The following is a 184,686-nucleotide window of genomic DNA, read 5'->3' on the forward strand; positions in this document are numbered from 1 at the left end:
GTTTTCTTGGTCATGAACACCTCCAATGCCTCCAGTATGAGGCTTACCGGGGTGTCCGCTCCAATTAGACCAGTTCATTTAAATGGCAGTAACCGTTAGCATTCACAAGGAGTAGTGGCATGCAACATACCCAGCAGCAAATTAATTTAACCGACATTTCCCAAGCGGGCCTTCAACTAGCCATCCAGGAAATCAGGGGTGAGATGTTTGACACTCCAGAGTGCGACTACACTATCGCCAAACTGCTTAGCCATTGTGGTCAGTTTGATGCTGCGGAACGTCACATCGATGAGATGTTATTAAAGTGGGGAGCATCACCGGATGTCGTATCACTTGCCGACCAAGCCTATGTCGACATGGCTCGCTTAAACGCTACTAATATTTCTCTCAACCATGCTCGTACTGCACACCCTATTTCATCCTCTTTATTTACCTCTCAAGCATCGGCCCTTGCTTAACTTCTAGCAATGCGCTGCTAAACGCAAAGGGCTTGCCACTTAAGTGGCAAGCCCTTCTGTTTGATACGTAAAGTATTAGCGCGAGGGCTTATACGCATAACACCTGCCTGTTTTGCACAATATCACCCCGCCCAGTAACAGCAACTGGTAGAATGCTGCCCCTTTCAGGCGCGTTCACGGCCTATCGCCGTAACGCCTCTCCCTTTCTACTACCTGAGAGTTGCGCAATGATTGCCACCGTCCACACTGTGTTCCGGCCACTTTTACGGCTAGGCCTTATCCCACAAATTTTACTAGGCATTGTGGCCGGGGTATTACTTGCCCTGTTTGCACCAACCGTTGCCAGCGATGTAGCACTACTTGGCCAATTATTTATTGCCGCCTTGCAGGCGGTGGCTCCCATTTTAGTGTTTGTGTTGGTGGCCGCCGCCATCTCTGCCCATCAAACAGGTCAGCCAACCCATATTCGCCCCGTGCTAATGCTGTATGTGGCTGGCACGCTGATTGCTGCCTTAATTGCAGTGGCGGCAAGCTTTCTGTTTCCCACGGAGCTGACGTTAGATTTAGGTCAAGTTGATGGCAACCCACCTGGGGATATATTTAGCGTATTACGGGATCTGCTGCTGAACGCGGTTGCTAACCCTGTTAGTGCGCTGATGGAAGCGAACTTTATCGCTATTCTAGCCTGGGCGATCGGCCTTGGCTTAGCACTGCGCCAAGCCAGCGATACCACCCGCCAAGCGTTAAACGATTTATCTGCTGCCATAACTCGTATCGTCACACTGGTGATTCGTTTAGCACCGATTGGCATCTTTGGCTTGGTAGCTGGCACGCTGGCAGAGTCTGGCGTTCAGGCCCTGCTTAATTATGCTCAGCTACTGGGTGTAATTGTCGGCTGCATGCTGTTTGTCGCACTCGTTAGTAATCCGCTACTGGTCTACCTAACCACACGCCAAAACCCCTACCCGCTAGTATTTACCTGCCTACGAGGCAGTGCTATCACCGCCTTTTTCACCCGCAGTTCAGCGGCGAATATTCCGGTCAACCTGGAGCTCTGCCGTCGTCTTAAACTCGACCCTGATACCTACTCCATCTCTATTCCACTTGGCGCAACCATCAACATGTGTGGCGCCGCCATCACCATTACAGTGATTACCCTGGCAACCGCACACACACTAGGCATTAGCGTTGATTTCCCCACCGCCCTGTTACTGTGCGTGGTATCGGCGCTGGCCGCCTGCGGAGTTTCAGGCGTGGCAGGTGGCTCGCTGATGTTGATTCCCATGGCATCCAACCTGTTTGGTATTCCCACAGAAGTGGCTATGCAAGCAGTGGCGATTGGCTTTGTAATCAGCGTAGTACAAGACTCCACCGAGACCGCGCTCAACTCCTCTACCGATGTGCTATTCACCGCAGCAGCCTGCCAAGCGCGTAAGCCATACGACTCTATTAATGATGCATAGCTTAACTTGATTGACATCTCGCTGTTCTTTATATAGAACGTTCTATAAAAGGAACAGCGGGATAATAGAATGGATGAGCACTCTCTCAGTACCCTAGGCCAGCATTTACAATCCCTTCGCCAAGCGCGAGGCTGGTCACTCTCCTACTTGGCCAACGCAGCAGGCATTGCCAAATCTAACCTGTGTCGCCTTGAACAAGGCAATGGTAATCCCACTTTGGATACCATCTGGCGGCTGGCTGTGCAGCTTAATGTACCTTTCGGCACTCTGGTTGCACCCATTAACGTGCCCCTTGGGGAAGATGGCGTACAGGTGCAACTAATTGACCAAGGAAAAGGCTCGCCCCAGGTGGATGCCTACTGGATGCGCTGCGCACCCAATACCCTACGCCGTGCAGAAGCCCATACACCTGGCACCCAAGAGACGTTGACGCTAATTAATGGCTCGCTGGAAGCGGGGCCAGAAGGGGCAACCACTTCGCTTAGGCCTGGAGAAACCATCACTTTCCCTGCCGATCAACCGCACCTTTACCGCACCCGCACGGTTGAGGCCACGTTGATAATGACGATCACCTATGGTGACGGGAGCGAAACACCATGAGCCAAGTTATCAGCCACTCCCCAGGACGTAGCGCACTGCAAGGCGTGAGGGAAGCCATTCCGCTATTGGGGGGATATATCCCTGTTGCGCTATCGTTTGGCTTAGTCGCTAGCCAAGCAGGTTTTAGTACGTTAGAAGCCACCGCCATTTCAGCGCTAATTTACGCCGGTGCCTCACAGTTTTTATTTGTAGGCATGATCGCAGCAGGCGCGCCTCTCTGGCTGGTCGTCGCGATGACACTGCTAATTAATGTCCGCCATGTGGTGTACGGCCCTAACCTAGCCGCGCTGCTACCACGCAGCCGCCACTGGCCCTGGCTAATGCACGGCCTAACCGACCAGGTATTTGCACTGGCGTTAACCAGGCTTCCCCAACTGCATGACGCTAAACGCTTTAGCTGGTTTATGGGTGCATCATTGCTGGCCTGGGGAGCATGGGTAGTGGGCACTGCCGTGGGGGCTACTGCCGGTGAAGCATTTACTGCCCGCTGGCCGTTATTGGGTGAAATTATGCCCTTCGCCCTGCCCGCACTGTTCCTTACCATGGTGGCCCCGCGCTTTACCGATAAACGCTGGGCAGTGGCAATGGGGCTCACCATCATGGCTGCATTATGTTTAACGCTGGCTGGGTGGGGCAACGTAGCCATCCCACTGACGGCTGCCTGTGGCGCACTCTGCTTCTATCTAGTGAAGTTTGAAAAAAGGAGGGGGGAGCAATGAGTAGCGCGTTGTGGCTAGCGGTGGTGATATCTGCATTAGGTACTCTGCTGATACGTGTGGTGCCTTTTCTATGGATGCAGCGCCGTTTAAATAGCGAGGCAGGCATCAACAATATGCCTCAATGGCTCAGTATTCTCGGCCCGCTGATGATTGCCGCTGTGCTCGGTGTTTCCATCGTGCCAGTGAGCCCGAGCGCCGTTTCATGGATTGCCACTGCCATCGGGCTTTCCGTCACCTTGTGGGTATGGTCGCGGCTACGCTCACTGGGCTGGCCGGTCGCTGCTGGGGTAGCGGTATTTGGAATCGTCGAGGTAGGGGTAGCGCTAATGTAGCGGCTATCGCGGCTAAAAGGTAACAATCTCCAGAGTTTCGCTACTCTGCCGGGGAGCTCCACGTTGTATCCTATCAGCCATCCTCTCTTTAAATGATAAACATATCGTAAAATATAATTATGGAATAAAAGATATATTTAATATTCTTTTTGTGAATATCAAATATTACCAAGGGATCGATACCGCTCGCTATGAATATTCAGCAACTGCGCATCGTACGCGAGACAGTACGCCAACACTTCAATCTTACTGAGGCCTCAAACGCGCTTTATACCTCCCAATCGGGAGCAAGTAAGCACATTCGCGATTTGGAAGAAGAGCTTGGCGTAGAGCTTTTTGAACGGCGAGGCAAACGCATTCTGGGCCTAACCGTGGCAGGCAGCACGCTAATCGATTGCATCGAGCGTATTTTGCTGGATGTCGAAAATCTTAAACGTTCTGCGCATCAGTTGACCCATGAAGATCAGGGCAGCTTAGCGATTGCCACCACGCATACGCAGGCGCGCTACGCCCTACCGCCGATTATCGCACGCTTTAAGCAGGCTTTTCCCAAGGTGCATTTGGAACTTCACCAATGCAGTCCAGAAGAGATTGTCTCAATGTTGAAGGCGGGAAGAGTGGATATCGGTATTGCCACCGAAGCGCTAAATGAAGAGGGACAGCTATTTGCATGTTTCCCCTTTTACCACTGGTACCACGGGGTGGTGGTTCCAGAAGAGCACCCGCTTAATGACGGTTCCCCACTGACGCTGGAGCGCATCACTCAGCACCCTATCGTGACTTATCACGAAGGGTTTACCGGCCGTGCTCGTATCGACACAGCGTTTTCTGCTGCCGATGCCTACCCCGATATAGTGCTTACCGCCCTTGATGCAGATGTCATCAAGACCTATGTAGAGCTGGGCATGGGCGTTGGCTTAATCGCTTCAATGGCCTATCACGAGCAGCGCGATCAGGGGCTAAAGCTACTGGATGCCAGCAGTCTATTTCCCCGTAATACCACTTATCTCGCGCTACGACGCGGTCACTTTCTGCGTGGCTATGCCTACCAGTTTTTAAAACTTTGCCGTGAAAACTTGGATGAAGAGACCGTTCAGCGGGTATTAGCAGGACGCCCAGACTAGCGTCTTACCAAGCGCCCTTCTTGCTAACCTATTTTTTCAGTTTATCCAATACATAGTCGACGGACAGGTGGCCTCCACCTGCCCGTTATTGTGCTGTTTGGCATGAAAACACTAATCACAAAATGATATAAGCAATCCGTTTTTTATTGGTTAATTAGAATAAAAGACATGGTTAGTCTGTGATCATCAACCCAACAAACGATTTCATAAAACGTTCCCTGGAGCAGCCAATATGCCAAACACCACTTCTTCAAATAACTGGCAACTTTCAAAGCTTACCGCCGCTATTTTGCTTAGCAGCGCTGTTGTTGCAGGGGCTCTCAGCACGTCCGCTCAGGCTCAAAGCGAGCGAATTGACTTACTTAATGTTTCCTACGACCCCACCCGGGAATTTTATCGCGAGTACAACGCTATTTTTGCAGAGCATTGGCAGGAAGAGCATGACCAATCGGTTAACGTTCGTCAGTCCCATGGGGGTTCCGGCTCTCAAGGGCGAGCGGTTATTGATGGTTTGGATGCAGATGTCGTTACTTTAGCCCTCGCCTACGACGTTGATGCCCTGCACCAACGTGGAAACCTGATACCAGAAGATTGGCAGTCGCGCTTGCCAAACAATAGCTCTCCCTACACGTCTACCATTGTCCTGCTAGTACGCGACGGCAACCCCAAAAATATTCAAGACTGGGATGATCTGATTCGTGACGATGTGGAAGTCATTACGCCTAATCCGAAAACCTCTGGGGGTGCACGCTGGAATTATCTAGCCCTATGGGGTTATGGCCTGGAGAAATTTGATGGTGATGAGGAGCAGACCTACGAATTTGTTCGCCAAGTATACGATAACGTCCCTGTACTTGACCCGGCTGCACGTGGCGCCACCAACACCTTTGTACAGCGCCGCTTAGGTGATGTGTTTATCGCCTGGGAGAACGAGGCTTTTCTTTCTGTAGAGCAGTTAGGACAAGGCGAGTATGAAATCATTGTGCCCTCGCTAAGCATTCTGGCCGAACCACCTGTCACCGTCGTGGATACCAACGTGGATCGTAAGGGCACCCGCGAGGTCGCTGAAGCCTATCTCGATTTCCTATACACCGATGAAGCACAGCACTTAGCAGCGAAACACTACTACCGCCCGTCAAATCCAGACATCCTCGCTGAATATAGCGATAACTTCCCTGATCTTACTCTCTTTACGATTGATGACGTATTAGGCGGATGGCAACACGCACAGGAAACCCACTTCAACGATGGCGGCATCTTTGACCGTATCCTTGAAGATATTAACGCGCAATAAACTGAGCTTTTCGATCAATGGCAGGGAGCCCTTCGCGGCTCCTTGCTGGCGTTAAAATAAGGGGTTCTTATGCCTGTTACGCTTGCCAAACGACGGGTCATCCCAGGATTTGGACTCACCATGGGCTTTACCCTGCTGTATATGGGGTTGGTGTTTCTAATTCCTGTCGGTGCATTTTTGCTTTACACCACCACGATGAGTTGGGAGACGTTTTGGAATGCCATTAGCCAGCGGCAAGTGGTAGCGTCATACAAATTGTCTTTTGGTGGCTCATTAATTGCTGCGACGATTAATCTTGTTTTTGGCGGGCTAGTCGCCTGGGTCTTGGTACGTTACAAGTTTCCAGGCAAGCGCATGGTAGATGCGCTGGTGGATCTACCCTTTGCCTTGCCCACTGCGGTGGCAGGTATCGCACTAGTAACGCTCTATGCCAGCACTGGCTGGGTGGGGCAATACTTAGATATCTTTGGCATTCGGATCGCCTACACACAGTTAGGTGTCGTAATTGCGCTTACCTATATCGGCTTACCCTTTGTTGTCCGTACTGTGCAACCGGTATTGGAGGATCTAGAAGCTGAGCTGGAAGAAGCATCGGCAAGTCTGGGGGCGGATCGGTTAACCACTATTCGCCGCGTTATCTTTCCAGCCCTTTTCCCTGCACTACTCACCGGCTACGCGCTGGCCTTTGCACGCGCGCTAGGTGAGTACGGCTCCGTCGTTTTTATCTCCGGCAACCTACCGTTTCGCACCGAAATTACACCGCTGCTCATCGTCGCCAAGGCGGAACAGTACGATTACCACGGAGCAGCTGCGATCGGCACCGTGATGCTCGTGGCGGCATTTTTAATGTTGCTGATTATTAACGGCCTGCAGTGGTGGGCCAGCCGCCGCCATGGATAACAGGAGAACACCGTGACAACGCCATCAACGGTTATTGATACCAATGACACCATTGCCAAACGCTGGCGACGCGCCACAGAAGAGCCCGCTTGGATTCGCATCACTTTAATCACCATTGCCTTAACGTTTCTAACGCTCTTTTTAGTGCTTCCCCTGACGGTGGTGCTTTACGGCGCTTTTGAACGCGGCATCGGGGTTTGGTATGCGGCGGTAAGCGATCCTGATGCGCTATCTGCCATTCGCTTAACGTTACTTATCGTGGCGATTGTAGTCCCGCTTAATACGCTCTTTGGGGTGGCGGCAGCGTGGTCTATCGCCAAATTTGAGTTCCGCGGCAAGTCAATTTTGATCTCGCTGATCGATATGCCGTTTGCTATCTCACCTGTCGTGGTGGGCTTGATATTCGTCATTCTGTTCGGCTCCCAAGGTTGGCTGGGCCCCTGGCTCTCAGCCCACGATATGCGCATTATCTTTGCCGTGCCTGGCATCATCATCGTGATTGCCTTTGGCACACTGCCGTTCATCGCTCGTGAACTTATCCCACTGATGCAGCAGCAGGGTAAAGAGGAAGAAGAAGCCTCGTTAACGCTCGGTGCCAACGGCTGGAAAACCTTCTGGTATGTCACCCTTCCCAACATTAAGTGGGGACTCATCTACGGCATTATTCTGTGTAATGCCCGTGCCATGGGTGAATTTGGCGCGGTAGCGGTGGTGTCAGGTCGCATTCGCGGTGAAACAAACACCATGCCGCTACACATTGAAGTGCTCTACAACGAATACATGTTTACCGCCGCTTTTGCCGTCTCTTCGCTTTTGACAGGCCTTGCGCTAGTCACCATTGCGATTAAGAGCGCCGTTGAGTGGAACGAAGAACGCCGTCAGCGTATTGCTGCCGCCTGATCCCTTAGCGCTTCACAGAGATAAGAGACTATTTATGAGCATTGAAATCGATCACGTTAACAAACATTTTCGCGACTTTGTCGCGGTCGACAATGTCAGCCTAACGTTCCGTGATGGCGAGCTCACTGCCCTGCTCGGCCCTTCTGGTTCCGGCAAGACAACGCTTTTGCGCATCATAGCCGGACTAGAGCAGCCAGATACCGGGCGAATCCGCTTTCACGGCGAAGACACTACCGACCTGCATGTCAGCGAGCGCGGTGTTGGCTTTGTCTTTCAGCACTATGCCCTGTTCAAGCATATGACCGTGTTTCAGAACGTCGCTTACGGGTTAACCGTCCGGCCACGCAAAACCCGCCCCAGCAAAGACGAGATTAAACAAAAAGTCATGCGACTGCTGGAACTCGTACAGCTGGACTGGACCGCCCACCGCTACCCCCATCAGCTCTCTGGCGGCCAGCGCCAGCGAATTGCGCTGGCCCGTGCCCTGGCGGTGGAGCCTAAAGTGCTGTTGCTGGATGAGCCTTTCGGCGCACTGGATGCCAAAGTGCGCGCAGAACTACGCCGCTGGCTGCGCCGACTACACGACGATATTCACGTGACCAGCGTGTTCGTTACCCATGACCAGGAGGAAGCGCTGGAAGTCTCAGATCGGGTGGTGGTGATGAACAAAGGCCGCGTTGAGCAGGATGGCTCACCGGAGGATGTTTATGACCACCCGGCCAACCCATTCGTGTATCAGTTCCTCGGTAATGTGAACCTGTTTCATGCGCGGGTTCATGATGGAATTGCCCGCATTGGCGATATACAACTGCCAGCGCCTGAATTTCAAGGCTACAAAAATGAGCAAGGCCAAGCGTATGTAAGACCCCATGAAATTGAGGTATTCGCTGGGCGCGAACACGCCGATGCGCTGCACGCCAAAATCGAACTGGTATCGGTAGTAGGCCCTACCGTGCGGCTTGAGTTGCGTACGGATAACAGCGAAGAGCTCATTCACGCAGAGCTTACCAAGCACCGTTTCCGCGCCTTAGGCTTAGCACAGGGTGGTGATGCCTGGATTCGCCCCACTTACAGCCGCGTGTTCTTGCCGGATGAACGTGTTTCAAACGGCTAAGGGCCTAATGAGCAAGTGGCGTCGCTGGTGCAAGCAGCACCAGCGGCCAGCCCGCTCTGCCTCAGATAGCACACAGCCAGTCCCCTGGTTTGGACCGCGTGACATTATTGACTGGGTGGATGGGCCTTGAGGCCCAAGTGCAAGCTTACATATACCCAGGAATTCTGGCGTTATATAACTTGAAATCCATGAGTCCCATCTTTCTCCAACTGCGCGACTAAACCAAACTCCCAATCCAGGTAGGCCTGCATGGCCTCTTTGGGATTATCCGTGCCTTCATATGGGCGTCGGTAGCGGTCGATCAGCGGTGATAACGCGTCGCCAGATCCTGCTTCTTCCGATAATCCCGCTTTTCGCCAAGCTGCATTGCCGCCTTTCAGCACAACCACTTTATGGGGCAGTTGCTGGGCCAACTCTTGCCAGGCGTAACGGGCTAAGCGATCACTGCCGCAGGTTAAAACGATCACCTGATGCTGGGGTAGCGCTTTTACTTGGGAGACCAAATCCGTACGCAGCACCCATTTAGCACTAGGGATGTGGCCTTTTTGATAGCGCTGATACGTCGTAAGATCGAAAACCGCTACACCGCCTTCACCCAGCAGTGTCGCTAGGCTTTCCGCCGTCACCACGTCAGCAGACTGCACCGGCGGATACCGGCGTTTTTCATCGCCTGACTCCGTGAAATGACTAAGTTCGACGCCCTCAAGCACATAGACCTCCCACCCCATTTGCGCCAGCCAAGATGCCGTCATGTTGGCACGTACGCCATCGTCGTCTACCAGCACCACCCTGGCGCCTCTCACCGCCGCATGATGATCCGTCTCTTGAACTAACTGGCCTCCTGGTGCAGAGAAGGCGCCAGGAAAATGCCCTGCCGTAAACTCATCAGGGGTTCGTACGTCGAATAGATAGGTGGTGCGAGTCGCGTCCTGCTGCCAAGTAAAAAGCTGATCTCGTGTCGCTCTTTTTACACCGGCTCGGTCTGCCACTGCATGTGCAGAGGTCGCCGCCGTCAAACGTGTTTCATCGCTAACGGGCTGAAAAGACCGGGACTGTCCATGCTCAAGAGTCTGCCCAGCCAGTGTCCAGCCGATAGTGCCATTGCGCAGCGCCGCGACAGGGTTTTGGATACCCGCGTTGATCAGTGATTGGGTACCGATAAGGCTACGCGTACGACCCGCACAATTAACAATTACCTGGGTGGAGGGGGCTGGGGCAAGCTCCTTTACACGCAGCGCTAACTCCGCTCCCGGCACGCTGATGCCGGTAGGAATACTCATGGTTTGATACTCATCAAAACGACGCGCATCCAACACCACGACATCCGCCCTGGCATCAAGTAATGCCTTCACCTCTTCAGCCGCAAGTGAAGGCGTATGCCTCACCGATTCCACCAACTCTCCAAAGGCCTTGCTGGGAGAGTTAACATCATGAAATATCTCACCTCCAGCCGCCTCCCACCCTTTTAGCCCCCCTTCCAGAAGCGCAACGTCGCTGTACCCCCAACCAGAGAGCTTTTGATAAGCCGGCTCTGCTAACGCCTCACCGTTGTCGTACACCACCACCGGTGTATTTAAACGAGGAACTCGGGTAAAAATCTCCAGTTCGAGGCGCGATAGGGGAATGTTGGTAGCAAAGAGAGGGTGCCCTTCTGCAAACGGGGCTTCTTCGCGGACATCGATAATGGCGATTTCTTGCTTGTCTTTTAAATAGCGGATGACGCTAGTGCCAGAGAGAGTGCGGAAGTTGCTCATGGTAGTGTTGTCTCTTTCGAAACGTCCCAAATATTAGGTAGGAACTGGTTTGAATACCCGGAAATGAAAACCTTTTCTTTGCCATCAGCCGCATAAACAGCCCGCTTCACAGCACCAATGTTGGCACCATAAATGTGAATACTGATGGAGGTTTGATCGTTCAGTGCATTACTGACCTGATGAATATCCCCCACTGAAGGTGATACTGCTTCAACATCACCGGGATTAAGTCGGGTGGGCTCTCCCTGGACTCTCAGCTCTCCCTGTTCCGTTCGTATAAATCCCTGTGAGAGCTCTGCCCCACGTAGCATTCCAATAACCCCCCAAACTCGGTGATCATGAATCGGCGTACGTTGTCCTGGCCCCCATACAAAACTCACTATTGAAAAACGTTGTTGGGAGTCTGCATGTAAAAGATATTGCTGGTAATACTCAGGATGAGGCTGCGTAAACTCAGCGGGTAGCCAATCATCATGACTGACCAGCTTTGCTAGAAGAGGCTTTAAAGCATCCAGCAGCGCCTCTTCATCTTGTGCACGATCCACCTGCCGAGCCACTTCGCTGATAAAATTGCGCAATCGATCCAAACGCAGTTCATCGGCCATCGTCATCACCCCATTTGAGTTGTGTAAATGGCGACCTTACCAAGCCCTCCTATATTCATTAAATGCATTTTAATGATAAGTTAATATGCAAATCAGGCAAGGGTAAGGAAGCACCACTTTACTTATGAAGAATGATGACATCAGTGCCTTTGTTGCCGTGGTCAGACGACAATCGCTCATTCAAGCTGCCGATAGCCTTCAACTAACGCAATCAGCGATTACCAGACGTATTCAAAACCTCGAAGAAACACTGGGAGTTGAGCTATTAGACCGCCACACAAAGCCGTTAAAACCTACGCCTATGGGGCTGAAAGTGTTCGATCAGTGCCTACGTATTCTGCAGGAAATTGATGCTTTACGTGAGCTGGTCGCAAACGATACGCCGCCGCAGGGTACTTTTCGATTGGGGGTACCCCACAGCCTTAGTGAAGCGGTACTGTTACCGCCCTTGCGCTCACTTAACCAACACTATCCTGCTCTACAAACGCGCGTCAGTTCTGGTTGGGGAACAGAGCTACTCGCCAAACTTGTACAGGCTGAGCTGGATGCCGCTATGGTGCTTTTCCCTCGTAACAGAGCATTCCCAGATGCTTTAACGGCAGTACCACTGGGGGAAATTCAGCTATGCGTTGTTGCCTCACAGGATACCCCACCTTTTCAACACCTTATCGATAGCCAACAACATGGCTGGATACTTAACCCCGATGGCTGCGGTTTTCGAGACGGATTAATGCGGGCGTTGGCTGACCAGGGAGTAAACCTGCAGGTTAATTTGGACACCTACGGTAGCGAACTTCAGTTGGGCCTAGTGGCAGAAGGTAAAGGGCTGGGGCTCATCCCCGCACCAGTGCTAGCAAACAGCCAGTATTGCGATACTCTTCAGGTCATTACTCTGAAGGATTTCTCGCCACTTGCAGAATTATGGCTTGTGTACCCCAAGCACCTAGGAAAATTACAAAAACCTGCCCATTTATTTGGCACTCAACTGGCGCGCGCACTTACCCCATAAGCGCTCACCATCTCCTTATCACGCAGTAACGTAACCTCTTCTATTAGCCTCATTTTCTTAAAACTGCAGCGCTTCCGACTAAGCGCTGCAGCTTCATACGCCCACAACTTTCTCAAAACGCATATTTAGTTATCATTAAAATGAATTTAAATCATAAAAAGGAGTGCGCTAGGGTGACAGCCATTAACCATTGATGGCTTAAACAGGAAGGCACATGAGACTTACCCCTGCTATTAACAATCCGTTCTCTGCGCTAGCAGCAATAGGGTTGTTCGCTTTTAGCCTCACAAGCGCTGCACAAAGTAATCATCACTCCCCTGATTCGGTCACACTTGTGTTGGGTGATCAATCACGCCATTTACGCTCATTAGTCGAAGCTTCTGGAGTACTTGATGATGTTCCCTACCACTTCCGATGGGCCAATTTTCAAGGGGCCGCACCGCTGTTCGAGGCCCAACGTGCAGGATCCGTCGACACCTCTTATGCAGGTGACCTACCTGTATTAATGGGTGCTGCCGGCGGCGTTGATCTTACTATTGTCGCTACCAATGAAGGGCTTGGCAGCTCGAATGGAATTTTAGTTCAAGCGGACTCAGAAATTCGTGATGTCGCTGATTTAAAAGGGAGGACAGTCGTTGTCTCTTCAGCTAGAGGAAGCATTTCCCAGCATCTTCTTTACGCGGCGCTGGAAGAGGCAGGCATTGAGCGTAGTGACGTTGACGTACGTTTTGTACTTCCTACTGATGCCAGCTCCGCCTTTAATTCTGGGCAAATAGAAGCGTGGGCCACTTTTGATCCGTACCTTGGTATTGCAGAACGCCAGGGCGCGCGCGTCCTTCGTGATAGTGAGGGCCTCCGGGAAGCGCTCTCTTTCGTTACCGTCACAACGTCCTCTTTAAATGACCCTAATAAAAGGGCTGCCCTCGCTGATGTTACTCAGCGTTTTATTGACGCGCGTCAATGGGCATTAGAGAACCCTCAGCAATACGCCAGCGTGTATGCCCAGTTGACGGGCCTAGAACTCGATGATGCCGCCTGGATTGCCGCGCGCAGCTCTCAAGGAATGCGCCCAGTACAAGAAAGCGATATCCAGGCTCTGCAAAACGTGGCCGATCTGTTTAGTGAACTAGAAATACTACCTACCCACGTCAATGCCGCTGGCATTACCGATCTTGATTTCCTCTCTTCTTTTGAACAAGCCCACGTAGAGGTAGCGCCATAATGCCGAGTAATTTCATTTATAAAACGGGACTAGCACTGCTCGTTAGTAGCGCTTCGCTAATACCTATCAGCCTGCTAGCAAATGAACCAATTACCCTGCGTATTGCCGATCAGAAAGGCAATATGCGTGCGCAGCTAGATGCCGCTAACGCCTTAGAAGGAGCGGCCTACACGGTGCAGTGGTCTGAATTTCCTGCTGCTGCGCCACTTGCCGAAGCATTGAATGCAGGAGCTATTGACGCAGGCATTATCGGCGATGCACCGCTGCTTTTTGCCCTCGCTGCGGGTGCAGACATTAAAGCTATTGCCGTTAACCAGTCTGATCCTTACGGCACAGCGGTATTAGTGAACGGTGATTCAGCGATTGAAACCGTGGAAGAGTTGCGGGGAAGAAACATTGCGACAGGCCGTGGCTCTATTGGCCACTATGTTGCGCTTCGTGCCCTGGATGCCCATGGATTAACACAAGAGGATGTCAATTTTCGCTTTATGGGCCCAGTAGATGCGCGCATCGCCCTTGCCACAGGGGCCGTGGATGCGTGGTCAACATGGGAACCTTACACCGCCTTCGCAGAGCTACAGGAAGGTGCCCGAATTATTGCTAACGGCCGTGGGCTTACCAGCGGCAATAGCTTTATTGCGGCTACGGATTCAGCCATCAGTGACCCTGCCAAGCATGCTGCGCTAAAGGATTACCTGTTGCGCTTACGCGATGCGCAAACCTGGTCTTATGACCATATCGATGAGTACGCAGCCACCCTTGCAGAGATTATTGGCTTTCCTGAAGACGCCGCCAAACTCCAATACCAAAGAAGGCAACTCGCTTGGCGCGATATAGATGAAGAGATCATTAGTCAGCAGCAGTTAACCGCCGACTTTTACCTGCAAGTAGGTTTGATTCCCGACGCTATCGACGTCGAAACCACTTTTGATCGCAGCTTCACGTTCCATGAAACAAGCGAGGAACAGCCATGAGAATCACTCGTCTTTTGCCAACTTGGCTTAACTTGGTTTCACTCACCCTAGCCATCATCAGTAGCGCTCCCTCCTTTGCTGCTGCATCTGCTGCTGACGAGCTGGCAGACGTAACATTACGGGTCGCTGTCTATAAAGGCGGCGACCAACTTCGCCTAGAGGCAGCAGGGTTACTCGACACGCCGTATCAAATTGAATGGCGGGAGTTTGGAGCCGGGAGCCAGATGCTGGAAGCTATTAATGCAAACGCCATTGATTTTGCTTCTGGAAGTGAAACACCTCCCGTGTTTGCGGCTCACGGCAGTGCTGACTTTCGTTTGGTCGCAGCGCTCAAAAATGATGTTAATCATCAAGTCGTTTTAGTGCCTGAAGGCTCAGAGATTACCTCCATTGAAGAGCTTGCGGGTAAGCGTGTGGGGTACGTTCGCGGAACGACTACTCACTATTACCTTCTGCAAATGCTAGATGAAGCGGGGCTTGGTTTTGAGGATATCGACCCTCGTAATCTGAGTCCTACCGATGGCGCCGCCGCATTTTCACGCGGCGACCTCGATGCATGGGCAATCTATGGCTATAGCGTTCCGCTGACACAGCAACTGACAGGCGCAAGGGTGCTTAAAACCGCAGCGGGCTATTTGTCTGGCAACTTTCTCTACTACGCCAATACTAGCGCTCTGGAAGACCCTGCCAAAAGCGCAGCGATAGAAGATTTCCTGGAACGTCTTCAGCACTCGTATCAATGGCAGAATGAAAACGAAGAAGCATTTGCCTCGCTGCAAAGTAACGAAATTAGAGTGCCTGAAAACGTCATTCTGTCGATGTTTCATAACAAAAGCCAACCCGCTGAAGTGACTGGCGTTACCGCTGAAGCCATCGACAGCGCCCAAGATGTAGCCGATGTGTTTGCACATTTTGGCGTTCTGAGTTCCCCCGTCGATCTCACTCCTTACTGGGATGATCGCTTCAATGCAAGGCTAGCCAGTGAAGATGAGGGCCAGGTGCTATGAAGGTGGCCAGGAAACCATTCACGGTTGATGCATTTAACAAAAATGCCGACGTCGATTTACCAGAAATCACTCGCCACCTAGCCCAAAGTGCAGACAAAGTGGATCGTCAAGCACGCTTTCCAAGCGATAATTTTGCCTACCTGCACCGTTTGGGCTTACTGAGCCTGACCATTCCCGCCTCCCTGGGCGGGCAAGCGGCAGACCTCAACACTGTCCGTCAAGTTATTAGCGCGGTTGCCAAAGGCGAGGCATCCACGGCGCTCATTTTGTTGATGCACTATTTACAGCATCAACAGCTGCACCATAGCAGCAAATGGCCTCACAGATTAAGTGCTCGCGTAGCTCAAGATGCCCTTCAATCAGGTGCATTAATCAATGCATTACGCGTTGAACCAGCCCTTGGCTCACCCTCCCGCGGCGGGCTGCCAACGACAACGGCTTATAGAACCACTAAGGGATGGCGGTTATCGGGTGAGAAAATCTACTCAACCGGTAGCCATGGTTTGACCTGGATGAACGTATGGGCACGCAGTGATGATAAAACGCCTTCCGTAGGCTTTTGGCTAGTACCCGCCCATGCGCCAGGTGTAGAAATTATCGACGAGTGGGATCACCTGGGAATGCGTGCCTCATCAAGCCATCGCGTTATTTTTCATGATGTAGAGCTGCCACTGGATCATGCTGTAGATAGTGCGCCCCAGGCCATCGCCAACAAGAAAGCCGCTGAATCAGAAGCGGTGAAATGGATGCACGTGCTGCTTGGCTCACTTTACGATGGTGTCGCACAGGCTGCCAACGACTGGTTTAAACGGTGGCTGCTGACGCGCACCCCTTCTAACTTAGGGGCACCTCTCGCTAGCCTTGAAAGGTTTCAGGAGATTACTGGGCGCATTGATACCCTTTTGCTCTCCAATAAAGTGCTCCTCGATGCAGCCGCCAATAATGACGTACCCCACCATCAACTTGCCCAGATCAAGCAGATAACGACGAGTCAATCGATCAGGGCGGTAGAACACATTGTAAAAGCTGCGGGCAACCCAGCCCTATCCGGTTCTCATCCACTCCAGCGTCACTACCGTGATGTGCTCTGTGGTCGTATCCACACACCACAGGATGACACCGTTTTTAAAGCCGCCGGGCAAGCGGCACTCAACGTTACAGGAGCCACCTCATGAGCACCGTTATCTCAACCCATCCCAAAACCGAGCCGTTGAGCCCATCAAACCGGCAGCCCACACGTCCAAGCGTGTTTTCCTACCCACGTAAAGGGCACAGTCTGACCCGAGAGCTACCTGGTGAAAAAGGCACCGTTTCCGAAGAACGCCAACATCGCAAAGAGCGCTTAGCGGCTGCTTTTCGTGTCTTTGCATGGCAAGGGTTCGATCTAGGTGGCGCAGGCCATATTACCGCCCGCGATCCTGAGTGGAAGGATCACTTCTGGGTGAACCCTCATGGTGTCTATTTCGGGCATGTACGTGCAAGCGATCTAATTCTGGTCAATCACCATGGCGATGTCGTTGAGGGCGACGGGCTACTCAACCGTGCGGCATTTGCCATTCATAGCGAATTACACCAAGCACGGCCAGATGTATTGGCTGCAGCACATACACACGCCCCGCATGGCAAAAGTTGGTCTGCACTCGGCCGGTTATTAGACCCCATCTCCCAAGATGCCTGTGCTTTTTATAACAGCCACGTCCTCTTCGATGACTTTACTGGCGTGGTACTTGATAGCAGTGAAGGCCAGCGAATAGCGAAAACACTGGGCAATCACAAAGCGGTCATTCTGCAAAACCATGGTTTTCTCACCGTGGGCCAAACGATTGAAGGTGCCGCGTGGCGGTATATCGCGATGGAGAACGCTGCAAGGGTTCAACTGGCTGCCGAAGCTGCTGGCAAACCCATTGCAATCCCCCATGACGTGGCTGAACACACAGCAGGGCAAGTGGGAACAGAGTTCGTAAGTTGGGTCAGTTTCTTACCGTTACTTGATCGGGTTATCCGTGAAGAACCTGATTTTCGTGATTAATATTTAACAGCGGGGATATATCAATGAGCATTGAATTTATTGGTTTTATCGGCAATCAAAGCGGATCAGAATCACGCGAAACGACAGGCCCTACCCTCGACCTGAACTATGTTGAAACGCTAGCCAAAGCGCAGGAATTTGCGGGGTTTGATCGTGCCCTACTTGCTTTCCATTCTAATAGCCCTGAAAGCCTGCTGGTCGCCACCCATGCAGCGGCGGTCACCTCTTCATTGAATTTTATGGTCGCACATCGCCCTGGTTTTACTGCGCCCACCGTTGCTGCACGGCAGTTCGCTACCTTTGATGTGATCAGCAAAGGGCGTGCATCAGTGCACGTTATTACTGGCGGCAATGATGCTGAACTCGCCCAGGATGGTAGCTACATAGGTAAAGAAGAACGCTACGAACGTACCAATGAATACCTGGATATTGTCCGTCAAACGTGGACCCAAAGTCGCCCTTTTGATTACCAAGGAAAATACTATCAGGTGACAGCGGCGTCCTCCGCCATAAAACCCATTCAGCAGCCCACTATTCCTATTTACTTTGGCGGTTCATCACCGGCCGCTATCGAAGTGGCAGGAAAACATGCTGATATTTACGCCTTGTGGGGCGAAACACATGAGCAGGTCAGTGACACCATCGCGAGAGTAAAAGCAGCCGCTGCACGTCATGGCCGAACCATACGCTTTAGCTTATCGCTAAGGCCCATTCTAGCCGATACAGAAGAAGCGGCATGGAAGCGTGCCGATGACATTTTGGAGCGGGCGCGCGAACTGGCAATCAAACGCGGCATTACGCGAAATGAGCCAGAAAACGAGGGCTCCCGACGCCTGTTAGAAGCAGCCGCCAAAGGGGATCGTCTTGATACACGGCTATGGACAGGTATCGCAGGCTTACTGGGTGCTCAAGGCAACTCCACTGCGCTCGTTGGGACACCCGAGCAAGTCAGTGACGCCCTTCTGGAATATGCTGATCTTGGTATTTCCACCTTCCTGATACGAGGCTTCGATCCGCTAGAAGATGCCCTCGATTATGGCCGTTCACTGATTCCACTAACACGTCAGAAGGTAGCCAATCGACAACAGCAACTACCCAGAGCCCAATACTTACAGCCCTTTATACAGTAATCATTCGGCGTTATTAAATTACCTGCGATGCTTTTAATATGAGCGTCGCAGGATGTTTAAAACAAGCTGACGACTTTCCCCTTAGCTTTTCCGAATAACCTTTTCTGTTTTAACTATTTAAGCGACAGGGAATCACGTTGGTAGCATAAATCAACATTATTTCTAGCTTAATTCTTTTATTTCACGGTTTTTGTTTTCCATTTTTGGAGGGGTTGTCTATGTCCATAGCATCACAAAGGCTAGCGTCTAATAGGTGGGCCGACAGCGCACTGCCATGGGCGGTTCCCATTGTATTAATACTACTCTGGCAGTTGGCGGTGTCGTTCGGCTGGATTTCTAGCCGCATCATGCCAGCCCCTTTGGCAGTGATTGAAGCCGGCTGGCGGTTAACCGCTTCGGGGGAAATCTTCTACCACCTGGGGGTTAGCTTTCAGCGCGCGGCATTGGGGTTTGTGATTGGCGGTGGTATTGGGCTGGCACTGGGCCTGATTAGTGGACTTTCTCACTGGGGGGAACGGTTGCTCGACAGTACCGTGCAGATGATCAGGAACATTCCGCATCTGGCATTGGTTCCGCTGGTCATTCTCTGGTTCGGGATTGATGAAACAGCCAAGATCTTTCTCGTGGTATTGGGTACTGCCTTTCCCATTTACCTCAACACCTTCCATGGCATTCGCAATATTGACTCCAACCTGATGGAGATGGCGCGCAGCTACGGCCTGTCTGGCTGGCCGCTCTTTACCAGCGTGATTTTACCGGGTGCCATGTCGTCAATCCTAGTGGGCGTACGTTACTCGCTGGGGTTGATGTGGCTAACGCTTATCGTGGCAGAAACTATTTCAGCCAGTGAAGGCATTGGTTATCTGGCCATGAATGCGCGTGAATTTTTGCAAACCGACGTCGTCGTGCTCGCCATTGTGCTCTATGCGTTACTTGGCAAGTTAGCTGATGAAGCTGCCCGCTTCCTAGAGCGTCGCTGGCTGCGCTGGCACCCCGCCTATGTTAAGGGAGACTGAACATGAGCTTTTCTACCTATACAGAAACAACGACGCCAGTTAAAGAAAGTGCTGCCAGCAGTGCTCGCACTGCCCTCTCTTCCTCGAAAGGTGGTACGCATTTACACCTCAAGGGTGTGGTTAAAAAGTTTGGTGAGCTAGAGGTACTGAAAGGTATCGACCTGGAGATAGAGAAAGGCCAGTTCATTGCGATCGTGGGTCGCAGCGGCTGCGGAAAAAGTACGCTACTGCGCCTGATTGCCGGATTAGATCGCCACAATGCGGGCACCTTAAGTGCCGATGGCCATGCTGACCTCGCCTCCACAGATATCCGTTTAATGTTTCAGGATGACCGGCTGCTGCCCTGGAAATCCGTTATCGACAACATTGGACTTGGCCTTAAAGGCGATTGGAAGCCTCGCGCGTTAAGAGTATTAGAAGAGGTCGGCCTTTCAGACAAAGCTGATGTATGGCCCGCCAAACTTTCAGGTGGACAACGCCAGCGTGTTGCCCTAGCACGTGCACTTATTCATCAGCCGCAGCTACTGCTACTGGATGAACCTCTTGGCGCACTGGATGCACTCACCAGAATCGAGATGCAGCGCCTCATTGAGCGATTATGGCAACAGCATGGTTTCACCGTATTACTGGTTACCCACGACGTTCAGGAAGCTGTGCAACTGGCGGATCGCGTGATTGTGCTGGAACAAGGCCAAATTGGCATGGATAAGGCAGTAGACCTTGCCAGGCCCCGTGAACAAGCCAGCGCTGATGTCTCTGCCATTGAAGGAAAAGTGCTGAAACGCGTCTTAGGCCAATAACAACCACCTGACCTTACCCCTTCGCTCCTCTCATAACCCTAATGCACAGGGAATGTGCCCATTAAGGAATACCTCCATGAAACCTTTCGCTCTGCCACTCGCCTTTAAACGAACCGCCATCGTGGGGGCGTTAGCGACAGCCACACTACTGCAAGCGCCACTTACCCTGGCTGATGAACTGCGTATTGGCTACCAACGTTCGTCTACCTTGATGAGCGTGTTAAGGAATAACAATTCGCTTGAAGAGAAACTCGCGGAACAAGGCGTCACCATCGACTGGTACGAATTCACCAGTGGCTTACCGATGCTGGAATCTTTAAATGTCGGCAATATCGACATCAGCGCTGATGTCGCTGATACCGTGCCGATTTTTGCCCAAGCAGCCGGTGCTGATCTCACCTTCTATGCCAGTGAAGCACCCTCGCCCGCCGGTCAGGCGCTGATCGTACTAGAAGACAGCGACATAGAAACATTAGAAGACCTCGCCGGTAAGCGGATTACCGTGACACGTGGCGCGGGCAACCATTACTTACTGATTGCCGCCCTTGAAAGCGTTGGCCTCACACTAGATGACGTCCGTGTCTCCTATTTGCCACCTGCCGATGCCCGCGCCGCCTTTGCCCAAGGCAATGTAGACGCCTGGATTGCGTGGGAACCCTTCCTCTCTACCTCCCGCGCAACCCTTGAAACTCGCACGATCACAGATGGAAGCGACGGGTTGGCCAGCTACACACGTTATTATCTGGCGGCCACGCCCTATGTAGAGGCGAACCCTGAGGTGATATCAACCGTTTACGAAGCGCTAAACGAAGCGGGTAACTGGGTAAACGAGAACCCAGAAGAAGCCGCCGAGCTGTTAGCACCGCTCTGGGGCAATCTTGATCCTGACATTGTACAAACGGCCAACCTAAACCGTAGCTATGACGTTCAGCCTGTCACGCTGGAAGGCCTTGGTGAGCAGCAGAAAATTGCTGACGCCTTCTTCGCCGCGGACATTCTGCCTCACGCCGTTGATGCAACGGACTCGCCCATTTGGCAACCAGGAGAATAAGATGACCGCACCTTCTGTTGCTTCCCAAACAGCAGCGCCTGTCACAAAAGGGAAGTTTCTGTGGTTTTTACCCACTCATGGAGATGGGCACTATCTGGGAACGGCCAAAGGAGGCCGCGAAGTCAGTCTTGGCTACCTTAAGCAGATTGCCCAAGCGGCAGACCAACTCGGCTTTTACGGGGTACTTCTTCCCACTGGCCGTAGCTGCGAAGACTCATGGGTGATTGCCTCCGCTCTGGTACCTACCACCGAGCGCTTGCGCTTTCTCGTTGCAGTGCGCCCGGGGTTGCAGTCGCCCACTGTGGCAGCGCGTATGACCGCAACCCTTGACCGCATTTCCAATGGCCGATTGCTGATCAATGTAGTGACCGGGGGCGATCCCGTTGAGAATAAGGGCGATGGCATCTTCCTGCCCCACGACCAACGGTATGAAGTTACCCGGGAGTTCCTGGATGTCTACCGTCGTTTGCTTGCCGGTGAAAATGTTACCTACCAGGGTAAGCATATCCACATTGAAGAGGGCCAACTGATTTTTGAACCGGCTCAAACGCCCCATCCACCCCTTTATTTTGGTGGTTCATCGGTCGCAGGCATCGAAGTAGCGGCGGATATCGTTGATAAATATCTCACCTGGGGTGAGCCACCGGCACAAGTGGCCGACAAAATTGCGACTGTGCGTGAAGCGGCCAACAAGGCTGGCCGTGAGTTAACGTTTGGCATCCGGCTGCATGTCATTGTACGCGACACGGATGAGGAAGCGTGGGCAGCGGCGGATAAACTCATTGAGCATGTAGATGATGAGACCATTGCCGCTGCACAGAAGACGTTTTCACGTATGGATTCCGAAGGCCAGCGCCGGATGGCTGCCCTGCACGGTGGGCGGCGGGATAAACTTGAGGTCAGTCCCAACCTATGGGCAGGTGTGGGCTTAGTGCGCGGCGGCGCAGGCACCGCATTAGTCGGTAGCCCAGAAACCGTGGCCGAGCGTATTCGAGAGTATATGGCGGTGGGCGTCGATACCTTTATTTTCTCAGGTTACCCACACCTGGAAGAGGCTTACCACTTTGGTGAAAAGGTACTTCCACTGCTGCCAAAAGACCACGAGCCGCCACCCGCCATTGACACGCTTCGTGCAGCGGTGCGCGGCGAAATAGTTGCTAACAGTGCCAAGCCTCGCTAAACAAACACTTTTTTAATTAAGGAATCAATATGCCTCTTTGTTCAAAGAGGCATATTTTTTGTTTACCTTTATTTCTTAATAAGCTTTTCGTTTATCCTTATTTACCAGCCATTGTTATTTTCTCCCCGTACGACATACTCTTTTTAATTGCAGAAATTTCAATTTGGGAGATTTAAGGATGACGTCATTAAACAAACACTATCTGATAGTACCAGGTTGGAATGGCTCTGGTTCAGATCACTGGCAAAGCCATTGGCAAACACAGCTACCTAATAGTTCGCGTACACTTGTAAATAGCTGGAGTCATCCTCAGTTGGGTGATTGGGTTGCCTCATTAGAGCGCGCCATTGCTCAGGCCAAGGGGCCCATTGTACTGATCGCTCACAGCCTTGGATGCGTTACGGTAGCGCATTGGGCAGCCACAAGGCCCAACTTGAGAGCTAAAATTCAAGGCGCGCTGCTTGTCGCACCTGCAGACGTAGAGCGGTGGAATGTTAATCCAAGCCTGGCGGCGTTTGGCCCTATCCCATTAAAGCCATTACCTTTTCCAAGTCTAGTGGTGGGGTCTAATAATGACCACACAGCAAGCATCGAACGAATTCAGCATTTTGCTAGCGAGTGGAAAAGTGCCCTACATATTATCCGCGATGCAGGTCATATTAATAGTGCATCAGGGCATACGCATTGGAGTGACGGTCTTCGCTTACTAAAGTGCTTTGATTATTATCGCGAGTTACATAGTGATCAGCGACGCAGTGCTTAATGTCTTTTGTTAGGCGATCATAACCTTCTACTTTCTCCTCCAGCGTCATCTTTCATCCCTCGTTAAGAGGGATTTTTTTACCATATCATCTATGTCTTATTTATTAATATAAACATCTAAAATACTTCCTAAGCTTTTATTTATTAATAGCTGATCATTGACAGAAGCACTGCCGATACGCAATCGCTCACTACCCTGTATTTATTTTGAAACACCTATTAAGGATAAAGACTTAAGATGAAATTTCGCTCATTATTACTTTCAGCAACACTTATCGCGGTTGCAACGGCCTCTTATGCCGATAATGTGGTACGCATTGGTACAACGTCTGGGGTTACGTCAGATTCACTGCTAGCGCTCAGTGATGAAATTAGTGAACGTGGTATTGATCTTCAGGTCATTGAGTTTAGCGACTGGACGCTCCCCAATGAAGCGCTTAACAACGGCGATATTGATCTTAACTTTTTCCAGCACCAAGCCTTTTTAGATAACGCGATCGACCAGCGTGGCTATGAGCTCAGCATGCTGGGCCTGGGGCTGTTGCAAAATATTGGCATCTACTCTAATACCCTCACCACACTGGAAGATATTCCCGATGGTGCTCGGGTGGCGGTTGCCAGTGATCCTGTCAACCAAGGGCGAGGGTTATTACTGCTTCAGCGTGCAGGATTAATCGAATTAAGTGACGGCGATGCCATTGGCGCTACCGTGCACGACATAACTTCTAACCCGCATAACCTGCGCTTCCATGAAATTGATGGCCCACAAATTATTCGTAGCCTGGATGATGTGGATTTAGCTATTTCATGGCCCAGCCACTTTGTGAATGCAGGCCGTCCAGAGCAAGCGGGAGAAGCACTTCTTTACTCAGGGATTGACGATACTTTCTACGCCATGGGCTTTGTGGCCCAGGAAAGCCGCACGGATGACGCTCTTCTTCTGGATGTCATCAATCAATTCCAAACGTCTCCTGCCGTAAGGGAAACCATTGATGCCAGCTATGGCGGCAATCCTGATCTCTATACGCTCCCCTGGGTAGAGTAGTTACTTATGACCTCATCCTCCTTCACTACTGCTATAGCAGAGGGCCCCTTAATGGAGCTCCCCATCGATACTAACCGTGTTCGTATTATCCGTAATGATGCAGAGGCAATCTCTACGGCACATGCACTTGCCAAGCGCTACGCACAGGAAGCCGCCACTCGCGATGCTGAACGGCGGCTTCCCTGGAAGGAACTTAATGAATTTTCTTACAGCGGCTTAGGCGGAATCACCGTACCACGCGAATACGGCGGGGCGGATGTCTCTTATCAAACCGTTGCGGAGGTTTTTCGCCTTTTGAGTGCTGCTGACTCCGCTTTGGGTCAAATTCCTCAAAACCAGTTTGGCGTACTGGGGGTAGTGAAAGCGCTGGCTAGCGAAGAGCAGAAAGCGCACTGGTTTGGCCTTGCCTTGAAAGGTCAGCGATTTGGCAACGCAGGGCCAGAGCGGGGAACCAAAACCATTCTGCATCAGCGCACCCGCATTACTGAACAGAAAGGCCAAGGTAAACTCAGTCTTAATGGCACCCGCTTCTACTCCACCGGCGCCCTCTATGCCCACTGGATTCCTACTCGCGCTCTGGATGAACAGGGCCGTGCTGTGCTGGCTTTTGTGCCACGCTCAGCGCCAGGCGTAGACGTTATCGACGACTGGTCAGCCTTTGGTCAACGTATCACGGCCAGTGGCACCGTCACGTTTAACGACGTTCAGGTTCCCTTGGAACATACCCTGCCGGTGTGGCAAATCGCCAATAAGCCTGGGCTAACTGGGCCATCTTCACAGCTCATTCAGGCCGCTATTGATGCAGGCATTGCCAGTAATGCTATCGACGATGCTATTCAGTTTGTGCGCGAAAACGCCCGCCCCTGGACAGATTCCGGCGTTGCTCTCGCCAGCGATGACCCTTACACCATCCATGCATTTGGCCGCCTGAAAATCGACCTCCATGCCGCCAACGCAGTGCTTCAGGAAGCTGCCGCGACGCTTGATGAGATCGCCCGCCAGCCGATTGACGATAAAGGCAGTGCAAGAGCTTCCGTTGCGGTGGCAGAAGCGAAAATTCTCACCACGGAAGTAGCACTTGAAGCCAGCGAACGACTCTTTGAGCTTTCCGGGGCATCTGCCACCCGCGCCAAGCACAACTTGGATCGCCATTGGCGTAACGCGCGTACCCACACCCTGCACGACCCGGTTCGCTGGAAATATCACTTACTCGGCAACTACTACCTCAATGACGTGCTACCTGCACGCCATCAGTGGAATTAAGTGAGCAACCATGACTCAGGCTACCCTCATTTCCCCTCAAGCCAGTCGCGTGGGATTGATCACTAGTGATCAGCAAGCAATTGCGACCGCGCACACCCTGGCGAGCCATTTTGAACAGCAAGCAGCTCAGCGTGATAAAGAACGCTTGCTGCCGTGGCAAGAGCTTGATGACTTTACCAAAAGCGGCCTATGGGCGATCACCGTACCTGCTGAATATGGCGGACCAGAGCTAAGTAGTGATGCACTTGCTCAAGTGATTGCCATCATTGCCGCAGCCGATGGCTCTATAGCCCAAATTCCCCAAAACCACTTTTATGCCCTTGAGGTGTTGCGCGTAGGCGGCAGTGAAGCGCAAAAGCGTTTCTTCTATTCAGAGGTCATCAGCGGTAAGCGGTTGGGTAATGCACTCGCAGAAATAGGTCATAAGGATTACAAACGCCGCACCAGACTATATAGAGACGCTAGCCAAAAGTGGCGCGTCAACGGGCAAAAATTTTACTGCACTGGCGCGCTTTACGCCCACTGGATACCGACCTTGGTGGTGGATGAAGCAGAACGCCAACAGCTGGTATTCATTCCTAAGTCAGCACATGGAGTCACCATTACCGACGACTGGGACGGCTTTGGCCAACGCCTTACGGGAAGCGGCTCAGTTCAGTTGGACAACGTGTTGGTAGACCCTTTATGGGTAGTGCCGTTTACCGACTCCTTTGAACGGCCCACTGCTATCGGGCCCTTTGCCCAGTTGATGCATGCAGCGATTGATTTGGGCATTGCTCAAGGCGCTTTCGCCGCCACACTGTCGTTCGTCAAACAGCACGCTAGGCCCTGGATAGATGCAGGCGTAGAGCAGGCATGCGAAGACCCGCTGTTAATCGAGCGGATAGGAAATCTCTCCGTGCGCCTAAAAGCGGCAAAGAGCCTGCTTAAACGAGCGGCTGGCAGCGTTGCCATTGCCCAGAAAACGCCCGATGACGACAGCGTGGCGCAAGCCTCTATTGATGTCGCCGAAGCGAAAGTACTCACCACCGAGGTTTCATTGTTGGCGGGTTCGCAGTTATTCGAGCTATCCGGCACGGGGGCAACGTTGGATAACCGGCAGTTAGATCGCTTCTGGCGCAATGCCCGCACACATACCTTACATGACCCTGCCCGCTGGAAGCTGCACGCAATAGGCAATTTCTACCTCAATGGGCAACGCCCACCCCGTCACGGAGCGATCTAAACGATGCCAGCGCCCAAAAAACACATCCTGTTCAATGCGTTCAATATGAACAGTGTCGGCCATATCAATCATGGGTTATGGACGCACCCAAGGGATAACTCGTCAGACTACAACACGCTGGAATACTGGACGGAGTTGGCTAAAACGCTGGAGCGTGGTCTTTTTGATGGCCTGTTCATTGCCGATATCATCGGGGTGTATGACGTTTATCAAAATAGTGTTGAGACGACGTTGCGAGAGTCAGTACAGCTGCCGCTCAATGACCCTGCCGTACTTGTCTCAGCGATGGCCGCAGTGACTCAGCATTTAGGCTTTGGTATTACCGCCAACTTAAGTTTTGAGCCGCCCTACCTCTTTGCTCGCCGCATGTCGACACTCGATCATCTAACTCGTGGCCGCGTCGGTTGGAATATCGTCACGGGGTATCTCGATAGTGGTTCTAAAGCCGCCGGTCTCCATGGCCTTGCCCCGCATGATGAGCGCTATGACCGCGCGGACGATTACCTAGAACTACTCTACAAACTATGGGAAGGCAGCTGGGAAGATGGTGCCGTATTGCGCGACCGCCAGGCTCGCGTGTTTAGCGACCCCGCTAAAGTGCACAAAATCATTCATCAAGGCCATTACTACCAGATGGAGGGCTATCACCTGAGTGAACCCTCCTTGCAGCGCACGCCAGTGCTGTATCAGGCCGGTTCTTCACCCCGTGGCCAGCAGTTTGCCGCACGCCACGCAGAAGCGGTATTTATCAGTGCTCAGGATAAGGGCGAAGCAAAACGGGCAGTGGATAGCCTGCGCCGTCAAGCCGTTGAAGCGGGGCGCAAAGCAGACGATATCAAAATCTTCGCGGGCATAGCGATGATTACCGGCACCCACCAACAGGAAGCGCAGGATAAGTACGATGATTACCGCCGCTATGCCAGCCCCGAAGCAGGGCTTGCCCACTTTTCTAGCAGCGTCGGCATCGATTTTGATCGCTTTGAGCTGGATGAGCCGATTCACTACGGCAACAGCAATGCCATACAGTCAGCGGCGAGCAGTGCCCAAGCCAACGCCATGACCAAGCGTAAGTTACTGGAACGCTTCAAACTAGGCAGCCGCTACCCCACCTTGGTAGGTGACCCCTCCTATATCGCCGATGAACTTGAGTCCTGGATCACTGACGTCGGCATCGACGGTTTCAACGTATCGCGCACGGTCACACCGGAAAGCTTTGAAGATATTGCCGACCTCATCGTGCCTGAACTGCAAAATCGTGGCGTCTACAAAACCAGCTACCAGGAAGGCAGCCTACGCCACAAACTCTTTGGTGCCGGGGACAAGCTTCCGAGCTATCACGCTGGGGCGCAGTATCGGAAGGAGAAAGAGCCACATGACCATAAGGAAGCCACGGTATGAAAGCACTGACGATAGTGATAGCGCTTACGCTGTCAGCAACAGCAGCCTATGCAGACACTTTACGCATTGGTGTAACACCAGGTGCATTGGCAGACTCTGTCATCGTTGCAGCAGAAGAGGCCAAGCAGTTAGGAATTGATGTTGAGGTAGTCGAGTTTAGTGATTGGACAACACCTAATCTAGCATTGGCGAATGGAGATCTAGACGCTAACTATTTCCAGCATCAAGCATTTCTTGACAATGCTGTTGAGGAAAGAGGGTACCCAATCGAGTCCATTGCTTTCGGCATATTGCCCAATGTAGGCCTTTACTCGCAACGTATTGAGTCGCTGGATGATTTACAGGATGGGGCACGTGTCGCAGTCGCCAGCGATCCAGTCAATCAAGGGCGAGGCCTGCAGCTGCTGCAATCAGCTGGGTTGATAGAGCTTGACCCAAATGCAGGCGCAAAAGCCAATTTAGATAGCGTTATCACTAACCCAAAAGCGTTGCGTTTAATCGAAATAGAGGGGCCACAGCTTGTTCGAGCAATTAATGATGTGGACTTAGCCCAAGGCTATCCCTCTCATATCGTCGCAGCTGAAGCATTTGACCCTGGCAGTGCACTACTTTTTTCAGGCCTTGAAGACGAATATTATGCAATTCGTTTTGTTGCCCATCATGACAATACTGGCAATGAAAAACTACTTGAATTTATTGACTTATATCAACATTCACCTGCCGTTAGAGAACAGATTCATCGTTCCAACGCCAATGATGATCGCCTCTACAGCCTTCCCTGGCTGAATCACTAATCTTACTCCCCTACCCCTTGGCCCAACGCCGATAGGCAATACGGGCCAAGGCATCCAGGAAAAACCCCAGGAACCCTATCAGCACTACCATGGCCATGAGCTCCGAATAGGCTAATCGATCACGGGTATCGAGTATGTAGTAACCCAACCCAGAGCTAACGCCCAACATCTCGCAGGGCACTAGAATGATCCACAAAATACCAATGGCCAGCCGCACCCCTGTCAGGATATTTCCGAAGATGCCCGGCAGAATGACCTGAAACAGCAGCTCACGCCGAGTGGCACTCAAGCTGCGGGTTAGCTGCAACCAGCGGGGATCTAACTGCTTCACCCCAGAGGCGGTGTTCAACAAAATTGGCCATACGGCAGCAAAGGCAAGCAGAAAGTAGATCGGCTTGTTACCTACCCCTAGCACCATAACCGCGATGGGCATCCAGGAAAGAGGCGATATCATGCGTAGAAACTGGAACACCGGCGTGGTTGCCCACTCCACGTAGTGCGACGCTCCGACCAAAAGCCCCAGCGGAATACCCAACAACAAAGCAAGCCCGAGACCTACCAACACGCGCTGCAGGCTAGCAGCAATGTGCTCATACAACTCAGCACGCCTCAGTAGCTCCGTCAAACTGGCGAGGGTTGCCTGCGGGGTAAACAGGTTACCTAGCCTGCCCAACCCATCAAGCGGCCCAAGCCAGGCCCACCAGAACAACAGTAAGGTTAAAATACCGACGCCCCCCAATAGCCAGGGGAGCGCCGCTTGTCGAATGATCCGCGTCAAACCTCGATCTCCTCATCCCGTTCAAAGCGCTCTGGAAAACCAAATGCTGAAAGACCGCCCACAGCTTCAATACTGCGGCGAACAAAACGATCATCGACAAGATCTCTTGCCACTTCTGCAGGATCCAAGGTATCCAGAAAACCAGTATTGCCTTCGACCACGGTGTTTTTCAGTTGGCGTACCAGCTCTTCGGTGTAGCTCGGGAAGGGATACGGCTGAAAGTCGATCCGCTGGGAATTCCACTCGGGGTGCTGAATCGCTCCTGACGATAAGTAGCCTTCTCGAGCACTAGCGGGTGGGGCTAGTACTTGCTTGAGCACCTCAGGTTCATGCGGAGTATAGCGATGGGTTCCCGCCCGGGAGAGTAGCTCGGCAGCTTCTTCGCGATGATCGCGTGTCCATAATTGCGCTTTAACAATCGCATCAACGACTTTCTGTGACCACTCGGGGCGCTCTTTAAGGTCATGCTCGTGCATAAACACCACACAGCAGGCGTGCTGTTTCCAGATATCGCCTGTAAAGCGCGCCACCCGGCCAACGTTCATATGCTCTGCCAGTGCATTGAACGGTTCGGCAACAATGTAGCCGGCTATTCGACCACTGGCTAACGCCGGGGGCATATCGGAAGGAGGCATCACCACAAGGCCGACTTCATTGTCAGCGACAGCGGTATCCGGCCCGGCGCTGACAGGGGTTAATCCCTCTTCCCGAAGCAAGCGTTGCACCACGACGTTATGGATGGAATACCAGAAAGGAACTGCGACGTGCTTACCACCCAGTTGGCTTACGTCTTCAATATCGGGGGCAACGGTCAGGCCCGAGCCATCCACGTGGTTCCACGCGACTACTTTGGCGGGCACTTGACTTCCGTAGCGCGCCCAAATCGTCATGGGTGACAGCAGGTGTATCACGTTGACTTGCCCAGAAAGAAACGCCTCAATCACCTGTGCCCAGCTTCTTAACATCACGGGCGCGTCTGCTTTTACGCCCGCTTCTTCAAACAGGCCACGATGATGGGCGACCAAAAGCGGCGCCGCATCAGTAATGGGCAAGTAACCTATGCGCACGGGAGCATCTGGCTCTTGCGCAGCTGCGCGGCTACTTAATGCAGAAAGTAGCGGGGCAGCACCTGCGGCGGTAAATAACGCAGCGAGTTTTAAAATGTCACGCCGAGTAGGGGTAGGATCATTTAAGCACATGCCAGGTCTCCCTTAATGAGGTCGTTCGTTACCTTACGGCTAGAGTGTCGGAGCGTTTTGAGAATATCGATGCGCAGCAGGCCTAAGGCTTCAATGTGATCATCTCGCGGGTAAGGCAGATCAATTGACCACTCGTTGAGCGTGGTGGCGGGTGCACCACCCAGCAGCAGCACCCGCTGAGACAGCTGAAGTGCCTCATCGATATCGTGGGTAATGAGCAGTACCGCGGTGTGGCGAGCCTTGACGATGTCGATCAATAGCGCCTGCATCTCACCTCGTGTGACTTCATCAAGCGCCCCGAAAGGCTCGTCCAGTAGCAGCACGCTTGGCTCTCTAGCCAAGCAGCGCGCCAGCGCGGTACGTTGTGCCATACCGCCTGACAACTCTTTGGGATAGCGTCGCCGGGCATGAGTGAGCCCCACAGCCTCCAATGCGTGCGCCACTTTTTCTTTACGTTGGGCGGTACTGTGCACCGGCTGACTGGCAAAGTTGAGCCCGAACCCTACATTCTGTTCGAGGTTCAACCACGGCAGCAGGCAGGGATCCTGAAAGGCTACCGCAACACGGGGGTGCGGTTTTTTATGTGGCTGGTTAAATAACGTGACGTCACCACGCTGGGGTGACTGCAAACCACCCAGCACACGTAGCAAACTCGATTTACCCACCCCGCTGGGGCCCAACACGGTGACGATTTCGCCAGCCTGGAGAGACGTTGAGAAATCTTCAAGTACAGGGTTCCACCCTGCCCCATCGGCATATCCCAGCATTAGGTTATTAGCCTCAAGTACCGGCGAGGTCATATAAAGAGCACCTCTTGATGACGCAGCAGCTCGGCTTTCAGCTGCACCACGCTGGGCGTGATGATGGGAATAAATGCGGCTTCCCCCCATCTACGGGCGAAGCCATTGGCTGCGTTATGCACATACGCCTTACCACCTGAGGCCTGTAGCTCTAGCTGGGCGGCATTTGCCACGACTTCAGCCAGCGTCAAACGTATCGCAAAGAGTTCAGCAGGGTGCTTGATAAAGCGCTGTTTGCTTAGCCCCTTCTGCAACTGCTTGCCTGCATGGCTTAAGTGCCGATCCACCCCTTCGTAGTCATCGCGCAGCGCTGAACGTGTGGGTCCAAGTTGCTGTTTGGCTGCTACTAAACAGCGGCGAGCCAACCCAATTGACATGCCACATTGCATGGCCAAGAACGCTGGCCGAACCTGCGGTAAAAAGTTATTGGCTGAATGGGAAATGACCCACTCATCTGTTAGTGAGGCATTTTCAACCTTGATGGAGGCCGTATTGCTTGCCCTTAGTGCGATTAGATCCAGATCGTCGCTGCGATTAATCCCAGCTAAATGGCTGGGCAGCGCCGCAATCAGCGGCTGTTCATTTTCGACCTCCACTGCGGCTGCCACCACAAAGCCTTCTTTTCGCAAGTTGGTGGCCCAAGGCAACACGCCATCGAGTAATCGCTTACTATCATCAATAGGCTTTCGAACGGCGATGCCCAACGACTCAATGCCAGCCAAGTATTTCATGGCATTGGATAGTCCTGTCGCACCGGCCAGCTCACCGCTTAGCAAAGAAGGCAACAACCGTTCTCTTAGCTCAGGGTTATCGCCTTGCAGCAAATACTCAATAAACGCGCGGTGCCCCCAAAAAACAAAGGCAGCCGTTAATGACTGGGAGGCCACCTGAGCGATGGCCTCGACACTGTCAGCCACCTCACCACCTACGCCTCCCAGTGAGGTGGGTACGCCTATTTTAAACACCTCATCAGCGGCCAGCTTGGGTAAGAGCTCGGCTTCGTTGATATGGCCCGAATCCAGTAGGTCGGCATGCTCGGTTAACCATTGGTTAAGATGATCACTGATCATTGCCCCCTCCCCAGCGGTACGCTGCCAACTCTGGATTGAGCGGCGTTCGCGCAAAGCTATTGGCAAAATTGCATAGCGTCGCCAAGCTAACGCCAAGAATGACCTCCAGCGCCTGCTGTTGATCAAACCCTGCCTCTAGGAAAGAGTTGAGTGAGTCTTCACTAACGGCACCACGGTTAGCAATCACCTCTCGCGTGAAGGCAGCGAGTGCCTCATAGCGCGTATCCGGCAACTCTCCTCTTGCACGTAAAGCCTCAATGACCTCCTCCGATAATTTCGCCTTGTTTTTGGCGATGGCAGTATGGCCTGCGACACAAAAGCTGCAGCCATGGGTCGTGGCGGCCGTTAACTGGATAACCTCCCGCTCAGCCAAGCTTAAACTAGCACGCGCATTGATCGCCGAGACGGTTAAATAGGTTTCCAACGCCACCGGCGCGTTGGCTAATACTTTTAAAAGATTTGGCAGATAGCCGGATTGCTCTTGGGCTTTCTGTAACCACGGCAGCGCTTCAGCGGGTGCATTTTCAAGTGTTCTTAAGGTAACCAAAGACATTTCCAGACCTCCTGATAAGTAAGTAACGAAATCTTAGTAGTCAGGGGCATAGCGCTGAATACTATGGAGTCGTCGAAACTTGCTCTAGAGTGTTTCCGTTATATGAATTACTCACGTTCTCCTACCGATTGGTTATTAGAATTTATCGACCCAAAGGCGCGCCTTTTTCATACCGGCAATTATTGCGGTCGCTGGAAGGCCTCGTCTCATGGGCATGCCAACGCGAGCTTTCATTTGGTTGTTTCTGGGAATTGCTGGCTACATCTTGAAGGAGTAGCACCAGAACCTCTCACGGCGGGCGATGGTGTCTTAATACTCCGAGACGTACCTTTTTGGTTGTCAAGCAGCGAAGCGACATCTGCGTTAACAGCAATACCCGTGACGCAGATGCAGCCGTTCACTCCCCACTCAACTAACGAAACCGGTTTAGTTTGTGGCTTTTTTGAAGTAACGCCTGGTATTGGCCAGTGGGTAATAGAGGATTTACCCAACTTTATTATTTTCCGCCAATCATCCATCAGCATGCCGCAAATACCGGTCATCTTTTCGCTCATTGTTGAAGAAACGCAGCGCGAACAGTCGCCCTCTCCCAGTTTATTAACGCGTTTAAGCGACTTGCTATTGGTTTATGTACTGCGTGAGCGCCTGCAACATTTGGATGAGTTGGGCGGTGTGTTTGCACTAGTCTCTTCGACCACGTTGCTTCCTTTATTAGAGCGCTTGGTCGCCGAACCCGATGCCGCTTGGACACTGCAAACCATGGCTGACACAGTGGGCATGTCGCGTTCTGCCTTTTTTAAACATTTTAACGACTGCACTGGTCAATCACCGGGGCAGGTGCTGTTAATGCTGAGGATGAAAATGGCCGCGCGTCACTTGCACAACAATCGTTCAGTGATAGAGGCAGCCGATTTGGTCGGTTATAAATCATTGGCTGCCTTTACTCGTGCCTTTTCACGTTTTTATGGCGAAGCACCCGGTGCTTTTCGCCGTCATGCTAAGCAGCTATCCGCCTGAAGGGTGATCATCCACCGACTGCCGCAGTACCGCCTGAGTAATCCTGCTACCTGGAGGTACATCGCGGGTTAGCCAAACGTTGCCGCCAATCACAGCGCCGCGGCCAATGGTGATACGGCCAAGAATGGTGGCACCGGCATAGATCACCACGTCGTCTTCCACAATGGGGTGGCGTGGCTCGCCTTTGGTGAGTGCACCCTGATCGTCCTCATCGAATCTTACCGCTCCTAGCGTCACCGCCTGATAAAGGCGTACCCGCTCACCAATGACCGCCGTTTCACCGACCACAACCCCCGTGCCGTGGTCGATAAAGAAATGGCTGCCAATCGTTGCGCCAGGATGAATATCAATACCGGTCACCGAGTGGGCTTTTTCGGCAATGATCCTTGCGATGATTCTCAGCCCCTCCACATAGAACACATTTGCGATGCGATGATGAATAATGGCTAATAGCCCTGGGTAGCAAAGCAAAATTTCGTCTACCGAGGACGCTGCCGGGTCGCCGCGATAGGCAGCTATCACGTCCTGATCTAATTGCCGACGTAGTGCAGGCAGCATGGTGGCAAAACGACGGACAAATTCATTCGCTTTACGATCTTGAGCCTGGGATTCCAGGCGCGGCTGCTGGCAACTCAGTTCTAAACGCACTTGGGTCACCAGAATATTCAACGCGTGGCCAAGCTGATGCCCCACATAAAAATCCTCACTCTCCTTTTTGAGATCGGAGGGGCCCAAGCGCATAGGAAATAAGATGCCGCACAAGGCATCAATCACCTCATGTATATGGCGGTGAGCAGGAAGCTCACGGGTGCCCAGGTCGGTTTCCCTGCCTTGGCGCTCGCGCCACTCGTGTCTTACCTGGCGTAACTCTGTCACCACACTGTCTAATGGCCATGGAGATGGCTCATTGTGGTTTTTTTCACTCATCTCAGCGTGGGCCTCTTTTTTCAAGCGTTGATAGTTTGCCCTGACTACGAATAAGACGTTGGCACTGGATACTGATCCAGCAGTGCCCACCGACCTAGATCGCGTATTTTATAATCCACCGGATCATGGAGTGTATGGGTGCGTGCATTGCGCCAAAAACGATCCAGCCCCAAAGGCCGTGCAGTCGCTCTCGCACCTGCAATATCAAACAACCGGCTGCTAGCATCCAACGCCGCTTGGTGTGCCACGACTTTCGCCTCTGCAATGGCAATTGCAGCCTCACCCCGGTTTTCAGCACTAATAGCGGTACGTTTCACAAAGTGGCGCTGGGCTATATCGCCTGCTATATCGGCCAATACTTGAGCGCTACGCAGCTTTACCCACAGCTCACCAAAGTGGCGCTGAAGGTAGGGGTCATCTTGCGCTTGAGCTGCTTCAGAGGCTAACCAGGGTCGCCCCTGCTCAAGCGTAAAGCGCTTTGCTTCCTCAAAGGCTCCTTCGGCAATGCCGACGTATAGATTGACTAACACTAACTGGGCTAAACAGGCGCGAAACTGAGCCGACGGGGACCACGTAAAACCAGGCGGTAGCAGCACTTCGCTCTCTAGTACCTCCACCTGCTCAAAACTCACGGTACCGCTATCGGTTTGCCGCTGACCGATAGCGTCCCAATCATCATGTACGGTAATGCCAGGACGATGAGTGGGCACCGCCGCAATCACTAGGCTTTGGGTAGGCTCATGCCACGCCGAGACGGTCAAATAGTCTGACCCTCTTGCCCCTGAGCAGAACCCCTTCTTGCCTTGCAGGATAAAGCCACCATTACCGCGCTCGGTAGCGACGGTGCGCTTATCCAACGGGTTAAGGGTATTGCCCCAGAAAAGATGTTCTTGAGCGGTGGCGGTTAACAGTCGCTGCTGCTGGTGTTGATTGCCGTAAAGCAATACTGACCCCACCTGCAGATGATGAAAAGCAAACACATGAGCAAGCGCTGAATCCACCCTGGCTAAGCGTCTGACCACGTGATAAACAAGTGACCATGGTTGCCCCTGACCGCCATACTCAGTGGGTACAGCCAGCGTCAACAAGCCGCTATCCCGAATCAGCTCGCGCTCAAAAGAGGCATGCCCACCCAGGCGATCACGCTCAACGGCACTTTCGGCTAGGCGCGCTGCCAACTGATCAGTAATGGCCAGCCAATGCTGCTGATCATTGCTCGATAGAATGTCTCGCGTGGGATCCACTGCTCTCAATCGTTCAGACTGATCTGGGTAGGCATTTGCAATGCTCATGCGGCCACTCTCCTCAATGGATTAATGCAAAAACCAGAAAAAAGAACCATCAAACGGTAAAACACAGGCCCAGGCACATTGAGGCTCAATCTCGTTTAGCGGGTAAGGATACGGTGTATTATTCATCGCTAGGCCGCCATACCACAGAAGGGATATCCAGCTCGCGTGGAATCAGCTCCAGTTCAAAGAAGGTATCAGCGATATCTTGTTGCTGGGCAATCACTTCGTCAGAAAGATATTGAGCACCGTAGCTTGCGCGATTCGCGGCCACATACACCACGTCCGGATCAAGGCCGATGGAAGGGGCTAGCAGCTCAGCCACTTTACGCAGGTTATCAGCTGCCCAGCTATCCAGCTCCTGTAGCTCTTGTATGATCTCTTCAACAACATGCGGGTACTGCTCCGCCAATGGCCCCGCCGCAATATAAAACTCATGGTTACTAACTAAATCGGTACCGTCCGTCAGAATGCGTGCACCTAGTGCATCTTCGGCAGCAGCCAAGTAGGGTTCCCAAATGACCCAGGCATCGACGCTGCCTCGCTCAAATGCTGCGCGCGCATCCGAAGGGGGTAAAAAGGCGGTGCGAATATCGTGGATCGATAGCCCGGCATCCTGTAGCGCACGTACCAACAGGTAATGGACATTAGAACCACGGTTTAGCGCAACGCGCTTGCCTTCCAGCTCGGCAACGCTTTGGATGGGCGAGTCTTCTTGCACAAGAATCGCTTCTGCTTGAGGCGCTGGCGGCTGGTGGGCCACATAAACAAGATCCGCCCCGGCAGCTTGGGCAAAGACCGGCGGTGTTTCACCTACCGTGCCAAAATCAATGCTGCCTACATTAAGGGCTTCCAGCATTTGCGGGCCAGCAGGAAACTCCGTCCAGGTGACATTGATATTGCGATCAGCGAATCGCTCCTCCAGTGCCTGACGCTCTTTAAGCAGTACCAAGGTGCCGTACTTTTGAAAGCCAATACGCAAGGTTTCAGGGTCATCGGCTGCCAATAACGAGTGAGGCAATAAGACCAAGACTCCCGACAGTACGGCGGCAGATAAGGCTGATTGTTTGATCATAAAAGAGCCCATCAAAGAAAATTAAGCGTAGGCAACAGAGCGCTGGTAGGCACTCGCTGATGCGGAACTCTGACTGGGGAGCGTTTCAATCAGCTCTTCAAGGGAGCGACTGATTCGAGCGCTTGCCTCCTCCCCCACCTGGTAGCGCTTTTCGCCATCAAGGGTGAGCTGTTTTGCGTTGACGTAGACACCGCCCAATACATTGCTGGCCCCTAACGCAGACAACACCGGCTTTAACGCGTAATCGATCACCAGTAGATGGCTGTCAGAGCCGCCATTGGCAAGCGGCAGTACCACTTTGCCTTTCAGCCCACGCTCAGGTATTAAATCCAGCAGCAGTTTAAGCGCCCCTGAAAAGGAGGCCTGGTAAACGGGCGTTGCCAACACCACCGCATCTGCCTTGGCAATTGCCTCTCGGTAGCGAACAATTTGAGGTGCGTTAAAATCGGCGAAAAATACTTCATTACCGTCAAATTCATTGACGTTGAATACGTCTGTTTCGATTCCCTGTTCCTGTAGCTCCTTATTGATAAAGTCGATTAAAGCTGAGGTACGTGACAAGCTTCCAGGGCTTCCTGCAATTAATACAACGCTCATAACAAACTCCTTAAGCACCAAATAGTTAAGATATCAGGGGTAGAAAAAATGATTTACGAGGCTGAGGCTTGACGGGATTGCGTCGCACGCGCGTCAAACGCACCCCCAGTAAATACGCCCTCTTCTGTCACCGCCTGTTTGCCAGGCAGCAAAGGGAAGATGAGTTCAGCGAAGCGGATCGCCTCTTCAAGATGCGGATACCCCGAAAGCACAAACGTATCCACCCCCAAATCCGCGTACTCCTGCAAACGCTGGGCCACGGTTTCCGGGTCACCCACCAGTGCCGTTCCTGCACCGCCTCTGACCAGCCCGACACCCGCCCAAAGATCAGGGCTAATCTCAAGCTTGTCGCGTCTTCCACCGTGCAGTTCCGCCATACGCCGCTGCCCCACAGAGTCCATGCGCGAAAAATTTTCCTGGGCTTTTTGAATCGTTTCGTCATCCAGGTTGGCAATCAGCTTGTCTGCCGCCTGCCAGGCCTCTTCGCGGGTTTCTCTGACAATCACATGGAGGCGCACGCCAACTTTCACTTCGCGCCCATACTTGGCCGCTTCTGCGCGCACATCGGCAATCTTTTCAGCAACAGCGGCAGGCGGCTCACCCCAGGTGAGGTAGGCATCAACATGCTTAGCGGCTAATTGATGGGCAGCGGGAGAAGAGCCGCCAAAGTAAAGCGGCGGATAAGGCTTCTGGACAGGATCAAAGAAATTCTTGGCACCCTCAATCTGAAAGTGCTTGCCCTGATGATCAACACTTTCACCTTCCAGCAGCCGTTTCCAAACCGTTAGAAATTCATCAGCCACTTCGTAGCGTTCGTCATGGGTCAAATGAACCCCTTCGGCCGCCAGTTCAGCGGCATCGCCGCCCGGCACAACATTGAGCAATAGCCTGCCTTTTAGCGCCTGATCCAGCGTTGCCGCCTGGCGAGCGGATGCGGTAGGGCCTGAAATAGAGGTGCGCAACGCCACCAATAACTTAATCCGCTGAGTGACGGGCACTAAACTTGAAGCCACTACCCAAGGGTCTAGGCAGCTGGACCCAGTGGGAACGAGCAAACCGTCATAACCATGGTGTTCAGCGGCAACCGCTATTTGCTGTAAATAAGCGTTGCTGGGTGGCCGTCCACTACCTTTACCCAAATAACGCGTATCGCCAGACGTAGGCAGGAACCAGAAAATATCTAAACTCATCGCGTCTTCATCCTGTAAGTAAACCTGTAAACAGGCTGCAAAGGGCATTAAGCATTGATTACCAACAGCATAAAGACATGGATAAAACCTAAACAAATCACTTTATGAGATATCTATTTCAGCATGAGGCAAGAAAATCTAATGCCATAAAACTGATGACTACTTCTGTTTAAATTATTTAGCTTCCCGGCCCACTCAAGATATATAGTTTTTACTTATATTGACTAGGATGAACAACGAGATGCAACGCCTGAATAGCCGGTTCTCCTCATCACTGAATGCACGATGTTATGGATTAGATGCCTCCTTAAACCTTAGCCCTTCGAAGCCAGGTTATCCAAAGCCAAGCCATCTAAAATCAGGCCTCGCAAGCCCGGGCAGTCATCACATTACTCAACTGCGACACTGGGCCAGCAGCACCCCTCTTTCGACGGCATTATGGCAGCCCAACCATGGTCAATGGCGACGCTGGCGATGGATCGACCTACTACGGGAAGCAGAAAACCTCGCCGCCAATATGCGTCATCATGGCTTAGCGACCAACGCCCGTATCGGCTTTTGCGGTACGCTCAACGCTGATTTACTCTTTGCGATGTTGGCGGCTTATATTAGCCATTGCAGGCCGGTGTTGATTGACAGCGAGTTATTAAACGAGCCGGCAAACTTCTTAGCAGCTTGCCATCAGCAACAGCTCTTATATGTCGTTACTACGCGCCCCGTTTCACCTTTCAACACGCCTCCACCTAACGTTACCAGCAGTTGCTTGTTGTCTAGAAAAAACACCTTTGAGGCGTTTAGCCAGCTACCGCTCGCTTTAGCCAGTCCAACTATCTGTCACAAAGCACCAAGCCGTGTAGCACTATGCCTACTTGCACCACGCGGCTTCTGGGCTGAAGAAGGCACCGAGCGCCCTAATAGCGTAGAACACACCCTGAGTCACTGGCTCACCTCAGGCGAGGCACTCGTGCTACCTGAAAACAGACATACGGTGATTAAAGATCGCCAGGCCGCCTTGATAACGAGCATCATCGGCTCCCCTAGCCTGCGACAGCATATCTATTCACAAAATCAGCAATACTTCACCTCGCTTCCACCTAAACAGCAAGCGCTCTACCGCTGGAGTAGCCAACAGGATGCACCCGCTCTCACTAACGCCGCCAAGAAAGTTATCAGTCGCTTGATGGGCTGGAACTACTTACAGCATTTGGAAAGACAGCTCACCTCACCCTACTAGTAAAAAACAAAAGCATTACGCATAAAAAAACCGCCTAACTGGCATCAGCCACTTAAGCGGTTAAAAGGTACACTCCACTGGGACACTACACACTTCAACCTTACTTTACCGCTAGAGTTTTTAAAAATCTTTATTGCGTATATCTATTTTAACAATCATCTTAAAATCCTACTAAACTACTCACTAGCAACCACAACAAGATTCACCGCGCGTATCATTAAAAATGATTTACTAATCATGATTTATAAAGTTTTCATAACTATTTTTACACGTTGGCACAGTAATTTATGGTCTGCCATTACTGACCACTCTTGAGTAGACCATTATGCGAACACACTCCCTCACTGGCCCCCTCTCTTTTAGCCGAGCCAAAAAGTATTGGCTGACCAGCCTGCTCTTTCCCTTAGCCGCTGCCTCACAGGTAAACGCTGACGATGTCAGGATTGGCGTTGTCTCAAATGGGCTGATTGTCGATTCAGTCTATGTCGCCGCAGATTTGGCTAAAGAGCAAGGTATCAATGTTGAAGTGGTTGAGTTTAGCGACTGGGTGCTTCCTAATACCGCCGTGCTAAACAAAGACATTGATATCAACTACTTTCAGCATGAGCCTTTTCTGACCAATGCCGAGGAGGAGCGTGGCTTCGATTTAACCCCACTCGCCTATGGGGTTGAGGGTTTAATGGGCATTTACTCAAAGGACTTTGAAAAAGCAGAAGACATCCCTGCAGGCAGTACCATTGCGGTAGCCGATGACCCCGTTAACCAAGGTCGAGGGTTAATGCTTTTAGAGCAAGCTGGATTAATCACTTTGCCTGAAGGCATTGGCTACCATGCCAGCCTTTACGATATTGAAGACAACCCGTTGGATCTCTCTTTTGTAGAGCTACCAGGGCCACAGCTACCCCGTGCGTTTGAAGATGTCGCCGCTATTCTTAGCTACCCGCATTACATCAAATCTTCCGGCGTGACGGATCCTGCAGATGCACTGCTATTCCATATTGATGACACCCACACTTTTGCACTGCGCTTCGTTGTGCATCCTGATAATGAAGATGCTCCCGCTATTCATCAGTTCATTTCAATCTACCATCAGGCACCTGAAGTAAAGGCCTCTCTTGAAGAAGCCTTCGGTGATAGCTCGCTATATCAATTGGCATGGGAAGACTTTCCTCCCCTGGAGCTGAGTGAATGAATATTGCCGTTGCCCCCTATCGTAAGGCAGCCCCTTCGGGGGCTGCTGATAGCCAAAAAACATCCCCCACTAACCCTCTGCACCTGCGACTTGAAGGTGTCGGTAAAACCTATGTATCTGGTCAGCGACGAGTAGAGGCGCTTAAAGATATAAATTTGGATATCTACCAAGGAGAGATCTTCGGCATTATCGGGAGGAGTGGTGCGGGAAAATCGAGCCTGATACGCACGCTGAATCGCCTTGAGGATGTCACTACCGGAAAAGTGTTGATTAATGACGTCGATATCCAGTCACTGGATACAAATGGCCTCGTTAAACTACGCCGCCGAATTGGGATGATTTTTCAACACTTTAATCTACTCTCATCAGCGACCGTATTTGAGAATCTAGCACTTCCGCTGAAAGCCGCGGGTATTCGAGATAAGCAGCGCATCCGGCAACGGGCACAAGAGCTTCTGCGCCTAGTAGGGCTCGAGGGAAAAGAAGATGTTTACCCCTCTCGCCTTTCAGGCGGACAAAAACAGCGCGTTGGCATTGCCCGTGCGCTGATGCTAGACCCAGAAATTCTGCTATGCGACGAAGCGACCTCGGCACTCGACCCTGAAACGACGCAATCCATTTTGAGCCTGATCAAAGAGATCAATAAAACGCTAAAATTGACCGTCGTGCTGATTACTCACGAGATGTCAGTGATTAGTCAAATATGTGACCGTGTGGCGGTACTTGAGGACGGCGCGTTGGCTGAACTGGGGCCTGTTTGGCGAGTGTTCGGTCGCCCTGAACACGAAGCTACCCAGGCGTTACTGGCGCCATTAAAACCTAAAATATCCGACGACATTGCTCAGGCGATATCTGCCACACCCGCGGATAACACTTCCAGAGCGATTGTTAAGTTTTTTTTCGATGGAACCGCAGCCACATACCTACCCCTGGGAATACTCAGTCAGCGCTTAGGTGGTGATCTCAGACTACTGCAGAGTGGCATTGGTCGGCTTCAAGGTCACCCACAAGGCGAGCTGCTTGTCAGCCTGCCCTATCAGCAACACGAGCTAGCCCAACGTCTCGAAACTATTAATGACCTTGTCTCAACCGTGGAGGTACTCGGCTATGCTGTCCCAGCGAATGCTTGATGCACTTTGGCAAGCCTTTCTCGATACGCTTTATATGGTGGGTGTATCAGCGGCGATTGTATGGTTTGTTGGTATTCCACTGGCCATTATTTTGGTGACCACGGCCAAAGGCCAAATTTTTGAAGCGCCGTTGGTTAACAGGGTGCTTGGCAGTATCGTCAACGGCTTCCGCGCCACACCCTTTATTATTTTGCTGGTGGCGTTGATCCCACTTACCCGCTTGATTACCGGGACAACCATTGGCGTTTGGGCAGCCGTTGTGCCTATTACTGTGAGCGCGACGCCCTTCTTTGCGCGCATCGCCGAGGTGAGTTTGCGAGAAGTCAGCTCAGGGGTGATTGAGGCTGCCCAGGCGATGGGTTGCCAAAAGCGCCATATCATATTCAACGTTCTTCTGCCTGAGGCATTACCAGGGATTATCGGCGGCTTCACCATCACGCTTGTGGCCATGATCTCTGCCTCTGCCATGGCAGGTGCCATTGGTGCAGGCGGGTTAGGCGACCTAGCGATTCGTTACGGCTACCAGCGTTACGACACCACCGTGATGCTTGCTGTTATTGCCATTCTTATCGCTATTGTTGCCATCATCCAGTATGCCGGGGATCGCTATGTTTACCTTTTAAAGAATAGGTAGGCCAATACTTCTTACTCTTAATTAAGCTAGGCACCCAACCCATTTAGAAAATGGTATTGGGTAAAGAGCATGGCTTCACCATGGCGCTGGAGCAGGATCTCCAGCGTATTACTTACGAGGAAACATGATGACAAACAAGCGTCGCGGAGCAACCCCCGACACTCCCCAGAAACAGCCTGCGCTTCCTATTCTGGATTTGCGTGATTTCCAGAGGACCGATCAGCGCCAGACGTTTTTAGCCAACCTACGTCAAGCAGCCCGCGATGTTGGCTTTTTCTACCTTATTGGCCATGGGGTTAATGACACTCTTATTCAACAAATATGGCAGGTATCCAGGCGCTTCTTCGCGCTACCACAAGCAGAAAAAAATGCCATCAGCATGGCCAACTCGCCTCACTTTCGTGGCTATACCCAGCTAGGTCGCGAGTTAACCCGAGGGGTACCGGATCGACGAGAACAAATAGATATCGGTGCGGAGTTACCCGCCCTTGAACTCTCGTCGAAAGACCCGGCTTGGATGCGATTACAAGGGCCGAATCAGTGGCCTTCAAGGCTGCCTGAATTACGTGAAGTAACACTTGAGTGGTCTGCAACGCTGCGTAGTGTTGCCATCAGCCTGCTACATGCATTTTCGGTCGCCCTGGAGCAGCCGGAGACTGCCTTAGATGGCTTAATCAATAAAGCCCCTGCGCAACTACTGAAGTTGATTCGCTACCCAGGTAGCCATCAGGCACATGAACGCCAAGGAGTGGGGCCGCATAAAGATGCGGGCATTTTAACCCTGCTACTTCAAGATGATCACCCTGGTTTACAGGTAGAAAAAAACGGCGAGTGGCTCGATGTACCGCCAATCCCGGGGGCCTTGGTGGTTAATATTGGTGAGATTCTTGAACTCGCCACAAACGGCTACCTCCGCGCCACGCTACATAGGGTTCTAGTACCCGATGCAGGAGTCACCCGCTATTCCATTGGCTATTTTCTGTCCCCTAGCCTGGAAGGCAGTGTGCCGCTCTTACCGTTGCCCGAGCATCTAGCCAAAGATGCGCTGGGCCCGGAAAGCGATCCCGACAACCCCCTCTTTCGTGATATCGGCCCTAACGCTTTAAAAGGCCGATTGCGCTCGCACCCAGATGTTACCGAACGTTTTTATCCTGAATTCTTACCCTGAATGCTCTTTGATAAGGAATACGTATGACTACCCAGCGCCGTCGTCGCGTTACCCGTTCTGTCAGTGGCCTGTTCATAGGGGCTCTCTCACTGGCTGTCCATGCTAACGAAGCCACAGACACACTGACTATCATGGCCTCATCATTGCCTCATGCAGCTATCCTCGAGTTTGCTGATAGCTATCTTCTGGATAACCTCTCGCTTGAAATTATCGAGATTACCGGTCAAATGAATCCAAACGGCTTTTTAGCCGGTGGTGATATCGATGCCAACTTCTTTCAGCATGTGCCTTACCTGGAAACAGATGGTGCCAATTTTTCACAGCCACTGACGGTGATTGCTACCGTACATATCGAACCGTTAGGTCTTTACTCAAGCCGGTATGACACCTTGGAAGCATTGCCCAAGGGCGCACGTATCGCCGTACCGGATAACCCAACCAACTTGAGTCGTGCCCTCTTTTTATTAGAAGATGCCGAATTACTTTCATTGGCACCAGGCGTTAGCCGAGCGGAGCTGACGCAAGCAACGGAACTGGATATTGCCGAAAACCCATATGAACTTGAGATAGTGCCCATCGATGCGCCGCTATTAATGCGTGCATTAGCAGATGTTGACGCGGCGATCGTCAACGGCAATTGGGTGTTAGAAGCAGGTTACACCCCCGACGAGGATGCGCTGGTATTAGAAACAGTCCACGACAACCCTTACGCCAATATACTGGTAACACGTGAAGAGCTTGCCGATGATGAACGGCTTATTGCGCTTGCTGACGCATTAGAGTCAGAGCAAGTCGCTGAGTTTATTCGCGAACGCTATGACGGTGCGGTACTACCGGTTCACTGATAGGCAAAAGCGTGATGGGTGGCTCATCCTGCTGGCATAAGGATGAGCACCACCACGATCATCCACGGTATTGAATGCGCCAACCTAGATACAGCCCTGCCATACAAAATACCGCAAAGACCCAGCCTGAAAGAGCTGACGCCATAATGCCAGATAATAAAGTGCCGACCGTACAGCCTAGTGCGACCATAGCCCCCCACCCCATCAGCACCCCGCCAGCAAATGTCCGCGTGAGCTCTTTAAAAGAGGGCTTTTTGAAAACTACATCGCCAGCTGAAAGTGCCGAGGCAAACGCACCTAAGGTCACACCGATAACAAATAAGCCGTTATTACTCCAGAGCGTTTCCTTAATAACAGTGGCGCACCCCCTGAAGGTATCCAAGCCTTCAAGCCGAGTCGGTAGCCAGCCAAAAGTATCTGCCCCTGTTCGCGCTAAGCTGCCAATTTCCGCCGTAACACCAAAGGGGCCCACCCTAAGGTAAGCCAGTGCGGCTAAAGCACCTATGAGAAGTCCGCCTGCCCAGGTTGGCCAGCGCTTACGCCACCACATGGTTGTATTCGACGCAGGCATTATTTGATGGCGCCACGCCAATACCAACGCCACGGAAGCCAGCACGACCAGCTGTAACCACAATGCCCCTTCATAACCTAAATAGTGAGGCAGCCAAATAACCGGCGCGCTTTGTATCGCTTGAAGATAAAGCGTATTCCAACTGGCAAAGCCAAGCGCAAACCCAACGATGACACCCAGCAATCCAATGGGTGCGGTCGCCATGCCTTCCCCCAACCGATAAAACAAAGCACTGACACAGGAGCGAGCTAATGACATGCCGATGCCAAAGGTAAACGCCCCCACCACCAACACCCAGCTAATAGGGCCAATATGTGCCCCCGGGGGTAAACGATCAGCACGAGGCACTGGCATAAACGCACCAAAGATAAAATGGTAACCCACCAAGCCGACCGCCAACGCAGCCACAATGCCTAGCAACCCAGCCGCATCACGCCGTTCAAAAAAATCCCTTGATACGCAATAAAAGCAAAACCGTGAACGCTGTAGTAACGCCCCAAACGACACCCCAAGCCAAAGTGACATTTCAAGATGCCCGCTATCGCTAGGCGCGATTACCCATTTGGCAAAGAGAACAACACCTGCCACTACCAGTAAAGGAAATAGCCACTGCCGAGCGGGCGGAAAACTGATCCTACCTACCCTATCGCTCTGAAAATTCGACATAAAGTCCCTACTAATCATCTCTACTTGCCAATAAAAAGTGTTCATCCATAAAAAAGGCAGTGCAAACGCACTGCCTGAACTCCAAGGAAGAGGAACACTAAAACGCTACAGCTTACTGACCACCCCAGACGGTGCCTGACAGGTTAGCGACAGGGACGCCAACGGCATTACCGTACTCAGTCCATGAACCATCATAATTGCTCACGTCGTATCCCAGCAGTTTGCTTAAGGCAAACCAGGTGTGGCTGGAACGCTCACCAATACGGCAGTAGGTAATGATAGGTTTATCACCATTAATACCCACGTTGGCGTATACCTGGCGTAACTCTTCAACCGATTTAAAAGTACCGTCTTCAGCGACCGCTTCACCCCAGGGAACATTCACAGCGCCGGGCACATGACCTGCGCGAACCGCAAGCTCCTGAACACCGGGCGGCGCGAAAATTTTACCCGTATATTCATCCGCCGAACGGATATCAACAACGTCAACATCCGCTTCGTTTTTCGCCGCCGCTAACACATCAGGTAAAAAGGCGCGCAGCTCTGAATTGACACTCGCAATGGTAATGTCACCTGCGTCAGGTGTCGGTGCGATAGGCGTTAACGTACGGCCTTCGGCTTCCCATTTATTACGACCACCATCCAGCAGCTTAACGTTGGCGACATCATAAATATCAAATACCCAAGCCCCCCATGCCGAGAACCAGTTATTGGTATCCCCATAAAGAACAATGGTGTCACCTTCAGATACCCCTGCATCCCGAAGTAAGGACTGGAAATTCTCCTGGCTAACGATGTCACGGTTAACCGTATCCACTAAGTCCGTATGCCAGCTAACATTGACAGCGCCGGGTATGTGGCCCCGCTCGTACACACCTGGATTTACGCTAACTTCAAAAACCACCAAGTCTTCACTTTCGAGATTATTTTCCAGCCACTCCGTGCTGACCAAAAACTCGCTATCAGCAGCACTGGCAGCCGACACAGCTAAGCATGTGCTAATAAATGATGCGCCAATATAGTGTTGAATTTTCATTACCGTCCCCTTTTGTTTAACCTACCTATGAGATAGTAGTGAAGTCTCTCTAAGTTAAATAAATACTTTTAAGCGATATAATTTTCTGGATTAAAGATTTAAAAACTAAAGCTACCGAATAAAAAACTTAACCGGCAAACGCTCTTTTTGGTACAACCAGTGATTGATCCAGCTTATTTCGTAACTCTCGCTTTGCTGCTTCAAAGGAGGAGTCATCCCGATTGCGCGGCCGAGTAAGGGATACCTCCTGCATATCATCAATTCTTCCTGGGTGCGGTTTGAGCACGATTACTCTGTTAGCAACGACCAGTGCCTCTTCAATATCGTGGGTGACCAAAACCAACGTCATCCGCGTTTCTTCCCATAAACGTACGAGATGATCTTGAAGACGAGACCGGGTGAGCGCATCCAGCGCTGAAAAAGGCTCGTCGAGCAGCAGCACGCTTGGCTGAACCACCAGGGCGCGGGCAAGTGCCACCCGTTGCGCCATCCCTCCTGACATTTCCCTTGGCCATTTTTTACCCTGGTGGTCTAACCCGACACTTCGTAAAGCGGCATACACACGCTGGTGTTTCTCGGTTATGTCTAACCCCTCTAGCCCAAAGGCCACATTTTCTTCAATGGATAACCACGGAAGTAGTCGAGGCTCCTGAAAAACCAACCCTATTTTGGGGTGAGGCTCAGTAATCTCATCACCATCGACACGCCTAATCCCTGACGTGGCGTTTTCCAATCCTGCGATCAAGCGCAACAACGTGCTTTTCCCACACCCGGAGCCCCCGACAATAGCGACAGCTTCACCGGCACGAACCTCAAGCGAAAAATTGCTCAGCGCCGCTGTCCCGTTAGGGTAGGTTTTTGAAAGGCGATGTAACTCCAACATACTTAGTGTCCTCCGGCAAAGTTATCCTGCCAGCGCAGGAAGGGAGCGCTGAGCGTTACGATCAAGCCATCCGTGAGCTTGCCAATCACTGCAAACACGATAATGGCCGCTAAGATTTGATCTGGACGCCCCATCTGTTGTCCATCTACCAACAAATACCCAAGGCCTTGGGAAGCGCCCATCAACTCTGCCGCTACAACAAACATCCAGCCCAACCCAAGCCCTGTGCGCAGGGCAAGAATGACACTCGGTAGCGTTGCTGGAATAAATATCCGGCACACCAAGCGATACCCTGAGAGACGAAAGATTTTCCCAACCTCGACAATCTTACGATCCAGCGTCATCACTGCTGCCGAAACGCCTAAGTAAACCGGGAAGAAAACACCTACGGCAATCAGCGCAACCTTGGAAGTCTCAAAAATACCCAACCAAAGAATAAAAAGCGGCACCCAGGCCAATGAAGGAATCGCTCTCAGCGCTTGCACACTGGGGTCTAATAAACGCCGTAGAAGTGGCTGGTAACCCACCGCTGCGCCAATCGCAATGCCAGCAACAGCACCGATTAAAAACCCCATGGCCACTCGCCACAGCGTGGCGCCTATGTGCAGTGCCAATTCGCCACCTGCAGTTAAGCCCCAAAGCGTGGCGAGGATACGGCTAGGGGGCGGCAACAGCCGCCCTTCCGCCCATCCCAGATAAACGACCAGCTCCCAGCCAATCGCCAATGCAAGCGGCAAAATCACCCCAAGGGAAGAGGACTTGAGCCACGGATAATCATTCGCCTGTAACTCAGAGTGACCTCCCTCATCATCACGGGGTAAAGCAATTTCGCTCTTAACAGCACTCATGATGCATCTCCTTCTCTGGTCCTACTCATCCACCGCCAGCAGGAAGCTAGGATCGAGCAGCGCCCCGACCGTTTCATCAATATTGACCGATGCATCGATAACACCAACGTTTTGCAAGGCCTGACCTGCCTCAAGCACAAACTGGCGCTGGACATCGCCCACTTCACTGTTGGTAAAGTCTTCCCGGGTTAACTGACGCTCAATAATTTCCTCAGGCAGGCGAGCAACACTGACAAGCACATCCACCACTTCTTGTGGATTTTCTAGCGCATATTCCCGGGCACGCTCATAAGCTGCCAGGACTCTGATGACCAATTCGGGATGTTCTTGCGCGAACTCTTCACGAACGTTCAAAAAGCCCCAGGTGCTTAACTCAGGGTCTTTATAGAAGGGAACTGCACCATTCTCTAACTCCGCAGCAGCGGTTAACGGGTCTAGCGCTGCCCAGGCATCTACATCGCCTCGCGCCAACGCCGTACGCCCGTCTGGATGCTGAAGCAGTACGGAATTAATGTCCTGTTCTGTGAGGCCGTGCTTCGCAAGTGCGCGAATCAGGAAAATATGTGGGTCGGTACCACGGGTAACGGCCACTCGCTTACCCGCCAGGTCTTCAACGCTCTCGATATCACTATTAGCCCCGCGCACCAAGGCAACACCATCTGGACGGGTATAGGTATAAACGACGCGAATCGGGTTTCCGTTTACAAAACCAATTAACGATGCCGCCGCGTAGGTAGAACCAAAATCAAGCGATCCCGCGTTTAGAAACTCAAGTGCCTTATTGGAGCCCAGTGACTGCACCCAACGAACATTGATGCCATCTTCCGCTAATTCTTCTTCTAAAAACCCCTGCTCTTTTAAAATCAGCCCTACCGGGTTATAAGTGGCATAATCCAATACGATTTCCCGTACTTGTGCATGGGCAGCAGAGACGCTAAACCACAAGACCACGGACATTGGCCATAGCCACCAGCGACGAACGGCATGCGGGAAAGAAAATTTCTTTTTCATCAAGGGCTCTCCACAAGGGCTTTAACGTAAGCAATCAGTAATTAGATGCGCTTAAAGACAATAAAGCCCGGCCCCATCATTTATTAAATAAGGAAAAAAGCATTGCTTATTTAAAATAACATATAAAAACTAAGCACACTCTTCACCTTAGAATGCCATAAAATCTTGTCAATCATCGTCCAGCAATGCAAGAAACTCACGCGTGCTTGCTTCTTTAGGGTTGGTGAGTACCTCGGCAGCTTTACCACTTTCTACAATAAATCCTTTATCCATAAATAACGCTTTACTGCTTACCCTTCTTGCAAAATTCATTTCGTGAGTGACAATCACCATGGTTTGGCCCTCTTTAGCCAACCCTTCAATCACCTTGAGAACTTCACGTACCAATTGTGGATCAAGTGCTGACGTTGGTTCATCAAACAGCATGACCTCAGGCTTCATCATCAGCGCTCTTGCGATAGCTGCTCGCTGCTGCTGGCCTCCAGATAGCGCATCGGGATACTTGTCTTGATGCTCAAGCATGCCTACTTTGCTCAGCAATATTTTACCTTCTTCGATAGCCACAGCTTTAGGTCGAGATTGAACGATTATTGGGGCTTCAATGATATTTTCCATAACGGTTTTATGAGGAAACAGATTAAAGCTTTGAAACACCATTCCCGAAAAACGTCTTAATTCTTTAATATCATTACGCCTTACCGACCCACCACCAAATTTGAGCGTTTTTGCACCTATTGTGATGCTGCCCTCATCGGGCATCTCCAGTAAGTTCAAGCAGCGTAGTAATGTTGTTTTTCCAGAGCCGGAAGCACCCACCAAACACACCACTTCGCCTTTACTTACCTGGAAGTCTATGGACTCAAGCACCGTGTGATCACCAAATTTTTTCTTGAGATTTCTTACCTCAATCATATAGTTATACTCATCAATGACGGTTCAAATAACGGCTATATCTGACTTCAAGCCTATTCTGAAAGTGACCAATGACAATACACACAATCCAGTAGATAAGCGCAGCCGTGATATACATGGTCATGCTGTCGTAGGTTCGCCCAGAGATCAGTCGTGCGCTGTATAGAAGCTCTTGAACAGTAATCACCGAAGCTAAGGAAGTTCCCTTCACAATATCCATAAAGATGTTAAACGTGGGGGGCAGCGCAATGCGGGTCGCTTGAGGGAGCACAATTCTGCGTAGCGACTGGATATAGCTCATTTGTAGCGAAGTGGCTGCTTCCCATTGCCCGCGAGGGACCGACATCACCGCCGACCTAACCACTTCAGCATTGTAGGCTGCGAAGTTCAAACTGATACCAACGATACCGGCGACCACTGCGCTAGAGAACTGAACGCCCACTACTGGTAGCCCATAGTAAAGAATAAAAATAAATACCAGCAGCGGCGTACCCCGCATAAACGAAATATAGATACGGGCAGGTAAGCGTAATATCGCGTATTTGGACATTCTGGCAATACCCAACAATACGCCAAGCACCAGCGCGAAGAACATACTAAATGCGGCTATAAAGAGCGTTATCTTCAACCCTTCTAACAAAAAAGGCAGTGAATTACGCGCCAGCTCTGCATCGTAAAGATGCTCCCACCTTATTCTTGAAAACCAATCAATCATTAATATCCTTTACTGTAGCAATAGATATAGCGGGCTAAACCTTCGCCAGCCCTCATCAGCCAATAAGAAAGCCCACATTCCTGTGGGCCTATTGTGGATTAAGGCGTTAACAAACATATAAAGAGAGGGCTTACTCGCCCTCAAGGCTAACAATGGACTCATCATCTGGCGGGGTTGAAACATCCTCACCTAGAAACTCGATAGCCAAATCAGTCACCGTGCCGTTCTCAATTAGCGTCACCACCGCTTCACTCAATTTGTCTCTTAGCGCTTCATTGCCCTTTAAGACAGCCATCGCACTTTGCGTCGAGTGATACTTAACATCGCTTGCCACTGCCAAACGATCATCGTCAAAGCCTTCTAAGGTACGGCGTAACACAAGGTAATCATTTAAATAAGCATCTCGGTTGCCATTGATGATATCCCTTAAAATGGCTTCGACCCCACCATCATAGGCAACTCCGTGTGCGCTAATGTTATCGGCAAAAATCGCATAATTACTGGTTAAAGAGCCCAGTGCTACGTCAACGCCTTCCAAGTCATAAGCAGAGGTAAAATTGTCCACGTCCTCAGCGCGTACGACAATGGAGCCATAGGAGTACTTATGAGGCTCAACAAAGTCGAAGATTTCTTGGCGTGCTTCAGTAATTGCAAAATCATGCGCAGCAACATCAATTTGCCCGTTGCGTAAGGCGGGCAAAATGCCATCGAAGGCCATTAGGCTAAACTCGACCTCAATACCAAGCTGCTCGGCAACCTGCCGAACCAGCTCCACTTCGAACCCTGTGAGCTGATTGTTTTCATCAAGGAAGGTGATCGGTGCATAGGTGCCTGACGTGCCCACCACCAAGGTTCCCTTTTGCTCTACTTTCTGCCACGAATCATCTGCGATTGCGCTACCACCATAGATACATACACTCGCAGCAAGTCCCACCACTGCCTTCGAGAACCCTATGTTTTTCATGCCCTACCTCTTTGGATTATTCTTAATATCTACTTTTCACTGAATGACCGAACCGCCGCTTAAAACACAGCTGGTGAAGAAGCGTGACATTACTCATAAAGGGCCTTGGCAGGAAATCACAATCTCTGAAAAGCTAATTCATTATTGCCGATTGTGAATATCAGTAGGCTTATAGCACGGTAGAAAGGAAAGCCTTGGTACGAGAGTGACGAGGAGCATCCAAAACAGTTTCGGCGCTACCCGCCTCCACAATGACGCCACCATCCATAAAAATGATTTGGTCTGCAACTTCGCGGGCAAAGCCAATTTCATGGGTCACCACCACCATGGTCATGCCCGATTTTGCCAGCGAGCGCATGACTTCTAGTACCTCGCCGACCAACTCAGGGTCGAGTGCGGAAGTGGGCTCATCGAACAGCATAACGTCTGGCTCCATCGCTAATGCTCTGGCAATAGCCACCCGCTGCTGCTGGCCACCCGATAACTCACGCGGCCAAGCATTGGCACGCTCAGCGAGCCCCACTCGCTTAAGTAAGCGGTGGGCACGCTCCATTACAACCGCTTTGGATTCGCGCTTTACCCGAATAGGCGCCTCTATCAGGTTCTGTAATACCGTCCAATGAGGGAACAGATTAAAGTGTTGGAAGACCATACCGATAGAGGTTCGCTGGCGAGCGATCTTATACTCTTGCAGTTCGAATAGACGGTTCCCCTCCTGACGATAACCAATTAGCTCATCGCCCACCCGAATGGTACCCGCATCAATCCGTTCAAGATGGTTGATACACCGCAGCAGTGTTGATTTGCCTGAACCGGAGGGCCCTAAAATCACACAGACAGAACCTGCCGGGACGCTGAGATCAACGCTATCAAGTACCTTATTAAAACCAAACGATTTGTTAACTCCCTGAATGTTAATGTCGGCACTCATATTTTTCCCCGTTTTTGCTTGAAGCCGAGGAAATCATTTACATATTCCCAGGGCGCTCTCCCCTGAGCAGCCACGCCGCGACCAAAATGCCGTTCAACAATGTACTGACCTATGGAAAGCACTGATGTCATGGCGATGTACCAAAGGGTTGCCACCATCAGTAGTGGAATCACTTCATAAGTGCGCTGATAAATAATCTGCACAGAGTAAAGTAAGTCCTGCAGTGCGATCACGGAGACCACCGCAGTGGTTTTTAATTGGCCAATCACTTCATTACCCGCCGGAGGCAATATGGTACGCATGGCCTGCGGCAATACAATCCTACTCATGGTTTGCCAGCGGTCAAACCCCAGCGCCTTAGCGGCTTCATTCTGGCCACTGCCAATACCAAGAATACCTGCACGAATGATTTCAGCAGCGTAAGCAGCCTGGTGTAGTACCAACGCCAGCACGGCAGCGCTAAAAGGGCTAATGATGCTGTTCATCGGTGCAGACCACACCAAGCCAACCCATGGCAGATTAATGGCTAAATGCGGGTAAAGAGCCGCCACGTTGTACCAAAGAAACAGCTGGACCAGCAAAGGTACGGCGCGGAATAACCAAGTGTATGTCCAACTAACGGCTACCAGTACGGGGTTACTAGACAGGCGCATTAATGCCAATACAGCACCACCTGCAAAGCCGAGTAACAGTGATAATACCGTCAGTTTTATCGTCATCCACACTCCAGCCAACACCGTTGCACTGGTTAAATAGTGCGCTACCAATGACCATTCAAAATTGGCGTTATTTACTATCGAGTTCATCGCAGCCACGGCTAGCAGCAATGTCAACGCAGCCCAGCACCAGCGACCGTAGTGCTTTAAAGGTACGACTATAAGAGGCTCGCTGGTGGTCATGCCGGCATTACTGCCGGCATTAGTGAACGCTCTATTACTCATCTAAGATATCCCGATTTGCACGAGCCTCTGTAATAGCGCCATGCTCGATATTCCACTTAGTCAAAATCTGTGCGTAGGTGCCATCCTCAATCAGCGCGTTGACGGCTTGGCGAACCGGCTCTGTGAGTGGTGAATCTTTGGGTAAGCCAATGCCCACCTGGTTCGCGGGCACTTCAAAAGTACCGCCAATTTCTAAGCGCCCATTGGTCGCCGCCGCCTCATAAGCAAGGCCTTCATAGGGGCCAAAAAATGCGGGCGAACGCCCACTGATAACAGACTGAACACCTGAAGCCCGGTCAGGAAATAGAGGTATTTCTATGGGTTCTAGGCCCTCTACGACACAGCGTTCACTGGCGTCTTCGAGCATAAATGCATTCGTGGTTCCGGAGCCTGCAGCAACGGTTTTTCCACATAGCTGTGCGAAGTCGGTATATGGCTCATCTAGGCTGCCCGCTTGCACCACCAAGCCTAATTGGTTGGTATTAAAGAAGCTGACAAAGTCGATCCGCTCAAGGCGCTCTGCCGTCACGTGCATATTAGATAACACGGCGTCATAGCGGCCAGTCGTTAAGCCGGGAATAAGATTGTCAAAACCGCCCACGTCATACCATTGCGGTTCAAGCCCTAGCTTGCGGGTGACGGCGCTCATTACATCGATCTCTCGCCCTTCAATAGAACGCCCATCCTCACCGTAAAAGCCAAACGGCGGCGAGGATGGGTTTGAGCCAAGGGCAAGCACCCCGGCACTTCTGGTGGTTTCAGGAAGCAGTGTTTGCAACTCAGCATCCGCTTCAACCTCAAACTCCGTATTAAAAGGCACGCTTGCCTGCTGTGCTAATGCAACCACAGGTAACAGCGTAAAGAGAGATGCGCCAACGACGTTGAAAAACACCGAAGGTATCGTTTTTTTGACCATGTTTACTCTCCCATCAATAGTTACAGATTAAATACACACCATTAATAGCGGATGCCCGCCATAAAACCTTGGATAAGGTCATCTATTAACGCCGCCGGGGATTCCAGCCCGATGTGCAGGCGTAGAAACGGCCCAGCCGTATCACTTCCCTCACGCTCACCAACATCAGCAATACTCACTAAGCTTTCAAAACCACCCCACGAGGCTCCCAACCCAAAGAGCTGAAGTGCGCCTATGAAAGCGTTGAGGTCGATGTTTGCTGCTTCAGCGAAGGCAAAGGTCAATAGCCCATTGGCACCACTAAAGTCACGTTTCCAAAGTTCATGACCTGGGTGTTCAGACAGCGCGGGGTGATAGACCCTGGCCACCTCAGGGCGTGTGGCAAGCCAGCGTGCTATTTCAAGCCCGTGGCGCTGGTGAGTCTCAAGCCGCGGCGCAAGCGTGCGCGCCCCACGTAGTACCAAGTAAGCGTCATCAGGGCTCACAGTAGCCCCAACGGTGTCGCTCAACTGGGATAGTGCTGACCAGGCTTGCTCCGTTGTACATACGCTCCCCATCAATACATCGCTATGGCCTGCTATGTATTTGGTTAGTGCCATCACGGAGATATCAGCGCCTAAGGTTAATGGTCGATACAAATAACCAGATCCCCAGGTGTTATCCACTGCCAGTAATATGCTTTTCCCACGGCATAGCGCGGCGATGGCTGGAAGGTCAGCAAATTCAAAAAGTAGTGAACTCGGCACTTCGGCATATACCATTCGCGTGTTATCGCGCAGGTGACGCTCAATATCGCGACCATCCGCGGGGAAATAACTCACCTCAATGCCAAATGGCGCTAACAACTGCTGCGCCACACGCCTTGCGGGAGCGTAAGTGCCTTCGGTAATGAGCAGATGGTCGCCAGGTCTCAGGTAAGCCATGAACATATGAGTAATGGCCGCCAGCCCAGTGGAAAACAATTTGGTTCGGTAGCCACCCTCAAGCTCACTGACCAAATCCTCCAGCGCAAAGGCGGTTGGATTCCCTCGGGCGCCGTAGCTCAGCAGGCGTTCATTATCACGGCGAGACCTAACACTCTGCATTTCATCCGCACTGTCAAAAAGTACGGTACTTAATCGACTCACCGAGTGATTCACGGCATACCCACCCGCTTTAGGCTCGGGGCGAGCACTATGTACTAATAAGGTTGAGGGATCGTGACGTAATTGAGGCTGAATAGCACTCCTAAAACGATTCAAATCAAGAGGATCCAACTGATCCAGCAAGCCCACCTCCCAATCGAGGTATTGGCGTGCCGCCGCTTTGTTACCCGCATGACGGTCATGAGCAAAAAAGAGAAAGTCGATACGCTGCTCATCGGTAAGCGCGTCTGACAAACGAGTAAGCGGCAGCCCAGCCTCGCGCCACTCCTTTATGTCGTCCGACATCCACTGCATCGACTGTATCTGATGGGCGGTGAATTCCAGTGCAGTCAGGCTTGCCACTGAACGCTCATGGGAAATCAACACAATAGGGCGAGTTTCTCCCGCGATTGTGTCGGGTACAAGCGGCCGCGTCGACCAGAGAGCGCCAGCAATGTGCCCACCGATGAATTCACCACTTGGGCGAAGATCAATCAGTGCGATGTCTTCATTGATTAACCGGGCAGCCAGCGTAGAAGGCGCAATGCTGGGTAGTTCGGGTAAATTAAGCGCACCAGGAACCGCCAGCGCCTTATTAAGCTCAACCTCTGCAATCGCATCCGCTAATGAGTCACTTAAGACATAGACTTCGCGACCCATTTGACGCAGCCAAGCCGCCACAATCGGTGCTCGTACCCCATCGTCATCAAACAACACGATGCGAGCACCACGCACGCCAATATAGAGATCAGTCGCCTGGATAAGCTGCCCACCGGGCGTGCTTTGAGCGCCAGGTATGCTTGCAGCAGCAAACTCTTCAGGGCTACGTACATCACACACAAACAGTGTGCGCTGTTGATCGCTTACCCACTCGGCTAACTTCGCGGTATTTATAAGGCTAACACCGTGGCGGCTGGCCAATGCCCAGGCAGCCTTGCGCTGCTCATCGGCTTGTTTGGGAGTAATCGTTTCGGGATACCGCTTGTTACTGCCATGCTCCAGCTCAAGATCGGCTAGGTACCACCCTTGCGTACCATTTTCCAGCGCGTAAACAGGGTTTTCAATTCCCAAGTCAACGAGCGTTTGCGCTCCGATAATGCTGCGTGTTCTACCGGCGCAATTAATCACGATAGGCGTTGAAGAATCGCTAACTACGTCATGAATGCGATACCCCAGCTCCCCATTTGGGCAGCAGATGCCACCTGGGATATTCATTTTGTGATATTCATCAAAGGGGCGACCATCCAGCACCACCACCGGCTCGCCTTCACGCTGCCAAGTGGATAGCCGCTCTGCCGTGATGTGAGGCGTATGACGCACCTGCTCGACCAGCTCGCCAAATGCCTTGGAGGGCACATGTACCCCCGCAAACAACTCATTACCCGCTTTATACCAGGCACGACTACCGCCGCTAAGCTGATACACCTGCTGATAACCTAGCTCGCGTAAGTGCTGGGCCGCCTTAGAGGAAACCCCGCCCCCCTCGGAATCGTAAACGACTGTACGAACTTTCGGATTAGGGGCTAGCCGACGAACCTCTATCTCCAACCTGCTATAAGGCAATGGAATAGCATGAAAAAGATGAGCGGCACCGTATTGACCATGCTCGCGCACATCAAACAAGGCAATTTCGTTCCCGTCGAAAAGCCATTGCTTTAACTGCAAAGGGGAAACCGTCGTCATACGAGTCACGTCGCTCTCAATTGGATTCATACAAGCGCCAGCGAACGTTCGTTAGCCGCTATTTCGCGGCCCTTGGCGTAAGCCTTCAGCACAGTGGGACGTGCAGCCATTTGCTTATGCCAGGCACGCACGCGTGGGTAATCGGCTAGATCAATTCCCTGTCTATCCGGCTGTATCCATGGAAAGATGGCCATATCGGCGATGGAGTATTCACCAGCAACATAGGCCACCTCACTTAAACGTCTATCCAGTACGCCATAGAGCCTTTGCGCTTCCTGCTGCAGTAAAGACAGCGCATATGGCAGCTGCTCCGGTGCTTTTTCACGGAAATGCTGAAGTTGGCTCAGGTAAGGCGTGATGTGCCCAACTTGCCAAAACAGCCACTCCTGCACCTGATGGCGCTTCTCGCCTAATGATAAGAAGCGCCCCTCTTTTGCCGCTAAATAATTGAGAATCGCACCTGGCTCAAAGAGAGTGATAGGCGGGATATCGTCAACAGGCGCATGATCAACAATGGCAGGTATACGTCCGTTGGCGCTTATCTTTAGGAATCCCGGGTCATGCTGCTCACCCTGACGAATGTTGATGGGCACTATGCGGTACTGCAAACCAAGCTCTTCAAGCAAAATGCCCACCTTCAAACCGTTGGCGGTCGGCCAGTAGTAGAGATCAATCATCGAACATAAGCCGGGGTAGATGGCGCCATTTGACTGGCGTTGTAATTAAGAATGCGGCCATCGGCTTCAATGCCGTAGCGGCCCTCTAAGGGCTCCAAGGGGCGACCGTAGAGATGAAAATGCAATGTGGCTTGCTCTCCATCCACCTGGATGCTGTGAATATCATCTCCCAGAAATGCGATGGGAGTACGTGGCTCAACCGTGACTTCTTTTTCAAGCTCCAGTGTGGCGCGCTGCGGGTCGCTCCTGTCGTCCAGTCGTCGATAAACACGATTCAATTCCTGCCCCTGCACCGCTGCAATGACTGCCCAGGTTTCATGGTTATGGGGAATCGTCTTTCGCCCTGGCAACATCGCATTTAAATAAAGCGTTGGCGCATCATCGCCATCATCATTTAACCGGTAGCGTGTGGCAGCACTGCCTGAGCCTGCTACCGGCGCAGGAAAATTCGCTAGATTAAAAAGATCCTGACGCTCGGCGAGAGCATCCAGTAAGGCCGCAATGTTGGCCAATGCCTGTCTATCGATCCCCTGTTTGGTGATGTCACTTACCTGTTCAAGGAACGGCAGAACCGCCTGACGACGCTGTTCATTGCTCATTACGCTTTCCCTCCATTATTCAATTTGTATAAAACCGTGTTGCTCAAAGCGTGCTCACCTCAAACACTCGAACGCGTTAGAGCAGCACAGGCATTAGCGATACGCTTGCTGGCCTCTTCCACATCATGAGTGGCGGTAGCGATGGAGAAACGCACCCACGGCGATAAGCCGTAGGCATTTCCCGCCACGCCAGCGACGCCCGCTTCAAGTAGATATTCCACGACGTCGCTATCACTCGTGACCAGCCTCCCATCAGGGCAGTACCGTCCCAATAGCCCTCGGCAGCAGACAAAGACGAAAAAGCCCCCCTGAGGTACCAATACCTCAAGGCCATCAACGGCAGAGAGCACATTGACCAGCAAATCACGCCGCGCCCGATAGGCCTTCACTTGGTTAGGAAGGAAAGCCAAGCCCCCCTGAAAGGCTGCTAATGCGGCGGCCTGCCCGATAGATGAAGCACCGGAAGTTGACTGCGACTGAACGACACTCATGGCATTAATGAGGGTTTCGGGACCCGCGCCGAAACCCACCCGCCACCCCGTCATGGCATAGGTTTTTGATACGCCCCCTACCACCAGAGTGCGCTCTATAAGGTCAGGCGCAACGTTAAGCAGTCCTATAGGTGGCTGGTCATCAAAGCGAATGTGTTCGTAAAGCTCATCAAGAAGGATCAATACGTTAGGAAAACGGCGTAATACAGAGGCCAGTGACTCAAGCTCGGCTTGATCATAAATGGCACCGCTTGGATTACCGGGGCTGTTCAGTACTAGCCAGCGAGTATTGGCAGTGATGAAGGCTTCCAGCCTTTCCGCTGTCAATTTGCAGCCTTGGGCAAGGGAACTCTCGATAAACACGGGAGTTCCCTCATTGAATCGCACACTGTCTGGAAACGTAGGCCAATACGGTGCTGGTAAAAGTACTTCGTCACCCGGATCCAGCGTCGCGGCAAATGCATTGAAAATGACCTGCTTCGCTCCGTTGGCGATACAGATAGCGGATAGCTGGTACGGCAAACCATTTTCTTGGGCCAGCTTTTGTTGTACCGCCAAACGAAGCGCACGTATGCCTGGCGTTGGGGTGTACTTGGTCTGCCCCGATTCAATCGCCGCATAGGCTGCTTGTTTGATGTGCTCTGGCGTGTCGAAATCAGGTTCACCGGTGGTCAGATCAATAATATCTTGCCCGGCTTCGCGCAACGCTGTAGCAGTCGCTTTAGCGGCGGCATTGGCTGACAGCGACACACGCGATACGCGGCGCGATAGACGCATCGTCATTACAGCGCCTCCTTAGCAGGAAGAACTTTTCCAGGATTCAATAAACCATGTGGATCCAGGGCATGCTTAATCCGCTGCATTAGGTCGAGCTCAACGGCGCTTTTATAACGTGACATCAGCTCGCGCTTGCGCTGTCCAATACCGTGCTCGGCACTGATCGAGCCCCCAAGGGCATGGGCAGTGTCATGCACTACCGCACTAACTTGCGCGTAGTTCGCCAAGAAATCTTCACTGCTCTGCCCTTTTGGGCTAGCAACGTTATAATGAAGATTGCCATCCCCCAGATGACCAAAGGTAAAGTGCCTCACCCCAGGAAACCGTTGCTGCAGTAGCGCATCCGTGCGCTCGACAAACTCAACAACACGCGAGATGGGCACTGAGATATCATGCTTAGCGTTAGCACCATCCCGTGCCTGGGCTTCACTCAAACTTTCACGTAAATGCCACAGCGCTTCACGCTGAGCACCGCTTTGCGCAATCAGAACATCAGCAACCGACTGCTCCGTTAAAGCATTGAATAAAACCTTTTCAAACAGTGACTTCAGATCAGCCTCACTTTGATGGCCGGAAATCTCGATCAACGCATACCAAGCGTGTTCAATGGTCTTAAATGGCTGGGACGCATCAGGTAGTTTGGATGCTAGCAACGACAAGCAAGGCCCAGACATCAGCTCGAATGCCGTGAGAGAAGCGTCAAACGCCTCACGAGTGAAGGAGAGAAAATTAACCGCTTGCGATAACCTATCGAAGGCAACAAATGCGGTGCACTGGGCGTTGGGTAACGGATAGAGCTTCAAGGTAGCAGCCGTAATAATGCCCAGCGTTCCTTCGCTACCGATATATAAATTGCGTAGATCATAGCCGGTGTTGTCTTTGCGCAGGCCACTTAACCCCTCCCACACTTCCCCTTCGGCCGTCACCACCTCTAGCCCTAAGGTCAGCTCGCGCGCATTACCAAAACGCAGTACAGCGTTACCACCGGCATTGGTACCCAGATTGCCACCAATTGTGCAGCTGCCTTCTGACGCTAAGCTTAGAGGAAACAGTCGCCCCGCTTGCTGCGCAGTGTTCTGTACATTTTGTAATATGCAGCCAGCTTCCACAGTCATCGTATCGTTATGGGTATCGATAGCACGTATACGATCTAGGCGATCCAGTAAAAGCAAAACACTGCGACCACTTTCGTCCGGCGTGGCGGCCCCCATTAAACCGGTGTTTCCCCCCTGCACAACAATAGGGATAGCGTACTGGCCACATAAGCGCACTACCGCCGCTACTTCACTGGTATTTGCAGGCCGGACCGCCGCCACCACGTTGCCTTTATAGCGCCGATGGCGATCAGTCAGCCGCTCCACTACTTGCTGGGAGCTCTGAACATAGTGCTCACCCAGCAGATGCTGGAGATCGGTAAATAGTGACACTCAGCTCACCCCTCTCAATAAACGCCCATATCAACCTCAAAATGAGCATCGACACCGGATATGAGAAGGATGCTAGTCAGTGAAAAAGAAAGAGATAAATCCTAATATCAAATATGCTTATCTTAAAAAACAAAGAAGATAGAAGTATTACAAAAAAGCTTTTTAATTATTTAAAATTTATTTTAAGCACCCCATTTAAAACATAACGAAACATAATCCATTTATTGTTTTTGTTAATATTAATCACCCGCTAAAGATCACTATGGCCACTCTATCTACCTTGGATCTCGATCTCTTACGCACTTTTATCGCGGTTGCTGATTACCAAAGTTTTGCGGCTGCAGGGGAGCAACTCTCCCGTACACAATCATCCGTTACTCAGCATATGCAACGGTTGGAACAGCTCGTCGAGGTACCACTGTTCCAAAAGAAAGGACGGCAAAAGCAACTAACCGACGCAGGACACCAACTTTTGCGGCATGCCCGTCAAATGATGGCGCTTAACGATGAAGCTCTGAATGCCCTGCGTGAAAGCCATTTGAATGGTGTGCTCCGTATCGGGTCTCCCCATGATATTGCCGACACCATACTGCCTCCGCTGCTGGGTCACATCGCACGCGTAGCACCCGGGCTTCGCCTGGAAATCGATATTGGTCGCAGCCCTTTTTTGATGGAGGATTTACACAGAGGTAAGGTCGATATGGTGATTTCGACTATCATAGATTCAGATATGCAAGGATTTGCTTTACGTACATCTCCCGTATGGTGGATTTGCTCAGCCCAATACCTACACAACCCCTTTGCGCCACTACCCTTAGTGCTCATTGGCGAGCCGAGCATTTATCGACGGTTTGCCCTTGAGGCATTGGAAAAAGCAGGCATACCCTGGCGGCAGGCTTACTTGGCTTCTAATCTTAGCGGCGTCAAAGCGGCAGTACGCGCTGGGCTAGGTGTCACGGCACGAAGTATGGAGCTGCTGGGGCCTGATTTGCGTGTACTTGGCGAAAGCGATGGGTTACCAAAATTGCCCGATGTGACCTACTACTTGTGGATAAGGCCCAATATCGTTAACCCACTTATTCGCCAAGCGTACGATTTGATTAAAGATTTCCATAAACGTGGTTTTTTTTGAGATCGCGTTATACACGTATCTGCTGCATTAACATTGATGGCCTCAAGTCAACCTAAGAGTCATAAATGGGTGAATGCTTGAGGCCAAGAATAGCTCTATCAAAATCAACCAGTAGCAGAAGTTTTGTGACGTTCCTTTTCCAGATCTCGCACTAATGGTAAAATTTTCTCTCCGAAGTAAGCGACTTCTTCTTGAAAATGCAAAAATCCACACAAGACAAGGTCAACTCCAAGACGCTTAAGATTCACAATTCGCTCGGCAATTTGTAATGGCGTACCAATCAAATTAGTCTTAAAGCCGTCATTGTATTGAACCAAGTCCTCAAGCGTTGATTGCGCCCAGTTACCTTCTCCTTCTGGTGAAGCAGCTCCTGCATTTTTGACCTCATGCGCAAAGCCACCGACGGCTTGTGGATCAGCTTTATCAATAATTTCTTTCAGGACTGATTGCGCTTCTTCTTCAGTATCCCTCGCAATCACAAAAGCGTTCACCCCAATTTTTACAGCGTGGCCGTTTTGCTTAGCTTTTTCACGGATATCATCTATTTGCGTTTGATGACCTTCCGGTGTATTGCCGTTTGTGAAATACCAGTCAGACACCCGAGAAGCCATATCCCTTGCAGCGCGCGAGCTTCCTCCCTGAAATATCTCAGGATGAGGTTGCTGCAACGGCTTAGGCTTCAACGTATAATCATTAAACTGATAGAAATTACCTCTAAAGGTAAAGTTGTTTTGAGTCCATACACCTTTTAGTACTTGTATAAACTCTTCAGATCGGCGGTAACGTTCATCATGATCTAGCCAAGGCTCGCCAATAGCGCGAAACTCGCCACTAAACCATCCACTGACTATGTTAACAGCAGTTCGGCCACCTGACACATGGTCTAGCGTTGCTAGCTGCTTTGCCGCGACTGCCGGGTGCCAAGGGCCGGGAAGGATCGCAGTAATTAATTTCAGCTTTTTGGTCGCTTCAAGAATAGCGGCACTGAACAACATAGGCTCATGCTGATTATCAGCGCCATAACCTGCAGTAAAGCGAATTTGGCTTAAAGCGTATTCAAAACCACTATTCTCAGCAATTTGTGCTAGCTTACGGTTATACTCAATATCCCAGCTTGTTCGCTGTTCAATTTTGCTTATAACCAACCCACCACTAACGTTAGGCACCCAGTAAGCAAACTTTATATCTTCACAACTCATCCCATACCTCTCGTATAATATATTTAGAACTAATAGATAAAAAAACAATCATCAATTGCTTTTTTTAGATTTAAAAAAAGGCATCGCACGCTTAACAGCCAAGTCTATTCTCAACAACACTTCAGGATTAACTATTTTATAACCCTCAAAATCCTTTTCAGTTGCGTATACACCTACTGGAAGTGTGAGCGCCTGGAAGAAACTAAACAAAGGGCGTAACTGATGATCAATGACTAGTGCATGTCGTTCAGAACCACCAGTCGCAGCGAGTAGAACCGGGGTATCAAATAGTGATTCAGCATGAACCAAATCAAATAAGTGTTTTAACAAACCCGTGTATGAAGCGCGGTATACAGGGCTTGCAACAATTAAAAAATCCGCATTTTCAATAGCATCAATGTGATTTTTTAAAGCGTTTGGAATACTTCCTGATGAGGCGATTCCAAGATCTTTTCCAATATCGCTTAACTCAACAATGTGTAACTCTACATTGTCACTCAAACCAATTCGTTGCGTAATCTCATTGATAACCGACGTTGTTCTTGATATAGCATTAGGGCTACCGGATACCGCCGTCACTTTTAAAATATTGCTCATACCGAAGCTCCAAATGTCAGAAAATTAATTCCAGGGGTGTCGTGGCGCATGAACCCCGTTAAGATAATAATTACCAATATGGAAAAACTTCCAACGGATAGGATCGTGTAAGGTATGAACTCTGGCATTACGCCAATGTCTGTCAAAGTTATGTTCCTCTAGCGCGGAACGAGCGCCTGCTAATTCAAAAAGCTTATTTGTGGCCTCAATCGCAACCTGAGTAGTTAGTACTTTTGACTCACTCGTCGCAATTGTCGCTTCGTTAACTGTTTCTTCACTCGGTGAACTAACAGCAATATCAATGGCCTTTCCAGCTCGCTCAAGTAGTGCTTCTGCCGCATGCAGCTTGACTACCAAATCTCCAAGCAAGTTAATGGTGAGCATATCTTCACTAGCAGCCTCTTTACCGCTATCAATCCAAGCACGACTGTTATACCGAATAAAATAGATCGTATCCTGGATAGCAGCAGAGGCAATACCTGCATCAATAGCAGCTTGAACTATCTGAGAGATTGCTCCCGCTGCTGTAGGCCGACTAAACGACTCTACTGGTATCACACGATAAGCAGGCACCCTTACACCTTCAATTAGTGTTGTACCTGAGGCAGTGGTTCGCTGACCAATACCTGACCAATCATTTAAAACCGTTAAACCATCTGAATCCCTGTCTGCAAAAGCAATAAACAACTTTCCTTCACCATTCACTGCAACAATAGGAACAATATGGGCTAACAGTGCTCCTGTCGTATAAAATTTTTTTCCATCAATTACATAATCATTACCATCCTGCTTTATCTTTGTTTCAAACGCCGCGACATTTTTACTGCTTTTTTCAGAAAGTGCATTACCAAATCGATATCCTTTTAGCACTAAATCAAATAACGTCTCTTTCTGTGATTCGCTGGCATCCAAAAATATATGCGCCGTTAGTGCGATGTGATTTTGAGTAATTTGTGCAATACTAGAATCGCCTTCGGCAATAATACGAATAACCTTAGCAACAGTGGCGTAGGATACCCCTGCACCACCATATTTTTTGGGTACAGTGATACCCCAAAGCCCCGACGACGAATAATCATCTAGCTCTTCAATTGGGAGATATCCATTGGCGTCTCGCGTTGATGCATCAACAGAAAACTTGCGTGCTAGTTGCTCAGCAATTTCAATGGCTTCGTCATCACTTTTTATAACATTTGCCTGCTTGTCGGGTAATGGCAAAGCTCTAAACGGCAGACCTGAGTTTACTTTTTCACGACTCTCTTTTATGTCAACAGATGAATTCATAATACCCCACACTCACTATATTAAAATCGTAAAAAGGTGCACACCATGTTCCTTTAAGATAAAAAAAGAACTACTTACCCTGACCGATTTGCCATTGAAAAACAGGCTCCGTTTGGTTTAACTCCCAAGCACCAATCACCTTTTCCTTATAAACAAGCGGGTTGTGAGACGAAACTGTTCTCGCATTTCGCCAGTGCCTATCTAGGCCCTTAGATAAACTTGTGGCCGAAGCGCCAAGCGCGTTAAATAAATCGCTTGTTGCTTTTAAGATCAATTCGGAGACAATAATTTGTGCTTTGGCAGATTCAATTTCAGCAGTGATATTAATAGCTTTGACAATGTCCTCTGCATCGCAAAGGTGATGCATATATGCCTGCTGACTAGCTTCTGCAGCATCTATCGTAATTCTCTCAGCGGCATAAATGCGGGCAGCCACTGCGCCTACAACTTGCTGAATTTGTGCGTCATCACGGGCAGCGTCGGCGTTCCCGTGACTATAGATGCGGGTTCGGTTTTGCACTTCTTCAATAAGATCTAGAAGCGCAGCACGACCAATGCCCGATAATGTTGATAGCAATACCAGTTGGTAAAATGCGGTCTGATATTTAAATCGATTTGCAAACGGAAGAATGTCACTTTCATTCACACGTGCATTGGTGAAAACGGTACGTCCACTTCCAGTTGTTTTTTGCCCAAAACCATCCCAGTTATTTTCAATAGAGACACCATCCTGACGAACTCTTACAGCAACAGTAACAAGAGAGTCTGAATCTTCGTTAAGCTGCGCGGTAACGTCAATCCAGTCAGCAAAAATACTTCCCGTTGTGTAATATTTCTCGCCAGTTAAACGCCACTCACCCTCTTTTTCTGTTACCTTAGTTTTTTGATGACCGATTTTTACATCACCTACTTCAGTCCATGCATTACCAGCAATATCTCCCGCTGCAAAGCGCTCTAACCAATCGTCACGCCAAGCGGAGGGTGGTGAGTTCAGCCTATCCTCAACAAGTGCAAAATGCCCTCTCAGTGCTTGGGTAATATTTGAGTCAGCTTCTGCTAATTCGCTAAGCAGCCTAAAGAGCTGTGGCAAGGAAGCACCAAAGCCTCCTTTTGATTTGGGTACCCGTAAGGCACCAAATTTTGCTTCTTTCAAAATTTTTATCTGTTCCCAAGGGAGCTCAGAAGCCTTTTCACGCGTTAGCGCCCCTTTGGCAATATCAGAAAAAATAGGCCTAAACAAGTTATCAAGCTGTTCATCCTCAGCGCCTTCTGAGTATTCACTAACTCCACTATCTTTATTCTTTCTACTAGATATGTAAATTGACATACCAGATCCTTTAAAAAAAGTAATAAAAAAAACCCATTCATACAAAAAGAAAACCTCAACTTAACTCATCGCTATTTTAAATTTCAGCATAGCAATATAAAAAGCGCGGAATAAATAAATTAAAACAATATCATTATCATGATTTAAATATATCAAAACATGAAAAACACGCGCCAAAACTAAACTTTTGACAGAAGCAGAGAAGAACGATACGGAGCATCCACCTCCTAAATAAGAATTCAACAGCAGACATTATAACACCTCTTATTACACAGTACGGCCAAGCACTTTCACCCTACACATATTCACAAGAACGATTCATTCCACCTCTAATAAATTAGCTATAAACATAAAACTGTTAACCTAAAAAAAACACATTAAAAAGGTGCAATAAAAACTCATTGCACCCCTCAATAAAAAAAATAAATATCTAACGAGAAAGCCCATTAAAGAATTTAATAAGCCATGCTATCTAAAATGCCTTACCCACCCGTTACTGCTGTAGCACGATCAAACTCACTCAACTGCTCACCACTAACCAACGTCGGCTCCAACTGCGTCATAATTCCCAAGTCTCCAGGTCGATCAAGCTTTGGCCACCACACTTTTAAGCCTGCGAGTCTCGCATCCTTGCTCCACTCCGTTAAGCGGGGAAAATGTTCGCGGCTTTTGCGCGCCAGCGGCAATGCATCCGGCGGAGGTGTTACCCAGCGTATACCGTTCTGCTTCAAGCGCTGCCACTCCTTCGAAGTAGTACCCAACGGCACAGCTTGCGCCAACAACGGATAGCCACGCTGATGAAAGCTATGGGCAGCGGCCTGAGCATGCTCCTCTTCCAGTACCACTGAGCCATCTAGCCGCAAGACCACTTGGCTAGGATGCAGCCCCAGCTGGGTTAACAAGCTTTCAAATACACTGCCATGAGATACCTCAACGGCCTGTATATGGCGCCAGTGCACATCTACAATCAGCGGTTTGGTGCTAGCCCCATTCAGAGCCAGATGATTCAGGGCATGAAGAACCCGTAGAAAACGGTCTAAAAAAACCACATCTTCCTGGTTCCACGAGAGAAAATAGAGCCAGTCTGGTGGATGCGGTACGTCATGTTGGTCACGAATTTCTACCCCTGCTTCCCAAGCGGCAATATCTAACCGCTCCAATGAGAAGATAGGCTGCTGTGATGGATACAGCGTCAAATTGTAAAGCTGCCCCCATATCCGCCCATCCTCCCAATGGAACGCCGCATGGTGTTGCAAGCTAGCGTTGGGATTAAAGACATAAAGGTGTTCGTTAAGATAGTTGGTAACTTGCGTTAATGGCATGACGTTATCCTCCCGATGGGGATTTAAAAAAGCGCGAAAGTGTTAACGAGTCGATGGACAATCGACATTTAGCCATTAATTTCAACTGATTTTTCATCCTTGTCCTCTCTCTATTCATTGTGTTTTTGCTTCAAGTCCTTGCTGTCTGCTTTGAGCGCTTAAAACTTACGAATGACAGGGTTCAATGTTAACTACCTGGATGCTCATGAGCCTCTTCAAAGAAGTAGTCTTGCCATGACTCGGCTTGATGCTCTAGAACGCCCAAGTTATGCAGCTCTTCTGCGTAAATAAAGGTTCTTTCTGGAAACGCAGTAAACGTGATTTCAGGATCATTAATGATGCTGCGTACTAGCTCGGGGTCTAGTCGTGACTGCTGAACATTGATAAACGTCTCAGCAGCAGCATCTTTATCACTATTGATGATTTCTGCGGCCTCTAACAGAGCATCATAAAAAGCGCGATAGGTTTTCGGGTTCTCCTCTCGGTAGGCCTCAGTAGTGTAAAGCACATTAAAAGTCGCCGGGCCGCCAAGAATATCGTAGGAACTGATGACCGATCTTACGTTAGGATTTTCAAGCGCTTGGTGTAGGAAAGGCGGGCTTGAAAAGTGCGCACTAATCTCTGAGTGCCCTGAGATGAGGGCCGCGGTAGCCTCTGCATGGGGTATGCTGACCGAAATTTGATCAAAGCGCTGGAAATCTTCAGCACCGAAACGGCGTGCTGCTTCGATTTGTAACGTTCGTGACTGGAACCCAACACCTGCTGCAGGCACGGCAATCCTGTCCTGATCCGTAAAATCCTCTAAATCCTGCACATCTGGATTATTGGTTAACAAGTGGTTGGGAAGCGATCCCAAGGCTGCAATGGCCTTCACATTTTGCCGCCCCTGGGTACGATCCCAAACGGTTAACATTGGCGGCACGCCAGCCGAAACAACATCTAAACTGCCCGACAAAAGCGCTTCGTTCATGGCGGTAGCACCTGAAATAGTGCGCCATTCAACGTCAATATCAATCCCTTGCTCGCGCCCATGCTTTTCAATTAGCGCCTGCTCTTGAATAACATCCAAGAGCAAATAGCCGATACCAAATTGCTGAGCGATACTGATTTCGCCACGCTCTTCTGCATGGGCGCTAGCGCCTCCCACCAGGGTGATGATGCCCAATGCGCCATAACGTAACGCCTTCTTAGTCCATAACGTTTTCATAGGTTGTCCTTGAGTAAAGGTCGTAACTAAAGTCATCAGCGCACCATGCCCCAGCGCTTCACTGTTAGGCGCTCAACGCTGTCAAAAATAATGTTTTCCACCAGCAGGCCAATCACAATGACGACGACCAAGCCTGCAAAAACGTTATCGGTGTAAAGCTCGTTACGGTTCTGGAAGATGTACCAGCCAAGCCCGCCTTTGCCTGAAGAAGCACCAAACACCAGCTCGGCGGCGATCAGGGTGCGCCAGGCAAACGCCCAACCAATTTTCAACCCCGCCAGCAGCGCGGGAAGTGCTGCAGGAATCAGAATGAAGGCCACATAGCGCAGCCCCTTAAGGCCGTAGTTACGCCCTGCCATACGTAGCGTTTCTGAAACGCCCTGAAAGCCTGCATGAATATTGATCGCCATGGCCCACAGCACCGAGTGCACCAATACAAAGATCAAGCTGGCCTCGCCCAGGCCGAACCACAGCAGCGCCAGCGGCAACAGGGCAATGGCGGGCAGCGGGCTAAACATGGACGTTAACGTGGTGAGCAAATCTCGCCCAATGCGGGTTGAGACCGCCAAGGTCGTTAACGCCAGGGCGAGAAACGCACCTAAGGCAAAGCCTTTTAGCAGCACGCTCAGCGATGCACTTACCCGTGCCAGTAGAACGCCTGACGCCAGCCCATGCCAAAGGGCACTCGCGGTTTCCATGGCACTGGGCAGCATCAGCGGATTGTTCTGTACCCTGGCAACTACCTCCCAGGCGACCACCAACAGCAACAGAATGACGGTTTTACGCACCACGCTTTGATCCCACAGCCGCTGGCCAACACTGCGAGCGACTTTTAGCTCGCGCACATCAACGGGTGGTAAATCAAAGAAGCGATCAACGCGTGGATCAACGGGGCCACGCAGGTCATGTACGCTCATGGGAATCTCCTGATGCCGTCGTGAAACCTGTAGTGGGAATAGCGCTCTGTTTATCCAGCACGTCAACGTGGAACGATTGGCTATCCGGGTATTTGATGCCTGCGCCGGTATTCAGCGCCACTACACGCTCATGAGTGCCGATTTCGCCGAGTGTGCTTAACTCCCGTGCGGCAGCGAGAACAGCGGCACCCTCTGGGCATACAAAGGTACCCTCTAGCTGTGCCGCCCGGGTTTGCTCCCAACGAATCGCCGTTTCACTCACCGCAATGGCACGACCGCCGGTGGCATATAGGGCGTCTAACACCAGAAAATCCCCCAGTGCTTTGGGGACGTTGATACCAAACGCATGGGTATGACTGCGCTCCCAGAATTCCGATACCCGAGCGCCCTCTTGCCACGCCTTCACAATGGGCGCGCAACCATTGGCTTGCACGGCAATTAGCCGCGGTAGCTTGCCGGTTACCCATCCCAGCGTCTGAAGCTCCTGCAAGGCTTTATAAATACCGATCAGCCCCACGCCACCGCCCGTGGGGTACAGAATCACATCCGGCAACTGCCAGCCGAGCTGCTCGGCTAACTCCAGCCCCATGGTCTTCTTGCCCTCAATGCGATACGGCTCTTTCAGGGTGGAAGCATCGTAGTGGCCGGTGGCTTTTACCCACTCGCTAATCTGCTTACCTGAATCACTAATCACCCCATTGACCAGGGTTAAGCTGGCACCGGCTGCCGCACACTCTTGGCGAGTAATAAAGGGGGCATCTACCGGCATACTAATCGTGGCTTTAATGCCTGCCCGGGCGGCATATAACGACCACGCGGCACCGGCATTACCATTGGTTGGCATGGCTAAGTGGGTAACACCCAACTCTTTAGCGCGGGATATGCCCACCGCCGCACCCCGCGCTTTAAAGGACCCCGTGGGCAGCAGCCCTTCGTCTTTCATGACCAAGTTGTCCAAGCGCATATCGGCACCCAGCGAAGGCAACTCAATCAGCGGTGTAAGCACTTCACCTAGGCTGACGATGGCGTCTGGCGAGGTTACCGGTAGCAGCTCGTGGTAACGCCACAGGCTCCAGGGGCGCGAAGCAAGATCGGCCTTCGACCATGACGTTTTAAGCGCCTCAAGGTCATAACGCACCAGCAGTGGCGAGCCACACTGGCACAGCTGTTGAACGTGTTGATGGGCATACTCGGCAGCACAGCGCGGGCAATAAAGGCCTTCAACATAGCTATAACGCTGCGCAGTGGAAGGTGTCACTTTGACTCCTGCCAGAGGGCTGACTAACGCACTCATGGGGCCACCTCGTTTTCAAATAGCAGCCGATGAATGGTTTGGGTACGCGCTTTCGTAGCTTCACTGCCTAAGCTGTGCAGGCTATCTTCAGCGCAGCCTAGCTCGGCGCGTACCCGACCTGGATGGGGCGACAAAAGCAGTACGCGGTTGCCGATGATTTGCGCCTCTTCAATGGAGTGCGTCACAAACAGTAGCGTAAAACCCTCCTGCTCCCAGAGTGCCAGGAGTTCCTCCTGCATCTTGCGCCGCGTGAGCGCATCAAGTGCAGCAAAAGGTTCATCCATCAGCAATACTCGTGGCCGCATGGCCAGCGCACGGGCGATGGCCACTCGCTGCTTCATACCACCGGAAAGTGTATGCGGATAGGCATCCGCAAAACGCCCCAGCCCAACCTTTTCTAGCGTTTTTAACGCCCGCTGCTCTGCCGCTTTGCGCCCCAAGGTGCGCGAAGCCACCAGCGGGAACATGACGTTCTGCTTGACGGTTTTCCAGGGGGGCAGTTGATCAAACTCCTGAAACACCACGATACGGTCGGGCCCTGGGCCATGAATGGTGTTGCCATCCAGGCGGATGCTGCCTTCTGCGGGGGTTAGAAAACCCGCGATAGCTTTGAGCAGCGTAGACTTGCCGCAACCGGATGGCCCCAGCAGTACAAACCGATCCCCCTCCTGCACGTTAAAGCTCACCTGTTGCGTTGCTTTAACGACATGCTGACGGGTTCGGTACTCAAGGGTGACGTTGTCTACTGCCAGCCTGGGAGTTGCTGGTGCGGATGATGTATTTGTCGGTGAGTAAGCCCCGCGATCCAGCGAGGCCTCACCCAGCACATGGCGCTTACGCAGTGCAATCGACATTAGCTCCCCTCCCAGGCATGGATATCGTCAAAGAAGTAGTCCTGCCATGAGGTGGGCTCGTTACGTATTGCGCCGACCTCAAACAGAAACTCTGCCAAGGGGAAGGTGTTGTGTGGCACCAGTGAGAAACTCACCTGCTCATCGGTAATGATCGACTCAAGAAAATCGATATCCAGCTGCGTACCACTCAGGCGCTGATAGATAGTTGCCGCTTCGCGAGGGTCTTCTTCAATGAAGGTTCTTGCTTCCTCAAGAGCCTCTAGAAACGCCGCGTAGACCTCAGGGTTATCGGCGCGGAAAGTTTCGGTGGCGTAAAGCACCGTGGGTGAAACAGGGCCGCCGAGAATTTCGTAGGAGTCGGTGATTTTGTGCACGCCTTCATGCTGAAGCGCCTGATACTGGAAAGGAATAGCGGAGAAGTGGGTGTTGATTTCAGTACCGCCGCTGATCAGTGCCGCCGTGGCATCCGGGTGAGGCAATGCCACCGTATTGCCTTCCAGGCGGTCAAATTGATCTTGCCCAAAGGTATCCGCCACCGCCTTTTGCAGAAAGCGCGACTGAACAGATACACCCACCGCCGGCACGGCAATGCGGTCATTGTCATCAATATCTTCAAGCGTCTGGATATCGGGATTATTGGTGATCAAAAAGTTAGGAAACTCCCCGAGCGACGCCACCCCTTTTACATTTTGACTGCCATGAGTACGGTCCCATACCGTTAACAGCGGCCCAACCCCTGCCCCGGCAATATCGATGCTATTAGAGAGCAACGCATCATTAACGGCTGCCCCGCCTGAGAGCTGTAGCCACTCCACATCAATATCCACACCGCGCTCGGCACCGTGTTTTTCAATCAGTTCCTGGTCACGAGCAACGTGGAGCAGTAAATAGGTGATGCCAAACTGTTCGGCGATACGCAATTGCTCAGCAGCGTGAGCGTGGCTGACACTTGCCAGCGACACCGCCAGCAGCGTGGCTAAACCAGAGGTACTAATAAAAGTACTAATAGAAGTACTAATGAGCGTTCGAGTCATGGCGGTGCTCCTGAGTATTAAATGTCAGGCCACCTTATGAAGTTCTGATATTACTCAGAAGTGATTTTTCGAGAAGTCCTTATCAGCGAATAACTGAACTACTTATTCTCTGCCTACTGATATCTAAATCATAAAAAGCACGGTTATTTAAGTTATTTGGGTTCATGAAGAGGCTCTTCGATAGTGAGTTCACACTCCATTTAAAAAGAGCAACACACATGACACAGGTACAACGCTCACAGAGCACTCTTCGTGTACGCCCTTTAAGCGGTCATATCGGTGCCGAAATTGAAGGGTTAGATCTCGCCAGCCTGGCTCTCGATAATCGGGATAACGAAGGCTTTGCTACGCTTAAATCTTTGTTTCTCCAGTACCAGGTAGTGATTTTGCGTAATCAAACTCTCACGCGGGATCAGCATATCGCGCTGGGCAAACGCTTTGGCGATCTGCACGTTCACCCTATGGCGAAAGGCCCTGAGGGCTACCCGGAAATTTTCCCCATTGAGGCCGATGCCAACTCGTCTAACGACCCGAAAGACATTCGGGGCGGCAAGCGTGCGGTCAACGGTGGTCATTGGCACTCAGATGTTTCTTGCGATGTAGAGCCACCGCTGGGAAGTTTGCTGTACCTACGTGATGTGCCTGAATATGGCGGCGATACCCTGTTCAGCAGCGGTTATGCCGCCTATGAAGCACTTTCCCCCGCCTTGCAATCGCTGCTTGAAGGCTTAACCGCCGTTCACTCAGGCGAAGCTACTTATCGCCTCCATTACGGTCATCAAGCGGCTAAAGATCGCAGTCAATTTGGTTTCAAGAACGGTGCGGATTACCCTGAGGCGGTGCATCCTGTGGTGCGCACTCACCCTGAAACCGGGCGCAAAAGCTTGTTTGTCAATCGAGGTTTTACTCGGGAGATTGTTGAGCTTTCCCACACAGAGAGTCAGGCGCTGCTGGAGTTTCTCTATCGCCATCAGGAAACGCCAGAGTTTACCGTGCGCCTAAATTGGACACCCAACAGCTTGGCTATTTGGGATAACCGCTGCACCCAGCACAGGGCTATTTTTGATTACTCCGGGCTAGCACGAAGGGGTGAGCGTGTCACGGTGAAAGGCGACCGCCCCTACTTCAGTGAAACGGCTAGTGCCGTTGAGTGGGGGCTGGTGGGTTAACAAACTACTTCCTTTTTTGGTACTAGAAGTGATTAGCTAATAATTAGCCAGGACGGTAAGCTTCAAAAAGCTCTAACTCCGCCATGTTATCGATAGTGTTATTTCCACTACCGTCCTGCTCAAACTTAAGAGACTAGGGATTATCGCCTTGACATTGGCCTTTTCATCAAAGTTATTAACGATGTGTGGCATAGCAGATACAGTATCTAACTCGAATCACAGTGACCTTTTCCCTAGATTAAGGCCAGCTGCTAAAGCGTAGAGACATTCTTCCCTATCGGGCTTCCTGCGACAGGCACGCAGTGAGCTGTTATTTAGCTATATTTCATAGTGACCACTATAATTAATTCTGGAAATCATCCGCCTGATAATAGGAAAATACCAGTGGATAACTATTTTATCTGACATTTAAGCCAATCGACAAAGGCCTGCATTTTGGCGCTGTGCTGCCAGCTTTCGGTCGGGATGTAGTAACACAGCATTGAATCGACGCCTTGAGACACAATTGGCTGCAATGTGCCAGCTTTCACAAAGTTAGAAACTAAGGTCTCTGAACAAAACACCAGCCCTTTCCCAGCAAGAGCTTCATACACACCATAAAGCTCCTGATCAAAGTATTTTATTTCAAAATTTGGAAGCGACTCTTCATTTTCAATTAGCCAGTTTTTCCAAGGAGAGTCCGGCAGTTTATTGTTCTTCCACTTAGTCAGATAGACCGTAGGTGGCTTATCCACTGTGATGGAGCGGATAAAAGGGGAGCTCCCATATACGTTAAAACGCTCTTTTTTTAATAAATTTGACTCATCAACCCGGGTTACGTCCCCCAAACGTATAGAGAGGGTATTAACTCTTGATGCCACTACTTCACCTGTTGATATTTCAACATCAACATTTTGATAGATTTTATTAAAGTCATGTAGCAAAGGAATTAGCACCAGGGCGGCAAAGGATGAGGTGGTATCAACATTCAGTCGTGAGGCATCTGACTTTATATTATCTAGCGCAGTCTGAATTTTCTGCAAACCTGCTGTTGTCGCCTCAGAGAGTTGGTGCCCCTCTGACGTTAAAATCACGCCCCGGTTGACTCGGGTAAACAGCCGCACTCCCAATCTATTCTCAAGGTTGCTGATGTGATGCGATACATTCGCTGACGTTATCGACAGCTCCTCCGCGGCATCTTTAAAGCTCCCCAGCCGAGCAGCTGCTTCAAACACCTTAATCGCCTGTAATGAAGCATTCACCGCCAGCCCCCCAGTTTTTGGTCTCAACCCTACTTCTCAATAGATAAGTTTTACTCACCTATCGGTTCAGTTTATTCATTTGTCGCAGTATTGGCAAAAAGGCAGCATAGCTACTCCACATCGCTACCTGCTGAGGCCATTCATGCGCACATTACTTCATATAGACGCTAGCGTACGTAAGGCGACAAACCCAAACCCCGATCACAACTCAATATCAAAACGTATTGCTATGCAGTTTGTTGATAAATGGAAATCTGCTAATAGTACAGATAATTACATTTATCGTGATATTGGTTTAAACCCACCTGATTTTATTGACCAAGACTGGATAGGTGCCGTTTTCACGCCAGATGACCGAAAAAGCTTTAAGCAACGTGAAAAACTGGCTTTATCAGACCAGCTATTTAGCGAGTTATCTCAAGCGGATGTTATCTTAATATCTTCACCTATGTACAACTACGGCATGCCTGCCCCTCTTAAAGCGTGGTTCGATCAGGTCATGCGTATCAATAAAACATTTAGCTTTGACTTGGCTCGTGGTGACCACCCTATAGAGCCACTTTTGTCTGGAAAAACACTTATTTTAGTGACTTCATGCGGAGAGTTTGGGTTCGGGCCAGGGGGTGAGCGTGAGCATATGAACCATCTTGGGCCGCATATTAAGACATTGGGCAGATACTTGGGTGTCGAATCATTTCATGAAATAACATCAGAGTACCAAGAATTTGGTGACGAAAGGCATCGCCAATCAGTTGCCAATGCGCTTAAAAATGCCGGATTGCTAGCAGGTGAATTGGCAAACCAAGAGTAAATATAACGTGAGCGCTGTGTGCCTACGTCGACGGGCCACATGGAATTGAGGGGGCGGAAGCGGCTCAGGCATCGAGCTGTTATTGGATAGTGTGGATGGCTAGATTACCAGACACACAAAACGCCCCCGTTTGGCGCACGCTTTGATATGGAACTGGATGCGCTACTGACTCTACTGCCCTGCATTGGCTGATGACAGAACGAGCATCTAGCAAACCTGCCAGAAAGTGAAGTAATCAGAAGCTAACCAGCGAAGCTAGAACGCCAAGCAGCGCACAGCCAAACAGCACCTTGAGCATGCCGACCTTGAAATAGAAGATGGCGACCATGGCTCCGGCTGCGAGTAGCAGGGCAAACAGATCTAAGGACGCAAGGTTCGGGATCAATAAACGCGCGCCCATGAAATGTCGCTCCTCTACCTCAGCGAAGATGACGTGGAACCCGAACCAGATCGCTAGATTGAGAATGACGCCAACCACCGCTGCGGTGATGGCGGAAAGAGCAGCGCTCAAGGCACGATTGTCGCGCAGGCGTTCCACGTAGGGCGCCCCCAAGAAAATCCACAGGAAGCAAGGAACAAAGGTTACCCAGGTAGTTAGCACCGCTGCCAAGATCGCCGCCAGCATCGGATCGAGCCCCGTAGCGTCCCGATAGGCACCCATGAACCCGACGAACTGAACTACCTGAATGAGTGGACCAGGGGTGGTCTCAGCCATGCCCAGGCCATCCAGCATCTCCCCTGGTGCCAGCCAACCATAATTCTGCACCGCTTCCTGAGTGACATAGCCAAGCACCGCATAGGCGCCCCCAAAGGTAACGACCGCCATCTTACTGAAGAAGATAGCGATCTGGCTAAAGACGTTCTCGCTACCCAACATGACCAACAGTAGCGCCACCGGCGTCAACCACAGCAGCAACAAGGTCGCCGACATGCGCAGAGACCAACTGCGATTGGGGCGTGCGTGGGCCGGTAGCCCCTCGCCAAGCACAGAGTCTCTATCGCTTAGGCCCTGATCATTCCCATCCCCATGGCCACCTCCCACCCGAAAGGCCGCCATGCCACTTTTACCACCCCAGTAACCCAGCAAGGCCGCACTTAGTATAATTAACGGGAAGGCTACATCAAAAAAGAAGATGGCAGTAAAAGCGACTGCCGCCAGACCCAGCATGGTGCGATTTTTCAGCGCCCGCTTCCCTATCCGCGTAACAGCATTAAGCACCACCGCTAATACGGCGGCTTTCAGGCCGAAAAAGAGCCCCTCTACCAAGCCCACATTTCCCAGTGTCGCATAGAGGTAACTCAGCGCGAGAATGGCGATAAAGCCAGGCAAAACAAAAAGCGTTCCGGCCACCAAACCGCCTTTGGTACGGTGCATCAACCAGCCGATATAGATGGCCAACTGCTGAGCCTCCGGGCCCGGAAGCATCATGCAGTAGTTGAGGGCATGCAGAAAGCGTCGCTCACCTATCCACTTTTTTTCTTCGACCAGGATGCGATGCATCACGGCGATCTGTCCGGCGGGGCCGCCGAAACTAAGCATGGCCACACGCAACCAAACCATCACGGCCTCTCGGAACGGTATTTGGTGAGAAGACTCATTGACAGGCGGCATGGCACACTCTCTAAAGACGTTAGGGATATTATTTTGTAGAATGTACAACATGAATGTCGCACATACAACGGCCACAATGTCATGACAGATAACACGCAACGCTGGCTGATACTGGTCATGAGCCTCAGCGGGCGAGCGGGCACACCCCGCATGAGGATCTGGCGGGCACTACGCAGCTTAGGCGCAGCGGTAATGCGTGATGGTGTCTACCTACTACCGACAAGCCCAGCACGTAAAGAAGCGCTGCAGCAGCAGGCTGACGCCATCCGGGAGCTGGGAGGTAAAGCCCTCCTGCTTGAAATAGACGAATCCGCTATGGATACCGATGGACTGCTATTGCCGCTATTTGATCGTACCTCAGATTTTCAGGATTTACTGGGGGAAGTTGCCGAATGGCAAGAGGCGTGCCCTGGCCTTGAGGAACGTGAAGCACAGCGCCGATTAATTCAGTTGCAGCGGCGTTGCCAAGCTATCGTAGAGGTTGATTTTTTCCCAGGGCTAGGAAGAGAGCGAGCCATCGCCGCTCTGGTAGAAGCTGAAGCGGTCTACAATCGCTGCTTCGTAACCGACGAACCCCATGCTATCCAAGCCGAGATCCCCCTGCGAGATCGAAGTGCATTTCGTGGGAAAGTATGGGCAACACGCCGCCGGCTTTGGGTAGATCGCGTGGCATCGGCTTGGTTGATCCAGCGCTTCATAGACCCTGAGGCGCGCTTCCTGTGGCTAGAAAGCCCAGCGCAGTGCCCCCCTGAAGCATTGGGGTTCGATTTCGACGGCGCAACGTTTACCCATGTCGACAATAAGGTCACGTTTGAGGTGCTGATGGCAAGTTTTGGTCTGGATGGTGATACGGCTTTGTCCAGAGTGGCCGAGCTAGTTCACTACCTGGATGTGGGTGGTCTATCGGTACCCGAAGCAGTCGGTGTAAAACTAATGTTGGCCGGGGCTAGAGAGCGTTGTGAGAACGATGATGCGCTGCTTGAGCACATCGGAATGCTGCTTGATGATCTCTACCACGCATACCAGGTGGGTAACTCAGGAAATCAATAATACACTACCTTAAAGACGCCGATGGGCCCATCGACAGCTGTTCGAGGGCATCATGAAGAAGCAAATAGGCGATGCCAAGCTACTCAAGCTGAGTGTACTAATGCCCCTCATTTACTCATCTGGATTGGACTTGATGTATGGTCGCTGTTTGGAAGGGCTCGGCCCGTTGATAGCCGCGTGTTATTGCCAATGAGCTAGTATCAAACTGTTAGTAGTAATACCGTGACTGGGCAACGGCACCTGTCACGGTATTCATAAAACCACTCTGAAAACACCTCGCCTAACCAATAGCAAAACAATTTTGACTACCGTCAATTGCCACTAAAACGCTTTTGGAAAGACCAGTTGTGGTAGATACAGAAAGACGCTTGGCAGCAGTATCATGGCGATAATTATCGACATAATGAGCACTATCAGCGGTATCACTGCCATAAAAGCACGCGGCATGGAAACTTCGCCAATCTGCGTTGCGATAAGCAGGCAAATACCATACGGAGGCGTAATCAACCCGAGGGTGAGTGATAAAATCACTACCAGCGCCATGTGGATCTGGTTGATATCAGCAGCAATACACAGCCCCTGAATAATGGGGAGGAAGATAATGACTGCCGTCACCGGACTAAGGACGGTTCCAATCACTAACATAAACAGCATCACCAACAGCATGATGCCTACCTGCGATTGCGTTACGGACAGAATAAAGTTGGCGACCTCCTGAGCGATCCCCAAATACGAAATCAGCCACCCCATAATGCCTGCAGACGCTACGGCAAACATGGGTAACGAAAAGGCCACAACCGAGTCTGACAAAATTCCTGGAAGTTGCCTGAAACGTATCGCTCGATAAAAAACAAAGGCCAACAACATACCGACCAGAACCGCTACCGAAGCCGCTTCCGTAGCAGTGAATACTCCTAGGGTTATGCCACCCAGAACCACAAGCGGCAACACCATAGGTGGAGCAGCAGTGATAGCAGTACGCCCCATTTGACGGAAAGAGAACTTACCCGTTGCTTTAATATCATGCTTTCTCGCGATGTAATACACATACCCCATCTGCATCAAACCAACGAGTATCCCTGGCAGAATGCCTCCCATAAACAGAGCACCTACCGATACGTTGCCGAAGGCACCGTAAATCACCATGAGAATCGAGGGCGGAATAATGCCCCCCAGCACGGACGATGCTGCCGTCAATGCCACAGCAAACGGCGCGGGATAGCCCGATTTTTTCATAGCAGGAATGAGTACTGCCCCCACGCTGGCAGTATCTGCAGCTGCAGACCCCGAGAGGCTGGCGAACATCATGGATACCATGACATTGATATGGCCCAGGCCGCCACGGACATGCCCAACGGTACTATCCGCAAAACGCAGCAGGCGGTCGGTGATTCCCCCATCGTTCATCAGCCGCCCTAACAGTAGGAAGAAAGGCACGGCCAGCAACGGGAATGAGTTAATGCTGGCAAACATCTGATTAACGACCGATGTTAAAGGCAGCCCCAATTGCATGATCGTTAATATGGAAGCCACACCAATAGCAAAAGCGATAGGGACACTTAGGCCGATAAGAACCAGAAAACTGCCAATCAAGGTAATCAGTGGACTCATGATTCAGGGGCCTCTCCACCATTTACCGCATCTCTACCAGCACGCAGCATGGCGATATCATCGCGAATAGTCTCAATAGAAAACAGCAGCATGGCGATACCTGCTACGGGGATCGCGGCGAACACATAGGCCATAGGCGTACCCAACGCTACCGAGCGTCGGTTCCAGCCCATATCCACCAGCACATTACCGTGCACAATCAGTACATAGATCACGGGCAGACAGGCTAGGCTACCGAATAGGCGCAATACGCGCTGAGTCATAACAAAGCTTGGAGGGAAAACGTCTACCACATAGTGCTTACGTTTACGCAGTGCAATGGCCGCCCCAATAAAGACCGCCCAAATGAAACAAGCCATAGCGACTTCATCGGTCCACGATACTGAAATTTTCAGGTAGTTACGTGCTACCACCTGATAGAGTACCGTTAGGATAAAGGCTGCAAACAGCGAGCCTGCGATAAATGTTAGGAGTTTCTCCAACAGATCGTTTATTTTCCGCATTTTTCTGCCCTTTCATTGGCGTACTGCTTCCAGATGAGTCAAAACGCAGCACGCCAAAGCGCTGATGGATCGCGGCTTACAGGTTGCGAATCGTTTCAAGCAGCTCAGTCAAACCACGCTCCTCAGCAAACTCGTCATGCAGAGGAACGACCGCATCAATGAAGGCCTGCTTGTCGACTTCGGTCACTGTTACACCCAACTCCTCGAACTCCTGAATAAACTCGGCATCGTACTCCACCCCTTTTTCAGTGCCGAACTCACCCGCATTTTGGGCTGCTTTGAGAATGATGGCCTGATCCTCTTCCGAGAAGCGGTTGAAGCGGTTCTCACTGATGGAGATATGGCTCATCATCACCTGATGTTCGGTTTTGGCATGATAAGGAGCCACTTCATACAGGCGGCTCGAGTAATAGCCACTGATGGTGCTCTCGAAGGCCCCCACTACGCCAGTTTGCAGACCGGTGTAGATTTCTGTCCATGGTAGTGATGTCGTCAACGCACCGACTGATTGCCACATGTCAGCATCCAGGCGGGACCCCGTCACACGCATCTTGACACCTTGCATATCCGAAGGCTGGGTAACAGGCCCGGTATTGGTGCTCAAATTACGCGTTCCACCACCGGTCAGGCTCAACAACTTCAAGCCCACTCCTGACGTCTGCATAGCGTTGTCGAAGTAGTCAAACACGGGAGACTCGGGAGAGGTGGCAGCCTGGAATTTATCCATATCCTCAAACAGATAATTAAGACTGAAAATTTCAAACTCAGGGGTATAAGGCGAAATATTCATCACACCGCCAATGATCATATCGGTGGTACCGATACGAATTTCATCGACCATTGTCTGGTCGTTACCTAATTGGCCACCTGGGAAAATTTGTACATTGATACGCCCATCGGTCGCTTCTGCCACTTCGGCTTTAAATGCTTCAGCTGCATCAATCCAGGGATGAGGAGCACTTACTACCGTGCCCAGGCGTAAGGTCTCTGCCATAGCGGGGGAGATAAAAAGCATGGAAGTCGCGGCCACCAGGGCCAAGCGCGAAAGCGTACGTTTTGTCATGGGGACGTTCCTCTTATATATTTTCTAGCTGTCTATAGCTGCTAACTGCCGATAGGTACTAACTGTTTATAGGTGCTAACTGCCTATAGATACTCGCCAGGGATGTGCCAACGTTTTAAAAGTGGGCCGCTTGTTTAATCTATGCCCCCGACACGGGTTCACCGAGGGTATGCATCAGCCGGTTCGCCCAGCCAAACAGAGTGGTTGAGAGAGTAAGATCCAAAATTTCCTGATCATCCAACCCTACTTCACGGAGGCTGGCAATATCATCGTCGGTTACTTTGGGAGGACACTCAGAGAGCCGCATACCGAACTTAAGGATGGCACGCTGGCGTGCATCGATATCCGCCTTTTCACCATTGAAGAAGATCTCCTGCATCACCCGCTCGTCACGCGTCAGGTTGTTATAACGCTGAGCATGCACGGCAGCGCAGTAGATACAGCGGTTGACGACCGATGCTGCCACAGCACCCAGCTCCCGCTCTTCACGGGATAAACCGCCCTTGTCATACATGATGCCGTTAAATAGAGATGTGCGGATACGCAGCGGCTCAGGATCATGCGCCAACACCAGTACATAGTCAGAAATTTTGGTGTTGGAAGGCGTCTCTTTCAGCGCTTCCTGTTGAGCAGGCGTCGCCTTATCAAAATCAATTGGGGTGATATGGGGCCGCCACGTGGGTACCCGGGTGGTGAACTTGTGAATGACACGACTCATTGGCTTTTCCCCATCACACTCAGCACAGCAGCAACGCGCAGCTGGTAGTTAACGAAAGCGACCAACCCGGCTAAGCGGACAATATCAGCTTCATCAATGCCTACGGTACGTAGGGAACTGATTGTTGCTTCGCTGGCATCTCGTGGTCGCTCGGTGACCAAATCAACGTAATCCACCATCGCTACCAAACGCTGCTCATCCGCAGGCGGCATTTCTCCTGGAAGGGCAAGTTGGTAAGGATCCGCATCATCGCCATACCCGGCAAGCAAATCAGCGTAGTGCTGTGTCAGCCCGGATTGCTGGCAAATTCTCGCCATACGACATGCCAGTGCCGCTCTTAGGTTGGCAGGCAGGTTCCCGGCATCGCTGGGTAGCAGTGCAGCCTCATAAGATGCTTGAGTCAGCTCCATCAACTTGCCGCGCATAGTCAGGGCTTCGGCCAGCGGCCCGCTGCTGGGCACGCCAGCGGCTGTTTCAAGTACATGTGACATTTCGGTTCCTTAACATTGAAATACAAAGACGACGTTAGCGCTACGCATTCAAGGCAATGGGGAAGGCTCCCACTCATCCCCCAGTAGTTCCGGAGAGTCGTAATGTTCGAGTATCTGCCAGTGACGCTCGATATCTTCTCGATAAAAGCCTGCAGCGATTGCGCCTGCCAGCCAACTGGCTCCTTCGCTGATCCCAGGAATGTCACCGCTGACCTTGCCTAAGCTAATAGAGGCACCATAATTGAAGCAGTGGATATTACGCAGCCAAGGGGCCGCTCCTGGCTCTCGCTCCTGGAAGGCAAAGTCGCGATCCACGTAAGGAAAATTGCCTAACTCTTCGTGTTGAAACTCGGCAGGTGGCTGATACCGGTCACGCCACAGCAGAATACGATCGGCATACCCAGCCAGCTCGGTACGAGCCAGTGGGTCAACTTCAAACCCAGTACCCAGAATCAGAAAGTCGCAGCGAACCTGTTTGCCCTGCTGGGTCGTGATCACCACTTCCGGCCCTTCAACTCGGATATTTTCAATGCCACAACCAAAGTGAAAATAAGCATTATCATGACGGCTGACGCGCAACGTCGAGCCACGAGGAGGCGGCGTTTGGGTGATAAAAGAGTAGTGCATAATGCGCCAGCGCCACTCATCCGGCAGCGTTGCGTAGCCATGGGTAAAGCCATAGGAGCCAATACCCATCATTTTGTTGATCGTCGGCATCTGCTGACGGCGAATCAAGAAGCGAACCTCGCTGGCTCCATGCTCCAGCGCCTCAGCTGCATTATCAATCGCCGAAGCGCCTACCCCCACCACGACCACGCGCTTCCCCTTAAGGGCAGTAAAATCGATATCGTCCGCCGTGTGCGCCCAAATAGAGGCTGGCAAACCAGCAACGAAATCGGGAACCTTGGGAGCACCGGTACCTTCACGGCCAGTCGCCATAATCAGTTTACGTGTCAGAACACGTTCAGCCGTCGCCCCCTCGCCTGAAAGCTCAAGGCTGAGTAGCTCTCCCTCGGGCTTAACATGCTCAACCTTGACACTATTTTCGACCGGCAGGTTGAGAACTTCACGGTACCAGCAAAGGTACTCCATCCAGGTAGGCCGAGGGATCTTGTCAAGAATTTCCCAGGCCTCGGTACCAAACTGCGCCTCATACCAAGCCCGGAAGGTCAATGAGGCAAACCCATAGCTGGGTCCTGGTAATGTTTTCGGCGAACGCAGCGTCTCCATGCGGGCATAGTTCATCCAGGGCCCTTCTTTACCCGCCGGGTTGCGGTCAAAAATACGGATATTAGCGATACCTCCCGACAATAGCGCGAAAGCCGCCACTAAACCGCACTGACCACCGCCCACAATCACTACATCGTAAACGTGCTGCCCATCCTCCCTCTCCAATGGAGGAACCCAGTTAGAAGGTGGCAGGTTCAGACAGGCGAGGTCGTACTTCACACGAGCATTCAAGGCTTCAAGGCCGGCACCGGCCAAAGAGGGAGTGAGGGTCATGGCATCATCTCGGCTTGTGTCTGCATGGCCTGTTCGGCTTCATGGGGCCACCAGAACCAACGAACAGGTACATCTTCAGCGTGACGGTCGTCGGGTAAAGGCAGGGCTTTCGCCTGTTCGACCAACTCAAGCGCTCTGGCAAAGCAATCGAGTGCTGTGGACTCGCAGACGGTTCCAACAGACGCACTCGTCGTAAAAAGCGCATCCAACAGGCATGGCGTTACTGGCTCTTCGGATTGAGCTGACGCTTCAGGGCGCTGGGCAACCCAAACACCACTATGTTCATCAACAGAGTAAAGTTTCATCAATACCGGGGCATAACGCGCAATAAACTCGACCGCTGATATTACATAGTTAGCCGTCTCATTGCTAAAAAAGAAGTTAAATCCGAGCCTTACCCAACCTGGGCGATATATGCTTCTACCTTTTTGGACTAAAGTTTCATGCGCTGCTGCCGTCTCGCTATCAATGGAAAGCAGTTCATGACCATAAGGGCCAGCACAGGAACAGCCGCCTCTTGCCTGAATACCGAACAGATCATTCAACATAGCAACCACGAGGTTATGGTGTATCGCCCTGCCTCCAGCAGTAATGTTGAACGAGAAGATTGCCAGCCTGGGCGCATCAAGTGATCCAAGTAGGCTTAGGTTTGCTATTTTTTGCCAACGTGCCACTGCGATGGTCACCAATTCTTTCTCGCGTAACTCAATGGCCTCGGTGCCGACTTTCGCTTTGATACGAAACGCCAACCCTGCTCGAATATCCCCTAAAATATTGGGCGTACCCGCCTCCTCCCGACGCTCGACATTCTGAACATATCGATGATGGGACGCTGTTACATAGGATACCGTGCCGCCACCGGCAATGGACGGCTTCGCATTGCGGCACACCGCTTTGCGAATCACCAGTACGCCGGAACTCCCAGGCCCACCGACAAACTTATGGGGGGAAAGAAAGATAGCATCCAAATGATCGTCCTGGCCGCTGCCTGCCATATTGATCGCCACATAGGGCCCACTTGCCGCATAGTCGAATACGGCCAAGCCACCATATTGATGCGCTAACTTGGCTATTTTGGCCACGGGCGACAGAATCCCCGTTACATTCGAAGCAGCCGAAAACGCTACGACTTTAATCTCGCGCTCGGCATGTGCCCGTAACTGCTGCTCCAGCACCCTCAAATCAACAAGACCATGGCTGTCCAGAGGGATCCGCACCAAATCAACATCGCACTCGCGCCATACCAGATCATTCGAGTGGTGCTCATAGGGGCCAACGAAAACAACTGGCTTAGCGACCTTCTCAGCCACTTGCCCATGGGTCAATTCCAGAATACGGCAGCAGCGATCTATCGCTGCAGTAGCACCAGCGCCAGCAAAAATGACCGCATACTCGTCATCAGCACCTACGGATTCCGCCACTGCTTGGCGAGCAGCTTCCCGTAGCCGCGTGGTCATTTTACCGGTGTAAGAGGTTTCGGTATGGGTGTTGGCGTAGAGAGGCAACACCTCCTCCTGAATTGCCCGCTCTACTATGTCTAGCGCCCTTCCCGATGCCGTGTAATCGGCATAGAGCAAGGGACATACGCCAAACGGGCCGGGGATCGAGCGCCCTTCGCCAATCACCCCACTCTGCAGGCTCTCCATCCATTCATGAGAGATCGCCGAGGGGGAGCTCGGTGGTTTTCTTGACTTGTTCCATTGAGAAGCACGATGTGACATTACTGAGCTCTATTCTCGCAATAAGCCTTTTATAAAAGGCGTCATAAGACTGGTTATTACGCGTAATGACCTTGAGTAAGTAGTCGTATTCACCAGCCAGACGATTAACTTCTACGATCTCAGGAAAATCCTTAACCGTTTCCTGAAATGCATTAAGCCAGGCCTGGTTATGTTTATCTGTTTTAACCATCACAAACACGGTGAGACTAAGATCCAATTTCTCAGGGTTCAGTACGGCAATTCTTTTTTCTATGATTCCGTCTTTTTCCAGCTTTTGTATTCGCCGCCAACATGGCGTAACCGAGAGACCAACCCCCTCTGCAAGCTGCGCAATAGAAAGAGTATCATCGCGCTGAAGCTGTTCAAGAATTTTCAAATCAAAACGGTCAATAAGCAATTTATTTCCCCTTGAGACATTTTTAAGGAATTTTATTCTTTATAATCTTTCCTCGATACGGTCAAGAGAAATAATTTTTCACCTCCAACTCTGTTGAACTCAACCAAGTACTTACTCCGGCTAAAAGGGCATCCCAAAACGGTGCAACACAAAATATGTTGCACCACAAAGAGTAATGCTGAAAGTTTAAAACCGAAACCACTATGGCGTTAAAAGCATGGCGTTAAAAGCACACAACTGATTGAAACTCTTTAACCGCTCTTAAATGTATACTCTCTCGAACACATACTCTCTCGAATACATACACTCTTGAACATATACGTAATAAAGCATTTTTTAATCACTCGTGATGTCATACTTCCCAATTACTTTATCGAAGTCACTATACGCTCGTTGCGCTGGTCAATAGCCACCAGAGCGCACCATGTTTGGGCAGATGGAAGCTCCACATCTGATAATGCTTTGCATTAGCCTTTACAGCATGCCATCATTTCGATTTTAGGCTCCAACAACATTGTGAGGCGCATGCAAGCAGGACACTCTCATCGTTGCAAGATTTGGATGCGTGTGTTGCTGATAGCAGGCGCAACGCTAATACCTTCTTTTGCACTGGCTAATTCACAGCAAGCTATCTCTAAAAACAGCCTTGTCCACGTTGCCTCTGCGCCGCGGATTGTCACGCTTTACCAAGGCGCTACCGACAGCGCTGTTGCCCTTGGGCTTACGCCCATCGGCGTAGTGGACTCCTGGTTAGAAAAGCCTATGTACCACTACCTGCGTGAACCACTTGATGGTGTTGAGCACGTAGGGCTGGAGACTCAACCAAACCTGGAAAAAATTGCGTGGCTAGACCCTGACTTGGTGATTGCCAGCGATTTTCGCCATGGACGAATAGCGCCGCTATTGGCAGCCATTGCACCCACGGTATCAACCAACACCGTTTTCGGCTTCAAAACCACGCTGACGATGATCGCTAATGCCACTGGCCGCGAAGCGGAGGCCGATGAATTACTGCAACGCTGGGATGAAAGAGTCAGTGATTTTCGCCAGCAGATTGCCGAACGCCTGGGCAGAGAGTGGCCCCAAAAAGTAGCAGTGGTCCGCTTTAAGAGCGATCACGTGCGTATTTATACCAGTGGTTTTACTGGCTCCATTCTTAATGAACTTGGTTTTAAGCAGCCTGATACGCTGCAAACCCAGGGTTGGGGGATGAAACTAACGAACACTGAAAACATTCCAGTACTGGATGCTGACGTGATGTTTGTGCTGCTTGAACCGGATGATCCTGCTATTGCGGATAATTACCAGCGCTGGGCCAATCACCCATTATGGCAACAACTGTCAGCCGTAAAAAGCGGGCGCGTGTTTGACGTCGACCCGGTTAGCTGGATGATGGGCGGCGGCATATTAGCGGCTAACACTATGTTGGATGATCTCTATCGCCACTATGGACTGTCGCAGTCGCTGGAGCAACAGCAGCACACTTGTCTCTCCCCTCTACCGAACCACGTGGAGGAGTCCGCATGCTAAACAGCGCCGCTGCAAAAAGCATCGGGCTGCTACTTGGGATAGTGTTAGCACTCGGAGCCTTTGTCGCTAGCATTATGTTGGGCACCACTGATATTGCATGGTCAGCATTATGGGCAGCACTTAATCACTATGACCCAACCAAGATAGCCCATATCATCTTGTTCACAGAGCGCTTACCCCGCGCGGTCATTGCGGCTTTGGTAGGCGCCAGCCTGGCGATTGCCGGCGCATTAATGCAGACCATGACGCGTAACCCACTCGCCTCGCCGGGTGTTCTGGGCATTAACGCTGGTGCTATGTTTTTTGTGGTCGTCGCCGTATCACTTTTACCACTGCATACCCCTGCCCACTACGTTTGGGCTGCGCTGCTAGGCGCTCTGGTAGCCGCTACCCTGGTAGTGGTGCTTAGCCGTGGCCGCCACGGTGAAATCTCACCACTGCGTGTTGTCTTGGCTGGTGTTGCTGTCACGGCAATGTTTGTGTCGTTCAGCCAAGGGCTACTGGTCATAGACCAGCAAAGTTTTGAAAGCGTGCTCTACTGGCTGGCGGGTTCATTATCTGGGCGAGAGCTGGGGGTGGTCATGCCCTTACTCCCACTTTTTGGCGGGGCGCTCTTACTCTGTGCACTATTAGTACGCCATGCCAATGCGCTCTTGCTGGGTGACGACATGGTCACAGGCCTTGGTATGCAGGCCACCACTATTAAACTGCTGCTAGGGCTTATCGTGATTGTGCTTGCGGGTAGCTCAGTAGCACTGGCAGGTATGATTGGTTTTGTGGGACTGATAGTACCCCATATGGCGCGGGGGCTATTTGGCATTGACCACCGCTGGCTGCTACCTGCCTGCGCCCTACTCGGGGCATGTTTGTTACTCCTGGCCGATGTGGCCTCACGATTTTTAATGGCCCCTCAAGAAATTCCCGTGGGCGTGATGACCGCTCTGATTGGTACACCGTTCTTTATTTACCTAGCGCGACGCAAGATGGCAGGCAAATGAGACAGTCAATAACCTTACCTCTCAACAGCACAGCAAAGCACGAAAGCTCCCAACTGCTGACTCGCCTATTGCTATTAAGTCTATTACTTATTGCAAGTGCCGGGCTCTCGCTCAGTTTAGGCAGCTTTCCAACGTCTTTCATGCAGGTGCTGCATGCACTGGTCTCCCCACAGAGTAGCGATATCGCCTTTATTATTTGGCAATTAAGACTGCCCCGAATAGTGCTAGCAATACTGGTCGGTGCAGCACTGGCGATAGCAGGGGCTATTCTGCAAAGTATTGTGAGAAACCCCCTCGCTTCACCGGATGTTATCGGCATTACCAGCGGTGCAGCATTAGCGGCAGTACTTTTTTTAGTGCTGCTAAGCACCACCTTGAGCATTCACTGGTTACCCTTTGCTGCCATGCTCGGTGCACTGGTTTCGGCGTTAGCGGTTGTCAGTTTGACCTGGAAAAACGGCATTAGCCCATCCCGCATGGTGTTAGTCGGCATTGGTTTGGCGGCGACGATGGGCGCTGGCACCACCCTGTTAATCGTTATCAGCGATGATTCTGCCGCTATGACCGCTTATGTGTGGCTAACCGGCAGCCTTTACGCGGCACAATGGCAGGATGTGCAGGGCCTGTTGCCATGGCTATTGGTAACAATACCTATCAGCCTATGCTTCGCCCGCCACGCAGACGCCATGGCACTGGGCGATAGTGTTGCCGAAGGAATAGGGGTGCCTATTCTGCGCAGCAGACTAATGCTGCTTACCTGTAGCGTGGCGTTAGCGGGAGCCGCCGTGGCGTTTGCAGGTGGTTTAAGCTTTGTGGGTTTAATCGCCCCCCACCTAGCGGCTAAATTGGTGGGGCGCAATCTGGCAAGGTTGGTGCCCGCTTCAGCACTAGTCGGCGCGTTGATTGTGCTGTACGCCGACCTATTTGGCCGAGTGGCATTTTTACCCAAAGATCTGCCAGCAGGCATCTTTGTGGCGGGGATAGGCGCGCCCTTCTTTGTGTACTTGCTGCACAGGACGCGCTATCGCTCTCACTGAGAAACTGACTGAGCAGGGATGACTGAGTGGGATTAGAAATCGACGCGATAACCAAACGTTACGGTTCTACCACGCCCGGCAAAATAGCGCTCATCATTCACCAGAGCACTCTGCGAGTAGTAGGTGACATACTGCTCATCAAGCAGGTTAGATATGCCCACATTGACCTGCCCAACAGGTAGTTGGTAGCCCACAGCGGCATCCATTAACAGATAGCCATCAAACTCACGGTTGGCTTCATCGAAGGTTTTATCAAAGGCATAGTTGGCCTGCACAAAGGTAGAAAGGTTATCTGTCCAATTAGCAGACCAGCTGGCTGTTAGACGATCTGGCGAGACGTCCAACCCAGACAATTTGGAGTCCAGGTTACCATCGTCGTTACTGTCATAGCGCCCCTCCATGCGAGAGTATGCCAAGCGGCCAGCATGCTGGTCGTTAAATTGGTAATCTACCGAGGCCTCGAAGCCTTTAATCTCGGTCTCCTGACGCTGCATATAAAAGACATCGTCCACTTCCGTGAGACGGCTGCCGAAATCTGAAGATGACTCGTAATAGCTCAACTCAGCCGCCAAACGACCATTCTCAAAGCGCACGCCCGTCTCGATATTATCGGTGACGATTGGACTCAGGTTATCGATATTGTTGACCGACTGCCCTGGCGTACTGATCCCTCTTAACGCACGCCCTACATCAGGAATCGAGAACCCTTCAGAGTAATTGGCGAACAAACTCCAATGTTCCGCAGGCTTCCATACGGCGCCGACGTTATAGAGTGTCTCATTGAAACTAGGAGCGCCACCCTCAACAGAAACCCCATTATTAGCCGCTACGGTTTGATAATCATCAATCTTCAGCTTAGCGTACTCATAGCGAGCGCCAGCTGATAACAGCAATGAATCAACGGGCCTAAATTCAGCCTGAAAGAAAGGCGAAAGGTCGGTGTACTCTGTTGACGGCACATAGGTACGGTCGGACTGATATAGGTACTGCTCGGTTTCATCAAACAGCGTATCGAAGCCGCCAGTTAGGGAGAGCCGATCGTCCAGCAGGTCATCTTTAGTCAGCGAGACCTTAGTGCCAAACTTGCTCGTCGCTGCCATGGTTTGGTCATAGAAGGAGCCCACAGGGGCAATCGCGGGATCCTGGAAAGTCGCTGAATTGGTTGCCCCAAACAACGCTTCATAGTCCTGATAGAACGCCTGAGCACTAAGGCGCATCCCTGCCAGATCATAGTGATCGTAACTTAACCCGGTCGTCCACACGCGGTTATAGGGCGCATCACCCTCTGGGGTGCCTCGCTCTGAGGTAGTCACCACGCCATTGGCCCGATCACCCGTTACGCTCACATAATTGTTATGCCCCTCAATATTGTAGTGATTGAGGGTGAACTGCAGACGTTGATCATCGTCAATCCAGTAAGCCAGCTTGCCTAAAATATTGTAACTGCGAGAATCCATCAGGTCGCCCTGAGTGTTGTCTACACCGACAGGGTTGCTATTACCATCCAGAAACAACCCCTGATCCTCAAGGCTAGCCGAAAACAGATAATCGACATCGCCACTATTACCGCTGACGCCATAGCTGGTTTTATAGCTCAGCGTATCGCTATTCAGTTCGCTAGTGGGCGTCGTTACCTGAATTTCAGCATGCTGATTGAGTGACCCCGGCTCTGGGCGTTTAGTAATCAGGTTGATCACGCCCCCCGCCGCCCCTACTCCATTGGTAGCGTTAGCCCCTTGAATGACTTCAATCTGCTCAACCATGGAAAAGTCAATTGTATGGGCTTCACGGCCAGTTGGGCGCAGAGGGTTCGATTGGGGAATCCCATCGATCAGAATCAGCGGCGTTCGCCCACGCAAGGTTTCCCCACTACCACTCATTTTCTGTCGACTAGGAGAGTAGGAAGGCAGCAGGTTACTTAATATTTGCGATGAATCGCTGGTAATTTGCAACTGCTGAGTAATCTCTTCCTCGCTGATAATACGCACCGTCTGAGGAGAGTCTTCTTTTGTCGAGTTCGTGCGCGAGGCCGTCACAACCACCGTTTGGTTTGCATCACCTCTCTCGCCTTGTGCTTCAACAGTTTCTGATTGCTGTGCATGAACTTGGCTAACGGCGACCAGACCAGCAAGCGTTACTGTCGGCCAAAACACTAGGCGTTGTTTAGCGCGCATCTTCTTTTGATCCCCCAATGAGTGAACTAAACCTGAAAAACGTAATACATATACAAATGATAACGATTGTATTATGCATATAAGTTACCTATGGTCTACCCAAGTGGAACGCACCGTTCGAGATAACCCCCTAGCTTTTGCTAACTCACACGCATTTTCTTTTGGGCATATCTAGCCAGTGGGCTATTGCTCGTCGACAAAGATCAAATATTGAAAATGAGAATATTTTGTCTTACGGTGCAGCCTGTTTCGACAACCTGAATGAGCCAACTCATGCCGCTCCCTTCCGACCAGTCACCTCGTCTTACGGGTGAAAATTTACACGTAGGTTATGATTCTCGACGGGTGCTAGATGGCGTGGATATCGCCATTGCGGAAGGAAAGCTAACAGTGCTACTCGGGCCAAACGGCAGCGGCAAGTCAACGCTACTTAAAACCCTAGCGCGTACGCTCGCGCCAAGCGCTGGGCATGTCTATTTGGATGGCAAAGATATTCACCGTAGCAATACGCGAGAAGTGGCAAAGCGGTTGGGCATTCTTCCCCAAGGGCCAGTAGCTCCTGAGGGGCTGAGCGTAAAACAGCTGGTGGGGATGGGACGTTTTCCACATCAAGGCTTATGGCAGAAAAATGCTCAACAGGACACCGATGCCGTTCAAGAAGCAATGGCTTATACCAACGTCACTGAGTTTGCCGAGCGTCATGTTGATGCACTTTCTGGTGGGCAGCGCCAGCGCTGCTGGATTGCCATGGTACTGGCCCAACAAACCGAACTGATCCTGTTAGATGAACCCACTACTTTTCTAGACTTGAAGGTACAGGTAGATCTTCTGGAGTTGCTTTCACGTCTTGCCCATGAGAAAGGCCGTACCCTACTGCTGGTGCTCCATGATCTGAACCTGGCCGCTGCCTACGCCGACCACTTAGTGATGATGCGCGATGGATGCATTGTCACTAGCGGTACTCCTAGCAACGTATTTACCGCCGCCAACCTCAAGCGTGTATTCGACCTGGACGCCCATGTTCTCCAAGACCCTGTTAGTGGCTGCCCAGTGTGCGTACCCCATAAATTCACGGTTAACACCAAACAACAGCACGTCGCTGCCGAAGAACATATCGCCCTATGAAGCATACTTTCTGCGCCGACCTTAGCCGTGAACAGAATGACCCTCTAGCCGGGAGTGCTGCCCATGCCGAACGCAATCTATTAATCAGTTGGCCGCGCGCAAAGTGGCTGCGCAAGTTGCGCCATGCCAGCAACATGAACGACACGCTGAAACAGACACTAGACGACATTGCCGATAGCGGCCTACGTATTAACCTGATTCAGCAACCGGGAATGGATAAACATCAGCACCAAGTATTTCTAATGCCAGAACGGCGGCGTTTTCTGATCGCCCGCCATCACTTAGAAGACTTTTTAAGCGCTCTGCAAACAGGCAACAGCTTGGCAGAGTGGGAACAGCCCCCGCTAGAAACCGACCTGCTGCTCTGCTGCACCCACGGCACAAAAGATAAATGCTGCGCCAAGTACGGCTACCAAACCTATAAGGCGCTGGCTCAAACGATTACTGACCACCAGCTACCGTTTGAGGCTTGGGAAAGTAGCCACCTGGGTGGCTGCCGCCTAGCAGCCAGTTTGATTTTACTGCCCAAGGTGCGCAAATACGGACGCATTACCCCGGCGCAAGCACTGCCCTTCCTACAAGCAGAAGCGAACGGCCAACGCTACTTGCCTGGCTACCGGGGCAGCTCACAACTCACCCCCGCCCAACAGTGTGCAGAACTAGCCGCCCTGACTCACCTAAGTACACACCTAAGCACGGATCAACACCAACCTCAGCTAACGCTGTTGGATGATAGCGGCAGTGAGCAAGAACGCCTGATACGCTGGCAGTGGCAACGTGGAAACGCTCAAGGCCAACTCAGCGTGCGCTGCCAAGCCACCACCATCATGCGGGTAGATACCTGCGCCGACCTTGAACAAGGCCCCACTGAAAGTGTGGTGTGGCGGTCAGTTAAGGTACTGTAGATTCCTCGATGACTCCTTGCTTAACCACGACTACCATCAGGTAACTCACCCTGGCCTGCGTTCTCATCGGTTGCCAAAGTAGCGCTGTGATGACTGACCAGGGGGCCAGCCAGTTTACGCAGCGCCACATAGAATACCGGCGTAAGGAACAGCCCAAACAGGGTGACCCCGATCATGCCCGCAAACACTGCCGTGCCAAGCGCGGCCCTCACCTCAGCACCCGCCCCGGTAGCAATGACCAGCGGTAGCACGGCGGCGGTGAAGGTAATGGAGGTCATGATAATGGGGCGCAGCCGCAACCGGCAGGCTTCCAGGGCGGCGTCTACGATACTTTTTCCCTGCAGCTCCAGCTCACGGGCAAACTCCACGATCAAGATCGCGTTCTTACACGCCAAGCCAATTAGCACCACCAGCCCCACCTGCACGAAGATATTGTTATCACCTCCGCCAAACCAGACGCCGATCAGCGCCGAGAGCATACACATAGGCACGATAAGGATCACCGCCAAGGGCAGCGTCCAGCTTTCGTAGAGGGCCGCCAGCACCAGGAATACCAGCAGGATCGAGAGCGGGAAAACCACCAGCGCAGCGTTACCCTGGGTGGACTGTTGGTAGCTCAAGTCAGTCCACTCAAACGCCATACCCGGCGGTAACACCTCTAGCGCCAGCGCGTTGATGGCATCCATGGCCTGAGCAGAGGAAATCACCCTAGGGTCGGCCTCCCCGGCCAAGTCCGCCGCCGGATAGCCGTTATAGCGCAGCACCGGGTCTGGGCCAAAGGTTTGCGTAATGTTGACCAACGTGCCGATCGGTACCATTTCCCCCTGGTCATTGCGGGTGCGCAGGCGAGCGATATCTTCCACGCTGGCCCGGTAAGGGGCATCCGCTTGGGCAATCACCTGCCAGGTGCGGCCAAAGCGGTTGAAATCATTTACATAGGTCGAGCCAAGATAGATCTGCAGGGTATCGAACAGTTCGGTTAGCGGCACGCCCTGAGCTTTGGCCCGGAGTCGATCCACCTCCGCATCCAACTGCGGCACATTGGACTGATAGCTGCTGATTGGGAACCCCATTCCTGGTATTTGAGCAATGGCGCCCTGGAACTGATTTACCGCCCCCTGTAACGCCCCGTAGCCTAGATTACCGCGATCCTCAATAAACAGTTGGTAGCCCGAGCCATTGCCAAGCCCCAGAATGGGAGGTGGCATAAAGGCAAACGCAAACCCCTCCTTCAGCCCTCCTATCCCCTGGTTAATCTGGGCGTTTATCTCCGCGGCGGTGAGGCTACGCTCGCCAAAGGGGCTAAGGGTGAGAAATACAACGCCAGTGTTGGAGGTGTTAGTAAACTGCAGCGCGTTGAGGCCTGGAAAGGCGATGGCGTGCTCGACGCCTTCGATATCCATGGCAATATCCACCACCTCCTGGAGCATCTGATCGGTTCTCTCCAGGGAAGCTCCTTCCGGCAGGATAACGCCAGCAATCAGGTACAGCTTGTCCTGCACCGGAATAAACCCAGGCGGTACCACCTTGAACATCGTCCCAGTACCCGCTAGCAGCAGGGCATAGACCACAAACACCGCGCCCCGGCGCTTTAGGGAGCGCGCCACACCACCCTGATACTTGGTAGAGCTGGCGTTAAAAAAGCGGTTGAAGGGGCGGAAAACCCAGCCGAACAGCCAGTCAATCAGCCGAGTAAGGCGATCTTTAGGCGCGTCATGGGGCTTGAGCAGCATCGCTGCCAGGGCAGGCGACAGGGTCAGTGAGTTAATCGTAGAGATCACCGTGGAGATAGCAATGGTGACCGCAAACTGGCGATAGAACTGACCGGTCACCCCGGACAGAAAGGCCATGGGGATAAACACTGCACACAACACCAAGCCGATGGCAATGATCGGGCCGGAGACCTCCTTCATGGCCTGGTGGGCCGCGGCCTGGGGATTCAGTCCCTCACTGATATTACGCTCGACGTTCTCCACCACCACGATGGCGTCATCCACCACAATGCCAATGGCCAGCACCAGGCCAAACAGGGTCAGCGTGTTAATGGAGTACCCCAGTAAATAGAGCGCCCCAAAGGTGCCGATCACCGAGACTGGCACCGCCAGCAGCGGAATAATCGAGGCGCGCCAGGTTTGCAGGAACAGAGTCACCACCAGCACCACCAGCAGCACCGCTTCTAGCAGGGTTTTTACCACCGCCTTGATGGAGTCGCTGACGAAGATAGTGGTGTCGTACACCGCCTCATACTCAACCCCTGCTGGAAACTGCGCGGCCAACTCATCCATGGTGGCCACCACCTGCTCGCGGATAGCCAGCGCATTGGCGCCCGGCGCCTGGAAAATACCGATGGCGACCGCATCATTGCCATCCAACTGAGACCGCAGGGTGTAGTCCCCTGCGCCCATCTCCAGCCGGGCCACATCCGAGAGCCGCAATATCTCTCCACTGTCACCGCGCTTCAGCACGATGTCGCCAAACTCCTCTACCGTTTCCAGCCGCCCTCGAGCGTTGATCAGCGTCAAAAAATCACTGTTCGGAATAGGTTCAGCCCCTAGTTGCCCGGCTGAAACCTGGACGTTCTGTTCCCGCATGGCAGCGACTACGTCACTGGCCGTTAAATCACGGGCGGCTACTCGACCTGGATCAAGCCAGGCACGCATGGCGTAGTCGCCGCCGCCAAATATCTGGGCATCACCTACCCCTTCGAGTCGGGCCAAGCGGTCTCTGACATGCAGCCGCACATAGTTGCGCAGGTAGAGGGTGTCGTATTCGCCTCCAGGCGAGGTCAGGTGAACGACCATCAGGAAAGTGGGCGACTGCTTCTGGGTGGTCACGCCCTGGCGGCGCACGGCCTCCGGCAACCGCGCCTCGGCCTGGCTGACGCGATTCTGCACCCGTACGGCGGCCTCCTCAGCATCGGTACCGGGGCGGAAGGTGACGGTCATCTGCAGTACACCATCAGAGCCCGCGACGGACTTAAAGTACATCAAGTCCTCGACGCCATTGATGGCTTCCTCCAGCGGCGTCGCCACGGTCTCGGCGATCTCCTTCGGGTTAGCCCCAGGATAGACCGTGCGCACCACCACCGAAGGCGGCACGACATCCGGGTACTCGCTGATTGGCAGGTTGGGAATGGAGATCAGTCCAATCGCCAGAATAATAATCGACAGCACCGCCGCGAAGATCGGGCGGTCGACGAAGAAGCGGGAGAAATTCATGGCGGTCTACTCCTCCCTAGCAGCAAGAGCCGCCTGGGCAACGGCAGTTGGGCCACTAGCCACGACGCCTTGCGGACTAACTTGCATACCGGGGAAGAACACTTTTTGCACCCCGTTGACGATGATTCGGTCACCAGGGCTGAGCCCCTCGGTGATCACCATCTGCTCTCCCATCTGACGACCGGTAGCTACCTGACGACGGTCTGCTCGGTTGTCACCATCAATGACATAGACGTAGCGGCGATCCTGATCGGTCAGGATCGCCTTGCGATCCACCAGCAACGCCTGCTCCAAACGGGCTACCGGCATCTCTACCCGGGCAAACTCTCCCGGCCGGATAGTGCCATCGGTATTGTTCAGCACCGCCCGAAACTGCAGGGTGCCGGTATTGGGGTTCAAACGGTTATCGATAAAATCCAGGGTGCCTGTGAACTGCCGTGCGGCGTCGCCGCCCAGTTCGATCTTCAGGCTGTTCTCACCACCAGCCAGCAGTGCGTAGCTGGCAAAGGCGGCCTGTTCGTCCGCTTCGAAGTAGACGTGGATCGGATCAATGGTGACAAGGGTGGTCAGCAGGCTTTGGTCAGCGTTAGCCAGATTGCCTCGGGTCACCATGGCCCGACCAGCGCGGCCACTCACCGGTGCAGTGATGCGAGTATAGGCAAGGTCAAGCTCTGCAGTCACTAACGCTGCTTCGGCGGCGTTAACCATGGCGCGGGCATTGTTTAGAGCCGCCAGACGCTGGTCATGCATCTCCTGAGAAATGGCCTGACGTCCCAGCAGCACCCGGGCACGCTCGGCTTCACTAGCGGCCTGGGCACTCTGGCTCCTGGCTTGGGCAAGCTCAGCCTGGGCCGCGCTGACCCGCGCCTGATAGGGCCGGGGGTCGATCTGGAACAGCAGATCGCCCTCCTCCACCAGTTCGCCCTCCTTGAACGCCACTTCCTGGATATAGCCGCTAACCCTAGGCCTTAGCTCAACTGTTTCTGCAGCTTCCACCCGCCCGGTGAAAGATTCACTCAACACTACTGGCTGAGCAGTGATATCTACCACCTCTACTTCTGGCGGCGGTGGCGCATCCGCTGCCTCCTCGCTCTTGGCTTCACACCCCGACAGCAAGGCCATTAACAACAGAAACGGGAGGATCCCCCGACCGCTTGTTGAGCGAGCTCTTTGATTCAAACTTCCCATGATCACTTGCTCCAATGGCTATCGGGAGCCGATAGCAGCGTTGGTTATATAAGTTGGTTATATAATTGCGTACCGCATCCACGGTTAGCTTTTAACTAGTCGGTTGGGTAGCGCCAGATTCGACGCCCACTCTGCAACCTCAAGTTAAGTTGAGGTCAATAGGTAGACACCAGATTTTTTATCAAGGAGGCTAACAAGGGGGCTGTTGCCTCTTATCAGACGATTTTTACAATAGGCGCTTCAAGGGCAATGGAGGTATCGGGTTCCTGCGGGAAGATTGCCTATTTCTGTCGCGGTATCAGAAGACTTTCTGAAGCAAGCTGACCAGTGATATTAATCTGTTTAAGAAATTGCGCGTGATGACACTCTAGTGACTCCCGGCTCGGGTTGCCGGTTTCTACGCAGTGCTTGCCTGATCCTGCAAAATCAACTGAAAAACCCTCCGAGGATCACAGCGAAGGCCTATACTGCGAACTTGTTAGGGAGGAGAGCCATTGACCGATATCTTGCCCATGCAAGCTACCCATTCTCAAGATACTCTGCAGCAGCTGAGCTGTATCGTACGGCGCTGGGCACCCCTGGAGGAGCTTCAGGATACGGCGATTGCTGAGGTTCAACTGATACACGTTGATTCCGCCACCAACTACTGTTCAGCGGTATATGAACCGTGCCTCTGCTTTGTCATTCAAGGCAGCAAGACCGTGCAACTGGGTGACAAAGAGATCGTCTACAGTGGGCCAAGTTACATGGCAAGCGCCATTCACCTGCCGGTACTAGGCAGAATTAACCATGCAACCCCTGAGCAACCCTACCTGGCGGTAAAGGTCTCGGTGGACCCTCAAGAGGTGGCCGGGCTGATACTGGAGTTGGGAGATAAGGCACCGCCTGCAGGCCATGACGCTATCTGTTCCGAGATGGACTGTGGTCTTAGCTCAGCGCCCATGGATGCACGTATGCAGGAAGCGCTTTACCGGCTGCTAAGACTGCTCGACTCGCCAGAGGACATTCAGGTGCTTTCACCGCTAGCCCGGCGAGAACTGATCTATCGGGCGTTGATGGGAGGGTTGGGGTCCCAGATGCGCAGATTTGCCACCACAGACTCCCAAGCTAACCGGATTGCCCGGGTCATCTATACCCTCAAAGAGAACTTTACTCAGCCTCTGCGTATCCGCGAGCTGGCGGCCGCTGCCAATATGAGCGAGTCAACGCTGTACCACAGCTTCCGCGAGGTTACTCGCATGTCGCCACTTCAGTTTCAGAAAAAACTGCGCCTGCACGAGGCCCGGCGGCTAATGCTGGCAGAAGGGCTAGAAGCAGCCACCGCCAGCTACCGAGTGGGTTACGAAAGCCCCTCCCACTTCAGCCGCGAATATAGCCGCATGTTTGGAGCCTCACCTCGCGCTGACGTTAGCCAGCTGCGTGGAGCGCAGGCTACGCCGCTACCCGCCTAAAGAAGTTATTTACTCTCAAGTACATTTACTCTCAAGTACATTTACTCTCAAATACATTTACTCGCTAATACAGCGATAGTTGGCCAGCTAGACTTAATATCCAGGAGAGCGGTTTAACAAATACTCAGCCACTGCTTGATAGGCTGGAAGTGACGTTGGGTCGTTAGCCGCATTGCCAGCCACCGGATGCGATGCAAAGCGCACAATCACCATCTCGGCAGTGGGGTCGATATAAATGGTTTGGCCGTGCACACCGCGGGCAGCAAAAGCACCGTGTTCATTATGCAACGACCACCACATACCGCGATAACTGCCGCCCGGCAAATAGCGGTATCCCGCTGCTGCAAACGCTTGCTTGTCACCACCTTGGCGAATACGCTCTACCGCAGCAGCGGGGAACAGCCGCTCACCGTTAATCACCCCCTCATTGAGCACCAACTGCCCTACCCTAGCCATATCGCGCAGACCTGCGCTTAACCCCCCGCCAGCAAACGGTGTGCCGATAGAGTCCACCGTGAAGTAGGCATCTTGCTCCGCCCCCATGTGCCGCCAAAGTCGTGAAGAGAGCAGAGATGCCACCGACTCTCCAGTAGTACGCGCAATCACCCACCCTAGCGCATCCGTGTTGATGGTTTTATAGCCAAACATCTGCCCATGCTCGCCTTGCGGCTGTACGGTGGCCAAATACTCATAGTAAGTGCGCGGCCCCGTGTAATCTTCTGGCTTGGGTAGTGGGCTTGCTGCTGCGTTATACGCCCAGATTTCAGCATTGGGATCACTATAATCTTCGCTGTAGGCAAGGCCCGTGGTCATCTCAAGCAACTGCTTTACCGTGGCATTGCCAAAGGCACTATCAGCCAGTTCCGGTAGTATATCGCCCACCAACGCCTGCTCATCAAGCACACCTTCCGCTACCAGAACTTCACCTAGTAAGCCAGTCATCGACTTGGTAACTGACATGGCACCATGCTGCCCTGCTTCATCCAAACAGCCAGAGTAAACCTCATACACCACTTGGCCCTGATGCAGAATCAGTAGGCCATCGGTGTAGTTTTCATTGAGCGACGCCTGCCACGACATAGGCTCGTCACCGTCAATCGGGGTGAAGGCAATATCGTTAATCGCATCATCTAACGCATAAGCTAACGGCATGGGTTCTCCCAATCCACGACTGACCTGCTTAGTGGGCAGTAATTCGCGGAAATGGCACACCGTCCAGCGCATTTTGGGAAAGCTAAAGTAGTTGGAGTCTGGCTGACCGATCACCTGCTCTGGAGCAGGTGGAAAGCCCTGCATCCACCCCAAACGGTTTGGATCTGACTCCTCAGCACTTAACACGCCAGTACCCGGCTCGGCGGCGACAACAGGAACCGTCCAGCCAAGTAATAAAGAGCCAAGCAGTAAAGCGGGTAACGCAAGCGTTAATGTTTGAGCGAAACGGCAGCATAGTCGAGACACACCCTACTCCTTGGTTAGCTGTTCAAGTTCAAGATGAGCAGGCAGCTTTTTCAGTATAGATAGAAATAGGTGGCGGTAGTACTCAACTCATAGTTTTGCCCATGTCGGGAGAATGAAAACTTTCTCGATAACTCTGACTCAAGGCTTTCACTGATAATAGGCGCTCTGCAACGTCGCAAGATCAAACTTCTTCATTTTGAGGAATGCCTGCGTCACTCTATTCACCCGTTCGCCATCCGGGTCCAGTAGCATCTGATGTAACACTTCAGGGCAAACCTGCCAGGACAGGCCGTATTTATCCTTCAGCCAGCCACACTGCTCAGCCTCTGGAACCGCGGAGAGTTTCTGCCAATAGCTGTCAATCTCACTTTGAGTCGTGCAGTTCACCAAAAAAGAAATAGCTTCGTTAAAGCCAAAATCATGCGTATGGGCGCTGTCCATCGCCGCAAACCACTGACCTTCAAGCGTAAAATCGGTGTACATCAGCGCTCCTTCCTGATCCGGCTCCATACCTTCAGGGTAGCGTGCCACCTCCCCCCGCTTTGTATCTCCAAAAGCAGATAGATAGAAACTGGAAGCCTCTTCCGCTTTGCCGTACACATCACCCACAAAGAGCAGTGCAGGGACAATAAAGGGACGTGCTTCAGCTTCTGGATTGGCCAGGCTAAGCTGCCACGACAACCCGAACCGGTCCTGAATCCAGCCATAGCGCTTACTAAAAGGATAAGCATCCAGCGGCATCAATACCTTACCGCCCTCAGCAAGCTTTGCCCAAGCTGCATCAAGTTTAGCCCGCGCGTATTGATCCCGTGCCGGATCAAAATTCACGATGAAGGACACAGAGGGATTAAACTTAAAAAGCGGGCCTGCATTAATCGCCATAAACGAATACCCCGACAGTACGAAGGAGACCAGATCGCAGTCACCGCCGGGCGTGTTATGCAGCGTTGTGGTACTCGTAATGACAGAGTCAGGGAAAACCATACAATAGAAATTCGCCGCCTCCACTGCCTCTTTGTTGAACCAGAGATGAGGGACAATTTTTTGTTGGGCGGTAGCCATCAAATATCTCCTGTAGGGCTAGTAAGAAAACAGAGAAGTGCTGCTCACCTTATTTAAGCAGTAACGAGCGCTTCTAGCACAAAACCGGAGACCTTAAATGACATTAAAACAAGCGACGAAAACCCTATCATACTGTTGAGAATACCAAAGTTGCATCGGCCAAGATTAAGGTAGTAGCCTCAATGGTACAGGCTAAAGTGCACATTAATCGCTACTGACCTCCCCGTCTCCCGCTCCATTAAGAACTGATGCTTCACTCCCAAGGTTCGCAGAGAGCGCCACTATACTAATAAAGTTTAATTCAGCACGTCCTTCAAAGAAGGTGTTACCAATTTCAGCGCGCAGCCCCTCGTAGCTGTTATTTTCACCAATTGCACGCTGATAAGTTTCAAACTCTGGCCTCCTTGTATACATAGCCAATGCATAGCAAACGTACTGGCTATGAAGGCCTGAGCGCTCAACGCTACACCTGATTTGCTGAGGTGTGTAATGCTCGAACCTACCGTAATCTTTAACCAGCACTTGAGGCAGTACCTTTATGTAGGACTTTACCGCCTTTTTCCTTTTGAAATTATCTAGTAGCGCCATACTTACCCCTCTGATATCTAAAAGATTAAACCACGAATAACAACCTATCGATTGAATTCAAATCAATCTGCCACCCATCACAACAAATTTCTATTAACATCTGATCTCCCTACCATCTATCTTACCAATGTTGAACGCCGATAGGGTGTACTTAATTAACCATACTTATGTCGAATGATTTATAGTTGCAATCTTTGCAAGCTAATATAACTGCCGTGGGCCAATTAGTTACGGCCTTATACTGCCTCTCAACCGTAGAAGAGCTGTCATGGATGATAACCGACTAAACACTCTGGACCGGACCACCAGCCTTGGCCTGATCATCCTCGCGGTCATACAAGGCTATGCTCTTTATGCGCTTCATCTAGCCATCGACCATGAGCTTTGGTTGGCTGCCGATCAGCGCTGGCTGAAGGCTCTCTACACAATTACAGTCGTCTTGCCAGCCTTTTATCTGATCAGCATCGTCAGGCTAGGTGAACGGATTAACTTTCTGCCGCTGCTACTGATCCCCTTACTATTTTGGTTGGGCTGGCATCTTGGCTGGGTCGAACAGCAGCCCGAGCCGCAACAGTCAGGACGACATCAATTTACCTTTGTCTTTTGCGTGGCCCTAGGGGCCGCCCTGTTCATTCTTGCGCTGTTCTTTCGTAGCAGGGCCGCCAACGGGAAATGGTCAATAACCTATCAACCCCTATTGGTTTATTCATGGGAATACGCCCTAACTCTTGCACAGCTGGGCCTATTTATTGGCGCTTTTTGGAGCTTGCTATCACTATGGGCAGCACTCTTTGCTGCCATTGGCCTGGGCTTTTTCAAAACGCTATTTCAGGAGCCAGCCTTTGTCTACCCGGTCACCTGGCTAGTGATCGGCATGGGACTGGTGATGATCCGCAATCGTTTCCGATTTATCGCTAACGTACGGCTAATGTGCGAAGCACTTATCAAAGCACTACTGCCGCTGGTTGCCCTGATCATACTGCTTTTCTTTGCAGCGCTGCCCTGGACCGGCCTGCAACCTATATGGGATACAGGCAAGGCCGCGCAAATGCTTATGGCGCTGATGTTGACCCTGTTACTGTTCTTCAATGCCGTTTTCCATCAACCCCATGACCAGCTGCCCTACCCAACCTGGCTACGCAGTACCATTATGCTGGCCATAGTACTGTTGCCGGTGGGTAGCCTTCTGGCCGCCTGGGCGCTCTGGCTGCGAATCGACCAATATGGGCTTAGTCTGGATAGGCTCTGGGCTGCCGTACTGCAAGCGCTAACCGCTGCCTTTACCTTCAGCTATAGTCTGATTTTGCTCTGGCGACGGCAAACCGCACTACCCAGCATACAGCGCGCCAATATAGGGCTGGCCCTGCTGGTAGCCGCTACCCTGATCCTGATCAATACACCGCTGGCTGACATGCGTAACTGGGCCGCTCAGCACCAAATTAAGCGGTTGATGGACGGACGCACCACGGTGGATACTTTCGACTACAGCTACCTACGTTTTCAACTTGGCCAGCCCGGCAGCTTGGCGTTGCAAGCACTGGCTGACAGCGAGTTTGCCCAATCACAGCCAGAGCTGATACGGCGTATTGAACTTTCGCTAAAGCAAACCCAGCGTTGGAGCCAGGACCCGCTGGTGGATACCCACAACCTGAATGATGTCGCCCAGCAATTTAACGTAAGCCCAGAAGGCGCAACACTCCCCGAGCCACTACTCAAGCTGCTGGTTGAACAGGGCTCAGTCTGCCTCAGCCAGGTTGAGCCCTGCCGAGCTCTGCAGGTAAGCAATGAACCAGGGTTTCAATGGCTTATCTATGCGCCCTACAGCACGCACGGGCAGGCTTATACCATGCCTAATGAGCAAAATGCCGACTGGCTGCAGACCGGCACGCTGAAGAGGCTGGGTGCCATGCAGACCCAATATGATGAGGAGTGCCAAGCGACTCGCCCCACCATAGACCTACAACGTATGCAGGGGCTTGAGAATACTTACCAGAGTGGCAACTGCCTATACAACCTGCTGCCCACGCTTGAAAGCGTCAGACAGCACCTTCGCAGCCTAAGTCACTAATCGGTTCGTACTAATCGCACATGGTAACCGCCATTCTCATGGCCATGATTCACATGGCCACTCAGGAAAGAGGCGTACCATATATCATGACTAAATTGAGCGTGGGGCGAAGACGATAAAAAGTACATCGGGGGAGTTTCAGGGAAAGCTTGTATATTCACAGTGGGTTGCTGGTAACTATCTACATCTCCACACATGATAAAATTTTGCGATATTCCATATTGGCCGGTATTAGAGCAGTACACCAGGGTACGTAACTCTTCGATGGTCGGTAAACGCCAGCCATCGTCGCCAAGCTCAGTCGTCTCACTCAATTTAAATAGAGGTGGCTCCCCATCGCAAGTAGTACCTGTCCAAGCCTGCCCTACGCTGCAGTTAACCTATTTTTGCTGATCACCCTACAACTCCCTTGCAATAGGTTTAAGCCAATGGCGCATAAAGTTTGGCTAAAATTAACATCCCCATAGTCCCGATGACTAACACGTTATGCACTTTACCAACCCGCTAGGTATGCTTTACGTTAACCAAGACAGTTATCTATCTCAACGATTTTATTTGCTACTAATAACGCACCCAAGACGCTAACACTTAGTAGGAAGCCCAGGTTCTTATTGGTAACTGTTGGAAGGAGTCATCTGCCACTAATTTGACGCAAAATCGGTTCTAATGGACCTCGCCCGAAAAGTTTGGCCCAGACACCCACAAAAACCATAGCAGTAAAGGCGATTATCAAAGAAACCGGAAGTAAAGCTGCATGGCCAAGAGAGTGAAACAACCCCAAACCATATGCACCGAACACAAATCCAGCCAGCACGCCTTGAGCCACATAGGAAGACAGAGAGTTTTGCCCAGCTAACACCAGTAAAAGCGGCATTTTAATCATTCTTGAAAGACGAATAAAAATGTACAAATAGATCAATGAAAGCGCGGGCGCACCTATAGCGATTAACACAACCCCCACCAAAGACAGTATTTCGTAAGTTTCCGGCACAATACCGCCGACCACCGCAGCATAAAGGATATTTAAGGGCAGTGCGATGATGATGAGAAGCGGCAAACGCTGCTGAAGCAGATTAAATCCGGCGCTATTTTCAGAGAAAAAGTCTGTTTTGGCAGCGGCTAAGCCCACAGCAAAAGCACCCAAAGCTAATGGGCCTTGCAGGAGAACTAAAAATCCAAAAGTGATAGGCCAATCAGTAAATCTTGCCTGTGTTGCTTCGAGAAAAACACCTCCAAGCTGTGCGCCTCCGAGAGCGGCAAGTGAAATGGATTGATCAGCCATAATAGCGTCAATTAGCAACGCAAGTACCGTGAGGGAAATCATGCTCAATGGCAGCATCCAAGCCGCAAAGGTCATTAGTCGCCGAGGCGAAAAGTCTTTTATCAACCAAAGAAGAGTGCCCAGAAGCGCATACAATAATAGAATGTCGCCACTAAACACTAATATTGCATGGGCGACACCTAAAATGGCTAATCCAATCATTCTTCGAAAATAACGCCTTGCAAATAACTGCCCTTTCGACTCTGCTGACTTGTATTGAATGGCCATCCCCCACCCAAAGATAAATGAGAATAGGAGAAAAAACTTCAACTGGAGAAAACTCTCCACGAGAAATCCCGCAGATTTATCATAAAAACCGTCAGGAGGGATAAACACAGATTCTACTGGCAATGCCATAAACGGAACATTCACCACACATATACCAATAAGTGCAGCCATCCTAATGATGTCAACTTCATTACTTCGCCGCACAGTGCTCATGATGTGATTTCTTCTTACGCATAACGCTGGACATAACCGGTGCCCGCGAAGCGGGCGCCCGAGTTGATGGACTTGTTTGGCTCGCGTGCGCTCACAGCACACCCAGTGCCTTTAGGCTCGCCATACCCAATTCAATACGTTTCCCAGCGTCAGATGCTTGTTGAATATCCAAATTCATTGCAAAGGTGAACAATCCATCCTCTTTCTCGACCCAGCCAACCCACCAACCGACGCCAGGCTCGGGGGCATTCTCCCAGCCTGTCTTGCCGTAGAGCGTCCAGCCCTCCCCCTGCTCCAGCAACACGATTTCACGAACGGCGGATTGAACCTCGGTGGAGATGGGGAGCTGGCTCTGAGCCAAGCGCGACAGGAATCTGGCTTGCTCAATCGCGCTGATCTCAAGGGGTCCTTCGAGCCAGAACGTATCGACGCTCGTGCCAGTATCGTTGTTGCCGAAATCCAGACGGACAAGATTTTCGCGCATTGGCCCGAGGCCGATGCGTCTGGCTAGCTCTTGATAGACCGGGACATTAGATATGGTTATAGCCTCCCTCAGCCCCATGTCCTGTTCCCATGCCTTGATGATCTGTGGTTGGCCGCCGAATGGCAGCACTTCGTCCACACTTTCAACCGCTCCGACGGAAAGCCCGATGAGGCTGTTGGGAATCTTGAAGGTCGACGCAGGCACAAAGCGTGTTTCGGCTCTCGAGTGGTTATAACCCGAGAGCTTTCCAGTGCTTGCATCAAGCAGGACAAAAGTGCCCGTGGCTTCAGCGTCTCGAAACAAGACTTCAATTTCTGTGCTTTCCCGCCAGTTGGAAGAACAGGCAGAAAGTGCAATGAACAAGATTAGTCCGGAGAGTAGTAGCTTCATGGTTATTGTGCCTAACGCCAATATTAAGCGGCGCCCTTGGAGTGCAACTGAAAGGGCGTCCGGTGGACGGCCGCTAGGCCGGGAACGAACTTGAACGACTAGTTACAAAGCAAGTGCACCCTTTTACCCCCGTACCTCTGGCATGAACTGGTGTTCGATGACCTCATAGTGCTGTACTGACAGGTCTGGTTCTAGCTCGTATACCTCGTCCTCCGGGTACAAACGTGCCTGCGAAATATCGTGGCCGGCAAACGCATTGATCGAATCCAGCTTGTCCCAATAGGTGATGAGCGAGAGTTCAATTTTACCCGACAACGAACGACGGAAAATCTGAGCACCGAGAAACCCAGGTGTTGCGGACGAATCCTTGATGCCGGTTTCGTACAGATAGGCCGTGAATCCCTCACTGTGGACTTCAGGCACCCGGCACTTCCATTCCCTAGCGATCATGACTGCTTACTCCCCCTTGCTTTGTAACGCCCTCCATAAACGGCGTGAGGAACGAGCGTCCGGCGGCCGAAGGGAGCGAACTGATGTGACTTGTTAGGCTTCACGGTCCTTGACCATAATTTCTGTCTGAACCCCATTCCAATCCTCTAGTTCTAAACTACGCCACCCTAGTTTTCGATAGAGCCCTTGCTGATCAGGAGTGTGCAGATATAAGCTCTCAACTCCCCATTCCCACGCCTTCCTTTCTGCCACTTCGCAAAGTTTAGCTGCGATTCCACGACCTCTGTAATCTGGCATGACAAAGATACCTGCAAGCCAAGGGGTTAAATCTTCGCGCCCTTCCAGATCACAAACTCTCAAGGCACTCGTACCCAACAGAACGCCATTTTCATGCGCTACCCATGCGAGTGGTAGCTGATCACGATTCTGATGGGAAATTAGCTTCTCGCGTCGTCTCTCATAGTTTTCTCCAGGGATAATACTTCTCCAGTGCTCGGCCATTTTGCGTGCAAGCAATGAGATAAATTCTGGAGCATCTTCAAGATAATCAATTCTCATACTTGAGTCCTTACCTCACGCCTAACGCCGCCCACACGCGCCGCGTCTAGCGGTCGCAGTGCTGGGCCTTGTTAACCGTTGATATAGCCATAATTGACATTACTAGATGGGCCAATATCAACTCTTGAAAATCCTGACGCCTCCAGTGCTTTAAACATATGTGTAGACCTTGGCATACAGCGAGCTATGATATTCTGACCTTGCACTTCCTCGATTATTATTTTTAATGCTTCTTTGGCATAACCCTTACGACGCTGAGGCTTAGGTACTGAAAACATAAGAATTTCAGCAGTGTAATTTGCAAATTGCGAGCCGCACACGACTGAAAAACACACAGGTTGATTGTTCTCTTTAAATATAAAAATCAACCCTTTGGTCGGATAACCTGGAATATTTTGGTTTTTTTGAATACTTGAAAGGTATTCTTGGTTAAAGTCCGAACTTAGGTGTTCCTTTGCATAGTGACCATCTCTGGCGCCATCCGCCAACAATTGTGAGAAAACTTTTATCTCTTGATCTGTAGGAAAGTCAGTAATTTCCATGATTATTCCAAAGATGGTTAACAGTGATTATGCACCCCGCTACAAACCCCCAATAAACGCGACGGCACATTCATTGGGGTTTTGTAGCCGCTCAATTTGACTCTACCCCATTGATTCCCAAGAGAGCAAAGCCAATTTTGGCAGCATACCCAAAATTCGCGTGCTTGCGCGTGCCCCTTGCATCTCTTCTCTCCTCCTCCTAGACTGCTTGGCACTAACTGCTTGACGGGGTGCCGGTGAAATCCGGCTGAGATGGCGCAGGGCGTATCCTCTTGATACTGCCAAAGCGCTGGTCCCGCTGAACCTGATCCGGCTAATGCGCTGCTGCTCACATAACGAGCGGCGCGGGTACCGGCGTAGGGATCAAGCAATGGCCACGGCTAGCTCTCTCACGATCGCGCGCCCCCTTTAGTGCCATTTCCTCGATCTTCTTTACGCCTGCCCTCCGGATCGTTACCACCGGAGGCATCATGGGCTACCGCTTTACTGATCTCACTAACGCCTGCCATGACGATTGGCGAGCCTATATGGAGCACGGCTTTGTCCGCCAGTTGGGCAATGCCACGCTGCCTGAGGCGTCGTTTCGCCACTATTTAAAACAGGATTACCTGTTTCTCATCCACTTTGCCCGGGCCTACGCGCTAGCGGCCTATAAAAGCTCCACACTTGCCGATCTTCGCCAAGCCCATGAAGGCTTAAAGGCCATTGTGGATGTGGAGTTAGGACTGCACGTGGGCTTTTGCCAGGAGTGGGGCATCTCCGAGCAAGAGCTGGCAGAGCTTCCCGAAGCCAGGGCCACCCTGGCCTACACCCGCTATGTATTAGATACCGGCAACCGCGGCGATCTACTGGATCTGCATGTGGCGCTGGCCCCTTGCCTTGTGGGCTATGGCGAAATCGCCAACTGGCTGAATGCCCAATCCACCACGATACGTGGCGCGCAAAACCCTTTTGACGCTTGGATTGCCATGTATGAAAGCGAAGAGTTTCAGGCCGCTATGCAATCGGAGCTTGAATGGCTCAACGCTCGCTTAGCTGACGTTACCCCTGCTCGCTTTGCCGAACTGAGTAAGATCTTCCGTGATGCCACTCGCCTGGAAATCGACTTCTGGCAGATGGGCCTAGACCTTATAGACCACGACCTCACTAATTAATCCAACAAAACAACCACAACCGAAACCCAAGGAAGAAGACCGTAATGACTAAGACTTTAACAACTGAGCCTGTAACAACTGGGCTCGTAACAAGTAGAACCAGCCACTTTTTAGCCGAAACCGCCCAGGTAGATGCCGCTGCGATTCAGCCGTTGCCTGCTTCTCGTAAAGTGTACATTGAAGGCTCCCGGCCTGATATTCGCGTACCGTTTCGGGAAATAACTCTGTCACCAACCAAAACCACTGGCATTGATGAAGAGAACCCGCCGCTACTGGTGTACGACACCTCCGGCCCCTACACCGACCCTAATGCCAACAACGATTTACGCAAAGGCTTACCCGCCCTGCGCCGTGCCTGGATTGAAGAGCGCGACGATACCGAATTTCTTACTGGCCCAACCAGCGAGTATGGCAATCGCCGCGCCAACGACCCTACCCTTGCCCAATTGCGATTTGACTTAACCCGTACCCCACGCCGTGCAAAACCCGGTAAGAACGTCACCCAGCTGCACTACGCACGCCAGGGCATTATCACTCCTGAAATGGAGTTTATTGCCATTCGCGAAAATCAGCGCCGCCAAGCGCTAGGCACTGCTGAGGTGGAGCGCATTCTTGGCCACCAGCATCCTGGCCAGAACTTTGGTGCCAGCTTACCTGAAGAGATCACCCCGGAATTTGTGCGCCAAGAAGTTGCCCGCGGACGCGCTATTATTCCTAATAACATCAATCACCCAGAATCCGAGCCGATGATTATTGGCCGTAATTTTCTGGTAAAGATTAACGGTAATCTGGGTAACTCGGCGGTCACGTCTTCTATTGAAGAAGAGGTCGACAAAATGACCTGGGGCATCCGCTGGGGTGCGGATACCATTATGGATCTCTCTACCGGACAGAATATCCACGAGACTCGCGAATGGATTATCCGTAACTCTCCAGTTCCGATTGGTACAGTTCCCATCTATCAGGCGTTGGAGAAAGTGAAAGGCGTTGCCGAAGATCTGACCTGGGAAATCTTCCGCGACACGCTAATTGAGCAAGCTGAACAAGGCGTGGATTACTTCACCATTCACGCGGGTGTACTGCTGCGCTATGTACCGCTCACGGCTAAGCGGGTTACCGGTATTGTTAGCCGTGGTGGTTCCATCATGGCCAAGTGGTGTTTGTACCATCACCAGGAGAGCTTCTTATACACCCACTTCGAAGAGATCTGTGAGATCTGCAAGCAGTATGACGTGGCGTTTTCACTAGGTGATGGCCTGCGCCCTGGCTCAGTGGCAGATGCCAACGATGAAGCACAAATGGCTGAGCTGAAAACCCTGGGAGAGCTTACCAAAATTGCCTGGAAGCACGATGTACAGGTGATGATTGAAGGCCCCGGCCATGTGCCCATGCACCTGGTGAAAGAAAACATGGATAAGCAACTGGAGTACTGCGACGAAGCACCCTTCTATACGCTTGGCCCGCTAGTCACCGATATCGCTCCTGGTTATGACCACATTACCTCGGGTATTGGTGCAGCGATGATTGGCTGGTTTGGCTGCGCGATGCTTTGCTATGTCACGCCAAAAGAACACTTGGGGCTTCCCAACAAGGATGATGTTAAAACCGGCATCATTACCTACAAGATTGCTGCCCATGCAGCGGATTTAGCCAAAGGCCACCCGGCAGCACAACGGCGTGATAACGCGCTTTCCAAAGCACGTTTTGAGTTCCGCTGGGAAGACCAGTTTAACTTGGGGTTAGACCCAGATACCGCACGTGAATACCACGACGAAACCCTGCCCAAGGACTCCGCTAAGGTAGCCCACTTCTGCTCCATGTGCGGGCCGAAGTTCTGCTCCATGAAGATCAGTCAGGAAGTACGTGACTATGCGAATGAGCACGGGCTAAACGGTGACCAGGAAGCGGTAATGAAAGGTATGGAAGAGCAAGCGGAGAAGTTCCGCAAGAAAGGTAGCGAGCTATATCAGGAGATTTAAGGTAGTCGCCTACTAAATAGCTTTGTTACTAAAGTAGCTTTGTTGCTAAGTAGCTTTTGTTGCTAAGTAGCTTTTGTTGCTGAGTGTGGCTCTTGGGTCTCCTGGAGATCTCAAGGGCCACTTTCATCTGAGCCTATTACATACCATTCAGTATGCTATAAACCAACCTCCATATTGTTATCTGAACTTTCCCTCGCAATACCCTTCTAAGCCTCTTTGTTCTGGGCGCCAGCACAGGAGCACAGGTGGCCGCTATCGACTCAACGCGGATAGCCGTAATGAGCTCACTCTAAGAGTGTGAAAAAAAGTGTTTTTTTACTCAAGGAGAGGTTAATTTAATTTCACTTGTGTATGATTATTATTTACTGAGCACTCTGCTCGAAACGGCCAATTTTAGGTCAAAACCATTCAAAGAACTGACTCTAGATGAAAACGAAACTTTCCCTAGCGGTTACCCTCGCCCTGTTCAGCGCCGGTATGCTCAGCGGCTGCAGTGACGATAAAGATCCAACAGCAGCAGCGACGCAACAAGAAGCGCCGAAAAATCTCACAGCTCCCATGCTGAAATATATCCCGGCTGACTCCCCTTACTTCATGGCATCGCATGAGGCAATGCCCGAACAGGAGGCATTTGAGCTTTATCAGCGCATGCAGCCCGCGAGTGGCTTTGAGTCTGATCTGGATGAACTGCGTGACATGCTGCACGAGATAGACGATGAAGTACTGCACTCACTCATGTCGTTCTTGGTCGCCGTAGGTGAAGAGTTTATTGGTGTTGAAACATTAAGCGACGTTCATGCATTAGGTCTCAAGATGAGTCCTCAGACCGCCTTCTACGGGTTAGGCATCTTGCCGGTTCTGCGCATGGAACTGCAGGATGAAGATGCCTTCCGCGAGACGCTACAGCGCATTCTGACCAAATCCGACATCAGCCTTGATACAGCGACAACCGACGGCACTGAATACTGGGTACTCTCCCAGGACGGTCCGATTAAGGCAATTATGGCCATTATCGACCAGCAGTTGCTGATATCTGTGGTGCCGCAAGATGCCGACGATGTCCTACTAGCCCACGTGCTGGGTAAAGCTCTGCCCGACAGCAATATCGGCGATACTGGCGCACTGGCAGAGATCGAACAGCGCCATGGCTTTACACCTTACGGTGCCGGGCAGATCTACACTGCGCGCCTACTTAATGAACTGAGTACGCCATCACATGCAGGCACTCAGGCACTGATGACAGCGGTTGATGCAGAGCCGCTGGATCTCTCCGCTTGTCAGGCAGACATCGAGCGTATCACCAGCCGCTTCCCCGGCCTTGTCCTGGGCATGCGTGAGTACAACCTCAACCGCGTAGAGATGAATTTAATCCTGGCAACCGACAAGGATATTGTCAGCGATCTACGTGCCCTGGCAGTTCAGGTTCCAGGCCTTGGTAGCACTGAGGGTATCGCCAGTTTTGGACTGGGCCTAAACCTGCCTGTACTGATGCAGACCATTCAGAAATACGCCCAGGAAGTACGGCAAAACCCCTTCAGCTGTGATGAGCTGCAGAATCTGAACAGTGTCTGGAATGAGATCAACGTGGCGATTAACAACCCCGTCACCGCGATGATTGGTCCGACGCTGTCTGGCTTAAAAGCGCGTATTGACAGCCTAACAATGAAGGGTGGCGAACCCACAGGAACCGGTATTCTGACCTTCGCCTCACAAAACCCTCTGGCACTGCTGTCTACAGCAGGCTCCTTCGCACCGGATCTATTGTCTCTTGGGCTTGAACCAGGCGGAGAAGCCAAAAAAGTCGAGAGCATGATGCTGCCGCCAGACACACCAGAGCTCTACGCCGCTATGTCTGACACTGCCATCGTACTGGGCGCAGGCATCAGCAATCCGGCAACCCTGCAGGCTGAGCTTGAAGCCCCAGCTAAAGAGCGTGACCTGCTACTTCATGGTCACCTGCGTGGTGAGCTTTATCATGCTCTGGCCGATTTAATGGATCAGATGCCAGACAACGATATGACAGAGTTCGATATCGATATGCTGCGGCAATATGGCGATATTTACGAGAACATTGAGTACTGGCTCAGAGTGGATGATGCAGGCGTTGAAATGAGCTTATCGCTAGATCTGGAATGAGGCCAAGCGGCTCTTACAGCCCGAAAAACCCACTGAAGGAACTAACCAGCCGTTAGTGGGTTTTCATTGATCGCCTTACTACTGAATGTGGCCCCTGAGTCTTACGAGACCTCAAGGGCCACTTTCAGTACACCATCACGCTGGTGGGAAAATAGATCATAAGCCTCAACAATGTTCTCCAGAGCGTAACGGTGGGTGACCATCGGCCCAAGATCTACTCGCCCTGCGGCAATAATGCTCATCAGTCTGCGCATACGCTCTTTGCCACCGGGGCAAAGTGAGGTGATGATTTTGTGATCTCCTAAGCCAGCACAGAACGCGCCAAGTGGAATTATCAGGTCTTCGGAGTACACCCCAAGGCTTGAGAGCGTGCCGCCGGGTTTCAAGACTCTCAAGGCAGATTCAAAGGTTTGCTGTAGGCCGAGCGCCTCAATAGCGACATCAACACCTCGCCCACCCGTAAGCTTAAGAATCTCCTCCACCACATCAACCTTACGAAAATCCAGCACCACGTCGGCACCCATCTGTTTGGCTATCGCCAAGCGCTCATCAACGCCGTCAACCGCAATAATCACCCCCGCCCCACGTAGCCTTGCACCCGCCGTGGCACATAGCCCAATCGGGCCTTGGGCGAACACCGCCACCACATCACCAATTTTGATGCCTGCAGCCTCGGCACCGGCAAAACCGGTCGACATAATGTCAGGACACATCAGTACTTGTTCGTCAGTTAAACCATCTGGTACGGGAGATAGGTTTGCCTGAGCGTCTGGCACCAGTAGATACTCAGCCTGGGCACCATCGATGGTGTTGCCAAAGCGCCAGCCGCCCATCGGTTTATAGCCGTGGCTATGGTGGCCACCATCTTGGGCGCTACAACCATCTTGGCAGGCATAGGATGTAAAACTGGGGCAGATCGCACCAGCAATCACCCGCTGGCCTTCTTTATAACCTTTAACATTGGCCCCTAGCTTTTCAATAACACCTACAGGCTCATGGCCAATGGTTAAGCCACGCTCTACTGGATATTCACCTTTCAGGATATGTACATCGGTGCCACAGATGGTCGTGGTGGTAACACGCATCAGCGCATCGTTGGGACCAATCTCGGGAATGGGCTTGTCGTCAATCTCGATGCGGCCAGGCTCAACAAAAATAGCCGCTTTCATCATGGTAGGCATAGGACGATTCCTCAAGGAGGGTAATCATGGTGCTTCACCATTAAGCTTAGGCTACTCAGCGATAGCTGGTGGCAGCTAAAATTGCGCTGTATCACGTTTTAGTACGCTAAATTAAGCTTTTTCTCACTCCAAACATGCAACTCCATCATATTTGCTATTTACTATTGCATATTTATTGCCTAAGAATTCTAACCTGGTAACTAGCTAGTTCGGAAACAGCGCGAATACTGAAATAAATGAAACGCCAAAGACCGCCAGCGAAAAGTATATAAAGATGAAATAACCCGTGATACTTGCTCACTTGATGCCTAGTGCGGCATAACTGAAAAATGACTAGTCCGGCGTTATTTTATCTAAGTCACCTCTCTCGCGTTAGGATAAGAAATGATAGAAATTTCGCCTTTAACTCTCAGCCTTTAGCACAAGGCCATTTAGCAATATGCTCTGATGACTTACTCCCTACTCACCATTAACAAAGATGCCCCATGCCACCATCTATAGAAGTCCATGCTTTTCTCAGCTTTACGCTGGCGATCCTACTGCTGTTCATTGGTAAAGAACTTACCCAACGTTGGTCCTTACTACGCCGTTATAGTATTCCCGAGCCACTGGTCGGGGGTGCATTATGCGCAGCCATCGTCTGCCTGCTGTATTACGTTTTCAATATCAGTATTTTCTTCGAGCTTGGCGCGCGAGACATGCTATTACTGTACTTTTTCGCCGCCATCGGCCTTAACTCCCAGATCAGAAGTCTGCTCAAAGGCGGCCGTCCATTAATGATATTGCTGGTATTAGCCAGTAGTTTCATCGTGCTACAGAATGTTATCGGTATGACCATTGCTGCGGGATTCAGTATGGATGCCCGTGCCGGACTGATGGTTGGCTCAATCTCACTGACCGGTGGTATTGGTACTACCATGGCCTGGACACCTTACTTCGTTGAGGAGCTCGGTATTATCAATGCAGGTGAGCTCGGTCTGGCCGCTAATATGATTGGACTTATAGCAGCCTGTCTGATTGGTGGTCCGATTGCTGGTTACTTAATACGCAAACATAACACACGTCCCTCCGGCGACGCTGAGCTGGAAATCGGCACCCTGCACAAAGACGAACCGTTATTGCGGCTCGATTATCATGGTGTACTGCTTGCCCTCTTCTGGCTGAATCTAGCGCTAATGCTAGGCCAGGGTTTGACCACACTGATCGCGATGAGTGGTCTCATGCTTCCGGACTTCGTAGGCTGCCTGCTGGCTGGCATTATCCTGCGCAGTGCCTGCGACTTAATCACTCACGAAGGAAAAGGGCGGTTGTGGAACTGGCCAAGCATGCAACCCGGCATCGCCCTCATCTCAGACATGAGCCTCGGCATGTTTTTGACGATGGCACTAATGGGATTGCAGCTGTGGGAACTACAAGGTGTTCTGGGTTTCATCACCACCGCCCTGGCCATACAGATAGCGCTAACGATCCTGTTCGTAGCCTTCGTTGTGCACCGCTTCATGGGGAGAGATTATGAGGCTTCTGTGGTATGTGCAGGTTTTGGCGGTATCGCTCTCGGCTCTACTGCGACAGCCATCGCTAATATGACCGCTGTCACACGCCAATACGGCGCTGCACCGAACGCCTTTATCGTCGTGCCGCTGGTATGTGGTTTCTTCATCGACTTAGTTAATGCATTAATCATCGGTATCATGGCAGGCTGAATCATGGTGAGTATTTAGCCGAACGCTAGCTGCGCGGTTAACCTATTACCGCGCAGAAACTCACTAACGAAAGCTAATACCCTGTATGCCAGTGCTGACTCTTGTACCTGCGACTCCCTGAAGGATTTCTTCGATATCAGACAAAGAGCCAATAACAGCCTCCTTACCGGTATTTCTGCTGTAGCTGCAAGCTGCTGCTATTTTTGGCCCCATAGAGCCCGCCTCAAATTTCATGCCATTGAGCACGTCTGGATGAGCACTCGCAATTGCTTTGTGGTTTGGCCCATTCCAGTCGACATAAGCAGCATCAACATCTGTCGCAATGATCAATAAATCTGCCTGTAGCTGCTCAGCTAGCAGGGCTGAGCAGAGATCTTTATCAATGACAGCCTCCACGCCATGCAGCTTATTATGTTCGTCATAAGCGGTAGGAATGCCTCCGCCTCCCGCGCAAATGACGATGGCCCCTTTTTCCAATAACCACTTTATTGGGAGAAGCTCAAAAATTCTATTGGGACGGGGGCTGGCCACTACACGGCGGAATTTATCGCCATCAGGGGCAATACTCCACCCTTTTTCCTTCGCTAGGCGTTCAGCTTCATCTGCTGTGTAGACGGGGCCTATTGGCTTACTGGGGTGCTGAAAAGCTGGGTCATTCAGGTCAACTTCCACCTGTGTTAACAGGGTGGCCAGTGGCACCTCAAACGGCAGCAGATTGCCAAGCTCCTGCTCGATCATATAGCCGATCATGCCCTCAGTTTCCGCACCTAAAACATCCAGTGGATAGACACTAACATCTGTGTAAGCGGCCCCTTGCAGGGCCAGCAATCCAACCTGTGGGCCATTGCCATGGGCGATGACCAGTTCATTATTTGGCGCAATCTTGGCAATTTGTTCACACGCGATTCTGATATTTCCACGCTGAGCCTCTGCTGTCATTGGCTCTCCTCGGCGCAGCAAGGCATTGCCACCCAGTGCAACAACGATGCGCATAGACTTTCCTCCTTGATCCCCATTGGTATGATTAATCACGGATGATCAAACCCCACCCAAGGTGGCAACAAGCAGCGCTTTGATAGTGTGCATGCGGTTTTCCGCCTGCTCAAATGCAATGCAAGCGGGAGATTCAAAGACCTCCTCGGTCACTTCGATGCCATTTGCCAAGTGCGGATACTGGTCGGCAACCTGCTTGCCGATTTTAGTTTCCGTATTATGGAAAGCGGGCAAGCAATGCATGAATTTTACGCGCGGATTACCGGAGAGCTGCATCAATTTACTGTTAACCTGATAAGGCAATAACTGCTCGATACGCTCCCCCCAGGCCTCTACTGGCTCGCCCATTGAGACCCAAACATCCGTGTGAATAAAGTCGACACCTTTAACTGCCGCTACTGGGTCTTCGGTCAAGGTAATAGTGGCGCCACTTTCATCAGCGAAGCGCTGACAGGCGTCAATATGCTCTTGGTGAGGCCACAACGCCTTGGGCGCAGCAATACGTACATCCATGCCAAGCTTGGCACCAATGAGCAGCAACGACTTCCCCATGTTGTTATGTGCATCACCAACATAGGCATAGCTAATCTGATGAAGTGGTTTGTCCGTGCTTTCCCGCATGGTCATCACATCAGCGAGCATCTGAGTCGGGTGATACTCTTCAGTCAGACCGTTGTATACCGGTACCCCGGCATATCTGGCCAGCTCTTCGACAACCTCCTGCTTAAAGCCACGATATTCGATAGCATCATACATACGCCCCAACACCCTAGCGGTATCCTTCATGCTCTCTTTATGGCCGATCTGTGAGGATCCTGGGTCAATGAAGGTAATGTTGGCACCTTGGTCATAGGCGGCCACTTCGAAAGCACAGCGAGTACGGGTCGAGGTTTTCTCGAAGATCAATGCAATATTCTGCCCCTTGAGAAGTTGCTGCTCCGTACCGGAGTACTTGGCGCGTTTGAGGTCGCGGGCAAGGTCGAGCAGATAGCAAAGCTCTCGCTCGCTGTGATGCATTAGGCTTAGCAGGCTACGGTGATGAATGTTAAATGCCATGGTGGGTGCTCTCAGTAATCAATGGGGTCACGAATGATTGGGCAGGTCATACAGTGGCCGCCGCCACGGCCACGACCCAATTCGCTGGCGCTGATGGTAATCACTTCCACGCCTGCCTTACGTAGCAAGGTATTCGTGTAGGTGTTGCGGTCGTAGCCAATGACAACACCGGGCTCCAGTGCCACGACATTGTTGCCGTCATCCCATTGCTCACGCTCTGATTCAAAGCTGTTGCCACCTGTTTCAACAACACGTAAAGCGGGCAATCCAAGAGACTCTGCCACCACATCAAGGAAGCTACTTTCTTCTCGGCGTACATCAATACTGCCTGGGCGGCTCTCATCGGGCCTCAGACTGAACGCGACGATGTTGCGCACGACGTCAGGAAAAATCGTCACCAGATCATAGTCACAGAAGCTGAAAACGGTATCCAAATGCATGGCCGAGCGAGATTTAGGCAGACCTGCAACAATGATTCGCTTGGCCGCGCCAGCAGAGAATAACGCCTGCGCTACTTGACCAATGGCCTGACGGGAGCTGCGCTCGCCCATTCCAATAAGCACCACCCCGTTGCCTATCGGCATCACGTCTCCACCCTCCAGAGTCGCTAAGCCATGGTCGACATCAGGATCACCGTACCAAACCTTAAAATCGGCCTTTTCAAACTCAGGATGGAATTTATAGATCGCCGTGGTAAGCAGCGTTTCCTGACGCCGAGCTGGCCAATGCATAGGGTTCAGTGTTACACCGCCGTAGATCCAGCATGTGGTATCCCGAGTGAACTGAGTGTTCGGCAAAGGCGGCAGAATAAAGCTTGAATGGCCCAGGTAATCGCGGAACATCTTAAGTATTTCACCACCCTCGGAGCCCGCCATATCACTGCCTGATACCCCACCGATAAGAAATTCAGCTAGCCGACGCGGCTCCATCTCATCAAGCCAGGCACGCACCTCATCCTGTAGCCCTAGACCCACCTGATTAGCGGTAATCTTACGATCCAGGAGCCAACTGCGAGCTTCGGGAAGCTTCAGCGTATCCGTCAATAGGTTGTGCATCTCCAGCACTTCCACGCCCCGCTCACGCATTTTTGTCACAAAATCAAAATGATCACGCTTGGCTTGGCTAACCCACAGTACATCGTCGAACAGCAAATCATCACAATTACTCGGCGTCAGACGCTGATGAGCCAACCCAGGTGAGCAGACCATTACTTTATGCAGTTTGCCTGCTTCGGAATGGACACCTAGCATTCGGGTATTGGTAGACATCACGTTTCTCCTTTGCATGCCGGTAGGCATGTATCGTTAAGCTTGTGGCCCAGTAATTTGTGGCCTAGTCATTTTCGACTTAGCAGCTTGTGGCCACGGCCAACATTGAGAGCCTTTCAGCCCAGCAGAGCTGCCAGACTCAAACACACCAGAATGATCACTGTCAGAATCAACAGCAGCGGCCACATGAATCGCAGCCAACGCTCATAGGGCACACGTCCTATTGCAAGCGCCCCCATTACCACGGCAAAGGTTGGATTGATCAGATTCACTAATCCATTCGCCGACTGATAAGCGGTCACTACCAAATCTCGTCCTACCCCAGCGAAGTCCGCCATAGGTGCTAAAACAGGCATACTCATTACCGCTAGGCCTGATGAGGAGGGAACAAAAAACGACATCATCACTTGCAACCAATACATCACATTGATGAAGGCAACACTGGAGAGGCCGCTCACACGCTCTTCAGACCAGTGCAAAAGCGTATCGGTGACTAAGCCAGCATCCATGATGACCACAATCCCCCTGGCCAGGCCGATGATAAGCGCGACCCCCAGCAGCTCTTTGGCACCACCGACAAACGATTCGACAAAACGTACTTCACCCAGGCGGGACACGACGCCAACTACCAAGCTGGATGCCAGGAAGAGTGCCGTCATTTCGCCCATCCACCAATCTTGCGCCAGTACACCCCACACCATAATGAGGAAGGTGCAAGCGAATAGAATGAGCACTAGCTTACGGGTACGCGTAAACGGCAATGTTTCCGCGTCGCGCTGGCTTAGAAAGTACTCACGATCCGCTTCATACTGATCACTAACAATTGAGGCTTTGGGATTACGGCGAACACTCGCCGCATAACGCATCACATACAGAACAGTGGCCACGAAGCACAGCGTCAGTATCACTAGCCTTAGAACAAGGCCATCGGTGAAGGGGATGCCTGCAGCATCGGATGCGATAACCGTAGCGAATGCATTGACTGTCGAGCCCAACACACCTACTCCCGCCCCCAGCAGAATAATGGCAACGGCCGTTACTGAGTCATAGCCAGCAGCGATGATGATAGGAATTAGCAGCATGTAGAAAGCCAGTGTCTCCTCGGCCATCCCATAGGTGCTGCCCCCCAGGGCGAACAGCCCCATTAGCAACGGAATGATCCATTTTTCATGCCCCGCCATGCGGGTCATCGCTCTCCCAATTCCCGCATCAATCGCACCGGTTGCCGTCACAACCCCAATAAAGCCACCAATGATGAGCACGAAAAGCGCCACATCGATTGCATTAGCCGTATTGCTCTCAGGGTCGTAGAGCCCTGCTATTGGGGCCATTAACACATCCCAGACATTTTGTGGGTTAGGTTCCACCTGCTGATAGCTACCTACAACGGTAACTTCACGCCCCAGCGATTCATCAAATTCCCGCTCATACTGGCCCGCTGGTACGAACCAAGTCAGCATTGCAGCCAAGATTGTCAGGCTAAATAAAATGCTAAAAGCCGTTGGAAAACGAAAGCTTTTCTCTTTCTTATTACCATTCGTTTGTATGTTATCCACTGCCCTCTCCCCCATAAGTTCTCGCCCCAACAAGTTCTCGTTCCCTGCATTTTTACGGGCCAAAAAAGCCATTATCACGATACAAACTAATAGGCATTAGCTTTTAACTCCCTCAACTATAGGCCAGGATCAAAGTAAAAAAGTTGATAAACATCAACAAACAAAAATATAAAAATTAAAAATTATTTTTTTAAATTTTTAATTATCAAATAGGGTGTTAAAAACATAAGGAAGTGAAGAAGTTATCTTGAGAGATATCCTGCCAGCCATAGTTAAGAGAAAAATGCCTGAGATACGCTGCTATGGTTTGGCGCCCTCATCATGATGACCTTAACCCACTACGCCACAGGCACCTCACCGGTGATTTTCGGTTCGGGCTACCTGACACTAGGAGAGTGGTGGAAAGCGGGCGGCATTATGAGCATAGTGAACTTACTCATTTGGGTGGTGGTTAGAGGTTTATGGTGGAAGCTACTAGGCCATTATTGAGCGCGTGAAATACAGCATCTGCTTGCCTCATCATCGTACCAGAAGGAAATTCCTCAACGCTTATCAGCGTATAGTATTTATTGGCCATTCATTGCACTGGCTTAAATAAGGGCTGAGAAACTGCAACCGGAGCCAATGGCTCCGGTTGTAACGATAATTAGCTGACGGATTACCAGTTACTTTTTAAGCTTTTCCTTGGCTTCACCTTTAGCTTTCTGAAGTTCACCTTTCACCTGCTGGGCTTTACCTTTCGCTTCTGTTTTGGTACTCCCCGTTGCCTTGCCTGCAGCCTCTTTTACTTTGCCTGCGGCCTTATTGACTGTGCCTTTTACTTTATCAGTTTTACTATCTGTCATGACGAACACCTCTAATCCGTTAGTAGGAAAAACGCCACATGTGAAGCTACGCTTAACGCTAAAAACCGCACATGGACATCATCAGCGTAGCGTTTATTAAAAAAGCTGCCTCATTTTATTTCTGATAAGCGGGTTGGCTCCCATCTATTCAATAGAATATGCAGACAGGCCATGACCAATAGGGTAAGCGTAAGAGCGACACTCATCGATGAAAAGCGGTACAGGGCGCTATAAACCAAATCTTGCTGAGGGCCTAGCGATTGACCAAATAGAATCCCCAACGTAGTAAGCCCAGCAAAACCAATCCCAGATCCGCCGCCTTCATAGATATGTTCTCTAGCAAAGAGCATCAACCCTAACCAGTAAAGCAGTACAACCAATAGGAAATGATGGCTCTGGGTATAAAGCAAAAGCTGCATCAGTAATGCCAAGTTGCATCCTAGCAACGTCCCCACCGCCCGCTTAGCGGCTGATATTCGTGCACCAGAATACCCCAGTGCAAATAGCACCAAGATGGTAGCCATCTGCGCAGAAAGTGACCCCTGCAAGTCAAATACCTGGAATACGACAAAAGAAAGTGTAGCGGTTAAAGCACCTATTAACGTTTCATGGCGTATTTGAGAGGGTGCTTTAGGGGCTCTAGGTGGTGGTTGGCGCGCTTCCACGTCTGGAAATAGCGTATGCATCAGCATAGCAATCAACACCGCCAAACCGCTCGCTAACAAGTTACTGGCTAATAGGTCGCTTAAATCAACATTCGGGTAGCTTGCGAAGTGGAGCAAAATACTTAACGTCAGCACGCCATTAGCGCCAAATAGGAACAACGCCCCCTTCGCCATCAGGTTAAACCGGAACAGAAATATCCCCAACACCACTAACGTCATCACCACGGGCATGTGTTTGAATAGGCCAACGACTAAGCTAACTTCAAGAACATTAAGCGACACGTTGGAAAAAAATTGACGGATAATGCTGCCATTCAAAATAGGCACCATACCCAGCAAAAACATCGGAAAAACGGTAAAAAACACACCGTAGTTCCAGCCCATAAGCTGGCTGACCATAAACCCGAGCGCGCCGCCCCCTGCTACCCGCAGACACTGCCGTAAACCATTTGGGGTCAACGCCGGCCGCTGAGTAAACACCCTACGCTCACTTTTAATAGACCGTTTAGTAGACCATTTAGTAGACATAGTGCAGCCAGCTGATTAGATGCGCCTGAAGCCATACAAAGGGCTTAGCCAATATAAAGCTGCTGGGCTCCAGCTGCACAGTGGCACGCGCGCCGCTGGGTAGTAAGTGGGCGGTTGATTCCTTTAACGCCACATGTACACGCATGCGCTGGGCATCACGTACCCACCGGTCGGTAGTAGGAATATCGGCCAGTTGGCCATCAGCAGTCAGCTGCCCTTCCCGCACGCCAGCATCCACAGCGAGTACTTGTGCATTAAACACTTGGCCCGGCCAAGCATCAAAGACGACTCTTGCTGGATCTCCCGGTGAGACATGGCGTAGGCTCTTTTCACGAAAATCAGCGACAATATCAATTCCATCCGCCACAACTGCTACGGCTGGTTGACCCGCCTGCACATAGTCACCCTCCTTTAGCTGAAGGTTCGTAACACTGCCTGACAGAGCAGCACGCACTTGAGTATGCTCGAGATCCAATTGCGCCTTGGCGAGCGCATTATCTGCTTGCCGCAAACGCAGGTTTGTTTCACCTGATTCGCCCAACTGCACTTCAAGGCTGACAATCTTGGCCTTGGCTGCCGCCACACTGGCCTTCGCAGTGTGCTCAGCAGCGACCAGCTGTTCATAGTGCTGACGTGAAACGCTCTGACGCGCCAGCAGTGTTTCCGCACGGCGCAGCTCTCCCTGCCGCTCAACAGCAGTGGCTTCAGCAGATGCCAGCTCCGCTTGCGCAGAGGCTAACTCGGCTTCCAACTGAGCATTCTCACGCTCGGCCTGTTCACGCTTTAACTGCGCTTGATCAACGGCTAATTGAAATGGCAACGGGTCTATCTGAAACAGAACATCGCCTTTAGAAACATGTTGATGATCGCTCACCCAAAGCTCACTCAAGGGGCCACTGAGCTCAGGCGAAATTCGCGCAACAGGACGCATCACTCTCGCTTCAGGTGTCATCGGCATAAAGCTATCGGCAAGCAAAAAATAGATAAACAGCAGCACAAAGGCGGTAATAGCCACCTTTACCCAGCGGGTAAATGTTTGATCGGGGGTCATGCAGAGCTCTCTTGTTAGTCACTAGGTTAGCAACCTAGCCTGCGCCATTCCTCGAGGGCGCACGATATAAGAGACTTTAGTCTAGCATCATTGTTAGCACGCTAACAATGATGCTAGAAATCCACTCTGCACTCTCTCTACAACTATCTTTATACAAACGATGCCGCACAAAGGCGGCACCGGTAAGGATTAGCAGTTGAGCTAGCGCCAGGAAGGCCCGCTCATAACATCAGGTAGCCATAACGCAATACTGGGGAAAGCCAGTACAAGTGCTAGGACCACTAACTGGGCGACAATGAACGGCACAACCCCCCAATACATATGCTTGAGAGTAATCTCTGGTGGCGTAATAGCCCTTAAATAGAAGATTGCCGGGGCAAGTGGAGGCGTTAAATAGCTTGTTTGCAGGACGACAAGGAATGCCACACAGAACCATATTTCATCGAAACCTAGCATGCGCACAATCGGCATTGCCACAGGAATGATGATGAGCACAACAGAAATCAAGTCCAGTACAAAGCCTGCAATAAAGGCAATCAACAGAATCAAACCGAGAATCATCCAGGGGCTTAAGCCGGTATCCATCAGTAGCGATTGCACCGTAGCCATGCCGCCAGAGGCAAAGAAAACCCCCGCAAACATACTGCCCCCCATGACAATCAGCAAAATCATTGCTGAGATATTCATGGTTTTGATCGCGGCATGCCACAAGACATCCCGTGTTAGATTGCGATATGCCAATGCCAGCAATACAGACCCAAGGGCACCACAGGCAGCCGCTTCTGTAGGTGTGGCCAAGCCCATTAAAATAGTGCCAAGTACAGTAAATATCAGCAGCATCGTGGGCAATAATGCGACCATGGTAACGCGCATTTTTTCCTGCCAGCTAACCTCAGGCTCGCTCTCATCTACCCGAGGGGCCATCTCTGGCTTTAAGTAGGCGATGCCAACGATATAGATCAGAAACATGATCGCCATCAAAAAGCCTGGTATCAGTAAACCGCTAAAAAGCGCTCCTACTGAAACGCCAGCGACAGGCCCTAACACCACGACAGTAATAGAGGGAGGGATAGCAGTCCCTAACGAACCACTGGCACAAATTGTTCCGGAAATCAGGCTTTTGTTGTAATGGTGTTTAAGCATTACGGGGATTGCAAGCATCCCTATAACAGCCTCGGTAGCCCCCACCACACCACTTGAGGCAGCAAACAGCGTGCCCATCACAATCGCACCTACCCCCAAACCACCGGGTAAACGGCGCGTCCACATATGAACCGCTTCAAACAGCCTTTCAGCAATTCCTGAGCGCTCGAGCATTGCCCCCATAAAGATAAAAAGCGGTACGGCAGCAAGAATAGAGTTAGAGGCGGTATCTTCGATTTTGGTTAATAGCTGATAAGCCGCCACATCACCAAACTGAATAATCCCAAAGCCTGTGGCTACCAAAATCATTGAAAATGCGATGGGGAAACCAGAAAAAATGAACGCCATTAGCGCCGGAAACATCAGTAACGATAAATAGCTGCTCATGCCGAGGGCTCCTCAGTTAGAGACTGGCCACGCAGTATCGCTACCGCCTTTAACATCTCCGCAACGACCTGTAGCGCGAGTAAGGCAAACCCAACAAACCAAACCGTTAAAATCGGCCAGACAATAGGGTTCCAAGCAGAACGGCCTGAGCGCTCATTGGAGTTGAAGGCTTGCAGGGCGTAATGAAAAAGCTCCCACACCAGCCAGCCTAAAATAGGCAAGAACAGGATATAGCCAATAATACGCAACAGTGCGTTAGCTTTGGCGCTCAACTGCATCGACACCAAATCTACGCTCACGTGCTGGCCTATGCGCAGTGCATTGGCCATCCCCAGCATGAACATTGCACCCATGACCATATAGCTAATTTCAAACGCCCACAGTGTTGGGCGCCCGGCAACATAGCGGCTGAACACTTCCACAACGAGCGCCCCCACTAGAGGAAAAATCAATATCGCCCCCACCCAGCCAGCCCAACGAGTTAGCGACTCAATCGCTTGAATTAGTTTCATGATGGCTACTCTTAGAAACACGTCATAAAAGAGAGGCTTAAACGCATGAAAGAGAGATCAAGGACCTCTCTTTCATGGCATTGATGGCTCGGTTAGCGGCCCATGCTGCCAATTGGCAGGCGATACTGCGGCCAAACGCTCATGGTGTCTTTAAAGTCACGCTGAGACTCAATGACGCGAGCAAACCACTCATTTTCAGCGGCATACTCATCTTCCCACTTGACGGTCTCTTCATAAATGGTATCGATAAAGGACTGGTCAAGATGAACAATTTCATTGGGACCATCAACCAACGCTTGATAGGCAGCTAAATCAGCAAAAGAACTGGCCAGCCAGGTTTCAAACACAGTGAGCTTACCGGCTAAACGCAGCATGTCTTGTTCATCTTCACTTAGCCCATCCCAGGTTTTTTCATTCACTTGGCACTCAAGAAAACCGCCTGACTGATGTACACCAGGAATAATCACGTATTGGGCCACTTCCTGGAAACCGGTGGGTTGGTTCATTTCAGGGCTACCCCACTCTGCCGCATCAATGACACCACGCTCTAGCGCGCTGTAAATGTCACCCCCCGCCATTACCACCGTGGATGCACCAAGCCGGGAGGCTAATTCAGACCATGCGCCGGAGGTACGTAAGCGTAACCCCTGGAAGTCCTCTAAGGTTTCTACACGCTTATTAGAGTGTAGGAAAATTTCAGTGCCTAAAATCGCACATGGGAATGCCACGACATCGAATACATCACGGCGATACTCTTCATATAGCTCAACGCCGCCACCTTCGTACATCCACAGCATGAACTCTTCAGGCGTCAAGCCGCTTGAGTGGCCCGCAAGCAGCGCAGTAGTCGGGTCAGTGCCATAGTCATAGTTGATATAGTTATGACTAATTTGAGCAACGCCTGATTTCACGGTATTGGTAACACGTAATGCACTGCCCAATGTGCCGCCAGGATAGATTTCAATAGCGATGTTGCCATTGGAAAGCTCACTAACGCGATCAGCGAACATTTGCGCATCACGTTCAAGCCAAGGGCCCCCGCTCCATGGGGTGGCCATGCGCCAGTTTTTTTCAGCGGCTTCCGCAACCGCTGAACCTGCTGTCAAAACGGTGCACAAACCCACAGCAACAGCAATTTTGTTCATTTTATACATGGTAGTTTCCTCTTGAAGGGAGCTTAAGCAAGTTAAGCGTTGGGCTTTATATTTTGGTTTTCGCCAACGTGACGCTTTGACATTACCACCTTCGCAGCTGCAGCATTTGGCCCAAACTAAGCAAAACTGTGCTGAATCTCAGATATGAGCCATTAAAAAACCCCCATGGCTTTTCAGCGATGGGGGTTTTCGTTGCTCGATCTTACATCACGTCATGAAATTAGAACCGATAGCGCAAACCGACACTGGCAGCGTCGAAGGTGTACGCAGACTTGTCCAGATAACGCATATAATCTGCGCCTAGTGACAGATTAGGTGCCACATCAAACTCTGCGCCTGCGCCGTAAGAGAAGCCGCTTTCACGGTCACGGTCAAAATCCACTTCTGTGAAGCCCGCCAAACCATACAAACGTACTTCTGGTGCAATTGGGATAATACCCTTGGCATATGCCCCAACTAGATAATCTAGCTCTACATCACCATCAGAGCCGCCAGTACCTAAATGCCCTTCAAGGGCAAAGAATTCATTAAACTGCGCACCACCGCGAAGTCGCAGACCGACGTCATCGCGGGAAGAGCCGCGGTCTGGGTCTAAGTTCCAGAACATGGCATCGCCGCCCACATATCCCTGTGGGTATTGAAAGGATTGTTGCGCTTGAGCCGATGCCGCGAAAGCACCAGCACCAGCCAAAAGCGCTGCGGAGGTGAGTGATAATACGGTCATCTTCATAATTTTAACCTCAGTTAAAAAACAGTGTTTCCTTACGCTTTTTAAGTGTGGCTCAACTCTATGGAGAACGCAATCCGTCAACCCCATTTGCATGTAATTTCCTTTTTCCTCCCTGGTTTACCGGCCTTTAGAAAGGCTGAGCACGACAATGCCGCTAACGACCACTGCCCCGCCAACCAATTGGCTAGGGCTAAGCATTTGTCCTAGCACGATATATCCAAGCAGTAAGGAAGCGACCGGTTCAAAATTCATGACCGGTGCATTACGTGCCATATCCAGGCGGGGCACAAAAATAAACAGTATTGAAAACCCACTGCCATACAGGACAGCCAGTAGCGTTAGCCCTATCCAGCCTGTGCTATTTTCCGGCAGGCTCATTCCTCCTGGCACCGCGCCAAGCAGGCCACCAACAATCATGGCGATAAACACAGTTTGCATGGTCAACAAGCTACGTAGCGTGCTGCCAACACCAGCCAGGCGGTGCTCAGTGATCCACAATGCACAGGCAAACGCGAAGGCCGCACTTAACCCAAAGCCAATCCCCGCTAACCACTCTGGCCCCATAGCATCTGCATTGGCCACCCAGCTGGGAATGTCGAGCACAACCAATAGCCCAATTAAAATAGTACCCATAATCAAGCAGCTACGCAGCGAAGGTCGGGACCCGCCCAGTGCCCAGCTTAGCAGTGCCAGTTGGATGGGGAAGGTGTTAACCAACAGTAGCGCAATAACCACCGGCAACCGTGCTACTGCCGAATAGAGGCTTACGCTTTGAATTGCGATCAGCAGCCCCACCGCAAGCTGCCATGGCCATGTACCAGATGGCAACCACAAACGTTTTTTCTGGACCACCACCAGCGTTAGCAAAATCAAACAAGCGACACCAGAGCGCATTAGCACCGCTAACAGCAAGCCGGCGCCGTTATCAAACGCCAAACGTGCAGATACATGGTTAGCCGCAAACATGGTAGCGACAGCGACCATCAGCAAAATAGCAAGATGGCGAGGCAGTAGCAGAGGGGACGATGTGGAAGACATAAGTGCAAAATAGCTCGCTGTAGCTAGAGTATGAAACCAGGATGCCGATATTTTATGTAGAAGGCTAACGAAATACCGCGTTAATATCATGCGGCGCAGCATGTTAAACTAAGGTCTAACCCCATTTCTATACTAACTACTTTACAAAGGTTGTTATGAACGCACCGGTGCTGGTCATTAACTGTGGCTCGTCTTCTATTAAATATGCGTTGATCGATTCAGACCCTCAGGCACCACGTTTAGCCGGCTTAGCTGAACGCTTGGGGAGCAGCGAAGCCCGTTTAAAAGGTAAAAACAGTGCTGGCGAAAGCTTTATCCAGCAACTGCCCGACGCTGATCACTCTGAAGCGCTAAGCGCCATACTTAAGTGCTTAGAAGGTCGAGTGCCCGGCGCCGTTGGTCACCGGATTGTTCACGGCGGCGAACACTTCACCCAAGCAGCTTTAATCGATGACAGCGTGGTCGCTGCTATCGAGTCAACATCTGCACTTGCGCCACTACACAACCCAGCTAACCTTGCAGGCATCGCTGCCACTAAAAAAGTGTTTCCAGAGCTGCCCCAAGTGGCCGTGTTTGATACCGCTTTCCACCAAACACTGCCGCCACGCGCCTATCGTTATGCATTGCCAGAAGCGTTGTATACCGAGCATGGTATCCGACGCTACGGCTTTCACGGCACCAGTCATGCCTTCGTAAGCCAGCGCGCCGGAGAGTTGAGCAACCGTGGAGCCGGTGGCTGGCTAACCGCGCATTTAGGCAATGGTTGTTCCACTAGCGCGGTTTGGAGTAACCAAAGCCTGGATACCAGCATGGGCCTTACCCCGCTGGAAGGCTTGGTAATGGGCACACGCAGTGGTGATGTTGACCCAGGACTGCACGCGCACCTGCATCGCCAGCTAGGCTGGTCATTGGATGAAATCGACAATGCGCTCAACACTCAGAGCGGGTTACTGGGACTTTCTGGCCTCACCAATGATATGCGCGAAGTGGAAGAACAAGCACTTGAAGGCCATCCTGGCGCCAAGCTGGCGCTAGGCGTGTTCTGTTACCGTATTGCCAAATCGCTGGCCGCACTCTCCTGCGCGCTGCCTAAACTCGATGGCGTTATCTTTACTGGCGGTATTGGCGAAAACTCACCGATCGTACGTAGCGAAGTACTTTCCCTACTGCCTCACTTCGGTTTCAGCATAGATAAAGCGGCTAACGAAACCACAATACGAGGCAAAGAGGGCAAATTAGATAGCGTCGGCCATGGCGGGCCGGAAGTGTGGGTGATTCCCACCGACGAAGAGGGCCGTATCGCCATGGAAACCCGCCTCTGTGTGGAGAGCCCTGAATGAACAGCCCCTCCGAGCAACCCCAAGCCATTTTACTCGTGCCTACCAGCATGGGTGTGGGGCTCACCTCAGCTTGCCTGGGCTTAATTCAAGCCCTGGATACCATTGGCCTAAAAGCCGGTTTTTTAAAGCCGTTTATGCAGAATGAGCTAAACGGCCCTGGGCTTGATCGCTCAACGGCACTGGTATCACGCACCTTGAATCAACGCCCACCATCGCCTATTTCCCAGGCGAGACTTGAACGCTTACTGCGTGATGATCAAGCCGATGAACTGATGGAAAACGTGGTCGAACTTTACGACCAAGTGGCCCAGCAGTCTTATCGTGACGGCAGCGCACTGGACTTAATCGTGGTTGAAGGCGTAGTGCCAACCCAGCACACCACTTACGCCCCCCAAACCAACGCGCAGCTGGCGGATGCACTTAACGCGCGTATTATTTTAGTCGGTACTGGCGACCTCCTCGAGCCACAACGGCTTGCCGAAGAGCTGGATATGCACGCACGCAGCTTCGGAGGTGTGAGTTCTAGCCGCACACTGGGCGGCATTTTAATGCGCATGAAGAATCTGCCTTATGGGCAGGAAGACGACCTTTCAGCAGCACCTGGCACCATTAAGCCTCAGTTGGAAGAGTCTGTTTTAAACGAACTGCGCCGTTACTCCCCTGCTTTGGCCACCGACCGTTTCCACCTGATTGGCGTAGTGCCCTACAGCAAAACACTCAGCGCTCCTCGCACCTTAGATGTAGCTCGTGCCCTAAACGCCAAGCTGCTAAACGAAGGCGAAGCGGTCAGCCGACGGGTACTCTCTACTAGCCTATGCGCTCGTAGCGCGGCCAATGCGCTACATATCTTCACGCCGGGCAGCCTAGTGGTAGCCTCAGGTGATCGTGACGATGTGATGCTGGCAGCTGCCTTAGCAACAATGAACGGCACTCAACTGGCGGGCGTGTTGTTGACCAACGGCTTCCTGCCGAACGACAACATGATTGAAATGTGCCGTCCTGCACTCAAAACCGGCCTACCGGTATTGGCAGTGGAAACCGACAGCTTGACCACGGCGCAGAATCTCAGCCAACTGAGTAGTGAAATCCCCATGGACGACTTCGAACGTGCCGAGCAGGTAGCACGTTATGTGGCCGCCCACCTTGATTTAGAGTGGCTGAAGGCCAAGCTCAATCTAGGTTACACCCGACGCCTTTCACCGTCAGCCTTCCGCCATCAACTGGTTAAGCTCGCTTTGCAGGCTAAAAAACGCATTGTGCTACCCGAAGGTGACGAGCCACGCACTATTGAAGCAGCAATTATCTGCCAGCGGCGCGGTATTGCGGACTGCGTCCTACTAGGCAAACGCGACGATATTGAAAGCGTTGCCCACCACCGAGGCCTTACGCTTCCCGAGACATTGACAATCATCGACCCTGAGAGCACCCGTGCTAACTATATTGGCCCCATGGTTGAGCGCCGTCGCGGAAAACTTAATGAGCTAACTGCCGAAGCCCAGCTTCAGGATAATGTAGTGCTTGGCACCATGATGCTGCAGTTAGATGAAGTCGACGGCTTAGTCTCTGGTGCAGTGCATACCACTGCCAATACGGTGCGCCCTGCTTTCCAACTGATTAAAACCGCTCCTGAATATAATCAGGTCTCATCCATCTTCTTTATGCTGCTGCCAGAGCAAGTAGTGGTCTACGGTGACTGCGCGGTTAACCCCGACCCAGATGCCGAAACTCTGGCCGAAATTGCCCTACAAAGTGCTCGTTCGGCAGAAGCCTTTGGCATTGAACCTCGGGTTGCGATGATCAGCTACTCCACTGGCGATTCCGGCACCGGTGCCGACGTAGATAAAGTGCGCGAAGCAACCCGTATTGCTAAAGAGCGCGCGCCGCATCTCGCCATCGACGGCCCACTACAATACGACGCTGCCGCAATTGAGAGTGTTGGTAAGCAGAAAGCCCCTGACTCACCGGTCGCCGGCCGCGCCACTGTCTTCGTTTTCCCCGACTTGAATACCGGCAACACCACTTACAAAGCCGTACAGCGTAGTGCCCGGGTGGTTAGCGTTGGCCCGATGCTTCAAGGGCTAAATAAGCCAGTGAACGATCTTTCCCGTGGTGCGCTAGTGGATGATATCGTCTACACCATCGCGTTGACTGCCATTCAGGCCAGCCAGCGGGAAAGCTAGGCAACCAAACGTAGCGGTCTGCACGTACAGCACGACGTTACGTTCCCAAGGTTGGCTCTTTAGACTGCTCCAGCATATGAAGGCCAGCCTTGGTTTTATCTTACTGACACACGCTAGCGTGTATTGACTAGTTTATCGGTATACCGGGTGGCGACGGCACAATTCCACCACTTGCTCCCGCACCCTACTTGCCACTTCTGCGCTGGCACCCAGCTCTAGTGCATCTAATACGTCGCATAGCCAACCTGCCAGTTGCTCGCACTCCACGATCCCGAAACCACGGGTGGTAACGGCCGGAGTGCCAATACGTATCCCTGATGTCACAAAGGGCGAACGAGGGTCATTCGGTACTGAGTTTTTGTTTGCTGTGATGTAAGCGTTGCTCAGCGCCGTATCCGCATCCTTACCGGTATAGGGTTTGTCCGATAGGTCGATCAGCATCATGTGGTTATCAGTCCCACCAGACACGATCTTATAGCCACGCTGTTGCAGTACAGCAGCCATGGTTCGGGCGTTAGCTACTACCTGCTTCTGGTAGGTTCTGAACTCCGGCAGCAGCGCTTCCTTGAAGGCAACTGCTTTGGCAGCAATGATGTGCATCAGCGGACCGCCCTGGATACCGGGAAATACGGCTGAGTTAAGCTTTTTGTAGAAGTCTTCGCCTTGCCCCTTCGCCAGGATGATACCGCCACGCGGACCACGCAAGGTTTTGTGAGTGGTGCTGGTCACCACATGGGCGTGAGGCAGAGGATTAGGATACTCACCCGCCGCGACCAAGCCGGCCACATGGGCCATATCCACCCAAAAAATCGCTCCCACCTTATCGGCGATGGCACGCATGCGCGCCCAATCCTTGCGACGTGAGTAGGCAGAAAAGCCGCCAATCAACATTTTTGGACGGGTTTCTAATGCAATGCGCTCCATCTCTTCGTAGTTGATCAGCCCGGTCTCGGGGTCAAGGCCATAGGGCACAATATTGTAATGACGCCCAGAGAAGTTGGACGGATTACCATGGGTAAGGTGGCCACCCTGGGCCAGGTTCATGCCCATCACGGTATCGCCGGGGTTAGTCAACGCCAGAAACACCGCTGCATTGGCCTGTGCGCCAGCATGGGGCTGGACGTTAGCATAGTCACAATCGAATAATGCCTTCACCCGCTCAGTGGCAAGTCTCTCTGCCACGTCCACGTTCTCACAACCGCTATAGTAGCGTTTACCAGGATAGCCTTCGGCATACTTATTGGTGAACACCGAGTTCTGGATAGCCATCACCAGCGGGCTGGCGTAGTTCTCGGAGGCTATCAGCTCAACATGATCTTCCTGGCGGCGCTCTTCGTCCCTAATAGCCCCCGCTAGCTCAGCGTCAAATTCAGCAAGGGGCATTTCAGCAAAAGGCATTTCAGCAAGAGCCATAGATGAGTCGTACATGATGATAGGATCCTATGATTTGGATGAATGAACTGAGTAGCGAGTTACTGGCGACAGAAGGCGAGATATGCGTACCACAATGTCGTCAATCTGTTCTTCGTTACACACCAATGGCGGTAGCAATCGAATAGTGGTATCGCGAGTAACGGTGATCAGTAGGTGCTGTTCATCTAATGCGCGCCTAACCAGCTCCCCACAGGACTGGTTCAGTTCAATACCGACCATAAGACCCTGGCCTCGAATGGAAATGACGTTTGGATGATCGCTTAGTGCCTCCTGCAATCCCCCGAGTAACCGCGCGCCCAGCACAGCAGCCCGCTCCTGGAGCTGATCGCGGAACATGATATCGAGCACAGTGCAGGCCACTCGGCAGGCCAGTGGATTACCGCCGAAGGTCGAGCCATGCTGGCCAGGCGAGAACAAGTCAGCTGCAGCGCCGCGCGCGAGGCAAGCAGCAATAGGAAAACCGTTACCCAACGCCTTCGCCAGGGTCATCACATCCGGCGTGATGCCTGCGTGTTGGTGCCCAAACCAAGCGCCTGTACGCCCCAGGCCTGCCTGGATCTCATCCAGCATCAACAACCAGCCATACTGGTCACAAAGCGTACGTAACTCACGCAGGTAGTCAGGGCTGGCGACGCGGATACCGCCTTCACCCTGTACCGGCTCTATCAACACAGCCACGATGCCGGGTTCCTGGGCCGCCGCCTGGCGTACCGCCTCAATGTCGTTGTAGGGAACCCTTAGGAAGCTAGGTAGCAGAGGCCCGAAACCGTGCTGAGCCGCGGGGTTGCCCGTGGCTGCGAGCGTTGCCAGGGTGCGGCCATGAAATGCGTTTTCCATCACCACTATTTTCGGCTGAGCCACTTGCTTGCGATGCCCATGCAGCTTGGCCAATTTAAGAGCAGTTTCGTTGGCTTCTGCGCCTGAGTTGCAGAAAAATGCCGTTTCCATGCCCGACATTGTGCACAGCCGCTCGCCTAGCCGCTCTTGCCAATCGATGCGGAAAACGTTGGAGGTGTGCAACAGCATCCCAGCCTGCTCGGTGATAACGGCAGTAACCTCTGGGTGAGCGTGGCCTAGGCTAGTGACCGCGACACCTGCGATGGCATCCAGGTATTCCACGCCCTGTTCATCCCAAAGATGCACGCCACTACCGCGTATAAAGGAAACAGGCTGAGGGGCATAAGCCCGCATCAGGTGGGAAGATGTGTGCGGCATATATCCATCCTTATATAGTGGGCTCCAGCAAGCTGAGGTCTGCAAAGTAAAATTACCAAATGGCAATCGTGTCTCATGGCTGCGACACCACTGTGCTGGGCTCGCCTGGCCAGTAATGACTATCTGGCATCGGTCGAGCTCCAAAGATGGCCTGCCCTACCCGAACCACTGTTGCGCCTTCTTCGATGGCGATCTCGAAATCACCCGACATTCCCATCGATAACTCATCCAATCCAATGTTGGCTGGCGCGCTCTGCCGCAACTGGTCGCGTAAAGTGCGTAGCAGCACGAAGCACTGACGCACTCGTTCAGCCTCGCTGGAGAACAGTGCAAGTGTCATCAACCCGCGCACACGCAGCGCCGTGAATGCTGGCAACGCTTGAACAAAGGCTGGCACGTCCTCGGGAGCCAGGCCGTACTTACTGGGTTCTCCCGAGGTATTGACCTGCACGAATACGTCCAGCGAGCGCCCTTCAATTTGCAGGCGGCGGTCCAGAGCTTCGGCTAGGCGCAAGCTGTCTAGCGCTTGAAACTCGCTAGCGAAACGCGCTACCAGTTTGGCCTTGTTGGTTTGCAGATGACCGATAACCGACCAATGCAGGTCATCCAAATCCTGCATGGCTTCCCATTTGCGAAAAGCCTCCTGAACCTTGTTTTCACCCAACACTCGGCAGCCCGCTGCATAGGCTAAGCGCAAGCTGGCCTCTGGCTTGGTCTTACTAACCGGCAGCAAGCGCACCGCTGCCGGATCGCGGTTGGAACGGCGGCAAGCTGTATCGATACGTGCCTGCACCGCAGCCAGGTTGCGCTGGAAGTCTTCCACCGTGGTGGCTTCCGGATAGCGGCCGTGCTGGTCGTGATGAGTTTGTGTATCGGAGGACTCTGGCATCTGTTGGGCACTCCTTTAATCTTGTCCCTGTTCAGACGTATTCATGTTCAAACTTGTCAGCTCAGAATTACGTACGACGCTCTTCATCGTCGGCCACAATGCAGTGGTGATAGCCATAGTCTAAGACTAGAATGGTCTGCCACAACAGACCACTAGTCACCCTCAAGGCAGACCGTATGACGAAGACATTCGAGCTTGAGACGCTGAAGATCAGGCTGAACGATGCTGACTTCCAACGTTTGGATCTACACCAGCGTATCCAGCGAGCTTTACGTGCTCTGATTCTTGATGGCGCACTCAGCCCAGGAGTAAAACTACCTGCAACTCGTGCGCTATCTAAATCACTCGGTGTTGCCCGCGATACTGTCGAGAACGCCTATGTACAACTGCATCGTGATGGCTTCATTGTGCGGCGAGGAGGTTCGGGGAGCTATGTGTCCGAGACAGTGGGTAACGAGCTAAGGGGAGCAGCCCGCAAACGCATGAAACGACAGGAGTACAAACGTAGCGTTATTGAGCAAGGCTTGGGGCTGAGCCAACGTGGCCGAAGGATTCTCGATAGTGGCGGAGTAGCTGATCAACAAGTGATCAAGGCGTTTGCTCAAGGCTTGCCTGAAACCCGTAACTTTCCAACCGATGTATGGGAGCGCTTACAGCGTCAGGCATTAAAAGACTACCGTACGAGTGCGTTGCTACATGGCGACCCTCAAGGGGCAGAGCCACTGCGCAAGGCAATCGCGGTCTATTTAAACCTTGAGCGCGGTGCCAATGTTTCTCCTGATCAAATCCTGGTGCTGAGCAGTACCAGGCAGGCATTGTTTCTATGTGCACAGCTGTTGGTGGACGCTGGCAAACCAATGCTGTTGGAGAACCCCGGGTACGTCGGTGCCAAAAAGGCATTTGAAGCCTCTGAGGCCAAAATCATTCCTATTGACGTCGATGCACATGGTATTCGTACGGACCTATTGCGGGCAGATCAACATGGCGCCAATTGCGTCTACGTGACCCCTTCTCATCAATACCCCACGGGCGCAACCTTGTCACTGGAACGTAGACTTGAGTTGATTCGCTGGGCTGCCGAAAACGGCAAGTGGATTATTGAGGACGACTACGACAGCGAGTTTCACTACGACGGGCTACCGACCGCTTGTGTCCAGGGACTGGATAAATATAAACGAACGATCTATATCGGCACCTTCAGCAAAACGCTCTACCCTGGGCTCCGGCTGGGATACATGGTGCTACCCGACGAGTTGGTTAGTGCATTCACTTACGCACGCAGTGTCATGGATGGGCACACGCCACAGATTCCCCAGTTGACACTGGCGCGCTTTATGGAAGACGGGCACTACAACTCTCATGTCCGGGCCATGCGTAAACTCTACGCCGGACGCAGGGAAACCATGCTTAAGTCTATCGACCAACATTTGGGGGGCATTGTGACAGCATTGCGGCCAGAAGGTGGCTTGCAGATACCGTGCCTGTTGAAGCCGGGCTGGTCGGAAGAGAAGACGATCCAACAGGCCGCCATTGCAGGCATACAACTACTAGGACTCAGCCAGCTGTATGCCAGTGAGGAAAAGAAGCAAGGCTGGCTCCTAGGCTACTCTTCCTTGACCGCTCATGAAATCGAAATGGCCATGCTACGCCTCTCCAAGGCTCTGAAAAAGACCTGAAAAAAACCTCGCCCTATTTTAAATGGCATGTGACACAACCAAAGTGGTCTAGCGTAATTTAAAAAAATGGCCCACCTCATAAGACCATCGCTTAGCTAATATCTAAAAAAAGGTCGGTATTCCTGATATGTATGGTCTGAGGGATTTTGTATGAAAACAGCGATTGCACTACGTCACCTTCATTTCGAAGGCGTCGGCACACTAGATACCGTTCTATCTGATCAGGGCTATGCGCTGCATTACCTTGACCCAGCCATCGACGATATTGATGGTATACAAGATGCCGATCTGCTGATTGTGCTAGGCGGCCCTATTGGCGCCTATGACGAGCAAATCTACCCCTTCCTCAAAGACGAGTTAGCCGTTGTGCGTCAACGACTGGATGCAGGCAAACCCCTGCTAGGAATCTGTCTAGGTGCCCAACTTATCGCCAGGGCACTGGGTGCCAAGGTCTACCCCTTGGGGGTCAAGGAAATCGGTTTTTCGCCAGTGACACTGACAACGGATGGCCAGGAGTCCGTGCTTGCCGCTCTGGGAGAGGCCCCAGTCCTTCACTGGCATGGCGATCAGTTTGATATCCCTACCGGAGGCGTTCACTTAGCCAGCACTCCAATCGGAGCCAACCAGGCGTTTTCGCTTGGAAGCAACGTGCTTGGGTTACAGTTTCATCTCGAAGCCGATGTGAGCAAACTCGAACAGTGGCTGATTGGCCATGCTAACGAATTGAGCCAAGCGGACATCGCCCCCTGCAAGTTGCGTGAAGATGCGGAGAGACTGGGAGAGCGCCTAACCATTGCCGCACGCACAGTTCTTGTAGAGTGGCTGAATAACCTTGAAAACTAGGCAACGGCACGTTGAGCAAGCAAACAACCATGCCACTGGGTACACATAAATTACATCCCCCTCTGTTTATGGTGACTTCCGCTTGCTGTGGCTTCCACTTGTTGTAACTTTCATCCAATCACAAGTTGTTATAGGAAGGTTGGCAATAAGGTAACAGCTCTGCATCTGCATGAAGGCATCGCATATGCTGACGGCCCTTCAGCAGACCTGTGCGGCGAACTGCTACGCACTAGTGCTGGCTTCCTGGAGTAAAACCAAAACCGCCCCAGGCAGTTCAACACCAGGGGCGGTTTTTTAGCACATTGCTACTTTCAGGGGTTATTGATCACACCCACATCGGCACCATGGCTTCCAGCACCATCACTAAACTCATCGCGGTAATGGTCAAAATCGATACGCCAAACACCTTTTTGGCCCAACGTACGTCATCGCCCAATCGAAAGCCGCATAGTGCCAGGTAAAGCCAGTAGCCTCCCATTGCTAATGCAACACAGAGGTAGCCCGTACCCGCTTGACTGGCTAGCACCAAGGCGAGCGACGCAGGAATAAACGCCACGATATAACCCAGAATGTGGTGTTTTGCCCGTTTAATACCATGCACTACCGGCAGCACCGGAATCGATGCCCGGCGATAATCCGCATAGCGGAAAATCGCAATGGCATACGAGTGTGGCATCTGCCACAGGCAGAAAATCACCAGCAGCATAAAGGCACCGCTATCAAACTGCCCAGTCACCGCACAGTAACCAACGACCGGCGGCATCGCCCCAGAAAGGCTACCTACGAGCGTGCCATACTCGGAATTGCGCTTCATATAGAGGCTATACACCCCGACATACACGCCCCAACCGATCACCGCCAGCGCAACAGCCAAGCCATTAGTACCCAACGCCAAACACACCACACCCGCGACGCCAAGCAAGGCTGCAACGCCCAGCGCCTGCTTGATAGAGATACGACCTTTAGCCAAGGGACGATGGCGCGTACGCGCCATCAGGGCATCAATATCTCGGTCAATGACATTATTGCACGCACAACCTGAAGCAATAACCAGTGCAATGCCCACCATGACCGACACAAAAGTGACCCAATCAAAGGCACCTTGGGCGGCTAAAAAGTACCCCCCTATGGTGGCAATCAGGTTGCCGCCAATAATCCCCGGCTTTGTCAGCGCAAGCAGGTCACGCCAACGGCTAGGCGCCGCCGTTAGCCGATCATCATGTTGAGATGCAGATGCTGCATGATCCATAAAGAGCCCCCTACTACCAAGACAAGTATCGTCAGAGTGAAAGCGAAAGACATCACATTCCACCCTTCGTCGGCTTTGGTGTTCATATGCATAAACATGACCAGCTGAACCAGAATCTGCAGCACGGCTGTTACAGCGATAACGACCACCGTCGTGCCGGTGCCTAGCGCACCGCTCATAACGACCGCAAATGGAATCACGGTTAGCACTAAAGATAGCAGAAGCCCAGTCACATACGATTTAACGCTACCGTGGGAAGTCGTTGAACTGGATGAAGAATGGCTCATCTCACAGCACCCCCATCAAATAAACAAACGAGAAGACACAGATCCAGACAATATCGAGGAAGTGCCAGAACAGGCTCAGGCACAGGATTCTTGGCCGGGTCATATCGTTCAACCCTTTGGTGGATAGCTGAACCAGCATCACCAAAATCCAGATCAAACCGAAGGTAACGTGCAGGCCATGCGTCCCCACCAAGGTGAAGAAAGATGACAGGAAGGCACTGCGATCCGGCCCATAGCCTTGATGGATAAGGTGCTGAAACTCATAGATTTCCATACCTACAAAGGCCGCACCCAGCACAAATGTGATGGCTAACCACGCCTTAACCTGGTTAATGCGATCGGCATTCATCGCCAGCACACCCATGCCAAAGGTGAAGCTGCTCACCAGCAGTAAAAAGGTTTCCACCAGTACAAAGGGCAGCTCAAAAATATCCGCCGCTGTGGGGCCACCCGCCGTCCCCTTCATAAGCACGGCGTAAGTAGCAAACAGTGACCCAAAGATCACCAAGTCACTCATTAGATAGACCCAAAAGCCGAACACTTTTGTGCCGCTGGCATCATGGTGCTCATGGGCGTCGGCCGTTGCGCCATGGTGTAGGGTATTGGTAGCCATTACGCTCGTGCCTCCACATAGTCTTGCTGCTGACGTTCGGTATCATCAGCTGTAAGCGTCGTCTTGCGTTGTTGATGCTCACGCTCAATCCGCGCAACTTCCGCGGCGGGAACGTAGTAGTCGATATCATCGTTGAAGACACGCGCCAGGAAGCTAACAATTACGCCAAGCGCGCCGACGGCAGCTAACCACCAGATATGCCATACCAACGCAAAACCCAGTACCAGGGCAAACAGACTAATCACCGGACCGGCCACGGTATTACGAGGCATATGAATATCGGTATAAGGTGCTTCACTCAACTGCTCGTTGCTGCGCTGTTTTTGCGACCAGAAACTGTCGATATCCCCTACTTCGGGCAGCCGCGCAAAGTTGTAGAACGGTGCAGGAGAAGAGGTTGACCACTCCAAAGTACGGCCATCCCATGGGTCACCGGTCACATCAGCATTTTGCTTACGATCACGAATACTCACCCAGAACTGAATGATGGTGCAGGCAATACCCAGCATGATAATTACCGCGCCTACCCAGGCTAGGATCATCCAGGGCTGCCATTCGGGATTGCTATAAGATTGCATGCGGCGCACAGCACCAAAGAAGCTCAGCACGTAAAGCGGCATAAAGGCCACATAGAAGCCGATAAACCAGCACCAGAACGAGCGTTTACCCCACTTCTCACTCAGCGTGAAGCCAAACGCCTTGGGGAACCAGTAAGTCAATCCGGCCATCATGCCGAATACCACACCGCCAATAATCACGTTGTGGAAGTGGGCAATCACGAACAGGCTGTTATGCAGTACAAAGTTGGCGGCAGGCACTGCCAGCATTACCCCGGTCATACCGCCCAAGGTAAAAGTGATAATAAAACCTAGTGTCCAAAGTACTGGTGAGGTTAATTCCAGGCTGCCGCGGAACATAGTGAACAGCCAATTGAAGACTTTCACCCCAGTAGGAATGGCGATAATCATCGTCATGATGCCGAAGAAGGCGTTGACGTTGGCACCCGCCCCCATGGTAAAAAAGTGGTGCAGCCAGACGATAAACGACAACAACGTGATCGCCACTGTGGCCCAAACCATGGTTTTATAACCAAATAAACGCTTGCGGGCGAAGGTTGCAATAACTTCAGAGAACACCCCAAACGCCGGCAGGATCAGGATGTACACTTCGGGGTGGCCCCAGGCCCAAATGAGGTTGACGTACATCATCATGTTGCCGCCAAAGTCATTAGTGAAGAAGTGCATACCGAAGTAACGATCCAGCGTCAGTAGCGCGATCGTCGCCGTCAAAATCGGGAAAGAAGCGATAATCAGCACGTTGGCGCACAGCGATGTCCAGGTAAAGATTGGCATGCGGAACATTGTCATGCCTTTGGTGCGCATTTTCAGAATCGTGACGAAGAAGTTAATCCCTGTAAGCGTCGTGCCTATCCCCGATATCTGTAACGCCCATATCCAATAATCGACCCCCACCCCTGGACTAAACTCTATCCCCGAAAGAGGCGCGTAAGCGAGCCAGCCGGTTTTGGCAAACTCCCCCACGACGAGGGAAATATTGACCAGAATCGCTGAAACAGCGAACAGCCAAAAACTCAGATTATTCAAGAAAGGAAAGGCAACATCGCGTGCGCCAATCTGCAGCGGCACTACGAGATTCATTAACCCAATGACCATCGGCATCGCGACAAAGAAGATCATGATCACGCCGTGGGCAGTGAAGATCTGGTCATAGTGTTCAGGAGGGAGGTAACCTGCGGCTCCACCAGCCGCCATGGCCAGTTGAGTACGCATCATGATGGCATCTGCAAAGCCACGCAGCAGCATGACCAGCGCCACCACAAAGTACATAATGCCGAGCTTTTTGTGGTCAACGGAGGTAAACCACTCGTTCCACAACCAGCCCCACTTACGGTAGTACGTTAATGCGCCTAGTAACGCGGCGCCACCAATGGCCATGAAGGCCGCAACGATCATAATGATCGGTTCGTGATACGGAATCGACTCTAACGTCAGTTTTCCAAACATGCTTAACCCCCCGCTTCAACGCTTGTGGGATGGCCATTCATGGCGCGATCCTCACTAGCATGTTGATTGGTAACGTGGCCGAAAGCGGCCTGATGATGGGTAGCGCTTGCGCTTTCTAGCTCGCCAGACTCACCATGGCTGTCGTGAACATCGCCCATGACTTCGCTGTGGCCACCATGACCTCCATGGCCGACACCTCCGGTGTGGAAGCTCGTCAAAATCGACTCATATAACTCAGGTGATACCGCAGAGAAGTACTCCACCGGGTGGTATTCGCTCGGCTTGGCTAAATCGCTATAGCTATCGGGGTAAGTCAGGGTTTCGCCGGAAGCCCGCACGCTGGCAACCCACTCATCAAATTCAGCGGGGGTAGTCACGCGAGCATCGAACGTCATTCCCGAGAAGCCTGCACCGCTATAATTGGTGGAGCGGCCAGGGTAAACACCAACTTCATCCGCAATCAGGTGGACATCATTATCCATGCCTGCCATGGCATAGATCTGGCTACCGAGATGGGGAATAAAAAAGGCGTTCATAACCGAGCCGGAGCTGACTCGGAAGCGCACTGGCGTATCCACCGGAAAGGCCAGTTCATTGACACTGGCAATGCCCTGTTCGGGGTAGATAAACAGCCATTTCCAATCTAGTGCCACCACCTGGATTTCCATCGAAGCAGTATCGCTTTCGATAGACTTGTGGGGATCCAGACTATGGGAGGTTTGCCAGGTTAACAGCGCAAGAACCGCGATAATCGCGCAAGGCACGATCCAGACGACAGCCTCAATCACATTGGAGTGGGCCCAGTCAGGCAGATACTTAGCCACGCTATTACTGCGCCGATAACGCCAGCCGAACAGTAGTGTCATGGCAATTACGGGAATAACCACAATCAGCATCAACCCAAACGAGGTCAGGATTAGCGAGCGCTGCTCAACGCCAATCTGCCCCTTAGGATCCAGCAATGCAGAACTGCAGCCCGTTAACAACAGGCACAATACGACGAGCACAAGAGTGCCTCGCCTGCGCCAGAGGGTATGTCGTTGCATGGTGTGATCTCGTCAGAGAGTGGTCCAAAATAGCGCGCTACTAAGACAACTACCTAGCCAACTGTACCGCCAACCACCTAGCCAGCTAAAAGCCTGCTAACTAGCCACCTAAATAGCACGCTAACTAATACCCCATACTTTTCCCAAAACAGTGAGTGTGTGTTGCTCCGGGAAAAATATGCGCTACCGGATGGGGTTGGTAGCGAGCCATAGCTAGCACGATGCGTGCATAAACTAAGACTAAAGTATTTTCTATTGATCTGAGTCAATCAGAAAGAGGCGCTTTGCCGCACCCAGAATGCTCAAAGATGTGCTAGGCAACCGTGACGCTAAGCGATGCCTGTGGGTGGCGGTTTAACAATTCAGGCGCGCGCTCATCGTCAGTCACAACAATATCGAAATCAGACAACGAGGCAAAATAGGCTGGGCGCACTATCCCAAACTTGCTGGCATCGACTATCAGTAAGCGTTGCATAGCAGTGGCAATCGCGGCTTGTTTAGGCGCCACTTCATGGAAGTGAAAACAACTTACGCCACGTTCACAATCAACACCTGCAGCCGAAATTAACGCTTTGTTGATGCCCAAGCGCTCTATCGATGCTCTCATCCCATCGCTACCAAAGGATTGCGATGAGGCATGAAATAGTCCCCCTAACAGAACTAACCGTACATTAGGTAGCGCAGCCACCGAATTAGCAACGTTAAGCGCATAAGTCACCACCGTAAGCTCGCGAAAATGGCTCAGTTGCCCTAGCAGCGGAATCAGTGTTGAACCACAGTCGATAAAAAGTGTGTCGCCCTCCTCTATAAAGCGGGCGGCACGCTGGCATAAGCGATGCTTCACTTGGTAATGGCTAGCCTGCTGCTCGGTAAGATCATATACCGGAGTTACGCCAGGATAACTCGCCATTACCAGGCGCCCGCCTAGCAGGCTAATTGGAGATGGTTGTGTAGAGAGATCTCGCCGAATGGTCATTTCCGACACACCACACAGCTCGGCAGCATCCCGTAGGTGCAAGGTTCCTCCGCTGGCAAGCGCTTCTTGCAGCATCGCCAGACGCTGTGCACTCCGGTCATTCATAGCAAGCATCTCCTTATCATTCATGTTGTTATCGACATTCGCGGTAGAACTACCGCCTATGTTGAGTCAGCCGTCGCCGTATTACCACTGCATCGCAATATTGTTCGCTGCCATGCGCGGTATATCACACAAAGAAAGCGTTGATGTGACATTGCTTGCAAATCAACGTTAAAAAAATAACACTGAATGTTATAATTTTAACATTAACGCTAGCCCGCACGACCCACAACTTCGGAACGCCACTCATACTGGCGCCGTGACAAACTTGTTGAGGCTTTCATGACTGCTCTAACTCACACTCGCTCCCCTTTCGTCTCGCTTGGCGCTGGCGTTTTACTGGCAGGGGCTACCTTGGCAACACCTGCGCTAGCTAACGAGCCCGCGAATACCCCAATGACACCGGTTTGGTCATTCGCTAACGTATCGCTGAACTATCTGGACTGGTCCCGCGGAACCGAGGCGCGCACCGCGAATAACGCCGCGAAAAGTGACTTCACATTTGTTGAAATCGAAGGTGGCGTTGGCTATAGCTGGGGCGAATTTTACGGTTTCTTCGACTTCGAGAACCCGACTAATAACCAGTTTGATGAATCCAGCGGCGGTAAAGATAACTTCCGTACAGCGGGCAAAATCACCTCACATATTTACCTGGGTGACAGCCCACTATCGCTTTATGTCCATGTCTATGATTTTCGCGATTACGGTTTTAACGCCCGGGAGCAAGATCAGATTTTGGGCTTAGGTTATCGCACCACCTTCGCAAACGGACTATGGTTCAAGCCGTTTATCGGTGCTGCACGGGTACAAAGCGACGGCTATACCGGCATGAACGGTTACATGGCGGGCTGGGTAGCAGGCTACGACTTTGCGGCGTTTGATCAAAACTTCAGCATAACCAATTGGCACGAGCAAACCTTCGGACGCGACAGCGATTACCTATCACAGAACTATGTGAACGGCACAGCTGGCAGCGTTGGTACCAACGGTGCGCTGAGTCTGTGGTGGCACCCTTCAGACCTGATTACCACTGGTGTGCAGTATCGCTACTCGGAGAATAAGCTGGGTACTCCGGATGCTTACCAAAACGCGATGATTTACTCCATCAAGCTCAACCTACTATAAACGAGTTACTCTTTAGCGAACTCGAAGGATCTCCCTATGACACTCCTTATGAGCTTGGTAGGTATGGTCACACTGGTGTCCATAGCCCTTATCTTCTCCTATGACCGCAAGTCGATACGGTTGCGTACCGTGCTGGGCGCATTTGCCATCCAGGCAGGTATCGGTGCATTTGTCCTCTATGTACCGTTTGGCCAAGCGGTGCTACAAGCCATCTCGTCTGGTGTTAGCCAAGTATTGGTCTACGCAAACGATGGCATTGGCTTTCTCTTCGGTGGCTTAGCTGATGTCGATAACGTTGGCTTTGTTTTCGCCATTAAAGTTCTGCCAGTCATTATCTTCTTCTCATCGCTTATCGCGGTGTTGTACTACCTCGGCATTATGCAATGGGTCATCCGCATTCTAGGTGGCGCACTGCAGAAAGCCTTGGGCACCTCACGCACCGAGTCGCTTTCTGCCACGGCGAATATCTTTGTTGGTCAAACCGAAGCCCCCCTAGTCGTTCGGCCATTTATTGCCCGCATGACGCCCTCCCAGCTGTTTGCGGTAATGTGTGGTGGCCTCGCGTCTGTCGCTGGTTCTGTATTGGCTGGTTACGCGGCACTGGGTATTCCAATGGAATACTTGGTCGCAGCATCATTTATGGCGGCACCGGGCGGCCTGCTATTTGCCAAGCTGATTATGCCGGAAACTCAGGATGCAACCGACAGCGACAGCGTTTCCAGAGTAGAAGAAGAGCTTAAAGAGCAGGAAGACAAACCTGCCAATGTGCTGGATGCAGCTGCAGCAGGTGCTACGTCAGGCATGAAGCTTGCCGCTAACGTGGGCGCTATGCTGCTCGCATTTATTGCACTTATCGCGCTTATTAACGGCATTTTAGGCGGTGTTGGCGGTTGGTTTGGCTTTGATGCACTCAGCCTTGAGCTGATTTTAGGCTGGCTGTTTGCACCACTGGCTTTCTTGCTGGGCGTCCCTTGGGAAGAAGCCACGCTGGCAGGCTCATTCATTGGCCAAAAGCTGGTGGTTAACGAGTTTGTCGCCTACATCAATCTTGCACCGTACATTGATGGGGAACAGTTAGTGGCTGCCACGGGTCAGATGATGACACCGCACACCATGGCGATTCTCTCCTTTGCACTGTGTGGTTTTGCCAACCTGTCGTCCATTGCCATCCTGTTGGGCGGTTTAGGTAGCATTGCACCTACGCGCCGTAAAGAAATTGCCCGCTTTGGTGTCAAAGCAGTGCTGGCAGGTACGCTATCTAACCTGATGTCGGCATCTATTGCTGGTTTCTTTATCGCATTAAGCAGCATGACGGCTTAACGCAGCGAGCACGATACCAAGTGACGGGCGCTGCTGTTATTGCAGTGCCCGTTTTGTCTTTTACTGTTTTGCGAGAACTCCATGACCGCGACTGCCTCTCCCCATGTTTCTACTGCCCGTCAAGCACTGGCGCTAATGGACTTGACCAGCCTGAACGAAAGCGACACAGACAGCGTTATTGAAGCCCTGTGCCAGCAGGTAAAAACCCCCTTCGGCAACCCGGCTGCAGTATGCGTATATCCACAGTTTGTGGTCACCGCCGCCCGTGCACTAAGTGCGCACCAGCTCGATGGCCAAGTAAAGATCGCTACTGTAACTAACTTTCCCCATGGCGGTGAGGACATCATGGGCGCGGCCCGTGAAACCCGCGAAGCAGTGGCCTCCGGTGCCAATGAGGTGGACGTGGTTTTTCCCTACCGCGCGCTCATGAAGGGAGATGAAGCCACCGGTCTTGAACTGGTCGAGATGTGTAAAGCGGCTTGCGGCGGCCAAGCGCTGTTAAAAGTCATCATTGAATCTGGCGAACTCAAAGAGCCTGCGCTTATCCGACGCGCTAGTGAGCTTGCCATTGAGGGCGGCGCTGACTTTATTAAAACGTCAACGGGTAAAGTGCCGGTTAACGCCACCTTAGAAGCCGCCAACATTATGCTAAATGTAATTAAAGACAGCGGCAAAGACGTTGGCTTTAAAGCCGCAGGCGGCGTGCGCACCACTGAAGAAGCTGCCGAGTACTTAGCGCTTGCCACTGAAATTATGGGCGCAAAGTGGATAACACCTGAGCACTTCAGATTTGGTGCCTCTAGCCTGCTGGGCAATTTATTAAATACGCTGAGCGGCAGCGCTCTACAAGCTACCAAGCAATCTACTACTCACGGAGGCTACTAATGTCTTCAACTGCTTCTCACCACGCACTGCTTCCACAAGAATTGATTCGTTTAAAGCGCGACGGCCAGCCGTTGCCAGCCGAAGAGATTAAAGCCTTTGTTCAAGGCATAGCCGACGACCGCATCAGCGATGCGCAGATTGGCGCCTTTACTATGGCCGTATTCCTCAACGGAATGAGCCGCGAGGAAGTCGTAGCGCTAACCACCGCAACCCGCGACTCAGGCCACGTGATGCAGTGGGGCTCCCTCAACCTGCCAGGCCCAATTGTCGATAAACACTCCACCGGTGGCGTAGGTGATTTGGTATCCCTGGTGCTTGGCCCCTGGGTAGCTGCCTGTGGCGCCTTTGTGCCAATGATTTCAGGCCGTGGCTTGGGCCACACCGGCGGTACCCTGGACAAACTGGAGTCGATACCCGGTTACGACCCCTACCCTGCCCCGAAGCGCTTCAGTGATGTGGTGAAGTCCACCGGTGTGGCGATTATCGGCCAAACCGGCAACCTAGCCCCAGCGGATAAGCGCATCTACGGCGTGCGCGACGTCACCGCTACGGTAGAGTCTATCCCGCTGATTACCGCTTCTATTTTGGGTAAGAAGCTAGCCTCTGGTCTGGATGCCCTGGTCATGGACGTGAAAGTTGGCAGTGGCGCCTTTATGCCGACACCGGAAAAGTCCCGCGAACTCGCCAAGAGCATTGCAAACGTAGCTACCCAGGCCGGCACACCGACAACGGCCCTACTGACGGATATGAGTCAGCCACTGGCCCCTTGCGCCGGTAACGCGGTTGAAATCGTCGAAACTCTAGCGCTGCTGCGCGGCGAACGTGCCAACAGCCGAGTTATGCAGGTGACCCGCGAACTTGCAGTAGAAATGCTGATTGCCGGTAAATTAGCAACAAGCCGTGAAGAAGCACTGGCCAAACTCGAAAAAGCACTCACTTCCGGCGCAGCAGCCGAAGTATTTGCCCGTATGGTGCGCGAGCTGGGTGGCCCTGCAGACTTTATGGAGCGCTCAGACAGCTACCTAGCCACCGCACCGGTGATTCAAGCTGTTTACCCCGAGCAAAGCGGCATTGTTCAGCGCATCGATACCCGTGCCGTAGGCATGAGTGTGGTCGAGCTAGGCGGTGGCCGCCTGCGTAACGATGCCAGTGTTGACCACAGCGTGGGCTTTAGCGATATCGTCGAGCTTGGCGAGGGCGTCGACAGCCAGCGCCCACTCGCCATAGTCCACGCCCGTAGCGAAGAGGCCGCCGCCCGTGCCGCCGCTCAGCTACGTGCTGCCATGGTCTTGGGAGAAGAAGCTGCTGAAGCAGATACGCTGATCCAGGAAACATTCCGAGGAGAAGCCTAATGCGCCGTGCAATTGTGCTAGTTCTCGACTCTTTTGGTATCGGCAGTGCCCCAGATGCTGACAAGTTTGGCGACCAGGGTGCTGACACCCTGGGCCACATCGCAGCCGCCTGCGCTCGCGGAGAGGCTGATACCGCTGATCGCTCAGGTCCCCTAAAGCTGCCCAACATGGCAGCCCTTGGTCTATTCCACGCCCACCGCGATGCTACCGGCAACGTGGCCGAAGGCATTGACCTCCCTACACAACTGAAAGGTGCGTACGCCCACGCCAAAGAGATCTCCAGCGGTAAGGACACCCCCTCTGGCCATTGGGAAATCGCCGGCGTGCCGGTACGCTTTGACTGGGGCTACTTTCTCGATAAAACCGACAGCTTCCCTGTGGAGCTGTTAGAAAAAATTGTTCAGGAAGCGGAGCTTCCCGGTGTCATCGGCAACTGCCACGCATCCGGCACCGAGATCATCGCCCGACTGGGCGAAGAGCATGTGCTGAGTGGTAAGCCCATTGTGTACACCTCGGCAGATTCCGTGTTTCAGATTGCCGCCCACGAAGAGCACTTTGGCCTGGAGCGGCTCTACACGCTATGCGAAACCGTACGCGAACTGCTCGAGCCTTATAACATCGGCCGGGTGATTGCACGCCCGTTTACCGGCGATGACAGCGCCAGCTTTGCCCGCACAGGCAACCGTCGCGATTACAGTGTAGAGCCCCCCAGCCCCACGGTGTTGCAGAAGCTGGCTGATGCCGGTGGCGAAGTGGTATCGATTGGCAAGATCGCCGATATTTACGCCCACTGCGGTATTACTCATAAGGTAAAAGCCAGCGGGCATGACGCCCTGATGGAGGCCACGCTCGCCGAAGTAGCCCGCACTGCTAGCGAGTCCAGCAATCGCCCTACCATGATCATGACCAACTTTGTTGATTTTGATTCGGTTTACGGACACCGCCGTGATGTACCGGGCTACGCTGCAGCACTTGAGCACTTTGATGCCCGCCTGCCGGAGCTGCTTGCCGTACTGAACGATGACGACCTATTGCTGCTTACCGCTGACCACGGCTGCGACCCTAGCTGGGAAGGCACCGAGCACACCCGCGAGTACGTACCGGTGATGGTGCACGGTGCAGGATTCTCCCCCGGCCCGCTAGGCGAGCGCGGCACCTTTGCCGATATCGGCCAGACGCTGGCAACATTCTTCGCGGTTGAAGCAATGGAAGACGGCAAGAGCTTTTTACCTAACGCTGCCTGAACCGCAGCGTTTAGCAAATCAAACTGATTAAAAAAACGATCAATAGGAGCGTTTCATGGCGACACCACATATCAATGCCGAGATGGGCGATTTCGCTGATACCGTGCTAATGCCCGGCGACCCGCTGCGCGCCAAGTACATCGCCGACACTTACCTGGAAAACGTGCGTCAGGTAAACGATGTACGCAGCATGTTCGGCTATACCGGCACTTATAAAGGCCGCGCAATTTCAGTTATGGGCCACGGTATGGGAATTCCGTCGGTGTCTATTTACGCCAAAGAGCTGATTACCGACTACGGCGTTAAGTCCATCATCCGGGTGGGTTCTTGTGGCGCAGTACGCGACGATGTCAACGTTCGCGATGTGGTAATCGGTATGGGCGCCTGTACCGATTCCAAAGTAAACCGCATGCGCTTTAACGACCACGACTTCTCGGCAATTGCTGACTTCGACCTGACCATGCACGCGGTGGCGGCTGCCAACGCGCAGAACGTTCCGGTAAAAGTCGGCAATATCTTCTCAGCGGATCTGTTCTACAACCCGCAGACCGATATGGCCGAATTACTCAAGCGCTACGGCATTGTTGGAGTAGAGATGGAAGCCGCTGGCCTATACGGCGTTGCAGCGGAGTTTGGCGCTCGGGCACTGACGATCTGCACCGTTTCCGACCATATTCTGAAGGGCGACTCACTCTCCAGCGCCGATCGTCAAACCACCTTCAATGACATGATGGTTATTGCGCTAGATACCGTGTTGCGCGACGATGCTGCCAAAGCCTAAAGGAAGCTTGCTGCACGCTCTGACGTTTTGGATAAGCCTACCTATTAGGAAAAGTGATGGACCAGATATCTAATGAAATCGTCCAACAATTGCTAACAGCGCTAGGCAATGCCTACGCGCCCTACTCTAATCATCCCGTTGCGGCGGTGATGGAGTGCCCAGACGGCCAGCAGTTTGCGGGCAGCAACGTGGAAGTAGCGCACTACAAAGGGCTGTGTGCGGAAGCCTCGGCTATTTCCGCCATGATCACCGCAGGCCAGCGCGAGCTGGCGAAGGTGTACGTCATGGGCCCAGGCGAGCACCTTTGCACACCCTGCGGCGACTGCCGACAACGCATCCGCGAATTCGCCACACCGGATACGCAAATCATGGTGATCTCTCGCCAAGGAGAGGTGCTAAAAACCTACACCATGGAAACCTTGCTGCCCGATGCCTTCGGTCCAGAGCAATTGCCACCGCGTTAAGCAACCCACTCAGCCCGTTTCCCGCAGCACCAGCGCCACCGGCAACGATACATGTCGAGGCGCTTTGCCTGCCAACGCTTCACCTAATAGCTCCACGCTCATCGCGGCAATCGACGCGATGTCTTGGCGAATGGTGGTTAGCCCGGTGGCCAGTGTTGGCAGGTCGTCAAATCCGGTCACGGCTACCTGGCTAGGCACATCAATTCCGCGGTCTTCCAACGCAGCTACACAGCCTAGCGCCAGCTCATCAGTGGCGCATACCAATGCATCAAATGGCAGCGGTTGGCCACTTGATATGCCAGCCAAATAACGATTTAAATAGCGATAACTGGTCAGAGAGTCCGAGCTCAAGCGATGCGGCAAGCTGATTAACTGCTCGGCAAGCCCTACCTCCTCAAGTGCCCGCCGGTAGCCCTCTAAACGACTATGAGGGCATGGCGTTTCCAGTTCTCCACCGACGAAGGCCAAGCGCCTTCGCCCCAGGGCAAGTAAGTATTGGGTGATCTCGTAAAGCCCCGCCGCATCATCGGGCGCTACCGAAAATCCATCCCCGGCGTTGCCAATACGTACAAACGGAATACCTGCTGCACTTAGTAGTGTTGGGCGCTCATCCTCGGCGGTTTCACCTAACAAAATCGCCGCTCCCGCTCGCTCAGGAAGCTCTGCGGTTTGGTCATGATGAAAAAAGATTGGCACCATACCCTGCTGGTGAAGCGCCACCGTCAGGTGCTGATAAAGCAAAATATAGTAAGGGCGCAGTTCAATATCCTGACGCCCTAGAGAAATCCCTACCACCGCCGCCTTCCCACTTATCAGCTGCCTCGCTGCCGCGCTGGGCTGGTAGGATACCTCTCGGCTGATAGTAAGAATTCTTTCCCGCAAGGCATCGCTTAACCCTGGCTTACCATTTAATGCTCGGCTGACTGAGGCAATGGATACATCAGCCCGCCGTGCAATTTCACGTATGGTCGCCGTTTGAGTGCTCTGTTTAGTCTGTTTCATGCCATGCCTCAGCGATTCGGCTCATGATTGTGCCAAAATTTGAGCTGAAAAACGTTAGGCATAATGAAAAACAGCATTACCAGCCTCGTCTCCCTAGGCGGGCCAATTCGCTGTCGAGCTGTTGAATCGCCTGTTCAGGCGAGACATCACCGGAAAGCGCTTCATGCACACGGTTAAACACCGCGCTAGACACGCGCGGGTAAGCCGTTCCTGTCACGCTGGCTGGGCGAGGTATGCCGTTCATGACGGTTTCATACAGCTCGCCAATAAATGGGTGTGCTTCCAGCACCTCAGCATCCTCATAGAGCATTGGTCGTGTTGGGTTTCGGCCAAATTCCACGGCATGCGCCTTCTGCTGCTCTTCAGCAGAGAGATAAGCAACTAAATCAGCTGCGATTTCAGGATGTTGTGAATAGCGTGAAACGGCCCAATTCCAGCCACCGAGAGTAGCGGTAGACTGCCCACCGGCCCCATGAGGTAATGGCGCAACACCAAACTTGCCTTGAATAGGTGTGCCATCAGCCTGCCCCAACGACCAGACATAGGGCCAGTTGCGCATAAACACCGCGTTACCCGCCTGGAATACGCCTCGAGCTTCTTCTTCCATGTAGTTACTCACCCCTTCAGGGCTGATATCCCCCACCCAAGACGCAGCCAGCGCCAGCGCTTCCACTGTTTGAGGGTTATTCACCGTGACCTGCCCATCGCCATCCACAAAGGTGCCGCCGCCGTGGCTGGCTATCCACTCCAACGCATTAGTAGTCAGCCCTTCATAGGCTCGCCCCTGGAACACAAACCCATGCATGCGCGTATTCCCCGCCTCGCGTTCAGCCTGTTGGATACGTCGCGCAGTATCCGTCAACGCCTGCCAGGTTTCCGGCACCCCCGCGTCATACTTATCCAGCAGATCCTGGCGGTAGTAGAGTAGCCCCGCGTCGGTAAACCAAGGCAACGCAACAAGCTTCCCCTGCACAGTATTATTCTCCATCAATGAGGGAATAAAGCCGTCAGTTGCACCTTCTGGCAGGTATTCATTTAGGTCAACCAAGTGGTCGGCGAGCAAACCTGGCCACACGATATCAATCATTAGCACATCCACATCCTGGGACTGGCTACCCAATAGCTGTTGGTAAAGCGAGAGCTTTTCGGTAGGAGACTGAGGGGTGGTGACGATATTCACGTGGTGGCCGTTAGCCTCCGCCCACCGCTTTGCCAACGTCGGGCAGAAGTCCGCCGCTCCACCGTCGCCACAGGCAATGGTTATCTCGGCGGCAGTAGCAGAGAGCGCAGTAGGTAATAAAGCAATACTCGATAACAGTACCACCGATGTACGAAGATATTGACGCATAGCCTTCACCTCTATTGTTATTGGTAGGTGCGTTATGTCAGTACTCTACTGATGAACAACTAATCTCCTAGCTCGCAATCGCTAGGCTACGGTCTTCCTGGCTTGAGATAAAACAGGCATCAAGCACGGTTTGAATCGCCGCGCCACGGGCAAAGTCCGGCTGGTCGTTGTTGCCGCTTTGGATGCTCTCGACGAAGCGCTGGTAGATACTGGGCGTGCACGGTGCTTTCACGGTACTCCAGCGGGCAGGATGAACATCATCATCCAAACATACCTGCACTTCGTCTTTGGCGACATCCAGATCAATCCGTATTGCGCCCTTATCGCCGTGGACACTAAGTGCGAGTGAGTTGTGGTGCCCGGTTGCCCAGCGAGTGGCCTGAATAGTCCCCTTAGCACCATTGGCAAACGACACTCTCATCAGCGCTGTATCGTTGGCATCCAGCACATACTCACCAATGCGATTGTCTGGGGCTTTTTCAAAACAGGTTAGCTCGCAGTTGACTCGGGTAATGTCGCCAACAGGGAAGCTGGCAAAGTCGACAATGTGCACACCGACATCACCTAATACGCCTTTACTGCCGTGGGCTTCGGAAAGCCGCCACAGCCACTGGCTATCCTCATCCCAACGCCCCCAGGCGTTACTCACCAGCCAGCTTTGCCGGTAGCTAGCGTCTACATGGCGAACTTGTCCAATGGCACCTGCAGTAATCAGCGCACGGGCATGCTGAATAGCGGGTGCATCACGGTAGCTTAAGTTGACCATGTTGATCACATTAGCTGCCTCGGCAGCCGCCGCCATTGCATGGGCATCCTGTGCGTTTGTCGCCAGTGGTTTTTCACACAGGATATGTTTGCCTGCAGCAATAGCAGCTAGCGACGTTGCTTTATGAACACCGTCTGGAGTTACGTTACTTACCGCGTGAATATCATTTCGGGCCAGCATGGCCTCCAGGTCGCCATACACATCGCTAATACCGTGGCGTTCAGCAAACGCCTGGGCTTTGGCAAAATCTTTATCACAAACTGCTACTACTTCGATGCCTTCAAGTCGGCCAAAGTGCTTGGCATGCTCACCGGCCATGCTGCCTGCACCAATTATCGCTAAACGAATCATTTAAAGCCCTCCTCGCCGGGTTTATGCAGGCTTTCGCCCTTTATCTCGACCGGATTAGGCGCTTGGTCAGCGGGTACATTAGGGCAACTGTCGATCCATCGCGAGCCTTCTGGGCGTGCCCAGTTCACGGCGTTTTTCAACACGGTTTTCACCTGGGCATCGTAATAAATCGGGTAGGTTTCATGGCCAGGGCGGAAGTAGAAAATCTTGCCATTGCCACGCTTGTAAGTCAGGCCGGAACGGAATACTTCACCACCTTCAAAGGCACTGATAAAGATCACTTCATCGGGGTTAGGCACTGCAAACGGTTCGCCGTACATTTCGGTATGGGGCAGCTCAATATAGTCCCCCAGGCCCTGAACAATCGGATGACCTGGGTTCACTACCCACAGCCGTTCCCGCTCGCCCGCTTCACGCCACTTGAGTGAACACGTGGTTCCCATGAGGCGCTTAAAGATTTTCGAGTAGTGCCCCGAGTGCAGAACAATCAGCCCCATGCCTTGCAGCACACGCTTTTGCACGCGGTCAACGGTCTCTTCCAGCACATCGCCGTGGGCTGCGTGGCCCCACCATAGCAGTACATCGGTATTGTCGAGCGTAGCTTCGCTAAGCCCCTGCTCAGGGTCTTGCAGCGTCACGGCCGTGGCATGGATACCTTCCGCTTCGTTTAAACCTTCGGCAATGCACTGATGCATGCCTTTGGGATAAATCCGCGCCACGATCTCATTGGTCTGCTCGTGGACGTTCTCTCCCCATACGGTCACGTTGATGGTCATATGCTCTCCTTGACGAGATAGTGAAGTGCTATTAAAGGCACACATGACAAAAAGTAAACGTTTACTCGACAAGAGTAAACGTTTACCTAAATACAACTTTAGTCGTCACTCGCCAGTGAGAAGTATTTATTCAAACACGAGAAAGTAAAAAAGCCCGCTGCAGAAAACAGCGGGCTATGTGAGAATTGTGTGAATGTAACGTAGCGTTTTAGAAGTAACCCGCTCCGCGTGGCATCATACCAAGGTGGTTTTCAACCTTGGTAACTCCTGGTACGTTTTCAGCAGCTACCGTCACCGCTTGCTTTTGATCCGGGGACTCCACTAACCCCCAAATTTCTACAACGCCTCCATCAACAATCAAGCTAATAGTGTCGGTAGAGGCACCAGTATGCTGATCGACTTCTTTTAAGATAGCATCACGAATTTTACGGTCATCCACCGGTGACTGTGTGGGAGCAACCGCTGCATTGGCAATGCCTTGCAGTAAATTAGCACGGCTCACAATACCGACCAATTTTCCCTGACGCACCACGGGCACACGCTTTATATGGTGCTTTTCCAGCAACCGGGCGATGGTATGCAGCGGCGCATTCTCCTCAACGGTTAATGGGTTTGGTGTCATAACTTCCTGTGCTTTGCGCCCATGGGACTTAATATATTCCCCAGGGTCTTTCCCCCCCGTAAAGAGTGACAACCACCAGGAGTGCTCTTGGTCATCATCGCGCTTTATCCGGCGCATGAGATCGCCTTCACTGACAATACCCAGCACCTTGCGATCATTATCGACAACTGGCACGGCACTAATACGGTGATCAAGCAGCAGCTGTGCGATTTCCCGCACTTCCGTATCAGGCCCTACACTGATAACTTTAGGCGTCATAATATCGATAGCTTGCATGGCAAATCCCCTTGAGACTGATTCTTGTGGCTAGCTCTTCAAGGACAAGCGTTGATAAGGCTTGGCGTTAAACATAAGCCACACGTTCAGATTGAACTGTTATCCTTTGAGACTAGCTCGCTGCGGGTGATTTAGCTATGCATGCTCGTGATCACTGACACTCTTTTGACCTAGCTCATTTTATCCTCCTCGTCTGTACTGCTCTCTGCTACTTTCTCCACATCCACTATCCCTGAGCGGCTAACGACTACTTTCCAGCGAGCCAAATAGGGCACATCTTCACTGCCTGTTTCGCGAATAACCAAATTGCACAAGTGACGGCGTTCGACGCTTTCCCGTACCGCCTGCCCATCTTTCAGATGGTAAATATGGTGCTTCTCTTTACTCATCAGGCGGATAAGCATGGAGAGGTCCACATGCAGCGTTTCACGCGTATGCTCATAGCCGCTTAAAAAGCGCGTGGGTGACATACGTGAGCTAGAGCGATAATGCATTACCACTTCTTCACGCTGGGCGACCGTTCGCCGCCGCATTTTTTGAATATCGTCATCCAGTGCAGCGTAGCGTTTGTAGTCAAACCACTCTAGCTGCCGCCCTACTAGCGCATTGCGAGTCGGGTCGATATATTGCCGTCGCCACTTTGGCCGCCCCCGGCGTAGCCAGCGCCATAGCGTGTTACGCAGGTCATCTTTGAACACCTCCCGCATGGCATAAAGTAGCGCCATAGCCAGCACAAACAGTGCGGTGATATCACCCACTACATCCCGTAAATGCAGTATTCCAAGAGAGACAAACACCATAACAACCGCAGTTGCTAAGGCTTTAACAGCTTTTTGCTCGCCACCACCTAGTTCCGTCGCACGCTGTTTTAAGGTGATTGGGTATTCAATCAAGCGTCGTAGCAAGCGCATCTTGTTTGACATTCGGGTAGGGTCGTCCATTACCCGCTGGGCGTTGTACTCTTGCTCACGACGGTACTCCTCTTCCCGATGGCAGACAGTAATAAAACGCCGCTTTATATCGCTGAAATCTCCTCCCCTGGGCATATGTGCCACCAGCGATAATAGTTGTTGCTCAGTAAACCATGAAAGGTAGTTATCGATATTGGCAAAGTACTTATATAACCGCTCGTCACTGGGAAGATTGCGCCTTAAGCGCTTTAAGATGCCGTCGCTTAAATCACTCATTTCAGAAAGCTGCTCGCGTAGCGCTGCCTCACGCTCGCTGACCTCACTATTGTCATCACGATCATCGCTACGTGCATGACGCAGCTTACGTGCGTTTGCTAACATCGACTGAGTCGTTCGCTCTAATGCAATGACGTACTGGTAGGCATACAGGCTCAGACTTAAGCGGTAAGAGTCACTGCCTAATTGATTACGGCTTGCTAGACGGCTGTGTACCAGAGGCAAATGGTATTCGTCGCTATAGTAGGTACGCGAGACCTGTATAGCACCATGATAAAATGCCTCTTCAGCAATCACATGGGGGCTCAGGCCTAGCTCGCCTGGTACGAATAAATAGACATCGAGCGTATGCGAGGTTTCTTCCTTTAGCCGCCGCGAAAGGCGCAACTGAAAGCTGTTTTTACGCTCAACATTGATCACCTATCCAATCTCCTACTTCATTGCGTAACGCGATGATATACCATGGCTAAAAATAACCCTGGTGGCACGCTTTAATTCAGACGTGGTTCACTTCTTCGCCTTGGAGCTAGGCAATGTCCATTGCCCGTTTTTCACCCTTTGAGCTACTGCTGCTAAAAAGCCGTAGCCAAGTGGATACGGCAACCCTGCTATTGTTGGCTTGGGTGCTGGTGCATCGTCAGCACGTTTCAGAGGGCCAGCGCCGCCGCCGCTTGGCTCAGGTAACGGCACAATTCCGCCACGGCCATGAGTTAGGCCCCATTATGAGTATTGCTCATAGCCAAGACTTACAGGCGATTCAGCTAGCTGCCGAAGTTGTGCGCAAAGAGTGTTCTAACGAACGTAGCCTGAGCGCTCTTTATCAAGCCATTACCCTGGCCACGGACGACGGGGACCTCTCTCTGGCGAATCATTACATATTGCGTTTTCTGGCCGACCTATTAAACATCGCACCCAGCACGCTGAGTACGCTGTTTCAAGAGCTGACCGGTAAACCTCTGTGCCCTCCCGAAGACCCTAGCCGGGATGCCTATTGGCAGCAACACGACCCAGAGTACCACGCACGCCAAGCACAGGAAGCTCAAGCAGCCGAGCAGCAAGCCAAAGAAGCCCACGCCCGAGCCGAACAACGACAGCGTGCGCAAACAGAAAAACAGCAGAAAAAACAACAAAAACAACAACAGGAGCAGCAGCGCCAACAAGAGGCGACGCGTAATGCCAAAGCGCGCGCCCAGCGAGAACAAGCCCAGCGGGAGCACGACCAACATGAACAGGCTCGCCGAACACGCTGGCAGCAAGAACAGGCTCGCCAGGAAGAAGCGCGTCGCCGCCAACAACACCAGCGCTCAAGCAGTCCACCTCCTGCCGACCGCACTACCCGTGCATTAGCCGTATTAGGCTTAGCACCTGGTGCTAGCCGAACCGATGTACGTCAAGCCTATCGCCGCATGGCGCAGCTACATCACCCCGACCGTTTCTATTCGGAGAGTGACCACTTAGTAGCCCTTGCATCAGCACGATTCCAACGTATAAAAAACGCCTATGATTATTTAATGCAGACTTATTAATCCAGACTGCTCATACAGACTTTCTTAAGAACACCAATAGCGTTAAACCACTGTTACATAAATGCCATTATGGCCTGCGAGTACTAACCACGTTATGCGCGATTTATATCAACGCTTGGCCCTTTCACCTAGTGCAAACAGCCATCAAATTAGTAGTGCAGTTACTCATTGTGCTAATAGTGCCCTACGCCAGGATGCTGAAACCGTCCTAGGCGTTGCAGAGCACCGTGACGCTTATAACAAGCTCCACAAAACAGTCAGCGACATAGGTCAATTGCGAGCCAGGCTGGGGCTAACCCACGGCGCTCATTGGCAGGGAGATGTAGCCAATGACTTCTCTCTGCCACCAGATAACGCGATCTCCCGCCATGACGAGCTGGTAGACCGCGTCAGCTACGCGGTGTCTCTATACAATCACTGGAGACGCTTTAAAGGCCCTCTGTTACTCGTCGCCCTGTTCACCGCTGGTGCTGGCATAGGCCTCGCCTTTGGGTTCACCCTGGGCCTTGGGCTGGGCACGAGATAACTCTCCTGTTCGCTCGCGGTCATCCTGGCGTGTTTCTGCAGCAGTTGGGCGCGGAGCAGGCTTGGGCGGAGTAGGCCGTTTCCGTTCCTCACTATCATTATCTCGACCACTCGCCTGCTCTCTACCCTGCCCTTGCTCATCGAGAGATAAATCCGTACCGGTGTTCTCTTGTACACGATCTTGCGTGGGATCTTCAGAACGCGCCTCCATACTTACGCTGAGGCGCGGCACACCCAGATCGATCGCCTGAGCTTCCATACGTTGCTTCAAGAGCAGGTTAAAGGCACGCGACACATCCCACTGCATTTCTGGCGCCGTGCGAAAACGCATACGCAAAATGGGGCAGCCATCTTCAAACCCTTGCACCCCCTGCATTTCCAGCGGCGACCAAATATAGTGTCGCATCATCGGGTCTTTACGCAGCTCTTGGGCGGTTTCCTGCATTAGGGTAATGGCATCGTCGATTTTCATATCGTAGGGGATACGAATACGCATTAACGCGATGCCAAACTGGCGTGACATGTTATGGATCGACTCAATACGGCTAAAGGTAATGATATGCACCACACCATCTAAATCGCGCAGCTTGACAGTACGCAGCGTAAGGCCTTCCACTGTCCCCATATGACCATTTATCTGGACAAAATCATCGACCGCCAAAGAGTCTTCAATCAGTATAAAGATACCAGTGATTAAATCCTGTACTAGTGTTTGGGCACCAAAGCCAATCGCTAAACCAATCACACCAGCACCCGCCAATAGCGGTGTCACATTCACCCCCAGGTTGGCCAATCCAGCAATCACCGCAATAATTAAAATAGTGACAAAAATCACATTGCGGATCATTGGGGTGATGGTTTGTGCCCGAGCTTGATTCACTCGCCGCCCCCGGGAGCGTGCTGAGGAATTAAGCGCCCGTTGGATAGCCGTATCCGCAAATATCCACACCAGCCACGCCAGCAGTACCGTGGACCCAAGGCTAAGTAAGGCTTGACCAATTCGCGCACTCGCCACGGCCTGCTGTCCCAAGCCAAACAACGAGCCTCCCCAAACCTGCATGGAGAGCTCAGCAAACACCATCCAGGTTGAGATATGTGCCAGCACAAACCCAAACCGCTCCAGACGCTTACGGTACTGGCTATAACGATGCCGATGGCGGCGCTTGCCCATCCGCTCTGACTGGCGGCGCAGTAGCCCTGTCGCCACTAAAGTCAGCACCAGCAAACTTGCAGAGATAATCGAGCGAGCCAACGCAGTGCCTACATCCCCAACGGTAATAAAGATCGCTAAGAGCGACCCCCCTACCATTAACAGCGCTGGAATATGCCATAGGCCGCCAAGCGCACGGATCATTTCTACCGCGGCACTTGCATCGCGACGCTGCTTGTATGGACGGTTACAAATCAGATGACGAATGGGGCGCTTGAACCTAAAAATAAAGCGTGCCGATAGTAGCGCGGCCAACATATTAGCAAGCACAGACACTAAGCTTGAAAGCTCAGAACCAAGCAGTTCTACCAAGCGCGTAGAGTTCACCGCATCGCCGAGTGCTATCAATGCACCGATAACAAATAACCCACGCAGCGCTCGCTGCTGTAGAAGCTGTACTGCCGTAAAACGGTGCCCACGGCTGAAAAATGCGATCACTGTTTCAAACACAACCGAAAGCGCACGTCCACATAAGCAAATATAAGCAACCACCAGCACTAACGTGCGCCCTGAGCTTGAAGGCAGCAATTGGCCGATACCCAGTGTGATCGCAAACGCGAACGTCCAAGGCAACATGCGCCGCAAAAAGTGGACAGCCAGTAGCCAGGCTTTCGGGTCGCGAGGCAGGTCCAAAGGCCACTCACGCCGCGTGGCGACCAAACGCCCAAACGCAATCATCATGACCAGTAACACGCCCCAAATAATCGCAAGCACGGCACCGTCGGCCACTGCACGAATCGCCTCACCTTGATCAGCCCCTTCACCTAAGGCGCGTAAATCATCGGCACCTTGCACGAGCTGGCGCGACCACTCATCAATGGGGGAGTCGCCCGCTTGAGCCTGTTCGCCAAGGTCACTCAGCGTATCTGCCAACGCCCCCAAAAGTCCTTGGCGCGCAGCACCCTCCTCTTCGGTAGCTTCTGCGGTGAGCTGTAATTCACGCAATGAGTTAAGTAATTCTGTTCGACGCCCTTCATCCTCGAGCATGGAGATAACGTCATTAAGCGAGCCTTGAAAGCTTTCGCTACCCACGTCAATCTCTTCGCTGGCGTCGTTACTCCCGACGAGACTCGGCAGCGACACGTTCTGCGCTTGGGCTTGGGGCGCTATGCCTAACAAAATTGTCAGGATAACGCCTATCACCATCTTACTTAGCCAGTACTGTCGCACGCTTTACTCCTGTCATTGGCCGATTAAAAACATCGGTTTATCAATACTTACTTGACTGAATACGCTCAGTGTCAACGCGTGACTATGATAGGCTGAGCACTTAAACGTTCACCTCAAGGATGGCGAGATGACGCTGCAAGCTCCCCCCAACCGTTTAAATAGCCATGGTCAAATAAGACGTGTTGGCGTAGAGGTTGAATTTGCTGGCCTACCACCCCGTGATACGGCAGAGCTGGTATGTGGCTTATTTGGTGGTGAGCTTAACGTGGTAAGCCCCCACCGGCTACTGGTAGAAGGTACGCAATGGGGTGAGTTCGGTATTGAGCTGGATACCCAATATGCCCACCCCGTACCAGAGCTATTGGAAAGTGGCCATGAAAGTGACAGCGAATGGGCACGCCAGCAGCACCAACGTAGAGTGGTGTTCCACCAGAAAACGCGAGAACTTATTGGCGATATGGTGACAGGGTTAGTGCCCACTGAAATCGTTTGCCCTCCGGTTCCTTGGAATGAACTGGAAACACTAGATACGCTGTTCCAAACCTTACGTGACCGGGGTGCCAAAGGCACCGATGCCAGCTTGCTGTATGGCTTTGGCTTACACCTGAATCCTGAAGTTGAACGGTTGGATGTTGATTACTTGCTGACCATGATGCGCGCCTACTTACTGTTGGCCAGCTGGCTGCGTGATGAGATCAAGGTGGATATCACGCGCGAAGTTCTACCCCATGCCAATCCCTTTCCTAAAGAGTACGCATTAAAAATTCTAGACTTTAATTATCAGCCAGACCTAGACAGCTTTATTGAGGATTACCTGCACTTCAACCCCACTCGTAATCGCGAGCTAGACCTTTTACCGCTGTTCGCTTATTTGCGCCCCGAGCATACCCATCCGTTACTACATACTCTGTTAATCAAGCCTCGTCCAACCTTTCACTATAGGCTGCCCAATGCACAACTATCACAGCTTGGGTGGGGCTCGGTAATGGAGTGGAACCGCTGGGTGGAAGTCGAAAAGCTAGCTGCTAACGCTAGTGTTTTACGGGCGCGCTGCGATGAATATATCGCTCACCATAACCGCCCTTTGCTTGCGCGTTTTAAAGAGAAGCTGCTTAGCTTACTTGGCCGCCACCACTAACACTGCAACAGTGAGTCCTGTCAGCATGTCTCGACCACTTATTGGAATCACCTCATCAGACCATAAAAGCCAACTTGCGTTTTGGTTTGACTGGCTTGCTGTATGGCGGCATGGCGGAAAACCACTTCGCTTATCACCCTCTCGCCCACTACCCCGCCACTTGGATGGTTTAATTATTGGTGGTGGCGACGATATTCAGGCTCATCTATACGGCGGCGAAGTACAGCTGGACGTGCGTTTGGACCCAGCACGGGACGCACTGGAGCTTAGCTTGCTCAAACGCTTTATCCCTAAAGACACCCCAGTGCTTGGCATCTGCCGAGGTGCGCAATTAATCAATGTCCACTTAGGCGGCACTCTTGACCCCGACATTTACACAACTCATGAAGGTTTAAAACGGCGGCGTACTGTACTACCTCGCAAAACCGTCGATATTGTAGGCGCTAGCCAGCTCCATCAACTACTGGGGGTAACATGGTGCCGAGTCAATAGCCTGCACCATCAGGCCGTCAATAAAGCGGGCAGAGGAATTAACATTGTCGCTCGCGATAGGGATGGGTTAGTACAAGGTATCGAATCAACAGAACACGACTTTTTAATCGGCGTGCAGTGGCACCCAGAGTGGCTCATTTTCAACCGCCCCCAGCAACGCTTGTTTAGCGCGCTGGTGGCGGCTGCCAAAAAAGTGCGCGCTAATTCAGGCACACCGCCACTCAGCTAGCTGTTTAACGCTGCTAACGCCGCATCATAGTCCGGCTCATTCTTAATCTCGCTAACTAGCTCGCTGTGGAGTACACGATTGTCAGCATCTAACACTACCACCGCACGGGCGCATAACCCCTCCATGGCGCTATTACACAGTGCCACTCCCCATGCTTCCTGAAACTCGCGGTGGCGGAACGTTGAAAGGGTCTCGACATTATCCAGTCCTTCCGCCCCACAAAAGCGCATCGCTGCAAATGGCAGGTCGGCGGATACGACCAGTACCACAGTATTCTCCAAGCTAGAAGCCAACTCGTTAAAGCGTCGCGTAGAGGTAGCGCAGGTGGGCGTATCCACACTAGGAATAATATTCAGCACTTTACGTTTGCCCTGATACGTATCCAGGGTGACATCTTCCAGACTAGCATTGGTCAGCGTCATGGCGGGAGCCATTTGACCAGCGGCGGGTAGCGTACCAGCGACATCCATAGGTTGTCCTGCGCGGGTAATCTGTTGCATATCAAACTCCTAATCTATGGTAAAACGGTCAATAATGAGAAGCTTCAGCTTACAGGGGAATACCCTAATGCGGCTATCTTTACGCCACAGTACACGCTTCCCACAGCCCACAGCTAAAATGCACTGGCTTAGAATTAACACGCCAATGAGAACCCCATGACCTCTTTAGTCATTATCAAAACCGGTGACGCCTTTCCCGAAGTAGTCGATCAACATGGTGATTTCGAGCAGCTCTTTATCGAGCAATTAAGTGCCGTCCTTCCCGCGCACCTATCACTTGCCATATGGGACGCGCGGCTAACCAGCACACCTCCAGCTAACGTTGCGGGCGCGGTTATTACCGGCTCACACAGCATGGTAAGCAACAAAGAGCCATGGAGCGAGGCGCTAAAGCCCTGGTTGCAACAGGCTTTAGCCGAAGACATTCCTTTATTGGGTGTTTGCTATGGTCACCAATTAATGGCCGCCGCCCTAGGGGGCATTAGCGATTACCATCCAGCTGGGCGTGAGTCTGGTACACGTCGCGTGCAACTTACCCGGGCAGGTCAGCAAGATCCGCTGTTTAGCCAACTACCCGAAAGCTTTCCAGCACACCTTACCCATGCGCAATCGGTGATGAAACTGCCAACCAATACCACAGTGCTGGCCCACAACAGCCACGACGCCCACCAAGCGTTGCGCTACGGCCCCCGCCAGTGGAGTGTCCAGTTTCACCCCGAGTTCACCCCGCCAGTAATGCACGCTTACATCGAACGCCAGCGGGCAGCGTTGCGCGACCAAGGAGAAGATCCAGAAGAGCTGCTTGTTGCAGTCACTGACACGCCCGATGCTTCCAGCTTGCTGCGGCGCTTTCTAGCCTTTGTATAGCCTCTGCTGGCCTTGAGTCCCACGCCGCGAGGCCAACCGATCTGCTAGGTGAGTCGGCTCGGGCAACTTTGTACGACCTAAACATCGCATCACCCATGTAAGGGATGTATCAAGTGAGAGCCGATGCCCAGGCGACACAACTACTGGCTTAACCTTTGCCCGTGAACGCAGCACCGCGCCAATAACATCACCGCCAGCTGTCAGAGGAACCCAGTCGCCACGCGCTTCGCCTACTTCTGGATGCTTGCCATACAGCCGTGACTTAGCGATGCCGATGGTCGGCAAATCCAGCCATAGTCCCAGATGAGCAGCAACGCCAAGGCGCCGTGGATGGGCAATCCCCTGTCCATCCACCATCACCAGTTCAGGCTTTACACTGAGCTTTGCGAACGCACCCAGAGCAGCAGGCACCTCGCGAAAAGAGAGCAGACCAGGAATATAGGGCATGCGCGTTGGTTCGCGATGTACTGCTTGCTCGACAACCGTCAGCGAAGGCACGGCAGCTAACTCCCACTTGAGTACCACCACTGCCGCACGAGTGATGGCTCCTTCTTCCTCAAAACCAATATCTACCCCTGCAATATGTTCTACCGGATCAATGCGATCAGTGCTCTCTAATCTCTTTGCCAAGTCTGCTTGCAGAGCAACCGCCTGCTTAGGGGTAAGGTTCCATTCGTGCAGTGCTTCCATGCTTGCTCCTGAAAAGGTTTCAAACGAATGCTCAAAAGGTAGCCAGAATCATAGTAGCCAAAAAAAAATCCCCCTATGCCAGCGGCACAGGGGGATTTTGCACGTTCAAGTACGAATCGCTAGGCGCCCACAAGAGCGCCTGATATTCGCTTAAGCGCGTTCGCGGCGACGAACCGGCGCGTCACCATCGTCACGGCGACGGCGTGGTGCACGCTCAGGAGCACTGTCTTCGCTAATTTCCAGCGGGCGACCAGCCACTCGGGCACGGGCCATTTTCGCCAGAATAGTAGAAGGCAGGCCACTGGGCAGTTCAACCACGGAGAAGGCATTACGAATATCGATACGACCGATACGCGCACCTTCAATGCCGCCTTCGTTAGCCAAGGCACCCACTAACTGGCCAGGCTTCACGCCATCTTTATGGCCAACAGAAACGCGGTAGCGAGTCATCCCTTCGCTAGGAGCGCTTGAACGCTCGCGACGGGCACCCGGCTTACCGGCTGGCGCGCCATCACGCGTAGGACGCTCTTTACGCGGAGCCTGCAAGCGGCCAATCGGTGCTTCGTCAGCACGTGCCATTGCAGCAAAGGCGCAAGCCAGCTCGACAGCGTCGTGACCTTCTTCGACCAAGCGCTCAACCAGTGCACGCTGTTCTTCAGCGCCTTTGGTCAGGGCTGCCACTACACGATGGTGGAACACTTCATCGCGGTGAGCACGAATAGCGGCTTCATCAGGCAGCGGCATTTCAGTCATTTTCTGACCGGTTGCCTGCTCCATCCAGCCGACTTTACGGCCTTCACGGAAGCCAGCAAAGGTGATCGCAATACCACTACGGCCCGCACGACCGGTACGACCGATACGGTGGGTATACGCTTCTGCATCTTGCGGCAGATCGTAGTTAATAACGTGGGTAATACGCGATACATCTAGACCACGAGCAGCCACATCGGTGGCAATCAACACGTCAACTTTACCACGCTTCAAGCGCGTAATAGTCCGTTCACGTAGGCTCTGGTCAAGATCGCCTGACAGGCCAGCAGCGTTGACACCACGTGCGGTTAATTGCTCAACCAGCGTAGTACAGGCAGCACGGGTACGTACGAAGACGATAGCGGCATCAACCGGCTCAACTTCAAGTATACGTGCCACAGCTTCAAGCTTAGCACCACCATCAACGCGTACAATGCGCTGTTCGATGTTCTCACCGGTAGTAGTGCGCGATTCAATCGCAACTTTTACCGGGTTAACCAGATAACGGTTAACAATGCGCTCAATTTCAGCCGGCAGTGTGGCCGAGAAGAACACACGTTGCGCATCTTTCGGGGTATCGGCAACCACGCGTTTTACGTCGTCGATAAAGCCCATACGCAGCATTTCGTCAGCTTCATCAAGCACTAGTGCTGAGAGGCCGTCGAGTTTCAGGCTACCGCGATCCAGGTGATCAATAATACGGCCTGGGGTGCCTACTACTACATGTGCGCCACGCTTAAGGGCGCCCAACTGTTCACGGTACTCCTGGCCACCACAAAGAATAGCGACTTCGAGACCTTTAAGATTTTGGCCATACTTACTAAATGAGGCGGCAACCTGCTGAGCAAGCTCGCGGGTCGGAGCCATGACTAACACTTGCGGCTCACGACGATTCAGTTCTAGACGCGACAATAATGGCAGTGCAAACGCAGCGGTTTTACCAGTACCAGTTTGTGCTTGGCCCAGCATATCGCGGCCTTCCAGCAACGCAGGAATCGTCTGCGCCTGGATCGGCGAAGGAATTTCGTAGCCCTGTGCTTCAACAGCAGACAGAACGGCAGGCAATAGAGCCAGATCGCCGAAGCTCGGCGAGGCGACAGAAGTCGAGGTCATTAATCACACCTTGGTAGGCCGGCTGTACCGGCAAAAAACATCGTAAGCGTCTCTGACTCTGGGATCGATGCATAAAAAAAGCATCAAAAACAGGCTCCGCATATACGGATATCGTCATCAGTGGAGTCGGAGACGCCGGTCGCACCTAGCATCCGGTTGGCAATACCGCATTTGCGGGCCAACCGTTGTGGCGACCTTCTGCGCCGATTTCACCCGTTTGGTGAAATGCTGGAGGCGCGCCATCTTCACAGCAATGAACATCCGCAGCTAGCAAGATGTTCCCGCAAGCGCAATTACGTGTGAATAAAAAACTACGTAAATGAACGCTTATCGTCGTGATGGAGGGGTCAACACATGCGAGGAGGGCGCATGCTAACACCACAGATCACTCCTGACTAGTCTTTTTACTTAACCCATAATAAACACCCAACTTGCGCTTGTTCACTATTCGTCTAAGATGAAAAGTGTTGAGACACGTTCACTAGCTCAAGGAGTGAAGTAATGAACTGGGATCAAATCGAAGGCAAATGGACTGAAATGAAAGGGAAAGCACGTTCAAGCTGGGGCGAGCTGACAGATGACGAGCTTGATCAGATTGGCGGTAAAAAAGATCAACTAGTCGGTAAGTTACAGCAGAAGTACGGTCTGCATAAGGAAGCAGCCGAAAAGAAAGCTGATGATTGGGCCAATAGTCTTTAGTAATCGTTTCAGCATCAAATCTGCTACCACCTGATATGTCTTGCTAATAGACAGTCTTGCTAGGTGTATGCCGATTGAATACCTCCCCTTCCCCGTAGCAACATGGAGAGAAGCTATGCGTAAAGCTATTTTAACCACCGCCATTGGCACTGCCCTACTGGGTAGCTTGGCCTTTGGTGTACAAGCATCCGACCAACCACAAGGCATGTACTCTGCTGACGACATCTTGGATGCAGACGTTTATTTTGCAGATGGTTCCGGCGAAGAGATTGGTGAAGTCGACGATATTTTGTTTGATGAAGAGATGCGTATCGCTGCACTGGTGATTGAAAGCGGTTCCGTTCTTGGTCTAGGCGGGCGGGAAATCGTGGTAGGCACCGACTATTTCACGCTTGAAACTCACACTGAGAGTGATGGAGATATCGAACACCGTATCATGCTGAATGCAACCTCAGAGGAAGTGGAGTCTTTCCCTACTTATGACCGTGATTGGTGGGAACAGACCAAAGACAACGCTCGTGACGCGTGGCAAACAACACGTGATGGTGCCCAAAGCGCATGGCAGACCACTCGTGATGCGGTAAGCCAGGATCAGTAAAAAAGAAGGCCAGTAAGAAAATGAAAAAGGGCCATCCTCTAGGGATGGCCCTTTTTCCTTATACGTACCTAACATATATACATACTTATACGTGTCGGCGTACACCTTGTCCTGGCAGGCGATCTCGATCATGGGGCTGGTTAAAGTCGAGCAGTGGACCCGCAGGCACAATCCGCGTTGGATTAATGGTGTCGTGGCTATAGTAGTAGTGGCGCTTGATGTGATCCATATTGACCGTTTCCGCTATCCCAGGCCATTGGTAAAGCTCACGCACATAGTTAGCTAAATTCGGAAACTCTTCAATACGCTTGAGATTACACTTAAAGTGGCCGTAATAAACGGCATCAAAACGAATGAGCGTGGTAAAAAGCCGGATATCGGCTTCGGTCAACCACTCTCCGGCAAGATAACGGTGCTCACCCAACCGCTTCTCTACCCTCTCCAGGGCTTCAAACAGTGCGTGAACGTGCTTTTCATAGACGCCCTGCTCCGTGGCAAAGCCCGACTTATAAACACCATTATTAATATGCTCGTAGACATCATCATTGACCTCATCAATGACGCTGCGTAGATCCTCAGGGTAGAAATCCAAATCATTACCGGTGAGCTGATCAAAACTACGATTGAACATGCGCAGTAAATCGGCAGACTCATTATTAATAATTGCACTACGCTGCTTGTCCCACAGCACCGGCACGGTGACGCGCCCCGTATAGGCTGGGTCGGTCATTGTATAGAGCTGGTAGTGATAGTCGACGTGATTGACTGGGTCACCGCTAGCATCTTCACTCTGGTCATAGGTCCAGCCACTATCCAACATTAACGGGCTAACATGAGAAACACCGATGAGCTCTTCAAGGCCTTTCAGTTTTCGCATGATGAGTGTGCGGTGCGCCCATGGACAGGCAAGCGAAACATAAAGGTGGTAGCGATCTTTCTCCGCAGGGTAACTCTCTCCGCCCCCATCTCCGCCCCCATTAGCTTGGTGGCCCACCCAATCGCGTAATTGGGCAGACTCGCGAACAAATTCACCACCGTGCTTTTTGGTGTCATACCATTGATCTACCCATTCGCCGTTAACGAGTAGTCCCATAAGGCGTCTCCTAATAAACGTATGCTAAATGTAGCTTGCATTTAGCATACGCTCGCCCATGGGATGCTCAAGCGGATGTTTTACGCCGTTCCATTCGAATGAATCGAATCTTTAGGGCAAAGCTCAGCAACTGCTTGCTTAAGCGCCTGTGCCATTGCATGGGCAGCAGGCCCGGCACGGTCTCGATCTCGAAAAATCATTTGTACCGGCACGTCTCGAATACTGCCAGCCACCAGTGGCAACGGCTTTAATTGAGCACTTTCAAGTTCATCAGCGATGCGCGTTTCTGGCATCCAGGCAAACCCTAGGCCTCGCTTGAGCATATCCAGTGAGGTATTGAGATGGCCCACCGTCCAACGCTGCTCAGCTTTTAGCCACCCCGCATTAGTGGATTGCCGTAGCGCTGAATCACGCACCACCAATTGGCGATACTGGGATAAATCACGCAAATCCAGTGAGCGGCCAAGCTGGTGAAGCGGGTGCTTAGGATGTGCCACGGCTACAAAACGCACAGAAACCAGTGGCTCCCCTAAAAACCCTTGCGCCTCTATACCAGACACCACCAAATCGGCCCGGCCATCGTAAAGCATCTCAATCCCCCCATTGAGTACGCTCTCGTGGAGTTGCACCCGAACCTGGGGATAAGATTCCGAAAAGCGCTCCAGCGCTTTAGCCAGAGCTGCCGCTGGAAACACCTGGTCAATAGCCACCACAACTTCCGCCTCTAAACCAGCTGCCAAGCGTGACGCCACATCTTCAAGGGAGGCGGCACTCTCAATGAGCTGACGCGCCCGCCGCAACAACAACTCACCCGCTTCAGTGAGGCGTACTTGCCTGCCCACAGGTTCTAATACCTGCACGCCTAATTGCTCTTCCAATTTATGTACAGCATGGTTAAGCGTGGAAGGGCTTTTATGGACAGCCTCTGCCGCACGCGCAAACCCACCATGGTCAACAACAGCGGCCAGCATCTGCCACTGTGAAAGTGTTACCCGAGACATTTCGATTTCCTCGACGCTAAACAGCGAAATAAACCGCTTATTCTTCGAAAAAACTATACTAGAGTGCCAGGAAATGAGAAAAAGTACTTGGCTAAAAAAAATTATTATTGTTTCATCTAGTAACAAACGCAGCAGCCCTGCCAACTCGCAGCCAACTTGCTATCAACTTGCTATCAACTACGGCCTAAACGCACATGATACAGGTCTAACGGGTGCTCAGCTCAGGCTAGTCCGAGAATGAGAGAGGAAAAGTAGCTATTTGATGTGCCAGACAGAACGTAACTTTTGTTAGCAAACAGTGTTCAAAAATAGTAATCTCTAATTATTTCTTCCATAATTTATCGGAAGTATATTTTGTGGATGGATATACAGTCTATTCACTCCTGTCCTCTTGGGGTATGGTTCTAGGGTTTGCTCACTTTTAAGTTACTTTTTTATCACGAATCTGGCGGCCCATTTACCCATGTTGCGAATCCTTTATTCGCTGCCCCGCACGCACAAATTATTACTGTTACCCGTGGCTACTATGGTCACTGTGTTGGGCACACAAAAGTTACTAACGACCTACCATGATTTGAACCAACCGAATACACCGTTGGAGAGCGTTTTAGTACCGCTTCCCAATGATTCAGCGCCGGGTGTTCCCTCCCTACGCCAAGAACGCACTCCCGTTTCAGAAGCAATCGACCGAGCCTCACGTGCTATAGACGCTACCCGAGAGCACATTCCATTAAGCGATTTAGCCGCCACGGAAATTATCGACCTAGACTTTGACGTTATCTCAAGCGCTGAAGCGTCGCTGGCAAACGATAATCAGGGTAACGCCAGAATAGATGACGGCGCACTTCACATGGCAGTGGTTGTCGGTACTATTTCTAGCGGCATGCTCGATATCGACGCCACCTCCTCTGTTGAAATCGCTGATGCCACTTCCTACGAAGATTATGGCTTATTTGATGATATTTCTTTCCTTGAACTTGAATTAGCGGCAGAAGAGCCCTTCGTGCCCAAATGGAAAACGCATATCGTTGAATCTGGCGAGACCTTTGCGGTATTTGCCCAAAATAAGTTAGGCCTTGGCTACAGCGAAGTTCTCGCTCTTCTGGATGACATGCCGGACCCACGCATGCTTACCAACTGGCGAGCAGGCAATAGCTTTGATTACCAGTTAGACGAAAACCAACGTCTACTGTCGCTGCGCATGATGAAAAATGTTCGCGACGGTGTTTTGCTAGAGCGTGATGGAGAGCAGTTTGCAATCACGTCCATTGAGCGCCAGGGCGAGCCCGAACAGCGCCTTTATGCAGGCAGCGTTAGCGGTAGCTTTGCTCGCTCAGCCCAGGCAACCGGCTTAACGAGCGGCTCAGTGACTGAACTCACTCACTTGCTTGAAAAGAAACTCGATTTCCGGCGGGATAGCCGTCGCGGTGACCGCTTCCAGGTTCTGGTTGAATCCGACATGATCGATGGAGAAGCTCTCGCCTCCCGCGTACTAGCGGTTAAGTATGACGGTGAGCGCATGGATTTAACTTTGGTACGCAATGCCACTGACAATAACTTTTATACACCAGAAGGCAACAGCCTAGATCCAGCGTTTGCCCGTTATCCGTTCGAAGGCAACTACCGCCTTAGCTCACAATTTAATCCACGTCGCTTGCACCCAGTTACTGGCCGCGTCAGCCCTCATAATGGAACCGACTTTGCAATGCCGATTGGCACGCCAGTCATTGCACCCGCAAATGGCCGTGTTGAGCGCGTAAGCAACCACCATGCAGCAGGCCGCTATGTTGTTATACGTCATGACAATGGCTACCGGACACGTTACTTGCATCTTTCACGTCCACTTGTCAGCCAAGGGGATCGTGTGGAAATGGGTGAGCGCATTGCCTTATCAGGGAACACCGGACGCAGTACCGGCCCTCATCTACACTATGAAGTCATCGTTAATAATACGCCAGTGAACGCTATGACCGTTGAGCTGCCCGAGAACACTAGCTTAAGCGGCAATACTCTCATTGCTTTCCAGCGCCACGCAGAGCCTATGCTTGCCGCACTTGAAAGTGGTGAAACCGGCCCCGTTAATATGGCCAGCTATCAACGCGAAGAAAGCAGCCAATAGGCAGTACACAGCCCATTGCTAACATCAACGCCGCCCACAAAGGGCGGCGTTGATGGTTTAAGCAGGCGGTTAGATGGTTTGCGATAATGCAGCCAGCAATGGCGCATCTCTACGGTAAATGTCGTTTCTAAACTCCACCTCCCCCTGGGCATTTGGCCATGCAGTAAGGTAATGCAAGGCGATTGGGATGCGTTGTGGCAAGTTCACATTTCGGTCACTGCCGCTGCTATTAATCAGCGAATTGAGTTGATAACGGCTGCCACTGTCTTGCAACAACATTTGCGCAAAGTCTAAGACACCCTCTACCCGTACACAGCCAGAACTGAGCGCCCGCTGCTCGCGCTGAAACAGCCCCCGCGCTGGTGTGTCATGTAAATAAATCATGTCATTATTGGGGAAACGTACAACGACGCGACCCAGAGGATTAGAGCCTCCCGCAGCTTGACGCAGCATAACGCCTCCTGGGCGCTGCCAATCAATCGCTGCAGCATTTAGACGCTCGCCAGTAGGGCTTAGCACTTGGATATTCTGCCGCGCCAAATAACCAGGGTCTTGCCTCACCCGCGGTAGAACATCCTCACGCATGATGGTCGGAGGAATGGTCCAACTAGGGTTAATCGTTAAGTGGCTTATGGAGGAGTGAATAATCGGTGTTTCCCGTTGTGGCGTCCCTACGACTACTCTGGCACTCCAGTGCTCTCCACTAGGCCGTAGGTAGTGCAACTGGTAACCGGCAATATCCACCCATACTTGCGGGCCAGCCATATGGGTTGGCCCAAGCCAACGCGCCCGTTCTAAATTAACGCGCAATTGATTGATGCGTGAAGCCACCGGTATATTTAGCGCTGAGCGTGTTTGCTCGCCAACAATGCCATCTTCTTGTAACTGGTGACGGCGCTGGAAACGCTTAACAGCCCTTTCAAGTTCCTCGTCAAAGTGACGGTTGCTGTGAATGGCCGACTCTACTCCAATCATTGGGTATGCGCCGCCATCGGCCGCTAATAAGCGCCCTTCGCCCCACAGCGCTAGCCGCTGACGTAACACCGGCACATCATCCCCTATATCGCCAAGACGCAGTGATGATGCTCTACTGGCCAAATAAGGGGCACTGCGCTGAGCTTCGATACGACGATAGTGACCAAGCATCTCACGAAGCTGAGTATAAGCAGGCATTGTTGGACGCACCAAAGTGAGCGCATGCTCTATATCGCCGTCCTCAACCGCATGCACAACGCGAAGCATTGAGTAGCGGCTTTCTGGGCGTGGCAAACTCCAATTGGGCTCTACATCTCGGGGGTTCACCTTACCTCGTGAGAGGTGATCCAATGCTAAAAGTAGTGCCCGTGTCGCTTTGAGATCAAACCTTGCTTGGGCAGCCGTCCCTGCTTGCTGGCTCAGGCGAAAATCGTCAAGTAACGTATGGGCGAAATAATCATTGGGAGTTAAGCCGTCATCTTCAAGCCCCTGCAGCCCATTGACCAATGCCTCAACGGTATTGGCTTTCTGCCAGGCAGGTTGCCCATTATTCAGTTGGTAAAATTCCTTTACTGGCAATCGCTCACTGGCTTGCTCAGCCAGTTGTACTAATGCTTGCCGTAACGGATCGGCTTCTGGATAGGCACTTGAGAACGCATACGGTGACTGGGTCAGTGTCAGACATAGAGCTGCTCCTATCGCCCATCGTCTTAGTAGCTGCTTATCGTTCATAGCCCCTCCTTGCGTTACTATGCTTGGTTTACTGGGCTTGGCTTACTGGGCTTGGCTTACTGGGCCTAGCTTAGCTTACGGGCTTGACTTACCGGCGTTTCATTATTATCCATATCATCGCACCGGCAGCTTTCATTACCGGCGCGCTTACTTTCATCATAGCTGTTTCCACCCATCCGTCGTTGACATCTATTACAGGGCTAAACTCAATGCTGCTTCGCTCACGTCTTTCTACTGCACTACTTTCACTGCCAGCTGTACTCTTTAGCCTCCCTCTTCAAGCAGCCAGTTTTTTTTCCCAGGCAGCTTCCAGCGCTCCTTACGGGGTTTCCAGTTTACATCATCAGTTACTACAGTTAGCGCCATCCGCGACGCCGGAGGCGTTACGACTTGCTGCCCAGGCACTTAGTTGCGCGGACCCTTCTGCTGAGCGTTTAGCAGTAATTGATTACTCGTTACCTTCCACCGAACCACGTATGTGGGTCTTCGACTTACACCAGCATGAACTACTGTTTGAGGAACTGGTTTCCCATGGTCAGGGGTCGGGAGACGCCATGGCGGAAGTCTTCTCCAATACCCCCGAGAGCCACCAATCCAGCATTGGGCTCTTTCGCACCATGAACAGTTACTATGGCCGTAACGGCTATTCTCTGCGTCTTGATGGCCTTGAGCCAAACGTAAACAACTTAGCCTTTGAACGCGCTATTGTGATCCATGGTGCAGATTACGTCAGTGAGGACTTTATTGAACAAACAGGCCGACTAGGGCGTAGCCACGGCTGCCCTGCCGTGCGCGAAGAGGTGACCTACCCGCTCATCGACAGCCTAAAAGAGAACCAGTATGTGTTCGCTTATTACCCGGACGAAGAGTGGCTTGCTACATCAACCTTTCTCCGCTGTACCACTAATGAGCCTCAGCAACTGGCACAGCGCTAAGTGCAAACAGGAGGGTGCTAGCAGCTTAGCCAGTTGATTAGTCCCCCTCGCTTCTCGCCATGCTGAGACTGCACATAACTTAGCCTTTTGTGCCATGCTGAAGATGCGACAATCTTACTCAACGCACTCTTACTCAACGCACTCAGCAAGAGGTTATATGGTGCAGACTAAAAAGCTGGATCTCGCATTACAAGGTGGCGGTGCACATGGCGCTTACACCTGGGGTGTCATCGATCGTCTTTTAGAAGATGACCGCATTGAAATCGAAGGCATTAGTGGTACTAGCGCAGGTGCGATGAACGGTGTTGTGATGGCCGATGCCCTCACCCGTGGTAATAAAGAGACCGCGCGCAAGGCTCTACATGATTTCTGGCACGCCGTTAGTCGGGCTGGCATGGCAAGCCCTATACGCCGCACACCACTGGACGTGCTGACAGGCAACTGGAGCCTCGATCACTCACCTGGCTATATTGCCATGGATCTTATGAGCCGTTTGGTGTCGCCTTACCAGTTCAACCCACTTAATATCAATCCACTACGTGATATTGTTGCCGAGCAAGTTGATTTCGAGCGTGTACGGCGCTGCGAACAGCTAAAACTTTTTGTCGCTGCAACTAACGTTCGCACAGGAAAGCAGCGCGTATTTCGCCGCGAAGAGATGAGCGTAGACGCTGTCATGGCTTCCGCCTGTCTACCCTTTGTTTTTCAAGCCGTCGAAATAGATGGAGAAGCGTATTGGGATGGCGGCTATATGGGAAACCCTGCGCTTTTCCCCCTTATGGAAGAGTGTAGCGCACGGGATATCTTGCTGGTGCAAATCAATCCCATTCGTCGCGAGGATGTACCCACCTCAGCCTCGGCAATTATGAACCGGTTAAACGAAATCACCTTTAATGCGGCACTGATAAAAGAAGTCCGCATGATAGCGTTACTTAAGCACGCCCTGGATGAGCAAGGTATCGAAAACTGCTACCAGCAGGCCCTGTTTCATCGCATTAGCGGTGAGCAAGCACTAGACAGCCTCTCTGTTTCCAGCAAAATGAACGCTGAGTGGCCTTTTCTCTGCCACCTCTTTGATCAAGGGCGAGCTGCTACCGAACGCTGGCTGGCGGAGCACTTTGCGGCCCTTGGTAACTATTCATCATTGGATATCGACGCTGTTTATCTTCATGAATAAACAGCACTGGCGTGTTGCATGCCCCGCCCACCCCGCACCAAAGCGGGGCAAAACAGATAACTTCACGGTCACCAAAGTGTATATCAATTTTCTAAAAAACAAGAAAATCAAACTCATCTAGCTGTTTTTTAAACAAAAAATATCATTTGGCGAATTAATTGCTTTGCCTACCTCTAGTGGTGGTAGGCGTGGACCAGGCCCATTGGGTACGAGTGCGTCGAACCTGACCTTCAATGGTGAAGGCATGTTCTCGTCAATTACGCAGCGCCTTTTACGTTGGCAGCCCTGCGTGTTGGTAAACTCGTCCTATCTCCGAGGGCCTTCCATGGATATTCGTAATAAAGCCAATCGTATACGGCTGTTAAATTTTTCCACCCCTCAAATGCGAGCATTCCATTTTTCATGGTTCGCATTCCATATCTGCTTTTTTGGTTGGTTCGGTATTGCTCCGCTTATGGCGGTCGTGCGTGAAGACCTATCACTTACCCAAACCCAAATTGGCAATACCATTATCGCCTCGGTCGCTATTACGGTCATTGTGCGCCTACTTATTGGCGTACTGTGCGACCGTATAGGGCCTCGCAAAACCTATACCGGGCTACTCATACTAGGCTCAATCCCCGTTATGGGCATTGGGTTTGCCAACAGTTTTGAAACATTCCTGTTAGCGCGCTTAGCTATTGGTGCCATTGGTGCATCGTTTGTTATTACCCAGTACCACACCACCATGATGTTTGCGCCTAACGTGGTGGGAACCGCCAATGCAACCAGTGCTGGCTGGGGGAATTTAGGTGGGGGTACCACTCAAATTCTAATGCCACTAATATTCGCTGGTTTATTAATGCTTGGCGTGAGCGAAACGCTTGGCTGGCGGCTGGCCATGGTGGTACCCGGCGTGGTGCTATTCTGCACGGGGATTGCTTATTGGCTGTTCACTCAGGACGCGCCTGACGGCAACTTTAGCGAGCTACGCGCACGAGGGGAACTACCTGAAGCCACTGGCGAACATGGTGCAACCCAAAGCTTTTTGGCCGCCGCCAAAGATATTCGCGTATGGGCACTGTTCGTCGTTTATGGTCTTTGCTTTGGTGTTGAGTTAACCATTAATAACATTGCTGCCATTTACTTCTTTGACCACTTCGACTTAACCCTCGCTACTGCTGGTATGATTGCAGGGCTATTTGGCCTAATGAATATTTTTGCACGTACCCTTGGTGGCATTTTTTCCGATTTATTTGCCAAACACGCTGGCTTAAAAGGCAGGGTGCGCTGGCTGTTTATTGCGTTAATTTGCGAAGGTATTGCACTTATAGCTTTTTCACAGATGCACGTATTAAGCATGGCCATTGGCATCATGCTGGTGTTCAGCCTATTTGTGCAGATGGCAGAGGGCGCTACTTACGGCGTGGTACCATTTATTAACAAGAAAGCCTTGGGCGCCGTGGCTGGTATTGTCGGCGCAGGTGGTAATGTCGGGGCCGTTTGTGCTGCATTTCTCTTCCGCAATGAAAGCCTCAGCTACCAACAAGGGCTTTTTTACCTTGGCCTTACCGTATTAGTACTCGCCTCCTGCGTATTATTGGTGCGCTTTAGCGATGCCACAGAAGCAGAAGAGGCAAAAGCCTACAGCGATGCCGTAGGCGAAGAAACCGGCGCAGGTGCACTTTCACTCCGTTAATTACGTTTGCTGCCCGCAGCGCTACGCTGCGGGATAATTTACGTCAGGCGGCAAGCAATAAGGAAACCGTTATGTCTTCAGCCCAGCAGCTACTCCTAACCGCCCTGCGTTGCGACATCGATAACCTACGCCACTTGGCCACTACCTCTGATATTGTCGGGGATATTAGCCGCTTTATTCATGTGCTCCAGCGCGAGCGCGGTGCTTCAACTATCTATCTTGTCTCGAAGGGAAAGCGCTTTAAAACACGGCGCACGATGTACTTGCAGCACGCAAATGAAGCCGAAGATCTCATGCGCCAGCGGCTGGAAGCGCTCAGCCGAGAAGCAAAACCACAGGCGGCAGCACGTCTGCTTAGACAAATCGCAACGGTATGGCTTGCCTTGGACGAACTGGGCAACTTACGCTCCGCCATTGATACATTTGCGATTTCACCTGATGCAGCTACCCAAGCCTTTAATCACTTAATCAGCGGCTTACTTGCAATCGTTTTTGAAGCCGCAGACACATCAGCGGACCTTGATGTTACCAGGGCGCTAGTAGCAATATTTCACCTGATGCAAGGCAAAGAACTGGCTGGCCAAGAGCGTGCCTGTGGTGCCTATGGCTTTACCCATGGGCATTTCGATAAGGCACATCGTGAGCTGCTGAACCAGCTGCTGAACGACCAGCAGCGCTGTTTCGATACGTTTATTGAGTTTGCCACTGACGAAGCCCAGCAAATTTGGCAACAGGCGATATCACCGTGCACACTTTCCGGCATTGACCAGCTTCGTGATATCGCTTGCCAGCGTACCCGTGGCTCAACTACCGGGCATCCCCCACTTGGAGAAACCTGGTACGAACTTACTACACAATGTTCTGGTCAAGTCGTAGCGGACACTTTTATTAAGCTGCTTCCGCGATTTTCTCGATCTCCCTTGGCGCGTGGTAG

General features: G+C 51.9%; 168 protein-coding genes, 1 pseudogene and 1 riboswitch. Of the genes and pseudogenes, 74 read left to right on the plus strand and 95 right to left on the minus strand.

Annotation, left to right across the window (positions count from 1 at the left end; genetic code table 11):
• Nucleotides 1-119: 119 nt before the first annotated feature.
• From CPA45_RS10735 to CPA45_RS10780, 10 genes are all read left to right on the plus strand, one after another.
• A complete protein-coding gene (locus tag CPA45_RS10735; protein WP_096651546.1) occupies nt 120-458 on the plus strand; it encodes a hypothetical protein in 339 nt (112 codons plus the stop codon).
• A gap of 227 nt (nt 459-685) precedes the next feature.
• Complete coding sequence (gene sstT, locus CPA45_RS10740; RefSeq protein ID WP_096651547.1) at nt 686-1,921, plus strand: serine/threonine transporter SstT; 1,236 nt, start codon at nt 686-688, stop codon at nt 1,919-1,921.
• A 69-nt stretch (nt 1,922-1,990) separates the two neighbouring features.
• On the plus strand, nt 1,991-2,521 hold the full coding sequence (locus CPA45_RS10745; protein ID WP_078086711.1) for a helix-turn-helix domain-containing protein: 531 nt from the start codon (nt 1,991-1,993) through the stop codon (nt 2,519-2,521).
• Complete coding sequence (locus CPA45_RS10750) at nt 2,518-3,240, plus strand: AzlC family ABC transporter permease (RefSeq protein ID WP_096651548.1); 723 nt, start codon at nt 2,518-2,520, stop codon at nt 3,238-3,240. Before CPA45_RS10745 ends, CPA45_RS10750 begins: the two co-directional genes overlap by 4 nt.
• The gene (locus CPA45_RS10755) at nt 3,237-3,572 is read left to right on the plus strand and encodes an AzlD domain-containing protein (protein ID WP_078086709.1); all 336 of its coding nucleotides are present in this window, start codon (nt 3,237-3,239) and stop codon (nt 3,570-3,572) included. The genes CPA45_RS10750 and CPA45_RS10755 overlap by 4 nt, the downstream gene beginning before the upstream one ends.
• 191 nt (nt 3,573-3,763) lie before the next feature.
• Nucleotides 3,764-4,696 (plus strand): CysB family HTH-type transcriptional regulator, encoded by a 933-nt coding sequence (locus CPA45_RS10760; RefSeq protein ID WP_096651549.1) that lies wholly within the window; start codon nt 3,764-3,766, stop codon nt 4,694-4,696.
• Nucleotides 4,697-4,928: 232 nt separating this feature from the next.
• Nucleotides 4,929-5,990 (plus strand): sulfate ABC transporter substrate-binding protein, encoded by a 1,062-nt coding sequence (locus CPA45_RS10765; protein ID WP_244287585.1) that lies wholly within the window; start codon nt 4,929-4,931, stop codon nt 5,988-5,990.
• A gap of 69 nt (nt 5,991-6,059) precedes the next feature.
• The gene (cysT, locus tag CPA45_RS10770; protein ID WP_096651550.1) at nt 6,060-6,890 is read left to right on the plus strand and encodes a sulfate ABC transporter permease subunit CysT; all 831 of its coding nucleotides are present in this window, start codon (nt 6,060-6,062) and stop codon (nt 6,888-6,890) included.
• A 12-nt stretch (nt 6,891-6,902) separates the two neighbouring features.
• A complete protein-coding gene (gene cysW, locus CPA45_RS10775) occupies nt 6,903-7,790 on the plus strand; it encodes a sulfate ABC transporter permease subunit CysW (protein WP_208858489.1) in 888 nt (295 codons plus the stop codon).
• Nucleotides 7,791-7,824: 34 nt separating this feature from the next.
• Nucleotides 7,825-8,904 carry a sulfate/molybdate ABC transporter ATP-binding protein gene (locus CPA45_RS10780; RefSeq protein ID WP_096651551.1) on the plus strand — a complete coding sequence of 360 codons (1,080 nt, stop codon included), beginning with the start codon at nt 7,825-7,827 and terminating at the stop codon, nt 8,902-8,904.
• A 170-nt stretch (nt 8,905-9,074) separates the two neighbouring features.
• On the opposite strand, the gene CPA45_RS10785 is transcribed toward CPA45_RS10780, so the two are convergent.
• Nucleotides 9,075-10,658, minus strand: coding sequence for a rhodanese-related sulfurtransferase (locus CPA45_RS10785; protein WP_096651552.1), 1,584 nt, complete (start codon nt 10,656-10,658; stop codon nt 9,075-9,077).
• Nucleotides 10,655-11,263, minus strand: coding sequence for a cysteine dioxygenase family protein (locus tag CPA45_RS10790; protein WP_096651553.1), 609 nt, complete (start codon nt 11,261-11,263; stop codon nt 10,655-10,657). Before CPA45_RS10790 ends, CPA45_RS10785 begins: the two co-directional genes overlap by 4 nt.
• 124 nt (nt 11,264-11,387) lie before the next feature.
• Between CPA45_RS10790 and CPA45_RS10795 the strand changes: the two genes are divergently transcribed.
• The 17 genes from CPA45_RS10795 to CPA45_RS10875 all read left to right on the plus strand — a co-directional run bounded on the left by CPA45_RS10795 (nt 11,388) and on the right by CPA45_RS10875 (nt 29,168).
• Nucleotides 11,388-12,272 (plus strand): LysR family transcriptional regulator, encoded by an 885-nt coding sequence (locus CPA45_RS10795; RefSeq protein ID WP_096651554.1) that lies wholly within the window; start codon nt 11,388-11,390, stop codon nt 12,270-12,272.
• A 214-nt stretch (nt 12,273-12,486) separates the two neighbouring features.
• On the plus strand, nt 12,487-13,494 hold the full coding sequence (locus CPA45_RS10800; protein ID WP_096651555.1) for an ABC transporter substrate-binding protein: 1,008 nt from the start codon (nt 12,487-12,489) through the stop codon (nt 13,492-13,494).
• Nucleotides 13,494-14,468, plus strand: coding sequence for an ABC transporter substrate-binding protein (locus CPA45_RS10805; protein WP_096651556.1), 975 nt, complete (start codon nt 13,494-13,496; stop codon nt 14,466-14,468). Before CPA45_RS10800 ends, CPA45_RS10805 begins: the two co-directional genes overlap by 1 nt.
• The gene (locus CPA45_RS10810) at nt 14,465-15,475 is read left to right on the plus strand and encodes an ABC transporter substrate-binding protein (RefSeq protein WP_096651557.1); all 1,011 of its coding nucleotides are present in this window, start codon (nt 14,465-14,467) and stop codon (nt 15,473-15,475) included. The genes CPA45_RS10805 and CPA45_RS10810 overlap by 4 nt, the downstream gene beginning before the upstream one ends.
• A gap of 2 nt (nt 15,476-15,477) precedes the next feature.
• Complete coding sequence (locus CPA45_RS10815; protein WP_208858491.1) at nt 15,478-16,650, plus strand: acyl-CoA dehydrogenase family protein; 1,173 nt, start codon at nt 15,478-15,480, stop codon at nt 16,648-16,650.
• Entirely contained in the window at nt 16,647-17,504 is an 858-nt protein-coding gene (locus CPA45_RS10820) for a class II aldolase/adducin family protein (RefSeq protein ID WP_096651559.1), read from the plus strand. Before CPA45_RS10815 ends, CPA45_RS10820 begins: the two co-directional genes overlap by 4 nt.
• Before the next feature lie 23 nt (nt 17,505-17,527).
• Nucleotides 17,528-18,634, plus strand: coding sequence for an LLM class flavin-dependent oxidoreductase (locus CPA45_RS10825; RefSeq protein WP_096651560.1), 1,107 nt, complete (start codon nt 17,528-17,530; stop codon nt 18,632-18,634).
• Nucleotides 18,635-18,852: 218 nt separating this feature from the next.
• A complete protein-coding gene (ssuC, locus tag CPA45_RS10830; RefSeq protein ID WP_096651561.1) occupies nt 18,853-19,650 on the plus strand; it encodes an aliphatic sulfonate ABC transporter permease SsuC in 798 nt (265 codons plus the stop codon).
• A gap of 2 nt (nt 19,651-19,652) precedes the next feature.
• A complete protein-coding gene (locus CPA45_RS10835) occupies nt 19,653-20,450 on the plus strand; it encodes an ATP-binding cassette domain-containing protein (RefSeq protein WP_096651562.1) in 798 nt (265 codons plus the stop codon).
• A gap of 76 nt (nt 20,451-20,526) precedes the next feature.
• Nucleotides 20,527-21,501 carry an aliphatic sulfonate ABC transporter substrate-binding protein gene (locus CPA45_RS10840; protein WP_096651563.1) on the plus strand — a complete coding sequence of 325 codons (975 nt, stop codon included), beginning with the start codon at nt 20,527-20,529 and terminating at the stop codon, nt 21,499-21,501.
• A gap of 1 nt (nt 21,502) precedes the next feature.
• Complete coding sequence (ssuD, locus tag CPA45_RS10845) at nt 21,503-22,681, plus strand: FMNH2-dependent alkanesulfonate monooxygenase (RefSeq protein ID WP_096651564.1); 1,179 nt, start codon at nt 21,503-21,505, stop codon at nt 22,679-22,681.
• A gap of 178 nt (nt 22,682-22,859) precedes the next feature.
• A complete protein-coding gene (locus tag CPA45_RS10850; RefSeq protein WP_096651565.1) occupies nt 22,860-23,444 on the plus strand; it encodes an RBBP9/YdeN family alpha/beta hydrolase in 585 nt (194 codons plus the stop codon).
• A 237-nt stretch (nt 23,445-23,681) separates the two neighbouring features.
• Nucleotides 23,682-24,488 (plus strand): MetQ/NlpA family ABC transporter substrate-binding protein, encoded by an 807-nt coding sequence (locus CPA45_RS10855; RefSeq protein WP_096651566.1) that lies wholly within the window; start codon nt 23,682-23,684, stop codon nt 24,486-24,488.
• A gap of 6 nt (nt 24,489-24,494) precedes the next feature.
• Complete coding sequence (locus tag CPA45_RS10860) at nt 24,495-25,751, plus strand: SfnB family sulfur acquisition oxidoreductase (RefSeq protein ID WP_096651567.1); 1,257 nt, start codon at nt 24,495-24,497, stop codon at nt 25,749-25,751.
• 10 nt (nt 25,752-25,761) lie between these two features.
• A complete protein-coding gene (locus CPA45_RS10865) occupies nt 25,762-26,976 on the plus strand; it encodes an SfnB family sulfur acquisition oxidoreductase (RefSeq protein ID WP_096651568.1) in 1,215 nt (404 codons plus the stop codon).
• 3 nt (nt 26,977-26,979) lie between these two features.
• Nucleotides 26,980-28,374 (plus strand): LLM class flavin-dependent oxidoreductase, encoded by a 1,395-nt coding sequence (locus CPA45_RS10870; protein ID WP_096651569.1) that lies wholly within the window; start codon nt 26,980-26,982, stop codon nt 28,372-28,374.
• Nucleotides 28,371-29,168, plus strand: a complete 798-nt coding sequence (locus tag CPA45_RS10875) for a MetQ/NlpA family ABC transporter substrate-binding protein (RefSeq protein WP_096651570.1) — start codon at nt 28,371-28,373, stop codon at nt 29,166-29,168. Before CPA45_RS10870 ends, CPA45_RS10875 begins: the two co-directional genes overlap by 4 nt.
• Before the next feature lie 10 nt (nt 29,169-29,178).
• Here the strand turns inward: CPA45_RS10875 and CPA45_RS10880 are convergent, their stop codons facing one another.
• From CPA45_RS10880 to CPA45_RS10900, 5 genes are read right to left on the minus strand one after another with little or no spacing between them, the layout of a single operon-like run.
• On the minus strand, nt 29,179-29,946 hold the full coding sequence (locus CPA45_RS10880) for an ABC transporter permease (RefSeq protein WP_208858492.1): 768 nt from the start codon (nt 29,944-29,946) through the stop codon (nt 29,179-29,181).
• Nucleotides 29,943-31,145 (minus strand): ABC transporter substrate-binding protein, encoded by a 1,203-nt coding sequence (locus tag CPA45_RS10885; protein ID WP_096651571.1) that lies wholly within the window; start codon nt 31,143-31,145, stop codon nt 29,943-29,945. The genes CPA45_RS10880 and CPA45_RS10885 overlap by 4 nt, the downstream gene beginning before the upstream one ends.
• Nucleotides 31,136-31,945, minus strand: a complete 810-nt coding sequence (locus CPA45_RS10890; RefSeq protein WP_096651572.1) for an ABC transporter ATP-binding protein — start codon at nt 31,943-31,945, stop codon at nt 31,136-31,138. The genes CPA45_RS10885 and CPA45_RS10890 overlap by 10 nt, the downstream gene beginning before the upstream one ends.
• Entirely contained in the window at nt 31,942-33,015 is a 1,074-nt protein-coding gene (locus tag CPA45_RS10895; RefSeq protein ID WP_096651573.1) for an acyl-CoA dehydrogenase family protein, read from the minus strand. Before CPA45_RS10895 ends, CPA45_RS10890 begins: the two co-directional genes overlap by 4 nt.
• Entirely contained in the window at nt 33,005-33,568 is a 564-nt protein-coding gene (locus CPA45_RS10900) for a carboxymuconolactone decarboxylase family protein (RefSeq protein ID WP_096651574.1), read from the minus strand. Before CPA45_RS10900 ends, CPA45_RS10895 begins: the two co-directional genes overlap by 11 nt.
• 102 nt (nt 33,569-33,670) lie before the next feature.
• Here CPA45_RS10900 and CPA45_RS10905 point away from each other — a divergent pair, with 102 nt between their 5' ends.
• Complete coding sequence (locus tag CPA45_RS10905; protein ID WP_165771538.1) at nt 33,671-34,585, plus strand: AraC family transcriptional regulator; 915 nt, start codon at nt 33,671-33,673, stop codon at nt 34,583-34,585.
• Here the strand turns inward: CPA45_RS10905 and epsC are convergent.
• From epsC to ssuD (CPA45_RS10930), 5 genes are all read right to left on the minus strand, one after another.
• Nucleotides 34,574-35,512, minus strand: coding sequence for a serine O-acetyltransferase EpsC (epsC, locus tag CPA45_RS10910; protein WP_096651576.1), 939 nt, complete (start codon nt 35,510-35,512; stop codon nt 34,574-34,576). The two genes, CPA45_RS10905 and epsC, sit on opposite strands and share 12 nt — an antisense overlap.
• 44 nt (nt 35,513-35,556) lie before the next feature.
• The gene (locus CPA45_RS10915) at nt 35,557-36,804 is read right to left on the minus strand and encodes an acyl-CoA dehydrogenase family protein (RefSeq protein WP_096651577.1); all 1,248 of its coding nucleotides are present in this window, start codon (nt 36,802-36,804) and stop codon (nt 35,557-35,559) included.
• A 118-nt stretch (nt 36,805-36,922) separates the two neighbouring features.
• Nucleotides 36,923-37,876, minus strand: a complete 954-nt coding sequence (locus tag CPA45_RS10920) for a sulfonate ABC transporter substrate-binding protein (protein ID WP_208858493.1) — start codon at nt 37,874-37,876, stop codon at nt 36,923-36,925.
• Nucleotides 37,877-37,897: 21 nt separating this feature from the next.
• A complete protein-coding gene (gene ssuE / locus CPA45_RS10925; protein WP_096651579.1) occupies nt 37,898-38,473 on the minus strand; it encodes an NADPH-dependent FMN reductase in 576 nt (191 codons plus the stop codon).
• Nucleotides 38,474-38,526: 53 nt separating this feature from the next.
• The gene (ssuD, locus tag CPA45_RS10930) at nt 38,527-39,663 is read right to left on the minus strand and encodes an FMNH2-dependent alkanesulfonate monooxygenase (protein ID WP_096651694.1); all 1,137 of its coding nucleotides are present in this window, start codon (nt 39,661-39,663) and stop codon (nt 38,527-38,529) included.
• Nucleotides 39,664-39,904: 241 nt separating this feature from the next.
• Between ssuD (CPA45_RS10930) and CPA45_RS10935 the strand changes: the two genes are divergently transcribed.
• The 7 genes and pseudogenes from CPA45_RS10935 to CPA45_RS10960 all read left to right on the plus strand — a co-directional run bounded on the left by CPA45_RS10935 (nt 39,905) and on the right by CPA45_RS10960 (nt 45,866).
• The gene (locus CPA45_RS10935) at nt 39,905-40,897 is read left to right on the plus strand and encodes an AMP-binding protein (protein ID WP_096651580.1); all 993 of its coding nucleotides are present in this window, start codon (nt 39,905-39,907) and stop codon (nt 40,895-40,897) included.
• A gap of 325 nt (nt 40,898-41,222) precedes the next feature.
• Nucleotides 41,223-42,089, plus strand: coding sequence for a MetQ/NlpA family ABC transporter substrate-binding protein (locus tag CPA45_RS10940; RefSeq protein WP_096651581.1), 867 nt, complete (start codon nt 41,223-41,225; stop codon nt 42,087-42,089).
• Nucleotides 42,086-42,619: pseudogene (locus CPA45_RS23275) on the plus strand (ATP-binding cassette domain-containing protein); the annotation flags it as partial. The gene CPA45_RS10940 and the pseudogene CPA45_RS23275, both read left to right, overlap by 4 nt.
• A 153-nt stretch (nt 42,620-42,772) precedes the next feature.
• Entirely contained in the window at nt 42,773-43,219 is a 447-nt protein-coding gene (locus CPA45_RS23280) for an NIL domain-containing protein (protein ID WP_422822032.1), read from the plus strand.
• Entirely contained in the window at nt 43,197-43,853 is a 657-nt protein-coding gene (locus CPA45_RS10950; protein ID WP_035536934.1) for a methionine ABC transporter permease, read from the plus strand. The genes CPA45_RS23280 and CPA45_RS10950 overlap by 23 nt, the downstream gene beginning before the upstream one ends.
• 124 nt (nt 43,854-43,977) lie before the next feature.
• Nucleotides 43,978-45,021, plus strand: coding sequence for an isopenicillin N synthase family dioxygenase (locus CPA45_RS10955; RefSeq protein ID WP_208858494.1), 1,044 nt, complete (start codon nt 43,978-43,980; stop codon nt 45,019-45,021).
• A 23-nt stretch (nt 45,022-45,044) separates the two neighbouring features.
• Nucleotides 45,045-45,866: a MetQ/NlpA family ABC transporter substrate-binding protein gene (locus CPA45_RS10960; RefSeq protein WP_096651584.1), complete on the plus strand. Its 822-nt coding sequence runs from the start codon at nt 45,045-45,047 to the stop codon at nt 45,864-45,866.
• A 58-nt stretch (nt 45,867-45,924) separates the two neighbouring features.
• Here the strand turns inward: CPA45_RS10960 and CPA45_RS10965 are convergent, their stop codons facing one another.
• The 16 genes from CPA45_RS10965 to CPA45_RS11040 all read right to left on the minus strand — a co-directional run bounded on the left by CPA45_RS10965 (nt 45,925) and on the right by CPA45_RS11040 (nt 63,038).
• Nucleotides 45,925-47,103, minus strand: coding sequence for a YeeE/YedE family protein (locus CPA45_RS10965; RefSeq protein WP_096651695.1), 1,179 nt, complete (start codon nt 47,101-47,103; stop codon nt 45,925-45,927).
• 112 nt (nt 47,104-47,215) lie between these two features.
• Nucleotides 47,216-48,139: a sulfurtransferase gene (locus CPA45_RS10970; protein ID WP_096651585.1), complete on the minus strand. Its 924-nt coding sequence runs from the start codon at nt 48,137-48,139 to the stop codon at nt 47,216-47,218.
• 127 nt (nt 48,140-48,266) lie between these two features.
• The gene (locus tag CPA45_RS10975; protein ID WP_096651586.1) at nt 48,267-49,022 is read right to left on the minus strand and encodes an ABC transporter ATP-binding protein; all 756 of its coding nucleotides are present in this window, start codon (nt 49,020-49,022) and stop codon (nt 48,267-48,269) included.
• A gap of 2 nt (nt 49,023-49,024) precedes the next feature.
• Complete coding sequence (locus tag CPA45_RS10980; RefSeq protein ID WP_096651587.1) at nt 49,025-49,870, minus strand: ABC transporter permease; 846 nt, start codon at nt 49,868-49,870, stop codon at nt 49,025-49,027.
• Between the two features lie 21 nt (nt 49,871-49,891).
• The gene (locus CPA45_RS10985) at nt 49,892-50,881 is read right to left on the minus strand and encodes an aliphatic sulfonate ABC transporter substrate-binding protein (protein WP_208858495.1); all 990 of its coding nucleotides are present in this window, start codon (nt 50,879-50,881) and stop codon (nt 49,892-49,894) included.
• A gap of 168 nt (nt 50,882-51,049) precedes the next feature.
• Nucleotides 51,050-51,793, minus strand: a complete 744-nt coding sequence (locus CPA45_RS10990; RefSeq protein ID WP_096651588.1) for an amino acid ABC transporter ATP-binding protein — start codon at nt 51,791-51,793, stop codon at nt 51,050-51,052.
• 13 nt (nt 51,794-51,806) lie between these two features.
• Complete coding sequence (locus tag CPA45_RS10995) at nt 51,807-52,508, minus strand: amino acid ABC transporter permease (RefSeq protein WP_096651589.1); 702 nt, start codon at nt 52,506-52,508, stop codon at nt 51,807-51,809.
• 130 nt (nt 52,509-52,638) lie between these two features.
• Nucleotides 52,639-53,472 carry a transporter substrate-binding domain-containing protein gene (locus CPA45_RS11000; RefSeq protein ID WP_096651590.1) on the minus strand — a complete coding sequence of 278 codons (834 nt, stop codon included), beginning with the start codon at nt 53,470-53,472 and terminating at the stop codon, nt 52,639-52,641.
• Between the two features lie 169 nt (nt 53,473-53,641).
• On the minus strand, nt 53,642-54,403 hold the full coding sequence (locus CPA45_RS11005) for an amino acid ABC transporter ATP-binding protein (protein ID WP_096651591.1): 762 nt from the start codon (nt 54,401-54,403) through the stop codon (nt 53,642-53,644).
• Nucleotides 54,400-55,344 carry an amino acid ABC transporter permease gene (locus tag CPA45_RS11010; RefSeq protein ID WP_208858496.1) on the minus strand — a complete coding sequence of 315 codons (945 nt, stop codon included), beginning with the start codon at nt 55,342-55,344 and terminating at the stop codon, nt 54,400-54,402. Before CPA45_RS11010 ends, CPA45_RS11005 begins: the two co-directional genes overlap by 4 nt.
• Nucleotides 55,337-56,260 (minus strand): ABC transporter substrate-binding protein, encoded by a 924-nt coding sequence (locus CPA45_RS11015; protein WP_096651592.1) that lies wholly within the window; start codon nt 56,258-56,260, stop codon nt 55,337-55,339. Before CPA45_RS11015 ends, CPA45_RS11010 begins: the two co-directional genes overlap by 8 nt.
• A gap of 41 nt (nt 56,261-56,301) precedes the next feature.
• Nucleotides 56,302-59,097 (minus strand): cystathionine beta-lyase, encoded by a 2,796-nt coding sequence (metC, locus tag CPA45_RS11020; protein ID WP_208858497.1) that lies wholly within the window; start codon nt 59,095-59,097, stop codon nt 56,302-56,304.
• Complete coding sequence (locus CPA45_RS11025; protein WP_096651593.1) at nt 59,094-59,744, minus strand: glutathione S-transferase N-terminal domain-containing protein; 651 nt, start codon at nt 59,742-59,744, stop codon at nt 59,094-59,096. The genes metC and CPA45_RS11025 overlap by 4 nt, the downstream gene beginning before the upstream one ends.
• Nucleotides 59,741-60,343, minus strand: a complete 603-nt coding sequence (locus CPA45_RS11030) for a cysteine dioxygenase family protein (protein ID WP_096651594.1) — start codon at nt 60,341-60,343, stop codon at nt 59,741-59,743. Before CPA45_RS11030 ends, CPA45_RS11025 begins: the two co-directional genes overlap by 4 nt.
• A gap of 59 nt (nt 60,344-60,402) precedes the next feature.
• Complete coding sequence (locus CPA45_RS11035) at nt 60,403-61,617, minus strand: aminotransferase class I/II-fold pyridoxal phosphate-dependent enzyme (protein WP_096651595.1); 1,215 nt, start codon at nt 61,615-61,617, stop codon at nt 60,403-60,405.
• Nucleotides 61,617-63,038, minus strand: coding sequence for an FAD-binding oxidoreductase (locus CPA45_RS11040; protein ID WP_096651596.1), 1,422 nt, complete (start codon nt 63,036-63,038; stop codon nt 61,617-61,619). The genes CPA45_RS11035 and CPA45_RS11040 overlap by 1 nt, the downstream gene beginning before the upstream one ends.
• A 262-nt stretch (nt 63,039-63,300) precedes the next feature.
• Here CPA45_RS11040 and CPA45_RS11045 point away from each other — a divergent pair, with 262 nt between their 5' ends.
• Nucleotides 63,301-64,170, plus strand: coding sequence for a LysR substrate-binding domain-containing protein (locus CPA45_RS11045; protein WP_096651597.1), 870 nt, complete (start codon nt 63,301-63,303; stop codon nt 64,168-64,170).
• A gap of 104 nt (nt 64,171-64,274) precedes the next feature.
• Here the strand turns inward: CPA45_RS11045 and sfnG are convergent, their stop codons facing one another.
• The 10 genes from sfnG to CPA45_RS11095 form a co-directional block, all read right to left on the minus strand.
• Entirely contained in the window at nt 64,275-65,369 is a 1,095-nt protein-coding gene (gene sfnG, locus CPA45_RS11050) for a dimethylsulfone monooxygenase SfnG (RefSeq protein ID WP_096651598.1), read from the minus strand.
• Between the two features lie 51 nt (nt 65,370-65,420).
• Nucleotides 65,421-65,966, minus strand: coding sequence for an FMN reductase (gene msuE, locus CPA45_RS11055; RefSeq protein WP_096651599.1), 546 nt, complete (start codon nt 65,964-65,966; stop codon nt 65,421-65,423).
• A 24-nt stretch (nt 65,967-65,990) separates the two neighbouring features.
• Nucleotides 65,991-67,250 (minus strand): SfnB family sulfur acquisition oxidoreductase, encoded by a 1,260-nt coding sequence (locus CPA45_RS11060; RefSeq protein WP_096651600.1) that lies wholly within the window; start codon nt 67,248-67,250, stop codon nt 65,991-65,993.
• A 70-nt stretch (nt 67,251-67,320) separates the two neighbouring features.
• On the minus strand, nt 67,321-68,577 hold the full coding sequence (locus CPA45_RS11065) for an acyl-CoA dehydrogenase family protein (RefSeq protein WP_096651601.1): 1,257 nt from the start codon (nt 68,575-68,577) through the stop codon (nt 67,321-67,323).
• Between the two features lie 482 nt (nt 68,578-69,059).
• The gene (locus tag CPA45_RS11070) at nt 69,060-69,899 is read right to left on the minus strand and encodes a hypothetical protein (RefSeq protein WP_096651602.1); all 840 of its coding nucleotides are present in this window, start codon (nt 69,897-69,899) and stop codon (nt 69,060-69,062) included.
• A gap of 187 nt (nt 69,900-70,086) precedes the next feature.
• The gene (locus CPA45_RS11075; RefSeq protein WP_096651699.1) at nt 70,087-71,106 is read right to left on the minus strand and encodes an ABC transporter substrate-binding protein; all 1,020 of its coding nucleotides are present in this window, start codon (nt 71,104-71,106) and stop codon (nt 70,087-70,089) included.
• A 35-nt stretch (nt 71,107-71,141) separates the two neighbouring features.
• Nucleotides 71,142-72,023 (minus strand): ABC transporter permease, encoded by an 882-nt coding sequence (locus CPA45_RS11080; protein ID WP_096651603.1) that lies wholly within the window; start codon nt 72,021-72,023, stop codon nt 71,142-71,144.
• The gene (locus CPA45_RS11085) at nt 72,010-73,317 is read right to left on the minus strand and encodes a threonine synthase (protein WP_096651604.1); all 1,308 of its coding nucleotides are present in this window, start codon (nt 73,315-73,317) and stop codon (nt 72,010-72,012) included. Before CPA45_RS11085 ends, CPA45_RS11080 begins: the two co-directional genes overlap by 14 nt.
• Nucleotides 73,314-74,171, minus strand: a complete 858-nt coding sequence (locus CPA45_RS11090; protein WP_096651605.1) for an ABC transporter ATP-binding protein — start codon at nt 74,169-74,171, stop codon at nt 73,314-73,316. Before CPA45_RS11090 ends, CPA45_RS11085 begins: the two co-directional genes overlap by 4 nt.
• On the minus strand, nt 74,171-75,205 hold the full coding sequence (locus CPA45_RS11095; RefSeq protein WP_096651606.1) for an ABC transporter substrate-binding protein: 1,035 nt from the start codon (nt 75,203-75,205) through the stop codon (nt 74,171-74,173). Before CPA45_RS11095 ends, CPA45_RS11090 begins: the two co-directional genes overlap by 1 nt.
• A gap of 218 nt (nt 75,206-75,423) precedes the next feature.
• On the opposite strand from CPA45_RS11095, the gene CPA45_RS11100 reads away from it, so the two are divergent.
• A complete protein-coding gene (locus CPA45_RS11100; RefSeq protein WP_096651607.1) occupies nt 75,424-76,374 on the plus strand; it encodes a TauD/TfdA dioxygenase family protein in 951 nt (316 codons plus the stop codon).
• 392 nt (nt 76,375-76,766) lie between these two features.
• Here the strand turns inward: CPA45_RS11100 and CPA45_RS11105 are convergent, their stop codons facing one another.
• On the minus strand, nt 76,767-77,615 hold the full coding sequence (locus CPA45_RS11105) for a LysR family transcriptional regulator (protein WP_165771539.1): 849 nt from the start codon (nt 77,613-77,615) through the stop codon (nt 76,767-76,769).
• Between the two features lie 142 nt (nt 77,616-77,757).
• On the opposite strand from CPA45_RS11105, the gene CPA45_RS11110 reads away from it, so the two are divergent.
• Nucleotides 77,758-78,426: an FMN-dependent NADH-azoreductase gene (locus tag CPA45_RS11110; protein ID WP_096651609.1), complete on the plus strand. Its 669-nt coding sequence runs from the start codon at nt 77,758-77,760 to the stop codon at nt 78,424-78,426.
• A gap of 235 nt (nt 78,427-78,661) precedes the next feature.
• On the opposite strand, the gene chrA is transcribed toward CPA45_RS11110, so the two are convergent.
• On the minus strand, nt 78,662-80,038 hold the full coding sequence (gene chrA, locus CPA45_RS11115; protein ID WP_096651610.1) for a chromate efflux transporter: 1,377 nt from the start codon (nt 80,036-80,038) through the stop codon (nt 78,662-78,664).
• A gap of 81 nt (nt 80,039-80,119) precedes the next feature.
• Here chrA and CPA45_RS11120 point away from each other — a divergent pair, with 81 nt between their 5' ends.
• The gene (locus CPA45_RS11120) at nt 80,120-81,088 is read left to right on the plus strand and encodes a chromate resistance protein ChrB domain-containing protein (RefSeq protein WP_165771540.1); all 969 of its coding nucleotides are present in this window, start codon (nt 80,120-80,122) and stop codon (nt 81,086-81,088) included.
• Nucleotides 81,089-81,409: 321 nt separating this feature from the next.
• On the opposite strand, the gene CPA45_RS11125 is transcribed toward CPA45_RS11120, so the two are convergent.
• The 8 genes from CPA45_RS11125 to CPA45_RS11160 form a co-directional block, all read right to left on the minus strand.
• Nucleotides 81,410-82,699 carry a TRAP transporter large permease gene (locus CPA45_RS11125; protein ID WP_096651611.1) on the minus strand — a complete coding sequence of 430 codons (1,290 nt, stop codon included), beginning with the start codon at nt 82,697-82,699 and terminating at the stop codon, nt 81,410-81,412.
• A complete protein-coding gene (locus tag CPA45_RS11130) occupies nt 82,696-83,202 on the minus strand; it encodes a TRAP transporter small permease (protein ID WP_096651612.1) in 507 nt (168 codons plus the stop codon). Before CPA45_RS11130 ends, CPA45_RS11125 begins: the two co-directional genes overlap by 4 nt.
• 76 nt (nt 83,203-83,278) lie before the next feature.
• Nucleotides 83,279-84,265, minus strand: coding sequence for a TRAP transporter substrate-binding protein (locus CPA45_RS11135; protein ID WP_096651613.1), 987 nt, complete (start codon nt 84,263-84,265; stop codon nt 83,279-83,281).
• 139 nt (nt 84,266-84,404) lie between these two features.
• Entirely contained in the window at nt 84,405-84,983 is a 579-nt protein-coding gene (locus CPA45_RS11140) for a peroxidase-related enzyme (protein ID WP_096651614.1), read from the minus strand.
• Nucleotides 84,980-85,474 (minus strand): CMD domain-containing protein, encoded by a 495-nt coding sequence (locus CPA45_RS11145; RefSeq protein ID WP_096651615.1) that lies wholly within the window; start codon nt 85,472-85,474, stop codon nt 84,980-84,982. The genes CPA45_RS11140 and CPA45_RS11145 overlap by 4 nt, the downstream gene beginning before the upstream one ends.
• A 48-nt stretch (nt 85,475-85,522) precedes the next feature.
• The gene (locus CPA45_RS11150; protein ID WP_096651616.1) at nt 85,523-86,977 is read right to left on the minus strand and encodes an NAD(P)-binding domain-containing protein; all 1,455 of its coding nucleotides are present in this window, start codon (nt 86,975-86,977) and stop codon (nt 85,523-85,525) included.
• Nucleotides 86,974-88,698, minus strand: a complete 1,725-nt coding sequence (locus tag CPA45_RS11155) for an aminotransferase class V-fold PLP-dependent enzyme (protein ID WP_244287586.1) — start codon at nt 88,696-88,698, stop codon at nt 86,974-86,976. Before CPA45_RS11155 ends, CPA45_RS11150 begins: the two co-directional genes overlap by 4 nt.
• The gene (locus tag CPA45_RS11160) at nt 88,628-89,095 is read right to left on the minus strand and encodes an Lrp/AsnC family transcriptional regulator (RefSeq protein ID WP_096651617.1); all 468 of its coding nucleotides are present in this window, start codon (nt 89,093-89,095) and stop codon (nt 88,628-88,630) included. The genes CPA45_RS11155 and CPA45_RS11160 overlap by 71 nt, the downstream gene beginning before the upstream one ends.
• A gap of 525 nt (nt 89,096-89,620) precedes the next feature.
• On the opposite strand from CPA45_RS11160, the gene CPA45_RS11165 reads away from it, so the two are divergent.
• From CPA45_RS11165 to CPA45_RS11175, 3 genes are read left to right on the plus strand one after another with little or no spacing between them, the layout of a single operon-like run.
• The gene (locus CPA45_RS11165; RefSeq protein ID WP_096651618.1) at nt 89,621-90,625 is read left to right on the plus strand and encodes an ABC transporter substrate-binding protein; all 1,005 of its coding nucleotides are present in this window, start codon (nt 89,621-89,623) and stop codon (nt 90,623-90,625) included.
• A complete protein-coding gene (locus tag CPA45_RS11170) occupies nt 90,619-91,623 on the plus strand; it encodes a FecCD family ABC transporter permease (RefSeq protein WP_096651619.1) in 1,005 nt (334 codons plus the stop codon). The genes CPA45_RS11165 and CPA45_RS11170 overlap by 7 nt, the downstream gene beginning before the upstream one ends.
• Entirely contained in the window at nt 91,620-92,660 is a 1,041-nt protein-coding gene (locus CPA45_RS11175) for a FecCD family ABC transporter permease (RefSeq protein WP_096651620.1), read from the plus strand. Before CPA45_RS11170 ends, CPA45_RS11175 begins: the two co-directional genes overlap by 4 nt.
• Before the next feature lie 32 nt (nt 92,661-92,692).
• Here CPA45_RS11175 and CPA45_RS11180 read toward each other — a convergent pair whose 3' ends face one another.
• Complete coding sequence (locus CPA45_RS11180; protein WP_096651621.1) at nt 92,693-94,834, minus strand: TonB-dependent receptor; 2,142 nt, start codon at nt 94,832-94,834, stop codon at nt 92,693-92,695.
• Between the two features lie 273 nt (nt 94,835-95,107).
• On the opposite strand from CPA45_RS11180, the gene CPA45_RS11185 reads away from it, so the two are divergent.
• Nucleotides 95,108-95,959, plus strand: coding sequence for an ABC transporter ATP-binding protein (locus CPA45_RS11185; protein WP_096651622.1), 852 nt, complete (start codon nt 95,108-95,110; stop codon nt 95,957-95,959).
• Nucleotides 95,956-96,864, plus strand: coding sequence for a sucrase ferredoxin (locus CPA45_RS11190; protein WP_096651623.1), 909 nt, complete (start codon nt 95,956-95,958; stop codon nt 96,862-96,864). Before CPA45_RS11185 ends, CPA45_RS11190 begins: the two co-directional genes overlap by 4 nt.
• A gap of 20 nt (nt 96,865-96,884) precedes the next feature.
• On the opposite strand, the gene CPA45_RS11195 is transcribed toward CPA45_RS11190, so the two are convergent.
• Nucleotides 96,885-100,082: an efflux RND transporter permease subunit gene (locus tag CPA45_RS11195; protein ID WP_096651624.1), complete on the minus strand. Its 3,198-nt coding sequence runs from the start codon at nt 100,080-100,082 to the stop codon at nt 96,885-96,887.
• Between the two features lie 6 nt (nt 100,083-100,088).
• Nucleotides 100,089-101,270, minus strand: a complete 1,182-nt coding sequence (locus tag CPA45_RS11200; protein ID WP_096651625.1) for an efflux RND transporter periplasmic adaptor subunit — start codon at nt 101,268-101,270, stop codon at nt 100,089-100,091.
• Between the two features lie 494 nt (nt 101,271-101,764).
• On the opposite strand from CPA45_RS11200, the gene CPA45_RS11205 reads away from it, so the two are divergent.
• Nucleotides 101,765-102,721 carry an AraC family transcriptional regulator gene (locus CPA45_RS11205; RefSeq protein ID WP_096651626.1) on the plus strand — a complete coding sequence of 319 codons (957 nt, stop codon included), beginning with the start codon at nt 101,765-101,767 and terminating at the stop codon, nt 102,719-102,721.
• Between the two features lie 93 nt (nt 102,722-102,814).
• On the opposite strand, the gene CPA45_RS11210 is transcribed toward CPA45_RS11205, so the two are convergent.
• The 3 genes from CPA45_RS11210 to CPA45_RS11220 all read right to left on the minus strand — a co-directional run bounded on the left by CPA45_RS11210 (nt 102,815) and on the right by CPA45_RS11220 (nt 105,829).
• Nucleotides 102,815-104,179, minus strand: coding sequence for a serine hydrolase domain-containing protein (locus CPA45_RS11210; RefSeq protein ID WP_096651627.1), 1,365 nt, complete (start codon nt 104,177-104,179; stop codon nt 102,815-102,817).
• A gap of 147 nt (nt 104,180-104,326) precedes the next feature.
• Nucleotides 104,327-105,241: a VOC family protein gene (locus CPA45_RS11215; RefSeq protein ID WP_096651628.1), complete on the minus strand. Its 915-nt coding sequence runs from the start codon at nt 105,239-105,241 to the stop codon at nt 104,327-104,329.
• 204 nt (nt 105,242-105,445) lie between these two features.
• Nucleotides 105,446-105,829, minus strand: a complete 384-nt coding sequence (locus tag CPA45_RS11220) for a DUF6559 family protein (RefSeq protein ID WP_096651629.1) — start codon at nt 105,827-105,829, stop codon at nt 105,446-105,448.
• A gap of 268 nt (nt 105,830-106,097) precedes the next feature.
• Here CPA45_RS11220 and CPA45_RS11225 point away from each other — a divergent pair, with 268 nt between their 5' ends.
• Nucleotides 106,098-107,897: a DUF4153 domain-containing protein gene (locus CPA45_RS11225; RefSeq protein ID WP_096651630.1), complete on the plus strand. Its 1,800-nt coding sequence runs from the start codon at nt 106,098-106,100 to the stop codon at nt 107,895-107,897.
• Here the strand turns inward: CPA45_RS11225 and CPA45_RS23285 are convergent.
• From CPA45_RS23285 to CPA45_RS11255, 6 genes are all read right to left on the minus strand, one after another.
• Nucleotides 107,894-108,211: an Lcl C-terminal domain-containing protein gene (locus CPA45_RS23285; protein WP_096651631.1), complete on the minus strand. Its 318-nt coding sequence runs from the start codon at nt 108,209-108,211 to the stop codon at nt 107,894-107,896. The two genes, CPA45_RS11225 and CPA45_RS23285, sit on opposite strands and share 4 nt — an antisense overlap.
• A gap of 317 nt (nt 108,212-108,528) precedes the next feature.
• Nucleotides 108,529-109,659, minus strand: a complete 1,131-nt coding sequence (locus CPA45_RS11235) for a DUF418 domain-containing protein (RefSeq protein WP_096651632.1) — start codon at nt 109,657-109,659, stop codon at nt 108,529-108,531.
• 91 nt (nt 109,660-109,750) lie between these two features.
• The gene (gene blaOXA / locus CPA45_RS11240; RefSeq protein ID WP_096651633.1) at nt 109,751-110,533 is read right to left on the minus strand and encodes a class D beta-lactamase; all 783 of its coding nucleotides are present in this window, start codon (nt 110,531-110,533) and stop codon (nt 109,751-109,753) included.
• A gap of 123 nt (nt 110,534-110,656) precedes the next feature.
• Nucleotides 110,657-110,983, minus strand: coding sequence for an antibiotic biosynthesis monooxygenase family protein (locus CPA45_RS11245; RefSeq protein WP_096651634.1), 327 nt, complete (start codon nt 110,981-110,983; stop codon nt 110,657-110,659).
• A gap of 93 nt (nt 110,984-111,076) precedes the next feature.
• Complete coding sequence (locus CPA45_RS11250; RefSeq protein WP_096651635.1) at nt 111,077-111,541, minus strand: GNAT family N-acetyltransferase; 465 nt, start codon at nt 111,539-111,541, stop codon at nt 111,077-111,079.
• Nucleotides 111,542-111,612: 71 nt separating this feature from the next.
• A complete protein-coding gene (locus CPA45_RS11255; protein ID WP_096651636.1) occupies nt 111,613-112,083 on the minus strand; it encodes a GNAT family N-acetyltransferase in 471 nt (156 codons plus the stop codon).
• A gap of 216 nt (nt 112,084-112,299) precedes the next feature.
• Nucleotides 112,300-112,463: riboswitch (TPP riboswitch) on the plus strand.
• 90 nt (nt 112,464-112,553) lie between these two features.
• On the opposite strand from CPA45_RS11255, the gene tenA reads away from it, so the two are divergent.
• The 3 genes from tenA (at nt 112,554) to CPA45_RS11270 (ending at nt 117,352) form a co-directional block, all read left to right on the plus strand.
• Complete coding sequence (tenA, locus tag CPA45_RS11260) at nt 112,554-113,237, plus strand: thiaminase II (protein ID WP_096651637.1); 684 nt, start codon at nt 112,554-112,556, stop codon at nt 113,235-113,237.
• 44 nt (nt 113,238-113,281) lie between these two features.
• Nucleotides 113,282-115,216, plus strand: a complete 1,935-nt coding sequence (gene thiC / locus CPA45_RS11265) for a phosphomethylpyrimidine synthase ThiC (RefSeq protein ID WP_096651638.1) — start codon at nt 113,282-113,284, stop codon at nt 115,214-115,216.
• A 426-nt stretch (nt 115,217-115,642) separates the two neighbouring features.
• Nucleotides 115,643-117,352 (plus strand): hypothetical protein, encoded by a 1,710-nt coding sequence (locus tag CPA45_RS11270; RefSeq protein WP_096651639.1) that lies wholly within the window; start codon nt 115,643-115,645, stop codon nt 117,350-117,352.
• Between the two features lie 101 nt (nt 117,353-117,453).
• Here CPA45_RS11270 and CPA45_RS11275 read toward each other — a convergent pair whose 3' ends face one another.
• Entirely contained in the window at nt 117,454-118,533 is a 1,080-nt protein-coding gene (locus CPA45_RS11275) for an NAD(P)-dependent alcohol dehydrogenase (protein WP_096651640.1), read from the minus strand.
• A gap of 485 nt (nt 118,534-119,018) precedes the next feature.
• Between CPA45_RS11275 and gltS the strand changes: the two genes are divergently transcribed.
• Nucleotides 119,019-120,236: a sodium/glutamate symporter gene (gene gltS, locus CPA45_RS11280; RefSeq protein WP_244287587.1), complete on the plus strand. Its 1,218-nt coding sequence runs from the start codon at nt 119,019-119,021 to the stop codon at nt 120,234-120,236.
• A 63-nt stretch (nt 120,237-120,299) separates the two neighbouring features.
• Here the strand turns inward: gltS and arcC are convergent, their stop codons facing one another.
• From arcC to CPA45_RS11300, 4 genes are all read right to left on the minus strand, one after another.
• Entirely contained in the window at nt 120,300-121,229 is a 930-nt protein-coding gene (gene arcC, locus CPA45_RS11285) for a carbamate kinase (RefSeq protein WP_096651641.1), read from the minus strand.
• Between the two features lie 45 nt (nt 121,230-121,274).
• Nucleotides 121,275-122,285: an ornithine carbamoyltransferase gene (locus CPA45_RS11290; RefSeq protein ID WP_096651642.1), complete on the minus strand. Its 1,011-nt coding sequence runs from the start codon at nt 122,283-122,285 to the stop codon at nt 121,275-121,277.
• Nucleotides 122,286-122,296: 11 nt separating this feature from the next.
• Nucleotides 122,297-123,553: an arginine deiminase gene (gene arcA, locus CPA45_RS11295; protein ID WP_096651643.1), complete on the minus strand. Its 1,257-nt coding sequence runs from the start codon at nt 123,551-123,553 to the stop codon at nt 122,297-122,299.
• Nucleotides 123,554-123,669: 116 nt separating this feature from the next.
• On the minus strand, nt 123,670-125,109 hold the full coding sequence (locus CPA45_RS11300; protein ID WP_244287588.1) for a YfcC family protein: 1,440 nt from the start codon (nt 125,107-125,109) through the stop codon (nt 123,670-123,672).
• 321 nt (nt 125,110-125,430) lie between these two features.
• On the opposite strand from CPA45_RS11300, the gene CPA45_RS11305 reads away from it, so the two are divergent.
• Nucleotides 125,431-125,598, plus strand: coding sequence for an anion permease (locus tag CPA45_RS11305; protein ID WP_244287589.1), 168 nt, complete (start codon nt 125,431-125,433; stop codon nt 125,596-125,598).
• 176 nt (nt 125,599-125,774) lie between these two features.
• Here CPA45_RS11305 and CPA45_RS11310 read toward each other — a convergent pair whose 3' ends face one another.
• The 8 genes from CPA45_RS11310 to CPA45_RS11345 form a co-directional block, all read right to left on the minus strand.
• The gene (locus CPA45_RS11310; RefSeq protein ID WP_096651644.1) at nt 125,775-125,954 is read right to left on the minus strand and encodes a CsbD family protein; all 180 of its coding nucleotides are present in this window, start codon (nt 125,952-125,954) and stop codon (nt 125,775-125,777) included.
• Between the two features lie 110 nt (nt 125,955-126,064).
• A complete protein-coding gene (locus tag CPA45_RS11315) occupies nt 126,065-127,147 on the minus strand; it encodes a DUF2955 domain-containing protein (RefSeq protein ID WP_422822029.1) in 1,083 nt (360 codons plus the stop codon).
• On the minus strand, nt 127,137-128,198 hold the full coding sequence (locus tag CPA45_RS11320; RefSeq protein ID WP_096651646.1) for an HlyD family secretion protein: 1,062 nt from the start codon (nt 128,196-128,198) through the stop codon (nt 127,137-127,139). The genes CPA45_RS11315 and CPA45_RS11320 overlap by 11 nt, the downstream gene beginning before the upstream one ends.
• 201 nt (nt 128,199-128,399) lie before the next feature.
• Nucleotides 128,400-129,728: a TRAP transporter large permease gene (locus CPA45_RS11325; RefSeq protein ID WP_096651647.1), complete on the minus strand. Its 1,329-nt coding sequence runs from the start codon at nt 129,726-129,728 to the stop codon at nt 128,400-128,402.
• Complete coding sequence (locus CPA45_RS11330; protein WP_096651648.1) at nt 129,725-130,240, minus strand: TRAP transporter small permease subunit; 516 nt, start codon at nt 130,238-130,240, stop codon at nt 129,725-129,727. The genes CPA45_RS11325 and CPA45_RS11330 overlap by 4 nt, the downstream gene beginning before the upstream one ends.
• Nucleotides 130,241-130,332: 92 nt before the next feature.
• Nucleotides 130,333-131,394, minus strand: coding sequence for a type 2 periplasmic-binding domain-containing protein (locus tag CPA45_RS11335; protein WP_096651649.1), 1,062 nt, complete (start codon nt 131,392-131,394; stop codon nt 130,333-130,335).
• Between the two features lie 220 nt (nt 131,395-131,614).
• Nucleotides 131,615-132,124, minus strand: coding sequence for a porin family protein (locus CPA45_RS11340; RefSeq protein WP_078086655.1), 510 nt, complete (start codon nt 132,122-132,124; stop codon nt 131,615-131,617).
• Nucleotides 132,125-132,241: 117 nt separating this feature from the next.
• Nucleotides 132,242-133,162 (minus strand): EamA family transporter, encoded by a 921-nt coding sequence (locus CPA45_RS11345; RefSeq protein WP_096651650.1) that lies wholly within the window; start codon nt 133,160-133,162, stop codon nt 132,242-132,244.
• A 155-nt stretch (nt 133,163-133,317) separates the two neighbouring features.
• Here CPA45_RS11345 and CPA45_RS11350 point away from each other — a divergent pair, with 155 nt between their 5' ends.
• Entirely contained in the window at nt 133,318-134,502 is a 1,185-nt protein-coding gene (locus CPA45_RS11350; protein WP_096651651.1) for an acetate/propionate family kinase, read from the plus strand.
• Nucleotides 134,499-136,682 (plus strand): phosphate acetyltransferase, encoded by a 2,184-nt coding sequence (pta, locus tag CPA45_RS11355; protein WP_096651652.1) that lies wholly within the window; start codon nt 134,499-134,501, stop codon nt 136,680-136,682. The genes CPA45_RS11350 and pta overlap by 4 nt, the downstream gene beginning before the upstream one ends.
• A 132-nt stretch (nt 136,683-136,814) precedes the next feature.
• Here the strand turns inward: pta and glyA are convergent, their stop codons facing one another.
• The 3 genes from glyA to CPA45_RS11370 form a co-directional block, all read right to left on the minus strand.
• The gene (glyA, locus tag CPA45_RS11360; protein ID WP_096651653.1) at nt 136,815-138,110 is read right to left on the minus strand and encodes a serine hydroxymethyltransferase; all 1,296 of its coding nucleotides are present in this window, start codon (nt 138,108-138,110) and stop codon (nt 136,815-136,817) included.
• Between the two features lie 12 nt (nt 138,111-138,122).
• Nucleotides 138,123-139,331 carry an aspartate aminotransferase family protein gene (locus CPA45_RS11365; protein ID WP_096651654.1) on the minus strand — a complete coding sequence of 403 codons (1,209 nt, stop codon included), beginning with the start codon at nt 139,329-139,331 and terminating at the stop codon, nt 138,123-138,125.
• Between the two features lie 73 nt (nt 139,332-139,404).
• Nucleotides 139,405-140,220, minus strand: coding sequence for a YggS family pyridoxal phosphate-dependent enzyme (locus CPA45_RS11370; protein WP_096651655.1), 816 nt, complete (start codon nt 140,218-140,220; stop codon nt 139,405-139,407).
• A gap of 176 nt (nt 140,221-140,396) precedes the next feature.
• Here CPA45_RS11370 and pdxR point away from each other — a divergent pair, with 176 nt between their 5' ends.
• Together pdxR and CPA45_RS11380 are read left to right on the plus strand one after the other, a co-directional pair.
• Nucleotides 140,397-141,896, plus strand: a complete 1,500-nt coding sequence (gene pdxR, locus CPA45_RS11375; protein WP_096651656.1) for a MocR-like pyridoxine biosynthesis transcription factor PdxR — start codon at nt 140,397-140,399, stop codon at nt 141,894-141,896.
• A 150-nt stretch (nt 141,897-142,046) separates the two neighbouring features.
• The gene (locus CPA45_RS11380) at nt 142,047-142,739 is read left to right on the plus strand and encodes a glutamine amidotransferase (protein ID WP_096651657.1); all 693 of its coding nucleotides are present in this window, start codon (nt 142,047-142,049) and stop codon (nt 142,737-142,739) included.
• 325 nt (nt 142,740-143,064) lie between these two features.
• Here the strand turns inward: CPA45_RS11380 and cyoE are convergent, their stop codons facing one another.
• From cyoE to CPA45_RS11410, 6 genes are all read right to left on the minus strand, one after another.
• Nucleotides 143,065-143,988: a heme o synthase gene (gene cyoE / locus CPA45_RS11385; protein WP_096651658.1), complete on the minus strand. Its 924-nt coding sequence runs from the start codon at nt 143,986-143,988 to the stop codon at nt 143,065-143,067.
• Entirely contained in the window at nt 143,946-144,275 is a 330-nt protein-coding gene (gene cyoD, locus CPA45_RS11390) for a cytochrome o ubiquinol oxidase subunit IV (protein ID WP_078086645.1), read from the minus strand. Before cyoD ends, cyoE begins: the two co-directional genes overlap by 43 nt.
• A gap of 1 nt (nt 144,276) precedes the next feature.
• Complete coding sequence (gene cyoC, locus CPA45_RS11395) at nt 144,277-144,888, minus strand: cytochrome o ubiquinol oxidase subunit III (RefSeq protein ID WP_096651659.1); 612 nt, start codon at nt 144,886-144,888, stop codon at nt 144,277-144,279.
• On the minus strand, nt 144,888-146,912 hold the full coding sequence (cyoB, locus tag CPA45_RS11400; protein WP_096651660.1) for a cytochrome o ubiquinol oxidase subunit I: 2,025 nt from the start codon (nt 146,910-146,912) through the stop codon (nt 144,888-144,890). The genes cyoC and cyoB overlap by 1 nt, the downstream gene beginning before the upstream one ends.
• Nucleotides 146,913-146,914: 2 nt before the next feature.
• Entirely contained in the window at nt 146,915-147,958 is a 1,044-nt protein-coding gene (gene cyoA, locus CPA45_RS11405) for a ubiquinol oxidase subunit II (RefSeq protein WP_096651661.1), read from the minus strand.
• A gap of 313 nt (nt 147,959-148,271) precedes the next feature.
• Nucleotides 148,272-149,039 (minus strand): DeoR/GlpR family DNA-binding transcription regulator, encoded by a 768-nt coding sequence (locus CPA45_RS11410; protein WP_096651662.1) that lies wholly within the window; start codon nt 149,037-149,039, stop codon nt 148,272-148,274.
• A 279-nt stretch (nt 149,040-149,318) separates the two neighbouring features.
• Here CPA45_RS11410 and CPA45_RS11415 point away from each other — a divergent pair, with 279 nt between their 5' ends.
• The 7 genes from CPA45_RS11415 to cdd all read left to right on the plus strand — a co-directional run bounded on the left by CPA45_RS11415 (nt 149,319) and on the right by cdd (nt 156,207).
• A complete protein-coding gene (locus CPA45_RS11415; protein WP_096651663.1) occupies nt 149,319-150,161 on the plus strand; it encodes an outer membrane protein OmpK in 843 nt (280 codons plus the stop codon).
• A 36-nt stretch (nt 150,162-150,197) separates the two neighbouring features.
• On the plus strand, nt 150,198-151,481 hold the full coding sequence (locus CPA45_RS11420) for a NupC/NupG family nucleoside CNT transporter (RefSeq protein WP_096651664.1): 1,284 nt from the start codon (nt 150,198-150,200) through the stop codon (nt 151,479-151,481).
• Between the two features lie 81 nt (nt 151,482-151,562).
• Nucleotides 151,563-152,366 (plus strand): deoxyribose-phosphate aldolase, encoded by an 804-nt coding sequence (gene deoC, locus CPA45_RS11425; RefSeq protein ID WP_096651665.1) that lies wholly within the window; start codon nt 151,563-151,565, stop codon nt 152,364-152,366.
• Complete coding sequence (gene deoA / locus CPA45_RS11430) at nt 152,366-153,718, plus strand: thymidine phosphorylase (RefSeq protein ID WP_096651666.1); 1,353 nt, start codon at nt 152,366-152,368, stop codon at nt 153,716-153,718. Before deoC ends, deoA begins: the two co-directional genes overlap by 1 nt.
• Nucleotides 153,718-154,962, plus strand: a complete 1,245-nt coding sequence (locus tag CPA45_RS11435) for a phosphopentomutase (protein ID WP_096651667.1) — start codon at nt 153,718-153,720, stop codon at nt 154,960-154,962. The genes deoA and CPA45_RS11435 overlap by 1 nt, the downstream gene beginning before the upstream one ends.
• A gap of 55 nt (nt 154,963-155,017) precedes the next feature.
• Nucleotides 155,018-155,743: a purine-nucleoside phosphorylase gene (gene deoD, locus CPA45_RS11440; RefSeq protein WP_096651668.1), complete on the plus strand. Its 726-nt coding sequence runs from the start codon at nt 155,018-155,020 to the stop codon at nt 155,741-155,743.
• A 56-nt stretch (nt 155,744-155,799) separates the two neighbouring features.
• Nucleotides 155,800-156,207: a cytidine deaminase gene (gene cdd / locus CPA45_RS11445; protein WP_096651669.1), complete on the plus strand. Its 408-nt coding sequence runs from the start codon at nt 155,800-155,802 to the stop codon at nt 156,205-156,207.
• A gap of 9 nt (nt 156,208-156,216) precedes the next feature.
• Here the strand turns inward: cdd and CPA45_RS11450 are convergent, their stop codons facing one another.
• The 6 genes from CPA45_RS11450 to CPA45_RS11475 form a co-directional block, all read right to left on the minus strand.
• Entirely contained in the window at nt 156,217-157,209 is a 993-nt protein-coding gene (locus CPA45_RS11450) for a LacI family DNA-binding transcriptional regulator (protein ID WP_096651670.1), read from the minus strand.
• A gap of 76 nt (nt 157,210-157,285) precedes the next feature.
• A complete protein-coding gene (locus tag CPA45_RS11455) occupies nt 157,286-158,557 on the minus strand; it encodes an ABC transporter substrate-binding protein (RefSeq protein ID WP_096651671.1) in 1,272 nt (423 codons plus the stop codon).
• A 67-nt stretch (nt 158,558-158,624) separates the two neighbouring features.
• A complete protein-coding gene (locus tag CPA45_RS11460) occupies nt 158,625-159,674 on the minus strand; it encodes a Gfo/Idh/MocA family protein (RefSeq protein ID WP_096651672.1) in 1,050 nt (349 codons plus the stop codon).
• Nucleotides 159,671-160,450 carry a ThuA domain-containing protein gene (locus CPA45_RS11465; RefSeq protein ID WP_096651673.1) on the minus strand — a complete coding sequence of 260 codons (780 nt, stop codon included), beginning with the start codon at nt 160,448-160,450 and terminating at the stop codon, nt 159,671-159,673. The genes CPA45_RS11460 and CPA45_RS11465 overlap by 4 nt, the downstream gene beginning before the upstream one ends.
• A 208-nt stretch (nt 160,451-160,658) precedes the next feature.
• On the minus strand, nt 160,659-161,348 hold the full coding sequence (locus tag CPA45_RS11470) for a CBS domain-containing protein (RefSeq protein WP_096651674.1): 690 nt from the start codon (nt 161,346-161,348) through the stop codon (nt 160,659-160,661).
• Between the two features lie 170 nt (nt 161,349-161,518).
• Complete coding sequence (locus tag CPA45_RS11475; RefSeq protein ID WP_096651675.1) at nt 161,519-162,955, minus strand: hypothetical protein; 1,437 nt, start codon at nt 162,953-162,955, stop codon at nt 161,519-161,521.
• Between the two features lie 113 nt (nt 162,956-163,068).
• On the opposite strand from CPA45_RS11475, the gene CPA45_RS11480 reads away from it, so the two are divergent.
• Together CPA45_RS11480 and CPA45_RS11485 are read left to right on the plus strand one after the other, a co-directional pair.
• On the plus strand, nt 163,069-164,061 hold the full coding sequence (locus tag CPA45_RS11480) for a J domain-containing protein (protein WP_096651676.1): 993 nt from the start codon (nt 163,069-163,071) through the stop codon (nt 164,059-164,061).
• 61 nt (nt 164,062-164,122) lie between these two features.
• On the plus strand, nt 164,123-164,587 hold the full coding sequence (locus tag CPA45_RS11485; RefSeq protein WP_244287590.1) for a hypothetical protein: 465 nt from the start codon (nt 164,123-164,125) through the stop codon (nt 164,585-164,587).
• Here CPA45_RS11485 and CPA45_RS11490 read toward each other — a convergent pair.
• The gene (locus tag CPA45_RS11490; protein WP_422822033.1) at nt 164,504-166,942 is read right to left on the minus strand and encodes a mechanosensitive ion channel family protein; all 2,439 of its coding nucleotides are present in this window, start codon (nt 166,940-166,942) and stop codon (nt 164,504-164,506) included. The two genes, CPA45_RS11485 and CPA45_RS11490, sit on opposite strands and share 84 nt — an antisense overlap.
• 151 nt (nt 166,943-167,093) lie before the next feature.
• On the opposite strand from CPA45_RS11490, the gene CPA45_RS11495 reads away from it, so the two are divergent.
• Nucleotides 167,094-168,104, plus strand: coding sequence for an amidoligase family protein (locus CPA45_RS11495; RefSeq protein WP_096651678.1), 1,011 nt, complete (start codon nt 167,094-167,096; stop codon nt 168,102-168,104).
• Nucleotides 168,105-168,129: 25 nt separating this feature from the next.
• Nucleotides 168,130-168,825, plus strand: a complete 696-nt coding sequence (locus CPA45_RS11500) for a gamma-glutamyl-gamma-aminobutyrate hydrolase family protein (RefSeq protein ID WP_096651679.1) — start codon at nt 168,130-168,132, stop codon at nt 168,823-168,825.
• Here CPA45_RS11500 and tpx read toward each other — a convergent pair.
• Nucleotides 168,822-169,325: a thiol peroxidase gene (gene tpx / locus CPA45_RS11505; protein ID WP_096651680.1), complete on the minus strand. Its 504-nt coding sequence runs from the start codon at nt 169,323-169,325 to the stop codon at nt 168,822-168,824. The genes CPA45_RS11500 and tpx overlap by 4 nt on opposite strands.
• Before the next feature lie 156 nt (nt 169,326-169,481).
• Between tpx and CPA45_RS11510 the strand changes: the two genes are divergently transcribed.
• Entirely contained in the window at nt 169,482-170,192 is a 711-nt protein-coding gene (locus CPA45_RS11510) for a glutamine amidotransferase (RefSeq protein ID WP_096651681.1), read from the plus strand.
• Here CPA45_RS11510 and nfi read toward each other — a convergent pair.
• Both nfi and CPA45_RS11520 read right to left on the minus strand, forming a co-directional pair.
• Nucleotides 170,178-170,882 (minus strand): deoxyribonuclease V, encoded by a 705-nt coding sequence (gene nfi / locus CPA45_RS11515; protein ID WP_096651682.1) that lies wholly within the window; start codon nt 170,880-170,882, stop codon nt 170,178-170,180. The two genes, CPA45_RS11510 and nfi, sit on opposite strands and share 15 nt — an antisense overlap.
• A gap of 150 nt (nt 170,883-171,032) precedes the next feature.
• Nucleotides 171,033-172,745, minus strand: coding sequence for a DEAD/DEAH box helicase (locus tag CPA45_RS11520; protein WP_096651683.1), 1,713 nt, complete (start codon nt 172,743-172,745; stop codon nt 171,033-171,035).
• A gap of 501 nt (nt 172,746-173,246) precedes the next feature.
• Between CPA45_RS11520 and CPA45_RS11530 the strand changes: the two genes are divergently transcribed.
• On the plus strand, nt 173,247-173,444 hold the full coding sequence (locus tag CPA45_RS11530) for a CsbD family protein (RefSeq protein ID WP_096651684.1): 198 nt from the start codon (nt 173,247-173,249) through the stop codon (nt 173,442-173,444).
• A 115-nt stretch (nt 173,445-173,559) separates the two neighbouring features.
• Nucleotides 173,560-174,042 carry a PRC-barrel domain-containing protein gene (locus tag CPA45_RS11535; RefSeq protein ID WP_096651685.1) on the plus strand — a complete coding sequence of 161 codons (483 nt, stop codon included), beginning with the start codon at nt 173,560-173,562 and terminating at the stop codon, nt 174,040-174,042.
• Between the two features lie 85 nt (nt 174,043-174,127).
• Here CPA45_RS11535 and CPA45_RS11540 read toward each other — a convergent pair whose 3' ends face one another.
• Both CPA45_RS11540 and CPA45_RS11545 read right to left on the minus strand, forming a co-directional pair.
• Nucleotides 174,128-175,135 carry a glutathione S-transferase family protein gene (locus tag CPA45_RS11540; RefSeq protein WP_096651686.1) on the minus strand — a complete coding sequence of 336 codons (1,008 nt, stop codon included), beginning with the start codon at nt 175,133-175,135 and terminating at the stop codon, nt 174,128-174,130.
• 80 nt (nt 175,136-175,215) lie between these two features.
• The gene (locus CPA45_RS11545) at nt 175,216-176,136 is read right to left on the minus strand and encodes a LysR family transcriptional regulator (RefSeq protein ID WP_096651705.1); all 921 of its coding nucleotides are present in this window, start codon (nt 176,134-176,136) and stop codon (nt 175,216-175,218) included.
• Between the two features lie 463 nt (nt 176,137-176,599).
• Between CPA45_RS11545 and CPA45_RS11550 the strand changes: the two genes are divergently transcribed.
• The gene (locus CPA45_RS11550; RefSeq protein ID WP_096651687.1) at nt 176,600-178,255 is read left to right on the plus strand and encodes a peptidoglycan DD-metalloendopeptidase family protein; all 1,656 of its coding nucleotides are present in this window, start codon (nt 176,600-176,602) and stop codon (nt 178,253-178,255) included.
• Nucleotides 178,256-178,324: 69 nt separating this feature from the next.
• On the opposite strand, the gene CPA45_RS11555 is transcribed toward CPA45_RS11550, so the two are convergent.
• Nucleotides 178,325-179,962, minus strand: coding sequence for a L,D-transpeptidase family protein (locus CPA45_RS11555; protein ID WP_096651688.1), 1,638 nt, complete (start codon nt 179,960-179,962; stop codon nt 178,325-178,327).
• A gap of 209 nt (nt 179,963-180,171) precedes the next feature.
• Here CPA45_RS11555 and CPA45_RS11560 point away from each other — a divergent pair, with 209 nt between their 5' ends.
• The 4 genes from CPA45_RS11560 to CPA45_RS11575 form a co-directional block, all read left to right on the plus strand.
• Nucleotides 180,172-180,897, plus strand: a complete 726-nt coding sequence (locus CPA45_RS11560; protein WP_096651689.1) for a murein L,D-transpeptidase catalytic domain family protein — start codon at nt 180,172-180,174, stop codon at nt 180,895-180,897.
• A 157-nt stretch (nt 180,898-181,054) separates the two neighbouring features.
• Nucleotides 181,055-182,074, plus strand: a complete 1,020-nt coding sequence (locus CPA45_RS11565; protein ID WP_096651690.1) for a patatin-like phospholipase family protein — start codon at nt 181,055-181,057, stop codon at nt 182,072-182,074.
• A gap of 325 nt (nt 182,075-182,399) precedes the next feature.
• Nucleotides 182,400-183,752, plus strand: a complete 1,353-nt coding sequence (locus CPA45_RS11570) for a NarK family nitrate/nitrite MFS transporter (RefSeq protein WP_096651706.1) — start codon at nt 182,400-182,402, stop codon at nt 183,750-183,752.
• Nucleotides 183,753-183,823: 71 nt separating this feature from the next.
• On the plus strand, nt 183,824-184,686 hold an 863-nt coding region (locus CPA45_RS11575; protein ID WP_208858498.1), incomplete at its 3' end, for a nitrate- and nitrite sensing domain-containing protein.

Source organism: Vreelandella nigrificans, assembly GCF_002374315.1.
GTDB classification, from domain to species: Bacteria; Pseudomonadota; Gammaproteobacteria; order Pseudomonadales; family Halomonadaceae; genus Vreelandella; species Vreelandella nigrificans.

Coding starts and splice junctions, on each gene's coding strand:
- CPA45_RS11070 (WP_096651602.1), bottom strand. CDS start 69,899: ATGCCATTAACGCAAGTTACCAACTATCTTAACGAACACCTTTATGTC.
- pdxR (WP_096651656.1), top strand. CDS start 140,397: ATGACGAAGACATTCGAGCTTGAGACGCTGAAGATCAGGCTGAACGAT.
- CPA45_RS11035 (WP_096651595.1), bottom strand. CDS start 61,617: ATGACGATGCGTCTATCGCGCCGCGTATCGCGTGTGTCGCTGTCAGCC.
- CPA45_RS11335 (WP_096651649.1), bottom strand. CDS start 131,394: ATGTATAAAATGAACAAAATTGCTGTTGCTGTGGGTTTGTGCACCGTT.
- deoA (WP_096651666.1), top strand. CDS start 152,366: ATGTCTTCAACTGCTTCTCACCACGCACTGCTTCCACAAGAATTGATT.
- CPA45_RS11000 (WP_096651590.1), bottom strand. CDS start 53,472: ATGAAAAACATAGGGTTCTCGAAGGCAGTGGTGGGACTTGCTGCGAGT.
- CPA45_RS11245 (WP_096651634.1), bottom strand. CDS start 110,983: ATGATCGCTAGGGAATGGAAGTGCCGGGTGCCTGAAGTCCACAGTGAG.
- CPA45_RS10995 (WP_096651589.1), bottom strand. CDS start 52,508: ATGATTGATTGGTTTTCAAGAATAAGGTGGGAGCATCTTTACGATGCA.
- CPA45_RS10920 (WP_208858493.1), bottom strand. CDS start 37,876: ATGATCAAACAATCAGCCTTATCTGCCGCCGTACTGTCGGGAGTCTTG.
- CPA45_RS11490 (WP_422822033.1), bottom strand. CDS start 166,942: ATGGTGATAGGCGTTATCCTGACAATTTTGTTAGGCATAGCGCCCCAA.
- CPA45_RS11565 (WP_096651690.1), top strand. CDS start 181,055: ATGGTGCAGACTAAAAAGCTGGATCTCGCATTACAAGGTGGCGGTGCA.
- CPA45_RS11255 (WP_096651636.1), bottom strand. CDS start 112,083: ATGGAAATTACTGACTTTCCTACAGATCAAGAGATAAAAGTTTTCTCA.
- CPA45_RS10870 (WP_096651569.1), top strand. CDS start 26,980: ATGCCAGCGCCCAAAAAACACATCCTGTTCAATGCGTTCAATATGAAC.
- CPA45_RS11155 (WP_244287586.1), bottom strand. CDS start 88,698: ATGTCACATCGTGCTTCTCAATGGAACAAGTCAAGAAAACCACCGAGC.
- CPA45_RS23280 (WP_422822032.1), top strand. CDS start 42,773: ATGTCAGTGATTAGTCAAATATGTGACCGTGTGGCGGTACTTGAGGAC.
- CPA45_RS11080 (WP_096651603.1), bottom strand. CDS start 72,023: ATGAGCGTACATGACCTGCGTGGCCCCGTTGATCCACGCGTTGATCGC.
- CPA45_RS11095 (WP_096651606.1), bottom strand. CDS start 75,205: ATGACTCGAACGCTCATTAGTACTTCTATTAGTACTTTTATTAGTACC.
- epsC (WP_096651576.1), bottom strand. CDS start 35,512: ATGAGTGAAAAAAACCACAATGAGCCATCTCCATGGCCATTAGACAGT.
- CPA45_RS10765 (WP_244287585.1), top strand. CDS start 4,929: ATGCCAAACACCACTTCTTCAAATAACTGGCAACTTTCAAAGCTTACC.
- CPA45_RS11570 (WP_096651706.1), top strand. CDS start 182,400: ATGGATATTCGTAATAAAGCCAATCGTATACGGCTGTTAAATTTTTCC.
- CPA45_RS11310 (WP_096651644.1), bottom strand. CDS start 125,954: ATGACAGATAGTAAAACTGATAAAGTAAAAGGCACAGTCAATAAGGCC.
- CPA45_RS11060 (WP_096651600.1), bottom strand. CDS start 67,250: ATGAATTCATCTGTTGACATAAAAGAGAGTCGTGAAAAAGTAAACTCA.
- CPA45_RS11340 (WP_078086655.1), bottom strand. CDS start 132,124: ATGAAGATGACCGTATTATCACTCACCTCCGCAGCGCTTTTGGCTGGT.
- CPA45_RS11140 (WP_096651614.1), bottom strand. CDS start 84,983: ATGAGTCGTGTCATTCACAAGTTCACCACCCGGGTACCCACGTGGCGG.
- CPA45_RS11480 (WP_096651676.1), top strand. CDS start 163,069: ATGTCCATTGCCCGTTTTTCACCCTTTGAGCTACTGCTGCTAAAAAGC.
- CPA45_RS11125 (WP_096651611.1), bottom strand. CDS start 82,699: ATGAGTCCACTGATTACCTTGATTGGCAGTTTTCTGGTTCTTATCGGC.
- CPA45_RS10950 (WP_035536934.1), top strand. CDS start 43,197: ATGCTGTCCCAGCGAATGCTTGATGCACTTTGGCAAGCCTTTCTCGAT.
- ssuD (WP_096651694.1), bottom strand. CDS start 39,663: ATGAGTTTAGATATTTTCTGGTTCCTGCCTACGTCTGGCGATACGCGT.
- CPA45_RS11170 (WP_096651619.1), top strand. CDS start 90,619: ATGCTAAACAGCGCCGCTGCAAAAAGCATCGGGCTGCTACTTGGGATA.
- CPA45_RS11100 (WP_096651607.1), top strand. CDS start 75,424: ATGACACAGGTACAACGCTCACAGAGCACTCTTCGTGTACGCCCTTTA.
- CPA45_RS11065 (WP_096651601.1), bottom strand. CDS start 68,577: ATGTCAATTTACATATCTAGTAGAAAGAATAAAGATAGTGGAGTTAGT.
- CPA45_RS11220 (WP_096651629.1), bottom strand. CDS start 105,829: ATGGCGCTACTAGATAATTTCAAAAGGAAAAAGGCGGTAAAGTCCTAC.
- CPA45_RS11305 (WP_244287589.1), top strand. CDS start 125,431: ATGATGACCTTAACCCACTACGCCACAGGCACCTCACCGGTGATTTTC.
- CPA45_RS11005 (WP_096651591.1), bottom strand. CDS start 54,403: ATGAGTGCCGACATTAACATTCAGGGAGTTAACAAATCGTTTGGTTTT.
- CPA45_RS11085 (WP_096651604.1), bottom strand. CDS start 73,317: ATGAGTGCGTTAGTCAGCCCTCTGGCAGGAGTCAAAGTGACACCTTCC.
- CPA45_RS10975 (WP_096651586.1), bottom strand. CDS start 49,022: ATGTTGGAGTTACATCGCCTTTCAAAAACCTACCCTAACGGGACAGCG.
- CPA45_RS11315 (WP_422822029.1), bottom strand. CDS start 127,147: ATGTCTACTAAATGGTCTACTAAACGGTCTATTAAAAGTGAGCGTAGG.
- CPA45_RS11410 (WP_096651662.1), bottom strand. CDS start 149,039: ATGAATGACCGGAGTGCACAGCGTCTGGCGATGCTGCAAGAAGCGCTT.
- cysT (WP_096651550.1), top strand. CDS start 6,060: ATGCCTGTTACGCTTGCCAAACGACGGGTCATCCCAGGATTTGGACTC.
- arcA (WP_096651643.1), bottom strand. CDS start 123,553: ATGTCTACCAATACCCGAATGCTAGGTGTCCATTCCGAAGCAGGCAAA.
- CPA45_RS10745 (WP_078086711.1), top strand. CDS start 1,991: ATGGATGAGCACTCTCTCAGTACCCTAGGCCAGCATTTACAATCCCTT.
- CPA45_RS11550 (WP_096651687.1), top strand. CDS start 176,600: ATGTTGCGAATCCTTTATTCGCTGCCCCGCACGCACAAATTATTACTG.
- cyoD (WP_078086645.1), bottom strand. CDS start 144,275: ATGAGCCATTCTTCATCCAGTTCAACGACTTCCCACGGTAGCGTTAAA.
- tpx (WP_096651680.1), bottom strand. CDS start 169,325: ATGCAACAGATTACCCGCGCAGGACAACCTATGGATGTCGCTGGTACG.
- thiC (WP_096651638.1), top strand. CDS start 113,282: ATGACTAAGACTTTAACAACTGAGCCTGTAACAACTGGGCTCGTAACA.
- gltS (WP_244287587.1), top strand. CDS start 119,019: ATGCCACCATCTATAGAAGTCCATGCTTTTCTCAGCTTTACGCTGGCG.
- CPA45_RS11225 (WP_096651630.1), top strand. CDS start 106,098: ATGGATGATAACCGACTAAACACTCTGGACCGGACCACCAGCCTTGGC.
- CPA45_RS11540 (WP_096651686.1), bottom strand. CDS start 175,135: ATGGGACTACTCGTTAACGGCGAATGGGTAGATCAATGGTATGACACC.
- CPA45_RS11470 (WP_096651674.1), bottom strand. CDS start 161,348: ATGCAAGCTATCGATATTATGACGCCTAAAGTTATCAGTGTAGGGCCT.
- CPA45_RS10805 (WP_096651556.1), top strand. CDS start 13,494: ATGCCGAGTAATTTCATTTATAAAACGGGACTAGCACTGCTCGTTAGT.
- CPA45_RS10820 (WP_096651559.1), top strand. CDS start 16,647: ATGAGCACCGTTATCTCAACCCATCCCAAAACCGAGCCGTTGAGCCCA.
- CPA45_RS11465 (WP_096651673.1), bottom strand. CDS start 160,450: ATGACCATCAACGTGACCGTATGGGGAGAGAACGTCCACGAGCAGACC.
- ssuD (WP_096651564.1), top strand. CDS start 21,503: ATGACCGCACCTTCTGTTGCTTCCCAAACAGCAGCGCCTGTCACAAAA.
- CPA45_RS10965 (WP_096651695.1), bottom strand. CDS start 47,103: ATGTCGAATTTTCAGAGCGATAGGGTAGGTAGGATCAGTTTTCCGCCC.
- CPA45_RS11030 (WP_096651594.1), bottom strand. CDS start 60,343: ATGAGCAATGAACAGCGTCGTCAGGCGGTTCTGCCGTTCCTTGAACAG.
- CPA45_RS10780 (WP_096651551.1), top strand. CDS start 7,825: ATGAGCATTGAAATCGATCACGTTAACAAACATTTTCGCGACTTTGTC.
- CPA45_RS10895 (WP_096651573.1), bottom strand. CDS start 33,015: ATGATCAGTGATCATCTTAACCAATGGTTAACCGAGCATGCCGACCTA.
- CPA45_RS11010 (WP_208858496.1), bottom strand. CDS start 55,344: ATGAGTAATAGAGCGTTCACTAATGCCGGCAGTAATGCCGGCATGACC.
- CPA45_RS10850 (WP_096651565.1), top strand. CDS start 22,860: ATGACGTCATTAAACAAACACTATCTGATAGTACCAGGTTGGAATGGC.
- CPA45_RS11135 (WP_096651613.1), bottom strand. CDS start 84,265: ATGACAAAACGTACGCTTTCGCGCTTGGCCCTGGTGGCCGCGACTTCC.
- CPA45_RS10955 (WP_208858494.1), top strand. CDS start 43,978: ATGATGACAAACAAGCGTCGCGGAGCAACCCCCGACACTCCCCAGAAA.
- CPA45_RS10980 (WP_096651587.1), bottom strand. CDS start 49,870: ATGAGTGCTGTTAAGAGCGAAATTGCTTTACCCCGTGATGATGAGGGA.
- CPA45_RS10985 (WP_208858495.1), bottom strand. CDS start 50,881: ATGAAAAAGAAATTTTCTTTCCCGCATGCCGTTCGTCGCTGGTGGCTA.
- CPA45_RS11435 (WP_096651667.1), top strand. CDS start 153,718: ATGCGCCGTGCAATTGTGCTAGTTCTCGACTCTTTTGGTATCGGCAGT.
- CPA45_RS10990 (WP_096651588.1), bottom strand. CDS start 51,793: ATGATTGAGGTAAGAAATCTCAAGAAAAAATTTGGTGATCACACGGTG.
- CPA45_RS10790 (WP_096651553.1), bottom strand. CDS start 11,263: ATGGCCGATGAACTGCGTTTGGATCGATTGCGCAATTTTATCAGCGAA.
- CPA45_RS10810 (WP_096651557.1), top strand. CDS start 14,465: ATGAGAATCACTCGTCTTTTGCCAACTTGGCTTAACTTGGTTTCACTC.
- arcC (WP_096651641.1), bottom strand. CDS start 121,229: ATGCGCATCGTTGTTGCACTGGGTGGCAATGCCTTGCTGCGCCGAGGA.
- CPA45_RS10865 (WP_096651568.1), top strand. CDS start 25,762: ATGACTCAGGCTACCCTCATTTCCCCTCAAGCCAGTCGCGTGGGATTG.
- CPA45_RS11320 (WP_096651646.1), bottom strand. CDS start 128,198: ATGACCCCCGATCAAACATTTACCCGCTGGGTAAAGGTGGCTATTACC.
- CPA45_RS10735 (WP_096651546.1), top strand. CDS start 120: ATGCAACATACCCAGCAGCAAATTAATTTAACCGACATTTCCCAAGCG.
- CPA45_RS11130 (WP_096651612.1), bottom strand. CDS start 83,202: ATGCGGAAAATAAACGATCTGTTGGAGAAACTCCTAACATTTATCGCA.
- cyoA (WP_096651661.1), bottom strand. CDS start 147,958: ATGCAACGACATACCCTCTGGCGCAGGCGAGGCACTCTTGTGCTCGTC.
- CPA45_RS10970 (WP_096651585.1), bottom strand. CDS start 48,139: ATGAAAATTCAACACTATATTGGCGCATCATTTATTAGCACATGCTTA.
- sfnG (WP_096651598.1), bottom strand. CDS start 65,369: ATGAGTTGTGAAGATATAAAGTTTGCTTACTGGGTGCCTAACGTTAGT.
- CPA45_RS11485 (WP_244287590.1), top strand. CDS start 164,123: ATGCCATTATGGCCTGCGAGTACTAACCACGTTATGCGCGATTTATAT.
- CPA45_RS11165 (WP_096651618.1), top strand. CDS start 89,621: ATGCAAGCAGGACACTCTCATCGTTGCAAGATTTGGATGCGTGTGTTG.
- CPA45_RS11415 (WP_096651663.1), top strand. CDS start 149,319: ATGACTGCTCTAACTCACACTCGCTCCCCTTTCGTCTCGCTTGGCGCT.
- msuE (WP_096651599.1), bottom strand. CDS start 65,966: ATGAGCAATATTTTAAAAGTGACGGCGGTATCCGGTAGCCCTAATGCT.
- CPA45_RS11460 (WP_096651672.1), bottom strand. CDS start 159,674: ATGATTCGTTTAGCGATAATTGGTGCAGGCAGCATGGCCGGTGAGCAT.
- CPA45_RS10915 (WP_096651577.1), bottom strand. CDS start 36,804: ATGAGCATTGCAAATGCCTACCCAGATCAGTCTGAACGATTGAGAGCA.
- cyoB (WP_096651660.1), bottom strand. CDS start 146,912: ATGTTTGGAAAACTGACGTTAGAGTCGATTCCGTATCACGAACCGATC.
- CPA45_RS10935 (WP_096651580.1), top strand. CDS start 39,905: ATGCAACGCCTGAATAGCCGGTTCTCCTCATCACTGAATGCACGATGT.
- tenA (WP_096651637.1), top strand. CDS start 112,554: ATGGGCTACCGCTTTACTGATCTCACTAACGCCTGCCATGACGATTGG.
- CPA45_RS11015 (WP_096651592.1), bottom strand. CDS start 56,260: ATGGTCAAAAAAACGATACCTTCGGTGTTTTTCAACGTCGTTGGCGCA.
- CPA45_RS10835 (WP_096651562.1), top strand. CDS start 19,653: ATGAGCTTTTCTACCTATACAGAAACAACGACGCCAGTTAAAGAAAGT.
- CPA45_RS11120 (WP_165771540.1), top strand. CDS start 80,120: ATGACAGATAACACGCAACGCTGGCTGATACTGGTCATGAGCCTCAGC.
- deoD (WP_096651668.1), top strand. CDS start 155,018: ATGGCGACACCACATATCAATGCCGAGATGGGCGATTTCGCTGATACC.
- CPA45_RS11180 (WP_096651621.1), bottom strand. CDS start 94,834: ATGCGCGCTAAACAACGCCTAGTGTTTTGGCCGACAGTAACGCTTGCT.
- CPA45_RS11345 (WP_096651650.1), bottom strand. CDS start 133,162: ATGTCTTCCACATCGTCCCCTCTGCTACTGCCTCGCCATCTTGCTATT.
- CPA45_RS11045 (WP_096651597.1), top strand. CDS start 63,301: ATGGCCACTCTATCTACCTTGGATCTCGATCTCTTACGCACTTTTATC.
- CPA45_RS10940 (WP_096651581.1), top strand. CDS start 41,223: ATGCGAACACACTCCCTCACTGGCCCCCTCTCTTTTAGCCGAGCCAAA.
- CPA45_RS10905 (WP_165771538.1), top strand. CDS start 33,671: ATGAATTACTCACGTTCTCCTACCGATTGGTTATTAGAATTTATCGAC.
- CPA45_RS11450 (WP_096651670.1), bottom strand. CDS start 157,209: ATGAAACAGACTAAACAGAGCACTCAAACGGCGACCATACGTGAAATT.
- CPA45_RS11190 (WP_096651623.1), top strand. CDS start 95,956: ATGAAGCATACTTTCTGCGCCGACCTTAGCCGTGAACAGAATGACCCT.
- CPA45_RS11150 (WP_096651616.1), bottom strand. CDS start 86,977: ATGACCCTCACTCCCTCTTTGGCCGGTGCCGGCCTTGAAGCCTTGAAT.
- CPA45_RS11495 (WP_096651678.1), top strand. CDS start 167,094: ATGACGCTGCAAGCTCCCCCCAACCGTTTAAATAGCCATGGTCAAATA.
- CPA45_RS11500 (WP_096651679.1), top strand. CDS start 168,130: ATGTCTCGACCACTTATTGGAATCACCTCATCAGACCATAAAAGCCAA.
- CPA45_RS11535 (WP_096651685.1), top strand. CDS start 173,560: ATGCGTAAAGCTATTTTAACCACCGCCATTGGCACTGCCCTACTGGGT.
- CPA45_RS10800 (WP_096651555.1), top strand. CDS start 12,487: ATGAGACTTACCCCTGCTATTAACAATCCGTTCTCTGCGCTAGCAGCA.
- CPA45_RS11325 (WP_096651647.1), bottom strand. CDS start 129,728: ATGAGCAGCTATTTATCGTTACTGATGTTTCCGGCGCTAATGGCGTTC.
- CPA45_RS11175 (WP_096651620.1), top strand. CDS start 91,620: ATGAGACAGTCAATAACCTTACCTCTCAACAGCACAGCAAAGCACGAA.
- CPA45_RS11075 (WP_096651699.1), bottom strand. CDS start 71,106: ATGAAAACGTTATGGACTAAGAAGGCGTTACGTTATGGCGCATTGGGC.
- CPA45_RS11250 (WP_096651635.1), bottom strand. CDS start 111,541: ATGAGAATTGATTATCTTGAAGATGCTCCAGAATTTATCTCATTGCTT.
- CPA45_RS11110 (WP_096651609.1), top strand. CDS start 77,758: ATGCGCACATTACTTCATATAGACGCTAGCGTACGTAAGGCGACAAAC.
- CPA45_RS10750 (WP_096651548.1), top strand. CDS start 2,518: ATGAGCCAAGTTATCAGCCACTCCCCAGGACGTAGCGCACTGCAAGGC.
- deoC (WP_096651665.1), top strand. CDS start 151,563: ATGACCGCGACTGCCTCTCCCCATGTTTCTACTGCCCGTCAAGCACTG.
- CPA45_RS11530 (WP_096651684.1), top strand. CDS start 173,247: ATGAACTGGGATCAAATCGAAGGCAAATGGACTGAAATGAAAGGGAAA.
- blaOXA (WP_096651633.1), bottom strand. CDS start 110,533: ATGAAGCTACTACTCTCCGGACTAATCTTGTTCATTGCACTTTCTGCC.
- cyoE (WP_096651658.1), bottom strand. CDS start 143,988: ATGGATCATGCAGCATCTGCATCTCAACATGATGATCGGCTAACGGCG.
- CPA45_RS11350 (WP_096651651.1), top strand. CDS start 133,318: ATGAACGCACCGGTGCTGGTCATTAACTGTGGCTCGTCTTCTATTAAA.
- CPA45_RS10900 (WP_096651574.1), bottom strand. CDS start 33,568: ATGTCTTTGGTTACCTTAAGAACACTTGAAAATGCACCCGCTGAAGCG.
- CPA45_RS11420 (WP_096651664.1), top strand. CDS start 150,198: ATGACACTCCTTATGAGCTTGGTAGGTATGGTCACACTGGTGTCCATA.
- CPA45_RS10760 (WP_096651549.1), top strand. CDS start 3,764: ATGAATATTCAGCAACTGCGCATCGTACGCGAGACAGTACGCCAACAC.
- CPA45_RS11025 (WP_096651593.1), bottom strand. CDS start 59,744: ATGATTGATCTCTACTACTGGCCGACCGCCAACGGTTTGAAGGTGGGC.
- CPA45_RS11090 (WP_096651605.1), bottom strand. CDS start 74,171: ATGTCGATTGCACTGCGTAAGCGCCATGTGCTGGGTGAGGCCTCGCTG.
- CPA45_RS10860 (WP_096651567.1), top strand. CDS start 24,495: ATGACCTCATCCTCCTTCACTACTGCTATAGCAGAGGGCCCCTTAATG.
- CPA45_RS11330 (WP_096651648.1), bottom strand. CDS start 130,240: ATGAAACTAATTCAAGCGATTGAGTCGCTAACTCGTTGGGCTGGCTGG.
- CPA45_RS10875 (WP_096651570.1), top strand. CDS start 28,371: ATGAAAGCACTGACGATAGTGATAGCGCTTACGCTGTCAGCAACAGCA.
- glyA (WP_096651653.1), bottom strand. CDS start 138,110: ATGTACGACTCATCTATGGCTCTTGCTGAAATGCCTTTTGCTGAAATG.
- chrA (WP_096651610.1), bottom strand. CDS start 80,038: ATGCCGCCTGTCAATGAGTCTTCTCACCAAATACCGTTCCGAGAGGCC.
- CPA45_RS10855 (WP_096651566.1), top strand. CDS start 23,682: ATGAAATTTCGCTCATTATTACTTTCAGCAACACTTATCGCGGTTGCA.
- CPA45_RS11275 (WP_096651640.1), bottom strand. CDS start 118,533: ATGCCTACCATGATGAAAGCGGCTATTTTTGTTGAGCCTGGCCGCATC.
- CPA45_RS10785 (WP_096651552.1), bottom strand. CDS start 10,658: ATGAGCAACTTCCGCACTCTCTCTGGCACTAGCGTCATCCGCTATTTA.
- CPA45_RS10890 (WP_096651572.1), bottom strand. CDS start 31,945: ATGACCTCGCCGGTACTTGAGGCTAATAACCTAATGCTGGGATATGCC.
- CPA45_RS10885 (WP_096651571.1), bottom strand. CDS start 31,145: ATGTGCTTAAATGATCCTACCCCTACTCGGCGTGACATTTTAAAACTC.
- CPA45_RS11510 (WP_096651681.1), top strand. CDS start 169,482: ATGACCTCTTTAGTCATTATCAAAACCGGTGACGCCTTTCCCGAAGTA.
- cdd (WP_096651669.1), top strand. CDS start 155,800: ATGGACCAGATATCTAATGAAATCGTCCAACAATTGCTAACAGCGCTA.
- metC (WP_208858497.1), bottom strand. CDS start 59,097: ATGAATCCAATTGAGAGCGACGTGACTCGTATGACGACGGTTTCCCCT.
- CPA45_RS11455 (WP_096651671.1), bottom strand. CDS start 158,557: ATGCGTCAATATCTTCGTACATCGGTGGTACTGTTATCGAGTATTGCT.
- CPA45_RS10795 (WP_096651554.1), top strand. CDS start 11,388: ATGAAGAATGATGACATCAGTGCCTTTGTTGCCGTGGTCAGACGACAA.
- cyoC (WP_096651659.1), bottom strand. CDS start 144,888: ATGGCTACCAATACCCTACACCATGGCGCAACGGCCGACGCCCATGAG.
- CPA45_RS11370 (WP_096651655.1), bottom strand. CDS start 140,220: ATGCCAGAGTCCTCCGATACACAAACTCATCACGACCAGCACGGCCGC.
- CPA45_RS11560 (WP_096651689.1), top strand. CDS start 180,172: ATGCTGCTTCGCTCACGTCTTTCTACTGCACTACTTTCACTGCCAGCT.
- ssuE (WP_096651579.1), bottom strand. CDS start 38,473: ATGAGCGTTGTATTAATTGCAGGAAGCCCTGGAAGCTTGTCACGTACC.
- pta (WP_096651652.1), top strand. CDS start 134,499: ATGAACAGCCCCTCCGAGCAACCCCAAGCCATTTTACTCGTGCCTACC.
- CPA45_RS11215 (WP_096651628.1), bottom strand. CDS start 105,241: ATGGCTACCGCCCAACAAAAAATTGTCCCTCATCTCTGGTTCAACAAA.
- sstT (WP_096651547.1), top strand. CDS start 686: ATGATTGCCACCGTCCACACTGTGTTCCGGCCACTTTTACGGCTAGGC.
- CPA45_RS11555 (WP_096651688.1), bottom strand. CDS start 179,962: ATGAACGATAAGCAGCTACTAAGACGATGGGCGATAGGAGCAGCTCTA.
- CPA45_RS11145 (WP_096651615.1), bottom strand. CDS start 85,474: ATGTCACATGTACTTGAAACAGCCGCTGGCGTGCCCAGCAGCGGGCCG.
- CPA45_RS10960 (WP_096651584.1), top strand. CDS start 45,045: ATGACTACCCAGCGCCGTCGTCGCGTTACCCGTTCTGTCAGTGGCCTG.
- CPA45_RS10840 (WP_096651563.1), top strand. CDS start 20,527: ATGAAACCTTTCGCTCTGCCACTCGCCTTTAAACGAACCGCCATCGTG.
- CPA45_RS11365 (WP_096651654.1), bottom strand. CDS start 139,331: ATGCCGCACACATCTTCCCACCTGATGCGGGCTTATGCCCCTCAGCCT.
- CPA45_RS10825 (WP_096651560.1), top strand. CDS start 17,528: ATGAGCATTGAATTTATTGGTTTTATCGGCAATCAAAGCGGATCAGAA.
- CPA45_RS11380 (WP_096651657.1), top strand. CDS start 142,047: ATGAAAACAGCGATTGCACTACGTCACCTTCATTTCGAAGGCGTCGGC.
- CPA45_RS11290 (WP_096651642.1), bottom strand. CDS start 122,285: ATGGCATTTAACATTCATCACCGTAGCCTGCTAAGCCTAATGCATCAC.
- CPA45_RS11200 (WP_096651625.1), bottom strand. CDS start 101,270: ATGGGAAGTTTGAATCAAAGAGCTCGCTCAACAAGCGGTCGGGGGATC.
- ssuC (WP_096651561.1), top strand. CDS start 18,853: ATGTCCATAGCATCACAAAGGCTAGCGTCTAATAGGTGGGCCGACAGC.
- CPA45_RS10755 (WP_078086709.1), top strand. CDS start 3,237: ATGAGTAGCGCGTTGTGGCTAGCGGTGGTGATATCTGCATTAGGTACT.
- CPA45_RS11195 (WP_096651624.1), bottom strand. CDS start 100,082: ATGAATTTCTCCCGCTTCTTCGTCGACCGCCCGATCTTCGCGGCGGTG.
- CPA45_RS11270 (WP_096651639.1), top strand. CDS start 115,643: ATGAAAACGAAACTTTCCCTAGCGGTTACCCTCGCCCTGTTCAGCGCC.
- CPA45_RS11520 (WP_096651683.1), bottom strand. CDS start 172,745: ATGACCTCGACTTCTGTCGCCTCGCCGAGCTTCGGCGATCTGGCTCTA.
- CPA45_RS11235 (WP_096651632.1), bottom strand. CDS start 109,659: ATGAGCACTGTGCGGCGAAGTAATGAAGTTGACATCATTAGGATGGCT.
- nfi (WP_096651682.1), bottom strand. CDS start 170,882: ATGGAAGCACTGCACGAATGGAACCTTACCCCTAAGCAGGCGGTTGCT.
- CPA45_RS11545 (WP_096651705.1), bottom strand. CDS start 176,136: ATGTCTCGGGTAACACTTTCACAGTGGCAGATGCTGGCCGCTGTTGTT.
- CPA45_RS11185 (WP_096651622.1), top strand. CDS start 95,108: ATGCCGCTCCCTTCCGACCAGTCACCTCGTCTTACGGGTGAAAATTTA.